The following is a 161,733-nucleotide window of genomic DNA, read 5'->3' on the forward strand; positions in this document are numbered from 1 at the left end:
CTCGCTGCTTTGTAAGTTGCTGGGTGCCAATCGGTGCCTTAGTGGAGGCTTGAGCCGTATGCAGTGAAAGTTGCACGTACGGTTCTTAGAGGGACGGCACTTGGTAACAAGTGTCGTCTACTCGACATAAATGAGTTAGCTATTCGGCTCACTCATCATTATCTCTTCTGTAGTTAGAGTGAATACCATTACCAAATATGGCTCTTATCACTCAATTTTTGTTCTAAATAATCAAGAGATACTTTCAATTTTGCTGGCATAAATGTGCATTAGGGTAGTCGATATTGTTCCAATATTAGATTAACTTGGCGGTGTGATGGGGGCTTTGTTTGTCGCTTTTAATTGTTATGTGTTATCAAAAGTTGGCGCAACGCTGACAGTAATACTTGTCATAACCGGTCAATTGCTGACGGGAGTTGTTTGGGATGCTATTAGTAATGGTGTAGAACTCACCCCTTTATTGGGTATTTTGTGTATCCTTATGGGAATATTGGTCACTAAGCGCGGACAAGACCAGAAAGCAAACATTAAAGGATAATAAGTTGAATAATCAGAAAGCACGCTGGGGAATTGCAGGACTGGGTAAAATTGCACATCGCTTTGTTTCAGATCTGACTATGCAAGTCGACAATGCTGAACTCTATGCTGTTGCGGCACGAGATAAACAGCGAGCTGATAGCTTTTCAAATCAATATGGTTGCCAAAGAAGTTATGGTTCCTACACAGAACTCGCAAACGACGCTAATGTAGATATTGTCTATATCGCGACTATTCACCCATTTCATAAAGGCTTGGTTGAATTATTTCTAAATAAAGGAAAGCATGTTCTTGTAGAGAAACCAGCATTCACTAACTTACAAGATTGGGATGCGATGTCGACGCTTGCTGAAGAAAAAGGGTTACTGTTAGCTGAAGCAATGAAAACAGTCGCATTTCCCGCTTATCAAGCAATGAAGCAGTTTATAAAAGAAAACAAGGTAGAAATTAACGCGATAGAAGCTTCATTTGGTAATTGGCATGAGTTCGATAGTGATTGGCACTTATTTAATCCAACGTTATGTGGCGGGGCGACTTTAGATGTCGGTGTATACGGTCTCTGGTTTTACGCTGATTTGTGTCGATTAACAAATACTCCTATAGAGAAACCCACTGTCGAGTACGTTAATGATAATAGCCAAAGCGAAGTCGATGAAAATGTTGTGTTTAAATTTGATGGCCAGATAAAAGGTGAAATTTGCGCATCGATCACGCGTGATCTCAAACGAGAAGCCATCATTCGAGGGCCTGAACTAGAAATCGTTATTCATAATAAATGGTGGAACCCAAAGACAATCGACATATCGTTTAAAGGTGAGCAAACACAAATTACAGCGGTTGTTAGCGGTGGTGGGTTTGAATACGAGATTGAGCATATATCTTCGCTAATTCTAAACAAGATCAATTATTCGGATGTGATGTGTAAAAAAACGAGTCGGCAAGTTATTTCTATTATGGAAGCGTCTCTCGTTGAGAATGGCTTTGACTATCTAGTTTGTTCGAAACCCTCAAGTAATTGATAATTTAAGGCATAATTATGAATATTGTTCCTCTCTTTGCTGCAATTCTATTTAGTGTTTTAGGCGTTTATATATGCTATGACTATCGGCGCTTTAATAAAAATGCGATTAAGACTCAAGGTAAAATAATTAGCTATGATGAATATTTTTCAAAAGATAATGATAATCTTAAAAGAAAGATGTATCGCCCTTATTTTGAAGTTACAGTTAATAAACAGACCTACAGTGTAAAATCAAAAACATCATTTCATTCTAAAGTCATACCTATTGGCCAATATACTGATGTGTTATACCAAAAAGGTGATGAAAAAAATGCTCGTATAGCAAATAGTAATGGCGTTGGTTTGGGCTTTTTATTTATAGGGCTATCTATTCCTGCTTATTATTTCGGCTTATTCCATGAATTGTAATTTTTATTTATGTTTAAAGGAAAATAAAGTAACTATTTTTTCGTTCAGTTGAAAAAACTTACCCTCGATGATAAATCAAACTGTGTATGGTTCATATATTATGATCGAACTGTCACATATATAAAATATGAAGAGAAGTAATGAGAACAACACTAAGAAATAAAATTATCGATGTGTGCAATAAGAAAATAGCCAGTAAAGGTGAAAATGTAGGTGTGTCTTTTTACGCTTTTTTCAAAAACAAAAATGACGATCCTGACTTGTTAATGGAAGCGACTAAGTGGTGGATTAAAACGCATCAACTCGATCATTTTGAAAAAGCATCCAAAATTAAAGATTTGGTCGAGAGGGGAAAATAATTATTATCACCGCCGTTTCTTTTATTACTAAAAGAGGCAATGTTGATGTTAAGTGGTAAGAAAGCAAAGTGCTTCCTCATGATAACGGTAGTTGGCAAATATGGAAATTAAACCAACCCGTTGTTAAATGATGTTTAGAAACGTCATTATGATAGCTGGTTATCTTTTCTACTGTTAGTGAATACACGATCAAACTGGCAAAGAGGCGCAACTTTTGTACTGGCTTTACGTTGCCATTTTGTATGATTGGCGACTAACCAGGTTTGTTGCGAATTGTCTAAAATGGCCTGACTCACTCTGCTTTCTCTTAGCTCATGTTCCATCGCAACAGCTTGCTTTTTCTCTGTCGAATAGCTGGTTTGAGGTGAAGCGTAAGGTAATTCACAGATACCCGCACAGCCAATAATACCGATGTCTGCTGCAAATTGACTAAAGTAATTGAGTACTGTGTCGTCGACAATATCACCACCGTTCGCTCTTATTTTACCACTGGGTATCCACGTTTCTATATTTTCGAACTTCGAGAGCGTATGCGCGGCTTGAAAATTATTCGTCACTACTCGTAATTCTCGGTGGTTGACTAATTGCTCAGCGATACAGGCAATGGTGGTTCCGATACCTAAAAATAATGTACACCCATTGGGAATGGCTTTAGCGACATTTCTTGCTATTTCTTGTTTTTCGTCTTTATTGGTGATTTGTCTGGCATCGTAACTTCGATTGCTCAATGTAACAGGAAGGCCAACGCCACCATGGTGACGCATAGCGATCCCTTGTTGGCAAAGTAAGTTAATGTCGCGTCTGATCGTCTGGGGCGTTATTTCAAACTGTTGCGCTAATTCTTCAATTGAACAATATTCTTGCTTATGTATTAACGTCATTATTTGTTGTTGACGGGTACTTAAATCATCCATGAAATATGTTGCCATCCTTTATTTGATTATTTTGCTGCTAGGTAACGGTGTGGCGTATCGGTGATCATCATATCAACTCCCCATAGCCTGTGCTCTTCAACAAGTTCCGGTTGGTTCGGGGTGTAACAGTAAAGCTGATAACCTAAGCATTTGACTGCTTTTGCCTTATCTTCTGTTAAATAACGATAATCACAATGAACACTAAAAGCGTCTAGCTCGCTTAAAACATCAGCGTGATTGTTTGGGATCGTTTCCCACAATTGACCTCTTCTTACGTGAGGAAGGTGTTGCTTTATGGTTAATAGTGCTGATTGGTCAAAACTAGAGAAAAGCATTAACTCAGGTTCAATATTTAGCTTATTAATCACTTCAGCAACTTTTTCACATAGCAAATGAATATCGTCTCCTGCGTGAATTTTTAATTCTATATTTAACGCGACCTTAGCTTCACTTGTTAGCTGTAATACTTCTTCTAATGTCGGTATGGTTTCATCACTAAAATCATCGCTAAACCAAGAGCCAGCATCTAGCTGTTTTAGTTCTATTTTTGACAAGTTTCTCACTTCCCCTTTGCCGTTACTGCAACGGTTTACTGTCTTGTCGTGTATCACCATAGGAACGTGATCAGCACTTAGTTGGACGTCAATTTCAATCCACTCACAGCCATAGTTAATCGCTTCTTTCATCGCTGCAAGGGTATTTTCAGGGGCTAAGCTAGAAAAACCACGGTGAGCTGTAATTTTCATTTTCTTTTCCATCTTCAGTTATTTTCAAATGAACTATCCATGTGTTTGATGAAAATTTTATTACATCTGCTTTGAAAGTCTTAATCTTATTTACTTCATGCAATTGTAACCGAGATGTCACTTTTTGCTTCTAATGTTCACTTGAAAATAAACGAGTGGTTGGAACACAAGAAGTGAACATCCGCTAAATCGTCAGCTTTTGTTAAAAATGGTTTCCAAGGAATAAAAATGGCTTTTAAACATATTGCAGGACTTGCCGTTGCAGCGGCGCTAATGAGTACACAAGTGCAAGCAAAGACCGAAATTGAATGGTGGCATGCTATGGGTGGGGCGTTAGGTACAAAGGTGAATGAAATTGCCGACAACTTTAATGCCAGCCAATCTGAATACGAGATCAAACCTGTTTATAAAGGTACTTATGCCGAAACGATGACAGGTGCAATTGCTGCATTTAGAGCGAAAGAGCAGCCTGCTATTGTACAAGTTTTCGAAGTGGGTACTGCCACTATGATGGGAGCTAAGAAAGCGATTTATCCTGTATATGAATTGATGGCGGATACCAAAGAACCTTTTAACAAAAACGATTATTTATCAGCCGTAACAGGTTATTACACAACTAACGATGGCAAAATGCTATCGATGCCATTTAATAGTTCAACCCCAGTGCTTTATTACAACAAAGAGATGTTTGCTAAAGCAGGGATTACTAACCCACCGAAAACATGGAAAGAAGTAGAAGAAGATTCTCGCAAGCTGATTGCTTCAGGTGCTAAATGTGGCTTCAGTACAACATGGCAGTCTTGGACGCAAATCGAAAACTTCGGTGCCAGAAACAATGTTGCAATGGCAACCAACAACAATGGCTTTGATGGTGTAGATACCACATTTACCTTTAACAATGCGCCTTTCGTTAAACACGTTGAGCAAATGGGTAAGTGGGCGAAAGAAGGTTTGTTCAAATATGGTGGACGTCAGTCTGATGGTATGCCGCTTTTCTATACGGGTGAGTGTGCAATGACAATGGGCTCATCTGCGGGTCTGGCTGGTATTCAAGAGAATATGAAAGGGATAGATGTCGGTGTTGCACAATTACCTTATGATGATGAATTAGTGACAAAACCACAAAATACCATTATTGGTGGTGCATCGTTATGGGTACTTCGTGGACACTCAAAAGAAGAATACAAAGGCGTTGCTAAGTTCTTTACCTACCTTTCAAGCCCAGCGGTGCAAGCTGATTGGCACCAATTCTCGGGCTACTTGCCAATCACAGAAAAAGCGTACGAACTCACCAAACAGCAAGGCTTTTACAAGACTCACCCTGGAACTGATGTTGCTGTTAAGCAAATGACATCGACAACACCTACGGTTAATTCAAAAGGCTTACGCTTCGGTAACTTCTTACAAACACGCGACATCATTAATGAAGAACTTGAAGCCGTATGGGCGGGTAAAATTTCGGCAAAAGAAGCATTAGATAATGCGAAAAGCCGAGGTGACGCGCAGCTTCGTCGCTTTGAAAGAACACAAAAATCATAATTTAAATATTTGATTAAGATTCATCCCCCGCTAATTTTGGCGGGGGATATACACCTTGCCTGTATTATTTTGGTATTTGTATGTCATCCCCTGTTGTATTTAAAAACAAATGGCTTCCGTTTTTCCTTATTGCGCCACAACTTCTGATCACGTTTGTGTTCTTTATTTGGCCAGCAGGACAAGCGATTTATCAATCATCTCTACTTGAAGATGCTTTTGGTATGAGCCAAGAATTTGTTGGTTTCGAAAACTTCATGAATCTGTTTCATGATCCTAATTATTTAGATGCTTTTTTTACGACGCTCCAGTTCAGTATTAGTGTTGCCGTATTAGCATTAGTTTGTGCGTTAATATTATCGGCATTAGCTGAGCAAATTATCCGTGGTTCATTAGCCTATCGAACATTTTTAATCTGGCCTTACGCTGTAGCACCGGCTGTTGCTGGTTCATTATGGCTATTTTTGTTTGACCCAACGATTGGTGTGTTTACCGATATGCTGCATTTCTTGGGCGTAGATTGGAACCCTAAACTCAATGGCAGCCATGCGATGTGGATGGTGATCATTACTTCGACTTGGAAGCAGATCAGTTATAACTTCCTGTTCTTCTTAGCGGCATTGCAATCTGTTCCTAAATCATTACACGAAGCAGCGGCCATCGATGGTAGTGGCCCGATTAAGCGTTTCTTAACGATCAGTTTCCCACTGATCTCCCCAACGAGCTTTTTCTTATTAGTCGTCAATTTTGTGTACGCCTTTTTTGATACCTTCGCGATCATTCATGCGATGACACAAGGCGGGCCAAGTAATAGCACTTCAACCTTGGTTTATAAGGTCTTTAATGATGGCTTCATCGGATTAGATTTAGGTGGCTCTGCGGCACAGTCGGTGATCCTAATGATATTGGTGGCTTTATTAACGGTTATTCAATTTAAGTATGTTGAAAAGAAGGTAGCGTACTAATGGTAGAAAGAAGACCTCTTTTTAATTTTTGTTGTCATCTTTTGCTGATACTTGGCGTGATTTCTATCGCGTTACCAGTATGGTTAGCAATCGTGGCAACGACACACGAGAATCATGATTTCGCGACTAGTACTCCGTTATGGTTTGGTGATCTTGGGTTCAGTATTTTTAAAGATTTACTGAGTGGGCATACGGCTTTTAGTGATAAGTCTTTATCCATAAATGGGCTATTACTTAACTCGTTTATTATGGCGCTATGTATCACTGTGGGTAAATTAACAATCTCTATTATGTCTGCTTATGCGGTGGTTTTCTTCCGTTTTCGTGGCAGGATGATTGCTTTTTGGTTGATCTTTTTCACCCTGATGTTGCCTGTTGAAGTGCGTATTATGCCGACGTTTGAGGTGATCAGTAATTTGGGGATGTTGAATTCATTTTCAGGCTTAACCATTCCATTAATTGCCAGTGCAACAGCGACGTTCTTATTTAGGCAGTTCTTTTTAACGATTCCCAATGAACTCGTTGAAGCCGCACGGATTGATGGTGCAGGTCCCATAAAATTCTTTTTCGATATTTTATTACCATTATCACGCACCAATATCGCAGCTTTATTTGTGATCACTTTTATCTACGGTTGGAACCAATATTTATGGCCGTTATTGATCACGACGGATACCCATTATTTCACTATCGTCATGGCGATCAAGCAAATGACGGGCGTGGTTGATGGCGTCATTGAATGGAACAAAATTATGGCAACCACGATTATCGCAATGCTACCACCAGTCATTGTTGTTATAGCAATGCAAAAAGCCTTTGTTAAAGGCCTAGTTGATTCGGAGAAATAAATGTCTACTTTAACGCTTAATAAAATTGCGAAATCTTACCCTAATGGTTTTAAGGCAATTCATGAACTGAACCTTGATATTTCAGACGGTGAAATGGTGGTATTAGTTGGTCCAAGTGGTTGTGGTAAATCAACATTGCTTCGAATGATTGCAGGGCTTGAAGAAATATCATCAGGTGATTTAAGCATAGATACGACACGGGTCAATGATCTCGAACCAGGTGAGCGTGATATTGCGATGGTTTTTCAAAACTATGCCTTATATCCGCACATGACAGTATTTAATAATATGGCTTATGGGTTACGTAACCGTAAAACGCCAAAACACGAGATTGAACGATTAGTCAATGAAGCGGCGACCATGTTAGAGCTTGATCATTTATTGGATCGCAAGCCTAATCAATTATCGGGAGGCCAACGTCAGCGCGTCGCTATGGGGCGAGCTATTGTAAGGCATCCTAAAGTGTTCTTGTTTGATGAGCCATTATCAAATCTCGACGCTAAGTTACGTGTTCAAATGCGCCTTGAAATCAAAAAGCTACAACGTCGCCTTGGGACGACATCAGTATATGTTACGCATGATCAGGTAGAAGCAATGACACTGGCTGATAAGTTAGTGGTGTTGAACAAAGGTAACGTCGAGCAAGTGGGGACACCGATAGAAATTTATGACAACCCAGCCTCCTTGTTCGTTGCGACATTTATTGGCTCTCCCTCAATGAACATTCTTGATGCGAATATGACGTCTCAAGGTATTGAGCTAAATGGCCGTGTAAAATCACTATCAGCAAATTCTTTAGAGCAAAAGAAAGTGAAGCTTGGGCTGCGTCCAGAACATCTACAAATCGATAATGAGCAGCCTTGGTTTAACGTTGAAGTCGAGTTTATTGAAGCATTAGGAGCTGACTTATTGCTTTATTGTCAGACACAAGAGGCGCAATCGCAACAGCTCGTTTTACGAGTAGAAGGGCATAGCCCAATTAAAATGGGCGATAGCTTAGGTGTGAATATCAAACCTGAAAATATCCATTTATTTGATTGTGACACTTCAAAGCGCATACCTTATGATCACTTCAAACAAAATGAAGAAGTGATTCTTGGAGTGGTGAATGGTTGAGTCATTGGACAACGTAGATGTTCATCAGTTGAAAAAGCTGAAATGGTTACTGACAGATGTCGATGATACGTTAACTTGGGAAGGTAAATTACCTCCAGAAACGTTACAGGCATTAGGTAAGCTTGAAGCCGTTGGTGTTAACGTTATTGCTGTAACGGGCGCATGTGCAGGCTGGTGCGATCAAATGGCAAAGTTATGGCCTTTACATGGTGTTATTGGCGAAAATGGCGCGTTTTGGATGCGTAAAGATCAGCAAGGTTTTACGACACACTATATTCGTAACGCTGAGATGATGAAAAGAGAACAACAAGTACTGAGCCATGCTATTGAGAGTCTGTTACTGGATTATCCAGATGTAAGTTTGAGCCTTGATCAGCCTTTTCGATTTTGTGATGTTGCCGTCAATATTGCACAAGATAGACTGCCGTTACCTTCGGATGTAACAAAAAACATTCTTGAAAAGATAAAGCATCTTGATATTGAAGGGCAGAGAGTTCATGCAACACAAAGCTCAATTCACATTAATGCTTGGGTCGGTGATCATAGTAAACAGCAAACGAGTGAAGCTTACTTAACGCAATTTGCACCAGATGAAAAACGTGATCTAACTGAAGTCAGTTATGTCGGCGATTCTTTAAATGATGAAGGTATGTTTGCATGGCTGCCATTAACGTTTGGGGTTAATAATATCCGCGCATTATTACCTAAGTTAATTCATCATCCCCAATTTATTACGACAGAAAATGGGGGATATGGGTTTGCCGAATTAGCGGAAAAGATAGTTAAGGCAAAACAAACCCATTAATTAAAAAAGCACTCAATTGAGTGCTTTTTATTAGCGATTTCTTTTTTTATAACTGAATACACTGAAATCGTGTTTTTACTTGTTATTAATGATGCTAACTGACGTCGCAGAATAGCCGATAACCCAAAGCATTAAGATAAATTTCATGCTAATTTCTTCGCGTTAATATTTTCTTTATCGTCATTGGAGCAAACATTGAAAATTGAAGTATCTGTTCAACCCTCTGAGCATCAATTACAAGTGATAAGTGATGGTATCAGCGCTTTTAACGCAACGTATTTACCGAGTGATGGAGAGTTTGAATCAGGTTTACGTTTTGCGATTATGGCGCAGAATGATCAAGGTGAATATGTCGGTGGGCTGCAAGCAAGTGTGGTGTGGAGTTATTGCGTATTGGAGTTACTTTGGCTTTCTGAAGAAACGCGTGGGCATGGTGTAGGCTCTCAACTTATTGAACAATTAGTGGCGTTCGCGAAAGAAAAACAATTAACACAAATACGTACTGAGACGTTAGATTTTCAAGCAAAACCGTTTTATGAAAAGCTGGGATTTAAAGTCTATGGCGAAATTGATGATTCGCCCAAAGGGCATAAAACGTACTTTTTGGTAAAAGTGTTATAACAAAATTACATACCAGTAGTTTAATTTGCTGAGTGGTACTTTTTAATAAATAAGTCATGATAATAAGAGGCAAAAATGGATTTATCCTCAAATTTTAGAATGTTGGCAATATACAATCAGCGGATGAATAATCAGCTTTTAAATGCATGTAAACAGCTTACAGATGAACAACTGTTTCAAAATACCAATGCATTTTTTCCAACTGTAATGGCGCATTGGAATCATATTCTGTTTGGCGACTTAATTATGCTGCGACGTTTAATTGCTAATAATATTGTTGAGGTTAATTCGGAAATCCTAGAGCAGTTACCGGTAGCAAAAAGGATTAATGAAACATTTGTAACAACAATGGACGAACTATCACAATTACGTTCGTTAGTTGATGCTGTGTATATTGATATAACAAAGGGATTTACCGTAGCAACCTGTAATGAAGTTGTGAGATATACAACAACAGATGGTCAGCTCATTGAACGTTATGTTGGTGAGTTTTGTCAGCATATTTTTAATCACCAAACGCATCATCGCGGTCAAATGACCTGTATCTTGAGTCAGTTTGGTGTTGATTTCGGTTGTACAGATTTACCCATAATTGTGCCAGAAGGGGCCCGTTGCTAGATGTATTTTCGGGAAGAGTAGATTCATAACGCTATAATTGAGCTAATCTCTTTGTTAACACTTGTTGCTTATATTTAAATGAGGCTTATCGATGAAAAAGTACTGGCTAATTATATTTGTTTGTTTGTCGTTCCCGTCTTTTGCAGCCAAAAAAGTATTAGATTGCGATAACCCACGTAACACGTTGGAAATTAATGATTGTGCCTCGTTAACGCTAGCCTCTGCACAAGATGAATTGTCCAAATATTTAGCTGCTAGCGTTGAGCACAATAAAAAAGATCCCGAGTTAGTGAAGGCGATAGAGCAAGCGCAAAAAGATTGGGAAGTGTATATGAAAGCGCAATGTAATGCGGTTTACACCCAATGGCGTGAGGGAACTATTCGTAATGTCATGGCATTGGATTGTAAAACTCAATTAACCAAAGAAAGAACCCATGATATTTGGATGCATTTTTTAACATATATGGATAGTACACCACCTGTTTTACCTGAGCCTTCAACCTATTTTAAAAAGTGATTTTTTGATGTATTAGAGAGTGGGATGTTTGCAAGTAACTGTTATTAATGCATATTACTCTCAATAAAAAATCCCAGCTAACACGCTGTAATTGAATTAATAAAAGCTCTGTTTACGGCTATGTATTCAGAGCTTTATTTTTTATGTCTTTCATTAAGGACTAAAACAAGCGGCGTTTTAATCCTGTTCTTTCTAATATTCTGGTTGAGATCTCTTCGACGGACATGCTGGATGTATTGATATAGGGGATCGCTTCTCTGCGAAATAAACTCTCTACACTGAACAGTTCAGACTCACATTGGCTTTCACTGGCATAATCACTATTAGCGAGACGGTTGTTGCGGATTTCTGTCAATCTTTCTGGATCTATAGTTAAGCCAAAAAGCTTATGTCTATGTATTTCAAATTCAGGCAGTAAACGAAGTTTGGCAAGATCTTCGGCAATAAATGGGTAGTTCACCACTCTTAAACCAAATTGCATTGCCATATAAAGGCTGGTGGGCGTTTTCCCACTGCGTGATACGCCAAGTAATATCAAATCAGCTTCCTCTAAACCACGAAGAGAAATACCGTCATCGTGGGAAAGGGTGTATTCGATAGCCGCTATTCGATCAAAATAACCGTCTTGATCCTTACCAACACTGTGTGAGCGTTGCAATTGTGGCTTGGGCTCTAGCTGTAGATCGTCGGCAACAAAATTAACCATGGTTTGTAATACATCGTAGAACAGTGCATTGGCTGACAATAGCTGTTGTTTAATTTCAGGTACGACCATAGAGAAGAAAACTAAAGGCTTTTCTCCCGTCGCTAAAAAAGATCGCTCTATCTCTTTTACCACTTCAGCGACCTTGTGCCCATTTTCAGTAAAAGGAAAAGTCTGCTCATTGACTTTTAATGGAAACTGCGCCAGGACAGCATGACCAACGGTTTGACATGTTATGGCAGTTCCATCAGAAATGTAGAACACGTCACGAGTTTCAATTTTGTGATGCATAATAAGTTCAAATAAGGATTTATTTTTGAGATAAGATGTGAATAAAGTATAGAAAAGTCGTCGTACGTTCTGTAACTAATGCCACAACCTGACGAAAAAGTGGTTTTTTTTACGCAGCAACGCAAACGATTGCTTTTAATTGGTAGCTGAATTATTTCGGAGATACACATGCAAAAGTACACCCTTTGGTTCAACACTTTATCAATGAATGATGTGAACCAAGTTGGCGGAAAAAATGCCTCGCTTGGTGAAATGGTATCAAACCTTTCAAATGCGGGAGTGTCTGTTCCTAACGGATTCGCGACTACCTCTTACGCATTCCATGAGTTTTTAGAGTATGAAGGGCTAAATAATCGTATTTACGATTTACTTGGCGCTCTTGATGTTAATGATGTTGAAGCACTTCAGCGCACTGGGGCGACAATCCGTAACTGGATTTTAGCTGCGCCATTTCCTGTTGAATTAGAACAGAGCATCCGTCGTGATTACCTTGAATTGATTGATGGTAACCAAGCACTTTCCGTTGCGGTTCGATCGTCTGCAACCGCTGAAGATTTACCTGATGCTTCCTTTGCGGGTCAACAAGAAACATTTCTTAATGTAAAAGGTGTTGATGCCGTTTTAGAGGCAACGAAACACGTTTATGCCTCGCTATTTAATGATCGCGCCATTTCTTATCGCGTTCACCAAGGTTTTGATCATAAGGGTATTGCACTGTCTGCAGGTATTCAGCGCATGGTGCGCTCTGATAAAGCAGCGTCAGGGGTGATGTTTACGCTTGATACTGAATCAGGCTTTGATCAAGTGGTGTTTATTACCTCTTCTTGGGGTTTAGGTGAAATGGTGGTTCAGGGTGCAGTTAACCCTGATGAATTTTATGTCCATAAACCAATGTTAGAAGCTGGGCATGCACCAATAGTAAGAAAGAACTTTGGTTCAAAACTCATCAAGATGATCTACTCTGATAATCAAGAAATTGGTAAACAAGTAGACATTGTTGATACCACAGATGAAGAACAATATCAGTTCTCGATTAATGATGAAGAGATTAAAGAGCTTGCTAAACAAGCAATGATCATTGAAAAGCACTATCAACGTCCGATGGACATTGAATGGGCGAAAGATGGTATTGATGGCAAGCTGTACATTGTTCAAGCACGCCCAGAAACAGTGTGTTCGCAAGGATCTCAAAATGTAATTGAGCGTTATGAGCTGAATAATAAAGCGGATGTGTTGGTAGAAGGTCGCGCGATTGGACAACGTATTGGCAGCGGTAAAGTACGCTTGGTTGATTCGCTTGATCAAATGTCACTGGTACAAGAAGGGGATGTACTCGTCACAGATATGACAGATCCTGACTGGGAACCTGTGATGAAACGTGCTTCTGCGATTATTACTAACCGTGGCGGTCGTACTTGCCATGCTGCCATTATTGCCCGTGAATTGGGTATCCCTGCGATTGTGGGTTGTGGTAACGCTACAGAAATATTAATAGATGGTGCTGTTATTACCGCTTCATGTGCAGAAGGTGAAACAGGTTATGTTTACCAAGGCGAATTGAACTATGAAGTTCGACGCTCTGAGGTAGATGAATTACCAATATTACCAACTAAAGTGATGATGAACGTCGGTAATCCAGAGCGTGCGTTTGATTTTGCACAATTACCGAATGAAGGCGTAGGTTTAGCGCGTTTAGAATTTATCATCAATAAAATGATTGGTATTCACCCGAAAACATTATTGAACTTTGATGCACAAAGTGACGAGTTAAAAGCGCAAATTCGAGAGAAAATTAAGGGCTATAACGATCCTATTGATTTTTATGTTAGCAAGTTAACCGAAGGCATTTCTACCATTGCTGCAGCGTTCTGGCCTAAGCGTGTGATTGTTCGTATGTCTGATTTCAAATCGAATGAGTACAGTAACTTAATTGGTGGTAAAGAATTTGAACCCCATGAAGAAAACCCTATGTTGGGTTTCCGTGGTGCTTCTCGTTATATATCACCGGTATTTGAAGATTGCTTTGAACTTGAAACACAAGCGATGAAACGTGTTCGTAATGAAATGGGGTTAAAGAACGTTGAAATTATGATCCCGTTTGTACGTACGCCGAGTGAAGCTGCATCTGTGATTGAGTTACTGGCGAAAAACGATTTACGCCGAGGCGATCAAGGTTTGAAAGTGATCATGATGTGTGAACTGCCATCAAATGCCGTATTAGCGGATGATTTCTTAAAGTACTTTGACGGTTTCTCCATTGGTTCAAATGACATGACTCAGTTAACGCTAGGTTTGGATCGTGATTCTGGTGATGTTGCGCATCTCTTTGATGAGCGTAACCCTGCGGTTAAAGCTATGCTGAAAATGGCGATTGATGCAGCAACGAAAGCGGGCAAGTACGTCGGTATTTGTGGTCAAGGACCATCAGATCATGATGATTTAGCAAAATGGTTAATGGAGCAAGGTATTAGTTCTGTTTCACTAAACCCGGATACTGTGATCAATACTTGGTTAAAGCTAGGTGATGTAAATAAAAATCATTAGCAGACAGGTTAGGTTTAGTTGCTAAAGGTAAAATTAAGCTCTGATTAATGATCAGAGCTTTTTTATAGCAGATTGAAAATTAAGTGTCGTACACCTAAGTTAGGAGGACATATGGTTGTTGTAGAGCGATTTTCTTTTGCACATGAAGCGCATATAGCGAAAGCCAATCTAGAAAGTGCCGGTATTCACTGTTGCCTTGCTGACGAATTTACGGTCAATACGCAATGGCTTTATTCTAATGCAATGGGGGGAGTGCGTTTGTTGGTAGAAGAAAAAGATATAGAGTCAGCGAGAGTGCTACTTGAAAGTGATTTTTCTGATGCGTTAGAAGAACAAATACCACCTTATGATAACGAGCATGAACATTGTGCTTATTGCGGTAGTCATGATGTAGTGACTTATACGAAAGGTAAGCGCCCAGCATTTTTAATGTTTATTGTGCTAGGTTTCCCTTTGTTTACATATCAACATGGTTATAAATGTAACCAGTGTGGTAAATTTAGTGAGGAGTTGTAAAATTTTAAAGTATTAGCTTAATGCTATTACTTATCCGCACGCTGTTACAAAAGAATGTTTAACGGGATACGATAACGGAACGTTAATCTAGATACTTCAGTTTACTAAATGTTTATTTGATTACATAACGACTTTTCTATGTCTGTCATTTATCACCCTTTTTTCTAGTACGTAACCTTGAACTTTTAAAAATGATCACGTTTTTTAAAAGTAGTTGATTATTCAATTAAATAGCGCGTTATATCTGTTTGAAGAGGATTGTAGTTTGATATATGATTTCCTCATTATTTATCTAGCTAAATTTCCTGAATTGATAATTAATAATTGATGGTTCGCACACCCATCGACATAAAGACCGCTCCTTGTGAGCGGTTTTTCTGTTTATGGTCATTTAACGCTAATTTTTTTAATTAAATAAGATTAGAAACATGAGTAATAAAGACGACTATCATTCATATTTACTTTATTAATTTACCGATTTAAGTGCTAACGGTAATGTTTGTTTTAATTCATCCAGCCACTGATAACGGTTTTTATACAGCTTGCGTTTATTACGATTGAGTGTGCTCAAGTCTTTTCGCTCTGGTAATAAAGGTAATTTATAGGTTACGTTACTTTCTTTAACACCCTGATATTCTTGCCAGATCTGGTCATAGTCACAGCTAACCGCATGACGTTTTGAACCGATATAACGGAGTGCTTGATAAATGTGACCTTTATTACTGACAGCGGTAATGTTTTTTAATTGATAAGCATCAGCAAAAATGAGAGCTAATTCCACCATTAATGCCTTAGGACGTAAGCCATATAGTCCTTTTGTTAACTCTTTGATGAGTTCTTGACGGTTCTCAATATCACTGTCTGGGCCTTGTAAAGCACCAATATGTAAATGGCTTTGATCTTGATTAACGGTAAAACTAATACAATATAATTGCTTGTTGTTACTATCTGTGAGCGTGAGACCCAGTGATCCTTCTCTTGAGTAACCAGCATCAAGATAGATATTGTATACGTTGTCATTTTTATCTGTTATTTGAGATAACTTAAGACCTTCATGCTGGTATATATTTAAAAGTTTTGAAGAAAAGTTGTTCAGCATAAATTGAAGATGTTTTTTCAACATCTGCATTCTTTGTTTTTTATCCCATGCCACACAGCCATATGGCTTAAGTGGTTTTTCAATAAATGACGGATATACCGTGATTAATTGTTGAAGTAATGGGTTATCGAAGTAGCCCATGACTTCATCAGTAACTTTGGGTGAGAAAACGCACCAGCAATAGAGACGAAATTTTTTTCTTATTTTATCCATTCCTGTGATGTTTGGATAAAGCATGTTGGATAAAAATGATCCACGCTTAAATACCGTGTTTGATGTGATGGCTAAATGAGACATTTTGATAAACCTTGTAGATATTTATATTTTTAATTATGGATATTTTTCTATTAATAAGACTTAAATATAAATTACAAATTAAACAGTGTTTGTTTAATAAAGGCTGAACGGAATGTTAATATTTGAAATCTAGTATTTTCATTGTTAATCATATTCAACATTATTGAGGTTTTATTCATTTATAAAAACAATAGCGTTGTTTTTATAGCTTTTTATGAAAAAAGTGTTTCTACCTGTAACATGTGGCGGGTGTTATAAAGTAGATTAATGTTTATTCACTACCAATGAAAAGTTAATTAATGGCTGTTTTTTAGTTAAAGTTTGTCTGTTATTTAACGCGTATATTAATATGTTTGCAAAGTTCAGCCACCTGAAACTTAATTGTTTGAATTCGAAATGAGTGATGAAGAGAGAGCTATACATTCATCCTGCTTGTAATATATGTGTAGGTAAATCATGACAGCACGAAAGTGTGGTGCAGTTAATACTTCATTAAAAGGTGCAGCAATCCAATATGACTTAAGAGTATTCCCATGCTGCCAAGAAAAAACAGTTTATTTAAGTGTTAGGACGGGATAAAAGGACCAAGGTGAACAAGTGTAATTACGATGATGTAGGCTAATTGTGAATATCATTTAGGAATGTGCGCTCGCACTACTAATCTAAAGTATCCGGAAATGGAATACATTGCTAATGTAGAGATACATTCATTAGGGAGAGCTTACAATGATCAAAGAAATCACTTTTCCGAGTTCAACAGGGATCTTAGGCAATGAAAAAGGACGATATTATCGTGATTCCTTTTCGGTCAATATTAGCCAACAGCACTTAAATGCCATTGATGTGTATTATGCTATTTTTGCCCATTTACCAAAGCCTGTGATTATTGCAATGAAAATAAGAAATAAGATCATGGGTTGGCTGGGGTTTTCAGCGGGCGCAACGGAAATGTCGTTACCGAAAGAACAAATAGCCACAGGTAAGCAAGCTGGTTTTCTTGTATTTGAGTCGGTATCGGAAGCGGAGGTAGTTGCAGCAGCTTATGATAAAAATATGGATATGTGGTTATCCGTGTTGAAGCTCTCTGAAAAAGAATATGCGGTTTCAACATTGGTGAATTTAAAAACACGATCTGGATGTTTATACATGGCGTTCATTAAACCTTTTCATAAGTTGGTGGCTAAGTTCTGTATTGCTCAAGCATTGCGTGCAAAGCGTATTTAAACAGTTAATAAGGTGTAACATTTTTCTATTAACTCTTGTTTAGAATTTTAAGGTAAATTGCTGCTATCTAATAAGTGATCACTGCGATCTGATAAAGGAAGATCATCGATGGTAGCGCTATTTTTCAAGTGTTTGTTAGGGGCTTTTGCCGTTTTGCTCATTGCGTTACTTTCTAAAAGTAAGAGCTTTTATATCTCTGGTTTAGTGCCTTTATTTCCCACCTTTGCTTTAATTGCCCACTATATTATTGGCACAGAGCGCACCATGGCAGATTTGCGTGTTACTGCATTATTTGGACTGTATTCACTAATCCCTTATGCGGCATATCTCATTGCTGTTTATTACTTTAGTTATAAATATGAATTAGTTTGGACACTATCATTGGCTGCATTAGTTTGGGCTTTCTTTGCTTGTTTGTTACTGATGGGGTGGACGAAGTTTAGCCCTGCATTGAGTTAGGTGAGAGGTCGTGAGTAGGGTGAGATAGGGAATCGTGACATGAACACTCAATCTAAAGCTTATTTACATTAATGCAAAGAATATGGCGTGTTCGGTGATTATTTCACTCGCGAACACGCCATAATATTCATGCGATGATACCTATTTGCTTAGATTAGTGACTTTTCATTTAGTCATTTTTTCGTTTAAAAGGTCGATGAAGAAAGCATATTCCAATGCATCTTCGTGGAGTGCTTTAAAACGACCTGATGCACCGCCGTGACCAGCTTCCATATCGGTTTTAAACAGTAAACGATTGTTGTCTGTCTTCATCTCACGCAGTTTTGCTACCCATTTCATTGGCTCAAAATATTGCACTTGTGAATCATGTAGCCCTGTTGTCACAAGCATGTTTGGGTAGTCGTGCTGACCCACATTATCGTATGGCGAGTAACTTAACATGTACTCGTAATACTCTTTCTGATTAGGGTTACCCCATTCGTCATATTCGTTTGTCGTTAATGGAATAGACTCATCCAGCATGGTCGTTACCACATCAACAAATGGCACTTGCGCTGCAATACCGCAATATAATTCAGGCGCTTGGTTAGCAATAGCGCCCATTAACAAACCGCCTGCAGAGCCACCCACAGCAAAGATTTTATCTTTCGCACCGTAACCTTGTTTGATAAGTGCTTTTGTTACATCAATAAAATCATTGAAGGTGTTTTGCTTGGTGAGTTTCTTTCCATCTTCATACCAAGGGCGACCTAGCATTTCAGAGCCGCGAATATGCGCGATAGCATAGACAAAACCACGATCAAGCAAGCTTAAACGTGATGATGAAAAACTAGGATCAATGGTTGAACCATAAGAACCGTAACCATATTGGTAAAGCGGATTGGTGCCATCTTTTTTAAATAAATCTTTACGGTAAACCAAAGAAACAGGTACCTGTTTACCGTCACGAGCGTTGATCATTAATCGCTCTGATTGATAGTTGCTTGCTTCAAAATCGCCTAGTACTTCAGCCTGTTTTAAAAGGTCGAACTCACTGTTATCAAGGTTGATATCAAAGTGAGATGCTGGCGTTGTCATACTTGAATAGTAAAGGCGGAGCTTATTGGTATTAAGTTCTTTATTGCCATAGAAGAAAGCGGTGAATGCTTCATCATTAAAGTGTAATTCACGCTCTTCATTGGTATCTAATTGACGTACAGTCACATGGGTTAAACCATTTGAACGTTGCTGATATACAAGGTAGTTATCAAATAATTCGTAATCTTCTAGCATCACACCTTCAGCAGGTGCTATTACATCTTGCCATTTTGACTTATCACCGATTTGATCGGTATCAACTTTCATTAAGCGGAAGTTAACAGCCTTATAATTGGTCAACACGTAAAATTGCTGCCCAAGTTTCGAAATACTGTACTCTAAGCCTTCTTCACGCGCTAAGAATGGTTTTGCCGTAGCGTTTGGATCGTTAGCATCGATAATAGAAACAGCACTGGTTTCAGTGCTTGAATGCCAAATATACACCAATTCGTTATCTTTACTTTTACCTATCGAGGTATAAAACGTTTGATCTTTTTCTTCAAAAATCAACACGTCTTCAGTCTGGTTTGTACCTAATTGGTGACGGAATACTTGATACCCCAATAAGGTTTGCGGATCTTTCTTGATGTAATAAAACGCTTTGTTATCGTTCTGCCACGCAATAGATCCACTGGCGCCTGTGATTTCATCAGCAAGGTATTCACCCGTAGTCAGGTTTTTTACTTTGATGGTGTAAATACGACGGCTAACAGTATCTTCACCATAAGCCAGTAAATTTTCATCTTGGCTTACACTTAGGCTTGATACATTGTAATACTCGTGATTTTTAGCCAGTTCGTTAATATCAAGCAATACGGTTTTATTCGTTCCTGCAAAATCGTCTGCTCGAACTGAAACAGGATATTCATTATCACCCGTTACTTCGCTGGAATAGAAGTAATTGCCTTGTTTTACAGGGACTGAATTATCATCTTTTACAATACGGCCTTTAATTTCTTCAAATAGCTGCTGTTGTAATGCTTCTGTATGCGCCATTACAGCATCGGTGTAAGCATTTTCAGCGTTAAGATGCGCAATGATCTCAGGATCACAGCGTTTATCATCACGCATCCAATAGTAATTATCAGTACGTGTATCATTATGGATGGTCATTTCATGTGGTACTTTCTTTGCGACTGGCGCTTTAAATGAAGACGCATGAACCACGTTTGTTGTTTTTGTATTCACAATAATGTCCTTCCAAGTATCTTCTTTTCATTGAGCATAAAAGAAAATTTAAAATAGGATACAACGATTACCATAAGGTGTTGTATTTTTGTTATTTTTTAAGACAGATTTAGGCATGAATAAACGCGATAAGAATGCATTTATAGTTTTATTATGCTCTGCTTACATCCTATATCTTGGGGTATTTCTCTATTTTTCAATCCTTAGAATTAAAATCGAAGAATTAAGATAAAAAGTAATATCGTAGCTGCTATTTTTTCTTATATGAAACAGAGAGAATTGTAATTGAAGATTTTAATTATATAGAAAAAAGCTAACGCATTGGTTTTATTATAAATTTACAAGATAAACCATGTGTTTTTTGATCATATAGTCAGTTGTGGTTCATAAAAACGAAATAACGTGATTTCACTCACGAAATGAGCTTTGCTAGAGACTAATATAAGAAATATAACTAATTGATAGTATGTCTTTTTATGAAGAGCACATGGATTATAGTTTTAGGAATTGTTGTTGGTGCTATCGTAATAGGCGGACAATCTTTTTACCCGTTGCTGACCTCACAAAATATTCTTAACAAACCAAGTGGTGAAGTTAGGTTAGGTGACGTTTACGATGAACAGTTAACGACGACAGTTACGATTTCAGATGCTGATAATAAGACGCCCATCTTGATGATCATGACGGACACAGATCAGATAACAACGGACGTGAAGCAAGAGCTGAATCAAATGGTAAAAGAAGCCAATGAAACGCTACCGGCACATGAAAAATGCGATTAGAAACCGCCTATTTTGATACGAATGTGAACATTGAGCTAACCACAGAAGTGGCCTACCATTCTCAATATCAAAATAAGATGAAGGTAACCATTGACGATACCGTGTTATCTCATCCTGCTGACGAGCAATACCACTTTGCTGAAGCGACAGATATGATAAATACCTCCGCGCAGAAAATGGATACGCTTTTTCATCAACAATATTCATTTATCCATAAAGTATAGTGATAAAAAAGCGCTCACTGAGCGCCTTTGGGTTGTGGTATCTGAGATTAACTAATCACGACTAAGCAATTAGGTAACTCATTTTTATTTTCAGTTAATGGATAAGCATTAGCCAGTAACTTGCTTGATTGCTCTAAGCACTGCAGAAAGCCTTCATAAGTTTTTCCTGCGCGAACATTGGTTGTGAAATCAGCAACAATAGAGCGCCATGCTTCATCACTGATTTGTTCACTAATACCGAAGTCCGTTAAGATTTCAACGTAATGTTCGGCTTCACACACAAAAATCATCACGCCTAAATGCTGCTTGGTGCGATGAATACCATTGGCGAGAAATTGCTCTCTTGCCACTAGGCTAGCACGACGATGTTTCACTGCTTTTGGCACCAGACGATATTTAATCGCAGGGATCCTAAATAACAAGGTAAACGCGATAAAGCCGACTAACTGACATAATAGAACGTCGTTTAACTCTAACCAAAAAGGTAAGAAATTGAGTAGGGCGGGAATAAATAACGCAATAATTGCAGCCCATAATGTCGGTACAAAATAATAGTCGTCGGCTTTAGTCGCCACAACAGTCATTAATTCAGCATCGGTTGTTTTTTCAATTTCACCAATTGCTTGGCTGATTGTTTCTAGTTGTTCATTAGTAAATAACTTCATATTTACCATCCTCCTGATGCGCCGCCGCCACCAAAGCCACCACCGCCGCCACTAAAACCTCCACCACTGCTGCCTCCGCCAAAGCCGCCACCATTTCCGCCAGAGCGAGGGGAATTTCCCGAACCAAAACCACCACTGGTGAATACATCACCATTACGACGGTAATATTGTGAACGATGACTTCTACGTCGGCTAAAGGCTATAATTTGAATCACGATGACAAAGAGTATGAATAGGTAAAGATCATAAGACGGTTTTTCTTCTTGAACCACAGGCTTATATTCACCTTTAATTGCCCCAAGGATCGCTAATACGCCATTTTCAATCCCTTTGGCAAATTGGCCTGATTTAAACTCAGGTTTTATTTCGTGGTTGATGATACTAATGGCTGTCGCATCTGGTAGTGCGCCTTCTAAACCATAACCGACTTCAATCCGGATTTTCTTGTCGTTATAGGCAACAATTAATAGCACACCGTTGTCGTGCTCTTTATTGCCAATCCCCCATTGACGACCGAGTTGATACCCGTAATCGGCAATAGGGATCCCATCTGTTGATGGAATGGTAACAACAACGACTTGGTTTGAAGATTGTTTCTCTTCATTCGCAAGCAGTTGCTCTAGTTGTTTGATTTGCGAAGCATTAAGGATATGCGCATCATCCACCACACGTCCCGTGAGTTTTGGGAAGGTGGGTTGTGCAAAGCAAACTTGGCTAACTAGCAACAAGAGTCCGGCAAAATACAGGACTTTTTTTATCATTAGAATGCTACCTTAGGTGCAACATCAGCATTGGGTGTCGTCGCTGAGAAGTTTGGTTTAATCGTTAAATCGCTATACATGATCCAATGCCAGAAACGACCTGGGAAAGTACGAATTTCTGTATTAAAGGCTTTAACGCTATTAATGTAATCACGACGAGCAACGGCAATACGGTTTTCTGTGCCTTCAAGTTGCGCTTGCAGTGTAATAAATTGCTCATTAGCTTTTAAATCAGGATAACGCTCAGACACAACCATTAAACGAGATAGCGCACTACTTAATTGTCCTTGGGCTGCTTCAAACTTTTTAAATGCTTCAGGGTTATCTATTGTTTCAGGAGTAACCTGCATTGAAGAGACTTTTGCACGTGCTTCTGTAACGGCAGTTAATGTGTCTTTTTCATGGCTAGCATAGCCTTTCACCGTTGCGACAAGGTTCGGGATCAAATCAGCGCGACGTTGGTAATTATTTTCAACTTGTGCCCAGTCTGCATTTACTTGTTCATCGAGCATGGGAATTGTATTAATACCGCAGCCGGTCAGTTGGAGCAGTAAAGCCAAGCTAAATACCCATTTCAGTATTTTTGGAAAATTAAACATTCGTATCCCTTCTGTTATGTATGATTATATTTACGTTGTTTATTGATAATTGAACAATGCAAAATAATGGAGTTTATACATGTTAAGTATAAATAAAATTAAATAATTATCATCAATATGTCATTGTTATTTTTAGTATAAAAAATCAATAAGACGCAATTATTATGGCAAAAATAAAGAGTGTATTAGGTGGTTAGCACATCTAAATGTGTAATAACTATTTTGCTTGTTACTCGCTGGCTTTTTGGTGGCTGTAAGTAAAGAAGGTGTGTTTCTTTGGTAGTCTCGGTTTCTTGCGAATTGAAGTTAAAGAGGAGAGATACAGCAACATTCGTCATGCTGAAGATGTCTTTCGACATTATGAATTAGTAATTCACAATGAATTACTAATTCATCTAACTCGGAATTGCCCCAAAACGTAGAGTAGATGCTCCTCACCAAACGACGATGTTCATATTGACCAACATTTTCTAATGTTAGAAGCTCATGAGTAGCCAGCTTAGTTGAAGATCAATATTGATAGTAATAGCAAGGTTATCTACAAAATCACATACCCAAACGGCAAGATCTATATCGGGAAGAATCTGACAAACAGTATCCATTTATCCTTGGTGCCGGTTTATTGAGTACGTCTTTGAACGTGGCTTTTACACTGGCGAATTATCTACTAATCATCTTTAGTGATATCTAAGCCCAGCAGCCCGAAATAAATGGTACCTCGTAAGCTTTGATAGAGGGTGTCATTATCACTGCTCAGTGCCACTGCCTCTTGAATCACTAAACATCGATCATCATCGATTGAATGCTGACTATCGTTGAGATAGACAATATGCTCTTTACGGATTGTTCTTTTAACTTCAAATGCGGTCAATGCTCTTCATAACTTGAAGTAACTTTTCTCGTCGGTAATCAATTAACATTGTTCTTCGTATGTTAAGTACTATTGTATGTTTTTCATCCGAAATAATTATAACCTTAACCATGCTGTTCAATAATTAACCACCCCATAATGAACTTTGCAAGAGCAGAACACTCACGAATAATATAACGTAATGATATTTAGTGCTTTCTGAACACAAAGTAAGCTAATTTCATGACGTGAATCAAACCGCGTTATTAAAGTCGCTGCAATTGTTGTTATAGTCTTGAAGTTACATTTTGTTGCCTATAGTTTCTCTAAGATTTAATTTATTTACAGTAAATTAAATTTCAATTACATTTTTTAACAATACTGAAGATTGAATATGCAAAACAAATCAAACCAAATGAACAAAAATTATGAATAATGATGACCCGAAGGAATTCATAGGTGCTGCCTTTATTTGTAAATCAGGCATTAGAGCTAAGGCTTGCGCTGAGCACATAAACTTGAAAACAGGAACTCACGAATGTTCTTTTATAAAATGAAGAAAAATGTGTATGCCTTTTTTTTGAGTAATATGATGCTTAGGATATCAGTCGATGCGATAATATTCTCATTTCTGTGGTTTTACTTATCTGATGATACTATATTAAGTGGTATTACATACATGGCATTTAGGACTTTTGAGATATATTTAATGCCATTTAGTTCATATTTACCCGATAAATTTGGAAGAAAAACGGTATATAACTATTGTTACATTTCCGCTTTTATTTGTTGCTTACTTGCGTTAACTGCCTTGATTGTTCTTGAATCAACTTTGCAAATGATTGTATCAGTAGTTACATGTTTATTGTTAGGTGGTGTAGTGAGTATACTCCCAACAAACACAACATCTTTACTGCATGACAGGTATGGTAGTAGGTCTAAAGTTGCATTCAGGGTTGGATCTATTTTTGCGTCTTATAAAATATTTCTATCTCCGATAATAGGAATGCTAACTACTATATCTTTTGGTAGCTTAAATACGGTCATAATAAGTACTGTTCTTCTAAGTATTGCTTTTTTTATAAAAGAGTATGCATTAATAAATATACCTAATGTAAAATCACTTGACAGGGTAAAGTTTAGCGATACTTTTACGAGTTTGTTCAACTCATTATCAATAAAATACGAAAAGGTCTTTATTCCCACCTTAGCTGTGATTAATTTACTTATGACTCCATTTTTCATGGTTTCATTACCACACAATGCTGCAAATGGAATTTATCCAATTCCTGAGTTTGTTGTTTTGTTAGATATGCTTTTCGGATTAGGGATATTTATTGCTAACAAATTTATTTCAAACAAAATTCCTGATAAGCAAGCAATTCTTATTGGGTTATTTTTATTAGCTCTTATGCTGTCGTTTGGTTCTGGAGATAACGTTTATATGGCACCTGCAATGTTGTTTTTAGGGGGGCTTGGGCTACCATTAATTGTTATAAACATAACTACTATTCGTGTAAATAACATACCGAAAGACAAAAAGTCCATGTATCTATCATCATTGACTTTTTGGAGCCTATTTTTAAATCCAATTTCAATTCTAATTATATCTTATATGTATAAGTACGATTTAACTAATAACGTTCAAAACGTTTATTTCTGTATTTCATTTTCGATTCTTGCTTATTTTTTTTACAATGCTTTTACATTTTCCACTGATGTTATAAATCAAGTTAAAGGACAAGAGAATGAAAAAAATAATTGATATCCTTTTAAACAGAAATACTGATAGTCACGGCCTACCATCTAACCCTTGTATAATAAAAGGTGGTGGTAGTGAGTTTAAAAATATAATATCTGTAAATGATATAGATGACTTTATTTCAGTTGATGGAGCAAGGCTACCGTATATAGCAATATCTAACACAAAGAAAAAATATAGTCAGCTGACTGATGTGCCTTTTCAACAAAGAGAACTTGGATATTTTGACTCCTCTATTATTTTACAGGAGTTTTTAAATGGTAGCTCTATAATCATGAAGCACATTGACCGTAGGTTTCCAGCTGTTGCGGCACTTAAAAACAAAGTTATCGAGGAATTGTTTCCTTACACCGTCCAAGCCAATGCGTATTTAGCACCGAGTGACACCCAAGGTGTTCAAATACATGCAGACCCACATGCAACCCTTTTAATACAGTGTTCGGGAAAGAAGAGATGGCTTGTTTGGGGGAGGGCTTTTGACGACACTCAAGAGTCTCTATTAGAATCTTTAGATTTAGACAAGAGAGTTAATGAGATAGCTAAAGGTCAACCTATTATTGATGAATTTGTTCATGAAGGTGATATTCTTTATATTCCTAAAGGTTATGTCCATACCCCATTTACTTCTGATACACACTCATTGCACTTAACTCTAGGTATTCAGACCAACTCCGAGAGTTCTTTGGCTTATACAGGAAAAAGTATACCAAATGACAATAATGTTAGCTATTCGTGCAAAGACTATATGCTCGCGCCATATTTTTTGCCTGAATGATTCACAAGCTAACAAGATACATTTAAATTATGTTGCGCCTTGTTCATAAACTTGGCTTTAATATCACGGAATAATATTCCTTCTAGCGTCACCTATAGACATTTTTAAAAAGCCAATCAAGACAGGAGTGGTAACTCTAATGCTGTTCACTTAAGGTGAGCGGCATTGTTTTTGCTAGAGTAGCGGCTTGGTTTCTTCTTCGCTACTATTTCTCGTCTATGTGTGGCGAACCGAGAACATTGAAGTAATCGCCATACAACCAAATCAGTTCACTTGCTTAAGAGTCGAATAAAACAATAACTAAAAAGTGAGGATAATAATATTGAATACTATAGATACGCGCAGAGAACCAGAACCTAACAAAACTTGTGAAAATAAAGGCAAGAAGGAATATAGCTCCGACAGTTTATTACTATCTTGCTTATAATTAATGGATTTTGGACTTTAACAATTGAAGAGTTTACACTTCAAAATAAAACGCTACTTTACTCCGTAAATATCGGTTTGGGTATGATACTTGTTGGGCTGTTGCTTTCTCGCTTGGTGTCATTTAATCGTGCTGCTTTGAACACGATAAAGCTAGATGAGAGTGACAAAGATAGCTTAGCTGCCAAACGTAGAAAATCAGGTTGGTCTGGCGAATATCGCTCAAAAATGATCTTTGGTTGATATTTAGCCAAAGTTGAATCCCGCCCTGTGGTAGGTATAACTACATGGACAAAGCGTTTAGCACGCTGTTTTTTACCGCGGGTATTGGGGCACTTCAGTTTCCAAAGCTACTGATGAAATCGCTACGATCTCACTTCTTTCTTACCTAATACTAGCTTTTAGTTTGGCTAAGAGTCGACATATTGAAAGACTGGAACGCTATAAAGGACGTATATATATGTCTTTATTGTATGGTTAAAAACTCCTGTGTTTCTGACTATCGCAGTGTTTTTAGTGTTAATTGCTACAGGCATGTTAACCCCAAACACGCTTGATGGTTTTTCATTAAAAGATCTGTTGGGCTTTTAGCACACACATAACAAGTAAGGATTAAGTGTTGCGTAGCCAACGTTAAATCCCAAGTGTTGAACAAGCCCGAGCCTCTGTATAAGTAAATTGTGCGATATGCTCTAGAGGGGTGGCAGCCTTGATGCTTTTCTCAAGGCGAGTTCGGTGTTCGTAAGGCAGAGGGGGCGCTACATCATCTGGTGTGTCATGCATGCCATTTTTGCTATTTGCCATACCTATAGTTATTCATGACATTGCTAATGTAAGTTTTCGCGAAACTCATTTCTGTCCACAAACGAGCTAGCTTTCATAGCTAGCTCATTGTGATCACCGAACGACTCTGTCGCATCTTAACTACCCAACAGAAACGTAGCGATAAAACCCATTGTTATGATTAATAGTTAAGGCATCAAGCAACCCAATCGGGGGAACAATTGGGTTGCTTGATATTAGGCGTTTAACACCTTCTGATTGCTTGAGTGCCAATCAAAATAGGAGTTGTTAGAACCATAGTTTCTTGCTGAGCCTTTTACAATTTTGAACGCATTATCTGAAGACTCAGAAAACGTAAATGGCTTGGTTGATTCACTATACCAATGTTTATCACCTTGTTGAAAAGTAAGGCGAAAGTTCACAATTTGTAATGCATCGTTAATTTGATAAAAGCCCTGATCTTCAGTGGTGACTGAGGTCTGTATTTTGCTTGCTTTAACGTTATAAACAAAATCTGTGGTATGAATCTCGTAATGGTTACCTGTTCGCATAATGTTGAGTTTTCCATTTATTGCGATTTCAGCAGTATTGATATCAATCGGGCAATGAAAGTTTTTTCTTGTTGGTGTTTTATTAATACACTTTTTTGCCTGCTCTAGAATGGTTTGGTTTATATCAAGTTCTAAATTTGATTGCTGTGTTTTTTCTTGCTTAGAAAAATGCGCAATATTAGCCGTCGGTTGTTCGGTTTTATTGTAATAAAAGCAGCAAATCGTAATTAGTGCTACTGCGCCTATAAGTCCATATTTCTTCATAATTATGTAATTGACTGTTGTTTTATTGCAGACGATAAACGAGGTGTCGAGGGCTGTAAATAGACTTGAACAAGGGCAAAGCGAGTATCACAAAGAAATGACAAACGTGAATCGAATATGAAGACGAAGATAGTCATTGTTAAGTTTTTGGCGAGGGGAAGAGAAACTAAGGCGGCGTAATTAACACGGAGATTAATATCCTTATACTGATAAAAAAACAATATACAGTAACCGATAATAGAATTAGCGTTCTGTGAATAACTTGTGGTATTCAATGTTTTAATAATAGTGGTTTTTTGGTTATTTATTTCTTATGGTATGTGAGTATTTTACAAATTAAGTACGGCTTTTAAATAATTACCTTTAACAAGCTACGCTTAAATTTGAGGGTTATATTTATTTGAGTGTGGGGTGAATATGGGGCTGTGGTTATACCTACAACGGATCACGGTAAAATATTTCTCTCAACTAACTGGGCGAAATATTGCAGTTATCACGGGTTTATACATCGCAATAAGTTGGTTGCTACTATTCCTTATGGGTGAAAAACAATTAAGTCGTTCTTTCTCCACTTTCTTTTATTACTTAGTCGTAACCGCTTCTACTGTGGGCTACGGCGATCATTCTCCTGAAACCGCACTCGGTAAATGGGTGGCTGCGCTATTTATTATTCCGGGTGGTTTAGGGCTATTTGCGATTGTTGTTGGCCGGATAGCAACCTTGTTCGTGAGTGTTTGGCGACGTGGCATGTTAGGAAAAAGGAGTCTTGAAATGGAGCAGCATATTTTACTGTTGGGGTGGAATGAAAATCGAACGCTTAGCATGTTACGAATGTTACTACATGAAGAAGCAGGGCGTCGGACGATTGTGTTATGTACGCGTTCTGAAATCGAAAACCCTATGCCTGATAAGATAGAATTTGTCCGTGTCACTAGCTATACCAATGCCGAGGAAATGGCGCGTGCCAGTATAGATAAAGCCAGTTGTATTATTGTTGATGCGCTACATGATGACGTAACCTTAACTGCAGCATTATTTGCCGCAGGTCGTAATCCAAGTGCACATTTACTGGCTTATTTTGATGACGAGGGGCTGAGCGATTTATTAAAGCTTCATTGTCCTAATGCGGAATGTATTCCTTCGGTTGCGATTGAAATGATTGCTAAATCAGCGGTTGATCCGGGGTCGAGTGTGCTTCATCAAGAGCTATTAAGTACGGATAAAGGGATGACTCAATATGCGATTGATTACCCTTCAACACAACAACCAGCGACCTTTGCGTTATTGTTTGAGCATTTTAAATATCAGCACGATGCTATCCTTATTGCCTATGACGATGGTAAGGGGATTCAAGTCAATCCACCATTAAACCAATCTATTACTCCTGCTACTCGTCTATTTTATATTGCGGATGAACGTGTTGATGATATGACGTGGCCAGAGCCAGCATCTTGATGACTCATTGTTGTGCAACGACGCATTATGTTGGTGCTGTGGGTGATTACGGTAGAAATTAAAAAGTAAAGGGGTGGCAATTAACTCACTGTTATCTAATAGTAATTTCTTGTTTTTTTAGGTTGGCATACTCACTGCATTAATCTTATTGCACATTCACTATTTCGTTAAGCATTGGCGCTTATCTCTTCTCGGGATAAGCGTTTTTTTTATTTCAGTGGCAGTGCGATATTGTTAAGGGGAAGGGATGATTAGCCAAGGAATTAAATCAGCATGTCCATATTGCGGTGTTGGCTGTGGCGTTGTAACAAAGCAGTCTGAGATTATTGGTGATGTATCTCACCCAACAAATCGTGGTGCACTTTGTGTAAAAGGTTCGTCACTCGTAGCCAGTATGAGCCAACCTAATCGCTTGTTATATCCTCAAATTAAAGGAAAGGTTGTCGAGTGGGATCAGGCAACCAGTCAAATAGCTGAAACCATTAGCCGTGTGATAGCAGAATCCGGTCCTGAAGCCATTGGTATGTACTTATCTGGTCAGTTATTGACGGAAGATTATTATGTTGCCAACAAATTAATGAAAGGCTTTATTGGTAGTAGCCATGTCGATACAAACTCTCGGTTATGTATGGCTTCTGCTGTTGCTGCACATAACCGAGCATTCGGTGAAGATATTGTTGCTACCAATTATAGCGATTTAGACAACACCGACTTAATTGTGCTGGTGGGTTCTAATTTAGCGTGGACTCACCCCATTGTTTTTAAACGTATCCAACAAGCAAAAAAACAAAATCCATTATTAAAAATAGTGGTGATAGATCCACGTAAAACGGTAACAGCAGAGCAGGCGGATTTACATTTAGCGTTGGCCAATGATACTGATATTGATATTTACAATGGATTAATTCGTTACCTTATAGAAAACAACGCTATTGATCGTGATTTTATTGCTCAGGTAACTGAAGGTTTTGATGCATTACAGCAAGAGGTAATGAAAGATAAATATTCATTGCTTGAAGTAAGTAAAAGTAGTGGCATTGCGATTGAGCAACTAGCAACATTTTACCAATGGATGAAGGAAGCGCCGCGTGCTGTAACTGTATTTTGCCAAGGGGTGAATCAAGCAAGTTGTGGCACAGATAAAGCCAATAGTATTATTAATAGTCATTTAGTTAGTGGAAAAATGGCCAAACAAGGTTGTGGTCCTTTTTCTATAACAGGCCAGCCTAATGCGATGGGAGGAAGAGAAGTTGGCGGGCTTGCTAATCAACTCGCCGTTCATCGTGGCTTTGATGATATTTCAATTTCGCAAGTTAAAGCGTTTTGGCAAGCGCCTAATATCGCAACAACGGCAGGGCATAAAGCGGTCGATTTATTTAAAAGCGTAGAAAACGGTGATATCCGCGTGTTGTGGATCATGGCAACTAACCCCGTGATATCAATGCCAGATAACGAGCAAGTACGCCGAGCATTAGAAAAGTGTGAATATGTGATTGTCTCTGATATTACACCTGAATCAGATACAGCAGCGTATGCAGATTGCTTATTACCAGCAGCGGCATGGGGTGAAAAATCAGGCATGGTAACAAACTCAGAGCGTATGATGAGTCGACAGCGGGCATTTACCGCAATGCCAGGTGAGGTTAAAGCCGATTGGCAAATGATTTGTGATGTGGCGAAGCAGTTAGGTTTTAGTAAAGCGTTTGATTATCAATCAGAAGCTGATATTTTTCGTGAACATGCCGCCTTGAGTGGTATTAACAATAGCACTGACTTGTTATTTGATATTTCATGTTTAGCATTGATTAGCGATGATGATTATCAAACGTGGCAGCCGCAGCAATGGCCTCTCAATGCGACCAGTAATGGCGTATTTGAACAACACAATGACCTTCCTTTATTTTCGACTCCAACCAGAAAAGCCCAATTAGTCGTCACGCCTTCAGCAAGTGAAAACCCGTCGTCAAATGTGATGTTAGCGCAAGATGCCTCTCAATCGATCTTCTGGCTTAACACTGGTCGACAACGTGATCAATGGCATACCATGACACGAACTGGGCATGTTCCAGTATTGGCACAGTCTGAAGTCGAGCCGAGTCTTTATATTCATCCAACCAGTGCTAAACATGTTGGGTTAGTGGATGGTGACTTCGTTTGTATTGAATCGCTTGAGAGCTATCAAGATTTGAATAAACACCTTGCTCGGGTTGTTTTTGATTCGACACTTAGCCAGCAGCAAGTGTTTATGTCTATGCACTGGGCTGGGAAATACGGTGCAAAATCGGCTATCAATCAAAGTGTGATTGTGGCTTGTGATCCTATATCCGGTCAGCCTAGTTTTAAGTCCGCACAAGTAAAACTAACACCGATCTCAATGGAATTTCATGGCGTGTCATTAGGGGATATTCCGGCACAATTGGACTATGAATATGCCAGTTTCCAAACGTATCAGAATGAACATTATCAGCAGAAAGGGATCTGGCGATATGCAGGTAAGACTTGCTTAGACAAAACGGCGCTATTGCGATCTTTAGCTGGATCTAAACAGCAGTATTTATTAGTAGAACAAAAGTGGGGATTTGCCTTAGTGCAGTTAGCCAAGGTAATTAACCCTGATATTAAATTGAATACTACGGCGATCCATCTTTTTAGTGATCAGCCAATTAATGTTGATATGACGACACTGATTAACTGTGTTAATCAACCCTTTGTGATGACGGATGTGCTAGAAGCCTTAGGTTGTCAGCATAGTAAGCAAACGCTTGTCTGTAGTTGTTTCCAAATTACGGATCTGATGATTGAACAAGCCATTGTTACCAATAACATCACATCATTATCCGATCTTACTAAGCAATTAAAATGCGGTACTAATTGTGGTACTTGCCTACCTCAAGTTGAACGACATTTTTCAGAAAGTCAGCAACTTATTCCAACTGTTCAATTATAAATGAAGGATGAAATCATGGATGATTTTTCAACAATCAAACGAACCGCTAAACAAGTCTTAAAAAGTCGATTTCAGTCTCATGATGATCAGGGGTACAAAAAGGTACTGAGGCCACTTTCATCTGCAAGTCGTAAGCATGATAGCGGGTTTGTAAGTTTAGTGGGAGCTGGCCCGAGCGACCCTGATTTATTAACGATAAAAGCATTGCGCGCACTTGAGCATGCCGATGTTGTCGTTTATGACCGTTTAGTCAGCCAAGATATTATTGCGTTAGCCAACCCTGAAGCTATTCATATTTATGTAGGTAAGCGTTGTGGTAAACCGAGTTTATCGCAAGAGGAAATTAATCAGATATTGATATCAGAAGCACATAAAGGGCAGTACGTGGTGAGAATTAAAGGGGGCGATCCTTTGATCTTTGGGCGAGGGGGAGAGGAAGCGTTAGCCTTGGTGGATGCAAATATTAATTATGAGTTCATTCCAGGTATTACTGCCGCGATTGGTTGCGCGGCTTCTGCTGGTATTCCTCTTACTCATCGTGAAGTTTCGCGTTCCGTTACCTTAGTCACAGGACATGTAGCAACAGGGGCTTTTAATGCGTGGTCGCAACTTGTCGCGAATGGGCAAACCTTAGTGTTTTATATGGGACTAGAGAAGGCACAACAGATACAAAACCAATTGATTGAGGCCAAGTTAAATGAAGAGACGCCTGTTGCCGTGATCTGTCATGGTTGCTCTGTTAATCAAGCTGTCTATATTGAACAACTTAAAGGACTCGCGTCATTAGCAGAGGATCTTAAAGGCGAATCCCCCGCCTTGATCATCATCGGTGATGTGGTAGCACTACGTGAGCAATTACAGCGCACAGCAAGGCAATTAACTGAGCAAGTGTGTTTGCTTTAAGGGGCTGATTTTAATAAATAGGTTTATTTATAGTTTTGTTTTTAGAGTTGGCAGTCTAATTGCAGTGTACGTAATAGGAAAATAACCACTTGTATAGAAAGATGTTGTTATCAAGGAAAGATTATGCCAGTTATCCCTATTATTATTTGCAGCGACAGCCAAGAAGAACAAAGCAAAATAGCGCAGCGTGTTGCCATTGATCTCCGCGTTGTTATCGAGGTTAAGTTTAATCAATTAGCTGGGATGTTATCGCAATATCCTGACGCTACTATTGTGACTTCATGGCTACAGCCTTGTGCTGAATTAAAAGAGATCATTAAACTCACTTCTTTAAATAGTACGCCGCTTATTGTTTTTATTCGTAAATTTAATATTAATACTTTCAATATATTACCAGATCCTGAAGGGTATTTATTACTGCCATCAACGGTTGACTGCGAGTTTGAAACGTGGATTGGGCGAGCAAAACAAGTGCGTGATAAGCAAATAAAACTGACGCAGGAAATTGCAGATTTAGAGCAAAAAATCATGGATAAAAAATGGATCGATAAAGCGAAAGGCTTACTCCAAAAGCACCATGGTCTTAATGAAAATCAAGCTCATGACGCACTACGAAAAGCGGCGATGGATAATGGTTTGCCGATGGTGAAAATAGCGAGAAACTTAATCTCAACATTACAGAAAACCGAACAATATTAGCTTTATTTACTTTGTTATCTGTTACTTATCTGGTGCGACCTGCACCATATTAAGGCAAATATAAATAAAACAAATAATCGAAATATCGTAACTAGCTGTTTTTAATGTTTTTTACGATTTTAAAAAAATTGGCATAAATGATGGATTAATTAATGTGTAAGTTGTGCAAGCGCATCACTTACACAAAATTTTTGGTCGCACTTGAATAACCGACGAGAGCGATAAAAATCCATAGCTACCATGAAGGTACTTGGGATGGCACCGAAGCCACTGTTTCTTAACCGAAGCAGTGGCTTTTATTTTTTAAGTTGGGTAGGAAATATTATGGCTATAAAAGGACTCATGCAGCTCATCAAAAAATCGTACGGCGTCAGTTTATCTGCTTTGCTGTTTGGAGCGCTAACGGTCAATGCATCGCCATTGGTGTTAGGCGAGCCTGAGAAAGAAGAACTAAAACTAGGCTTTATTAAACTTACGGATATGGCACCGCTAGCTATTGCTTATGAGAAGGGCTATTTCGAAGACGAAGGCTTGTATGTCTCACTGGAAGCGCAAGCAAATTGGAAGGTGCTACTGGATCGCGTGATTGATGGTGAGTTAGATGGCGCGCATATGCTGGCTGGTCAACCTCTCGGTGCAACAATCGGTATTGGTACCAAAGCACCGATTATTACGGCATTTAGCATGGATCTAAATGGTAATGCGATCACTGTTTCCAATGAAGTATGGCAACAAATTAAGCCACAATTACCGGTTGATGAGAATGGAAAAGTTATCCATCCGATTAAAGCTGAAGCGTTAAAGCCTGTATTGGAACATTACAAAGATACCGGAAAGCCATTTCAAATGGGTATGGTTTTCCCGGTATCAACCCATAACTACGAATTACGTTATTGGTTAGCAGCCGCTGGGATCAATCCTGGGTTTTATGCCCCTGAAAAAGGCGATAACAGTGGGCAACGTGAGGCTGAAATCTTACTGAATGTCACGCCACCACCGCAAATGCCAGCCACGATGGAAGCAGGAACAATTCAAGGATATAGCGTTGGTGAACCTTGGAACCAACAAGCGGTAGCGAAAAAAATTGGGGTACCGATCATTGCAGATAATGATATTTGGAAGAATAACCCAGAGAAAGTCTTTGGTGTAACGGAATCATGGGCGAAAGAAAACCCTAATACGCATATTCGATTAGTTAAAGCCTTAATTCGTGCGGCAGCGTGGCTTGATCATAATGGCAATGAGAATCGTGCCGAGGCTTCAAAGATACTTGCTCGTAGTGAATATGTAGGGGCTGATGAAAAGGTAATAGCGAATAGCATGACAGGGAGCTTTGAATATGAGGCTGGTGATATTAGACCTGCACCCGATTTCAACGTGTTCTTTCGTTATAACGCGACTTACCCTTACTACAGTGATGCTGTTTGGTCATTAACCCAAATGCGTCGCTGGGGACAAATACCACAAGCAAAACCTGATAGCTGGTATATCGATATCGCCAAACAAGTTTATCGTCCTGATATTTATCGATTAGCAGTTAATGCCCTGATTTCAGATGGCCTTATGAAGCAATCAGATTTTTCAGACGTCGATAATGAAACGGGTTTCCGCCCTCCACATAATCATTTCATTGACAATATTACCTATGACGGACGTAGCCCGAATGCGTATCTCGAGCAATTTTCGATTGGCTTAAAAGGCGATCAGCAGATCTAAGGAGAGATCATGTCAGCAACGATTAGTTTTCTTAAACAATTACCCGAGCAAAAAGTCATGTTAAAACGCTCATCCGAATGGTTACTACCAGTATTAGGCGTCTTGTTTTTTGTTGTGATTTGGCACTTTTCGGCACTACAAGTGAAAACATCACTTGGTTCATTACCGGGACCGGTTCAAACCGCTGAACAATTTGTGTTACTGGTTGAAGATCATCTGCAAGAGGGAGAAAAAGAACAGGCTTTCTATGAGCGTCAGGAAGTACGTAATGCTAAAAAATTAGCCGCTGATCCTGATGCCAATATCAAAGTGCGTGCTTACACGGGTAAAGCGACATTCTTTGATCAAATAGTTACCAGTTTAGTGACCGTTGCTTGTGGCTTTATTTTAGCATCCGTTATTGCGATCCCATTGGGGTTAGTGCTGGGACTCAATCACAAGTTATACATGGCGTTTAACCCTATTATTCAATTATTAAAACCTGTTTCACCATTGGCATGGTTGCCGTTAGTGACCATGGTAGTAAGTGCAAGTTACGTAACGAAAGATCCGTTAGTCGCAAAATCCTTTCTTAATTCAATGCTTACCGTCACCTTATGCAGTTTATGGCCAACCTTAATTAATACGGCCGTTGGCGTAACGAATGTTGATAAAGATTTAGTCAATGTGAGTCGAGTATTGCGTTTATCTTATTGGCAGCATATTAGAACGATTGTTTTGCCCTCTGCCATTCCGATGATTTTTACCGGCTTAAGATTATCAATTGGTATCGCATGGATGGTACTTATTGCCGCAGAAATGCTCGCGCAAAATCCGGGATTAGGCAAGTTTGTATGGGACGAGTTTCAAAATGGCAGTGCAGCATCGTTAAGCCGAATCATGGTTGCGGTGGTGATGATTGGTTTTATTGGCTTAATGCTCGATAGATTAATGCTCATGATCCAAAAGCGTGTTTCATGGGATAAGCAGCAAGTGTTGCGATAAGGCGAAAAAGGAGAAGTAAGATGCAAAAACCATTACTTGAGTTAACTCAATTAGGGATGCGTTACCCTGTCGCAACGGGCGAATTTGTTGCTTTGAAAGACGTTAATCTAACCGTCAATAAAGGAGAGTTTATCTCCTTAATTGGACATTCTGGTTGTGGTAAATCAACCGTGCTTGATTTAATCGCAGGTCTTCAGATGCCAACTGATGGTGGGGTTATTGTCAGTAATAAAGAAGTTGCAGGGCCGGGGCCAGATAGGGCGGTCGTCTTTCAGCATCACGCTTTATTACCGTGGTTAACGGTTTATCAAAATGTTGAGTTAGCGCTTAAACAGGTCGCGATACATCAAAAACAGAAAGTGAGTAAGACTTTGCTTAATCAGCAAGTGATGCACTATTTAGAGTTGGTGCAAATGACCCATGCCAGTGACAAAAAGCCTGATGAAATTTCTGGTGGTATGAAACAGCGGGTAGGGATTGCTCGTGCTTTAGCAATGCAGCCCAATGTTTTACTGATGGATGAGCCATTTGGTGCTTTAGATGCACTGACAAGAGCACATCTGCAAGATGCCTTAATGGCAATTCAAGCTGAGCTTAATAATACCATTATTATGATCACCCACGATGTCGATGAAGCCGTGCTGTTATCTGATCGTATTGTGATGATGTCAAATGGTCCTGCAGCCACAATCGGTCAAGTATTAGCAGTTGATCTACCTCGTCCTAGAAATCGTGTTTCTCTCGCAAATAACGAACGGTATCAATATCTACGTCAGCAAGTTTTACAGTTTTTATATGAGAAGCACTGCAAAGTTAAGCCAATGACTCAGCCAAGAACGCAAGAAGTCGCGTAAGGAGGCAATATGAACAACGGAATGGATAAACAACATCTTATTGTAATTGGTAACGGCATGGTGGGGCATCACTTTATCGATCAATTAGTCGATAAAGGCGGTTTAGCACACTATTGCATTACGGTTATTGGCGAAGAGTCGGTAGCGGCTTACGATCGGGTGCAATTATCAGCGATGTTTGCTGATAAATCTCAACAAGATCTTATGTTGGGTGATGTGTCGTGGTATCAAAACCAAGGTATAGATTTACGGTTAGGGCAACAAGTTGTTGAGATCAATCGCGCGCAGCAAACGGTAAATATTCGTGATGTGGTTACCTCTGAGCTGATTTGCTTAGATTATGACAAATTAGTGTTAGCGACAGGCTCAACACCATTTGTTCCGCCGATTAAAGGCAACGATCGTCAGAATTGCTTTGTTTATCGCACAATTGATGATCTTGCGGCGATAAAGAATGCCTGTTCACAAGCCAAAACTGGCGCTGTTATTGGCGGTGGGTTACTTGGGCTTGAAGCGGCAAATGCCTTACGTTTATTAGGGTTAGAAACCCATGTCGTTGAGTTTGCTCCTCGGCTAATGCCTGTTCAGTTAGATGATTTAGCCGGTGATTTACTGGCAAAGAAAATCACTGAATTAGGTGTTCATATCCACACCGATATGCGTACAGAAAAAATTACTGATGGGGAAACCGCGACTCATCGTTTATGGTTTGAAAATGATACGCCATTAGATGTCGATGTGATTGTTTTTTCAGCAGGGATAAGACCGCAAGACACCCTTGCTCGCCAATGTGAATTAGAAATTGGCGAACGTGGCGGTATTGTGATTGACGATACCTGCTTGACCAGTGATGCGAATATTTACGCGATTGGTGAATGTGCGTTATGGCAAGCTCGAATTTTTGGTCTTGTTGCACCAGGTTATAGCATGGCGCGTACTGTTGCTTCGCAATTAGTTAGCGAGACAGAGGCCAAGTTTGTTGGTGCGGATATGAGCACCAAATTGAAACTACTAGGCGTTGAAGTGGCTTCTATCGGTGATGCACAGATGCGCACTGAAGGAGCCAAGGAAGTTGTATTGCAAGACAGTGCTGGTGGACGTTATAAGAAGCTCGTTGTGAATGCTGACAGCACGAAAATTCTTGGCGCTATTTTAGTGGGTGATAGCAGCGATTATGACGCCTTATTACAATGTTATTTAAATCAAACAGTATTAACCGAGCACCCCGCACAACTGTTATTTGATACCTCAATGTTAGCGCCATCCACTGATGAAAATAGTGTGGTTTGTTCATGTCATAACGTTACTCGAGGCGCATTAATCAGCCAAGTACAGCAGGGTTGTCACGAACTTGGTGAAATTAAACAAGTGACGAAAGCGGGTACAGGGTGTGGCGGCTGCAGCTCCATGGTTAAACAGATTGTTGATGAACAATTAGCAAGCATGGGAATGGAAGTAAACAACCATGTTTGCCAGCACTTTTCTTATACTCGCCAAGAGCTTTTCCATTTATGCCAAGTGGAAAAAATTCAAGATTTTGAAACCTTACTCGCTACTCATGGGAAAGGGTTAGGCTGTGATATTTGTAAGCCAACAGCAGCATCAATCTTTGCTTCATTATGGAATGAGCATGTTCTCGAATCACCTTATCAACCACTGCAAGATTCTAACGATGCCTTTCTTGCAAATATTCAAAAGGATGGCAGCTATTCAGTTGTGCCTCGGGTCCCCGGTGGTGAAATTACCCCCGATAAATTAATCACCCTTGGTGAAGTGGCCAAAAAATACGATTTATATACCAAAATCACAGGTGGACAACGGGTTGATTTGTTTGGTGCACAACTATCACAATTGCCTGATATATGGGCTGAGTTGATTGAGGCTGGATTTGAAACGGGTCATGCCTATGGCAAATCATTACGAACCGTTAAATCTTGCGTGGGGTCAACGTGGTGCCGCTATGGGGTTGATGATTCAATGGCACTCTCGATTGAATTAGAAAATCGTTATAAAGGGTTACGCTCACCGCATAAATTGAAATTTGCTGTCTCAGGTTGTACCCGAGAATGTGCAGAAGCACAAAGTAAAGACATTGGTATTATTGCAACAGAGCAGGGCTGGAACCTTTATGTTGGCGGTAATGGTGGTATGCGTCCACGTCATGGTGATCTATTTGCTGTTGATTTAGATAAACCCACCTTGATTGCTTATATCGATAGAATTTTAATGTTTTATGTAAAAACAGCTGATCGTCTACAACGAACATCAGTATGGCTAGAAAATTTAGAAGGTGGGCTCGATTATCTTAAACAAGTGGTTATTGAAGATAAACTTGCCATCAACATCTCATTAGAAAAGCAAATGGAACATGTGATTAATAGTTATCAATGTGAATGGAAAACAACCTTATCATCAGAGCAAAAACTGCATCGTTTTCGTCAGTTTATTAATCTCAAAGATGAAGAGATCTCCTTACCATATCAACGTATTCGAGGTCAGCGTATCCCTATTAAGGAGGAATTATGAGTGATGTGACGGAAATACCTCAATCAATAAAATCAGATCTTCGTTGGGTTAAGATCTGCCATAAAGATGATTTAGTTCCTGACTCAGGTATTGCTGCCTTAGTTAATCAACAACAAATTGCGCTGTATTACTTACCTAAACAAAATAATGCAGTCTATGCCGTTGATAATTGGGATCCTATTGCAAAAGCTTATGTCATGAGTCGCGGTATTGTTGGTGATCAAGATGGTGTGTTATGTGTCGCCTCACCATTATTGAAACAACATTATGATCTGGCGACAGGAAAGTGCTTAGAAGTGCCAGAGCATATCCTTGGTACATGGAAAACCCGTTGGAACAATAACGAGTTATGGCTTTATACAGGCTAGTGAGCCTATCGTTATTGCAGTACGCTTTTGTCTAAATATAAAAATGCCGTTAGTAGGTAAACTATTAACGGCATTTTTGATCTAGAAGTTAACGCACGGTTATTTATTCAATTGTGCTTTTGCTTCTTCAACTTTTGAAAAGTCTAAACCAAGCTCTTCTACTGCTTCTTTGATTAATGCTGGATTCTGCATTACCTGCGCCATCAATTGTTGCAGCTTATCTTGTGGTAAGCCTAACTGACTAATTGTTGTCATTGCTGCAAGAGGGTTTTGCGTCAATGTCTGAAAAATCTCATTAATTTGGGAATCGCTGATATTGTTCTCTTTCAACAGGGCAATAATTGGGTTCATCACATGACCTTTTAGGACTAAATACAATAGACAATTAGTTTAACACTAGCTTTTCGTTGTGAGTACTGAGAAATGATGCTTACTTGGAGGGGAAGAAGTATTGTTAATTACCCATAAAGAATAAGTGATTAAATTTGTTACTTATATATCTATGGGTTATAACTTTTACATAACCTTTACATACGGATTATCAAATAGTTATATGATAGCGTAAAATTGCTCTGATGCTTATAAATAGGATTAATGATGTTTGTACCGAAAATCGCTATTCGACACTGTATTTTATTATTTGTTTGTTTATTAACACTAGGAGGGTGTGCAAACTCAGGTAATACGACATCAACAAAACCTGTTTTGAGCTATAAGCACCATAGTGAATACGGTAAAGCATCGTATTACGCAAATAAATATCAAGGGCGCAAGACAGCAAGCGGGCAGCACTTTGATCAAAATAAACCAACAGCAGCACATAGAACATTACCTTTTGGTACCAAAGTTAAAGTAACTAATTTAGCAAATAGTAAAAGTGTTGTTGTGACAGTAAATGATCGCGGCCCATTCACAAAAGGGCGAGTAATAGATTTATCCCGTTCAGCTTTTAGTGCGATCGGAAATACAGCGTCAGGTGTACTTAAGGTAAAAGTTGAGACATTAAATTAACCTGTATTAGTTTATCGCCATGACGATGATTGAAAGGATATTAGATGATTTTAGAAACACTTCACCAGTCGGTACAAACCGTCTTTGCTAATAAAATACGGTTAGTAAAGGCATTACTCATTCCATTTATAGTGACGTATTTATTACGTTCATTAAAAGTATCAATGGCAGGTATTGAGATATATGAGGAAGCGATTATATTTGTCCTAAATATAGCAATTTTCCTAGTTTCTTCCATTATCTGTCTACGAACTCAGCAAATACTAGACAGCCATGGTACAGACGATACCCGCTTTTCTAATTGGAGAGGTATCAGTTTTGATGTCCAGCAGCGTCACTATACGGCTTATTTATTCCTACTATTTGGATTGTTATATGCTATCTGGGCTGTTTTTAAAGTAGATTATGATTGGGTAAATAACGGCGTACTGTATTGTATATTGTTACTATTAGGCTGTGCAGGTTGGGTGATTTTTTCTCGTCTATCTTTTGTTTTACCTGCTATTGCTGCGGGGAAAAAAGCGTCTTTTAAAGATGCACTAGAGCTGACTAAGCATAAAAGGTTATATGCCTTTGTGATTGCCGGACTGCTACCTGTAGCATTTTATATGTTGTTTATCGGTCTACCCATTTTCTTATTATTTGCTAACCCTAACTTTGCGATGAGCCTAAAATTTATTAATGTGTTTATCTGGGGAGTTATTGTTATTGCAATTCCATTTATTATTGCGGCAGTTGAAGCTACGGCTTATCGTGCTTTAATGGATAATTCAGAAGCAACCGAAATTTCTAGCGTAGAATAAATGCAAATCTTAGAGATATAAAAAGAGCGCTGATGCGCTCTTTTTTATTTTTGTAATCGATTAGAGGTCGTCGTCGAAATCGCCAAAGCCACTGTCGTCGCCAAAGCCACTGTCGCCACCACCAAAACCATTGTTAGCGAATGTATCATCGTCACCAAAGCCGCTGTCATCACCGCCAAAACCTGAATCGCCAAAACCTTGGTTATCATCAAAGCCTGAGTTACCAAATCCACCAGTGTAATCAGAGCTAAAGTTATTAGCTGTGTCGTCTAAGAAGCTGCTACCGCCTTGGTCGTCAAACGCTGGGTTTGCAACATCCGCCTCTGGTACAGCCTGATCTGCAGATGCTGTATCAGGTGCCGCATCTTGGGTTGTATCAGTTGCATCGGCTGCTGGCGCTGGATCGGCTGCTGCTGTATCTGCTGGCTGATCGTGATCAAATAGCATGTTACTAATTACGCTACCTGCAACCATACCTGCAGCAACACCTGCCGCTGTTTGCATAAACCCACCAAATGCACTTGGTTGGCGAGCAGGTGGTTGTGGTGGCTGAGGAGCAGGACGAGAGCCACCAAACATACGACTTAACGAGCCACGGTTTGATTCTTCTTTATAGTACTCAGCATTCTTTTCTAAATAGTCGTTCTTTTCTTTTAGCTGCTTTAATGCCATTTCTTGTACTAGAACAGCTTGAGTAAGTTTGTAAATAGCATCGGGCTGAGATGCTATTTCATCGGCAATGAATTTTTCAGCATCTGCATCTTTTTTGCTTTCTGGGCTTTGTTTGAGCTTAGTAGCAACACTTTGAATAAGATCTTTTTCTTGTGGAGTCATGGTTTTTACCTTCTCAATACCCTATGTGCAGGGATAGCTTAGTTGCATAGCTGACTCTGAAATAAAAAGAATCAACCTTGCTTTATAGGTTAGTTCGTTACTGCATTATTCACATTATTAACTTGAACAGTAGCTGAACATACTAGTACAAGTCTTAAATCTAAATAAAATGCCCAGATAATGTATTACGAAAGTTGTAACACATCTACTCTTCGCCACAAAAATAGGGACGATTATTGTTACTATCTGTAAATGAGGGCTGCAATGTGAAATATCAATACAGTTATAGTTTAGAACAGCATAAAATCAAAACTATGCTGTTGGTATGATGTGTATGTCTGTTGTTAGCGTAAGATATTATTATCGTGTCGCCAGTCCATAATTGTCCATTCATTCATTTGTGCGTGAAGCGCAAGAGAAGGATCCGGGTTAACAGCAAAAGGCTTTTGAACGAATTTAAGTAAAGGTAAGTCGTTGATGGAGTCACTATAGCCGTAATAGTGACGATAATATTGTGATTGTTCTGCTAGCCATGATTCAAGACGTGTAATTTTACCTTCGCGATAGCTGAGAACACCACATGTTTTCCCTGTATATACACCGTTAATCGTTTCTAAATTAATAGCGATGCAATGAGAGACGCCGAGTTTCTCCGCAATTGGTTTTACGAGATGTTCAGATGAAGCAGAGACAATTATGATTTCATCTCCGCGCTTTTTATGCCATTCAATTCGCTTAATGGCATCAGAATAAACGGCAGGTGAAATGTATTCTTCAATAAAACGTGTAACGAGAGCAGATATTTCTTGTTCTGTTTTTCCTACTAAAGGAGCCAATGTTTTATCCATATAGCTCTCCATATCAAGCTTACCTTTTTGGTAAGCTTGCATCATTTCAGCTTCTTGTTGCTCTAACGATGATGAAGCAAGTTGGTTGTTAACGAGAAATGTTGTCCAAAGGCTAGCTGAATCTGCTGCGATAAGTGTTTCATCAAGATCAAAAATGGCCAAACAAGGGCGAATGTTGCGCTCAAGATTAAGTGACAAATCTCATTCCTTACTAGTTAGTTATCACGATAAATTGCTGACTGAGGGTAGGGAGCTAGCGTGACATTTTTGTGTCGTAATCATGTAATTTTTACTAATTCATGATCACGACAGCTAAATGTAAACGGAAAGTATTGAGAGAGCAGATAAGATTAAGCGATGCTTTCTTGAATGAGCTGTTCATTTAGGTATTTACAACTGTGATGTTTGGTTGTTTGATCATCAAACTCTTTCGTGATGTTAAAAGGCGTTCCTTTTGCAAAGTGCCAAAAGTACTTTTCGAGCTCTTTATTAAACTGGCTCTCAGTACAACCGGTGACAGGTGAAAAAAAAGTAAAGGTTGTTATGTCGTCTTGGCCTGAATTAACAAAACTTCGCTCAAAGCCATTATACCCAAATGCTTTAACATTAGGGGTGGGTAAACCACCGGGTACTAAGTGCGCTGGAACTGTGATTGTTACGCTAGTCATGCTCATCATGTCATCTCCATTGCGTCTTGATGATAATTATACTCTACAGAAAAAGATTGTATTTCACTATAAAAATTACATTACTCAATTATTCCCATAACGTATTGATATATATAGTGATGATGGGACAGTACTTTTTTTGTGACTAATATATCTATTTTTAATAAAGGAACAGTAATTACGGTTAAATTGTTTAAGTTAGATCTAGATAATTACACTAAATAAAGGGATTTATGAAATATTCAACACTTTCTTCTTCACTAATGCTGCTACTCGCATCTACATCATTTAGCGCTCATGCAAATGAAAATAAAGAATCTCAAACCACCATTTTCTATGGTGGTCCGGTTATCACTATGGAAAAGTCGCAACCAAGAGCAGAAGCGGTTGTGACGAGTAAGTATGGCAAGATTGTTTATGTTGGATCTGAACAAGAAGCATTGAAACAGTATCCAAACTCTAAAAAAGTAGATTTGGACGATAAAGTGTTAATGCCCGGATTTATTGAACAACACTTACATCCTTTCTTAGCGGCGTTAACATTAAATATGCCAGTTATTGCGCCAGAAGAATGGCAGCTGCCTTCAAAAACATGGCCAGCAGTAACAAACCATGATGATTATATTGCAGCTTTAACATTACAAGAAAAAGCGTTAAAAGATCCGAATGAAGTGCTATGGACATGGGGATTTAACAATTTTTTCCATGGTGAAATATCTCGTCAAGAGTTAGATAAAATTTCTAAAACACGTCCAATTGGTGTGTGGCATCGTTCAGCACATGAGTTTTATGTTAATTCTGCATTTATCGAGAAATTTGGTCTTAATCAAACGGATATTGATAAGCTAGGTAAAGAAGTGGCTGATCAGGCGAATCTAGATGAAGGTCACTTTTTAGAAGGTGGGGCACTCATTTATTTATTGCCACGAATTGCATCTGAATTAGGTAATAAAGAGCGCTTTTCTGCCGGTTTAAAGCAAATGGTGACGATGCTGCATCAAAAAGGGGTTACCGCTTACAACGAGCCTGGTGCATTTATCCCTGATTATATGATCGATACATATCTTGAGATCCTTGGTGGTGAATCTACACCTATGTATTCATTCTTTACGCCAGAAAGTAAAACGCCATATTTTGCAAAGGGTAAAGAAGGTGTATTGAAAGAGGTTGAACGCATAACGACAATATTACCTGAAGATGGCAAAGTTCGTTTCTTTGATAAACAAGTTAAGTTGTTGTTTGATGGTGCGATTATCTCTCAGTTGATGAAGATGAAAGATGGCTATACCGATGGACATCATGGGGAATGGATTCAAACACCTGAAGATGTTGAAGCGATCACTAAAATCTTCTGGGAAAATGATTATCAAATCTTGGTGCATGTAAATGGCGATCTTGGCGTTGAGAAGCTAATTAAGATTTTAGAAAAGCGCCAGGCTGAATACCCACGTGAAGATCATCGTTTTACCATTATCCACTTTGCAAACTCTACAGATGAGCAAGTCGAGAAGCTAAAATCACTCGGGGCTATTATTAGTGTAAACCCTTATTATGTTACTGGTTTTAGCGAAAAGTTCGGAGAGGTTGGTTTAGGCGAAGAGCGTGCTCACTCAATGGTTCGCTTGGCAACGATAGAAAAACAAGAGATTCCGGTATCGCTTCACTCTGATGCACCAATGGCTCCTTCTGATCCGCTGTTATTAGCTTGGAGTGCTGCAACACGTATAAGTAATGAAGGTAATGTTATTCGTCCAGACTTAGCACTATCTCGAGATGCTGCTTTGCGTGGTATAACAATTGAAGCGGCTTATTCTTGGGGTCAAGAAGAGACACTAGGCAGTATTAGAACAGGAAAAATAGCTAACTTTACTATTTTAGAGCAAGACCCGTATAAAGTGGAAATTAAGACTCTTAAAGATATCCCAATTTACGGTACGGTATTTGAGGGTAAACTGTTTCCAATTGATAAATAGTCGATTATAAACATGCAAAAAACGCCTATTAAAAGTGGTTCACTGGTAATAGGCGTTTTTGTTTATTGATTAAACTAGTCTTTAACCCACTGGTCATTGACTTTTTTCAACGAAACTTGTTCGGAGATCGTATCAACAACTTGGCCTGCTTTGAAATCGCCGTATTTCGCGCCGTAAGCAACAACCATCACTTCTGAAGATAGATTTTTCTTAAGGCTAGTTAATGCCGAACCTAAATCGTTTTTGGTTTGATCTGTGGCATTATTTTCTTTTGCTGGTTGCTCTGCAACTTTACGCATTGATTCTTTAAATTGCTCAAGACTCTTTGTTGCAACAAGGTCGTAAGTTACTTTTGCTTTGTAATCAGTTTTTGTATCAAGTAATACTTTATCAATCTTTAGGTTTTTAACTTCAAACGGAGTCGTGTCAGCTGTTATACCAAGATTTGGTTGCTCGTATTGGCTTGATTGTACAACATTACTGATTGTTGATTCGTCAACTTTTTCACTGCATCCGGTTAGTAATATTGATGATGCAATCGCTGCCGCTAAAACAAACTTTTTCATTGATAACGCTCTTTAAACGATAAAATATACTTTATTTTATACCCTTTGAATGAGTAAGGAGCAAGTCTGTACTAGCAAATCTTTCCTAATGCTAACAATTGTATGCGAAATTGATGGGTGTTTTTTTACATTGCAATATACATAAAAATATTTTTAATAAAGAATAAGATAGAAGTGATGTAAGAATGCAACATATGTACAAATAGAAGTAAGTCTAGCTTTTGTTGATTAAGATAAAGGACATTGACATTGCCTTACTCCATTACATAATTCTCTAAATCGAGAGTCTTATTGTTGATTAATTCGTTACACTGAAATTAAAACAGGCCAAGGAAGAGATAAAAATTATAGATGTAGGAAAATAGCATGGGAACCGTGGTGGTAGTGATACCTAATTTTATTTTGGTTAATCATAGCTTGTGTTGTTTAAAGCTATTGATAAATACTGCAGCTCAGATGGATGAAAAAGATGAAATTTAAGCTATTTGTACTATCAGTCAGTACTATGGGGTTGTTTTTTATATCAGCAGCTCATGCCGATCCGATAGAAAAGGCTTTAGACGTAATTAGTATCCCTAAGGCAATGCAAATTCTTGAAAAAGATGGCTATTATGATTTTCGAAAAATTAAGGTAGTTCGAGAATATAATGAGATAGAAGTCGATGCATTAAATAAAGACGGCCATCGTGTTGAGATAGAAATGGATCTCTATACCGGTAATATCATGCAAGCGCAGCTGGATTAGGCATTATAATAAAAACGGCGATGATTGATCATCGCCTGATATTAAATGACGACTTCTTTAGTCGTGATCATCATAATAAAAACGTCCCTCTAGCGAGTAAGGGTCATTTTGATCATATAAATTATGGTGTCCCCGCATTTTCTTTAATTGCTTCTCTAGGGCTCTGGCCTGATCAAAATGACCTTCTTGATAGGCAATAGATATTTTTTGTTCGATATCTTCAATTCTATCTTGGTTATTCATGTTCAGTCCTCCATCTATATCATTATCATATGCCGCGCTGAATAATTGCCAATTGTGATTGACCTTATAATTTTATACTAAAAATATATAACAATGGCTTAACAACCGGGTTTTTTGCAGTAATAAAATGAATCAAAGAGGTATAATGTTCATAAAAACAGTCATTTTATATCAATAAACGAGCTATTATTCTGTTTAGTTAAATAAAGTGGTCGATTGTAAAATTTGTGTGATATGTTTGATTTGTTGATAGTTTTATAAAGATAAAAACAAGCAGATTGTGAATAATCTGAGGCTATGAATAAAAAAGAGTCTGTGGATGTTCTCCAAAAATAGTATTGAATAAAGTTTGGCCGCTGATTATCAATACTGGTTGGTTGTTCTTTAGCTATATGAGTGCAAGTTTATAATGTATTAAGCCCGATGCATATCGGGCTTGTTTTTATATTACTAGCATGATGATATTATTTTAGCTACTGTGTACATTGCACACGATTCCTTCCAGCCTCTTTCGCTTTATATAATGCGTTATCAGCTTGTTTTAAAACATCTTCTGGTTCTTGTTCTAAATAGTTTTCTGCAACGCCAATACTGACTGTTACTTTGACTGATTTTGATGTTTTCTCTTGTCCACGAGCTTTAGATCCTGACCGATTGCTAGTAGGACGCTTGTCATGATCACGAATAATCATTTTATATTTTTCAATTTTTTCTCTTAATTCTTCAAGAAATGGCAAACATTCATCGATACTTTTTCCTTTGAATAAAATCGTGAACTCTTCCCCACCATAACGGTAGGCATTGCCACCACCATCAATGTCTTTCATAAGAGTAGCAACTAACTTGAGTACGTCGTCACCAGTATCATGGCCATATTTGTCATTAAATTTCTTAAAATGGTCAACATCGATCATCGCTAAGGTATAGGTTCTTCCTAAATGCTTAAGCTCATTATCTAACGCTCGACGCCCCGGGATTTCTGTCAGCTGGTCAATGAAGGCTAATTCATGGCTACAACTGATGATGTTAATAAGTAGTAATATCGCGACAATACTGAAGGCAACACTAGAGATGAAAGAGTATTGGAAAAAGGTAAACGTAACAAAACTAAACAGCAAACAGATGAAGACGGCTTGATCTGAACTATGGTTTCGTTTCAAAAGTGTTGATGCGCTACTACATACCAAGGCGAGATTTAATAACAATATAACCAATGGTAATAGCGACAAGTTTCGATAAGTAAAAAGGTATGTATCCCACCAAGATGTAAGATCTGTAGCGTTAAAGTGTTTATATACTAAAGCAGCCCATCCTACTTGTAAGAGTAAAAATACAGAAAATAGTGCGCCAAATCGAGAAAATAAGCGCTTATCAGGCATGATATGTACTTGCAGAAGATTAAAGGGGAGTAAACCTGCAAGTAAGCTAAAAATGAGTTTAACGTTATCGTTTGTTAAAGGCGTTTGCAGGTAATGAATGATGATTAGATATGCAACTAACATAATTAGTGCAACATAACCGGTTCTGCCTTGATTAAATGGTTGGCTCAGAAAAATAACTATCGTAAATAAAATGTAGGGAATATTGACAAGAAGATCTTGATAGTTAGCCAAAGATACTGCGGAAAAAGGTAATGCTATCAACATTAAGATTGCTATCGTTAACGGGATTATTAACCGCATGCCTGCTGAACGAAAGTGTGAAAAAAGGAGCATTAATCTCAACCTTAAATAAATACGTTTGTTTATGAGCGAATACGAGCCTAATAATTATTCGTATTTATCATCTTCCATGAATATGTTAGCCATAGCGACTATTTTAGCTATATCGGCTAACACATCAATAACTTAAATTATCTATTTACTTTTTTAGGTAGGGAAAAAGTTGTTTAATTTGCTCTGGCGTTAAATTTTCAACACAGTCAATATTTCGTTCAGGGATCGCCTCAGGATCAGGGTAGTGCTTGAGTACCTTCTCCATACTTTCTTCACGGATCAAATGAAAAATAGGATAGGGCGAACGGTTTGTTAGGTTTTCAGCATCTTCAGGTTCTGTACCATAAAAGCAGTAATCTGGATGAAAACTAGCGATTTGATATATCCCACTTTTACCTAGTTGAACGATAAGCCCTTCGACTAAATCAAGGAATTGATTGTAGTCCTCAAAATCTTCAAGTAAATAAGGTGCGACAACAAGTGTCGTTTCTAATTCTTGTGGTGGCGTTTCGTCGAGCTCTTTAAGTTGTAAATAAATGGACTCAAGTAGGTCGTTTTCAGACTTGTCACTGCATACATGAATTTTAATTTGCTTGTTGCGTTGAGGTTTAGCAGCAAAAGGACAAAGGTTTAAACCAATCACAACATCATTAAGCCATTGCTGAACACTTTGCTCAATATCATTAAGCGCTTGAACATTTTCGGCGATTGTTGACTTCATAGACTGACTTTCCAATAATTTTAGTTATAAAAAAGGCCAGCAAAGGCTGACCTTTTAAAGTGATAAAAGAAGATTTACGCTTTAACTTCTTCTTTATTCTCTTCAGCGATTGCTGACTCAGTATTCTCTGGCTTTTCGGGCGCAGGGAATTGTTTTACTGGTTTAGCAATAAGTTGACGAGTTGCGCTACGTATCTCAGCAAGTGTAACTTCAAAGCTATCGCCCAATTGATATTCTTTCACGCCATCAATGGTAATAATACCAAGTTCACCGCTACAGCTAATACGTTCTTTATTATCTAGAATTAATGAACTAGGAATAAATGCGGCAGCGCCATTTTCTAATAGGCGTACACGCATTCCAGCGCGATTAATATCGAATACTTCAGCATTAAAGACGGTAGCATTTTTAACGGCGTCTTTTAGCAGACGAACATATAGCCAATCTGAAACATCACGCTCTGCCATGCGGTGGCGACGACGATGTAAGGCAATTTCATCACCAACATTATCATCAGGGGTTTGGCTTGGCTCATTACCTGTGATTAGCGCTTTTAATAGGCGGTGGTTAATCATATCGCCATACTTACGGATAGGTGATGTCCAAGTTGCGTAGACATCTAAGCCCATTGCGTAGTGAGGAGCTGGCGTATTTGCCACTTCACTGTATGCTTGGAATTTACGTAAGCGATTATCTAAGTAAGTGCTATCAAGTGTATTTAACCAACGACGTAAAGCGCTAAACCCATTTAATTCAAGTAATTGCTCTTTTTCAAAAGGTGCATCAGCATTGGTTAAAAACTCCATTGCAGCATCTAACTTTTCAGGGTTAAAACCGCTATGAACGTTAAATACACCAGTGCCGAATTTTTCTTGTAGCGCACGACCAGCACAAATATTAGCTGTGATCATTGCCTCTTCAATCATACGATTTGCTGTACGACGCGCATCGGTATGAATAGCAATAACATCGTTATCTTCACTTAATTCAAAACGGTAATCTGGACGATCTGGGAATACAACAGCGTTCTCTTTACGCCATTTAGTACGTGCGTCAGCAAACGCTTGTAATGCACGAACTTGTTGTTCGATCTCAGCGTTTGGTGTCCAATTTTCACAATTACCATTTTCTAGGTAATCAGAAACGTTATCGTAAGATAGACGGCTTTGCGATTTTATCCATGCTGCGAAGAAAGTAATATTATCTTGGATAACACCATCTTTATCGACAGTTACTCGGCAACAGAGAGTGGGACGCTGCTCATTTTCAATTAATGAACAAAGCTCATCACTTAATTCACGAGGAAGCATTGGGATATTGCGACCCGGTAAATAAATAGTAAAACCACGCTCACGTGCTTCATCATCCATCTTATCGCCAACAGCGATGTAAGAGGTTGGATCTGCGATCGCAATAGTAATATCAAAGCTACCATCAGCATTTGCAACTGTGTAGATGGCATCATCCATATCTTTAGTTGATTCACCATCAATAGTAATGAAAGGTAAATCAGTAAGATCTTGGCGTTCAAGTGCTTCATCTAGCATAGTCCAGCTTTCTTGTGGTGCTGGTTCTGCATTGGGTAGTTCATGGCGTGCTAATGTAACCCACCATGGTGCAATTTTGTCATTACTGTCTGTGATTTTCTCTTTAATATCACAGAAGAATGTTTTGTTTTTGTCTGTAAGAGGGTGGCGGGTTAGCGTCGCTACAACCCAATCGCCTTCTTTAAGCGTTTCAGGGTTCAAACCTTTAACTGCTTTGGCTTTAATGGCATCTTTAAGCTGAGGATGATCAGGCACAACGTGCAAGCGATCACGAATTAGCTTCACTCGACCAATAAAGCGTGTCATTGATTGTTCAATTAACTCTTGTGGTTCAGCTACTTCACGTTCCTTTTCTGTTCGAATAACAGCCATAACACGATCACCGTGCATAACGTTTTTCATATACAGAGGCGGAATAAAAAAGCTTTCTTTGTTATCGGTTTCTAGAAAGCCAAAGCCACGGTCAGTTGCTTTGATATAACCTTCCTTTTTAGGAAGTGTTTCTTGAATTTGCTTTTTAAGCTGTGCTAACAGCGGATTATCTTGAAACATTATACCTGGTCTCAGATTATTGACGTTGACACTATACTTTTTTGGGTTGATAAAACCAATATTTGAGCAGGATATTTTCATTAAATGTGCTTTTCATTAGTTGGGTTTAATAAAAGCGATGCATATTTTGCATAACAACGAAAAAATTTCAGGGAAAGGTTAATATTGGAAATGTAAAGGTATTAAAAATAAAGCACTGAGACTATAAAGGGGGGCTAATACGACCTTTATAATGTTTGAACTAATGATTGATACATAAGTCTTGAATTAATTGAAGAAGCAATGCGGATATAACATTATTTATCAATGTATTATGTCTTTTGTTTTTAGAATGAAGTTAGTGCGCATTGATGAGTGTTAATTCATCATCTTTCAAATAAGAAAGATAAAAGAAAGCAATTTGAAACTCTATTTATAAGATAAGAATGTGTTGGCTATAAAGTGAGAGGTGATTAACCACTAAGGTTACTTTGCTCAGTATATTTAATGTATTAACAGTAAGATAGATTAAATAATAACTGGCTTATGAATATTTATGTTTATCTGATGTGCTAATTGTTCAAGAAATAGTAACTTGAGACTTATTCTGTGACATTCCTCAATTTTTTCTGGCTTTTTATCAAGTATTGCCTCACAATACGCCCCCTATTAGTCGAGGCCCGTGCTTGAGGTTGCTGTTGCAGAACCCGTATGTAGCAAAGGGGCCCCGTTTTTAAGTCGTTCATATATTGGGATCCCAATGCAAGAAACTGTAACAGAATTTCGCCAACTAGACTTGGCCGACACACTTCTATCTGCACTAGACAACATGGGCTTTGTAGCGCCAACGCCGATTCAGGCAGCGTCTATACCTCTACTACTAACTGGTACTGATGCCCTTGGTAAAGCGCAGACAGGTACTGGTAAAACAGCAGCATTCTCACTGCCTGTACTAAACAAAGTTGACTTATCTCAGCACAAACCACAAGCAATTGTTATGGCTCCAACGCGTGAGCTTGCAATTCAGGTTGCTGCAGAAATTAAAGTACTTGGTCAAAATATCAAAGGCCTAAAGGTTCTTGAAATTTACGGCGGTGCTTCAATCGTTGATCAAATGCGTGCACTTAAAAATGGTGCTCACATTATTGTTGGTACACCTGGTCGTGTTAAAGACCTTATCTCACGTAAGCAACTTCAACTAGACGAAGTACATACTTTTGTTCTTGATGAAGCTGATGAAATGTTGAAGATGGGCTTCGTTGACGATGTAACTTGGATCATGGAACAAGCACCAGAAACAGCACAGCGTGTGCTTTTCTCTGCAACTATGCCTCCAATCGTTAAAGAAATCGTTGATCGTTTCCTACGTAACCCTGCACGCATTGACGTTGCTGGTGAAAACCGTACTGTTGCGAAAGTAGAGCAGCAGTTTTGGGTTGTTAAAGGCGTAGAGAAAGACGAAGCAATGAGTCGTCTACTTGAAACTGAAGATACTGATGCATCAATCGTATTCGTTCGTACTCGTCAAGATACTGAACGTCTAGCAGATTGGTTATCTTCTCGTGGCTTTAAAGCTGCGGCACTTCACGGTGATATTCCACAGTCGCTACGTGAGCGTACTGTTGATCACATCAAACGTGGTGTTATCGATATTCTAGTTGCAACTGACGTTGTAGCACGTGGTCTTGATGTTCCACGTATTACTCACGTATTTAACTACGATATCCCGTTCGATGTTGAATCTTATATTCACCGTATCGGTCGTACAGGTCGTGCAGGACGTACTGGTAAAGCGATTCTACTCGTTCGCACAAACCAAATTCGTATGCTTCGTACTATCGAGCGTGTTACTAAGTCTCGCATGGAAGAGATTCAACTTCCTCTACGTGATTTAGTTGCTGCATCTCGTTTAAACCGTTTAGGCGAAGAACTAGCAGCACAAAAAGAACAAACAAGTGTAGAAGCGTTTGTTGAACTTGTAGAAAAACTACAAGAATCAATCGATGTTGATGCAGCAACACTAGCAGCAATGCTTCTTCAGCGTCAGCAAGGTAACCGTCCTTTATTCTATAAAGGTCCAGACCCAATGATCGCTGCTATCGAGCGTGAATCACAACGCCGTGAGCGTCGTGGTAACGATCGTGACCGCGGTGAGCGTGGCGAGCGTGGCGACCGTCGTGAGCGCGGTGAACGTCGTTCATACAACAATGCTGATTGGGATACTTACCAGTTACAAGTTGGTCGTGAGCAAGGTGTTCAAGTTAAAGACATCGTTGGCGCAATCGCAAACGAACTAGGCCTAAGCAAAGAGTTCATTGGTGCAATCAAACTTGCTCCAACGCATACTTTTGTTCAGCTTCCTAAGAAGATGACAGCAGAAGTAGCTTCTCAGCTTAAGAAACTACGCATTCGTCAAAATGATGTTAAAGCTGTAGTTGTTGAAGGCGAAGTTCTTCGTGAACACCGTCCTCGTAGCGGCAACCGTGATGGTAATCGTGACGGCAACCGTGGTGGCTACCGTGGTAACCGTGACGGTAATCGTGGTGGTGAACGTGGTGGTGAGCGTCGCTTTGACCGTAATCGTGGTAATGACACACGTGGTGGTTACCGTGGTAACCGTGATGGTGCACCTCGCACAGATCGCAAGCCTCGCACAGAAGCATAATTTATTCATTAAATTAGATTGCTAAATAAAAGCCGAGTTATTTAACTCGGCTTTTTTGTGTTTATCAATGTATGTTTGGATGAGATATATTGCCTTGCAGTTAATGTTATCTTGATGTGGTATACATTTATATATATTAAGAACTTTCAGTCTTTAGTTTTAAAATTACCTAAGCGTTATAAGCTTTAGCTCTTACCATTTTTCGGTATTGATTCGGAGTAACATCGAATTCTTTTTTAAAGATGGTTGAGAAATGATAGGAATCTTTATAACCCACTTGTTCTGAAACATCATTGATTGTCATTCCAAAATCGCGCAGAAGTTCTTTCGCGGTAACCATTCGGATCTTTTGAAGATATTGGTGAGGAGCAAGTCCTACCTGATCTTTGAATTTACGATTAAAAGTGCGTAAAGGTAATTGGCAATGTTCTGCCATATTTTTTGCGGTGATCGACTTGCTCATATTGAGTCTGATCCAGTCTTGCGCTAAAGCAATTGATTCATCAAATTGTACCTGCCCTCCAATTTCATAAAACGGTTGATGATCAGATTTACTGATCTCATGCCCGTAATGTGTCTCTATCGTTTTAGCAATTTTCTGACCAAAATTATTTGTTATAAAGTACAGCACCATTTCTGTTTGTGAGTTAATACTTTCGGTGCAATAAAGTCCATTGGCCGAGGTGATTGATGCCTGCCTATTGAGTTTTACCTTTGGATATAATTGAGAGAATTTATCGTGAAAATACCAGTGAGTTGTGGCTGCTTGGTGGTCTAATAAACCCGTTTCAGCAAGCCAGATAGCGCCAGTTCCTGTCGCAATAATTTTGGCTCCATTCTGGTATTGCTTAATAAGCCAATATGGAATTTCAGGATGTTTGGAAAGTGAAGCTAATGGGTTCCCCCACATAGGTGGCAATATAATGACATCAAATGACTCGTCATTTGCAAAGGTACAATCGGGTTGAATACGAATACCTGCAGTTAATTTGGGTGGTATTAGGCTAGGCGCTATCACTTTTATTTCAAATGGGCTCTCTTTTTGGCTTTTTCGGTCACGAAGGCTAGCAGCACTGGTGAGCATTTCAGCGCTTAGTGATATTCCTGTGATCAAAGCACGGTGATAGAGCACAAATCCAATTTTCATACTTTCCCTTGTGTGATCAGTATATTAGTTATGTTGCTTATTATTTTAATGCGTGGCACATATGGCAGTAATTTTGGCACATATATTAGGTGATAAACAATCTAATACTGTTATCCTGTTTTAAAACAGTGTTTAAATAAAAGTCAGGGATTTTAAATGGCAAAGTTACCGTTAATTGTAGGTTTAGGTGGCATCAATGCTGCTGGTCGTAGTTCAGGCTTTCATAGCTATAAATTGATGGTTGCTGATGTTCTTTCAGCTGATGTGATGGAATCAACATGGCAAGATCTTGCTTCTCGAATGGGAGTGGAAGCTGATAATAAAGTGACTGCTGAAGTTATTGATGCGATTAAGGCAGGTACATTTGTTCGTCGTATCGATTCTTTTGATCCTGATAATTTACTGTATCAATACAAAGCTAATTTAAATACAGACAACGATAAGATCTGTTTTACTTTACGTAAGTCGAAGTTGCCGACCAAAATCCCTGATAATTGGGAAGTCGTAGAGGATGGGAGCAAAGTACATATCACGGTTAATGGTAACCTTGATGCATTGATTGAAGATCGTGTTGCTTTCCCTGTTACCAGTGGCGGAAATATTCCCGCGGGTTTCAATCCAGCTTCATTATACAACTCACGTTTTCATCCTCGTGGACTTAGCTTAACCATCTATGGAGCATCTGATGCATTAAATTCATTAGGCGTTGAGTGGGATGAGATTCTTAAACATATTAAACCCGATGAAGTGTCAGTTTATGCGGGTAGTGGTTTAGCGCAAATTGATGAGAATTCATTGGGTGGTATGCTTGCAGCTTCTCTCACAGGTGGGCGTGTTAGCTCTAAAATGATGGCGTTGTCATTGGCTGAAATGCCAGCTGATTTTATCAATGGTTACGTGATTAATAGTATTGGGACAACTGGTACAAACATGGGGGCTTGCGCGACGTTTTTGTATAACCTACGCCAAGGTATGTATGACATTCAGCATGGTAAATCAAAAGTAGTGATTGTCGGTAATGCTGAAGCACCGGTGATACCTGAAATTATGGAAGGGTTCCGTGTTATGGGCGCACTGGCAGAAGATGCCCAATTAAAAGCGCTTGATAGCAGTGATGAGGTAGATAACCGCCGTGCATGTCGTCCATTTTCTGCCAATGCTGGCTTCACGATGGCTGAATCAGCACAATTTGTTGTGTTAATGGATGATGAATTAGCATTAAAACTTGGTGCAAACATTTACGGGTCAGTGGCTGATGTCTTCGTCAATGCTGATGCTAATAAAAAGTCGATTTCGGCACCCGGTGTAGGTAACTATGTCACGGTTGCAAAAGCTGCAGCACTAGCCAAAGCGATTTTAGGCGAAGAAGGCGTTAAGCAAACATTTGTTCAAGCGCATGGTACAGGGACGCCTCAAAACCGTGTAACAGAAAGTCATATTCTCAATGAAGTGGCTAAAACGTTTAATATTGATAATTGGCCAGTAACCGCAATCAAATCTTATGTTGGGCATTCAATGAGTGCGGCGGCTGGGGATCAGTTAGTCGCATCACTTGGTGTATGGCAACACGGCTGGATCCCGGGAATTAAAACCATTGACCATATTGCAGATGATGTTCATCACTCAAACTTGAATATATTAATGGATCATCAATTTGCTGGAGAGATGGGGCAAGATTACAAAGCGGTAATATTAAATGCTAAAGGGTTTGGTGGTAATAATGCTTCAGGTCTTGTTTTATCACCTAAGCAAACACTGACCATGTTAACGGCAAAACATGGCCAGAATGTGATGGCTCGCTATTATCAGTCTAACCAAGCTATTTCCGATGTATCTTGTAGTAATGATAAAGCCGCTTGCTATGGGCAAGAAACCATTCGTTACCACTTTGGGGAAGCGGTGATGGATGAGAATTCAATCACCATGACACAAGATAGTCTACGTTTATCTGAATTTGAGCAAGCAATTGATTTGAGCACGGGAAATCCATACTTAGATTATATCTAATAAGTATATTTTCTCGCATTTCTGAAAGGGTAAGTTATTATTTGACTTACCCTTTTTAATATATGGAACATCAGTGTGAATAAGAATAAAGCAATAGTAATAGGGCTTGTGGGTGTAGTGTTATCACTTTTTACCTTACCGGCTTTCAGTGTTGAATGTCAGCAGAATACGGCCTCGTTACCGTTATGGGCAAATAGCCAACCAAGAAGTGCACTTTTGAGTTTTGTTGAAAAAGTAACAACAGAAGGAAGTAAGGATTATGTAAAACCTATTGATCGTATTGCTGTGATTGATAATGACGGTACATTATGGTCAGAAAAGCCAATCTATACTCAGTTCTTATTTGCCTTTGATCAAATAAAAAAGAAGAGTGCTAATCACCCAGAGTGGAAAACTACCACACCTTATAGCTGGGTTTTAAATAACAATACTGATGCGATCTTTAAAAAAGGCTGGGCTGCATTGTTGCCTATTTTAGAAACTTCGCAATCAGAGATGACACCAGCGGAATATAGCAAAGATGTAATTAACTGGCTTAAAAATAATCAATCGCCACGTTTTAAACGCCCTTATACATCGTTGGTGTTTCAACCAATGATTGAACTGATTGATTACTTACAAGCTAATCAATTTGATGTCTTCATTGTAACGGGCGGAGGTAGCTCTTTCGTTAAACCATGGAGCGAAGCGATATACCATATTCCAGCACAAAATGTGATTGGTACCGCTTTTGGTTATACTTATAAAGATGGTCAATTAGAGAAAAACAGCAAGCTGATTTACATTAATGATGGCCCACAGAAAGCGATCAACATTGAAACGATTATCGGAAAACGTCCAATTTTAGCTATTGGTAATTCAACTGGTGACGAAGCAATGTTAAAATGGACGACCTCTCAAAAAGGTATAAGTCTCGGTATGCTGATCCACCACACTGATGCAAAGCGTGAGTGGAAGTATGGCGCAAACTCGTTTGAGGGTAAGTTTACACCAGCACTGATGGAAGCGGCGAAACAAAATAAATGGCAAGTCGTTGACATGAAGAATGATTGGTGTCAAATCTATCCAACGCAATCACAACAGCGTGTCTTGCCATAAATAAAAAAAGCCGAGCATAATGATATGCTCGGCTTTTTATCGTTCTATTTTGAATCAAACACTAACAAAAAACTTATTTTTTAAGTGTCGTGATCTTCGTAGCTTTGCTATTGATAGCGCGGCGTAAACGTGCACGACGCTCAGCAGCAGATTGATCTTGTGTCGGGTTATTCTTTCTCCCTTCACGTTGACTGAAAGCAGGCTTTGAGTGCATACGCTCTAGTAAGGCATCGCGGCTTTTTGGTTCATAGCCAATTAATTGAACACGGTGGATACGTTGACCGATCAAGCGCTCAATTTGCACTAGTGTTAGCTCTTCTTCACGGCTAACAAAAGAAATGGCATTACCTTTTTGTCCTGCACGGCCTGTACGACCAATACGGTGAACATAATCTTCTGCAAGGAAAGGCATGTCGTAGTTAACAACATACGGCAGGTTTTGAATATCAAGACCACGGGCAGCAACTTCTGTTGCAACCATTACACGTGCTTTGCCTTCTTTAAACTCTTCCAATGCACGACGACGCGCGCTCTGTGCTTTATCACCGTGACAAAGTACTGCTTTAATACCGTCTAGTTTAAGCTCTTTAACCAGTTGATTCGCTGTTTCTTTGTAATTGACGAAAACGAGTACTTGTTTCCAGTTCTTTTTGCCAATTAATTCAGATAGCATTTCACGCTTGCGATCTTCATCAACAGGGTAAACCACGTGAGAGACGGTATCAGCTGTACTATTCTCAGGGGTTACCGTAATACGTTGTGGTTTATGAAGAATATCAGCAGCCAGAGCATTCATTTGTGCTGAAGACGTTGCTGAGAACAACATGGTTTGAGGCTTGGTTCGGATATCATCAAGGATCACACGGATCGCACCGATGAAGCCCATATCTAACATGCGGTCTGCTTCATCGAAAACAAGGAATTCAAGGTTTGCTAGTGAAACATTGTTTAGTTCCATATGCTCGATCAGACGGCCTGGTGTAGCAACAAGAATATCAACACCTTGTTCTAGGCGTTTTTCTTGTGACGACATTTTTTTACCGCCAAAAACAGCAGTACAAGTGATGCTAGTGTATTTAGTGTAGTCGCTGATGTTATTTGCAATTTGCTCTGCCAGTTCACGAGTCGGTGCCAAAATTAGAGCACGAACATTGAAGCGGCTTTTTGATTTTGGTTTTTCAATTAATTTTTGAATAATTGGCAGTGAAAAAGCGGCAGTTTTGCCTGTACCTGTTTGTGCTAGTGCAAGAATATCAGCACCGCGACGTGCTTGAGGGATAGCTTTTTGTTGCACTGGTGTGAGTTTTTCATAACCGATTTCAGTTAATGCTTTAACTAAATCTTGAGAAAAACCTTGTGATAAGAATGACATGCTTTGTTCCTAAACTGTCGGCTATAGCCGATTACATTCATAAACTCAGTTGCTTATGAATGTAATCATCTTGCCGTTAAAATGGTCGAATATTATAGTTGATTTTAGGTTAATTCGCTATCTTAACGTAATATGTTAGTGGTTTTGAGTTACGCCTTTTTCATTTGTATTATTTATCAATTGACTTGATTTAAGGTTACTATTTTAGCAAACCATTATCAGAAGATGGCTTTATTAATATGTCAGGTCTTAAAATAAGCCTAGATAATATTAAGCCCACATATAGCTTAATACGATATGTGGGCTTTTATCATTTATTGCTATTGAGATTTAAACTTATTACTTAAATTCAGCTTTGCGCATACGGTTCAGCACAGCCATTACCTCAATGACACGAGGTTTCGACATTTCGCCGTATTTAGGCATCATATCAGCCCAGTTATCATGCAGCATGTTAGCAAATGCACGCGCAGGGACTTTTTCCCAACCTTTAAGTTGTGCAAGTTGGAACCATAAGTAACCAATAGCAAGTAACTGACTAGGATGAGCCACTTGTTCTAACGCTTGCAAATCAACGTATTCACGACCAAAGCGTAACGATGTTTTATCTTTCACTTGAATACGGAATTTTCCTTCTTCAAGTAACGCTTGCAGCGCGCTACGGTTTATTTGGCGTGTTCGAGGACGAACAATCACTTCTGTACCTTCAGCTTTACGTCGGGTAGGGTGAGAAGCAACAACTTCACGTGCTTTATCTGTTACATCTACTGCTTCATAGTTATGCATCTGAATAACAGTATCGGCCACATCTAAATAGTCACCAGAGCCACCCATAACAAGCATTACTGAGATATCATGCTGATCGCGAAGTAAAGCGATACGGTCAACAAGTGGCGTAATTGGCTCATCATCTTTACAAATCAGTGCCTGCATGCGCTCATCACGGATCATAAAGTTTGATGCAGAAGTATCTTCATCAATCAATAATGCTTCAGCGCCAGCTTCGATCGATTCTTGTAACCAAGAAGCTTGTGAGGTTGAACCTGATGCATTTTGGCTAGTAAAGGCTGTGGTATCTTTACCCATAGGTAAGTTGCTGATGTAAGGCGATAGATCAACATTATGAACGCAACGACCATCTTCAGCGCGTATCTTAGCGGCATTATAATTGGTTACGACGTACTCACGACCATCACCAGGGATATGATCGTAAACAGAACGCTCAATGGCACTTAATAACGTTGATTTACCATGAAAACCACCACCAACAATTAAAGTAATGCCCTCAGGAATACCCATACCACGGATTTTACCTTTGTGTGGCGCTTCAAGCTCTACTGCTAGGTTATCAGGGCTTGTAAAAGGTACAGCGTTCGGAAGTGGTAAATCACTGTTACCCGCAAGGCGAGGAAGAATACTTCCATCAGCAACAAAAGCTAAGAGTTTATGTTCTTTTAACTGTGCGCGAAGTGCTACTTGATCTTCTGCTGCTTCACAGTGGGCTTTTAACTCTTCCATTGGTAATTCGCGTGCAATCGTTGCACGGCGGATCATTTTTGGTAGGTGGAAAGTTAATAGATTCATTGTACGCTTAGCAATGATGGTACGACCGTCAGCCGGAAGGTTTACACGAAAACGTAATTCGATACCTTCGTCATCAAATACCACCGCTGTACGGTCAAGGATCACCTGTCCTGGCATATCAATAAGTACTGCATTATCTTGTTGCGATAAATCTGCAAAAAAGCGAGCAATAAAATCTCGTGCTGCACATTGATAGACTGAAGATTTTTCACGTAACCATTCTAGATCGGTGAGTGACCATGCTCGACGGGCACGTACACGAGAAGCCGGCGCAAACGGGTCCGATTGAACGGTATCAATATAAAAGTCGAAATCAACGAAGTGGTATTCACCGCGCATACTCGTATAGCTGCGGTAATTATGACGGTCAATTTTATGGAGTTTGGCTTCGAGTAATTGCATATCGCCTCGATATCGTTCGTTATGGTGCACAGCACCTAAAATCTAGTGTGTTCGGGGGCTGGATATTACACTAAAGTCTGATAGTTAGCATGTAAACTTTAAACGAGATCACAATAATTAGTGCTTTTTCATTATGGCTTTAAATATGTTTTGTCCTTAGGTTTATAGTTTAGTTAATAAGATGTGACTTATAGTGAGGACTCATTCTTCGTGCTTAATACATTATTCGTTTATGGCACTTTGGCGCCAGAACAATCTAATGCCTATGTGCTTTCTGATTTGAAAGGTTCTTGGAAAAAAGCGAGCGCAATTGGATTTATTTACCCAAACGGTAAAGGCGCGACATTAGGTTATCCTGCTTTTGTACCGCAATCAGAAGGGGAACGTGTTCAAGGCTTACTCTTTACGTCTGATGAATTGACAACGCATTGGCAGCGTATTGATGATTTCGAAGGCGAGGGGTATGACCGTGTAGTGATCACCGTTATGCTTGACGATGGCTCTGAACAATCGGCATTTGTGTATCGTTTAAGTCCAAGTGAAATGTAAGTCAGTCTGGCAAGATTATAGAGATATAAAAAACAAGATCGCTATTAATAGCGATCTTGTTTTTAAATAAATTGGCTTATCGACGACCGAGAACTTTAATGCCAGCACTGCCATCTTCAGCACGGCCATACACTTGAATATCTGTTACACAGCGCTCATAAGAGAATCGACGCCAATCTGTTTTTTCGTTTTTATCTAATTTGCGTTGAAACTGGAATACGCGCGAAGAGCCATTTTGAAATTTAAAGACGACTTTTGTTAAAAACACATCACGTTCAGCTTTGATCTGAATCGATTTAGTATTACGACACAGTGGTACAGGGATCTTAGCGTGACTATTTTTAGCTTCAAGAAGAATAGTACGACCTAATGTAAATGTATCAGCTGAAGCTGTTGTTGAAAATGCCATCGTAGAAAGCATGATTGCTGCAGCCATTGTCGCTTTTAGTTTCATAAAGAAATCTCACAAGTAAAAACTGCACTGATTATAATGAGATAAATTCGAAATGGCTAAATAATTTGTTGTAAGTATCTGTAATTTAGTAATACAGAACATATGTCAAATAGTTGGGTGTTTTTTGTTTTATTTTGGTTATGTTGTCGTCACTTGAAAATCAGTTTGAGCAATAATGCATAAGAAAAAACGTGGTGTCATCTGAAAGGAGATGACACCGTTTATTATTAATAGTTAGCCAGCTGAGCGACCACCAATACATTGGCTTAAGAAATTATCAACTTTTCTCGCAAGTTTCCTTGCTTGCCTTGGCGTTCCATAATGGTGGCCAACGTTATTCATTTCCCAGTACTGTACATTTTTTCCTGCTTTCTTTGCCGCTTCGACAAAACGACGAGATTGCTCTGGGATCACAACAGCATCACTGTCCCCTTGAATGACTAATAGAGGCGCATTCATATTGTTAACAAAGTTGATGGGTGATTGTTGTGCGCGTTGCTGCTTCATCTCTGGATCGTTGAAATCACCAATATAATTTACCCAAATATCTTCATATCGCTTCCATGGTTCAGGGAAGTTTTTTACCATTAGCTCTAGATCTGACATACCAAAAATATCAACACCGCAAGAAAATTTATCGGGAGTCAGTGTCATACCGACTAAGGTTGCGTATCCACCGTAACTAGCACCCATAATAGCGACATTGTTCGGATCTGTTATTCCTTGCTCTACTGCCCAATTTACACCATCAATTAGGTCGTTATGCATAGCTTTAGAAAACTCACCATAGCCTGAAGATGTAAACTCATAGCCGTAACCTATAGATCCCCTGAAATTAACTTGAATAACCGCATAGCCACGGTTGGCAAGTAATTGTGCTTCACTATTAAAGCCCCAGTAGTCGCGAGCATGTGGTCCACCATGAACCAGTAATACCGTTGGAAGGTTATTGGGTTTAATGCCCTTAGGTAGGGTGATATAACCGTTGAGGGTTAAACCATCTCGGCTCGTGAACTGAATGGGCTTTTGAGTGGCAAGAAACTGCGAGTAATGATGTGATTTACTTTGTGATAACAGTTCTTTCTTGTTGTTAGTTGCATCATACAGATAAATATTATATCCGTATTCATTATATTGCTTAACTGTGAATTTCTGATCTTTATTGTCAGTGCTAGAAATAAAGATTTCATTTTTGCCTTTTTGATAAAAATTAGAGACTAATTTTTTATAATTAGGATTAAAAATTTTGATTTCTTGATAATCAGGATAACTGGCTGCTAATGCTGGAGCATGATTATTGTCATAGTAATATCTGTCTACATCAACATTATCATTTGAATAAAGGGTAGTAACTTCATTGGTTGCAAGATCTAGCTCAATAAGTTGAATCTTGTCGGAATTATTGTTGGCTAAAATAGTGAGGGTATTATTGCTATGATTCAACATAGCATGTGCAACTTCACCATTTTTACCTGTATCAAATAATAATTTATCAGTGCCGAATTGATATATTTTTCTGTTATCTTTTATATAAGCGAAAATTGAACCGCCTTTAACTCTGTCGTCAATAATGAACCCATCTATTGTTAATTCTTTATCGACTTTAAATAATAATGTTTCTTTTTTTGTTTTAATATTTAAGCGGTATAAATTGAAAATTTTAGTATCACCACTGTTATGTCTAATAAGAATGTTCTCTGGGTCGTTAAATAAAAGATCGACAACATTGATCTGATTGTTTTTATCATAAAAAGGTTTAATGAATTGTGTAGGATACTCTGTATCTAAAAAGAATATTTTAGATTTCATATCGTCAAATTGAGGCACATAAATAAGGTTGCGGCTATCAGGCATCCATTCGAAAAATGAAACCCAGTAATTAAATTCACCTGTTTTACCGGTTTTTAAATTCTTAAAATGTAGCGTAGTCAATGGATTACCATTGTTGTCAAAACTGTCTTTGAGCCAAGCCAGTTTTTCACCATCAGGTGAGATTTGGTAAGAATGTGTACCGTTTGTTGCTGTAGTCAGAGCTTTAAAATCTAGCAAGATAGGTAGTTGTTGAGCTACCAAAGACTGGTGCGTTGCTTCTTTGGGCTGTGCGCAACCCGAAATTAATAAAATCAGAGCAAAGCTTTGTATTATGAAAATGAAAAGTTTCATGATGTTCTCAATATAGCCGACTAAATATAAAAAGATAATAAATGAATTATTATGCTTATATTATGAATTATGAATGTTTTACATACTGTTTATAGTAAAATTGCGATCGGAATAGTGCTTATTTAAAATGCAGTTGATAGGACTTAATATGCTTGTAATTTTGAGGTATACAGAGAAGGATCAAGAGGGTGTGAAAGCGGTGTCTTTATTTGAGGATCAAATTCTATTTGCCGCGACAGCAGATGACTTTTTAGAAAGTGAATCTGCAACAATGCATCTTTATGTGATTAAGTTGAACAGCCAAATAGTAGGTTTCTTTAAAATAGATATTGCTTACTCTCATGATGTGGATTTTTGCTCTGAAAATTGTATTGGTTTGCGAACCTTTGTTATAGACCAAAAATTACAAGGCAAGGGTATTGGTAAACAAGCATTAATGGTTTTATTTACTTATTTAGCGAAGAACTACTCAAATTATCAAAGGATTTATTTAACAGTAAATTGCAAAAATACAGTGGCAAAGCGTTGTTATGAAACGGCTGGCTTCACTTTTACAGGTGAGCGTTATCTAGGAGGTTTATTTGGGCCACAAGAAATCATGTATCATGATATTTAAGGTAGCCGAATAACGTTATTATTAATTGGTAGTATTTCACATTAGTCCTATTTGGAATAATAAGATGTAAGTCACATTCCTATATGTATTGTTTTTATTTTTGCTTATATTTTGCGAGTTGGAGCACGCTTTTTATTTATTGCTAAAAAAGAGTTTTATTCGCTAATTTTTAGCTGGTTTACGGTTGCAAAGCTCTAAATAAAATCAAATGTAACCAAAAGTGAAATATTTTAAGCTTTATTTGTCGTATCTACTGGTCATATTGGCTGTTATGTTGCATTCTTAACCCATAATAAAGATTAAATATCCAATAAAAAAAGATAATTATACTTATTTGGTATTTATTGGTTACAGTTGCTAGATAAAATCCAAGGTACAAAATATGAATAGAGCCCAGCTAAAAAATATTGCTGAAAAATCGTTTTTCGCAATGTTCCGACAAAAAGCTGATGTATGTGATATTCAGGAAACCTTTTATGGTTGGGTTGTATTTCTTGCCACAGGGAAGGCAAAGATTGTTGTTAAATTTTCACGAGAAGTAGGTCGAATAAGTAAAGAAGTTGCGTGTTTACAGAAGTTACGTTGTATTGTGAGCTGTCCTGTACCGCAGATCTATTTATTTGGTCGTGAAGAAGGGTATGACTATATCGTGCTAGATTGGCTCGAAGGTCGACCTGCGAATGAATTACCCAATAATAAATTCGCGATAGAGACATTCCGTGAAGATTACACAGATATTTTACTCGCACTACATGAGCATAATCATCCACAAGGCTTTGAATTAAATAACGGAGGCTTTGACGGTGATTTTAATAATGCGTTCGATGACTGGATGAAAGATGTATATAGATACCTTTCTTGTTCAGTATCGCCATTTAGTTCAAAGATCAAAGATCAATATACTGAGCTATGGGAACGTCGTAGAGAAATATTAGCACCGATAGCTCATGAAGCGTCTTCTTTCGTACATGATGATTGTCATTTAGCGAATGTATTGTTTGATCCTAAGACGTTTAAAGTGGCGGGATTGCTTGATCCTTGTGATAGCGGTTTTAAACACCGTGAACTCGATGTGATCCATTTATTTGATGTGCGTGGTGATACGCATATCGCCGAACGCTATATTGAAAAACGTCAATTAGATGATGGCTTTAAAGCACGACGTTATTTCTTTAGTTTGTGGGATGATGCGAAACACAGTCGAAATATGGGTTGGTATGATGAAAACTGGTTAGCGAATAAGTTTAATAAGTTTGAAGCAGCCATGAGTATGCAATGAGTTTGAGGGAAATAGTTGCCTATTTCCCTTTGTAAGTATTATGTTTTGTAAGGTAGGGGTATAAAAGAAGAACGAAAAGGTTAACTTATGATGAATAAAGTAAGTCAAGTATCTGCGTTTGTTTTACTGTTAGTTAGTTATCAATCTGTGGCTGGTAATCATGTTACATCATCTAAGTTTCCTGTTTCTTTTATCCCAGATCTTTTGAGCCAGCCCTCTGATCTTTCTCTTCGTCATGCCAGTGATACTCAATTTAATGCTTCAAGCGATTTAATCCTTGCACATAACAGTACAAAATCAGCGAATTCATCAGTAAAGAAAGAAACTCAAGATGGGTTGTTTATTTTAGGACGGCATGAGTGGATCTTACTTGCGTCATCAACACAGTATTTTTCGGCTTATATTGATCCTCTATCAGAAAATTCACGCATTGGCGTAAGTGATTTAGTTGAATTTGAGCGTAATGGAAAAGATTGGGTTACGTTTAAACTGCTTGATAAAGAGTATAAATTTGCCATTCATGAAAAAGTTAAAGTACCGGACAAAAGCGATAAATCTTTACCTGTTGTAAAGTTAAGAACCAAACTTGGCGATATTAATGAAGAAATTGAATATGTGCTAATCAATGGCGGTAGCGGTATTGTATTGGGTGAGAACTTTTTACGTGATCTTGCGGTACAAAATAGAAAATATGATTATATTCAGGGGAGAGTAAAGAAATAAAGCGAAGCTTAAACTCTCTATTCTTATCCGAGACACTTCGCTTTTATGATTAATTATGCTTCAGCAATTACTTCGTAGCTGGTGAATTTACGAATGTTGATCACGCCAGTATCAAAGATCAGATATTGACCTTTAATTCCTTGCAAAATACCTTCAACCACAGGCTCTTTATCAAAGTTGTGTGAGCTAATCTTGGTTGGGAAGGCATCAACAGGAAAATGAATATCAACAATATCGTTATCAAGATATTCAATCGCATCTTCACCATATTCTGCAGTGATTTCTGCAAGACGAGCTTTTACTTCTGGTAATAAAACCGAGGCTTTTTCTGTTAAATCTATCTCAGCATTATCACCTTTGAGCATTGCACGCCAGTTGGTTTTATCAGCGACAAGCTCTGCAATAGCCACTTCCACTAAACCTGAAATTTGACGTGTTTTTACTTTTAGTACAGCAAGTGCCTGTGTGGCACCTTGATCAATCCATCGTGTCGGTAGTTGGCTATGTCGAGTAATACCCACTTTTAAACCCGAAGTATTTGATAGGTAAACATAGTGCGGCACCATGCAATTTTCTTCACCCCATTGTGGCTCACGGCACGTACCTTTGTCGTAGTGACAAGTTTCAGGTTTCATAATGCACATATCGCATGACGCTAATTTTTTCATACAAGGGAAGCAATGACCTTGAGAGTAACTTTTCTTGGTTTTTTTGCCACACGACTGGCAAAAAATATTGCCTGTATGAGTCAATTTAAGTGACTTACCAATCAAAGGGTTTAAATGCAGTTGTTGATCGCCGACAGGGAGATGATAGTCAACAACGTCATTTAACGTTGACTTCATTTTACTTAATGTTCCTTGCATACATTGCTCAGTAGTTTGTTTTTATAGTGCGGTGATTTTAGCAGGTGAAAGAGGGAAGCGGCTATAAAAGCGCAACGGAAAAATATGAATTCCCTCTTCGACGTTTTAAATCGGAGAGACAATCAGCAAAACAATCAGTGTTTATGGGTGAAATATGTAAATGGCATAAAGTAAAAAGTGATCGTTACCTAGAGAGAAGTGATAAACACTGGTGTATTTATTTGTGTGTTCTAATGTTAGAAATAGATAGCAAGCATCATCATGGAGAGAGTTATGCTCAATCGATTTTCACAAAATATCTCTTATGCCGTAATAAAAGAATTATCTTTAGCAAGGAAAGCGAGACGTAATAATGATGTGGTATTAGAGTTCAGCCATTTAGAAAACGCTCACGTTTTGGGACAACATTCTACTTACTGGCATACTAGAATCCATTGTCATATGCTGTATTGGGCACGACGTAATGGTGATAGCCAAGAGCTAAGAGGGCAGTTATTAAGAGTCTTTGGCGCATTAACTAAAACAGCTGTGGGTCTTGTGCCTGAAGGAAATACAGGGGGAAGTAATGTAAGCCCTTTTAAACGCTTACCTATTTCAGCTTTACACCAACAAAAAATTATTCGCGCGAAACAAATGTAATACAGTTAATACGTTCAATGAGAAAAGGGCGACGCTGAACGGTGAAATGATTCTGAGATCTATTGCGAATAATGGCTATCGGATTTGATAGCCATTATTGAATATAACAGCGTAGTAGGAATTATATTAAACTTACGGGCGTTTGTTTTATGACGGCTCGCTGTTTTATTGCATGATAAACAAATACCACAATAAAGTTTATTGTCATTAATAATATAATTGTTGGTGCAGGAGCACTATCGATAAAGAAGCTAAGATAAACGCCTAAGAAGCAATTTATAATAGAAATGAATACCGATATTACCATCATGGTTTGAAAACGACGGCTAAGCATAAAGGCTGTTGCTCCTGGCGCAATCAGCATTGAAATCACGAGTATCATGCCAACGGCTTTGAGTGCGGTAACAATCGCGAATGAGAGTAGGGCAAGCAATCCGTAATGTAATACTTTGGTCGGAAGTCCAATTGCTTGTGCATGTTGATGATCGAAAATAAGTAAGAGTAAATCTTTACCTTTAATAATACACAGTGATCCAACAATGAGTGCAATTGCTCCTGCTTCTGTAATATCACGCCAACTCGCCCCAAGAGGATCACCAAATAGAATATGGTCTAAGTGAATATCTGTGTGAATTTTCGTCATCATCACAATACCGAGCGCGAACATTGCTGAAAATACAACACCCATAATTGTATCTTCTTTAATTCTGCTATTTTCTTTTAAATACCCTGTGGTTAACGCACAAAACATACCTGCGATAAAAGCGCCAATCGTAAATGGAATTGATAACACATAAGCAATAACAATCCCCGGTAAAACAGCATGGGAAATGGCATCACCCATTAAAGACCAACCCTTGAGAATTAAAAAACAAGAGAGTAATGCGGTTGGTATCGCGATAAAAAAAACAATCAGAAAAGCTTGCTGCATAAAAATAAATTCAAAAGGCGATAACAATGTCTCTATTAGATTAGCCATGTTGAACTCCTTTCGTTTGCTTAAAACGTTGTGCTTTTTTTAATGCTTGTTTGGTTTTTCTATACGTTGCTAATCGACCATATTTAGGCGCAAATATAAAAGCTAAACCAAAGAAAACAGTTTGTAATAACACGATGATCCCACCTGTTGCGCCATTGATAAAATAGCTAAGGTATGCACCAAGAAAAGCGCTGAACACACCAATAAATACACTGTAGATAATGACCATTGAGAAACGGTCAGACAGTAAATAAGCAGTTGCACCAGGTATTACAACCATAGCTATAACTAAAAAGGCGCCTACAGTTTGCAATGCGGCAACGGTTGAAGCACTTAAAATACTAAAAAATACAATTTTTAAAAATGTTGGTGATAACCCAATGGTTTTAGCATGGTTTTCATCAAAGAAAACAACCATGAAATCACGCCACTTTACACATAAAACGAAAAGAGAAAGGCAGCCAATGATGACGATTTGTAATGTATCTATAGGGGTTATTGCGAGAATATTTCCCATTACAATAGTTTGAATATTAACCGCACTAGGATAGAGCGAGACAAGAAATAAACCGAGCCCGAAGAAAGCAGTAAAAATTAAGCCAATAACAGCGTCTTCTTTTAATTTACTACGCTGGCTTAAAAATAACATACCAGCAGCCGCTAAACCGCCAGAAAAAAAGGCACCAAAAGAAAAGGGGAGGCCTATCATATAAGCGCCGGCAACACCGGGTACGATAGAATGTGATAGTGCATCACCAATAAGTGACCAGCCCTTCAGCATTAAATAACAGGAAAGAAAAGCACAAACGCCACCTATTAACGCACTAACCCACATGGCGTTGATCATATAGCTATATAAAAACGGCTCAAGTAATTGGTCCACGATTATCACTCCTTTTATTATTGACGGGAAAGGGAGCGAGATTGCTGTTCGCCATTTTCACCATACATAACAACAGGGCGTTCATGATCGGAAATAACCGATAATTTACGGCTATCGTCGTCTTCGTGAAGATCTTTCCCTGATAAAATGAAGTGGCGTAATACACCACCGAATGCGAGTTTTAAATTTTCAGGTGTGAAAATCTCGGTTGTTTCTCCTGACGCCAAAATGGTTTTGTTAATTAAAATTGTACGGTCACAAAAGTCAGGAATACTGCCAAGATTATGGGTAGAGACAAGCATGACTTTGCCTTCATTACGAAGTTCGCGTAACAATGCCATGATTTGATCTTCAGTTTGAACATCAACGCCTGTAAAGGGTTCATCGAGTAATATCACCTGACTTTCTTGCGCGAGTGCACGAGCAAGAAATACCCGTTTACGTTGCCCCCCAGAAAGTTCTCCGATTTGACGTTTACGAAAGTCAGTCATATTGACCCGCTCGAGAGCGATATTCACTTTTTCATGATCTATTTTTTTGGGGATACGCAACATATTCATATAACCATAACGCCCCATCATAACGACATCTTCAACCAGAACAGGGAAGTTCCAGTCTATATCTTCACTTTGCGGAACATAGGCTACCACATTACTTTTTAGCGCGTTTTTGACTGTCTGATTAAGGATTTTTACACTACCTTGGCTGGTGGATACAAATCCCATAATGGCTTTAAAAAGTGTGGACTTTCCGCTGCCATTCATCCCGACTAGGGCTGCGATAGAACCTTGAGGAACGCTAAATGTGGCATTGTGCAGAGCAGTATGTCCGTTACGGTATGTAACTGTAATATTGTTTATATCTAATCCTATCATTATAAACTCAGCCCTTTAGCGATGGTTTGAGAGGTCACTTTAATTAGCTCTAGATAGGTAGGAACAGGGCCGTTTTTAGCACTCAACGAGTCAACATAAAGCACGCCTGCATAGTTAGCGCCTGTTTCTCTTGCGACTTGTTGAGCCGGTTTTGCTGAAACAGTACTTTCACTGAAAACCGCATGAATTTGATGTTGACGAACAGCATCGATAAGTTGACGAACTTGTTGAGGCGTGCCTTGGGCATCAGCATTAATAGGCCATAAATACAGTTCTTTTAGTCCAAAATCACGAGCAAGATAGCTAAAAGCCCCTTCACTGGTAACAAGCCAACGCCTATCTACCGGTATGGTATTAATCTGATTACGAATAGGTGCAATTGTTTGCTTAATTTCTTGGGTATATTGTTGAGCGTTTTTATTATAAATGCCCGCATTTTTAGGATCATGCTTAACCAGTGCTTGGCGAATATTTTCAACATAAATAATACCGTTTTCAGGTGACATCCAAGCATGAGGGTTAGGTTTTCCGTTATAAGGGCCCTGAGTAATACTTAATGGCGTGATATTTTCAGTTACCGTTACAGAAGGAACATCATGGAGGTTTTGGAAAAACTTATTAAACCACAGTTCTAAATTTAAACCGTTATAAAGTATTAAATCAGCACCTTGTGCCCGTTTAAGATCGCCAGGTGTTACTTGATAATTATGAATTTCCGCATTGGGTTTAGTAATAGATTCAACAATAGCGGCGTCACCTGCGACATTTTTTGCCATGTCAGCAATGATTGTGAATGTTGTAATTACTTTAAACTTATCATTAGCATGGCTGACTGTACTCATAAACAGTCCAACAGATAGCAGTACAGCATTTGTCACGTATCGTAATCGTTGCTTTTGATGAAAGTTCATCCTTTTTATCCCTATAAAGAAAGTAATTTAAATTTTTCAAAGTTATAACAAACGCAATCTTTAAATGCAATTGATAATTATTATCAATAAGGTGTTTCTTGCTTTTGTCGGCTTTTAAGGTTGTTTGTATATATTCAATCGGTATATTGGATTGATAACTAATAGTATTTATTGTTGATGAGTAAGGGGAGACGATGAAAAAAAGCGTATTGATAACAGGAGCTAATCGGGGTATTGGCCTAGGGCTAGTGAAGCAGTATTTATCGCAAGGCTGGTTGGTTCATGCAACCTCGAGAACATTAGAAACAGCGGTAGATCTGCAAGATCTTGCTAGCCATAACGCTGATCTCATTATTCATTCATTAGACGTAACCAATTACGAGCAGCTTGATCAGCTAGCCACGCGATTACCAAGCCTCGATCTTGTGATAAATAATGCTGGTTATTATGGTCCAAAAGGCTACGGCTTTGGTCAGACTGATGTTGAAGAATGGCGTCGTGTTTTTGAAATAAATACGATTGCACCCTTAAAATTAATAGAAAGCTTGTACTCATTACTCAAAAGTGGCACTACAAAAAAAATAGCCTGCATATCTTCAAAAGTTGGCAGCATGGAAGAGAACACTTCAGGTGGTGGTTATATTTATCGTTCATCAAAAGCAGCACTTAATTCAGTAGTAAAAAGTTTAAGCAATGATCTTCGTGACGAGGGGTTTACGGTTATTGCTTTACATCCTGGTTGGGTGCAAACAGAGATGGGTGGCCCTAATGCACTTATTGATATAGAAACTTCAGCTAAAGGATTGTTTGATGTTATTGAACATACTTCAGTAAACCATTCAGGGGAGTTTATAAACTACGACGGCACACGTATCGCGTGGTAATTTAATTGAACAAAAAGGAGTGTACTAATGGAAAATATCATTATTCGACATAGCGAAGATAAAGATATTATGGGTGTTAAAGCTATTTATGAATCTGAAATTGCCTATGGCGGTACACTTCAACTCCCATTTCCTTCACTCGATCGTTGGACGTCTCGATTGTCGAATTTACCTCAAGGCTGTTATAGCTTGGTAGCGGAATATGAGGGAGAAATTGTCGGGCAACTTGGACTGTCGGTTTGTGATAACCCAAGGCGCAGGCACGTTGCGAGCTTTGGTATGGGGGTGAAAGAGACATTTCAAGGTAGAGGTGTTGGTGGGCAATTGTTACAGTCGGCATTGATGTTGGCAGATAAATGGCTCAATGTTCAACGTATCGAGTTAGAAGTGTATACAGACAACATTGCTGCAATGAAGCTTTATCAAAAACATGGTTTTGAAATTGAAGGCGAGGCGAAAAACTTTGCGTTTCGTAATGGCGAGTATGCCAATGTATACCATATGGCGAGGCTACGAACATACACTGTATGATTCGATAAAGTGGATAAGTAAAAAGGCAGTAATCATACGCAATGATTACTGCCTTTTTTATTGAAGTGATTTATTAATGGCCGACGGTTTTCGACAATAGGTTAACAATTAAAACACCAACAATAATAAAACCAATACCTACAATTGCGGGTAAATCTAAGCGCTGCCCATAAATAAAAAAGCTAATCGTTGCAACGAGGACAATACCAGCGCCACTCCAAATCGCATAAACAATACCAACAGGCATGGTTTTAACGGTGACAGATAAGAGAAAAAAAGCGACAGCGTAACCGACAAGTACAACCGCACTTGGAACGAGTTTAGTAAATTGCTCGGCTTTAGGAATGAAAGATGTTGCGATCACTTCAAACACAATGGCAATAGATAAAGCTAAAAAAGGTGGCATAGAAGTTAATAGTTTAAACATTACGATTATCTATCATTAAAAAAGAGATGCGCATTTTAGTGTCAAAGAATACGTTTCACCAAGTGATATTTATACAAATCATTATTACCATCTAGTAATAATAATTACTAACGAGGTTTTACTATTGATATAAAACAACAAATGAATACGAAACAGCACGACAGCTTAAAGGTATGCTTATATTTCGTAAGAATTCTGTAGTTAGAAGATTGTATTTATCATTATTTTTTAATTATTCGTTATCCGAAATAGCGACAAAAATTGGCATTAAACAAACAAGAGCATATACAAGTAAATGCTGATATTACATTGATCTTAATAGATGAAGTTGTGAGTCAAATAAGCCTGAATACAATGATATATTCATTCAATATGTATTCAGGGCTTATTTGTCATATCTAACGCTGAAGATGACGTAAGCTACGTTTCTCTAATTGGGTGAATAAAAGAGATAAAGATAGGCATAAAATTAAGTAGACAGCGCCAACAAGTAACCAAATTTCAAAGATTAACCCCGATGAGTTCGCCATTTCACTGCCGACGAAGGTTATCTCCTGTATAGAGATCAATGAAATAATTGATGAATCTTTCACTATTGAGATAAATTGACCAGCCAGTGCTGGTACTATGCCTGCGATTGCTTGCGGGAAAATAACAAAGCGGAAACCATCAAGACGAGAAAGCCCAAGAGAGCTGGTTGCTTCCCATTGTCCTTTATCTATTGCATCAAGCCCAGAGCGAATGACTTCAGCGATATAAGCAGCAGCTATTAAGCCAACGCATAGAATGCCAGAAAAAAGGTTTTCCCATAACTGACTATTACCAAAGAGGATATCTTGCAGAAGATTCTCGTTACCATGGTAATTACGAAATAGATTATCGAGTCCTAGCAATGGAACTAATTGGCTAGATATAAAGAAATAGAAAATGAAAACAAAAACCAGTGGCGGGATATTTCTGACTAATTGAATATAAGCATTAGCTGGCAGACGGAAAAAGATAAAAGAAGAACGACGCCCTAAAGCTAAAAGCAGCCCGAATACCGCAGCAAACAGCATACCCCACAAACTTAATCGAATAGTACTGATAATACCTTGAAAGAAATAAGGAAGCTCTCCGTTTTGGCCAGGGGTAAAAACCAAATCAAAGGCTTTATGCCATTGCCAGTGGTAATTAATGCCAACAGATGAACGATAATATAACCACCCGATGAAACAGCTCATTATCACTAAGAGAATGTAATCAAGTGGTTTAAGTTTTTTTAATGAAAACTTAGCAGCCAGAATTTTTTCTGGCTGCGAGAGTGTTTTCTTTGCAGTTGAGCAAGAAGACATTAATTTATTGACCTTCTTTTACCTGGTTCTGCCAATCAACTGTGGTAAACCAATAGTTATAACGCTCTTGTAACCAACCATCTTGAGTTCGAAGTAAAATCCAGTTATCAAAGAAGTTTAACAAGTTGAAATCACCTTGGCGGATAGCAAAACCTTCAGAGCCTTGGCTTAGACGCTCTTTAAATGGTAGAAATAGCTTATCTTTGTATTGCAGAGCCATTTGCTCTGGTTTTGGTGTTGATGCTAATACAGCTTGCGCATTGCCATTTAAAACTTCTTGGAATGCTTGTGCTTCATCATCGAATTGACGTAATTTCGCTTTCGGGAAATATTTCTTCGCCGTTTGTACTGTTACAGCACCGCGACGCACAGCTAGCGTTACGCTACGTTTATTGTAATCAGCAATGGAGAGCTTATCGCCAGCTAACTCTTTATTGGCGGCAAGTTGAACACCTGAATGAGAGTAGGGTGTTGTAAAAAGAACACTCAGATTTCGTTGTGGTGTTATCGACATTCCGCCAATGATAACATCAAATTTACCTGCTAGCAGGGCTGGGATAATACCGTCCCATGCTGTAGGTATAAACTCTACTTTTACACCCGCATCTTTAGCGACACGTTTAGCGACATCGACTTCAAAGCCAATGAGTTCACCTTGTTTATCACGCATTGCCCAAGGTACAAATGTTGATAAACCTACGCGTAATGTGCCTCGTTCTTTAATTTGTTCAAGGGTACTTTTATCAGCAGCAAAAGCATGGCTTGTGGTGAAAAAAAGAGTGAGTGCAGTAAATAAAACCGCCAAAAAACGCTTCATTATATTTTTCTCCATATCGTTAAAAATCATCAATGATTAGGTGTTGCAAGTTTGTACTCTAGCAGTGTTGCAAAAGCAGATAAAACTAACGTTATACATAAATACATTGCCGCAATAGTAAACCAAACTTCAAATGGCATGGCGGTATCAGCAACAATATCCCGTCCTTGTGTTGTTAGATCAAATATAGCCATGATACTGACTATAGAAGAGTTTTTAACCAAAGAAACGGCCTCATTGGTTAATGGTGGTAAAACTCGACGTAACATTTGCGGCAAAATAATATAGCGATAACTATCTATTTTACTTAACCCAAGGCTTTCAGCTGCTTCAAATTGACCTTTAGGTATATTGATTAAGCCAGAGCGGAAGATTTCTGCAGTGTATGCTCCTTGAAATAAAGATAATGCCAGCACTGCTGTTGTAAACCGTTCTAACCCTAATACCGGACCAAAAACAAAGTACAGTAGATAAATTTGTACGAGTAGCGGTGTGTTACGAATGAGTTCAATATACCCCCGTGCAAGACCACGACCGATAATAGAATGAGATACGCGTAACAGTGCGGTTACCAAGCCAAATATGATTGTAAAAATCAGGCTAATGGCTGAAATTTTGAGGGTGACAAGTAGGCCATCAATAAGCTCTGCAGAAAACCATTCTCCGTCTTCTTTAAAAAACAAATATTGAGGAATACGGTACCATTGCCAGTTGTAGTTCATTGCATCAGCACCACTATTGAGTAACCATATAATGGCGAAAGTAATGACGGAAATTTGCAGTAAACCACTGAGTACTGGTTTCAGTATTCTTACTATTGTTGAAGGTGACTGAGGTTTCGCTATCATATTTACCTCAGTAACTTAGAATTTTTTTAAGAAACGCCTGAGTACGTAGGCTTTGTGGCTGATCGAATAAAATTGCGGGCGGTGCAATTTCAACAATTTCACCTTCATCCATAAATACAACCCGATCTGCTACTTTGCGAGCAAACCCCATCTCATGGGTTACGCATACCATTGTAATGCCTTCATCTGCTAATTCTTTCATGACATCAAGTACTTCATGGATCATTTCAGGATCTAGCGCGGAAGTGGGTTCATCAAACAAAAGAATATCAGGCTTCATACAAAGAGAACGAGCAATCGCTACACGCTGTTGTTGCCCTCCTGATAATTGCCCTGGGTATTTATTCGCCTGATGGCCGATATGCACACGTTCTAGATATTGATTCGCTAACGCTTCAGCATCTGTTTTTGACATACCCAATGTGCGTCGGGGAGCAAGGGTTAAATTATCTAATACCGTCATATGAGGAAAAAGATTAAAGTGCTGAAAGACCATACCAACTTTGCCACGAACGGCTTTTAGGTTGTTAGGATCTAATAAGTGATTTCTTACTCTAATTTCGCCTGAATCATATTGCTCAAGCCCATTAATACAGCGGATAAGCGTAGATTTTCCTGAACCGGAAGGGCCACAAATGACCAACCGTTCACCTTTATGAATGGTTAGGTTGATGTCTTTTAATGCATGGAAATCGCCATACCATTTGTTCACATGCTGGAATGCTATTATTTCGTCTTTAGCCAACAAGACGTACCTCGACTCATAAATTAGTAGCTTTTCACAATACATGATAAATACCAATGTATTGATGTAATAGCTTGTACCTATTAAAAATAATTAATCATTTCAATACTATATAACAATGAACTTTTAATTTTTAGAAGTCATCATTTAAATAAATAATCTGTGTCTATGTGAGTGATTATTACCCATTTATTTATCAACTTAATAGCGATCTATATCATAAAAGTATTTGCTTTGTGAGGTAATTAGGGTGGGTGTAATTATTTTGTTATGGCACATAATACGTATTATTACGATTAATGAAGTGAAATGGTTAAAAAATGTCGACTTTACAGCCATAACCCATTGCACAAAAGGGGTTAAGGCGATAAGTTAAGAAATGACTATTTGGAGATAAGTACACTACATCGATTGACCGACATAGACGTAGTGTAGCGATACGGGAAGTATAAGCATGCATAAAACAGATGATGTCCGCATTAGCGAGATCAAAGAACTATTACCACCAGTTGCAATACTGGAAAAATTTTCAGCTTCAGAAACAGCTTCAGAAACAGTATATCAAGCTCGAAATGCCATTCATAATATCTTAAATGACGAAGATGACCGTCTTCTTGTGATTGTTGGACCTTGTTCTATACATGATACTGATGCAGCAATAGAGTACGGTAAAAAGCTAAAAACACTACGTGATGAGCTTAACGCTGATTTAGAAATTGTTATGCGCGTTTATTTTGAAAAACCGCGTACAACTGTAGGTTGGAAAGGGTTGATTAATGACCCTTACATGGATAACAGCTTCCAATTAAATGATGGCTTACGCATTGGTCGTAAACTACTTCTTGATTTAGCTGAATTAGGCCTCCCAACAGCAGGCGAATTCCTTGACATGATCACACCTCAGTACATGGGAGATTTGATCAGTTGGGGAGCAATTGGTGCGCGTACAACAGAATCTCAGGTTCACCGTGAACTTGCGTCAGGTTTGTCATGCCCAGTAGGTTTTAAAAACGGCACAGATGGCAATATCAAAATTGCAACAGATGCGATAGGTTCGGCAAGTGCGCCTCACCACTTTTTATCTGTGACTAAATACGGTCACTCTGCGATTGTATCAACGGCAGGCAATGAAGATTGCCATATTATCCTTCGTGGTGGTAAAGAGCCAAATTATAGTGCTGAGCACGTTAAAGCAGTGACAGATCAACTTGAAGGTGCTGGTCACCGTTCTAAAGTGATGATCGATTTTAGTCATGCAAATAGCTTGAAAAAATTTGATCGTCAGCCGCTAGTATCACAAGATGTTGGTGAGCAAATTGCGAGTGGTAACAAATCTATCTTTGGTGTGATGATTGAAAGTCACCTTGTTGAAGGTCGTCAGGATATTGTTGATGGTGTTGAACCGACTTACGGTCAAAGTATTACAGATGCCTGTATTGGTTGGGAAGATACTGAAAAAGTACTTCGTCAATTAGCGTCAGATGTACAAAAGCGCCGCCAAGCGTAACAACATGTATATTAATAAAAACCGATGTTTCTACACATCGGTTTTTTTATATCTTTTTTATACCCAATCTAGATTTATAAAAGCCAGAATTAAAATCATTTCTCATTGTAATGGCGATAACCATCATTAAATTCAATATCATAGCTTTCATCGTATTGGTGCTTTTCTATCAAGCTTTCACAATGAGGGAATTGACAATAAATAGGGTATGTACGATGTAATCCATTTTCGATGAAGGCTTCAAGAATGCCATGAGTATCTGCAATGAGTGTTTTATCTTCCATATATCGACTCCAAACAAATATATGTGATATCAATATGAACGTTGTATCATAATTGATACGACCTAGTTGTCTTATTGGCAATAAATATGACTGAAAGGGATGTTGTAATTATAGCGGCTTTTGTGATGTACAGATTTATTGACAATGTTTTCGCTATCTAAAAATGGAAAATATCTTTAAATTTAAACGTTTATAAATATATCTGCTATAACAATATAAAGTGATAGGGTAGTTATTGATTGAAACTATGTATGCCAATAAGCGATAGGTCGGTGTGTATGAAGAGTTTGATATTAAGCGTTCTGTACGGTGTATTTTTATTTGGTCCACTGATGATACAAGCTGAAATCGTTTCAAAACCATTAGAGTCAACAACAAGTTTTATTGAAACGGTTGATAGTTACGAATCATCACAAACACAGCAACAGGGAATTACGGTTTATCATCCAGTATTGGGCTATGCGAATTATGAAAATATCGTTTGTGATTCTAACGATAATCATCAACGACAATTTCAAGACCTAGTAACAAGCTACTGTTTACAGCACAGCGGTAAACTTGTAGGCAATTGGTGTGTGGACACACAAAACAATATGCCGTTGTTTCATACAGAATTAAACCAGCATAGTATGGATTGTCGTTCAGGCGGAAACGCATCAATAATCCATGTTCTTGAGTTTTTACCTTCAGTAGAACACGATCAGCGAACACAACAGAATTGGTTACAGGTCGCGACTGCTTTTGGTTATTAATCTCTGAATGATGTGCTTTATAACGTTGAATGCATCTACGGTGTATTTTCAGATATTAGGAAAGCATTAAAAATTAGCTGTAGACTCTACAGCTAATTAAAGAGATGGCTCGATGAGAAATAAATGGAAGAACACTATGTTTGTTGTTTTAGATTAAATAATAGATAGCTTCTATAAGCTCTATTTTATCTAAAGGCTATATATTATGAAGTGGCATTAATTCTTGTTAACTGCCCATTACTGTTCATCTTTATTAACAATTATATCTAATTATAAATCTTCCCTTACAAATATATAAATGCTGAATTTCTAGTAATGCCTTTGCTTTCTTTAAATTAATGAGATAGATAAAGTTTAAGCTGGATCACACTCAGCTCTATTTATATATGCTAATTATCAATTATAAAATATACATCTATCTTCTCTTTATTGATAAAGTTACGGGGGAGTAACATAGTATTATATAACCCTATAAAAAATACGCTTTCTAATCGTAAAAAAATATTAAAAATAGGATATCGAGATTCACAGATTCTTTATCTCTTGCTTAAACACTCTCCAAATGTTGTCCCAAAGAAAGATATTATTAAATTTGCCTGGGGCAGTGAATGTATTGGAGAGACATCATTAGCGAAAAGTATCAGCAAAATTAGACTTTCACTGATAAAGTTAGGTATTAAGGAATCACCCATAGTGACAGTACCTAAAGTTGGATACCGTTTAATTGAAGGCGTGTTATTTGATGAAGTGCTTAATGCTAAAATATTGATAGAGAAAAGCGAAAAAAATAAGGATTTCTCAACTGACTATACACGGCAAAGCAATCATGGAAAGAGATATCGGCCTTTAGTTTGCTCTTTTCTTTTATTTGTCATTTTAATTTCCACACTACTTGTAACAATCAATAAAGGTCATAGCATTAATACAGATCTTGAAATGAATGCGTTGATAAATAAACCAAGGGTAAGTTTATTAAACGATTATCCTAATTACAAAATTTTGGAATTAAACGTTAAAAAATTATCTTAATCAAAATTCAGTTTATTACGATAAAGTTTTTTAAAAAAGACTGATTTATCAAATTACAAGTCACTTATAACATGTTGAAAATTATAGTCATAAAATTTCAAGTAATTTCATTTTTACTAAATTTATTAATATGGAAAACTGGCATAGCTCTACTTTGAGTGCATCATCAAATTAATATATATGAGGATTGTTCATGCGAAGTATCTACATAAGTATATTGTTAGCTACTGTCCTTCCAACCTTAACAAGTCGTGTATATGCACAGAAGGTGTACCCTGAACAAATTGTACTGGATCACTTAGGTTCAAATATTTGCCGAGCAGGCTACCATCCTCTTGACCATTATGAAGCTGGGGAGCATGTAAAATCTCTTCTTCCTTTTATGGATGACTGGCAAATCGTCTCGCTAAAAGGTCTATGGGTCGTTATGGGACCGGGTTACAAAGGTTTGATAAAACAACAACCCGCAGGAACTAGCCCTCCCAACACTTTTTGTTATCCTGATGAAAACCACACAGAAATCCCTAACTACACTGCACTTGAGCTACCAGAAGGTGATGAAATCGATGTTCAATATGCACTATTACATGACCAAGATAATTTTATTCGGCCTTTAAGCCAACTTGCTGATTATCTGGGTTATGCATGGGTTGGTGGCAATCATGCTCAATACGCTGGCGAAGATATGAACATTCAACATATCGGTGATGACTGGGTTATCCAAGGAAATGATATTGGAACGTGTACCGGTTATCGGTGTGATGAAAAGACTAAAATCACAGTAAATAATTTTGCCTATCGTTTAGATGATGACAGTTTCTGGCATGGTGATGTCACTGAGTCGGACAAAAAACTAGTAAAAACCATTACCGCGTTAGCGAGAAACGACAGTGATCAAGATCAGAAAATTTCCGTTAGCTTAAAGTTGGATGAATCAACAACGTGGTCAAAAACTGATAATTACGGGTTTTCTGCAAGAGTAACAACTGAAGATGCTTTCAATTGGCCACTCGTCGGAACGACAAGGCTAAATATTAGCATTGAGGCAAATAAAAACTTTTCACAATCTAAAGGCGAATCAACCAGTGAGCAAGTTTCGTTAGAAGCACAACCAACGGTGCCACCTCACTCAATTATACCGGTCCGCGTCGATTTATATCTCTCATCTATTGCTTACCCTTACCAGTTTAATGCAGATATAAGTTACGACGTCAATTTCAATGGATTTCTACGCTGGGGAGGTAATGCGTGGCATACACATCCAGAAAAACGACCATATAGAAGTTATACGTTTACCGTGGGACGTGGCAGTGATAAGCCCGCGAATATTCCTTATCAATGGGAACATCGATATATTCCAAATGAAGTACAGTGGTGGGATTGGAGCTGGGCGATAAATGAAATCGGACTGGGCAATATTCAATCTGCCCTTGGTATGAGTTTGCGTCCTTTCCATTCTTTTGTCTCTGGTGATTTTTCTGCCGAGTCTCAATATGCTGGCACTATGGATATTGGTAAAGCGCAGCCTATAGACAAAAGTTCTCTATCATTAAAAGATAATGTTACGACTCAACGTGCTGGTAATGTAGAGGTAGCATCGAATTTTGATGCTGATGAACTTAATTCATTAGGTTTTACTAATGCAGAATTGAGCGTACATGCAGTAAATTAACGTCATCGTATAAAGCGGTATTCACTGTTTGCCCGTAACTACGTGTTGCGGGCTTTATCGTTGTTAAAAATAATCTGTTTATTACCCATTTCATGCTTTAAGTGTCTGTATGGGGAGATGTATTGTTTTTAGACTATCAATCAGACATAAGATAGTTAGCTATAATAGTAGGGATAATGTTACGTTACATGAATGTTTTATAATCCGTGGTGTATTTTTATGTCTGACTTTAAAAAGAAGTGGCGAGATGTCTTTTTTGTCATTCTATTCTTTTGGGGGATTTCGTTTGTTGCTTTTATTATCAATCATAGTTTTAATGGCGCATTAAATAGCTACGGTTTATTACCTCGCCACGTTAGCCATCTTAGCAACATTGCGTTTTATCCTTTTATCCACGGCAGTTGGTCTCATTTAATTTTTAATCTTACTTCTTTTACACTATTGGCTCTTGGGGTGGGGATTAATGGTGTTGCTCGGTTAATTAATGTCATTTTGTTGTGCTGGTTATTTGGCAGTATCAGTGTCTGGTTGTTTGGACGTATCAGTTACCATGTCGGATTAAGTGGGATCATTTATGGCATTTGGGGCTACTTGCTTATCTATGGTTTAGTCTTAAGAAGTATCATGTCATTAATTATTACATTTTTAGTGCTGGTTTATTTTAGCTCGATGATTTGGGGTGTCTTCCCATTTAATTATTTGGTGAGCTTTGAAAGCCATTTATTTGGTGCTATCGCTGGTGGCGTTATTGGTTACTTTCTTGGCAAAAAAGACCATGGAAAATTAAATTGCCATTACGATCAGAAACCCTAACAGAATATAATGGTCTAATAGCTATATGAATAAGAAAAGGATAGGTGAATTATGTTAATTACATTTCATAGTAAAGGAAGTAACGATATTACAATGTTTGGTGATATCGCACAGCAATTGATTCATATGATGGGGTTTTGCGAAACAGTCCCTGGTGCTATTCGAGAAGAAGATATCGCACAAGCGCTAACAAACCTAAAAGATGGTATTAATAAAGCTAAACAAGAGAATAAGCAGAGTGGCATTACTGCTGATCCCGCAATAGAGCCAAACCCGCTTGATGCCGATTTAGATGACGCTGAATTTGAGCCAGAAATTTCTTTATCAGTACGTGCTATGCCGTTGATTACCTTATTAGAATCAGCAGTAAATGAAAAAAGTTATGTTATGTGGGAATAGGAAACTATTTAACAATATGTAGCGGAGCAAAAGGATCATCGTCAGGATCGTTTTGCCACAAATATTCTGCTTCAATAGCGACTTTTCGTGCAACATTGTCACCAAATTGGTAGGCAATAACCGCTAATGCCATGTCTAAACCTGACGAACAGCCTGAGGCAGTAAAGATATTGCTGTCTCGCACCCATCGGGCTGACGATTGCCAATCTACATGATGTCCTAGCTTTTTAACCCAATGAAATTGCTTTTTATTTGTTGTTGCTTGGCAATAGTTGAGTAATCCCGCATTTGCTAATAATGCTGAGCCTGTGCAAACAGAGCAGATTAATTTTTGTTTAGGCGCAATGCGTTTCAACCAAAACAACACCGTTGGATTGTTAATTACCGATTTAATCCCACTGCCACCGGGAATGAGCAAAATATCAGAGCCGAACGTATCATTAAAACTGAGTTGCGGTGTAATCGATATATGTTGTTGGCTTAAGATTGTTTTTCCATCAACAGAGATTGTTTGAGCGTGATAAAGGTCCGGTAACAAGCCGAACATTTGTAACGGTCCAAAAGCATCAAGCAGTTGAAAATTATCAAACAAAAATAGCGTGACTGTTTGTGGCTTTTTCATTGTTATAAAACCTTTTATATGCCTTTTAACGATTAGCATAGCTAAGATTTTGAAACCATTTGTCCGATATTGAGATGGTTTTCGAGGCCTGTTGATGGATAAAGCTTGTTATTCAGCGCTGAACCATTACAATCAGCGCCTTGTTTAAAAATGATGAAAATATCAGCTGGCGCGATTATGAATAGAAAAAAGAAAATTAACGAAACGCTTAAAAAGAGAATGAAAAAGGCGAATGCTAAGTTACATAAAAGTAATAAGCCTCGCTACATCTCTAAAGCGGAACGTGCCAAGTTAGACGCTGAAGCAGCACAACAAGTGTCTGCCGAAGAAACCATTTCACCATCAGAAACTGAAACTATGAGTACAGAAACAACGGTTTCATAACTACGTATTTATCAGTAAATTTTCAACAGGGAAGGTAAGCATTACCTTCCCTGTTTTATTCTCATTGAACAGCACGTTTGTTCAATAGCTGGCTTAAATTAGCCACTACTATCGCCAAATTGGCGTTTTATATAAAAGAGAGATGCTATGAGTTTTGCCTCTTTAGGCCTATCTGCCCCAATTCTTGAAGCTGTTGCAAAGCAAGGCTACGAAAAACCATCACCGATCCAAGAGCAAGCGATCCCAGCTATCCTTTCGGGTAAAGATGTAATGGCGGCGGCCCAAACTGGTACAGGCAAAACAGCAGGCTTTACCTTACCTTTGCTAGAACGTTTAGCGAATGGTCGACCTGCTCGTTCAAATCACGTACGCGCACTTGTATTAACCCCAACACGTGAGTTAGCCGCTCAAGTAGGGGAGAGTGTAGCGACTTACGGTAAAAACTTACGTTTAAGCTCTGCTGTTGTTTTTGGTGGCGTTAAAGTAAACCCACAAATGCTGCGTATGCGTAAAGGTGCTGACGTATTGGTGGCAACACCAGGGCGTTTAATGGATCTTCATAGCCAGAATGCTGTGAAATTCCGTGATGTTGAAATTTTGGTTCTTGATGAAGCTGACCGTATGTTAGATATGGGCTTTATCCGTGATATCCGTAAAATTTTAGCGTTACTACCCAAAGAGCGTCAAAATTTACTATTTTCAGCAACCTTTTCTGATGAAATTCGTGAGCTTGCAAAAGGCTTAGTGAATAATCCAGTAGAGATTGATGTTAACCCACGTAACCAAACAGCACGTACTGTGAAGCAGTGGATTTGCCCTGTTGATCAAAAGAAAAAACCTAACTTATTAACTAAGCTACTTAATGAGCGTAATTGGAAACAAGTGCTTGTTTTCACTAAAACCAAGCACGGTGCGAATAAACTTGCTACCCACTTAGAAAGTCGTGGAATTTCTGCGGCCGCTATCCATGGTAATAAGAGCCAAGGCGCGCGTACTAAGGCACTTGCTAACTTTAAGTCTGGTAATATTCGCGTACTCGTTGCGACAGATATTGCAGCTCGTGGCCTAGATATTGAACAACTACCACAAGTTGTGAACTTTGATTTACCACACGTAGCAGAAGACTATGTACACCGTATTGGTCGTACTGGTCGTGCTGGTTGTGTTGGTGAAGCGATTTCATTAGTGTCGGCAGAAGAAGCAAAAGATCTTGCTGCAATTGAGCGTTTAACACAGCAAGTGTTTGATCGTGAAATTATTGAAGGTTTTCAGCCAACTAACGCATTACCACAAGCTAAGCTAGATACACGCCCAATTAAACCGAAGAAGCCTAAAAAGCAGAAAACGTTTGTGGCGCGTGAAGGTGCAGCGACAGGTGAAAAGCGTAGCGCAAACAATAATAACGGTGGCACAAAGCGTAAACCTACCTCTCGTCGTCCACAGGGTCAGTCTACTGATGCTACAAACAACGAGAAGCGTTCAGAGCAAGGTGCAAGACCTGCACGTAAGCCACGCAATACAGATGCGAAACCACAATCAAATGGTGATAAGCCTCGTCGTCGTTTCAACGATGAAAAGCCGAAATCAGATGGTCGTCGTCGCTCTCCACAGCGTAGTCGTGCACCAAAAGCGACAGCGTAATAACGTTTAACACGTTAAATAAAAACGACTGATAAATACCTTTTACAAAAACGGTATATCAGTCGTTTTTTTATCTGCTTATTTTAGCAAACCGTGGTTATAAGCCGTTATCAGCGAACCGAAAGTTAGCTTTGTACTAGGAGCGCAGTGATAAGGTCACAATAGGGATAGCGTGATCAGTACTGTAGCCGTCAATATCAAAGCTTGAATTGACCAAATGCTTATCTTCAGTGTGATAATGGCTAACTTCAAATAATGAGCCTAAATAACTCGCATTGAACTCCTGTGATAACAGAATGTAGTCTAATACCGATCCTTTGCCATTAAAGTAATGGGTAGAAGGGCGAGTTGTTTCTTCATCTTGTGGATTGACTTGAGTATAAAGCTGCCAACCATCGTAAAGGCAATAGAAGTTAATTAAGCGCTCAGTGTCACTTTCTGACATCCCATAAACACGACTTGCCGTTAACTCTTCTAAACAACTACTCGAAATAACATCGTTATAATCGCCACACAGCACCATCGGATGACTGGTTTGCTCACGTCGCTTCACCATTGCAAGTTGCAGTAATGCCGCTTCAGTGCCCCGTAGCATCGATGAACCCCAATTCCCTAAACGTTGACCAAGAAAAGAAGAAAGCGCACTGCCTGATTTCGCAATTGTCTCAGGAAGTGGATCATCAAATAGAGAACGCTTGGATTTTAAATGAGTGACATAGCAGTCTGTTGCGCCAATATGAGGCATATCAACCGTCGCCCGCAGTGGCTTGCGACTAAATGAAAACTCAGTCCAGCCCAGTAATTGTGCCGCTTCCTTATCGGCTTCAACAGCGATAACTTCAGTGATGGGAAATTTAGAAGCAATGGCGACAACGGGGCTACGATAAATAAAATCACCTTCTACCTTAGGTTCATCAACGACTGCAAAATAGGGATAGCCAATATCGCGTAATAATGCTTGCAAATCCTCTGCGCTAAACACTTCTTGAAAACCAATAATATCCGGTTGTTGGGCTTCTAAAATCGAAGTTAGCCAATGCTGTTTTTTATGCCATTGTTCATAGCTATAAATATTTTCAAAATCATAATAAGCATTAGGGGGAGCAAGATAATTCAACAAATTAAAACTTGCGATTTTGATCTCCGACTGAGCGATAGGCACTTGGGGGAAATGTTCAGCATCTGACTGTTGCAAAATCGAACTCTCAGTGAAGTTATGAAAAACTGTATAGCTGTTTTAGCATACTTGTTACGTTGAATATACGACTTATTGTTAAGCGTAACGGTGAAATAAGGTATCGATTTTGGCTTTTGGTGTTTTTGCTAGTTTTATCATTAATTCAAAAGAGACAGAGTGAAGATGATATTGTCGCTTAATATCTTCAAGCATGACTAACCATAAACGAGCTGTCATTTCAGAATCGGCTAACGCGCGGTGAAATACACCATTGTGCTCAATGTGTTTGTAATCCACTAACGTGCCTAATTTATGATTCGGTGCATCTTGATATAAACGTCGTGCAATCAGCATTGAACAGGCAAATGCACCTGTATAGTGCCGGCCAATATCCGCCAGCTCTGCGTCTAAAAAACGCTGATCAAAAGAGGCATTATGTGCCACAAGGTTGGCATCACCAATGAAATCAGCAAAGGCATCCATTACCTCATTACATGGTGGTGCAGTGCGTAACATGTTATTGCTGATCCCCGTGTAACCTTCAATAAAGCTACTGACACGAAAACCAGGATTCATGAGCTGTTGGAATTGATCAACAACTTCGCCATTAACTAATTTAACAGCACCAATTTCGATAGCGCGATCGCCTTGATTGGGAGATAAACCAGTCGTTTCGAAATCGAGAACAACCACGCTGTCAGCGGAGCGAGAAAGGGTCATGGTAAAACCTATAGAGAGAGAAGGTGGTCATTTTAATGGTCGTAGAGGGCTTGTAAACTCCTCAAACACATTATATCGCGATAACTGAGGTTAAATTATCGTCAAACAGGCAACCAGTTATTACATTCTAGCGAGAGATCACGCATTATACGGATTGGGTATAAGTACAATTCTTTGTTAACGACGGCACATATGGCCATTGAGATCTCATAAGCATCTATGAAGAAAGAAAGAAGTCAATTTCGTGATCACCAAGCTGAAGTGTCGCTATTTAAGCGTCGAGCGCTTGCAGGGTTTATTGGGATTATCATTTTATCGTTTGTGTTAATCGGTAATTTGTACCACTTAGAAGTGCAAGATTACAGCGAATATACTGCTCGTTCGAATGATAACCGCATTAAAATTATCCCAGTGGCACCGAATCGAGGCCGTATTTACGATCGAAATGGCGTTATTCTCGCAGAGAATATACCGGTCTATTCTTTAGAAATTATTCCAGAAAAAGTCGCACACCTCACTGAAACACTCGACAGTTTAAAAACCTTACTGGGTGTAACGGATGATGAAATAGACTCTTTTATGAAGGATAAGAAACACACCCGTCCGTTTATGCCGGTGACATTAATTGATCAGATGACGGAAAAGCAAGTTGCAGAGTTTTCCGTTAATGAATTTCATTACCCAGGTGTTGATGTTGATGCACATTTAGAGCGCTATTACCCTTATGGCTCAGCATTAACACATACGTTAGGCTATGTGGCTAAAATCAACGATCGTGATATTAAGTCATTAAAAGAACAGGGTATTTATAATAACTATAAGGCCACGCGTACGATCGGAAAGCTCGGTGTTGAACGCTACTATGAAGATTTACTTCATGGTCAATCTGGTTATGAAAAAGTCGAAGTGAATAACCGTGGTCGTATTATTCGTACCTTAGAATATGTTCCGCCTATTTCGGGTAAAGATATTAAGTTGACGATCGATCTTAATTTGCAGTTGTTCGCCAACAAGCTATTAACGGAAGAAGTCAAAGATCCCAAAACAGGTAAAATGGTGACGAAAACTCGTCGTGGTGCGATTGTGGTATTAAACCCGCAGGACGACGGCGTACTAGCGATGGTATCAAGTCCTAGTTATGATCCTAACTTGTTTGTGCATGGTATTACGTCCAAAGAGTACAGCAAATTATTGAATAGTCCTGCGCACCCGTTGGTAAACCGAACCACATTAGGGGTATATCCACCGGGTTCAACGGTTAAACCACAAATTGCGGTTGCGGCATTAGCGACAGGGGTTATCACACCCAACACAGTACGTAATAACCCGGGCTGGTGGCGAATTCCTAATTCCAAAAGTCGTAAATTCCGTGATGATGTTCGTTGGGGACACGGTAACGTTGATGTATATAAAGCGATTGAACAATCAGTAGATACTTTCTTCTACCAAGTGGCTTATGACATGGGCATTGACCGATTATCGACATGGATGAACAAATTTGGTTACGGCGAACTCACCGGTATTGATATTAAAGAAGAAACATCCGGTAATATGCCGACTCGCCAATGGAAGCTCGCACATACCAAACAACCTTGGTACCAAGGTGACACCATCCCTATTGGTATAGGTCAGGGTTACTGGACAGCAACACCGATGCAAATAGCCAAAGCAACCTCGGTTGTGGCAAATTCTGGTGTCGTTCATCGCCCTCACTTGCTATATGCGATTCTTGATGGCAAGAAAGAAGATATTGTTAAATTTAAAGACTTTCCAAAAGTCGAGCCTGTGCCATTAAAAGATTGGAAAATTGCACAAGAAGGCATGCACTTAGTGACGACGAAAGGGACGGCACGTAAAGAGTTTAAAAACTTAGCGTATGAAGCCGCTGGTAAAACAGGTACCAGTCAGGTCTATACCATGTCTGATACTCAAAATTACGATGCGAATGAAGTTGCGGAGCATTTACGTGACCATGCATTGTTTACTGGCTATGCACCGTTACATGATCCGAAAGTACTGGTATCCGTTATTTTAGAACACGGTGGATGGGGACGTAACGCCGCACCACTTGCTCGCAAAATCATGGATTACGTGTTAGTTAAACCGACCCTAGATCCTGCCGTGCAGAAGCAGGCGAAGAGTGATAAAACGAAGGCTGAAACGCCTGTAGATGTGTCGAAAACGGCTGAGATAAAGGCCAGCTAGTGACGATAAACGCACATTGATTAAAATACGAAAAGGTCACGTCAGTGGCCTTTTTTACTTTTTAGCGATGTGATTTTTTAAACCGTAATTTAAACCGTAATAGAGAGAGGATTATTCAATCACACTGCCCCAAATGGTTAAAATATCATGAAGCTCGGAAGCCAAATAAGGTTTACATAAAATGTCATTCATACCCGCTTGAATACACGCTTCACGTTCAGCGCTCGTTGTACCGGCGGTTAAGGCAATAATGGGTTTGGAATAGTCTTGCTTTCGTAATTCTCTAGTTGCGGTGTAGCCATCCATAATCGGCATTCTGCAATCCATAAACACCACATCAAATGATTCCGCATTTAATATATCTAATGCTTTTTGTCCGTTATCGACAATGGTTGGTTCAATTTGGATTTTGTTTAGCATCAGCTTAATGATCATTTGATTGGTCTTTAAATCTTCAACCACTAACACTTTTAAATGCTTAATTGGCGTTTTATGCGGTTGTCTCACTTTGGCATTAAAATGAGTATGATCACTTGTGGGTAAGGGTAAGGAAACATTAAAACATGCACCACGCCCGAGCGAGCTTTCAACGCGGATAGAGCCACCCATTTGTTCACATAGCTGTTTGCAGATCACTAAACCTAGCCCTGTGCCTTCATGGCTTCGTTTGCTGGTATTATCCACTTGGCTAAAAGGTTTGAATAACTTGTGTTGGTTTGAGTGATCAATACCACAACCGCTGTCTTTTACCGTAAATTGTAGCTGTTTGTTTTGCCACCAGAACTTAGCGTGCACAAAACCTGCAGGGGTGAATTTAATCGCATTAGAGATCAAATTAACAAATATTTGCTTAATCCTATCTTCATCACCAATGAAAAATCTTGGTAAGTCATGGGAGTAATAAATGTTAAAATCTAATCTTTTTTCGTGGGAACGATGGGTAAAAATATCTTCCAATTTTACTGCTAATAAATGGCAATCAAAGGGTTTTTCAATCAGCTCCAACATACCTGCATTTATTTTGCTGTAATCGAGTAAGTCATTAATGATCGCCCGTAGCAATTCACCTGAATGATTCAATGTGGTTAACAATTTCTGTTGGTCGTTATTAAGCGGTGTATCTTGCAGTAATTCCGCAGCACCAAGAAGCCCATTAAGTGGTGTCCGTAATTCATGGTTGATCATAGCGAGAAAATCACGGGTTGAACGCTCTGAATCTTCTGCCCGTTTTTTAGCATCAATAGCTTGATTAAACGTTATTTGCCTACCAATAGCGGATCGAAATAACTCACCAAACAGCGCCATATGTTTTTGAATCGCTGGCAATCGGTCATCGGTACATATGATTCTGACGGCTAATATACCTATTTGCCCTCTGTTATTAACAATATTTATCCAAAGAGTATGGCCGCCTTTATCCCATAATGAATGGGTCGATTCTAGCTCAGCTGGAGGTGTCCATTGCTGTAAACGGCCGCTGGAGTAGCTCCCTGATATATTAATATTATCGGCAGGGTAAATGGTGATATGACAACCTGATATGTAATTACCATCAACGAGGCTGTCTAACAATTGTTGAATACTTTCCCTCGTCGCACTGTGCTTTAAGAATAATCGGGCATAAAGAAGTAACAAGTTTTCCATTTTGTTCTGATAAGTTAAAAGCTCAGAATCAAACTTCGCCTGCATTTGTAATTTTTCGTACGAATCATTAAGCATTTGATTTGCATTATAAAGCTCATGACTTTTCGCTTCTAATAACTTTTCAGCGGCTAATCTTGATGCATGTTCGCGTTGGAGTTTTTGTTTTAATAAAGCAATATGTTTTTCAGGATCGATCATTAATTATCACTCAATGACAAATGAAAGCGGACACTGTTTTTGCTTGTTGTTGGTACCAGTTCGATAGCAAGATGTTGCTTAAAATAATCGGCACATCCTTCTAATAACCCCAAACAGACATAACCCATGCATCGCGCTGAATAATAATCCATTGTCAGGGTGGTTTCTGTTTCATTAGAGAATTCAAAGCGAGGGGGAGTTGTATCCGGGTAAAGCTTTTTGACTTCTTGATGTATGTATGACTCCACACTGCGAATAAAATCGAAGGTGTTGGAATCGGTAAAGTCATGATTTGGTAATAAAGTGAGTAAGCGAGGGAAAACAGCGCGACCGAAGGTTTGTTGAAGGCTTTCAGCGGAAACGCCGGTAACCTTATGTAAACAAATAATCAGCTTGACTAACCGTTGGTGCTCATAGCTACCGACAGAGGTATAAACACCTGGGTCGTCAGCCATATCTAGCATTGACTGGCACACTTCTAGATCGAAAGTACGTTCAACAATATCGAGAAATTCAGTAAAAATGATCCCTTTCATACTCTTCTCCGATGTATTCTAGATACAGACTTTAAACACGTAATAAAGGAATTAAAGTCTGTAATTTAGTATGGCAGAGATTGAAGGTTCGTCAAAAACAACAGGTTAGTTGTTGAAGAAAGGGCTAAATTACGAAGCTGATTATTAGCTTCGTAATCATTTTTATTTTTGGATAATGACAGCTTGCGAGAATTGCTGCGCAGAATGGATAAGGTAATCTTCCATATCTGTAATTAATTGCTGCTGGTTCGGTAATGGCAATGCATACACGTCAGACACCAGGCTATATTGCTCACCATCTTCTGCATGAGTATAAATCATGCCACAAGCGGCCGGTTTTCCTTTGAAAAAGCCAACATAAAGCGTCGCTTCTGCATTAGGCTCAAACATAATTTGAGTTAAATACTCAATAACCGCTTCTTTTTCTTGTTCATTTTCCCATTGAGAGGCACGAACTAAAGAATAGCGAATAGTAAGAGGGTGGCAATCAACCGGGTAGAAAGATAAAGAGGGTTCGGGTGTCGGTAACGAAGTATCGATGCAATGCGTAGTTAAATCAGTTTGAGATAGTTGATACAGTTCTAATCCCTTTACACTTAGCGGTGTTGGAAACTCAGCATCAGTAATATGGCTTGCCATCCAAGCGTTTTTTAAAGTAATTAGTTGTTCTGTAATAACCTGCATATCGTCGCTTCTTTTATTTAATTGCTGATACCTTAACTTAATTACGGTAAAGAAGGTATGTTAATTCAAGTAATTGAGTGAAAAATACACACATATGTAAGTGTAACGTCAGTATTTTGCTTGTTTAATAATGTTTGCCAAATTATAGATACTTTTTGCTCTTATATTGGATAGGGTTTGAGCCTAATAAGCGTTATCTTGTAAAAGTATGAGTGCCGCAGGCGTAAAATGATTTGAGCGGTACTCAAATTTAGGACTGAATAAAATGAAAAAGCTATTATTAGCCACATCCATTGTTTTGTTACTTGCAGGTTGTAATGACCAAGCACCTAAAGAGCAATCGCCAAACGATCAAACGCAAACTGTCGCCACAACTGAAACCGTTGTAGAGCAAACCCAATCTGTCGCGCCAGAAACGCAAAAAATCCCTAAATGGGTATCAGAAAATAAAGTGACAGCACCGCTAGATAATATTGTAGATGGCGATGAAACTTACAAAGCCGTTTCTTATTGTAAGCCGCATGATTGTGCCGGTAACTTTATGATCACCCTAACGGGTAAAGACAACAAAGCATATTCCATGGTAGTACACGTTAAAGATACCAATGGTGCTATTACCAAGCCAAGTGAATACGCGAGTTACCAATTTATTGGTAATCCTGATGACAACATGAAAGGGCTACTACAACAAGCGTTGCTACAAAATCCGAACTGGAAATAAATACATTGAGCTAACGTTTGAAGTAAGAATGATAAAACGTGCCGTGCTAGTGACAGCACGTTTTTTTATGCCTGAATTTTTCAGCACGATGCGTCATCAATGAAGAGAAGAGTAAGCACAACATCGCTTTTGTTGGCAACATTCTAAACTCAAATATCGAACCTTATACTCACTCAACAGGCCATGGGTATGATCTTCGTGTGAATGAATGTGTAAACAAGACATTATCCAATCTGCTTTTCATCGATAAATGCCCTAATGAGATGCAATAAAGTTGCTATGTTTGTGACAGCTACGCAGAAATGCGATTTATCTCACGAGTTACAACGGGTTATAAAACGATCGTTTCATTAACTTCATGCTTTATTTAGTAAGATAGGTGTGTGTTTTTTAAAACGAATGATTGATCTGTTTTACAGGCAAGGAGCCAAGATTGTTCAAGCTTTACTATTACCCCAATAACGCGAGTTTAGCGCCGCATTTTTTACTTCATCATGTAAAAGCGGATTACCAACTATTGCTGGTGGATAAAAAGTCCAACGTTCAGAAGTCTGCCGACTACCTGAAACTCAATCCAGCAGGGCGCATACCAACATTGGTGATAGGGGAGCAAGCGATCTTTGAAAGCTCTGCTATATGTATTCATCTTTGCGAACTCCATCCACAGTCTGGATTAATGCCTGCAATTGGCAGCCCTTTACGCCCGATGTTTTATCAATGGTTAGCGTTTCTAAATAACACCTTACAAGCTGAATTAATGGTACGGTATTACCCACACCGCCATACCAATGATGCCGCGACGATCCCGAATGTTGTGGCCGCGCAAGATGATAGAATTGCCGATGCACTCTCTATTATTAATAACCAACTTAAACACAATACATATTTGCTTGGTGACAGCCTAACCGCCTGTGATTACTTCTTGTTTATGTTGGCAGAGTGGTCGTTACCAATAAAACAATCACCACTGACATTTCCATATCTTGCAAAGTACTTAACGAACCTTTGTGATAACCCAACCATTAAAGCCGTGTGTGAAATAGAAGGTATCGATCTCACGCCGTTTAAATAACAAACGCCTGTTGTGACTTTGTTTTCTGTACCTAGGCTGACTTGCAGATTGAATTAGCGCGTAACTGTAACAAGATGTTTATGCGCTATATTCAAGTGCTTTTTAAATGAAGTAGTTTTAGATAAAACACCATTCAATTACAAAAAGCGCGCATTAACCATGAAACTATTACTACTAATACCTTGTTTATTTCTGTCGGCTTGTAGCTTAACCCCACATAAGGGATCACCAATATGTATACCCATGCCGGTAGGTGGTATTTATTGTGGTAAGTAACAAATTACCTTGTGATGAGAGAGCAAAAGGTGGGAGAACTGGCGGAAGACTCATTCGTTCCGCCATATTGTTATGCAAGGGGATCAGTGCTTAATAATCACTTCGCTGTTGTCTACCCGATGGCGGTCGCCATAAATGCCGTCTTCAGCACGAGTGCCACAACCAATCACCATTGTGATTTCAGCTTTAGGGTTTAAACCAAGCAGTTGTTTAACGCGCTTAGAATCAAAACCTTCCATTGGGCAGGTATCGTAACCTTCCGCGCGCATTGCGGTCATAAAGGTCATCGCCGCAAGAGATGTGCTTTTATGTAAACACACACGCAAATCCGCTTTACTCACTTCACGTACCATCGGCTTTTTACGCCCTAAATACGCCACAATTACCTTACGAATAGTGCTCATAATGCCAAAGCTATCATTACGGTATAAAAATGGGATCAGCTTTTCATAGTATTTAACAGCACGCTTAGATGTTGCATCTTCACGACCATTAAAGGCATCACGAATTTGTGCCGCATTCATTTTCGCCCGTTGTTTCCACATATAAGGCGTCGTGGTGATAACAATTAACTCGCGTGCTGTTTTTGCCGCATTTTGCCCCATACACAGCTTTGCCAGTTGCTCGCGTTTATCGTCACTGATGACACGATGAAATTGCCACAATTGCATGTTTGAACTGTTAGGGGACAAGGTGGCGAGGTTAAGTGCACGGGTTACCGCTTCATGATCAAAAGCACTGTCTGCATCATATTTACGTACCGAACGACGGCTATGCACCAACTCGGCATATTGCTCGGCTTTAGATGATGTTGTTAATGGTGAAGATGCTGGTGAATGAGACGCAGAGCGTTCTTGTTCAAGTGTATCGTTCATGTTTTAAACAACCTATGTAATATGAAAATTGTTGAGCGTATTTCTACCTGTTATTGGGTTGTGAAGCAAGGGGACAATGAGTATCAAAAACTTTGTATTCTTTATTTCTATTAATATAAAGCACAAAAAAGTATGTCTATATTTCCTTACATGTTTTAAATGGAAATTGTTATGTATCTATGTTCTTATGGAGGGGATTAGTGTTAAGTGATTGTTTTTATAATTCTTTTAAAGAATGCTTTTTATGTGCTAGCTAGATTATTAGGCTTTCATAATTTTATGTTAATTCTTTAATTAGTTAACCACTTGTTATCCTACTAAGGAATATTAGGTTGTTTATAAATTAGATTAGCAATTAAAAATAAACGGCGTATATCACTATTTATAAAGATTTACATTGTTATGGCTTTTGGTTTGTATAGCAAACCATCATAGGAATTAAAAGTTGTGTATTTAGAAAGTCTGACCATAAAAAATTACCGAAAATTTCGGTCTACAGGTAACACTATATGCTTTGTTAAGCCTGAAGTAATCGACAAGAGTATAGAAAATGATCAAACAAGGTCAGTGATTGCTCCTTCAACAACTTTAATCATTGGTAAGAATAATGCAGGTAAAACTACCATCGTTAATGCCTTAAAGATGCTATGTAATAATGAACAACCAACAGCATCAGATTTTAACCTTTCCTATTTAAATGAGTTGTTCAACAAGTATAAAGAAGCTTTTGAAGAGGATCCTTCGACAACATTCAAAGATCTTGAAACTCCTAACTTAGAATTCACCTTGAAGGTTAAAGTGGACTTTAATGATGAAGACTTAATGACTCATCTTGCACCTTTTATCTCAATTAGTGAAAAAGGTGATGGTGAGCCTATTAGTGTTTGCATCATGGTTAAGGTAGTGCTTAGCGAGGAATCTACATTTAAAGAAGAAGTAAGTAAGATTTTTAAGACTATTGATTCAGAAGGTAAAGAGCTAGAGAATAACCAGCGGTTTGAGAAGTTTTACGCATTGCTTTCAAAAGAGACTAGTGTTATTCAAACAGGGGGAAACCTTTATCAAATTGCATTCATCGATTCTTTTGGTGATGAAACAGAGAAATTTTCCCTTAAAAAATTGATTAATATTAAAGAAATCAAAGCTAATCGTCATCTTAAAGAGGATGTACTAAGCAGTGTTTTTAACAAAATAGTTGCCTTTCAGTTCTCTCATGATGATAAATCTCGCTTTGCTTTAGAAAAAAGTATTACATCGATAAATACACGGATATCTCGAGATGTAAGTTCTAAAAATAAAAATATTTCTCAGGTCTTGGAAAAAGTAGAAAGCTCTAACAAGGTTGATCTTAGGCTATCGGGAAATATTACTTATGATGCGGTAATGGAAGGGTTAATTAAATACAACTTTATGGATGGGGAAGATCATATCCCTGAAGATCAGTTTGGATTAGGCTATATAAATCTACTAAATATTATTGGTGAAATCATCCACTTTGTAGATAGTTATGAAGACAAAAGCCACTTTAGTCATATTAACTTACTCTTCATTGAAGAACCTGAAGCGTTTATGCACCCTCAGATGCAAGAGTTCTTCATTAAGCGTATTGATAATGCGGTAATAAAAGCATTAGATATCGCAAATGCTGCTTCAAAAGGTGATAAAACACTTCAGTGTCAGATAGCGATAACAACTCACTCTTCCCATATTGTTAATAGTAAAATTCATAGCAGCAATACTTTTAATAATCTAAATTATTTAACTTCAATCAATAAATGCACTAAAGTTGTAAATCTGACAGATGATGCGGTGGTTTCTAGTAATGATAGTAATGCCAATGAGAAGCTTAACTTCTTAAAGAAACATATAAAGTACAAAGTTTCTGAGCTGTTCTTCTCTGACGCTATTATCTTTGTTGAGGGAATTACAGAAGAGACTTTACTAAATTACTATTTGGAAAAGGATCAAAATCTAAGTAATTATTATATTTCCATTTTTAATATAAACGGTGCTCATGGAAAATTGTATCTACCATTAGCGCAAAAACTAAGCATTCCGAGTTTGATTGTAACCGATTTAGATATCAAGCGTGCAAAATGTGAGAAGAATGAAAACCACAAGAAAGGTGATAAATGTAACCAGTGTGGGTATGGCATAAGGTATGCTAATGGCGCGCTAACTAATAGCTATGGTAGCCGGTGTGATATGAAAACGGTATTTGCTAAACCAAGTTATAAACAAATTACTAGTCTTGTTGGCCGTACAACAACTAACTCAACGATCACATATATTAATGAAAAGTTTTCAGAAAATTCTGATGCCAAAAGACTTTACAATATAAAGTTCGTTGATGATGGTAATGTTTATACTGTCTTTCAAAAAGACCCTATTGAAGGGCAGTATGCAACTAGCCTAGAAGAAGCACTTATTTTAACGAATTATAAAAATGATATTATTAATGATGTAATAAAAAAATGTAAGAAAGATATCTATAATGAAATTCTAAATTATGACGACAGTCGTAAAGACTTACGAGAAAACTTAATTTATAACTCATATAAATTACAGAAGAAATTATCGGGCAGCAAAAGTGATTTCTCCAATGAATTAATTTTTAAAATATTATCTTCAGAATATAGTGATGATTTGCCTAAATTACCAAACTACTTAGAAGATGGGTTAAAGTGGCTTGTTAGAAATCTTCAAGCGAATGAGATGCCAAAATTAAATATAGTGGAAGCGGTAATTGATACAGAAGCTGAGAGTAATGTATTAGATGATGCGGAGGCCGTAACTGATGACGCATAATGAGATTATGGAAATTGATGTTCAGAAAAATATTTATAAAAATATCGATGACTTTAATAGCTTTATTTTTAATGCTGGTGCTGGTGCAGGTAAAACCTATGCTCTGATAGAGACACTAAAATACGTTATCATCAATAAGATCTCCGCTACCCAAAGTCCACAAAAAGTGGCCTGTGTCACTTATACTAATGTGGCGGTTAATGAGATAAAGAATCGATTGGGCAACACAGAGGTAGTAAATGTTTCAACTATTCACGAAAGGTTATGGGAATTAATCAAAAGAGCTCAACCTCAACTTTTGCAATGTCATAAAGAAAAAATTGAGGCGGTTATAAATCAAAACCAACAAAAGCTAATTAGTAATACGAAAGAAGCAAAATTCTTTAATGCCCTTACTGAGTTACAACGGCAAGAATTCATTGAGTTTGCTATACAAACTAAAGACTTTTTCTATCAATCAAATAAATTAAAAGCTGCTCCTTTTAAAATGGCTTATAAAAATAATGTTAAGATCAAAAAGCCAGAATTTCTTGAAAAAACATGTCTAAGTAGTGCTGTTAATTTTAAATATGTCGTTAAGCTATTGTATAAAAACGATAGGCTCCAAGAATGTTTAAAAAGAATTGATGATGGGAAAGAAAAACGTGTTAATTATGATAGTAAGGTAAATACAGACAGATTGCATCGTATGAAGTTTAGTCATGATACTTTACTTGAGTATGGGCTGAAACTCGTTAAAACATATCCTATTCTATGTCGAATTATTATTGATACTTATCCTTATTTCTTTATTGATGAGTATCAGGATACACATAGCAACGTGGTTAAGTTTGTCAAAACCATTCATGACTATGCGATTAAAAATAATAAACAGTGGATGGTTGGCTACTTCGGTGATACTGCACAGAGTATCTATGAGGACGGGGTAGGGAGAAATATCACAGTTCTTCATGATGGACTTGATAATATCAATAAGATATTTAATAGACGCTCGCATCAGCAAATCATTGATGTGGTTAATAATATTCGTGATGATGAAATAGTTCAAAAGCCTATCTTTGATGACAGAAATGATGGTTATGTACGCTTTTATTATAATAATGCAGAGGATAAGTTAGGGACAGCGAAGCAATTTATTGCTGAATATAAAAGTGATTTAACTAAAGCTAGTAAGGAAGAAGGCTATACAGCTGCCGATGATGCTAAGATCCATTGCCTAGTCTTAACGAACCGACTCATGGCAAGCTTTAATGGATTTGAGAGTGTGTATGATGTGTATAACAAGTCAACTATTTACTATAATGACATAAATACCCAAGTTTTATCTCATGATTTAGAGAAGCTTCACCCAACGGTTTTAACTATTTACTACCTGATTAAGCTATATCAAGATATACAGAAAGGAGAAGTTTCGTACTATGATGTTTTTGGAACATCAAGCACGAATATGACTTTTTCCAAAGCAAGCTTGGTTATTCGTGAATTAGAAAATAAAGATGTTGCATCATTAAATAACTGGATCGACTTAATTATTAATCGACTTGAAAATAGTGATGGTAAAGAAGAACTAGGTAAATTACTAGTTAGTCGCATTAATTATGAGCAAAATGAAGTTACTTCTCCTGATGTGTTTCGATCAACATTGTTAGACAGCATTAATACTTTAATGAATGAAGGTTTGGAAGATGAAGATACAGCCCAAACAAAAGTAGATAGTGTTTTAGCATTGCCAATGACATCCTTAATAAACTGGGCTAACTTTATTGATGGTATCGAATATGATGATATTAGCTACCATACTTATCATGGTACTAAGGGTGAAGAATACAAGAATGTTGCCATCATCCTAGAGCATAGTTTTGGTAAACAGAATACAGATAAATTTAAAAACTACTTTAATATTGTACAAAAGGTTGCCAAAGGAAAAGAGAATTTGTTCTCTGATTCTAAGGACGAAGAAAAGCATATTAATACACAAAATTTGCTTTATGTTGCTTGCTCGCGTGCAATCAAAAACCTCAGAGTATTGTATTTGGATGATATATCGGACATTGAGAGTGGCATCAACACTATCTTTGGAGAAAGCAAGCCTTGGCCAACTTGATATATATATTCTCTATGACTTTCTGATTAATTCTTAAAGCTTAGTTTGGATTATAAAATTTAATAAATTTTAATAAAATAGTATTAAAAAATCCCCACTTATGGCATTTTCTAAGTGGGTAGGATGTTAGACGAAAAACATTGTTAATTAACGTTTGAGTCACCTAATACTTGGCGGAGTACTTATAATTCTCCGTCATTTCTCATGAAGAGGTTAGTAAAGATTTAGCGTAAAAATCAGCTATTTATTTTCACAAAGATGGAAAGGGAATAGCTTTTAACTAATGCTAGAATACCTTTTGTGAAATCTTGTAAAAGCTCGAAGTATAAGATACAAGATCTGTACACCAAAATGCGTTTAAAACAGGCTAATAAGTTATATCAAATCACATAAAATTAAGAAAAAACTGATGAAGTGAAAACTAAATAGATTTAAAACCTTAAATATTGAAAGTCGATCAAATATATGACTAACAGAAGTGAGAAGCGTAGTTTTATTACCTTATCTGTTTGACGTTTAACTGTCGATAATAGTAGGTAATATCTAGGAATAAATTAGTGAAACTGGCGCTTTTTAAAGGTGGTTTTAAGTCGAAAAATTGTTAGTTATTCCTTGTAATTAAATGTAAAACATGGAAAAGTTTAAGTTTGTGGTGTTAACTGTTTTATTTATCTAGCGAGAAAAGTTAAAAATCTGATGGTTAATTATCTATGAAAACAGTTTTGTCATAAGATGAAGAGCGTGTTTAAAAAGTAAATAAGCTACTGTAAAACACCAATGTATGGCGTCTCATGCATAACATATGTCAAAATTAAAAATATTGGGAAAGGATTGAATATTATGATAAACGAGGCGTTGCTTTCTGCTGGAGTGACTAAGGCATTTGAGGTATCTTTTACTGAATTATTGAGTGCTATTAAAAGTAAGACTAGTCACTTTAAGAAATTAAAGATCGATATTCCAAATGCATATAGAAATGCAATTCTTGTCGAAAATGTAAAAACAATTTGGCAAATAGATAAAGCTGTAAATTTAAATGAATTTTATTTTCCATCGAAAATAATTGTTGGCGGTGAAAAAATTAAGATAGATCGTCTATCGAGTATACCAAGTATATCAAAATGCGTTATTGAGGGGACCGCAGGGCAAGGGAAATCTATTTTTTTAAGATACCTTACTGGCTATGAACTGAAGTATGGAAGTAATATTCCTCTTTTTATAGAGTTACGAAAAGTTTCTGACAAAAAAACGATTGAAGATTTAATTTGTGATTCACTAATCGATCTTGGAATAAACGTTGAAATACATCAGCTTCATTACTTGTTTTCTTCAGGAAAAATTACGTTATTATTAGATGCGTTTGATGAAATACCACTTAATAATATAAAAGAAACTATTACTTTTATTGAGTCTCTAGCAAGTAAATACCATGATTTGCAGGTTGTTATATCATCAAGACCAAGCTCTGAAATTCAAAAATCAACACTATTTACCGTGTATAAATTAGCAGAAATAAATCCATCTGATTTTAGACCTATTTTGAATAAGTTTTTTTTTAACGATGAAGGTAAGGTTGATGAAATTATAACATCTATTCATAAAAGTACTACTGATATAGCTAATTTAATTAAAACACCATTACTCTTGACATTATTATGTATTACTTACAAAGGTTATAATAAAATTCCAGAGTCACTTAGTGACTTTTATAATGGATTGTTTCATTTGTTAGTTTCTAGACATGACTCAACTAAGCCTGGTTTTATTAGGGAATATTCATCAAAACTCAACGAAAATCAATTGGAAAAATTATTTCATGCATTTTGTTTTCAATGCATGGTTAATAATAGTTCGATATTATCACGTCTTGAGTCAGTAGAATTTACAGATAAAGCTTCCAAATTAACTAATATAAGCCCATGCTCTGAAACGAATTTTATAAGAGATTGTGTTAAAAATACCTGTTTACTTTTAGATGAAAATAATCAATTTCATTTCATTCATAAAAGTATAATGGAATATCATTCAGCTCGTTATATAAAAGATGCTGACGTAGATTTAAAAAAGCGATTTTATAAATCAGTGTTTGTAAAATATTCTAAATACAAAGATGTATTGAAATACCTAAAAGATATAGATGAAACATTCTATCAAAAAGAATTTGAGATTCCTTATAGAATTAAATGGAATGAGTATTTTAAATGGGATGGTAATAGCTATAATTATGAGAAAATGGGAAATGATATAACTTTAGATATCGAATGCTTTAATGGTCAATTAAGAATTTGTACTGTTAAAGTTTCAGGTGTATTAGGTGATGAAATAACTAATGACTGGGAAATTCCTAATTTGGTTTTTGACTATCAAGATCAAATCGATAATGAAAATTTTAAAGCTAGTAGAGATATAAAAATAATTGAAATTAAAAATTTATATGAACTTATATGCTCTAAAGTAGAATTATTAAATATAGAAAACAATAGTATACTTGAAAGATTAATAGAGGATCATAAAAAATTGGATGAAAGTATTTTAGAAATAACATTCTAGAATTATAAACTATTTCGAATAGGTAATTTTTGTATTCAATTATTGAATTCTATCTTCATTACCTATTCGGCTAGAGGTAATCCGAGCTCACCATTGACATTAGTGTTCCAAATGAAGTGGGTTTTCAACCTTAACGTGACTCCAACGGGTAATAACGATAACTTTCCATACCACAAGTAAGTGCTTAATCACGATAAATGCCGAGTAATTCATTGTCACTTGCTGCTGTGTGTGATCACCAAACGATTCTTTCGAGGCTGAGTTAGCATACTTTTTAAAGTAGATTGGATAAGGTATGCATAATCCACATTGGGTTTCTCTTGAGTGAATATTAAAGGTAGCCTCAGATGAAATTAATCAGTAGATACACAGTCACTATCCTCTTGAGTCTTATCGGATGGGGATGTCTGGCTATATACGTCTATAAAGGTTCTTATGTCGATGACAATGGCGTGTTAATCGAATCATTTGGTTTTATTCCTCTGTTTTGGCTGTTTCAATTATTGGCATTGGTGAGCTTAATTTATACCGCCGTAAAACATAGAAAACGAGGTAAGGTATAAGGCTCAAATAAAAGCGACGCTGTAATTTATACGGCATCGCTTTTTTATTATCTTTTGTGTGCAAATGAAGTAGGTATTAAACCTTAACGTGACTCGAACGGGTAATAACGATAATTTTCCATACTACAAGTAAGCACTACATCACGACAAATGCCGAGTCATTCACTGTCACTGGCTGTTTTGTCACGATAGTCATTATTGTGATACCAGATCTGTAGCTTGTAATGTTTTTGGATAAAACCATTTACTATCTAATATTCAGTTAGTTAAGATTGTGGTTAGTGATGGGGATGAACAAGGATGTATGATGAAAAAACGGTTTTATTACCCAATGGTTGCGGCTTTCATTTTGCCAACCTTCTTTAAATCTGCGTTTGCCGATTACAGTAAAGAGTTTGATCAGTGCATTGATACGTTAGGAGCCTATAGCCCAGCCGTTGTTAAATGTATGAACGAGGAATTATCGAAAAGGGATAAATTGCTCAATACGGCTTATAAGCAATACATGGCGAGAATCCAAGATTTTCGTAAAGAAGATCTAAGAAAAACCCAACGATTATGGATTCAATACAGAGATGCTAAGTGTGGCATGTTTTATCATAGTGAAAGTGGCTCTGGTGGATTAGAGGATTTACACGACTGCCTAATTACAGAAACTATCCAGCGCACGAAAGAGCTAAATGAGGGTTGGTAGTGTAAGCATGAAAGGGGCTGCAACGTCTTTCTATAATGTTATAAAAAAGCCCGATTTTTTAAATCGGGCTTTTTTATCTATTCTTTCTAATTCTTATTTGCTAATAACGCGGTGGTTAATAAGGGGCGATGCTTGGATCAATACACTGGAAAATCTGACCATTAGCATCATTTCTTAACAGCAATTCATGGCTTAATCGTGCGACTTCTCCCCGAGTGATCGCGCCATGCACTTCTTTATGTTGTGATAACTCACCTAGCTGGGTTGGCTCGCCATCTTTCAGTCCGCCAGGTCGTAGAATCGTGTAATTCAAACTGCTGCTTTGTAGCCAAGCTTCAGCGAGTGTTTTTTCACGTACTGCGCTGCCAAACCCTGCTTTTGCACGGTCTGAAAGGTATTGCCAACTATCACCACAACCCAGTGAAGTAATTAACAATAAGTGTTGTGAAGTGCTTTGTTCTAATGCATTTGTTAAGTAGCGGTGACCAATGTAATCGACGGGTGTATCAGAGCGAAAACTGCCCATTGTCGAGATATTAAAAGTGTTGTCGGGTAGTGCTGATACAGCCGCTTCAACTTGTTGTTTATCTGTTGCATCACAACAAAGGGACGGTATGTTGTGCTCGGCAAGCTTGGTATTTTTATTCGGGTTACGTGCAATGGCGATAACGTTCATACCTTGAGCATAAAAGTAATCTACCATTGCTGCGCCTAATCCAGTTGAAGCACCCCAAATTGCAATATTCATTACGTAAAAATCCATCTCAAATAACAGTAATGATAATAGTTTGCATTATTCTAATGGTGGAGTCATTAGTTTGGTTGATTATCTGTTTGTTATTAGTCGACTTAGAGAATTGCGTAAATGAAAAAACGTTGCCATCTTAGTGATGACAACACTTTGATTTATATACTGGCTTTTGTTTCAAGAAGTCGCTTAGTGCGCTTGTTTAACTCTCTTTGTTGTCAAACAGGGCGTTTGAGTTTTCGGCTTAGCCGCTCAATATTATTCTGTTAGCGGTAGCTCTACCTCACCAGTGGCACTGGTTCCCCAGTTAAAGGTTTTATCGTCTTTCCCTGTAATTTTCGCTGTGCCGTTTGCCAGCCAGCTATGTTGGCTATTGGTATCTTCATCATAATCAAATGGGGTGGTACCTAATGATTCTGCCGTCCAATAGGTGACATCTACGGTTTTATCGTCACGGAAGAAGCCTCTGAACGATGCGCTATCTGATCCTGTTTCATTCACAATAAAGTGAATCGCGTTATCATCAACAAGGCGATAATTTAATGTGCCATCGCTAATGCTAGCAGCATGAAACTTGACGTTATCTTTGGTTTGAATTTTGAAGTCGGTTTCACTAGAACGGGTAATATCAAGCACGCCACTGATCAACGAAATGCTAGAAAACTGAGTTTGGCTTACTGCGTCTTTATGATCGGCGATGTTACAGGTAAAGCCTGTCAGCGTCAGGCTAGGATTTTTGTTTGATTCAGCCGTCAAACATTGGCCACCAATATAAATAATCAATGTATTAATGTCAGTTGAGATCTGGGCATAATTTTGTTTTTGTTGGCTCGATAAGCTATCGATATTTAGCCCAACGGTTTCTACAATCGCATCTTCAGCATCATTAGAACCACACCCCAGCAATAAAGCCGATGCTAAAGCTAAAAGACTCCATTTTTTCATAGCATATTCCTATTGTTTATGTATGAAAGATCCCAACAAAAAAGTCAGTATCTAAGTAATCGTACTTTTGAGATTAGCTAAAGCTTTTTGATTTGATTGTCTTGAAAGTAATACTGTTATTCAATTAAAGATCATCGTTTCTTATGTAATAGGCACTCGGTATTTAGCACTTTTCTGTCGCAAATTGTTCACACTGGTAGCGATCAATCATGCGGTTGATACTTTCAGGTGAAAGTAAAAGGTGTGGCTTACTCGGCAGTGATAACACTATATCAACCACAGGTAAGCTAGGCAGGTGCGGGGCGGTTAGCTCGATCAGATCATTCGGCATGCTGCATTTCGCCATCGCAGAAATTGCCAAGCCTTGTCTTACTAAGCCTTTGTTTGCCGTTGCACTGCTGCAACAACTGACGAGCTGATAATGGCGGTTACGTTTTATGAAGCCTTCAATGGCGGCATCGTGGAATTTACAGTCGCGTTGGAATAATACAATTGGTAAGGGTTGCAGGTTAACAATGTCGTGATGTGGCGAGCCAACCCATATACCTTTGTCGGTTTGGAGAAAATAGCCTTCTTGTGAGGTAGGTGAACGGGTAACAATAGCAAGATCAAGTCGATTACTGTCAAGTAAACCTTTTAAATATACGCTTGGCGCACAAGTGATTTGCAGGCTAATGTGTGGGTGTTCTTCACGGAGTAAAGCCACAATGTAGGGCAAGATAGACTCCGCATAATCATCAGGACAACCAAGGTGGATGGTTTGTTGCGGTAACTTGTTTTTAAGTTCTAGCAAGGCTTCATCGTGGGTTGCGATAATTTGGGTGGCATGCGTTGCTAAGCGTTGCCCATCTTCTGTTAATACCAGCATTCGACCATCTTTAGTAAATAGCTGAGTATTGAGTTCATCTTCAAGCTTTTTCATCTGCATGCTTATGGCAGATTGAGATCGAAAGCTTTGCTTGGCTACGCGGGTGAAACTGCCAGTTTCTACGAAAGCTAAAAAGCTTCTTAATGCATCAATATCCATATGATATCCCTCTATTTAGCAATAAAAACATAGCGTTAAATCACTTCCATAACAAGCGGTAAATACTTCAATATTATTGATAGTTGGTATTCGTATTTTACGATAGTCGAATCGTGCTTTGCTGATTACAGTTAACTTTATCAGTGAGGGCGATAAATTGCTTTCAGTTCAAACCCAGACAATACAAGGAGTGGTTATGGTTGTTTATGGCGATTTACAGTCGGGAAATTGTTTGAAAGTGAAGTTGATTTTGTCACTGCTAGGGATTGAGCATCAGTGGCAGCATATTAATATTTTGGAGAACGAAACCCATACGCCTGAATTTTTAGCGTTGAATCCTAATGGAAAAATCCCTGTTGTGGTGTTGGATGATGGCCGAGTGCTGTATGAGTCGAATGCGATTTTGAGTTATTTCGCAGAAGGCTCTGAATATTTACCCCAAGACAATTTTCTAAAAGCTAAAGTCTATCAATGGTTGTTCTTCGAGCAGTATTCGCATGAACCTTATATTGCGGTAGCACGTTACATTCAAGTTTATTTGGGTATGCCAGCAGACAGAGTTGAACAGTATGAAGCGTTACATGCAAAAGGCTATAAAGCCCTCGATGTGATGGAGCAGCAATTGTCGAAATCAAACTTCTTGGTAGGTGACAGCGTCACGATAGCGGATTTTGCATTATATGCTTACACCCATGTAGCTGATGACGGTGGTTATGATTTACGCGACTACCCACACATTAAGCGTTGGTTAAAAGCGGTCGGGCAGTTACATGCCAGTGTCGATCTGAAAGAAGCGGTGTAATGTGTAATTAGAGGGATAAAGGTATGTCACTTGTTATGTCAGATACGTTATTGACCGGATAAAGAGGTGTATTTGAATTTCATCGACGCAAGTGGTTGCCTTTATTGGAAAAGATCAGCGGAAAACATCACGGCTATTTTCTTCCATCTGAGGGTCGAATAACACTGCCTTAGCTTTTGCAGTTCTAAGAGCCTCACTGCTTATGAACCGTATGGAAGGGATAAATTTGCAAAGCAATAGATCGCATTATCAAATATGAGCGTAGTTTATTATCCGACTTTTTTGAAAAAGGAGAATGACGAATCATGAAGCTGGCACAATTCAATATCGCAAAGGCAAAATACCCATTAGATGCACCTGAGATTAAAGACTTTGTTGATAACTTAGATAAGGTGAATGCGATAGCTGAAAGCTGTGATGGCTTTGTATGGCGCTTAAAAGATGAATCTGGTGATGCGACGAAAATTCAGCTATTTGATGATCCTTCTATCATCGTCAATATGTCGATTTGGGACTCGGTGGATGATCTTAAAAACTTTATGTTCCGCACGCATCATAAAGATTTTATGCGCCGTAAAAGTGAATGGTTCCATGGCTTAACGGAAGCTAATTATGTTTTATGGTGGGTTGAAGATGATGAGATCCCCACGCCACAACACGCTGTGTCGCGACTTGAGCATTTGCGTGAACATGGCGAAACGCCTTATGCCTTTTCATTTAAATCCCGTTTTACGCCAGATGACTTATTGTTGCTGGATGAGCTGATTATAAGTAATCGATGAGTGGCGGGTATTAAAAATTCAATCTCAGTTTGTTTGTCAGTTGGCGGCTATGATTGGTATTAATGGTAGAACAATCTAAGCCAAAAAAGGTGTATGTCATGTTTACTGTTAAAGAAGCCACCCTTGATGATTTAACTCACGTTACGCCTTTGTATGAGGCATATCTGACGTTTTATGAAGTAGATTATAGCGAGAAAAACCCACTTCAATACCTGCAACAACGCTTAGGAAATAAAGAGTCGGTTATCTACTTTGTGGTTGATGAACAAGGGCAATATGTTGGTTTTACTCAATTATATCCGCTGTTTTGCTCGCTTGAAATGAATCGTACTTGGTTGCTTTATGATCTGTTTGTAACCGAATCTGCTCGCCAACATGGGGTTGCGCAGTTGCTGCTTGATCGCGCTGATCAGTTAGCGAAAGAAACTCAGGCCTCTTTCATTATGTTAAGTACTGCTATCGATAATTTAAAAGCACAGAACTTATATGAAAAAAATCACTACGAAAAAGACACTGAGTTTTTTACTTATCTAAAGCATTGTTAACGTTAGCGTTGATTTCTGGTTTTTCATTAGTTTGATGGTTAAAGATCTTACTAGCAATAAAGGCTGTAAATGGAATGGTAAGCACAATACCGATACTGCCTGCCAAACCGTGAATAATGCTTAACGCGATCACTGGGGTATTCATAAACTGTTCAACAGGCATTGAAAGACCCCAGACCATCATGATGGTGGTGAGCGAGCTACCTGCAAACGCTAAAATTAACGTGTTTGTCATGGTTCCCATGATGTCTTTGCCTATGTTCATGCTGGCAAGCATCAATTGCTTGGGAGTGAGTTTAGGATTGGCTTGTTGTAGCTCTTGATACGATGAAGCAATTGAAATGGCAACGTCCATCACGGCGCCTAGCGCGGCAATCATAATGGTAACAAACATCAGCCAACGCACTTGAATAGGATTTTCTGTGGCAAGGTAAATGACATCCTCACCTTTATCTAAGTAAATACCTGATAGGTGTGCCCATTCGCCAAAGGTTTGAGCAAAAATACCCGCCATGATAACGCCAACTAAGGTGCCTAATATCGCACACAGACTTTTCTTGTTATAACCAGAAACTAGGATGAAATTAACGACAATTTTTATTGCCATTAATTCGATAGTGACCAAGGCTGGGTTTATTCCGTCAAATATGGCTGGAATTAATACGCCAATGATCAGTGCGGCAGTGAAATACAGTGAAATCACAGCGTTTAAGCCTGCGCGTCCACCAAACAATAAAATAAGCCCAATAAAGACCAGTGCCATGGTGTAGATGGGAGTAGTACGCTGGTGGTTAAACGCCCAAAAATGGCTGCCGTGAATGGTTTCGCGGATCATCAATATGAATTCTGATCCTTTATCCAATAACACGTTATGTTGACGACTTAATGGGTTATTGATTTCAACGGTTTCATTGGCATGCTCACCTTCAAGTACTTTGATTTTTAGGTGTTGTGTACCGCGATATATCCCAGGCGCTAAATCATCTTCAAAGACATTTTCATCGATGATGTTTTCCACTTTTGCGGAGACGAAATGCTGAGATTGTGTTTTATTTGGATGGAAAGATTGGCTCAACAAAGGGGAGTAAAGAAAAATAGCTGTTGAGAGCGCAAAAATCATGATCGGGAAAACGTATTTTTGAAACATGTGGCCTACAGAGATAGTCATAGATAAAAAGCGGTAGAGGGTCTCTACCGCTTAGGGTGTTGAAAGCTATAAACGATTAAATTTTGTTATTTGGATCAACCGTCCAGCTACAGCCAAGGTTGAGTGCTTCTTTCGTTGCACTGCCGTCTGCTTTATAGGCTTTGTTTTCGAAATAACTGGTTGGATCGTTCATGTTTAGCGCATGACTAATACTTGGGTATTTCACGTTATCTGGGTTGATATGAATACACAGTTGTTGATGAGTAAACTGTTCCCAGATATCGCTATTAGCACGGTTCTTTGTGATTTCACCGTTCGGTGCTAACTGCTTAATTTGCCAGTTATTCGTGGTGTTTAGGTGCTCATCGTTGATGCTAATACCGTTATGCTCTGTTACGTAAGCGGTGATCATATCTCGGATTGCTGGAACCGTTGCATCACTTGAATCGTAGAACACATCATCTTTCGTGAACCAACCATTAGTGACCCCTTGGGTACCAAAGCGGTATGAGTTTAATGCTAGTTTGTATGTCGCATTTGGATCAAACGCTTTGCCGTCAACAAGGGTGATGTCAACACGATCACCTGCAGGCTTTGTAAGGTCAACGGTGTATTCAATGGCACCATCGAATAAGTCGTAGTTATACGCTTGAACTTCTGGATTAAATGAAACGGTTAAATCACCTTCTTTGTAAGTATTGAAGTAGTTGTATGACCACTCCATGTACTCTTTAAGGTGTGCACCTGTGATGTTTACGCCAATGAGTGCGTTATCGTATTTGTACAGGTTTGCGGAGTCTTTACGTTGGTAGTCTTGACCATCACGTAGGTTAGAAGTGTCGCTAAATAACGCAGCAGCAGAAATTGTCGCCCCTGATTTTTCACGCTCAATGAACTGAATTAAGTCAATCAGTGCGCTGTCTTGTACTTTTGCTTTGTGAATGGTGCTGTATAGTCGCGTACCTAAGTCATCAACAAAGTAGTCATCGTTTGTTGCTTCATCAGCACCGCCACCGTTAACAAAGTCACCGTCTACTTTGCCCAAAGTTTCACGAGCATCTTCTACAGAACGATCATGAATATCTTGGTATTCATCAACCATGTTCTGATTTTCTGCGATCTCTTTGGTATCAAGGTTAGAAAGGGTGGTATCAACGATTTTCCATTTACCTGACGCATCTTTTTCAACGTCAATTTTCGCCATGGCTAAATCTGAACCCCATTTACCCGGTTCAATGATTTTTACTGAACCTTGGCGATTACTGTCGTCGTATTTACCTGATTTTGCTTTGTCTTCAACTAGGCCACTTTTCACACTGATGTCGTTACCGGTAGGATCGCCTTTTTTCACGGTTTCAATGTAAGTTGCGTGTTCGTGTCCTGCCATGATCACATCAAACTTGTCAGCCAGCTCTGCGGCAATGTTGTATACGCCCACACCTTGATCGGTTCGACCTAAGTGCAGCGCACCAACAATAATATCTGGCTGGTGGCGAGCAATAACATCGTCAACGACAGCACGTGTTGCATTTAGCTCGTCTTCAAACTTTAAGCCTTTGAAATGCTCGGGTGCTGATGCTTCCCAGTTAGGGACATAAGAAGGGGTTAAACCAATAACCGCTACTTTACAGCCGTTAACGTTATAAATCTGGAAGCCACGCAGATAGTTTGCGTTATTTGATTCCCATTTGATGTTGCTAGAAATTACCGCGCCATCAAAGTTTTCTAAGTTACGGTCAAGGAATGAGCGATCAAAGTTAAATTCGTGGTTACCGGGCACCCATAAGTCGTAATTAAGATATTGTAAGGCATCGATCATTGGATGCGTTTCCATATCATTAAATAGCTGTGCTGAATTGCCTTGTACCGTATCACCGATATCTAACAGAATAAGGTTAGGATCTAAAAGGCGTTGTTGCTCTAAGATAGTAGCAATACGGGTTAAACCTGCGTGTTTGTCTTCAGCATCAATGGCATAGTCATAGCCGCGAAGGCGACCGTGTAAGTCAGACGTTGCAGCCAATGTGATGGTTTGTTTGTTTACTTGTTGATCACCTTTACTCACCACTTCTGGAGTGTGGGTCAGTGTTTGTCCATCAATAACTTTATTGTTGTCATCATGGTGGTGGTGGTCATCATTACAGCCAACAAGGGCAATAGAAACAGCTAGGCTTAATGATAGAATTTTAAATTTGCGCACTATTCGAGTTCCTTAACGAATAAAAGATAGTTTCTTGGTAGGGGAGAAACGGCGCGATAATAGGAAGCGAATGTAAGCGTTGTGTCAGCGTTATATGATGCTTCTGTCATTGATTTAAATAATGGGACTTTGCTTGTAAATTCTTATTCTGAATGATTTAGGCTATTAAGATAAAAATATGAAGAAAGGTGAAATAAGTATGGCTGGTCAATATTGTGTTGTTTTAACAACGTTTTCAGATCCCAAGGTAGGGAAAACTATTATCAATGAGCTGATTAGCCAACGTTTAGCGGCGTGTGTACAGGTGATGCCTATTCAGTCTTATTATCATTGGCAAGGTGAAGTGAATTGCGATCAAGAGCAGCAAGTGCTCATTAAAACCAAAACATCATTGTTTGAAGAGGTTAAAGCCACGATTGTTGCGCTTCATGATTATGAAACCCCTGAAATCATTCAACTACCGATAACAAATGGTTTTGGTGATTATCTTTCATGGATAGACAAAGAATGTCGCTAATTTAACCCAGTAAGTTAAAAACAGTGACTTTTCTTTGATTTATCTATTGGGTTTAGGTAAAACTAAAGCATATATTGTGTTGCTAATTTGATAAATAACATAAATTTTCACCTTAAAAGAGAACGGTAAGGTAAGGCAACACACAAGGATGAGATAAACCGTGGCAAAAGACATTGCTACGGCTTTATAAAAATTAAGCAGGTGTTATCTATTAAGGGTAAAGCACTGTGACAACATGGAAGTGAGCATTTATGTCGGATCAATATCAACCCACCCCTGAATCTGAACTGCGTGTCCGTTATAACGACATCACACGCGGTGTTTATTTTATTGGTACAACCCCACCAAAAACCAGTACACCGATTGAAGATGTTGAAGGCATTGCTGATCGTTTAGTTGATCGTATTCGTGATCTCGCGATTGATGGTTTGATTGTTTACGATATTCAAGATGAAGCATCACGTACTAATAAGCCGCGTCCGTTCCCTTTTAAATCGACCCATGATCCTCGTCATTACTCATCACTTTTAAATAAGAAAACCGACCGTCCTGTGATCACTTACAAGAGTGTGGTGCAGTCAGAAACGGAAGCGTTTGATGAGTGGCTAAATGAAGCGTGGGATGAGTACCGTGTACGTGACATGGTATTAGTGGGTAGTCCATCGGCGAAAAATGATGTTTCACTGCCATTATCTACGGCATATCAAACGCTGGCTGAAAACCGTAATGACTTCTTTACCGGCGGTATTATGATTGCTGAGCGTCATGCTAAGAAAGGTAATGAGCATGAACGTTTAATTGAAAAGTATAAGCAAGGTTGTAACTTCTTTATTTCTCAAGCGATTTACGATACTCAGGCGACGATTGATATTCTGACTCGTTACGCGATTGAGTGTAAAGAGCAAGGCTTAAAACCGCAGCGTATTATCTTAACCTTCTCACCTTGTGGTAGTGCAAAAACGTTAGAGTTTATTGAGTGGCTAGGTGTAAGCGTTCCTGAAGCAACAAGTTTGCGTATTTTGAATGCGGAAAACCCACTGCATGAGTCGATTAAGATGTGTTGTAACAGCTTAAATCAGATCTTGGATGCGGTAGTGGAGTATGACTTACCACTGGGCTTAAACATTGAAAGCTTAACTAACCGTAAAGAAGAAATTGACGGTTCTATCTTACTTTACAAGTTGCTACGTTCTTCAATGGATAGCCACTTAGCAAAGCATGAATTCCGTTTGTTAAAGCGTAAAGCTCGCGCGAATAAACTCGCATCTGCTTAACGTGTTCTAGTAACAAAGATTGTTAATAAAAATGGCTACCGACTTGAAAGAGCGGTAGCCATTTTTGTATCTGTTTCTTTTTTAATTCTCTTTAGAGAGAGTAGCGTTAAGGTTTAGGTATTTGGCAATTTTTTTCTGAGGCGGGTTCGCAGCCTCCGGTACATAAAATATCACCAAGGTCGTTTTTTATCGCAAAGCCACCATCTTGTTTGGAACACTGGTAGTTATCTTGTCGGTCTTTGATGCATTGCCCTTTACCACATAGTGGGTTGCCGAGTTTATCTGCGTAGATATGACCAAAAGGCGGCGGGCATACATAGTCACCTAAGGTTGTTTTTAGACAGTAACTAGCACTCCATGACGGGAGAGAAAACAAGAGTAATGTTGCTAATAATATCGATCTCACCATGTATTCCTTTTCGCTAGTTTGAAAGCGGTAACGTTATTAAGCTATATGACGTATTAATAGTGGCTAGGCTTATATTTGCTAATAGTGATGTAATTATAGTGTGATTGTGTGAGAGAAGCTGAGACAGATAAAAATCAGGAATAATTCTGATCTTGCGTCTTTGATTAATGCGACACAACGGTAAAAAGAGAAACTGATACGTTAAACAACGAGTAAACGAAAACAGAGATGATCTCTGCTTCCGTTACTGTGCCATTAAAAGGTGTCTTTACTTATTAATAAGAGCAATATCACGAATATATTCAGCTTGCACTTCTTTAGTGAAAGCATTGGGTCTTAATGCTTGAACTTGGCTAATGATGTCTTCTAATTGCCAGTTTTTTTCTAATAATAAGTGGGCTGCAAGTAAACCAGTCCGGCCTGAGCCACCCATACAATGTAGCGCGACTTTTTCCCCGTTATCTAATGCTTGGTGTAACGCAGGGGAGATTGCATCCCAATGCGGTTGAAAGCTTTCATCTGGGGCACAATCATCTTTTATTGGGGTATTGAACCATTGAAGCCCGACTTGCTGAACAACCAGTGGTAACAGACCCACTTTCTTTGCTTCCATTTCTTTGATGCTTAATGCTGTGACAACAATTGTGACACCTTTTGCTTTCAGTTGATCAATGCTGTCAACTAATGGCGTGCCTTTTGTTCCTGGACAAGGGGTTAGTACCAATCCTGCTGATTTATTGCTTATTGGTAATTCCCATGTTGGATGTGTCATGCGGTATATCCTTATCGTCTTTTCCATTTCTAAATAGTTATACACGGTAATTATGACACATATGATAATTCATATGTATTGATTTAAAAAATCTCATTAATGTTTGACCTCAGGTTTACTTGAGGTTTTATCCTATGTTGAGATTTATGAACTGAATAAGGACGTTTTAATGAAAGCGATAGGTATTGTTTATTTCTCGAATACAGGCATCACAGAAGCTTTAGTCGAGGCTTGTTGTGTCGAGTTAGTATCAGATCCTGTAGAGATTATTATGCATAAGATAACGGGAACAGAAATTATAGAAGGGCGATTTGTTAATCATGAAATAATGGAAAAACTTCAGCACTGCCAAGCGATTATTTTTGCCTCTCCAACTTATATGGGATCTGTCGCGGCACAATTTAAAGCTTTTGCTGATGCGACAAGTGATCAATGGTGCGATCAGAGATTATCAGGAAAAATAGCTGCAGGAATAACTTCTGGTGGCTCACCGAATGGCGATCAAACTGAAACGCTACGGTATTTCCAAATATTAGCATCGCAACATGGCATGATTTGGATGGGAATAGATAGCCCTTCAAATTTCAACGCATTGGGAGTGAACCGCTTAGGATGTCAGGCTGGTGTTGTTGCTACCTCTGAGGACGGTAAACCTGATGCTAAAGATATAAATACGGCAAAATACTTAGCACGTCGTATCTATAATTTTATTCAGTAACTTGACGTTGGATCAGCGCTTATCAAAAAAGTCTTTATTACGAATATACTTTTGCATGAAGTGATAACTAAAAGGGCGCATGATCCAACTTATTATTGATCGTGATAATCGTATGATGGTGGGAATGTTTTGATATATTTTACCGTTGTGCAACCAGAGCATTTGCCCAACGTGCCAATGCATAAAAGGAATCGCGGGCAGAAAGGTGACAATATCTAGATCACAACAGATACGGTAGGTTTGTTGATGCAATGGGTAGTGTTTTTTAAAACTCCAAAATCCTGTTGCTGGCTGCCCAAAAGTGACTACACGCTTTATTGCATTTGGATAATATTGGTGTAAGTAGTCAGCACTGAGTACCGCCATTGCACCACCAGACGAGTGACCAGTTAAGCTAATGTGCTTACCGGATTCAATTAAGGGTTTTATTACGGCTTGGATCTGTTTAATGATTTCGTTGTAGTTCGATTGATTGCGGTGTGAGGTTAAATATGATGCTTGAAAGATATCGAGCTTTTGGCTATCGCTTAAATCTGGATGGCATTGATGAAAAGCATAGTTACGTTTTATGCTTTTTTGATGTATTAGATAATGATAACCCCAATGAACGTAATATGGCTTAGGTTGTGATTCGATTTTTTTCGGGAAACATGCAAGGTTGAGTAGCCAATCCCATATGTTTTGCGACCCTTTAAAGACTAAGACGACTTCTTTACTCTCGCCCCATAAAATACGAATAATAGTGCGTCCCCAGCGATCGACAATTTCTTCTCTGCCCTCAGGTAAAAAACCATATTGGGTATGATCAAAATCATCAGGGTAAGCCAGCTGACATAAAATCGCATATTGTTCATATTGATAGCGTTTTAGTTTATTCATCGTATTCTTTTTTTAGTTAACTTATCACCAGCATAAACACGGTATTTATCAATCTAATGACAATAAAAGAATACAGGGAAAGTCCAACCTAACACGTTCTGTATTAGGTCGGACTTAAATTAATGAGCACTCAGGGTAAATAAACTCTTTTGGGGGAAAGAGCCTAAGTTAATGTTCATTAAGCTACAAATGGCTTTGTAGACTCATCAATATTTCAATAGGTATCACACTGTAAGTAGAGCAAAACCTGTTTTCATATCGACTGTTATATTTTTACGCTAAAATGAGGAAGTTAAAAGAGAACAATATAGGGAATAAGGTTTCCTCTTTATGAGCGGTCAACGATTAAAATTGCAATTCCAGCGTTTGTACAACCATTACTCAGGTAGGAATACTGAGACTAATCTTCATGATATTTCAGAGGTTCTATTTTGTACGCGTCGTAATGTGCGCATGGTCATCAATAAGATGGTCGATAAAGGCTGGATCGATTGGCAACCTGCCGTTGGGCGCGGAAAGCAATCACGCTTAATATTTAATAGCACTGACAGTGAGTTACAATTTATGCAAGCGCGTAAGTTAGTGACTGATGGCAAACTAGAAACAGCCTTGTCTGTGTTAGATAATAATGCTGAAAAACTGGTGCAATTGATCCATGAGCAATTGGGTATTTCGCATGTTCATGGCAGGCAAATTGTGCGACTACCTTATTACCGTAGCTTCGGTAATCTTAATCCTCTCAAGCCGCTTCGCCGCTCTGAACAACACCTTGTTAGACAAATTTTCAGTGGATTAACCCAATTTAATGAGGAAAAAGGGGAAGTTGAACCTGATATTGCTCATGCTTGGGAAATGATCTCGGTAAGACATTGGCGTTTTCATATTCGTCCAGCAATCCGTTTTCATGATGGGCGGTTACTTGAAAGCGATGATATTATTCAAACGTTTAAGGAAGTGAAACAGCAAGCATTGTTTAAGCATATTGATGATGTTATTTCGCCCTTTGCTAATACGATAGATGTGTATTTAAAACGGGATGATTTTCACCTTCCTGCTTTACTCGCGAATATCAGTGCTGTTATTCAGCCTGCAAAGGATCATCGTCGCTCTGATGCAACCGCATTTCCTGTCGGTACGGGGCCTTATAAAGTCACGATTAATGATAAGCAGCGTTTAAAACTTGAAGCATTTGATATGTATTTTGGTTTTCGTGCCTTAACAGACGTGGTGGAAATTTGGATTTTAACGGGTTTTTCTGCTTGTTATTTAAAGCCATCACTAGAGTTAGCGCAGACACAAAGTGCAACCGTATCTAATAAGCTAAGCTTAGATCAAGGCTGTAATTATTTATTATTAAATAAAAATAAAGGCTTAGCTCAACAAAAAGTTTGGTTAGATTATTTTCAATCTCGTTTAAACAGCTTGAGTATTATGCGTCATTTAGATCTTAATAAAGTCTCTAACTTTAAGATGATTAATGCCTATGGCTTATTACCAGGATGGGTTTGTGCAACGGATTACCCACACGATATTGTTGTGCCAACGACTAAACGCTCTGTGACACTGGCCTATCAACAAGAACATCCTATTTATCCTTATATTGCTGAATTGATAGCTGAAATATTAGCGAAAGACGGTATTACGCTTAAAGTGATTGAAATTGCCTTTGAAGATATCATGCAAGGCAAACAAGCCGACAAAATAGATCTCTGGTTAAATGGCATGAGTCTTGGGAGTGATCGAGCCGATGCGATATTGCCATGGTTATATAACTTTGAGCAAATTGAACGCGCTATGCCACCTCAAGCATTCACGCAGCTTGATACTCTTATTGATAATTGGCGGATGAATATTACCCCTGAATTTCCATTAGAAGAGATCCAGAATTTATTGGTCAATTGTGGTCAAGTATTACCCTTATTCCATACGTGGTTAGGTGTTGATGGTAACGGTGAATTAGAAGGGATGTCGTCTAATCAATTAGGTTGGTTTGATTTTAAATCGGTGTGGGTAAAACCAAGACACTAAGTCATGTCATTAAGTTTTGAAGTGAAAATCAGAAGTAGGCGTTAAATAACGCCTACTGTATTTAGATTAATTATCGTTGTGATTTTCTTCAAATTCGAGAATATCACCAGGTTGGCATTCAAGTAATTCACATAACTTATCTAAGGTTGAAAAGCGTACTGCCTTCGCTTTACCGTTTTTAAGAATAGATAAGTTTGCCTCTGTCATCTCCATAGCTTGAGCCAATGCTTTTAATCGCATTTTGCGTTTAGCCATCATGACATCTAAGTTAATACGTATTGTCATCGTCGGCTCTTAAATGGTTAAGTTTTGTTCATCCGCAAGAATATAAGCTTCTTTCATTACCCATGAAATTATCAATACGATTAGTCCCATAATAATGGTGATAAAATCTATACCCAAAAAACTAATAGCGATCATTCTCTGTCCTGGTGGATTATTGAAGCTAAGTATGAGTGTCATAATTGGTTGATAGAATATTGAGCCACCGACCCAATAAAATATGCTATAGCCAAGTTTTTGATAAATAGTTGCATTTTCTAAGGTAAAGATATTGTTATTTTCATAATTACGGAAGAGTTTAATTAACTTTGTTAAAGCATACATGATAATTGAGCAATAAATGAGGCTAGCTAACGTTGCGATGAGTCTTGTTGTGAGTGTTAATGGCACTTGAGTAATGTTGTGTAAATCATCATACGATGTTTGTACTATTCCAGTGTTCGTTAAATAGGCATATGGCGTATCAATGGTTAGCCAAAAATAGCAAACTAATATAGGTGTTAAAACGAAAAATAGTTGAAACAGTAAACGAGCTCTTTTACTTTGCTTTTGGATATTAGACATGTATTACCTCTTAAGTTGATGAGGCAAGGATAGAGACTAAACTAGAGATAAGCAATAAAAAATTATCGTTTTACGATAATTTTTTGTTTAAATATTTGTGGTTAAAAAGTATTGTTGACTGTAATGTTTTGATAGATAAAGAAAAAAAGAGCAATATTCACTTTTCTAGGTGGAAAGTGAATATATACTCGTTTTTAGGTTCCGGATGGGATTTAATTTTTTGCCGAATATTTTAAATTCAAATGCTGCTGTGATTCCATAAAAGCGACATGTAGGTTAATGAGTTGGACACTTTCTTGCTGCCATTGAGGATCGGTTTGATGTTGGCAAAACTCCACCATAGCAACAATGATTCGATCTAGCTTTTTTAAGCTCCAACGCTTTAGTTCTGCGCTATAACTGGCATCACATACCACGGCTTGAAGTTTGGCATAAGAAAGTTGAATGTAACCAAATGCCTGCTCGTTATAGCCTTGATGTTGATAATATTTAGTTAAGCGAAAACACGCATCTAGCCAGTAGGCTAGAGCTTCACTGCCAGTCTCATTGTCTAATTCATCCATCATGCTGCTAGGCGTTTGCTGAATGAGAGTAACCAACTCTGAAAAATCATGGTTATGGTTGGGTTGGTACCACCCTTTAACTGATTCTAACCAGCAGTGAAGTGTCATCATGCGATTTTTTCCTCTTTAAGTGCGTTGACTTCTGATTCATCCCAGTTTGCTACAAAGTGATTGTCAGCAACTTGGCGATGTCCTGAAACAGACTTCAAACTTATTGCACGGATCTTATCGGCGCTCTGTGAATAATCAGGTTCTGAATCCACGAGTTTATTAAAGGGTAGATCAGGATCGGGCACTGCAGAGATTAATAATTTAGTATAAGGATGCTGTGGGCTACGTAAAATAGAGCGAGTGTCTCCCCATTCAACAATACGGCCACGGTACATTACAGCGGTTTCTTCTGCGATATAATGTGCAGTAGCTAAGTCATGCGTAATGTATAAAAAGCCAATACCAATTTTATCTTTCATCTCTTTCATTAGGTTCAACACACCTAATCGAATAGAAACATCAAGCATTGAGGTGGGTTCATCGGCGAGGATGATTTCAGCACCCACACCAATTGCGCGCGCTAGGTTCACACGTTGACGTTGACCACCACTGAGCTGATGGGGGTATTTATCAAGATCTTCAATCGGTAACTCAACCAATTCCATTAGTTCATTTAAACGCTGCTCTATTGCGTCTTTACCCTTCACTTGTTTATGAATTAACAGTGGGCGAGTAAGGTGATGGCGAATAGTATGAGTGGGATTTAACGATCCAAAAGGGTCTTGGAATACCATTTGGACTTTACCGCGATAATTCAATACATCTTTACGTTTACGAATAGTATCGACATTATCGCCTTTAAATAAAATTTCACCTTCCGTTACGCCGTGAACTTTAGTAATGAGCTTTGCACAGGTACTTTTACCACAGCCGGATTCGCCAACGAGCGCTAAAGTGCGCCCCTTATAGAGCTTAAAGCTGATATTATCGAGAGCACGAAAGATTTCAGTCGAACCAAAACCACCGCCAGCAGTGAACTCTTTCACCACATTATTTAATTCAATAATTGGTTGTTCCATTACGATATTTCCTCTGCTGAGATAGAAACGTGTGGGGCGTCTTCATGAATGTTAGGGAATGATGCCCATAACTTTTGGGTGTATGGGTGTTGAGGATTGTTACGTATTTCACGTGCTTGATTGACTTCAACAATTTCACCGTATCGCATCACGGCAATGCGATCACAAAGTTGACTCATAAGCGCAAGATCGTGAGTAATAAATAACACAGAGAAATCGAATTCTTTACGTAGTTGATATATTTGCTGCAAAATCTCACGTTGAACAACAACATCAAGCGCCGTGGTTGGTTCGTCCATAACAATGAGTTTTGGGTTGAGGCATAGCGCTATCGCAATAACGAGCCTTTGACGCATACCACCACTAAATTGGTGTGGATACTCGGATAAACGCTCGCGAGGGATATTAACCAGATCTAACAGCTTTTCGGCACGTTCTTTTGCTTGTTCATTGCTGTAGCCAAGGTGGTGGCGCATTACATCAGCAAATTGCTCTTGAATAGGGAGTACGGGATTTAATGAGTTCATTGCACTTTGGAATACCATTGCAATGTCTTTCCAGCGAACAACGCCCATTTGTTGTTCAGTTAATGCGATAAGGTTTGTACCGTTGTATTCAATACTGCCTTTTGTGATAAGTGCTGGCGGCTTGTGTAAGCGATTAATAGCAAAAGCGATAGTACTTTTACCACATCCCGACTCACCCGCTAAGCCGAATATTTCACTTTTACCTATATCAAAATTTACTGATTTTACGGCTTTAAAGTCGCCATTGTCTGTAATGTAGGTGACTTCGAGATCACGTACTTTCAGTATTGGGTCTGAATGAAACGCTTGTTCCATGATGCTCTCCCTGCAAAAATAAAACTACATGATAATGAAAGTGATTATCATTAATATTTAAACAAATTAAAGGAGCAAGAAGAGGGTTGCAAAGGTTCAAGTTAAAGAAAGTGAGGCAGGTATCAAAAAATCATGTAAAAGTTGAGTGTCGCAAAAATATATACCACAAGAGTAATTATTATTTGTGAAAAGATTCCATATGGCAGCAATAACAGAGATAAAAAAGAAAAGCCCACACAAGATCACATTGTAATTTTGTGTGGGGGGGGAGGTGAAAGATCAAACAGCGGCTTTTAATGCAGAGATAAAAATATCAATATCGTCTTTTGTAATGTCTAAATGAGTGACAAATCGCAATGGGTTTCCAGTTGAGATCAAAATGTTTTGTGCTTTTAATGTGGTCGCCAATTGGGTTTGATCTATCTTACTATCGACTTTTGCAAATAAGATATTTGTTTGTACGTGACTCGTGTTTACTTCAAAACCATTCACTGTATTTAATTGTTCCGCTAAGTATTTAGCATTGGAATGGTCATCGACTAAACGACCTGTATTTTCAGTCAGTGCAATTTTACCCGCAGCGGCAATGATTCCTGCTTGGCGCATGCCGCCACCAAGAACCTTACGCCAGCGACGGGCTCTGGCTATTAGTGCTTGATCACCCAGTAATAGTGACCCAATTGGCGCACCTAAACCTTTTGATAAACAAATGGTGAAAGAATCAAAATATTGAACAATTTCTGTAATATCGACATTAAGTGCGGTGGCTGCGTTATAAACACGCGCCCCATCAAGGTGAAGTTTTAGGTTATGTTGTTCAACAAATTCACGCGCTTGTTGAAGGTAGGTGAGCGGTAACACTTTACCATTGATGGTATTCTCGAGGCTTAAAAGTGTTGTGCGGGCAAAATGAGGATCGTCTGGTTTAATTGCTGCTATCAATTTTTCGAAAGGAAGTGTGCCATCAGCGGCATTTTCTATCGGTTGAGGTTGGATCGAACCTAAAACGGCTGCACCGCCACCTTCGAATTTATAATTATGTGCCTGTTGGCCACATAAATATTCATCTCCACGTTCACAGTGTGCCATTAATGCCAGTAAATTAGCTTGAGTGCCAGAACTACAAAAAAGTGCGGCTTCAAATCCATGGCGTTCCGCTGCAAAAAGCTCTAAATCATTAACGGTTGGATCGTCGCTATAAACATCGTCACCCACAAGTGCTTGGGACATCGCTTGACGCATTGCGGGAGAAGGGCGAGTTACCGTATCTGAACGAAAATCTATCATTTATTATCAACTTCCTATTCTGTTTTATTCACTATATCACTGTGTACTATTTGGTTTCTATAGTCGTAGATCCTTGTTATTAAGCATATGATGACACTATGTTTAAAACAGAATATTTGATAGTTATATTAATACGGCATTCGCATAAAACATGTCCTGTAAAGCATCTACACTTTAATAGTTGGTTGTTTATTATGCAATTACTGAAGAGACTCTGAGTACGGCCACACTAGGAGGATGATGTGATGTTAGTGGAACAACGTGATTTTACCTTACTTGGTAAAGTTCAGCGGCATGCTCATATTAGCGTAATCCCAACGGGTAAGTTACGCGTTAATATTCTTGAGGATAATGCAGAGCAAGAAGCTGAATTCTCGCAATTATGGTTTAGCAGGACCGGAACAAAAACATTATTAGTCTGTCGAGTTGAATCAAAAGTCAATTGGCAACTAGATCTTAGAAACCAAGACGCGAAAGAGCTCGAACACCTTATTGAATCGGCGCAAGAAGATTATGAAATCTTAATGCGTGATTTATAACTATCATCAATCTTGTTGAATGGTTTGGTGGGGCAATTTGTGATTTTACGATATGAGTGTGTTTAACCCTGCTAGTAACTAGCAGGGTTTTTTCAGTTTCTAGGTTTAGGTAAAATGAGGCTTGCTTTCAAACCGCCGCGCTGGCTTTTGCTTAAAATTAAATCACCACGATAGCTATGCGCTAGTTCATTCACGATGTTTAATCCAAGCCCTGTTCCAGGGGTATTTTCATCTAACCGCACTCCACGGTGAAGTACTTGCTTGCATTTTTCTTCTGCAATACCAATGCCGTCATCTTCAATGACAAGGGTAATTTGACCTGATTGGTTCGACTCTTGGTAGACGCGAATCAAAGAGTTAGCCCATTTATAGCTGTTTTCGATTAAGTTACCGATCATTTCATCAAGATCACGGCTTTCTACTGCAACCATCACACTGCTATCAAGCTCGTTAACTAAGATCAGCTCTCGATTTGCGTAGACTTTATCCATGGCTAAGGAGATCGCATCCACTCGACTAGAAACGGCGGTTTTTGCCGCTAGGATATTCACAGCGCCAGCCATACGAGCACGACCTAAATGATAATCGATGTGCTGTTGTAACTGCTGGAGAGCGGGTACTAGCTTGGCTTTTGTTGGTTCATCGAGTAACGCGACTTCATTATTCAAAATAGCGATGGGTGTTTTAAGTGCGTGAGATAAATTCCCTGAATGATTACGTGCACGTAATAGTAGCTCTTGATAGTGGAAGAGTAAGGCATTTAAATCATCAATAACCGGTTGTATTTCAACAGGATATAATCCAGTTAGTTCTGTAGAATGTCCTTCACGCACTAGCTTTAAATTTCGACGCAATTTACGTAGAGGCCACAGTGACCAGCTGACTTGTAGCGTGGTAAGTGTGAGAATACCAATTGCCATAATGGTTAAAATTAACCATAAACCTCGCGTTAGTTGTTGCAAGGTCTTGAGTAATCGATCCTGATTGACGGCAACGGATAGTTCTACTGGATAATCACTATCAGGCAGTAGGAATTTACGTTTAACCACGATTAAGGATTGTTTATTAGGACCTTCAAAACCCTCTTCGCTATTCCCTGAAATGGTGGTGTCCCATAACGAGCGTGAACGTAGATGTTGTTTGTTGAGTTTGAGTGACCAATACAAACCGCTATAAGGGGAGTTAAATCGCGGGTTTGATAATCGACCATCAAGAAATACACGACCATGCGCATCAATATCGACAAGCGCTGTAATTTGATCAAGGTATAAATAAAGCTGGGTTTTTTCTTGGTCAATAAGGTAGCTTTTAATAAAGCTTGGCACAAGATAACCAGCCGTGAGTGTGATCGCTAATAGCCATATTGCAGAAGCGCTTAATAGGCGATTACGAATACTTGGCTGGCCTTTTTTCCGCATATTAATTCGCATTAATCCGATATCCAAGACCGCGAACTGTTTTTATTACATCATTGCCAATTTTTCGACGTATACGACCAATGAAGACTTCAATTGTGTTGGAATCACGATCAAAATCTTGCTTATAGATATGTTCCACTAATTCTGTACGTGAAATAACCTTATCAGTGTTATGCATAAGATAAGATAACACTTTGAATTCAAGTGCTGTAAGATCAATGAGTTGACCTTCCCAAGTCACCTTGGAAGTACGTGTATCAAGGCTTAAATTACCAGCTTGAATAACAGGAGAAGCATTACCTGTAGAACGGCGAAGTTGCGCTCTAACACGAGCGACTAATTCCACCATCTGAAAGGGTTTGGTTAGATAATCATCAGCGCCTGCATTTAAGCCATCGACACGTTGTGTGAGTTCATTACGTGCACTTAAAATAACGACAGGGCAGTTTACATTTTCTTCACGAATACCTTTTAATACGGTAATACCATCAAGTTTAGGAAGACCCAAATCTAAAACAATAGCATCCCAAGGTTCTGATGTTGCACGATAGAGGGCATCAATACCATCACAAGAAAGCTCTGCCACCCAACCGCTTTGTTCTAAACCAGCGATAATTTGTTCGCCTAAAGTTACTTCGTCTTCTACGACAAGAATTTTCATTTTGGAGCCCTGATGACATTTTCTAAATGTCGTCCTTTGATATTTAACATTTGTAAAGATTGAGCTTGATATTCAACTTTTATTATATTGTTTTGATTATCAATAAGCTTTAGTTCATAGATCCACTCACCATTGTCTTCGTTGAGCTCTACTTTAATTATACGTGCTGATAACTGTTGAGAGACTTTATGTTGAAGGGCTGAATAAGGCTTTATTAATCCTTTCTCGACAGCTGTCATTACATCATCGTGATGCTCTTCATCGTGGGTTATCGGCGTTGCTAATGCACAGAAAGTCAACGATCCGAGAAGCCCGACTATATATAAATATCTATGACGTATTTTCATATTTATAATTGTAACGTAACAACCATGAATGGAAAGTGAATGAGACGATTATGATAACGTGTGTAATGGTCATAAGTCGTTAAATTTTTAAGCTTTTATTCGAAAATTATGATCCCGTTATAGTAGAATAAGTATTGCATGAATGGTGTTTTTAAATTTTATTCAAATTTAGTGAATAGCTTGCTAGTTTACGGCATTTATCGCAAAATTGCGCAATAAAAAGTAATGAAATAGGTAACCCACGATGGCTTCTAGCGCACACGCACTTCATATTTTAGTGAAACACAAAGAATTGGCTGATGATATTCTAGAACAGCTTAAAAAGGGTGCAAAGTTTCAAGATCTTGCTAAGAAACACTCAACGTGCCCGTCGGGTAAAAAAGGGGGAGATCTTGGTGAGTTCCGTAAAGGTGCAATGGTGCCGCAGTTTGATAAAGCGGTCTTTTCTGGTAAAGCAATCAGTACCAGTGAAGCGTTAAAAAAGAAAAATAATAACTTACGCGGATTAATTCCAGAACCTGTAAAGACTAAGTTTGGTTGGCATGTGATTAAAGTTCTTTATACCGTTTAATCTATTTATTGAACCAGATTGAATTTATATTAACGCTCTTATTTTAGAGCGTTTTTTTATGCTTAATAGATACATAATAATATTATTAATGGTATCTATTGGTTGTTATTATTCAATTGTCTGTGTGAATAAAGTGGCTAATTTACATTGATTTACGCTTTAAAGCTGTTTAATTAATCTGTTTTTCCATAGTATTAATATATGCCCTTTTTATGGAGAATGACGATGAAAGGTTTATTCGATCAGCTAATAAATCAAGCTAGTAATTATATGGATAAGGGAAAAACCACATCTAGTTCAAGTACCTCTGATTTATTAAAAGGAGCGACAGCTGGTGGGGTTGTTGGTGCATTATTAGGCAATAAGAAAAGTCGTAAATTAGCCAAAAAATATGGTGGTAAAGCTGCCTTAGTTGGTGGTACTGCTGTGATTGGCACGGTCGCTTATCAGGCTTATAAGAAATGGTCGCAAGAGTCATCACATGCTTCTAATACGGCAATGGACTCACAGCAAGCGATTTCCCCAAATACCCAATTAAGAACAAACCAAGACTTGTTAGTTCAAGCTATGATTTTTGCAGCAAAAGCTGATGGTCATATTGACGAGCAAGAAAAAACAGCGATAGCACAATGGATGATTGAAAATGGGATCAGCCATGATGTTGAAACTGTGATTGTTCGTTGGCTAAATGCACCGTTAGATCCCCAAGTCATTGCGGCGCAAGTTAGTGGCTTAGAGCAAGCCTCTGAAGTTTATTTAGTTACATTATTGGCTATTGATGTCGATCATTTCTTAGAGCGTGCTTATCTTGACGCATTAGCCCAAGCATTAAAACTGCCAGTAGGCTTAGTTCAGCGAATAGAAGAACAAGCAAATGTTATGTCGTGATTGATTTAACACAGCTAAGATAGGGGCTAATTAAATATAGCCCCTGATTGTCAATATTATTTTGTTTGACTCGCTGGCATAGAACTATTGATTCTGACTGGACCTAAACCAATAACACACTGTTTATAACCTTTTTCCCAGCCTTTTAGGTAAGCTGCTCTATTTACGGTATCGTAGCTATTTACTATTTCTTTGGATGGTAAAAACTGCGCTTCCATGGCATTTTTACAACCATCGTCATAGCCTTTTTTTTCTACTGGCGCCGTATCTTGTTTTACGATTTTTGTGATCACTTGTGGTTCTGATTGCGGTACAGTCTGTGTCGCACAACCTGAAATCAATAAAGTTAAGCCAATAAAGGGTAAATATTTATTCATAATATACTCAGTTATATATTCAATCTTGCTGTGATTACAAAAGCGACAAGCAAAACCATTATAATTCGTTATGAGTATATTATAGCAATACCCTTAATCAAACCGTAACCAATGCCATAGTGGTTGAAATTGTGAGTATTTTAAGCGATGAACTAAATGCATTATTGCTTAAGCGATACAACTATCTCTTTAGAAGAGCGAGTATCACTCCAATTTAATAATTTTGAATAGAAGTATTTTAGTATTATCAGATAGATAGTGATGAGACTGAAACTGGTTATGGTACTAATCCCTTGTTGAAAATGATTATCACCAGAAAGAAGTAATATTAAGCCAAGACTGACACCAAGTGATGAAATCATTAGCCATAGCGGAAAACTAAGCCTGAAAAACTGATAGAAATGGAACAATACAGAGAAGATCACTTTCTTTAAATGAAACATAATGTACTCCTAAGCGAGATTGTTGCCTAGTTGTTAAATTATTCCAGTTATTGATGAGAGTGAAGTGCAGTGATCAGATTTTGTGTCGTTGTTCATGGTTTGATGGTAACGATGAGGCGGTATTTCGCATCATCGTTATAGCCATACCATAATTACTTTTGTGCCTATGGGTGAGTTGGTTTAGGAATATAACGGCCTAAACGATCAATTTTTCTGTTTTTAGAGAAGAACATTTCAAGCTCAATCATGACCCCAGGGTTAGCGTGATAGTTGTATTCACGAGGGAATTCTAGCTGCGGACGAACACCTAGATATAGCCAGTGTTTGTAAATACGTTTATTCCACGTTGCAGATATCCAATAGTTTGTGATTTCTTTATTTTCTCCAGTATCAGCACTGATCCCTGTTGAATATTCGAATAAATTCTTATCATCATAACGATGGAATAATTCAAATTGCTGGAGAAGTTCCCATTTATCGTCTTCTTTCAAGTACTGCGCGCTGGTTGTGGTTTTGAATATTTTCGAATGCTCAGGGTTTATCGCGTAATAGCCACTGAGCTCACTCAGATAACCTAACCCTTTTGAGTGATAATAAAAGACTTGTTGTTCAAGTCGGGTTGTCCAGTTTTCACTAATAGGATCAACGCGTGTAAGTCGCATTTTTGTGAAAGGATCAAGTGGAAGCTTTAATTTAATACCAATATCAAAATCTGAATTCCAGTTGCCAAAGTGGGCATCTTGAAGACGAAATGCACCCACAGTATCGCCTGATGTGGTTTTGTTGCCTGTGGCAATACCACGTTGCTTGTTTTCAAGACTATCGAAGTCGCCGGGCTCGGAATCAATGATTAGTTTCCAGTCTCTTTTTACATGGGGCAGGTCAAGTTTGAAATAAACTTTGAAGTCATTATCAAGTTTGCCACGGTAAGAGTAGGCTAAACGATTACGAATACGTAAATAGCTTCGGTTGGTAAGTGCACTTTCGTCATCGTCTTTCGCTAAACTTTCGTCAAGGTACTCGCCAATATCATGGACGGTGTCGGTAAGTGATTGGTGTGAGTCATCAACCCAATCTGCCATGCTTGATTGATTGTTGGGATCAGTACTCGTATCGCTAACGGGTTCAGCTTGGCTAATACTGGGTATTATTGAGAATAAAAAAAACGGTAAACAAAGCTGTTTATAGCGAGTTTTAAATGAGACTAATGGTTTCAATTTGTTCAAACTTCCTTTTCGAATTCGTCACTATAGTTCTAAATAAACATCAAAATACAGATGTTATTTTTACTGAGAATAGAGACACTTAAATTGTTATGATTTTATGCTAACAAAGCTAATTATCTCAGTTGTTATATTTTCATCACTAAATCATCATCTGAATGATGTGTAATCACACTATACTGAAAATGATTTTTATGCTTACGTCCTCATAGCTAGGATATTATTGATACACAGTATTTATCAATCGCTTTTGAATATTGTGGCTTATTATCACAAAGCTTTTGTGACATGTAGTGTAAATATTAATGGTATGTTCTAGAACTTAATGACAGTTTTAGATATTTCTGTTATTGAATCATATGAAACTAAGTGCGCTCGAGGGATGTATGGATAGTTCAGAGATAGAAAGCATTAAACGGGATATGTCAGTAAAAGTTCATGATATTTTTGATAACTTTGAAGAGCATAATAACCGACTACCAACGATGGAAGAATTTCGGAGTATCTTTCATGATTGTGCTGATCACTATTTAGGCCCATTAGATAAACAGATTGTCGATGGTATTAATGCTAATTTAGAGCGTCAACGTATCCGTGAACAACAGTTGTGGGACGCTGTGAACGAGCTTGAATCTGAAGAACGAGTTCGTAGAGACGCTGAATAAAGTTTATGGGCGATGCGCCATAGCTAAAGCAACTTTAGACTGTGGTCGTATCCCCAATTGTTGGCAAAATGTTTGACTAACCAGTGTGAATTTTTCTAAATCTATGCCGGTTTTGATGTTAAGTCCTTGGCATAAATAAAGAACATCTTCTGTTGCTACATTACCACTTGCTCCTGGTGCATATGGGCAACCACCTAATCCCGCAATACTACTGTCTATTGTCGTAATACCCATTTGCATTGCTTGATAAATATTCGCGATTGCTTGCCCATAACTATCATGGAAATGGACGGCGATGGCTTTTGATTGAAGTTGCTGATTTACACATTCCAACAGGGTAGCAACGCGTAATGGCGTTCCTGTTCCTATTGTGTCTCCCAGTGACACTTGATAGCAGCCCATGTCGATGAGAGCTTTTGCAATTTCTGCGACTTTTTGTGGTGGTGTTTTTCCTTCGTACGGACAATCTATCACACAGGATAAATACGCACGTACAGGTATTAAGTGTTGATGGGCTATCGCAATAACAGATTCAAATCGTCGAAGGCTTTCATCAATACTGGCGTGTATATTGTTTTGCGTGAAGGTTTCAGAGCAAGAAGTAAAGATAGCGACTTCATTGGCATTAACGTTAATGGCCGCTTCTAGGCCTTGTAAATTAGGAGTCAGAGCTGAGTAGAAAATATTGGGATGGCGTTGAATGTGCGAAAATACACTATCCGAATCAGCCATCGCTGGGATCATTTTTGGCGAAACAAACGCACCTGATTCGATATGCGTTAAGCCTGTCTGACTCAATTCATTAATCAGTGCTATTTTAAGCGCTGTTGCTTTATCACCTAATGTTGAAAGATGAGGTTCGTTTTGTAATCCATCACGGGGCCCAACCTCAAAAACGGTAATAGCATCGGGTAGCGATAATTGAAGCTTATTCGTTAATGTCATTGGCTTTACTCCAACTTGGTGGGACTTTATCGAAAAAAGCTTGTATGCCTTCTTGTGCTTGTGGTGAACATCGAACTCGGGCGATTAATTCACTGGTATAACGAATTAAACGTTGATCAATGATTTCGACTTCACATTGACGACATAAGGTTTTGACTGTTGCAAGCGCTGCTGGGCTATTGGTTAAGATTTGCTGAAGTATTACCTGTTTTTCTTGTTGTATATCATCACAAATAAGGTGAATTAAACCAAGTTCGAGTGCTTGTTCTACCGTGATTAACTCTGCGGTTAACATAAAACGTTTTGCTTGGCGAATCCCTATTGCACGACAAACATACGGGGCAATTGTCGCTGGCACTAACCCTAATCTTACTTCACTTAAACAGAATTTCGCGTTGATACTGGCGATGGCAATATCACAGCAGCAAATTAACCCTAATGCGCCGCCAAAAGCAGCCCCTTGAACGACGGCAATGGTGGGAGCTGGAAAGTGGTTGAGTTGATTGAGAAGTTCAGCAAGTTGAGCTGCATCTTGTTGATTATTTTGCTCGGTTTCTAAAGCCATGTTTTTCATCCAAAGCAGATCAGCACCCGATGAAAAATGTTTACCATTGGCTTCAAGTATCAGGCCGCGTATCTCTTGGTTTGTTTTAAGTTGATTAAGGGCGGCGAGCAGATCACCGATGAGTTCAGCATTAAAAGCATTCGATTTATCGACACGGTTTAAAGTAATGGTCGCGATGTTATTAGATGAAATCGACACTAATATATTTGGTTGTGTTTTCATAATATGACCTAAAATGTTACATGCGGAAAATACCAAATCGGGTCTCTTTTATAGGGACATGCTGAGTAATTGAAAGCGCCTGAGCTAATACATTACGGGTAGATTTAGGATCAATAATGCCGTCATCCCATAGCCGTGCACTGGCGTAGTAGGGATGACCTTGTTTGTCATAGAGCGCTAAAATCGGCTGTTTGATTTGTTGTTCGTCTTGCTCTGTCCAAGGTTTATTTCCTCGTTGGCGGATAGCTTGAGTGATTTGCGATAAGACTTCAGCGGCTTGCTCACCTCCCATGACGGATATGCGCGCATTAGGCCACATCCATAATAGGGTTGGATCATAAGCTCTCCCACACATGCCATAATTTCCTGCGCCGTAAGAGCCTCCGATGATAACGGTAAATTTGGGCACATTGGCACAGGCAACAGCCATCACCATTTTTGCGCCGTGTTTTGCAATACCTTCTGCTTCAACCCGTTTACCAACCATAAATCCGGTGATGTTTTGTAAAAACAACAGAGGGATTTTCCGCTTACAACATAGCTCAATAAAGTGAGCGCCTTTTTGTGCCGATTCTGAAAATAGAATGCCATTATTAGCAACAATACCAACAGTGTGACCTTCAATGGATCCAAAGCCACAAACGAGGGTATTGCCATACATGGCTTTAAATTCGTCAAATTCAGAGTTGTCGACTAAACGGGCTATGAGCTCTTTAATATCAAATGGAATACGGATATTGGTACCCACAATGCCGTAGATGTCATCCATGCTGTATTTAGGTGGAGATGCAGTGGAATCATGATGAATACTAGCACTTGCCATATTGCAGCTAGCAATAGCATCACGTGCAAGACTCAATGCATGTGCTTCATCATTAGCATAATAATCAGCAAGACCTGATTTTTTACAATGAACATCGGCTCCACCTAATTCTTGTGCTGTTACTTCTTCACCTGTTGCTGCTTTTACTAAAGGGGGACCAGCTAAATAGATTGTTGCTTGATCTTTTACCATGATAGACACGTCAGACATGGCTGGAATGTATGCGCCACCTGCAGTGCACAACCCCATAACTACGGCAATTTGAGGGATCCCTTTCGCTGACATTTGAGCTTGATTGAAAAAGATGCGACCAAAATGATCTTTATCGGCAAAGACTTCGGCTTGGTGGGGTAGGTTAGCGCCGCCAGAATCAACAATATAAATACAGGGAAGATGACACTTTTCAGCGATTTCTTGGGCTCTCAGGTGTTTCTTTACCGTTAGTGGGAAATATGTTCCACCCTTAACTGAAGGATCATTGGCAATGATCATACACGCATGCTGGTGGATGTATCCGATGCCAGCAATAATCCCCGCACAAGGCACGGCTTCGCTATAGACATTTAGTGCGGCAAAAGGGGCTATTTCTAACCATGGACTGTGTTTATCAAGTAACTGATAAATTCTTTGTCTTACTGGTTGTTTACCTTGTTTTTTTTGATGTGCTAATGCCGATTCTCCACCACCTTGATGGATTATCTCTAGCTGGGTGTTTAAGTCGTCAACCAACAATTGCATCTCATCATTATTGTTTTTGAACCATTGGCTGGTTGTATCTACTTTTGAGGTAAGTTGAGCCATGGCTTACTCCTTAGCGAGCTGATTCTGAGAATAATTCACGTCCAATTAGCATGCGTCTTATCTCTGAAGTTCCTGCACCAATTTCATAAAGTTTGGCATCTCGTAATAAACGTCCGGCAGGGTAATCATTGATGTAGCCATTACCACCGAGTATTTGAATGGTTTCTAACGCCATTTTTGTGGCTAGTTCAGCACTAAGCAAAATTACGCCAGCTGCATCTTTACGGGTGACTTCACCGCGGTCACAGGCTTTTGCAACGGTGTAAACATAGCTGCGAGCAGCATTGAGTTGGGTATACATGTCTGCAATTTTGGCTTGGATCAGCTCAAATTCACCAATCGCTTTGCCAAATTGTTTTCGTTCATGGATGTAAGGGATCACGACATCCAAACATGATTGCGCGATACCGAGTGGGCCGGCAGCAAGTACTACGCGCTCGAAGTCTAATCCACTCATTAAGACTTTTGCGCCGTGGTCGACGTCACCCAGTACGTTTTGTTTCGGTACTTTGCAGTTAATAAAAACTAACTCGCACGTATTTGAACCACGCATACCTAATTTGTTGAGCTTTTGCGCAGTAGAGAAACCATCAAATTGTGATTCAATAATAAAAGCAGTGATTGCGTTGGCTGAGGTGCGGGCATAGACCACAAGCGTATTGGCTTCTGGTCCATTAGTGATCCACATTTTATTACCGTTGAGTAAAAAATGATCACCGTGATCTTCTGCTTTTAACTGCATGCTCATAACATCAGACCCAGCATTCACTTCGCTCATTGCCAGTGCACCAATGTGTTCTCCTGTGATTAATGCTGGTAGGTATTGTTGCTTCTGAGCATTATTACCATTTCTGAATATTTGGTTTGCACACAAGTTAGAATGAGCACCGTAGCTCAATCCGATTGAAGCAGAAGCACGACTGATCTCTTCCATCACGATAACATGTTCTAAATAGCCCATAGCAGCCCCACCGTATTGTTCAGCAATGGTGACGCCAAGTAAGCCCATTTCGCCTAATGATTGCCAGAGGTAATGGGGAAATTGATTGTCTTGATCTATTTCGTTAGCGATAGGAGCAATATGTTCAGCAGCATATAAGTTAACCTGTTCGCGCAGCATATTGGCAGTATCACCTAAATCAAAGTTGAGTGGTGAGTATTGGCTATGCATAGTAAAGCCTCCTTTGCGGAACCTGTTCAGATTACTTGTCTTTGTATGATTCTGTTTTTATTAGGGTGTGCATACAGCGTTTTTTTGCGCGTTCAAGTTCAATAAGAGTGATATCAATATCGGCGCGTTGATGGGTCAGTTGTCGTTGTTTTTGGTCGATGATGTTGATCATGGAAAGAAGCTGAGCATGGCTTTTGTTGTCATCGTATAAACTGAAGAGTTCCCCGATTTCTTGTAAAGAAAAGCCTAAACGCTTACCGCGAAGTATTAAACCGAGTCGAATTTTATCTCGTCGTCCATAGACACGATTAACGCCATCTCGTTTAGGTGAAAGCAAACCTATATCTTCATAAAAGCGAATACTGCGTGGTGTTATTTTAAATTCGTTTGCAAGCTCGCTGATTTTGAAAGTCATCACATTGAGTCTCCTGCAACGTTAGATAGGTAAAAACTTTTCACCTATCGGTTAAGCAGAGCAGTGATTTTGAGTATTAAAATCCCAGCAAATGTTTCTTAACGTTTACGTAAATGTTAGTGCTATGCTTACAAAAGCGTCAAGAAATCCCCTAATATTCCTGCAGGCAATGTTTTCTAAGTTGACGTAAAGAGGTGATTGGTATGAGTAAGGATATTCTGATCGTTGCTGCTAAAAGAACGCCAATTGGGAGTTTTCAAGGCGATTTACGGCATTTTTCCGCCACTCAGCTTGGTAGTATTGTTATTGAAGCAGCATTACGAGATGTTAAACGTGTTCAGCCAACAGATACGACTTTAGAACATAATAATGAGATAGAGTATGAGCACATTGCACAATTGATTGATGAAGTCTTTATGGGCTGTGTATTAACGGCAGGTGTTGGGCAAGCCCCTGCAAGACAAGCAGCTTTGATGGCAAAAATTCCTGTATCGGTTTCCTGTACTACGATAAACAAAGTTTGTGGCTCAGGGTTAAAATCAATCTTATTGGCTTGCGATATGATTAAAGCTGGAGCGATTCGAACGGCTGTCGCTGGAGGCATGGAAAGTATGACCAATGCACCTTATTTACTCACAGACAGTCGAAACGGTATGCGAATAGGCCATAAAGCGGTACTTGATCATTTATATCTAGATGGATTGCAAGATGCATTTGATGGGCACTTAATGGGCGTTTATGGTCAACAAACGGCAACAAAATATAATATTTCACGAGAAATCATGGATGAATGGGCTGTAAGGTCAATTAATAAAGCCCGCAAAGCGGATAGTCGTCAGGCATTTCACGCTGAAATCGTCCCTATTACCGCTCAGAGTCAAAAAGCATTAGTGACGGTTGAAAAAGATCAGCACCCGAATGAAGTGAATATTAAGAAAATACCAAACCTTCCTCCTCTATTTTCGCAACATGGTGAACAAGGTACGATCACTGCCGCTTCATCAAGTGCTATTGGTGACGGTGCCGCAGCTTTAGTGTTAATGGAAGCTGAACAAGTTCGACGACAAGGCTTATATCCACTGGCATCAATTAAAGGTTATGCCAGTCATAGTCGATCCCCCGATGAATTTACTATTGCACCTATTCATGCCATTAACCAATTATTAGATGATCTTAATTGGTCTATTGATGATGTGGACTTGTGGGAAATTAACGAAGCTTTTGCTGTGGTGACAATTGCCGCGATAGAGCAGCTAGGTATTGATGCTGAAAAAGTGAATGTTAACGGTGGAGCTTGTGCATTAGGTCACCCAATAGGCGCGACAGGAACAAGAGTCGTGGTGACATTAACCCATGCATTACGACAACAAGCGCAAATGTTGAGTGGCACGAAAACGCTAAAAGGTGTTGCTGCTGTATGTGTTGGTGGAGGAGAAGCATTGGCAATTGCGATTGAAGTTGATGTTAAATAGTATGACATTGAAGATTGGAAATAAGTTAAAGGAGTAAGTGATGACAGGAATGGTGAATGTTTCCTATATCCGTTGTACTGATGGACATAGTATTGGTGTACTAGAGCTGGATAATCCATCATCGCTTAATGCACTTACGTTAAATATGCATAAAACGATTTACCAGTATTTACAGCTTTGGCGTGAAGATGAAAGCATTGTTGCTGTAATGATTAAATCGGTGGGTGATCGCGCTTTTTGTGCAGGTGGGGATGTGCGCAGTATGTATTATGCAATGGAAAATGATCCTGCTTTAAAGCATCAACAAAAGCCACCAAAGATAGCGTTAGATCAAATTGAAAGTCACGTAGCTAAGCCATTTTTAACGGAATATTTCTCCGTTGAATATAGTTGTAATTTACTCATCCATCACTATAACAAGCCCGTAATTGCGTGGGGACATGGGTATATCATGGGGGGAGGATTAGGATTATATATTGGCGCAAGCCATCGCGTTGCTTTACCGAATACAGTATTAGCGATGCCGGAAATAACTATTGGCTTATATCCTGATGTTGGTGCGACATGGTTTTTAAACCAGCTTCCTGATGGGATCGGTATGTTTTTGGGCTTAACAGGTGCACATGTCAACGTTTGTGATGCTCGAGATTTAGCAATGGTTGATCATATTGTTGCAAATAGTGCTTATGATAATGTTGTTAAACAATTAAAGCATTACCCATGGTCAACAATATTGGCTGATACGCAAAGTCAGTCATTGGTATCAGAAGCAATCTCGGTCATATTAAATAACGGTGCTGAAAAAGCGCACTCTGTGTTACCTGCAAATCAATTGATGCCATACTTTGCACAAATTCAGGCGGCTTGTTTTGCTCAATCATTACCCACTATTTACGACCAAATTAATGCCATTGATGGTTTGGGCCGCTGGATAGAGACAGCAAAAAAGGCCATGAATGCAGGTAGCCCTATTACCGCACACATTTGTTTTAAACAAATACAAAGCTACAAAGATGTATCTTTACTTGACTGTATAAAAATGGAACTGGGTCTTTCAGTAAATTGTGGTTTGTTAGGTGAGTTCAAAGAAGGTGTCCGAGCGCATTTAATTGATAAAGATTATATGCCTAACTGGATTTATTCATCTGTAAATGATGTTGATAACAAGGTAATTGAGCAAATATTTACACCTATCTGGTCTGAGCATGAGAATCCAATTAATCAGGTCAATATTAGCTAATTATTTATAATAACTTAGATTTTATGAATAGAAATATTGTGATGGATAAATATACGTTAAAGTAACAGAGTTAAACTTTTGTTTTAATTCAGGAGCAATTAATGAATATTGAGAATAGCGTTGTTGTCATTACCGGTGCTAGTCAAGGTCTAGGCCAAATGATGGCTGTAACTCTAGCTCAAATGGGCGCTGAATTGGCTTTAATTGATATCAACTCAGCTGGGTTACGTCAAACGCAAGATCAGTGTCATATGTTAAACAGTAAAGCAATGATCTATGAGGCTGACGTAACAAGCGAAGATGAAGTTGTTCAAGCATTTGCACATATTATTGAAGATTTCGGTCATATTAATGTCTTAATTAACAATGCTGGTATTCTTGATGATGGCTTCCTGGTTAGTGAAAGTAATGACGTATTAACGAAAATGCCGCTAGACCAATTTCAAACGGTGATGGATGTTAATGTTACTGGTTCATTTTTGTGTGGACGAGAAGCCGCTGAAAAGATGATCAAGACAGAATCTCAAGGCGTTATTATTAACATTTCAAGTGTCGCTAGAGCAGGAACATTAGGCCAAACTAACTACGCGGCGTCAAAAGCGGCAGTTGCAACGATGGCTGTGGGCTGGTCGAAAGAGTTAGCAAAATACGGTATTCGTGTTGCTGCAATTGCTCCCGGTTTGATTGATACTCCTTTAACTGACCAATTGAAGCCCGAAGTGCTTGAAAAAATGAAGGCATCAGCACCTTTTGAGCGTGTTGGTAACCCTGAAGAGATTGCCCATACAGTGAAGTATATTATTGAGAATGACTACTTCACTGGGCGTATTCTTGAAATTGATGGTGGTATGCGTTTATAACGTTAATTAACCATAAAACATCGCATATAGTGCCATGCCTCCGCCGACTACAAACATAATCATAGAGACAGTAAAGGCGAATTTAGCAAGGTATGGCATTAATTTTTCCATGAGATTTCTCTGTTCATTATTTCAATGAATGAATATTACCTTTCATCTTCTGTTTAGTGAAGATAATTAAATTTATTAAATATAATTCTATTACTTATTCTTTATACTTATTTCGTATACAATTGCGAAAAACAAGATTAGAGATATCTTATGAGTATATTAAAGTCTGCAAAGCTCGCTTACAGTCATAAAAATCACGGTAAAACATTATCTATCGCTAAATACGCGATTAGAGCGATGGTATATTCACGCCAATATAATGAACTCGCTCATTTCTTTTTAAATGATCAACGAAAAGAAGTCATTGATCAGCAACCTGAATTTTTAATGCGCTTTACAAAACCCTATTTGGCTACGTGTTTTTCTAAAAATCAAATTGTTGAGGTTTTAAAAAAACATTATAACTGGATGGAAAGCCATTTTTCAGATTCAGCTCGACATACTATTTATACTGATGAATTAGAGCTTTATAGCTTTGATATTGAAGAAAAGTCCTATCAAGTTAAACTAAGTTTTGACCACACTTATCGCCGCGAAGGGGAATTAGCGTTAATACTGACAGATAGCAATGATCACCGTTATTACGCTATTGCATTTACCGTTATTGATAATGATATTTATGTTGGTTGTATGCAAGGTGGTTCTAACGATAATGGATTTAGTCGTTTATTTACGAAAGCTTTTTATGGCTTACGACCAAAGTCTTTTATGGTTGAAACCTTACGTTTATTTGCTAATGATATGAATATTGAGCATATATATGCGGTTAAAAATAGTGCACATGTATACACTGCTAAGCGCTATGGTAAAAAAGCATCAACGATCAACCTTAACTATGATCAATTATGGCAAGAACATAATGGTGAAGAATACAATGATGCTTTTTATTCATTACCATTACATACAGAGCGTCGCGCAATGGAAGATATCAAACGACCAAAGCGTAAAATGTATCGTGAACGTTACGCCTGGTTAGATGAATACGATCAAGATCTTAAAGAACAATTGGATAGTGTTACGATTCAACATTGATTTATTGTAGTGAATGAATCGATTAAGCAATAAAAAAGGCTTGTCACGATACATAGTGACAAGCCTTTTTATGTTTTTCTTATTTTAACCTGCTGCGACGTTATCTTCAGGATATTTCAGCAAGGTTGGTTTAGGACGAGCTAACATGTATGCCAAGGTTAGTGGGCCTAAACGACCGATGATCATGACGACTATCATGATGTATTTACCGGGTTCAGATAAGGTTGCTGTTAAACCAGCAGTAACGCCTACGGTCGCAAATGCTGAAATGGTTTCAAACATTACCTCATAGAATGGGGCTTTTTCCGTGATCATTAAGGCAAACATTGCAATGGTAAGTACAATGCCACTAACCACAATGATGGCTAATGATTTTGTCACCGTTTGGTTTGAAATTGTGCGCTTAAATAGCACTACACGATCACGTTGCTTTAAGAACGACCATGTTGCCAAAATAGCTACGACAAAGGTTGATACCTTAATACCGCCACCTGTAGATGTTGAACCAGCACCAATAAGCATTAATAGCATCATGACCAACATAGTTGGTTCAGTAAACTTACCAATATCAACACTGTTGAAACCGGCTGTACGTGCTGTAGCTGATTGGAAAAAGGCTGCTAACCATTGCCCTGATTCATTAAGTGACCCAAGAGTGTGGCTATTATGGTGTTCTAAAAGCCAAATCATTACGGTACCAACAAATAATAGTATGGGTGTTGCTATTATCATTATTTTTGAATGCAAAGATAAAAAATGGAACCCACGGTGTGCATTTCTTTTGATATCAGAAATAACAGTAAAACCTAAACCGCCTAATATGAATAATGATGAAATCGTAATAATAACAAGAGGATCATCAACATAGCGTGTTAAGCCATCTGAAAATAAAGAAAAACCCGCATTGTTAAAGGCTGAAATCGAATGAAATACTGCAAAGAATAGACCTTGCTCCCAACCCATCTCAGGTACCCAGCGTAGCGACAGAAAAAATATACCGATCAATTCACAAATAAGCACAAAGATAATGATGTGTTTTACAAGGCGGCGAATATTTGTGAATTTATCTTGTCCTAATTGTTCTTTCGTTAATGCTTGTTGACGTAAGCTTAACCGCAAACCAAACATGTAAAGTAAAACGGCAGACAATGTCATTTGTCCTAAACCGCCAATTTGCATGAGTAGCATTAATAACACTTTACCACTAATGGAAAAATGCGAGCCTGTATCTACTACACCTAAGCCCGTTACACTGATCGCAGAAGTTGCAGTAAATAGAGCATCGACAAAACTAAGCCCTGAAACTGAAAATGCAGGTAACGTGAGCAGGATTGCTGCTGGCATTAAAATGGCTAAAAAACTAAAAATGATGATCTTAGGTTCAGACCATCTTTTTTTATGGTTGTCAGTTTTGATAGGGACATACATGCCCCTGTTTGGAATGAAACTCATAGCTTTCTTAAAGTCTCAGTTAATATTTTTTCAGGTCCTGTGATAATTAAAATATCGCCTACTTGTAATTCAGTGCTTGGATCAGGAGCTTTACGTACTTCAGGGCCACGTTTAAGTGCTAATACTTGGGTTTCTTTATGAGCACCACATGGGTGTTCATATATTTTACGTCCCATATTTTTTGCTGTAACGACCACTTCTGCGAGTGAAATACCACTTCCTAGTTCAGAGAACTCAAAAATACGTTTATCTAACATATTGCGAGCTATACGAATCCCCATATCACGTTCTGGACGGATGATCTTATCTGCGCCAATTTTAGATAAGATTTTGCTATGAGGTGTATCCTTTGCTTTAACCCAAACTGTTTTCACTCCCGCCTCTTTTAAAAGAAGAGTAGTAAGAATACTGGCATTAACATCTTCACCAATTGATACCATAACAAGATCATAATCGTCCAATTTTAGCTCAGAAATGGTGGCTTCATTTGAACAATCAGCAACAACAGCTTGAGTTGCGACATCTGCCGCTTTACGCACACAGGTTTCATCAAGATCGATAGCAAGTACTTGAGCGCCACGCTCGCTAAGTTCTTGACAAAGTGACATACCAAATCTGCCAAGACCAATAACGGCAAATTGTTTATCTTCAGGATTCATTGTTTTTCCCCAAACTGTTTTAGTATAGCGTTTTAATTGTTTTGTTGTTGATTCAAAATACATTTTTTAAAATGTTGTAAAGACTATGGACGTGTAAAATTTGTCTTATTCAATTTAAGGTACGTAGTCGTTACACATTTCCAATTATCAAAATAGATCGTGAATAGTGCTAGGATTTTATTTGTAATACAAGATAATTGAGTGTTGGTATAGATTGCACCTGCTACAGAGTATTCTGTAATATTAACTTAATCTATTGATTTAAATTCAATTTATTTTATTACTAGTGCGTTTATTTTAAAAATAGCAATCTTATATTTAGTACAAATCATATAAACTTATAAATTTTGCACATCTAACTGTTGTTTTTTTGCCCATTTATGTGTGCGGTGTCACGTATATAAGTTAGATGAGTGTAAATAACTAATTTGTTCTGCTTTTTTACCTCAAAACGCCAATATTTGCATTGTAATAAAGCTGTTTCCCTTTTCCTTGATTAATATTACTTGATAAGTATCAGACAGGGCATTTTTATGCGTTGTTTTTGATATGTCGTTTAATACAGAACTATTAACACTAAAGTTGACGTTGTTATCGGCAGTGCGCTGAACGATTCCATTATACTCGAAGACGAGTAAGTGGTTATATCTGCCACCTTTTTTGTGGTTATTGCGTTATATGCATTGTGTTCTATTTTTATATTTCGTTCGGTAATCGCACCTTTAATCTTAGGTGTCTTTGATAAGGAAATTTAGAACTTTCACATCATGAAACTCATGATTTTCTGATTATCTTGAAAAGATTTAGGGCAGGGTAATAAACCGCTCTGCCAATATTGTATGCCATTATTTTTATTACCTCTGTTCGTTATCGGAAAGAAGTAGTTTAAAAACATGTGAATAAATAAAATATTGCCAGCATGTTTGACGTTAACTTTACAGACCTCATTCTGTTCTATGTGGAAGATATATATGATAATTAACTGCCATCATTAATGTGAAAACTTATGGTTACTTTGATAAAAATAGCTTGTAACAAATACGAGAAAGAATAAAGCCTGTGATTAATCCTCCGGTATTTGCAGCTAAATCTAGCCATTCGCCATAGCGATTAACATAAGGCTGGATTAATTCAATTACTCCGCTCCATGTAATACACCCGACAAATAACCAAAACCAATATTTAGGCATTTTTAGGCCAATAGCAAAAATTAATGCGCTATAAGCGATAAAGTGATGTGTTTTATCTGTTCCTGGTACTTGGGGTAAGCTGGGTTGAGGTAATAGTGATAAAACTGTAATTAACATTAGCGTTAGTAAAGTAATAACTTTCCAGTGTATTTCTATAAAACGTAACAATGTAGGCATAAGAAAGGATTGCTTTTATATAAGAGTAATAGGATTTTTCGATCATACGTGTGATTAAGTAATGTTCAAGATACTTATCATTGATAAGTAGCAGGAATAATCCTGCTACTTGAAGCTATTCTAAATTATCGAAATCGGTCTTATCTATTAGAAAAGGGGCATTGAGTAAATAAGATTGGCTGATAAAATGCTCAGCAAGCGTTCTGACCGTCTGTAAGTATAACTCAAAATCCTCTTGGTGTAGTTGACTTATATGTTGCGTTAAAATAAGTCGACATAGTTCTCCAGTAATCGAGTGTGAAATTTGTTCGACAAGTTTATATGTCGCTTGCTTTGATAGTTGAAAGCCTTTATCAATATCTTGATTCACAATTACTCGACTAAATACAAGGTCGAGACTTTTTGTTATATCCTCTTGTGTTGTAAATGCGTTAATGAGTGATGTGATTTGTTGAATAGATAAAGCAGACATGACCATTTCACATTCAGTATTAAATGTATTTTTAACCAAATCAGTTGTTTCTTTCTGAGTGATGTGGGTCAGTGTTCCACGCCTGTTCGCCGCTTTAATAGCAAAGTCTTGTTGTGATTGACGAATAACCTCAGTCAATTCCTGACTTATTTGATCAAAATCCTGAAAGTTGGCACTAAATCCATAATGGCATTGTTTGCTGATGGTATTAAGAGACGCTCCTTGAAATGATTGCAGAAGTAGATAGAGCGTGTAAGTGATCTTATTTTGAAAGATACACGCATTTTTTTTTGCACTATGGCTATTAGATGACGGATTTAATGCCATAGTGGTTAGGATTTGCTGCACAGCACTTTGAACTTCGAGTTCTAGGCTGGCAGTTTCGCATAACCTTGTGCTCATAAGCGTACTCCTTTAACGCTACTGCTCTTTAAGCATGATACAAGATTATACGAATTTCACGTTTTAAACGTTTAAATGTGAACAATATTATCGAAAAAGCATGTTTTTATAAAGAAAATAGCAAGTTACGACATACTAATAAGGATCTATTTTTTATGATGTATTGTTCGGTAGATATATTTTACGTGTAATCTGCCTGCTTTTTAACCGTTTATCTAAACTATAACAGGATTTAGGAGGAGGGCTGTTCAGTTTTGTGAGTAAAGCGTCAAGTGTGATGGTGAAAACTGAATAATGGCAGTGAAAAGAAGATTGCTATATTTAATATTTAGATACAGCAACCTTATAATTTATCATGAAGCTAATTAGAGTGAGTATTCGTGAGTTGTGCGACTGTTGCCATTCTCGTATGTAAAGTGATTTGATTATGAAAAACCATCAACTTAATTTTATTTTTGTAGGCTGTTAACGTTCTAATTTATTAATTAGTTCTGTTAATTGCTGGTTTAAATCATCGTTAATTAATGTGTTTTTTTCTAAATCAAAGTTTTCATAGAAACTAGGTATAGATAATGATCCTACCACTTTGGCGGCAAAATAAGGTGCAGACGTAACAGCACTATTTAATACACTCGCAGCGCCTCCTGGACCCGGAGAAGTAGCTAGCATGATCACTGGTTTATTTTGGAATACCTTTTGATCTATACGTGAGGTCCAATCGAAAACATTCTTATAAGCCGATGTATATGAACCGTTATATTCTGCAAATGAAATTAAAATAGCATCCGCTTGGCCAATCTTATCGAAAAAGATTTGTGCTTGTTCTGGAATGCCTGAGTTATTTTCACGATCGATACTGTAAATCGCCATTTCAAAATCATTAAGGTCTAAAATTTCAACGTCATCAGCATTAGCTTGTGATGCCGCATATGTAACTAATGCATGGTTGATAGAGTGTTGGCTGTTCGATGCCGCAAAAGCAAGTAGTTTCATTTTTAAATCCTCATCGATAAGTCTTTTAACAACATACCGTTGTTAACCTTTGTACAGAGTGTATATTAGAGTTCAAATGTAATTAATAGGCTAAAAGTGATTAGATAGATTCCATATGGCTAATAATCGATTGTTTGATGGTATCACTGTGTTTGTTCAAGTAGTGAAGTGCGGCGGTTTTGGTGCCGCTGCCGAAGCTACTGGACACTCTAATTCTTATGTAAGTAAAGAAATCGCCAAACTTGAAAGTCGCTTAGGGGTTCGACTCCTTAATCGCACCACAAGGAGCATTGCTTTAACTCCTGAAGGGAAGACTTATTATCAAGAGTGTGTACAACTGATTAGTGATGCAGAGCAAGCCGTTGCGGAAATAACACAAAGTACCGTTGAGCCAAAAGGAACGTTAAAAGTTAGTTGCCCTGTCTGGTTTGGTAAACAGTATTTAGCCGATGTTTTCACAACATATTTATCTCGATACCCTGAAGTTACGCTCGATCTAGATATGAGTGATAAGCCTATTGATGTGATTGCCGACGGTTATGATTTAGTTATCCGCGCTACTGCTAAATTAGATGACTCGAGTTTGATTTGTAAGCGTATTTATAGCAGCAGAATTTGCACAGTGGCATCAAAACAATACTTAAAAGTCTATGGTTACCCACAACATCCTTCGGAATTATCCGCTCATAGCTGCTTTTGTTATACTAATTTGAAAAAATTCAATGTCTGGGAATACCGAGATAAAGCAGGAAACAAAACACTAGTCGAAGTACAACAACGCGTATTGAGTAATAGTACGGAAATGTCACTAGCACTGGTTGATAATGGATTGGGTATTATCCGTGTACCTGAATTTTATATAGAGGCACAACTACAATCAGGTGAATTAACGCTATTATTTGATGATTACATTTTCCCTGAAATTGATGTTTATGCGCTCTATCCAACACGTAAACATGTCGCATCGAAAGTAAGCTGCTTCCTAGATTTAATAACAGAAATAGTGACACCGTTTTAGCTTACTAAGCATTGGCATGCTTCGTCGAATATCTTGTTACAAGTTTTCTTTTTTTTTTGTGATGTAAAGTGGTATTTTTTCTGTATTAGTAGTAAGTCTTCTGTATTTACTGCTTCATTACTATCAAGGGTATAGATAAATGAGCAATGCTATTCGTCTGCGTGCACTAGAGAAAACTGATCTTCGCTTTATTCATCAATTAAATAACAACCGCACGATTATGGCGTACTGGTTTGAAGAGCCTTATGAATCGTTTGCAGAGCTTGAAGAGCTATATCGTAAACACATTCATGATAGTACTGAGCGTCGCTTTATTGTTGAAAATGAAGATGAAGAGTCAATTGGTCTTGTTGAACTGGTTGAAATTAACAATATCCACCGTACAGCGGAATTTCAGATTATTATTGCGCCTGAATTTCAGGGTAATGGTTATGCGCGTACTTTAATTAATCGTGCGCTAAACTATGCGTTTACGATTCTTAATCTACATAAAGTATATTTGCATGTATCGGTTGCGAATGAAAAAGCGATCCACTTGTATGAAGAATGTGGTTTTGTAGAGGAAGGCCATCTAGTGAAAGAAATTTTCATTAATGGTAAGTACTGTGATATTAAGCGAATGTATATCTTACAGGATGAATATTTCTTAAGCCGTAATCAGTAATTAGAAAAACCAGACAAGGTAATGAAGACAATAACTTGTCTGGTTTCTATTTCAAATATTAACTCCGTAAGCTATTTAGCTCACTATCGCAAGAAAAGTTACCCATCTCAGGATCTGTAACAGCTTGAAAGTTGTGTTTGTGATTCATCTCAATACGTCCTGCTGCTTGTAATGAGAAATATTTACAATTATCTGCTGTTATTGATAAATTATACCAACAGTGTTTACAGGTTTTATAAGCGATATGTTCTACTTTCCCCGCCTTTATCTTAACTTCCACAGGATCTTTGCCGTAAATATTATCTGTTATTGTAATGATTTGAGTTTGCTTAGAGCGATTTTCAATTTTAAACGATAGGTGAGGGGTAGCATGACCTGCTCTTGACTCTCTGTGAACGATTGAAACAATTGGCATCTCTCTATGCTCAGATGTAAAACCTTTTACTCGACGAATGAAGCCATTGGGACCAAAGGTCATTAAATCAAAGTCTCTATGATCACCAATTGTCCATTTATCTGAAACTGCAGGTTCAAGCTTATTGGCTCCTTTTGACGCTACACTGTATTGACGTGGCATGGTCATATCATATGGGCTATTTTCTGGAGCGAGAAATTTGTCTTGCTGGGGCTCATTATGGGCAAGGTAGTTATAGGTTTGATATACGATGCCTTGTTTGCCTTGGTTAGCGAACTCAAACATTACGGCATCAGATTTAAATTTAATATCTACTTTAGGCGCATATGGAAGCTGGCAAGATGGGCGAGAACCATTTTGTGTAACCACGGGTAAACCAATTAAACTCATTTGTGGTTTGGTTCTTTTTCCTGACTCATCGTATCCATATTCATGTTCATGACCAGGTTTAGGCAGATGTTTCTGATGCTCTTTTTCTGCTGCCGCTTTTAACTGAAGGGCTTCAAATTCTGATTTACCCTGTGGAAAATCAATTGTGTGACTCCGCTTTTCAAAATCAAAACAAGAGGTGAGGTCGCCACAAATTTCACGACGCCAGGTCGAGATATTTGGCTCTTCAACGCCTGTTACTTTTTCTAAGAAGCGCAACACAGAAGTATGATCAAACACCTGTGAGTTAATATTCCCGCCAATACTCCATGGCGATATTACGTAACAAGGCACTCGTGGTCCTAATCCATGTGAAGCGTTATTTACAAAATTATCGACATTTTCCTCCGTTTTTGAATAATCGGTATCATAATAATATTCATTATGGGTATTGATATTTGACTTACCGTACACCTTGTTATCAGGTGTTTTGTGAGGAACCGACGGTGGTGGCATATGGTCAAATAAGCCATCATTCTCATCGAAATTAACAATGAATACGGTTTTAGCCCAAACGCTAGGATCTGAAGTGAGTATATCCAAGACTTCAGATGTATAGGCTGCGCCTAATGTTGGCGTCGAGCAACCCGGATGCTCGGAGAATTCATCCTCAGTTACAATCCAAGTAACTTTAGGTAAGCCTTCATCACTGTTATAAAGTGCTTTGAATGTTTCGATAGAAGCTTGAGTTTCTGTTCCTATACCATTTAAGTAGAAAGGCGCTGATGGATTATTATAATGCGCATCTCTAAAGGTTTTAAAACCAGCAAGGGGGTTGTCTGTGTAGTTATTGTTAATATTCTGCACTAAACGCCACGATATACCCGCTTGTTGAAGCCTCTCAGGATAGGTTGTCCATTTATAACCGTTTTCGATTTCATCTGGGCTATCAAAGTTTTCATGATTATTATTAATAACAGGCCCATTTTTCTTTGCGTGAGGATCATTTGTACCAGACCAGTGGACGACACGGTTAGGATTAGTACCTGTTTGTGTTGAGCAATAATAAGCTTCACATAAGGTAAACGCATTCGCGAGAGCAAACTGAAAAGGGACTTCTTTTTCTGTAAAATAACCCATTGTTCTATCGGTTTTATTCGGTAGCCATTGGTCCATTTTACCGTGTGCATTTGCATATTGTGCATTATTAAAAAGATGGGGAGTACCTGCAAAAAATTCGTAGCCAATATTTTTGCTGGTATTAAAATACCAAGGTAATAATGTCTTTTTAAATGTACTTTCTTCGTCTGGATTAGAGTTATGCTGATTCCAAACAAAATCCCCATTAGGTTGCCTTAACGGGAAGCGGTCTGCAAAGCCTCGAACACCTGTCATTGTGCCAAAGTAATGATCAAAGGAGCGGTTTTCTTGCATTAAAATAACGACATGCTCAACATCTTTGATACTACCGTGCTTGCGGTTCGCAGGGATTGAAAGTGCCTTTTCAATACTTGCAAACACATTTTGGGTTGTACTTATTGCTGCAGCCCCTGCGCCAACAACGGCAGACTTTTTTATAAATGAGCGACGACTATCGTTTACCATAATAATTCCTTATTAAAACTCAGGTTATTGATTAACCTTAAGCTAATTTGAATAAGGAATATTTCATAACTATTAAGCTATTATTGTTAGTATGGTTATTAACACAGCGCTGACATTCGCTTCGTAAAATTCACCACTAATTCACTAATTTGTCATGGTGAAGTCATTGTATTAATTAGTAACTGTGCTTCTACTATTATCCCATAATGGATACTTTTTCATTGCTTTTGAAAAAATAGGGTCTTGATAAAGACTGCTTAACCATTGCTTTATATTTGGATAATCGGCTTGTCGAAACCATCGGCGTTCAACATGCGAAAATTGTCGTATAAAAGGCAATATGGCGTAATCAGCTAAGCTCAATGTATCTGTCATTAAATACTGATGATTAGAAAGACGGTTTTCGAGATCAGATAGAAATGATTCACAAAGATTACGATAGATTGGTACTTCTGGATTATGATAGCGAGCATCGGATTTATAGTGTTCTAATGCTAATATGTACTTATGATCATTTCTTGCTATAAGGCTAAGCATCTCAGCAAAGAAGTGGGGGGCATGAGTTAACAGTAAATTATTAGGATCATTTTTGTTCAAAGACCAGATCATGATTTCTAAACTTTCATCAATATAGTCACCATTTTCTAATACTAGTAAAGGTACCGTTCCTTTCTGTGTTATGTCTAACATTTCGGCAGGCTTTCGCCTTAAATCAATATCACGTTGCTCAAATTCAAGTTCAGCAAGTGCCAGACTCAACCTTGCTCTAATGGCGTAAGGACATTGTCGTAGTGTATATAAAATAGGTACTGACATATCTAAAACCTTCAACTTATCCCAACTTATCCCCTTTGTAATTGAGGGTAGTCTAAAATAGAGCATGGTGCGTATATCTATGTAACGTATTGTATTGATTCATTACCATAAGCTAACGAATTAGAGTATAAAGATCTGTGTTTACGATATGCTTACAATACATATAACATTTTAGCCTTGTTTTAATTTGATTCTGTGATGAGAGTAATACGGATGAATGAGCAGTTAGATCAATATATAACACAACAAAAACAGGCATTTTTACAATGTCCAATGCCTGATTTACAAGAAAGATTAACCGATTTAGATAAGATCTCATTATTAATTACGCAGAATCAACATGCTATTTGTCATGCGATTGCACAGGACTTTGGTCAGCGTTCGGCTTCAGAAACAGCATTGCTTGAAATATTTACCAGCATTGAGTGTATTAAATATACACAAAAAAATCTGTCTCGTTGGATGAGAGTACAAAAACGTCATACCTCGATATGGTTTCAACCTGCTAAAAATAGAGTGATACCTCAACCTGTTGGCGTTGTTGGTATTATAGTGCCATGGAACTATCCCTTATTTTTAGCTATTGCGCCTTTGGTTGCCGCGATTGCTGCGGGTAATTCAGTGATGGTGAAGATGTCTGAAAACTCCCCAGAGCTCTGTCGATTGCTACAACAGTTATTTACAGATACATTTTCGTTAGAAAAGGTTCGCTTTATTGCAGAAGAAGGCAACACAGGTAAAGCATTTTCAGCATTACCGTTTGATCATTTAGTCTTTACGGGCTCAAGTGCAACGGGCAAAGCTGTAATGGCAAATGCGGCGAAAAACCTTGTACCAGTGACCTTGGAGCTTGGAGGGAAATCGCCAGCCATTATTGCTGATGATTATGATCTCAATAAGGCATTAGAGCGAATTTTAGGCGGAAAAACGTATAATAGTGGTCAAACATGTGTAGCGCCAGATTACCTGTATGTTCCTGAGGCTTTGTTACCAGAAGTTGTAACAAAAGCAAAAAAGATTATAGCTAAGCGCTTTGTCGATATTAACCACCAAGATTACACATCAATTATTGATAGTCAGTCCTTTGAACGATTAGTAACGACTTTAGAAGATGCAAAAGCGAAAGGGGCTGATATTTATAACTTGATCCCCAATTCATCTCCTGATATGAACTCGCGTAAATTCCCACTCCACCTTGTTATTGGAGTGGATGAGAGTATGCAAGTCATGCAGCGTGAGATTTTTGGTCCTATTTTACCCATCCTTGGCTATCAGTCGATAGAGCAGGTTATATCATCAATAAATAAAGGTGATAGGCCACTGGCTCTATATCTCTTTTCTAACAATAAAGATATACAACAAAAGGTTATTCAGCAGACGCGTTCAGGTGGCGTCACAATTAATGATGTAATGTTACATGTGGCGCAAGATGATTTACCCTTTGGTGGTTCCGGCCATAGTGGGATAGGTCATTATCATGGAAAAGAAGGCTTTGAACGTTTATCGAAGATGCGCCCTGTAATGTATCAAGCGTCTTTTTCAGCATTGAAGCTATTATATTCACCGTATTCATCATTAGGTAAACGCATGATTAACTTTATTGTTAATCGAAAGTTTGGAAAGTATGACTGATTGCATTACTAATAACGTAATTTATGTGGGCTTTTGGCAACGTGTAGTCGCGACGATTGTTGATACATTGGTTGTTTCATTAGTCACGGCACCATTATTGTACAGTTTATACGGTGATTTCTTCTCGACTGGGTCGAGCGCTACTTTTGATCCTGCGAGCTTACTCGTTAATTATGGTCTGCCATTTATTGGCGTGATGCTTTTTTGGTTATACAAATCAGCGACACCAGGGAAAATGGCAATAAAATCGATCATTGTTGATGCGACAACAGGGGATAAACCGACGGTTAAGCAATTTATTATTCGTTATTTATCAGCAATCCCTTTAGGAATAGGCTTACTTGCCGTTGGCTGGGATAAACGAAAACAAGGATGGCATGATAAATTAGCCAATACGGTTGTTATCAAGAAATCTAAATAAAAGATCTTTGTTGGATATAAATAACGAGATAATAAAAAGCCCTTAACGATGAGAATGCTAAGGGCTTTCTTTTATCTATGTTCAGCGAAACTAAAAATTATTTCTTAGTGTATGCCGCAATGATAACCATTTGAACGCCGTCTGCACGACCTTGGATATGAAGAGGGTTATCAGTTAGGCTGATGTTACGTACCGGAGTACCACGCTTAATTACCATGCTAGAACCTTTAACTGGAAGGTCTTTGATGATTGTTACGTTGTCACCAGCTTGTAGCTTGGCGCCGTTTGCATCAAGTGTTGGAACAGAAGCTTGTTCTTCTTCAACAAGGCCTTTATCTGCCCATTCTTTAACATCATCTTCTAGGTACATCATGTCAACTAGGTCCATTGCCCAGTCAGTTTTTGAAGATAGACGCTTAAGTTGACGGTAAGCCATTACTTGTACAGCTGGAACCTGACTCCACATAGAGTCGTTTAGGCAACGCCAGTGGTTTTCATCTGTTGTCTCTGGAGCTTCAAGCTGACCACGGCAAGTATCACAAAGGTATACACTACAGCCTGCGCTCTTATCTTCAGACGCTGGAACTGCGTATACAGCTAGGTTATTTTCAGAAGAACATAGTTCACATTTTGATTCGCTACGATCTTTTAAAGCTTGTTCGATAGTCATGGGAATTATCCATAGAGTGATTGTGGGCACATTATGCACATCAAATAATCATAAGGGAAGAAAACAAGCGTGAGATCACGAAATATATAGTACATCAGACTGTTTAGTGTCCAAAGGAAGAAAAATATCATAGGAAATTATCCAAGAGACAACTAAAAAGTAATCAGATTTTAACCTTTTTAACCAAAGCCAAAGTTATGTTTACGATGTCGTATTTATTTAATGGGCATGATTGCTAAAATTGCTGCTTTAAGTAATAGATATTATTATTTCAGGTTATGAATGGTGTCACTTTTTTACTTCTTACTTCTGCTCGTTTGGTCATAATTTGTTACTTTATAAGCCTAATTAAAAGGAAAATAATTAAGAAGGCTTGTATGAATAAAATGACAACGTTTGGGCTAGCTATTGCGGGAATACTGTCTTTTCCTCTTTCTGCAACGGCGTCAGAAAGTGATATTAGTGCGTATATTATTGGTGGTAATGAGGTTCAAACAAACCCTGAAGAATTATCAACTGTGTATATTCAAGCTGGGACTTGGGAATGTACTGGAAGTTTAATTGCTAAACGTTGGGTATTAACCGCAGCACACTGTATAAGAACGGGCCCGCAAAATGCCTCATTGCAAACGATACCTACAGAAGATATTAAAATTTATGCAGGTGTAACAGGGCGTTCTGATTTTGAGCCGGACAATACTTATCAGGCTGTTGAAGTTATTGTGCATCCAGATTATTTACCTGAACCTTTAAAAAATGAGGATGGTAGCCTTGATAGTAAAAATAACACTAAATTTGCTTACGATATTGCTTTAATAGCTGTATCTAGAAACATAGACACGGCGAAGATTGTTTCTTTACCTACAGAGCAAGAAGCCTTTGAAATTGAAACTGCGTTAAGTGAAGAAGATGGTAAGTTACTGGCTCAAGGGTGGGGGCGTACAGCAACGAATAATGAAGGTGGATCTGATGTTTTGATGGAAGTAAATCTCAGTTATTTACCAATGAGCCAATGTTATTTCCAATCACCGGGAGAAAATTGGTTCTCTAGCCCTGCAGATACATTAAAGATGTGCACATTTGAGAAGGATGATCTTATGGGGGTATGTTTTGGAGATAGTGGGGGGCCTCTTTATTATCAAAGTACTGCAGGAGAAACTGTTCAATTAGGAATTACCAGTTTTGGTCTACCGCCATGTGGAACTGATTCACCTGATGTCTATACCCGTGTAGGTGCTTACGATGACTGGATTAATAACGTAATTGCAGAGAAAACACCAATACTTAAAGATAATAGCGATAACGGTGGTGGTGGCGGTTCTGTTGGTGCAGGTTTAATGATGTCATTACTGGCAATGGGCTGGTTACGAAGAAAGCGTAGCTAATAACTATTGAAACGAGTTGCTGTGGACTTGATTTAATATTTTCTATGTTTGTTAGAACAAGTTACATAGAAAAAAGAAGCCTGTCGCAACTCGTTTATCTTTCTAAGCAAGCAATGAAGAGTATTCGGTATCATTAAATTAGCTGTATTTTAAAAGGATTTAATGATGGTGAACAAATTAGCTCATTCTTTGAGTGTCTGCATTGCTTTAGGGGTAAGTAGTTCTGTCTACGCTGAAACAGAACAGCAAAAACTCGTTCCTTATATTATTGGTGGTGATGAAGTCGCGGTTGCAACTGAAGATAATTTCATGGCGTCGCTGCGTATGAATAAAGCAAATGAATCACATTTTTGTGGTGCCACCGTTTTAAATGATCGTTGGTTAGTCACTGCAGCTCACTGCGTTGTTGGTGGTGGAGGAGCTGGAGCATCAGGCTTGGCAGTGGTAGCACCATCCGATATAACCGTTACCACAGGCCTTGTTGATAATGCATCAGCAAATATTAAAGATATATATTCAGCGACTCATGTTGTTGTTCATCCTGATTATAACCCTCTTATTTTACTTCAAGTTTCAACAGATAACGGCGTTGATCTTGAAACCGAGATTATTAATACTGCATTAGATAATGATGTCGCGCTTATACGTGTAAACCGTAATTTTGATGGTGTTGGTAAAGTTACGCTAGCGTCAACCAGCTTAGCCGTGGAGCTTGATGATAAATTAAAGGCAGAGTGGAACGAGAAAAACCTTCCTGAAAATGTCAAAGTCCAAGGGTGGGGGGTAACAGAAGCAATATCAACGTCAGAAGATGAAGAGACGGCGGAAGAAAATAGCTTAGCTTATGAAGGTGATACTTCAGATACCTTGCTAGAAACAATGTTAGCAAGTTTCCCAATTGATAAATGTTATGAACGTTTTGAGTCTCAAGATCCTGCCGGTATTTTTATTGATAGCCCATCAAATACAACTAAACTTTGTACGTTGCCTGCTCGTAAACTTGAAGGCCCTGATTTGCTCGGTCCTGATGCTTGTTTTGGCGATAGTGGCGGACCACTATTAACCCAAGATAATAATAGCAACTGGGTACAAATTGGTATTGTGAGCGGAGGTTCAGCTGGTGAGCCTCAATGTGGATCACTTACACGACCAACGTTTTATACCCGTGTGGGAACTTATTATGACTGGATCAATGAGTCTGTTGCTGTTGTACCAGAACAAGCAATCACATTGCCTGAATTTTTAGCCAAAGAAAAGGCAGACGCAGAAATGAACTGTAATGACAGTATTTCTGCTAATAACTGTAATATCACTGAAGATGATGGTGGAAGTGGCGGCCATATCGGTGCTTTATCGCTTACGTTACTTGGAATGATGACTTACTTAAGGCGTAAAAAGAGCTAAATGACTCACTATTAATTTACACAAACCATCAGTACAAGCTGGTGGTTTTTTATGAATGATATTGATGAAATTACTTAGCATAAATTTATCAAAAGTTGTGTTGAATTATGAGTAATTAAAACGATTTATTCACAGTATTTTTATGTCATAAATAAAGTGAAATTAATAACTATTTAGAGTTAATAATTTCATTTTTTTTATTTAACCTTATGATTCTTATTGTTTAATTTTTATTTGTATAAGTCATTCTTGTTATAAAAATACCCATGGAATACGTATCGTAAGGAGAAACAAATAGTCCCTATTATCCACAGAAGCTGTGTATAAGTCTGTGGGAAAAGCAGATAGGCTAGATTTGGTGCCGCCTCTGCTAAAGTCAAGAAGTTGTTAATGATAAAAATAGTGTAATTGATGTCCAATTGATTTAGTTCAATATATAGACATAAAACTAAATTTTTCCTTAAAAGTTAGCATCTTTACTCTTATGCAATTTCTTGTTGTAGCCATTCAGAAAGTGCCATCAACTCATCATAATCTTCTGAATGCGTGAGCAATAAGCCACAGACAATGGATATAACAGATTTGGCATTAAATGGATAACCAATTGCCGCTTGACTTAGGTCATTCATCATATTGTGGTATTGGGTAGGCGCATCATAGTAGACTTTGGTGATCACTCCAGCATCAACATTCAATTTCAGTTCTACGTGTCCCCATGAAAATTCAGTTTCTAATGATTCAATAAAACTAGGTGATTGACCGTAATTCCAATCCCAACTTTTCAGACGATAAAAATTTGTACTAAATTCGAACCAATCGGGATGCTGGTTATTTACAATAACCGTATTTTCGACATCAAGCTTTAGTGTTTTTTGAATACTGTCACTAATGTAATGACATAATTCATTATGTTCTAATGGACGAATATGTTGGTTAATAGAGGTATAAGATCGTTCAAGGTTTTGATGATTGAGAATAGAATAACGACTGTTCATGTACTTTGATATATCAGCAAGAGAGGTATTTACTCTTAAAGTAGTATGAAAAAATAAATATTCTTCAGAGACTGATAGCGCAGTATTAGAAATTTTTCTATTTTCAACTAAGCATTCAAGATTGTCAGAGACTGCGATATCTATTTTCAATGGCTCAAATGTACCTATTAATATTTTTTCAATTAAGTATTGTGTTAAATAATGAGTAGGGCCGATTAACGCAATATTTGTGTGTGTTAGATCTTGATAGATAGCACCGCCAATTGTATGACGCCTGACAATGTTAATATTTTCACGACGAAGTAGCTTCGGCTTACATACACGCCAAGGATTTTGGTCTTTTCCTATATTAACAGAGCGCTGATTTTGCCATAAAAAAGCAATAATATTGTTGCCATTCGCTTGTTTCAGTAATGTTTCTTCAATCGCTTGATTGAAGCTTGGATCGGTTGATTCTGAATAATAGATAGACAGTTTCATGAAATTATCTCTTATCATCAATCTTTGAATTATAAAAATACATTGTTGCATATACGCCAAGTTTAATTAAGTGAGATAACTAAAAATT

General features: G+C 38.3%; 156 protein-coding genes and 2 pseudogenes. 81 read left to right on the plus strand and 77 right to left on the minus strand.

The genetic code is table 11. The annotated features are described in order from the left end of the window. The first annotated feature begins 316 nt into the window (after nucleotides 1-316). The 4 genes from C9J40_RS13740 (at nucleotide 317) to C9J40_RS13755 (ending at nucleotide 2,325) form a co-directional block, all read left to right on the plus strand. Nucleotides 317-538: a DMT family transporter gene (locus C9J40_RS13740; RefSeq protein ID WP_233220324.1), complete on the plus strand. Its 222-nt coding sequence runs from the start codon at nucleotides 317-319 to the stop codon at nucleotides 536-538. A gap of 4 nt (nucleotides 539-542) precedes the next feature. After that, nucleotides 543-1,556 carry a Gfo/Idh/MocA family protein gene (locus C9J40_RS13745; RefSeq protein ID WP_107206807.1) on the plus strand — a complete coding sequence of 338 codons (1,014 nt, stop codon included), beginning with the start codon at nucleotides 543-545 and terminating at the stop codon, nucleotides 1,554-1,556. Between the two features lie 17 nt (nucleotides 1,557-1,573). Then, nucleotides 1,574-1,966 (plus strand): DUF3592 domain-containing protein, encoded by a 393-nt coding sequence (locus tag C9J40_RS13750; RefSeq protein WP_107206808.1) that lies wholly within the window; start codon nucleotides 1,574-1,576, stop codon nucleotides 1,964-1,966. Nucleotides 1,967-2,106: 140 nt separating this feature from the next. Further along, nucleotides 2,107-2,325 (plus strand): DUF6500 family protein, encoded by a 219-nt coding sequence (locus C9J40_RS13755; RefSeq protein ID WP_107206809.1) that lies wholly within the window; start codon nucleotides 2,107-2,109, stop codon nucleotides 2,323-2,325. A 146-nt stretch (nucleotides 2,326-2,471) separates the two neighbouring features. Here the strand turns inward: C9J40_RS13755 and C9J40_RS13760 are convergent, their stop codons facing one another. Continuing rightward, nucleotides 2,472-3,239 carry a DeoR/GlpR family DNA-binding transcription regulator gene (locus C9J40_RS13760; RefSeq protein WP_107206810.1) on the minus strand — a complete coding sequence of 256 codons (768 nt, stop codon included), beginning with the start codon at nucleotides 3,237-3,239 and terminating at the stop codon, nucleotides 2,472-2,474. Between the two features lie 26 nt (nucleotides 3,240-3,265). Continuing rightward, entirely contained in the window at nucleotides 3,266-3,985 is a 720-nt protein-coding gene (locus C9J40_RS13765) for a glycerophosphoryl diester phosphodiesterase (protein WP_107247232.1), read from the minus strand. Between the two features lie 228 nt (nucleotides 3,986-4,213). On the opposite strand from C9J40_RS13765, the gene ugpB reads away from it, so the two are divergent. The 8 genes from ugpB to C9J40_RS13805 all read left to right on the plus strand — a co-directional run bounded on the left by ugpB (nucleotide 4,214) and on the right by C9J40_RS13805 (nucleotide 11,011). Then, nucleotides 4,214-5,524, plus strand: coding sequence for a sn-glycerol-3-phosphate ABC transporter substrate-binding protein UgpB (ugpB, locus tag C9J40_RS13770; protein ID WP_107206812.1), 1,311 nt, complete (start codon nucleotides 4,214-4,216; stop codon nucleotides 5,522-5,524). Nucleotides 5,525-5,604: 80 nt separating this feature from the next. Beyond that, on the plus strand, nucleotides 5,605-6,486 hold the full coding sequence (ugpA, locus tag C9J40_RS13775) for a sn-glycerol-3-phosphate ABC transporter permease UgpA (protein ID WP_005364408.1): 882 nt from the start codon (nucleotides 5,605-5,607) through the stop codon (nucleotides 6,484-6,486). Further along, nucleotides 6,486-7,334, plus strand: a complete 849-nt coding sequence (gene ugpE / locus C9J40_RS13780) for a sn-glycerol-3-phosphate ABC transporter permease UgpE (protein WP_107247233.1) — start codon at nucleotides 6,486-6,488, stop codon at nucleotides 7,332-7,334. Before ugpA ends, ugpE begins: the two co-directional genes overlap by 1 nt. After that, on the plus strand, nucleotides 7,335-8,450 hold the full coding sequence (locus tag C9J40_RS13785; RefSeq protein WP_107247234.1) for a sn-glycerol-3-phosphate import ATP-binding protein UgpC: 1,116 nt from the start codon (nucleotides 7,335-7,337) through the stop codon (nucleotides 8,448-8,450). Further along, on the plus strand, nucleotides 8,443-9,255 hold the full coding sequence (locus C9J40_RS13790; RefSeq protein WP_107247235.1) for an HAD-IIB family hydrolase: 813 nt from the start codon (nucleotides 8,443-8,445) through the stop codon (nucleotides 9,253-9,255). The genes C9J40_RS13785 and C9J40_RS13790 overlap by 8 nt, the downstream gene beginning before the upstream one ends. Before the next feature lie 195 nt (nucleotides 9,256-9,450). Next, nucleotides 9,451-9,876, plus strand: a complete 426-nt coding sequence (locus tag C9J40_RS13795; RefSeq protein WP_107247236.1) for a GNAT family N-acetyltransferase — start codon at nucleotides 9,451-9,453, stop codon at nucleotides 9,874-9,876. A gap of 75 nt (nucleotides 9,877-9,951) precedes the next feature. Then, nucleotides 9,952-10,494, plus strand: coding sequence for a DinB family protein (locus C9J40_RS13800; protein ID WP_107247237.1), 543 nt, complete (start codon nucleotides 9,952-9,954; stop codon nucleotides 10,492-10,494). 91 nt (nucleotides 10,495-10,585) lie between these two features. Next, nucleotides 10,586-11,011, plus strand: a complete 426-nt coding sequence (locus tag C9J40_RS13805; protein ID WP_107206819.1) for a lysozyme inhibitor LprI family protein — start codon at nucleotides 10,586-10,588, stop codon at nucleotides 11,009-11,011. 160 nt (nucleotides 11,012-11,171) lie between these two features. On the opposite strand, the gene C9J40_RS13810 is transcribed toward C9J40_RS13805, so the two are convergent. Further along, on the minus strand, nucleotides 11,172-12,005 hold the full coding sequence (locus tag C9J40_RS13810) for a pyruvate, water dikinase regulatory protein (RefSeq protein WP_107206820.1): 834 nt from the start codon (nucleotides 12,003-12,005) through the stop codon (nucleotides 11,172-11,174). A gap of 168 nt (nucleotides 12,006-12,173) precedes the next feature. Between C9J40_RS13810 and ppsA the strand changes: the two genes are divergently transcribed. Together ppsA and C9J40_RS13820 are read left to right on the plus strand one after the other, a co-directional pair. After that, entirely contained in the window at nucleotides 12,174-14,549 is a 2,376-nt protein-coding gene (ppsA, locus tag C9J40_RS13815; RefSeq protein WP_107247238.1) for a phosphoenolpyruvate synthase, read from the plus strand. Nucleotides 14,550-14,660: 111 nt separating this feature from the next. After that, nucleotides 14,661-15,065, plus strand: a complete 405-nt coding sequence (locus C9J40_RS13820) for a DUF2007 domain-containing protein (RefSeq protein WP_107206822.1) — start codon at nucleotides 14,661-14,663, stop codon at nucleotides 15,063-15,065. A 466-nt stretch (nucleotides 15,066-15,531) separates the two neighbouring features. On the opposite strand, the gene C9J40_RS13825 is transcribed toward C9J40_RS13820, so the two are convergent. After that, entirely contained in the window at nucleotides 15,532-16,461 is a 930-nt protein-coding gene (locus C9J40_RS13825) for a VirK/YbjX family protein (RefSeq protein WP_107247239.1), read from the minus strand. 726 nt (nucleotides 16,462-17,187) lie between these two features. On the opposite strand from C9J40_RS13825, the gene C9J40_RS13830 reads away from it, so the two are divergent. Together C9J40_RS13830 and C9J40_RS13835 are read left to right on the plus strand one after the other, a co-directional pair. Then, nucleotides 17,188-17,685, plus strand: a complete 498-nt coding sequence (locus C9J40_RS13830) for a DUF2867 domain-containing protein (RefSeq protein WP_107247240.1) — start codon at nucleotides 17,188-17,190, stop codon at nucleotides 17,683-17,685. A 108-nt stretch (nucleotides 17,686-17,793) separates the two neighbouring features. Then, nucleotides 17,794-18,144, plus strand: coding sequence for a GlpM family protein (locus C9J40_RS13835; RefSeq protein ID WP_107206825.1), 351 nt, complete (start codon nucleotides 17,794-17,796; stop codon nucleotides 18,142-18,144). 165 nt (nucleotides 18,145-18,309) lie between these two features. Here C9J40_RS13835 and C9J40_RS13840 read toward each other — a convergent pair whose 3' ends face one another. Beyond that, a complete protein-coding gene (locus C9J40_RS13840) occupies nucleotides 18,310-20,409 on the minus strand; it encodes a S9 family peptidase (RefSeq protein WP_107247241.1) in 2,100 nt (699 codons plus the stop codon). A gap of 476 nt (nucleotides 20,410-20,885) precedes the next feature. Here C9J40_RS13840 and C9J40_RS22260 point away from each other — a divergent pair, with 476 nt between their 5' ends. Next, a complete protein-coding gene (locus C9J40_RS22260; RefSeq protein WP_233220325.1) occupies nucleotides 20,886-21,191 on the plus strand; it encodes a hypothetical protein in 306 nt (101 codons plus the stop codon). After that, nucleotides 21,182-21,415 carry a hypothetical protein gene (locus C9J40_RS22265; RefSeq protein WP_233220326.1) on the plus strand — a complete coding sequence of 78 codons (234 nt, stop codon included), beginning with the start codon at nucleotides 21,182-21,184 and terminating at the stop codon, nucleotides 21,413-21,415. The genes C9J40_RS22260 and C9J40_RS22265 overlap by 10 nt, the downstream gene beginning before the upstream one ends. A 47-nt stretch (nucleotides 21,416-21,462) precedes the next feature. Here the strand turns inward: C9J40_RS22265 and C9J40_RS13850 are convergent, their stop codons facing one another. The 5 genes from C9J40_RS13850 to C9J40_RS13865 form a co-directional block, all read right to left on the minus strand. Beyond that, on the minus strand, nucleotides 21,463-22,080 hold the full coding sequence (locus tag C9J40_RS13850) for a TPM domain-containing protein (RefSeq protein ID WP_107247242.1): 618 nt from the start codon (nucleotides 22,078-22,080) through the stop codon (nucleotides 21,463-21,465). Nucleotides 22,081-22,082: 2 nt separating this feature from the next. Next, nucleotides 22,083-22,841: a YgcG family protein gene (locus C9J40_RS13855; protein WP_107247243.1), complete on the minus strand. Its 759-nt coding sequence runs from the start codon at nucleotides 22,839-22,841 to the stop codon at nucleotides 22,083-22,085. Next, nucleotides 22,841-23,440: a LemA family protein gene (locus C9J40_RS13860; RefSeq protein WP_107247244.1), complete on the minus strand. Its 600-nt coding sequence runs from the start codon at nucleotides 23,438-23,440 to the stop codon at nucleotides 22,841-22,843. The genes C9J40_RS13855 and C9J40_RS13860 overlap by 1 nt, the downstream gene beginning before the upstream one ends. 476 nt (nucleotides 23,441-23,916) lie before the next feature. Beyond that, nucleotides 23,917-24,042: a hypothetical protein gene (locus tag C9J40_RS22345; protein WP_255418314.1), complete on the minus strand. Its 126-nt coding sequence runs from the start codon at nucleotides 24,040-24,042 to the stop codon at nucleotides 23,917-23,919. A 65-nt stretch (nucleotides 24,043-24,107) separates the two neighbouring features. Beyond that, complete coding sequence (locus C9J40_RS13865; protein WP_107206832.1) at nucleotides 24,108-24,311, minus strand: hypothetical protein; 204 nt, start codon at nucleotides 24,309-24,311, stop codon at nucleotides 24,108-24,110. Between the two features lie 517 nt (nucleotides 24,312-24,828). Between C9J40_RS13865 and C9J40_RS13870 the strand changes: the two genes are divergently transcribed. The 3 genes and pseudogenes from C9J40_RS13870 to C9J40_RS13880 form a co-directional block, all read left to right on the plus strand. Further along, entirely contained in the window at nucleotides 24,829-26,055 is a 1,227-nt protein-coding gene (locus tag C9J40_RS13870) for an MFS transporter (RefSeq protein WP_107247245.1), read from the plus strand. Next, a complete protein-coding gene (locus C9J40_RS13875) occupies nucleotides 26,039-26,827 on the plus strand; it encodes a JmjC domain-containing protein (RefSeq protein WP_107247246.1) in 789 nt (262 codons plus the stop codon). Before C9J40_RS13870 ends, C9J40_RS13875 begins: the two co-directional genes overlap by 17 nt. Before the next feature lie 546 nt (nucleotides 26,828-27,373). Continuing rightward, nucleotides 27,374-27,496, plus strand: a pseudogene (locus tag C9J40_RS13880) (ISAs1 family transposase); the annotation flags it as partial. 776 nt (nucleotides 27,497-28,272) lie between these two features. Here the strand turns inward: C9J40_RS13880 and C9J40_RS13885 are convergent. Continuing rightward, nucleotides 28,273-28,851 carry a hypothetical protein gene (locus tag C9J40_RS13885; RefSeq protein WP_107247247.1) on the minus strand — a complete coding sequence of 193 codons (579 nt, stop codon included), beginning with the start codon at nucleotides 28,849-28,851 and terminating at the stop codon, nucleotides 28,273-28,275. A 417-nt stretch (nucleotides 28,852-29,268) separates the two neighbouring features. Here C9J40_RS13885 and C9J40_RS13890 point away from each other — a divergent pair, with 417 nt between their 5' ends. The 9 genes from C9J40_RS13890 (at nucleotide 29,269) to nirD (ending at nucleotide 41,303) form a co-directional block, all read left to right on the plus strand. Then, on the plus strand, nucleotides 29,269-30,306 hold the full coding sequence (locus C9J40_RS13890; RefSeq protein ID WP_107247248.1) for a potassium channel family protein: 1,038 nt from the start codon (nucleotides 29,269-29,271) through the stop codon (nucleotides 30,304-30,306). 247 nt (nucleotides 30,307-30,553) lie between these two features. Then, a complete protein-coding gene (locus C9J40_RS13895; RefSeq protein WP_107247249.1) occupies nucleotides 30,554-33,253 on the plus strand; it encodes a nitrate reductase in 2,700 nt (899 codons plus the stop codon). Between the two features lie 15 nt (nucleotides 33,254-33,268). Continuing rightward, nucleotides 33,269-34,156, plus strand: a complete 888-nt coding sequence (gene cobA / locus C9J40_RS13900; RefSeq protein WP_107247250.1) for a uroporphyrinogen-III C-methyltransferase — start codon at nucleotides 33,269-33,271, stop codon at nucleotides 34,154-34,156. Between the two features lie 123 nt (nucleotides 34,157-34,279). Beyond that, nucleotides 34,280-34,855 (plus strand): ANTAR domain-containing response regulator, encoded by a 576-nt coding sequence (locus C9J40_RS13905; RefSeq protein ID WP_107247251.1) that lies wholly within the window; start codon nucleotides 34,280-34,282, stop codon nucleotides 34,853-34,855. Between the two features lie 255 nt (nucleotides 34,856-35,110). Further along, entirely contained in the window at nucleotides 35,111-36,571 is a 1,461-nt protein-coding gene (locus C9J40_RS13910; protein WP_006644067.1) for a CmpA/NrtA family ABC transporter substrate-binding protein, read from the plus strand. 57 nt (nucleotides 36,572-36,628) lie between these two features. After that, a complete protein-coding gene (locus C9J40_RS13915; protein WP_107206973.1) occupies nucleotides 36,629-37,555 on the plus strand; it encodes an ABC transporter permease in 927 nt (308 codons plus the stop codon). A gap of 20 nt (nucleotides 37,556-37,575) precedes the next feature. Further along, nucleotides 37,576-38,409, plus strand: coding sequence for an ABC transporter ATP-binding protein (locus C9J40_RS13920; protein ID WP_005364475.1), 834 nt, complete (start codon nucleotides 37,576-37,578; stop codon nucleotides 38,407-38,409). Between the two features lie 9 nt (nucleotides 38,410-38,418). Further along, the gene (nirB, locus tag C9J40_RS13925) at nucleotides 38,419-40,935 is read left to right on the plus strand and encodes a nitrite reductase large subunit NirB (protein ID WP_107247252.1); all 2,517 of its coding nucleotides are present in this window, start codon (nucleotides 38,419-38,421) and stop codon (nucleotides 40,933-40,935) included. Then, nucleotides 40,932-41,303 carry a nitrite reductase small subunit NirD gene (gene nirD, locus C9J40_RS13930; protein WP_107206842.1) on the plus strand — a complete coding sequence of 124 codons (372 nt, stop codon included), beginning with the start codon at nucleotides 40,932-40,934 and terminating at the stop codon, nucleotides 41,301-41,303. The genes nirB and nirD overlap by 4 nt, the downstream gene beginning before the upstream one ends. 99 nt (nucleotides 41,304-41,402) lie before the next feature. Here the strand turns inward: nirD and C9J40_RS13935 are convergent, their stop codons facing one another. Beyond that, on the minus strand, nucleotides 41,403-41,654 hold the full coding sequence (locus C9J40_RS13935; RefSeq protein ID WP_005364493.1) for a DUF2999 family protein: 252 nt from the start codon (nucleotides 41,652-41,654) through the stop codon (nucleotides 41,403-41,405). A 246-nt stretch (nucleotides 41,655-41,900) separates the two neighbouring features. Between C9J40_RS13935 and C9J40_RS13940 the strand changes: the two genes are divergently transcribed. Together C9J40_RS13940 and C9J40_RS13945 are read left to right on the plus strand one after the other, a co-directional pair. After that, the gene (locus tag C9J40_RS13940; RefSeq protein WP_107247253.1) at nucleotides 41,901-42,314 is read left to right on the plus strand and encodes a septal ring lytic transglycosylase RlpA family protein; all 414 of its coding nucleotides are present in this window, start codon (nucleotides 41,901-41,903) and stop codon (nucleotides 42,312-42,314) included. Nucleotides 42,315-42,358: 44 nt separating this feature from the next. Next, complete coding sequence (locus C9J40_RS13945) at nucleotides 42,359-43,117, plus strand: hypothetical protein (protein ID WP_107206844.1); 759 nt, start codon at nucleotides 42,359-42,361, stop codon at nucleotides 43,115-43,117. A 60-nt stretch (nucleotides 43,118-43,177) separates the two neighbouring features. Here C9J40_RS13945 and C9J40_RS13950 read toward each other — a convergent pair whose 3' ends face one another. The 3 genes from C9J40_RS13950 to C9J40_RS13960 all read right to left on the minus strand — a co-directional run bounded on the left by C9J40_RS13950 (nucleotide 43,178) and on the right by C9J40_RS13960 (nucleotide 45,476). Beyond that, a complete protein-coding gene (locus C9J40_RS13950) occupies nucleotides 43,178-43,951 on the minus strand; it encodes a DUF2076 family protein (protein ID WP_107206845.1) in 774 nt (257 codons plus the stop codon). A gap of 344 nt (nucleotides 43,952-44,295) precedes the next feature. After that, nucleotides 44,296-44,997: an HAD family phosphatase gene (locus tag C9J40_RS13955; protein ID WP_107206846.1), complete on the minus strand. Its 702-nt coding sequence runs from the start codon at nucleotides 44,995-44,997 to the stop codon at nucleotides 44,296-44,298. A gap of 152 nt (nucleotides 44,998-45,149) precedes the next feature. Then, a complete protein-coding gene (locus C9J40_RS13960; RefSeq protein WP_233218490.1) occupies nucleotides 45,150-45,476 on the minus strand; it encodes a hypothetical protein in 327 nt (108 codons plus the stop codon). A 224-nt stretch (nucleotides 45,477-45,700) separates the two neighbouring features. Between C9J40_RS13960 and C9J40_RS13965 the strand changes: the two genes are divergently transcribed. After that, nucleotides 45,701-47,440 carry an amidohydrolase gene (locus C9J40_RS13965; RefSeq protein ID WP_107206847.1) on the plus strand — a complete coding sequence of 580 codons (1,740 nt, stop codon included), beginning with the start codon at nucleotides 45,701-45,703 and terminating at the stop codon, nucleotides 47,438-47,440. 74 nt (nucleotides 47,441-47,514) lie between these two features. Here the strand turns inward: C9J40_RS13965 and C9J40_RS13970 are convergent, their stop codons facing one another. Beyond that, the gene (locus C9J40_RS13970) at nucleotides 47,515-48,006 is read right to left on the minus strand and encodes a hypothetical protein (RefSeq protein WP_107206848.1); all 492 of its coding nucleotides are present in this window, start codon (nucleotides 48,004-48,006) and stop codon (nucleotides 47,515-47,517) included. Between the two features lie 469 nt (nucleotides 48,007-48,475). Here C9J40_RS13970 and C9J40_RS13975 point away from each other — a divergent pair, with 469 nt between their 5' ends. Then, nucleotides 48,476-48,751: a PepSY domain-containing protein gene (locus C9J40_RS13975; RefSeq protein WP_107206849.1), complete on the plus strand. Its 276-nt coding sequence runs from the start codon at nucleotides 48,476-48,478 to the stop codon at nucleotides 48,749-48,751. Between the two features lie 57 nt (nucleotides 48,752-48,808). On the opposite strand, the gene C9J40_RS13980 is transcribed toward C9J40_RS13975, so the two are convergent. The 4 genes from C9J40_RS13980 to C9J40_RS13995 all read right to left on the minus strand — a co-directional run bounded on the left by C9J40_RS13980 (nucleotide 48,809) and on the right by C9J40_RS13995 (nucleotide 53,529). Further along, on the minus strand, nucleotides 48,809-48,994 hold the full coding sequence (locus tag C9J40_RS13980) for a hypothetical protein (RefSeq protein WP_045147560.1): 186 nt from the start codon (nucleotides 48,992-48,994) through the stop codon (nucleotides 48,809-48,811). 473 nt (nucleotides 48,995-49,467) lie between these two features. Further along, entirely contained in the window at nucleotides 49,468-50,709 is a 1,242-nt protein-coding gene (locus C9J40_RS13985) for a GGDEF domain-containing protein (RefSeq protein ID WP_107206850.1), read from the minus strand. A 145-nt stretch (nucleotides 50,710-50,854) separates the two neighbouring features. Further along, nucleotides 50,855-51,430, minus strand: a complete 576-nt coding sequence (locus C9J40_RS13990) for a DUF1415 domain-containing protein (RefSeq protein ID WP_107247254.1) — start codon at nucleotides 51,428-51,430, stop codon at nucleotides 50,855-50,857. 74 nt (nucleotides 51,431-51,504) lie between these two features. Next, nucleotides 51,505-53,529: an exoribonuclease II gene (locus C9J40_RS13995; protein WP_107247255.1), complete on the minus strand. Its 2,025-nt coding sequence runs from the start codon at nucleotides 53,527-53,529 to the stop codon at nucleotides 51,505-51,507. 739 nt (nucleotides 53,530-54,268) lie between these two features. Here C9J40_RS13995 and C9J40_RS14000 point away from each other — a divergent pair. After that, the gene (locus C9J40_RS14000) at nucleotides 54,269-56,173 is read left to right on the plus strand and encodes a DEAD/DEAH box helicase (RefSeq protein WP_107206853.1); all 1,905 of its coding nucleotides are present in this window, start codon (nucleotides 54,269-54,271) and stop codon (nucleotides 56,171-56,173) included. Between the two features lie 169 nt (nucleotides 56,174-56,342). Here the strand turns inward: C9J40_RS14000 and C9J40_RS14005 are convergent, their stop codons facing one another. Beyond that, nucleotides 56,343-57,320 (minus strand): GlxA family transcriptional regulator, encoded by a 978-nt coding sequence (locus tag C9J40_RS14005; protein WP_107206854.1) that lies wholly within the window; start codon nucleotides 57,318-57,320, stop codon nucleotides 56,343-56,345. 156 nt (nucleotides 57,321-57,476) lie between these two features. On the opposite strand from C9J40_RS14005, the gene C9J40_RS14010 reads away from it, so the two are divergent. Next, nucleotides 57,477-59,327 (plus strand): beta-ketoacyl synthase, encoded by a 1,851-nt coding sequence (locus C9J40_RS14010; RefSeq protein WP_107247256.1) that lies wholly within the window; start codon nucleotides 57,477-57,479, stop codon nucleotides 59,325-59,327. Nucleotides 59,328-59,402: 75 nt separating this feature from the next. Beyond that, the gene (locus C9J40_RS14015; protein ID WP_233217792.1) at nucleotides 59,403-60,425 is read left to right on the plus strand and encodes an HAD family phosphatase; all 1,023 of its coding nucleotides are present in this window, start codon (nucleotides 59,403-59,405) and stop codon (nucleotides 60,423-60,425) included. Between the two features lie 73 nt (nucleotides 60,426-60,498). Here C9J40_RS14015 and C9J40_RS14020 read toward each other — a convergent pair whose 3' ends face one another. After that, nucleotides 60,499-61,797, minus strand: a complete 1,299-nt coding sequence (locus tag C9J40_RS14020) for a DEAD/DEAH box helicase (protein ID WP_107247257.1) — start codon at nucleotides 61,795-61,797, stop codon at nucleotides 60,499-60,501. 339 nt (nucleotides 61,798-62,136) lie between these two features. Beyond that, entirely contained in the window at nucleotides 62,137-63,783 is a 1,647-nt protein-coding gene (locus tag C9J40_RS14025) for an ABC-ATPase domain-containing protein (RefSeq protein WP_045127646.1), read from the minus strand. A 210-nt stretch (nucleotides 63,784-63,993) separates the two neighbouring features. On the opposite strand from C9J40_RS14025, the gene C9J40_RS14030 reads away from it, so the two are divergent. Further along, the gene (locus C9J40_RS14030; protein WP_107206857.1) at nucleotides 63,994-64,332 is read left to right on the plus strand and encodes a gamma-glutamylcyclotransferase family protein; all 339 of its coding nucleotides are present in this window, start codon (nucleotides 63,994-63,996) and stop codon (nucleotides 64,330-64,332) included. Between the two features lie 76 nt (nucleotides 64,333-64,408). On the opposite strand, the gene C9J40_RS14035 is transcribed toward C9J40_RS14030, so the two are convergent. Together C9J40_RS14035 and C9J40_RS14040 are read right to left on the minus strand one after the other, a co-directional pair. Beyond that, the gene (locus C9J40_RS14035) at nucleotides 64,409-64,786 is read right to left on the minus strand and encodes a DUF2541 family protein (protein WP_107247258.1); all 378 of its coding nucleotides are present in this window, start codon (nucleotides 64,784-64,786) and stop codon (nucleotides 64,409-64,411) included. A 234-nt stretch (nucleotides 64,787-65,020) separates the two neighbouring features. After that, nucleotides 65,021-66,949: a S9 family peptidase gene (locus C9J40_RS14040; protein WP_107247259.1), complete on the minus strand. Its 1,929-nt coding sequence runs from the start codon at nucleotides 66,947-66,949 to the stop codon at nucleotides 65,021-65,023. A gap of 148 nt (nucleotides 66,950-67,097) precedes the next feature. Here C9J40_RS14040 and C9J40_RS14045 point away from each other — a divergent pair, with 148 nt between their 5' ends. The 3 genes from C9J40_RS14045 to C9J40_RS14055 all read left to right on the plus strand — a co-directional run bounded on the left by C9J40_RS14045 (nucleotide 67,098) and on the right by C9J40_RS14055 (nucleotide 69,567). After that, the gene (locus C9J40_RS14045; protein WP_107206859.1) at nucleotides 67,098-67,565 is read left to right on the plus strand and encodes a GNAT family N-acetyltransferase; all 468 of its coding nucleotides are present in this window, start codon (nucleotides 67,098-67,100) and stop codon (nucleotides 67,563-67,565) included. Between the two features lie 382 nt (nucleotides 67,566-67,947). Next, entirely contained in the window at nucleotides 67,948-68,844 is an 897-nt protein-coding gene (locus C9J40_RS14050) for a phosphotransferase (RefSeq protein ID WP_107206860.1), read from the plus strand. Between the two features lie 87 nt (nucleotides 68,845-68,931). Next, nucleotides 68,932-69,567, plus strand: coding sequence for a RimK/LysX family protein (locus C9J40_RS14055; RefSeq protein ID WP_233219132.1), 636 nt, complete (start codon nucleotides 68,932-68,934; stop codon nucleotides 69,565-69,567). A 53-nt stretch (nucleotides 69,568-69,620) separates the two neighbouring features. Here the strand turns inward: C9J40_RS14055 and C9J40_RS14060 are convergent, their stop codons facing one another. Then, the gene (locus C9J40_RS14060; RefSeq protein WP_107206861.1) at nucleotides 69,621-70,433 is read right to left on the minus strand and encodes a DUF2797 domain-containing protein; all 813 of its coding nucleotides are present in this window, start codon (nucleotides 70,431-70,433) and stop codon (nucleotides 69,621-69,623) included. Nucleotides 70,434-70,706: 273 nt separating this feature from the next. Here C9J40_RS14060 and C9J40_RS14065 point away from each other — a divergent pair, with 273 nt between their 5' ends. After that, nucleotides 70,707-71,072 (plus strand): DUF3703 domain-containing protein, encoded by a 366-nt coding sequence (locus C9J40_RS14065; RefSeq protein ID WP_107247260.1) that lies wholly within the window; start codon nucleotides 70,707-70,709, stop codon nucleotides 71,070-71,072. 121 nt (nucleotides 71,073-71,193) lie between these two features. Here C9J40_RS14065 and C9J40_RS14070 read toward each other — a convergent pair whose 3' ends face one another. The 4 genes from C9J40_RS14070 to C9J40_RS14085 are packed head-to-tail and all read right to left on the minus strand — an operon-like array spanning nucleotide 71,194 to nucleotide 74,720. Beyond that, nucleotides 71,194-72,051: a metal ABC transporter permease gene (locus C9J40_RS14070; protein ID WP_107247261.1), complete on the minus strand. Its 858-nt coding sequence runs from the start codon at nucleotides 72,049-72,051 to the stop codon at nucleotides 71,194-71,196. Continuing rightward, nucleotides 72,044-72,934 (minus strand): metal ABC transporter permease, encoded by an 891-nt coding sequence (locus C9J40_RS14075; protein WP_107247262.1) that lies wholly within the window; start codon nucleotides 72,932-72,934, stop codon nucleotides 72,044-72,046. The genes C9J40_RS14070 and C9J40_RS14075 overlap by 8 nt, the downstream gene beginning before the upstream one ends. 17 nt (nucleotides 72,935-72,951) lie before the next feature. After that, entirely contained in the window at nucleotides 72,952-73,809 is an 858-nt protein-coding gene (locus tag C9J40_RS14080; RefSeq protein ID WP_107247263.1) for a manganese/iron ABC transporter ATP-binding protein, read from the minus strand. Further along, nucleotides 73,809-74,720 (minus strand): metal ABC transporter substrate-binding protein, encoded by a 912-nt coding sequence (locus C9J40_RS14085; RefSeq protein WP_107247264.1) that lies wholly within the window; start codon nucleotides 74,718-74,720, stop codon nucleotides 73,809-73,811. Before C9J40_RS14085 ends, C9J40_RS14080 begins: the two co-directional genes overlap by 1 nt. A gap of 194 nt (nucleotides 74,721-74,914) precedes the next feature. Here C9J40_RS14085 and C9J40_RS14090 point away from each other — a divergent pair, with 194 nt between their 5' ends. Next, a complete protein-coding gene (locus tag C9J40_RS14090) occupies nucleotides 74,915-75,604 on the plus strand; it encodes an SDR family oxidoreductase (RefSeq protein ID WP_107247265.1) in 690 nt (229 codons plus the stop codon). A gap of 27 nt (nucleotides 75,605-75,631) precedes the next feature. Continuing rightward, on the plus strand, nucleotides 75,632-76,135 hold the full coding sequence (locus C9J40_RS14095; RefSeq protein WP_107247266.1) for a GNAT family N-acetyltransferase: 504 nt from the start codon (nucleotides 75,632-75,634) through the stop codon (nucleotides 76,133-76,135). A 73-nt stretch (nucleotides 76,136-76,208) separates the two neighbouring features. On the opposite strand, the gene C9J40_RS14100 is transcribed toward C9J40_RS14095, so the two are convergent. The 5 genes from C9J40_RS14100 to C9J40_RS14120 form a co-directional block, all read right to left on the minus strand. Further along, nucleotides 76,209-76,541 (minus strand): SMR family transporter, encoded by a 333-nt coding sequence (locus C9J40_RS14100; RefSeq protein ID WP_199187113.1) that lies wholly within the window; start codon nucleotides 76,539-76,541, stop codon nucleotides 76,209-76,211. A gap of 419 nt (nucleotides 76,542-76,960) precedes the next feature. Then, on the minus strand, nucleotides 76,961-77,896 hold the full coding sequence (locus tag C9J40_RS14105; protein WP_107206870.1) for an amino acid ABC transporter permease: 936 nt from the start codon (nucleotides 77,894-77,896) through the stop codon (nucleotides 76,961-76,963). Between the two features lie 4 nt (nucleotides 77,897-77,900). Next, nucleotides 77,901-78,713, minus strand: coding sequence for a transporter substrate-binding domain-containing protein (locus C9J40_RS14110; protein ID WP_107206871.1), 813 nt, complete (start codon nucleotides 78,711-78,713; stop codon nucleotides 77,901-77,903). Nucleotides 78,714-78,742: 29 nt separating this feature from the next. Continuing rightward, on the minus strand, nucleotides 78,743-79,561 hold the full coding sequence (locus C9J40_RS14115) for an amino acid ABC transporter permease (RefSeq protein ID WP_107206872.1): 819 nt from the start codon (nucleotides 79,559-79,561) through the stop codon (nucleotides 78,743-78,745). A gap of 7 nt (nucleotides 79,562-79,568) precedes the next feature. Continuing rightward, complete coding sequence (locus C9J40_RS14120; protein ID WP_369917496.1) at nucleotides 79,569-80,309, minus strand: amino acid ABC transporter ATP-binding protein; 741 nt, start codon at nucleotides 80,307-80,309, stop codon at nucleotides 79,569-79,571. A gap of 451 nt (nucleotides 80,310-80,760) precedes the next feature. Between C9J40_RS14120 and aroG the strand changes: the two genes are divergently transcribed. Next, nucleotides 80,761-81,813, plus strand: a complete 1,053-nt coding sequence (gene aroG / locus C9J40_RS14125; protein ID WP_107206874.1) for a 3-deoxy-7-phosphoheptulonate synthase AroG — start codon at nucleotides 80,761-80,763, stop codon at nucleotides 81,811-81,813. Nucleotides 81,814-81,908: 95 nt separating this feature from the next. Here aroG and C9J40_RS14130 read toward each other — a convergent pair whose 3' ends face one another. Then, the gene (locus C9J40_RS14130; protein WP_045082326.1) at nucleotides 81,909-82,097 is read right to left on the minus strand and encodes a hypothetical protein; all 189 of its coding nucleotides are present in this window, start codon (nucleotides 82,095-82,097) and stop codon (nucleotides 81,909-81,911) included. Nucleotides 82,098-82,375: 278 nt separating this feature from the next. On the opposite strand from C9J40_RS14130, the gene C9J40_RS14135 reads away from it, so the two are divergent. The 5 genes and pseudogenes from C9J40_RS14135 to C9J40_RS14155 all read left to right on the plus strand — a co-directional run bounded on the left by C9J40_RS14135 (nucleotide 82,376) and on the right by C9J40_RS14155 (nucleotide 86,762). Next, complete coding sequence (locus C9J40_RS14135; protein ID WP_107247267.1) at nucleotides 82,376-82,849, plus strand: hypothetical protein; 474 nt, start codon at nucleotides 82,376-82,378, stop codon at nucleotides 82,847-82,849. A gap of 453 nt (nucleotides 82,850-83,302) precedes the next feature. Then, nucleotides 83,303-83,596 (plus strand): annotated as a pseudogene (locus tag C9J40_RS22270) (transcriptional regulator); the annotation flags it as partial. Nucleotides 83,597-84,071: 475 nt separating this feature from the next. Next, nucleotides 84,072-85,550, plus strand: a complete 1,479-nt coding sequence (locus tag C9J40_RS14145) for an aerolysin family beta-barrel pore-forming toxin (protein WP_107247268.1) — start codon at nucleotides 84,072-84,074, stop codon at nucleotides 85,548-85,550. Nucleotides 85,551-85,769: 219 nt separating this feature from the next. Then, nucleotides 85,770-86,363, plus strand: a complete 594-nt coding sequence (locus C9J40_RS14150; protein ID WP_107247269.1) for a rhomboid family intramembrane serine protease — start codon at nucleotides 85,770-85,772, stop codon at nucleotides 86,361-86,363. A gap of 51 nt (nucleotides 86,364-86,414) precedes the next feature. Next, a complete protein-coding gene (locus C9J40_RS14155) occupies nucleotides 86,415-86,762 on the plus strand; it encodes a DUF1840 domain-containing protein (protein WP_107206879.1) in 348 nt (115 codons plus the stop codon). Between the two features lie 4 nt (nucleotides 86,763-86,766). Here the strand turns inward: C9J40_RS14155 and C9J40_RS14160 are convergent, their stop codons facing one another. After that, a complete protein-coding gene (locus C9J40_RS14160) occupies nucleotides 86,767-87,384 on the minus strand; it encodes a DJ-1/PfpI family protein (RefSeq protein ID WP_107247270.1) in 618 nt (205 codons plus the stop codon). A gap of 177 nt (nucleotides 87,385-87,561) precedes the next feature. Between C9J40_RS14160 and C9J40_RS14165 the strand changes: the two genes are divergently transcribed. Both C9J40_RS14165 and C9J40_RS14170 read left to right on the plus strand, forming a co-directional pair. Further along, on the plus strand, nucleotides 87,562-87,768 hold the full coding sequence (locus C9J40_RS14165) for a DUF2986 domain-containing protein (protein WP_039871979.1): 207 nt from the start codon (nucleotides 87,562-87,564) through the stop codon (nucleotides 87,766-87,768). Nucleotides 87,769-87,915: 147 nt separating this feature from the next. Then, nucleotides 87,916-89,409: a DEAD/DEAH box helicase gene (locus C9J40_RS14170; RefSeq protein WP_107247271.1), complete on the plus strand. Its 1,494-nt coding sequence runs from the start codon at nucleotides 87,916-87,918 to the stop codon at nucleotides 89,407-89,409. A gap of 136 nt (nucleotides 89,410-89,545) precedes the next feature. Here the strand turns inward: C9J40_RS14170 and C9J40_RS14175 are convergent, their stop codons facing one another. Then, nucleotides 89,546-90,604 (minus strand): endonuclease/exonuclease/phosphatase family protein, encoded by a 1,059-nt coding sequence (locus tag C9J40_RS14175; RefSeq protein ID WP_107247272.1) that lies wholly within the window; start codon nucleotides 90,602-90,604, stop codon nucleotides 89,546-89,548. 78 nt (nucleotides 90,605-90,682) lie between these two features. Then, nucleotides 90,683-91,306 carry a PolC-type DNA polymerase III gene (locus tag C9J40_RS14180; RefSeq protein ID WP_107247273.1) on the minus strand — a complete coding sequence of 208 codons (624 nt, stop codon included), beginning with the start codon at nucleotides 91,304-91,306 and terminating at the stop codon, nucleotides 90,683-90,685. A 219-nt stretch (nucleotides 91,307-91,525) separates the two neighbouring features. On the opposite strand from C9J40_RS14180, the gene mrdA reads away from it, so the two are divergent. Then, nucleotides 91,526-93,511, plus strand: a complete 1,986-nt coding sequence (gene mrdA / locus C9J40_RS14185) for a penicillin-binding protein 2 (RefSeq protein WP_107206884.1) — start codon at nucleotides 91,526-91,528, stop codon at nucleotides 93,509-93,511. A 111-nt stretch (nucleotides 93,512-93,622) separates the two neighbouring features. Here the strand turns inward: mrdA and C9J40_RS14190 are convergent, their stop codons facing one another. The 3 genes from C9J40_RS14190 to C9J40_RS14200 all read right to left on the minus strand — a co-directional run bounded on the left by C9J40_RS14190 (nucleotide 93,623) and on the right by C9J40_RS14200 (nucleotide 96,573). Continuing rightward, complete coding sequence (locus C9J40_RS14190) at nucleotides 93,623-95,353, minus strand: ATP-binding protein (protein ID WP_107206885.1); 1,731 nt, start codon at nucleotides 95,351-95,353, stop codon at nucleotides 93,623-93,625. Then, on the minus strand, nucleotides 95,353-95,889 hold the full coding sequence (locus C9J40_RS14195) for a heme NO-binding domain-containing protein (protein ID WP_107247274.1): 537 nt from the start codon (nucleotides 95,887-95,889) through the stop codon (nucleotides 95,353-95,355). Before C9J40_RS14195 ends, C9J40_RS14190 begins: the two co-directional genes overlap by 1 nt. Before the next feature lie 162 nt (nucleotides 95,890-96,051). Continuing rightward, nucleotides 96,052-96,573 carry a hypothetical protein gene (locus C9J40_RS14200; protein ID WP_107206887.1) on the minus strand — a complete coding sequence of 174 codons (522 nt, stop codon included), beginning with the start codon at nucleotides 96,571-96,573 and terminating at the stop codon, nucleotides 96,052-96,054. Between the two features lie 265 nt (nucleotides 96,574-96,838). Here C9J40_RS14200 and C9J40_RS14205 point away from each other — a divergent pair, with 265 nt between their 5' ends. Then, nucleotides 96,839-97,294 carry an Ivy family c-type lysozyme inhibitor gene (locus tag C9J40_RS14205; RefSeq protein WP_107206888.1) on the plus strand — a complete coding sequence of 152 codons (456 nt, stop codon included), beginning with the start codon at nucleotides 96,839-96,841 and terminating at the stop codon, nucleotides 97,292-97,294. Between the two features lie 433 nt (nucleotides 97,295-97,727). After that, the gene (locus tag C9J40_RS14210; RefSeq protein ID WP_107247275.1) at nucleotides 97,728-98,366 is read left to right on the plus strand and encodes a glutathione S-transferase family protein; all 639 of its coding nucleotides are present in this window, start codon (nucleotides 97,728-97,730) and stop codon (nucleotides 98,364-98,366) included. A 359-nt stretch (nucleotides 98,367-98,725) separates the two neighbouring features. Here the strand turns inward: C9J40_RS14210 and C9J40_RS14215 are convergent, their stop codons facing one another. Continuing rightward, nucleotides 98,726-99,517 (minus strand): nitroreductase family protein, encoded by a 792-nt coding sequence (locus C9J40_RS14215; protein WP_107206890.1) that lies wholly within the window; start codon nucleotides 99,515-99,517, stop codon nucleotides 98,726-98,728. A 447-nt stretch (nucleotides 99,518-99,964) separates the two neighbouring features. On the opposite strand from C9J40_RS14215, the gene C9J40_RS14220 reads away from it, so the two are divergent. From C9J40_RS14220 to C9J40_RS14240, 5 genes are all read left to right on the plus strand, one after another. Then, nucleotides 99,965-102,325 (plus strand): AAA family ATPase, encoded by a 2,361-nt coding sequence (locus tag C9J40_RS14220; RefSeq protein ID WP_107247276.1) that lies wholly within the window; start codon nucleotides 99,965-99,967, stop codon nucleotides 102,323-102,325. Beyond that, entirely contained in the window at nucleotides 102,315-104,429 is a 2,115-nt protein-coding gene (locus C9J40_RS14225) for a UvrD-helicase domain-containing protein (protein ID WP_107247277.1), read from the plus strand. The genes C9J40_RS14220 and C9J40_RS14225 overlap by 11 nt, the downstream gene beginning before the upstream one ends. A gap of 840 nt (nucleotides 104,430-105,269) precedes the next feature. After that, nucleotides 105,270-106,979, plus strand: coding sequence for an NACHT domain-containing NTPase (locus C9J40_RS14230; protein ID WP_158259558.1), 1,710 nt, complete (start codon nucleotides 105,270-105,272; stop codon nucleotides 106,977-106,979). A gap of 347 nt (nucleotides 106,980-107,326) precedes the next feature. Continuing rightward, nucleotides 107,327-107,542 carry a DUF3955 domain-containing protein gene (locus C9J40_RS14235; protein WP_107247279.1) on the plus strand — a complete coding sequence of 72 codons (216 nt, stop codon included), beginning with the start codon at nucleotides 107,327-107,329 and terminating at the stop codon, nucleotides 107,540-107,542. Between the two features lie 307 nt (nucleotides 107,543-107,849). Next, nucleotides 107,850-108,236, plus strand: a complete 387-nt coding sequence (locus tag C9J40_RS14240) for a lysozyme inhibitor LprI family protein (RefSeq protein WP_107247280.1) — start codon at nucleotides 107,850-107,852, stop codon at nucleotides 108,234-108,236. A 115-nt stretch (nucleotides 108,237-108,351) separates the two neighbouring features. On the opposite strand, the gene C9J40_RS14245 is transcribed toward C9J40_RS14240, so the two are convergent. From C9J40_RS14245 to C9J40_RS14255, 3 genes are all read right to left on the minus strand, one after another. Next, complete coding sequence (locus tag C9J40_RS14245; protein WP_107247281.1) at nucleotides 108,352-108,984, minus strand: SDR family NAD(P)-dependent oxidoreductase; 633 nt, start codon at nucleotides 108,982-108,984, stop codon at nucleotides 108,352-108,354. A gap of 258 nt (nucleotides 108,985-109,242) precedes the next feature. Next, nucleotides 109,243-109,929 (minus strand): hypothetical protein, encoded by a 687-nt coding sequence (locus tag C9J40_RS14250; protein WP_107206902.1) that lies wholly within the window; start codon nucleotides 109,927-109,929, stop codon nucleotides 109,243-109,245. 163 nt (nucleotides 109,930-110,092) lie between these two features. Continuing rightward, on the minus strand, nucleotides 110,093-110,956 hold the full coding sequence (locus C9J40_RS14255) for a LysR family transcriptional regulator (RefSeq protein WP_107206903.1): 864 nt from the start codon (nucleotides 110,954-110,956) through the stop codon (nucleotides 110,093-110,095). 196 nt (nucleotides 110,957-111,152) lie between these two features. Between C9J40_RS14255 and C9J40_RS14260 the strand changes: the two genes are divergently transcribed. The 3 genes from C9J40_RS14260 (at nucleotide 111,153) to C9J40_RS14270 (ending at nucleotide 113,085) form a co-directional block, all read left to right on the plus strand. Further along, a complete protein-coding gene (locus tag C9J40_RS14260) occupies nucleotides 111,153-111,758 on the plus strand; it encodes a glutathione S-transferase family protein (protein WP_107247282.1) in 606 nt (201 codons plus the stop codon). 305 nt (nucleotides 111,759-112,063) lie between these two features. Further along, the gene (locus C9J40_RS14265) at nucleotides 112,064-112,540 is read left to right on the plus strand and encodes a DUF3291 domain-containing protein (RefSeq protein WP_107206905.1); all 477 of its coding nucleotides are present in this window, start codon (nucleotides 112,064-112,066) and stop codon (nucleotides 112,538-112,540) included. A 98-nt stretch (nucleotides 112,541-112,638) separates the two neighbouring features. Then, entirely contained in the window at nucleotides 112,639-113,085 is a 447-nt protein-coding gene (locus tag C9J40_RS14270) for a GNAT family N-acetyltransferase (protein ID WP_107206906.1), read from the plus strand. Here C9J40_RS14270 and C9J40_RS14275 read toward each other — a convergent pair. Beyond that, entirely contained in the window at nucleotides 113,063-114,232 is a 1,170-nt protein-coding gene (locus C9J40_RS14275) for a YibE/F family protein (protein ID WP_107247306.1), read from the minus strand. The two genes, C9J40_RS14270 and C9J40_RS14275, sit on opposite strands and share 23 nt — an antisense overlap. A 76-nt stretch (nucleotides 114,233-114,308) precedes the next feature. Beyond that, the gene (locus tag C9J40_RS14280; RefSeq protein ID WP_107247283.1) at nucleotides 114,309-116,432 is read right to left on the minus strand and encodes a bifunctional UDP-sugar hydrolase/5'-nucleotidase; all 2,124 of its coding nucleotides are present in this window, start codon (nucleotides 116,430-116,432) and stop codon (nucleotides 114,309-114,311) included. Nucleotides 116,433-116,631: 199 nt separating this feature from the next. Between C9J40_RS14280 and cutA the strand changes: the two genes are divergently transcribed. Further along, nucleotides 116,632-116,949: a divalent-cation tolerance protein CutA gene (cutA, locus tag C9J40_RS14285; RefSeq protein ID WP_107247284.1), complete on the plus strand. Its 318-nt coding sequence runs from the start codon at nucleotides 116,632-116,634 to the stop codon at nucleotides 116,947-116,949. A gap of 251 nt (nucleotides 116,950-117,200) precedes the next feature. After that, complete coding sequence (locus tag C9J40_RS14290) at nucleotides 117,201-118,223, plus strand: methylenetetrahydrofolate reductase (protein WP_107206910.1); 1,023 nt, start codon at nucleotides 117,201-117,203, stop codon at nucleotides 118,221-118,223. Nucleotides 118,224-118,329: 106 nt separating this feature from the next. Here C9J40_RS14290 and C9J40_RS14295 read toward each other — a convergent pair whose 3' ends face one another. Both C9J40_RS14295 and C9J40_RS14300 read right to left on the minus strand, forming a co-directional pair. Beyond that, nucleotides 118,330-118,632 (minus strand): hypothetical protein, encoded by a 303-nt coding sequence (locus C9J40_RS14295; RefSeq protein WP_233217807.1) that lies wholly within the window; start codon nucleotides 118,630-118,632, stop codon nucleotides 118,330-118,332. A 268-nt stretch (nucleotides 118,633-118,900) separates the two neighbouring features. Further along, nucleotides 118,901-119,404 carry a cyclin-dependent kinase inhibitor 3 family protein gene (locus C9J40_RS14300; protein ID WP_107247285.1) on the minus strand — a complete coding sequence of 168 codons (504 nt, stop codon included), beginning with the start codon at nucleotides 119,402-119,404 and terminating at the stop codon, nucleotides 118,901-118,903. Between the two features lie 169 nt (nucleotides 119,405-119,573). Here C9J40_RS14300 and C9J40_RS14305 point away from each other — a divergent pair, with 169 nt between their 5' ends. Further along, nucleotides 119,574-120,122, plus strand: a complete 549-nt coding sequence (locus C9J40_RS14305; protein ID WP_107247286.1) for a flavodoxin family protein — start codon at nucleotides 119,574-119,576, stop codon at nucleotides 120,120-120,122. 12 nt (nucleotides 120,123-120,134) lie between these two features. Here C9J40_RS14305 and C9J40_RS14310 read toward each other — a convergent pair whose 3' ends face one another. Beyond that, nucleotides 120,135-121,001 carry a DUF2974 domain-containing protein gene (locus C9J40_RS14310; protein ID WP_107206913.1) on the minus strand — a complete coding sequence of 289 codons (867 nt, stop codon included), beginning with the start codon at nucleotides 120,999-121,001 and terminating at the stop codon, nucleotides 120,135-120,137. Between the two features lie 330 nt (nucleotides 121,002-121,331). On the opposite strand from C9J40_RS14310, the gene C9J40_RS14315 reads away from it, so the two are divergent. Next, nucleotides 121,332-123,029 (plus strand): SgrR family transcriptional regulator, encoded by a 1,698-nt coding sequence (locus C9J40_RS14315; protein WP_107247287.1) that lies wholly within the window; start codon nucleotides 121,332-121,334, stop codon nucleotides 123,027-123,029. Nucleotides 123,030-123,095: 66 nt separating this feature from the next. On the opposite strand, the gene C9J40_RS14320 is transcribed toward C9J40_RS14315, so the two are convergent. From C9J40_RS14320 to ltaE, 6 genes are all read right to left on the minus strand, one after another. Beyond that, nucleotides 123,096-123,314, minus strand: a complete 219-nt coding sequence (locus tag C9J40_RS14320; protein ID WP_005364730.1) for a helix-turn-helix transcriptional regulator — start codon at nucleotides 123,312-123,314, stop codon at nucleotides 123,096-123,098. Nucleotides 123,315-123,323: 9 nt separating this feature from the next. Further along, entirely contained in the window at nucleotides 123,324-123,875 is a 552-nt protein-coding gene (locus tag C9J40_RS14325; RefSeq protein WP_107206915.1) for a DUF2975 domain-containing protein, read from the minus strand. Nucleotides 123,876-124,087: 212 nt separating this feature from the next. Then, nucleotides 124,088-124,549 (minus strand): hypothetical protein, encoded by a 462-nt coding sequence (locus C9J40_RS14330; RefSeq protein ID WP_107206916.1) that lies wholly within the window; start codon nucleotides 124,547-124,549, stop codon nucleotides 124,088-124,090. Further along, entirely contained in the window at nucleotides 124,546-125,508 is a 963-nt protein-coding gene (locus tag C9J40_RS14335) for an ABC transporter ATP-binding protein (RefSeq protein WP_107247288.1), read from the minus strand. The genes C9J40_RS14330 and C9J40_RS14335 overlap by 4 nt, the downstream gene beginning before the upstream one ends. Continuing rightward, complete coding sequence (locus tag C9J40_RS14340; RefSeq protein ID WP_107206918.1) at nucleotides 125,508-126,350, minus strand: ABC transporter ATP-binding protein; 843 nt, start codon at nucleotides 126,348-126,350, stop codon at nucleotides 125,508-125,510. The genes C9J40_RS14335 and C9J40_RS14340 overlap by 1 nt, the downstream gene beginning before the upstream one ends. 279 nt (nucleotides 126,351-126,629) lie before the next feature. Next, on the minus strand, nucleotides 126,630-127,637 hold the full coding sequence (gene ltaE / locus C9J40_RS14345) for a low-specificity L-threonine aldolase (protein ID WP_107247289.1): 1,008 nt from the start codon (nucleotides 127,635-127,637) through the stop codon (nucleotides 126,630-126,632). Between the two features lie 245 nt (nucleotides 127,638-127,882). On the opposite strand from ltaE, the gene C9J40_RS14350 reads away from it, so the two are divergent. Next, nucleotides 127,883-128,176: a hypothetical protein gene (locus C9J40_RS14350; protein ID WP_107247290.1), complete on the plus strand. Its 294-nt coding sequence runs from the start codon at nucleotides 127,883-127,885 to the stop codon at nucleotides 128,174-128,176. A gap of 92 nt (nucleotides 128,177-128,268) precedes the next feature. Here C9J40_RS14350 and C9J40_RS14355 read toward each other — a convergent pair whose 3' ends face one another. From C9J40_RS14355 to C9J40_RS14365, 3 genes are read right to left on the minus strand one after another with little or no spacing between them, the layout of a single operon-like run. After that, a complete protein-coding gene (locus C9J40_RS14355) occupies nucleotides 128,269-129,606 on the minus strand; it encodes a sensor histidine kinase (RefSeq protein ID WP_107206921.1) in 1,338 nt (445 codons plus the stop codon). Further along, nucleotides 129,596-130,255, minus strand: coding sequence for a response regulator transcription factor (locus tag C9J40_RS14360; protein ID WP_107206922.1), 660 nt, complete (start codon nucleotides 130,253-130,255; stop codon nucleotides 129,596-129,598). Before C9J40_RS14360 ends, C9J40_RS14355 begins: the two co-directional genes overlap by 11 nt. Next, nucleotides 130,252-130,494, minus strand: a complete 243-nt coding sequence (locus C9J40_RS14365; RefSeq protein WP_233217632.1) for a PepSY domain-containing protein — start codon at nucleotides 130,492-130,494, stop codon at nucleotides 130,252-130,254. The genes C9J40_RS14360 and C9J40_RS14365 overlap by 4 nt, the downstream gene beginning before the upstream one ends. A 352-nt stretch (nucleotides 130,495-130,846) precedes the next feature. On the opposite strand from C9J40_RS14365, the gene C9J40_RS14370 reads away from it, so the two are divergent. Together C9J40_RS14370 and C9J40_RS14375 are read left to right on the plus strand one after the other, a co-directional pair. Beyond that, entirely contained in the window at nucleotides 130,847-131,173 is a 327-nt protein-coding gene (locus C9J40_RS14370) for a peptidylprolyl isomerase (RefSeq protein ID WP_107206924.1), read from the plus strand. A gap of 225 nt (nucleotides 131,174-131,398) precedes the next feature. Further along, nucleotides 131,399-132,061, plus strand: a complete 663-nt coding sequence (locus C9J40_RS14375; protein WP_107247291.1) for a tellurite resistance TerB family protein — start codon at nucleotides 131,399-131,401, stop codon at nucleotides 132,059-132,061. Between the two features lie 56 nt (nucleotides 132,062-132,117). Here C9J40_RS14375 and C9J40_RS14380 read toward each other — a convergent pair whose 3' ends face one another. The 3 genes from C9J40_RS14380 to C9J40_RS14390 all read right to left on the minus strand — a co-directional run bounded on the left by C9J40_RS14380 (nucleotide 132,118) and on the right by C9J40_RS14390 (nucleotide 134,098). Next, nucleotides 132,118-132,438, minus strand: a complete 321-nt coding sequence (locus C9J40_RS14380; RefSeq protein ID WP_107247292.1) for a hypothetical protein — start codon at nucleotides 132,436-132,438, stop codon at nucleotides 132,118-132,120. 161 nt (nucleotides 132,439-132,599) lie between these two features. Further along, the gene (locus C9J40_RS14385) at nucleotides 132,600-132,881 is read right to left on the minus strand and encodes a hypothetical protein (RefSeq protein ID WP_107206927.1); all 282 of its coding nucleotides are present in this window, start codon (nucleotides 132,879-132,881) and stop codon (nucleotides 132,600-132,602) included. Nucleotides 132,882-133,045: 164 nt separating this feature from the next. Beyond that, nucleotides 133,046-134,098, minus strand: a complete 1,053-nt coding sequence (locus C9J40_RS14390) for a hypothetical protein (RefSeq protein ID WP_107247293.1) — start codon at nucleotides 134,096-134,098, stop codon at nucleotides 133,046-133,048. A gap of 392 nt (nucleotides 134,099-134,490) precedes the next feature. Here C9J40_RS14390 and C9J40_RS14395 point away from each other — a divergent pair, with 392 nt between their 5' ends. Further along, nucleotides 134,491-134,769, plus strand: coding sequence for a hypothetical protein (locus C9J40_RS14395; RefSeq protein WP_107206929.1), 279 nt, complete (start codon nucleotides 134,491-134,493; stop codon nucleotides 134,767-134,769). A gap of 3 nt (nucleotides 134,770-134,772) precedes the next feature. Here C9J40_RS14395 and C9J40_RS14400 read toward each other — a convergent pair whose 3' ends face one another. From C9J40_RS14400 to C9J40_RS14420, 5 genes are read right to left on the minus strand one after another with little or no spacing between them, the layout of a single operon-like run. Next, nucleotides 134,773-135,714 carry a hydroxymethylglutaryl-CoA lyase gene (locus C9J40_RS14400; protein ID WP_107247294.1) on the minus strand — a complete coding sequence of 314 codons (942 nt, stop codon included), beginning with the start codon at nucleotides 135,712-135,714 and terminating at the stop codon, nucleotides 134,773-134,775. Beyond that, nucleotides 135,698-136,501 (minus strand): enoyl-CoA hydratase-related protein, encoded by an 804-nt coding sequence (locus C9J40_RS14405; RefSeq protein WP_199188096.1) that lies wholly within the window; start codon nucleotides 136,499-136,501, stop codon nucleotides 135,698-135,700. Before C9J40_RS14405 ends, C9J40_RS14400 begins: the two co-directional genes overlap by 17 nt. Before the next feature lie 16 nt (nucleotides 136,502-136,517). Further along, complete coding sequence (locus C9J40_RS14410; RefSeq protein ID WP_107247296.1) at nucleotides 136,518-138,125, minus strand: carboxyl transferase domain-containing protein; 1,608 nt, start codon at nucleotides 138,123-138,125, stop codon at nucleotides 136,518-136,520. Nucleotides 138,126-138,135: 10 nt separating this feature from the next. Continuing rightward, nucleotides 138,136-139,296 carry an isovaleryl-CoA dehydrogenase gene (locus tag C9J40_RS14415; protein ID WP_107206933.1) on the minus strand — a complete coding sequence of 387 codons (1,161 nt, stop codon included), beginning with the start codon at nucleotides 139,294-139,296 and terminating at the stop codon, nucleotides 138,136-138,138. A gap of 31 nt (nucleotides 139,297-139,327) precedes the next feature. Further along, entirely contained in the window at nucleotides 139,328-139,711 is a 384-nt protein-coding gene (locus C9J40_RS14420) for a MerR family DNA-binding transcriptional regulator (RefSeq protein ID WP_199188099.1), read from the minus strand. A gap of 203 nt (nucleotides 139,712-139,914) precedes the next feature. On the opposite strand from C9J40_RS14420, the gene C9J40_RS14425 reads away from it, so the two are divergent. From C9J40_RS14425 to C9J40_RS14445, 4 genes are all read left to right on the plus strand, one after another. Then, the gene (locus C9J40_RS14425) at nucleotides 139,915-141,183 is read left to right on the plus strand and encodes a thiolase family protein (RefSeq protein WP_107206935.1); all 1,269 of its coding nucleotides are present in this window, start codon (nucleotides 139,915-139,917) and stop codon (nucleotides 141,181-141,183) included. Between the two features lie 40 nt (nucleotides 141,184-141,223). Continuing rightward, complete coding sequence (locus tag C9J40_RS14430) at nucleotides 141,224-142,423, plus strand: enoyl-CoA hydratase/isomerase family protein (RefSeq protein WP_107206936.1); 1,200 nt, start codon at nucleotides 141,224-141,226, stop codon at nucleotides 142,421-142,423. Between the two features lie 101 nt (nucleotides 142,424-142,524). Beyond that, a complete protein-coding gene (locus C9J40_RS14435; RefSeq protein WP_107206937.1) occupies nucleotides 142,525-143,283 on the plus strand; it encodes an SDR family oxidoreductase in 759 nt (252 codons plus the stop codon). 261 nt (nucleotides 143,284-143,544) lie between these two features. Beyond that, nucleotides 143,545-144,426 (plus strand): VirK/YbjX family protein, encoded by an 882-nt coding sequence (locus C9J40_RS14445; RefSeq protein WP_107206939.1) that lies wholly within the window; start codon nucleotides 143,545-143,547, stop codon nucleotides 144,424-144,426. A gap of 84 nt (nucleotides 144,427-144,510) precedes the next feature. Here C9J40_RS14445 and C9J40_RS14450 read toward each other — a convergent pair whose 3' ends face one another. From C9J40_RS14450 to C9J40_RS14470, 5 genes are all read right to left on the minus strand, one after another. Then, the gene (locus C9J40_RS14450; protein WP_233217642.1) at nucleotides 144,511-145,854 is read right to left on the minus strand and encodes a TrkH family potassium uptake protein; all 1,344 of its coding nucleotides are present in this window, start codon (nucleotides 145,852-145,854) and stop codon (nucleotides 144,511-144,513) included. Nucleotides 145,855-145,874: 20 nt separating this feature from the next. Continuing rightward, a complete protein-coding gene (locus C9J40_RS14455) occupies nucleotides 145,875-146,537 on the minus strand; it encodes a TrkA family potassium uptake protein (RefSeq protein ID WP_158259293.1) in 663 nt (220 codons plus the stop codon). A 1,010-nt stretch (nucleotides 146,538-147,547) separates the two neighbouring features. Next, a complete protein-coding gene (locus tag C9J40_RS14460; protein WP_107206942.1) occupies nucleotides 147,548-147,904 on the minus strand; it encodes a hypothetical protein in 357 nt (118 codons plus the stop codon). Between the two features lie 115 nt (nucleotides 147,905-148,019). Beyond that, nucleotides 148,020-148,778 (minus strand): hypothetical protein, encoded by a 759-nt coding sequence (locus C9J40_RS14465; protein WP_107247297.1) that lies wholly within the window; start codon nucleotides 148,776-148,778, stop codon nucleotides 148,020-148,022. A 465-nt stretch (nucleotides 148,779-149,243) separates the two neighbouring features. After that, a complete protein-coding gene (locus tag C9J40_RS14470) occupies nucleotides 149,244-149,771 on the minus strand; it encodes an NADPH-dependent FMN reductase (RefSeq protein ID WP_107247298.1) in 528 nt (175 codons plus the stop codon). A gap of 115 nt (nucleotides 149,772-149,886) precedes the next feature. Between C9J40_RS14470 and C9J40_RS14475 the strand changes: the two genes are divergently transcribed. Both C9J40_RS14475 and speG read left to right on the plus strand, forming a co-directional pair. Further along, nucleotides 149,887-150,789 carry a LysR family transcriptional regulator gene (locus C9J40_RS14475; protein ID WP_107206945.1) on the plus strand — a complete coding sequence of 301 codons (903 nt, stop codon included), beginning with the start codon at nucleotides 149,887-149,889 and terminating at the stop codon, nucleotides 150,787-150,789. A gap of 139 nt (nucleotides 150,790-150,928) precedes the next feature. Continuing rightward, complete coding sequence (gene speG / locus C9J40_RS14480; protein WP_107206946.1) at nucleotides 150,929-151,453, plus strand: spermidine N1-acetyltransferase; 525 nt, start codon at nucleotides 150,929-150,931, stop codon at nucleotides 151,451-151,453. A 58-nt stretch (nucleotides 151,454-151,511) separates the two neighbouring features. Here the strand turns inward: speG and C9J40_RS14485 are convergent, their stop codons facing one another. Together C9J40_RS14485 and C9J40_RS14490 are read right to left on the minus strand one after the other, a co-directional pair. Further along, on the minus strand, nucleotides 151,512-153,842 hold the full coding sequence (locus tag C9J40_RS14485; protein WP_107247299.1) for a phosphocholine-specific phospholipase C: 2,331 nt from the start codon (nucleotides 153,840-153,842) through the stop codon (nucleotides 151,512-151,514). Nucleotides 153,843-154,013: 171 nt separating this feature from the next. Next, nucleotides 154,014-154,658: a glutathione S-transferase gene (locus C9J40_RS14490; RefSeq protein WP_107247300.1), complete on the minus strand. Its 645-nt coding sequence runs from the start codon at nucleotides 154,656-154,658 to the stop codon at nucleotides 154,014-154,016. 213 nt (nucleotides 154,659-154,871) lie between these two features. Between C9J40_RS14490 and C9J40_RS14495 the strand changes: the two genes are divergently transcribed. Further along, nucleotides 154,872-156,290 carry a coniferyl aldehyde dehydrogenase gene (locus tag C9J40_RS14495; RefSeq protein ID WP_107206949.1) on the plus strand — a complete coding sequence of 473 codons (1,419 nt, stop codon included), beginning with the start codon at nucleotides 154,872-154,874 and terminating at the stop codon, nucleotides 156,288-156,290. Continuing rightward, nucleotides 156,283-156,711: an RDD family protein gene (locus tag C9J40_RS14500; protein WP_107206950.1), complete on the plus strand. Its 429-nt coding sequence runs from the start codon at nucleotides 156,283-156,285 to the stop codon at nucleotides 156,709-156,711. The genes C9J40_RS14495 and C9J40_RS14500 overlap by 8 nt, the downstream gene beginning before the upstream one ends. Before the next feature lie 97 nt (nucleotides 156,712-156,808). On the opposite strand, the gene C9J40_RS14505 is transcribed toward C9J40_RS14500, so the two are convergent. Beyond that, nucleotides 156,809-157,381, minus strand: a complete 573-nt coding sequence (locus C9J40_RS14505) for an alkylphosphonate utilization protein (protein ID WP_107206951.1) — start codon at nucleotides 157,379-157,381, stop codon at nucleotides 156,809-156,811. A gap of 377 nt (nucleotides 157,382-157,758) precedes the next feature. Here C9J40_RS14505 and C9J40_RS14510 point away from each other — a divergent pair, with 377 nt between their 5' ends. Further along, on the plus strand, nucleotides 157,759-158,766 hold the full coding sequence (locus tag C9J40_RS14510) for a trypsin-like serine protease (RefSeq protein WP_107247301.1): 1,008 nt from the start codon (nucleotides 157,759-157,761) through the stop codon (nucleotides 158,764-158,766). Between the two features lie 162 nt (nucleotides 158,767-158,928). Further along, nucleotides 158,929-160,170 (plus strand): trypsin-like serine protease, encoded by a 1,242-nt coding sequence (locus C9J40_RS14515; protein WP_233220327.1) that lies wholly within the window; start codon nucleotides 158,929-158,931, stop codon nucleotides 160,168-160,170. 482 nt (nucleotides 160,171-160,652) lie between these two features. Here C9J40_RS14515 and C9J40_RS14520 read toward each other — a convergent pair whose 3' ends face one another. Further along, nucleotides 160,653-161,645, minus strand: a complete 993-nt coding sequence (locus C9J40_RS14520) for a lipoate protein ligase C-terminal domain-containing protein (RefSeq protein ID WP_107247303.1) — start codon at nucleotides 161,643-161,645, stop codon at nucleotides 160,653-160,655. Nucleotides 161,646-161,733 lie beyond the last annotated feature (88 nt).

The organism is Photobacterium sp. GB-72, from assembly GCF_003026095.1.
In the GTDB taxonomy this organism is placed as follows: Bacteria; Pseudomonadota; Gammaproteobacteria; order Enterobacterales; family Vibrionaceae; genus Photobacterium.

What these genes read in the sequence shown, in the direction of transcription:
- C9J40_RS14425 (WP_107206935.1), top strand. Translation starts at nt 139,915, where the DNA reads ATGAGTAAGGATATTCTGATCGTTGCTGCTAAAAGAACGCCAATTGGG.
- C9J40_RS14405 (WP_199188096.1), bottom strand. Translation starts at nt 136,501, where the DNA reads ATGAAAACACAACCAAATATATTAGTGTCGATTTCATCTAATAACATC.
- C9J40_RS13985 (WP_107206850.1), bottom strand. Translation starts at nt 50,709, where the DNA reads ATGCTCCTTTTTTCACACTTTCGTTCAGCAGGCATGCGGTTAATAATC.
- C9J40_RS14420 (WP_199188099.1), bottom strand. Translation starts at nt 139,711, where the DNA reads ATGACTTTCAAAATCAGCGAGCTTGCAAACGAATTTAAAATAACACCA.
- C9J40_RS14200 (WP_107206887.1), bottom strand. Translation starts at nt 96,573, where the DNA reads ATGCAGGTTATTACAGAACAACTAATTACTTTAAAAAACGCTTGGATG.
- C9J40_RS13850 (WP_107247242.1), bottom strand. Translation starts at nt 22,080, where the DNA reads ATGAAGTTATTTACTAATGAACAACTAGAAACAATCAGCCAAGCAATT.
- C9J40_RS13960 (WP_233218490.1), bottom strand. Translation starts at nt 45,476, where the DNA reads ATGATGAGCATGACTAGCGTAACAATCACAGTTCCAGCGCACTTAGTA.
- C9J40_RS13805 (WP_107206819.1), top strand. Translation starts at nt 10,586, where the DNA reads ATGAAAAAGTACTGGCTAATTATATTTGTTTGTTTGTCGTTCCCGTCT.
- C9J40_RS14355 (WP_107206921.1), bottom strand. Translation starts at nt 129,606, where the DNA reads ATGCGAATTAATATGCGGAAAAAAGGCCAGCCAAGTATTCGTAATCGC.
- C9J40_RS14255 (WP_107206903.1), bottom strand. Translation starts at nt 110,956, where the DNA reads ATGGATATTGATGCATTAAGAAGCTTTTTAGCTTTCGTAGAAACTGGC.
- C9J40_RS13820 (WP_107206822.1), top strand. Translation starts at nt 14,661, where the DNA reads ATGGTTGTTGTAGAGCGATTTTCTTTTGCACATGAAGCGCATATAGCG.
- C9J40_RS13945 (WP_107206844.1), top strand. Translation starts at nt 42,359, where the DNA reads ATGATTTTAGAAACACTTCACCAGTCGGTACAAACCGTCTTTGCTAAT.
- C9J40_RS14180 (WP_107247273.1), bottom strand. Translation starts at nt 91,306, where the DNA reads ATGACCCTTTCTCGCTCCGCTGACAGCGTGGTTGTTCTCGATTTCGAA.
- C9J40_RS14085 (WP_107247264.1), bottom strand. Translation starts at nt 74,720, where the DNA reads ATGAACTTTCATCAAAAGCAACGATTACGATACGTGACAAATGCTGTA.
- C9J40_RS14510 (WP_107247301.1), top strand. Translation starts at nt 157,759, where the DNA reads ATGAATAAAATGACAACGTTTGGGCTAGCTATTGCGGGAATACTGTCT.
- C9J40_RS13915 (WP_107206973.1), top strand. Translation starts at nt 36,629, where the DNA reads ATGTTAAAACGCTCATCCGAATGGTTACTACCAGTATTAGGCGTCTTG.
- C9J40_RS14000 (WP_107206853.1), top strand. Translation starts at nt 54,269, where the DNA reads ATGCAAGAAACTGTAACAGAATTTCGCCAACTAGACTTGGCCGACACA.
- C9J40_RS13750 (WP_107206808.1), top strand. Translation starts at nt 1,574, where the DNA reads ATGAATATTGTTCCTCTCTTTGCTGCAATTCTATTTAGTGTTTTAGGC.
- C9J40_RS13940 (WP_107247253.1), top strand. Translation starts at nt 41,901, where the DNA reads ATGTTTGTACCGAAAATCGCTATTCGACACTGTATTTTATTATTTGTT.
- C9J40_RS13980 (WP_045147560.1), bottom strand. Translation starts at nt 48,994, where the DNA reads ATGAATAACCAAGATAGAATTGAAGATATCGAACAAAAAATATCTATT.
- C9J40_RS14325 (WP_107206915.1), bottom strand. Translation starts at nt 123,875, where the DNA reads ATGTCTAATATCCAAAAGCAAAGTAAAAGAGCTCGTTTACTGTTTCAA.
- C9J40_RS14410 (WP_107247296.1), bottom strand. Translation starts at nt 138,125, where the DNA reads ATGGCTCAACTTACCTCAAAAGTAGATACAACCAGCCAATGGTTCAAA.
- C9J40_RS14475 (WP_107206945.1), top strand. Translation starts at nt 149,887, where the DNA reads ATGGCTAATAATCGATTGTTTGATGGTATCACTGTGTTTGTTCAAGTA.
- C9J40_RS14115 (WP_107206872.1), bottom strand. Translation starts at nt 79,561, where the DNA reads ATGATAGCGAAACCTCAGTCACCTTCAACAATAGTAAGAATACTGAAA.
- C9J40_RS13835 (WP_107206825.1), top strand. Translation starts at nt 17,794, where the DNA reads ATGGTAGCGCTATTTTTCAAGTGTTTGTTAGGGGCTTTTGCCGTTTTG.
- C9J40_RS14250 (WP_107206902.1), bottom strand. Translation starts at nt 109,929, where the DNA reads ATGAAAAAATGGAGTCTTTTAGCTTTAGCATCGGCTTTATTGCTGGGG.
- C9J40_RS13860 (WP_107247244.1), bottom strand. Translation starts at nt 23,440, where the DNA reads ATGTTTAATTTTCCAAAAATACTGAAATGGGTATTTAGCTTGGCTTTA.
- C9J40_RS14135 (WP_107247267.1), top strand. Translation starts at nt 82,376, where the DNA reads ATGAAGAGTTTGATATTAAGCGTTCTGTACGGTGTATTTTTATTTGGT.
- C9J40_RS14105 (WP_107206870.1), bottom strand. Translation starts at nt 77,896, where the DNA reads ATGTCTTCTTGCTCAACTGCAAAGAAAACACTCTCGCAGCCAGAAAAA.
- C9J40_RS14505 (WP_107206951.1), bottom strand. Translation starts at nt 157,381, where the DNA reads ATGACTATCGAACAAGCTTTAAAAGATCGTAGCGAATCAAAATGTGAA.
- C9J40_RS14025 (WP_045127646.1), bottom strand. Translation starts at nt 63,783, where the DNA reads ATGCAATTACTCGAAGCCAAACTCCATAAAATTGACCGTCATAATTAC.
- C9J40_RS14050 (WP_107206860.1), top strand. Translation starts at nt 67,948, where the DNA reads ATGAATAGAGCCCAGCTAAAAAATATTGCTGAAAAATCGTTTTTCGCA.
- C9J40_RS13830 (WP_107247240.1), top strand. Translation starts at nt 17,188, where the DNA reads ATGATCAAAGAAATCACTTTTCCGAGTTCAACAGGGATCTTAGGCAAT.
- aroG (WP_107206874.1), top strand. Translation starts at nt 80,761, where the DNA reads ATGCATAAAACAGATGATGTCCGCATTAGCGAGATCAAAGAACTATTA.
- C9J40_RS14045 (WP_107206859.1), top strand. Translation starts at nt 67,098, where the DNA reads ATGCTTGTAATTTTGAGGTATACAGAGAAGGATCAAGAGGGTGTGAAA.
- C9J40_RS14055 (WP_233219132.1), top strand. Translation starts at nt 68,932, where the DNA reads ATGATGAATAAAGTAAGTCAAGTATCTGCGTTTGTTTTACTGTTAGTT.
- C9J40_RS14260 (WP_107247282.1), top strand. Translation starts at nt 111,153, where the DNA reads ATGGTTGTTTATGGCGATTTACAGTCGGGAAATTGTTTGAAAGTGAAG.
- cutA (WP_107247284.1), top strand. Translation starts at nt 116,632, where the DNA reads ATGGCTGGTCAATATTGTGTTGTTTTAACAACGTTTTCAGATCCCAAG.
- C9J40_RS14130 (WP_045082326.1), bottom strand. Translation starts at nt 82,097, where the DNA reads ATGGAAGATAAAACACTCATTGCAGATACTCATGGCATTCTTGAAGCC.
- ugpB (WP_107206812.1), top strand. Translation starts at nt 4,214, where the DNA reads ATGGCTTTTAAACATATTGCAGGACTTGCCGTTGCAGCGGCGCTAATG.
- C9J40_RS14295 (WP_233217807.1), bottom strand. Translation starts at nt 118,632, where the DNA reads ATGGTGAGATCGATATTATTAGCAACATTACTCTTGTTTTCTCTCCCG.
- C9J40_RS13755 (WP_107206809.1), top strand. Translation starts at nt 2,107, where the DNA reads ATGAGAACAACACTAAGAAATAAAATTATCGATGTGTGCAATAAGAAA.
- C9J40_RS13920 (WP_005364475.1), top strand. Translation starts at nt 37,576, where the DNA reads ATGCAAAAACCATTACTTGAGTTAACTCAATTAGGGATGCGTTACCCT.
- C9J40_RS14035 (WP_107247258.1), bottom strand. Translation starts at nt 64,786, where the DNA reads ATGAAACTAAAAGCGACAATGGCTGCAGCAATCATGCTTTCTACGATG.
- C9J40_RS13875 (WP_107247246.1), top strand. Translation starts at nt 26,039, where the DNA reads ATGAAAAAAATAATTGATATCCTTTTAAACAGAAATACTGATAGTCAC.
- C9J40_RS13760 (WP_107206810.1), bottom strand. Translation starts at nt 3,239, where the DNA reads ATGGATGATTTAAGTACCCGTCAACAACAAATAATGACGTTAATACAT.
- C9J40_RS14090 (WP_107247265.1), top strand. Translation starts at nt 74,915, where the DNA reads ATGAAAAAAAGCGTATTGATAACAGGAGCTAATCGGGGTATTGGCCTA.
- C9J40_RS14230 (WP_158259558.1), top strand. Translation starts at nt 105,270, where the DNA reads ATGATAAACGAGGCGTTGCTTTCTGCTGGAGTGACTAAGGCATTTGAG.
- C9J40_RS14470 (WP_107247298.1), bottom strand. Translation starts at nt 149,771, where the DNA reads ATGAAACTACTTGCTTTTGCGGCATCGAACAGCCAACACTCTATCAAC.
- C9J40_RS14375 (WP_107247291.1), top strand. Translation starts at nt 131,399, where the DNA reads ATGAAAGGTTTATTCGATCAGCTAATAAATCAAGCTAGTAATTATATG.
- speG (WP_107206946.1), top strand. Translation starts at nt 150,929, where the DNA reads ATGAGCAATGCTATTCGTCTGCGTGCACTAGAGAAAACTGATCTTCGC.
- C9J40_RS14145 (WP_107247268.1), top strand. Translation starts at nt 84,072, where the DNA reads ATGCGAAGTATCTACATAAGTATATTGTTAGCTACTGTCCTTCCAACC.
- C9J40_RS14365 (WP_233217632.1), bottom strand. Translation starts at nt 130,494, where the DNA reads ATGACAGCTGTCGAGAAAGGATTAATAAAGCCTTATTCAGCCCTTCAA.
- C9J40_RS14400 (WP_107247294.1), bottom strand. Translation starts at nt 135,714, where the DNA reads ATGACATTAACGAATAAGCTTCAATTATCGCTACCCGATGCTATTACC.
- C9J40_RS14330 (WP_107206916.1), bottom strand. Translation starts at nt 124,549, where the DNA reads ATGATGACACTTCACTGCTGGTTAGAATCAGTTAAAGGGTGGTACCAA.
- C9J40_RS14095 (WP_107247266.1), top strand. Translation starts at nt 75,632, where the DNA reads ATGGAAAATATCATTATTCGACATAGCGAAGATAAAGATATTATGGGT.
- C9J40_RS14315 (WP_107247287.1), top strand. Translation starts at nt 121,332, where the DNA reads ATGAGCGGTCAACGATTAAAATTGCAATTCCAGCGTTTGTACAACCAT.
- C9J40_RS14340 (WP_107206918.1), bottom strand. Translation starts at nt 126,350, where the DNA reads ATGGAACAAGCGTTTCATTCAGACCCAATACTGAAAGTACGTGATCTC.
- C9J40_RS14455 (WP_158259293.1), bottom strand. Translation starts at nt 146,537, where the DNA reads ATGAATCCTGAAGATAAACAATTTGCCGTTATTGGTCTTGGCAGATTT.
- C9J40_RS14245 (WP_107247281.1), bottom strand. Translation starts at nt 108,984, where the DNA reads ATGAATATTGCAATTTGGGGTGCTTCAACTGGATTAGGCGCAGCAATG.
- C9J40_RS14170 (WP_107247271.1), top strand. Translation starts at nt 87,916, where the DNA reads ATGAGTTTTGCCTCTTTAGGCCTATCTGCCCCAATTCTTGAAGCTGTT.
- C9J40_RS13975 (WP_107206849.1), top strand. Translation starts at nt 48,476, where the DNA reads ATGAAATTTAAGCTATTTGTACTATCAGTCAGTACTATGGGGTTGTTT.
- C9J40_RS14040 (WP_107247259.1), bottom strand. Translation starts at nt 66,949, where the DNA reads ATGAAACTTTTCATTTTCATAATACAAAGCTTTGCTCTGATTTTATTA.
- C9J40_RS13990 (WP_107247254.1), bottom strand. Translation starts at nt 51,430, where the DNA reads ATGAAGTCAACAATCGCCGAAAATGTTCAAGCGCTTAATGATATTGAG.
- C9J40_RS13870 (WP_107247245.1), top strand. Translation starts at nt 24,829, where the DNA reads ATGTTCTTTTATAAAATGAAGAAAAATGTGTATGCCTTTTTTTTGAGT.
- ppsA (WP_107247238.1), top strand. Translation starts at nt 12,174, where the DNA reads ATGCAAAAGTACACCCTTTGGTTCAACACTTTATCAATGAATGATGTG.
- C9J40_RS14100 (WP_199187113.1), bottom strand. Translation starts at nt 76,541, where the DNA reads ATGCCACCTTTTTTAGCTTTATCTATTGCCATTGTGTTTGAAGTGATC.
- C9J40_RS13970 (WP_107206848.1), bottom strand. Translation starts at nt 48,006, where the DNA reads ATGAAAAAGTTTGTTTTAGCGGCAGCGATTGCATCATCAATATTACTA.
- C9J40_RS14520 (WP_107247303.1), bottom strand. Translation starts at nt 161,645, where the DNA reads ATGAAACTGTCTATCTATTATTCAGAATCAACCGATCCAAGCTTCAAT.
- C9J40_RS14435 (WP_107206937.1), top strand. Translation starts at nt 142,525, where the DNA reads ATGAATATTGAGAATAGCGTTGTTGTCATTACCGGTGCTAGTCAAGGT.
- C9J40_RS14195 (WP_107247274.1), bottom strand. Translation starts at nt 95,889, where the DNA reads ATGAAAGGGATCATTTTTACTGAATTTCTCGATATTGTTGAACGTACT.
- C9J40_RS22265 (WP_233220326.1), top strand. Translation starts at nt 21,182, where the DNA reads ATGCGATTAGAAACCGCCTATTTTGATACGAATGTGAACATTGAGCTA.
- cobA (WP_107247250.1), top strand. Translation starts at nt 33,269, where the DNA reads ATGGATGATTTTTCAACAATCAAACGAACCGCTAAACAAGTCTTAAAA.
- C9J40_RS13765 (WP_107247232.1), bottom strand. Translation starts at nt 3,985, where the DNA reads ATGAAAATTACAGCTCACCGTGGTTTTTCTAGCTTAGCCCCTGAAAAT.
- C9J40_RS14385 (WP_107206927.1), bottom strand. Translation starts at nt 132,881, where the DNA reads ATGTTTCATTTAAAGAAAGTGATCTTCTCTGTATTGTTCCATTTCTAT.
- C9J40_RS14360 (WP_107206922.1), bottom strand. Translation starts at nt 130,255, where the DNA reads ATGAAAATTCTTGTCGTAGAAGACGAAGTAACTTTAGGCGAACAAATT.
- C9J40_RS13790 (WP_107247235.1), top strand. Translation starts at nt 8,443, where the DNA reads ATGGTTGAGTCATTGGACAACGTAGATGTTCATCAGTTGAAAAAGCTG.
- C9J40_RS13950 (WP_107206845.1), bottom strand. Translation starts at nt 43,951, where the DNA reads ATGACTCCACAAGAAAAAGATCTTATTCAAAGTGTTGCTACTAAGCTC.
- C9J40_RS14305 (WP_107247286.1), top strand. Translation starts at nt 119,574, where the DNA reads ATGAAAGCGATAGGTATTGTTTATTTCTCGAATACAGGCATCACAGAA.
- C9J40_RS14070 (WP_107247261.1), bottom strand. Translation starts at nt 72,051, where the DNA reads ATGGCTAATCTAATAGAGACATTGTTATCGCCTTTTGAATTTATTTTT.
- C9J40_RS14205 (WP_107206888.1), top strand. Translation starts at nt 96,839, where the DNA reads ATGAAAAAGCTATTATTAGCCACATCCATTGTTTTGTTACTTGCAGGT.
- C9J40_RS14225 (WP_107247277.1), top strand. Translation starts at nt 102,315, where the DNA reads ATGACGCATAATGAGATTATGGAAATTGATGTTCAGAAAAATATTTAT.
- C9J40_RS22260 (WP_233220325.1), top strand. Translation starts at nt 20,886, where the DNA reads ATGAAGAGCACATGGATTATAGTTTTAGGAATTGTTGTTGGTGCTATC.
- C9J40_RS14160 (WP_107247270.1), bottom strand. Translation starts at nt 87,384, where the DNA reads ATGAAAAAGCCACAAACAGTCACGCTATTTTTGTTTGATAATTTTCAA.
- C9J40_RS14270 (WP_107206906.1), top strand. Translation starts at nt 112,639, where the DNA reads ATGTTTACTGTTAAAGAAGCCACCCTTGATGATTTAACTCACGTTACG.
- C9J40_RS14235 (WP_107247279.1), top strand. Translation starts at nt 107,327, where the DNA reads ATGAAATTAATCAGTAGATACACAGTCACTATCCTCTTGAGTCTTATC.
- C9J40_RS14300 (WP_107247285.1), bottom strand. Translation starts at nt 119,404, where the DNA reads ATGACACATCCAACATGGGAATTACCAATAAGCAATAAATCAGCAGGA.
- C9J40_RS14335 (WP_107247288.1), bottom strand. Translation starts at nt 125,508, where the DNA reads ATGGAACAACCAATTATTGAATTAAATAATGTGGTGAAAGAGTTCACT.
- C9J40_RS13855 (WP_107247243.1), bottom strand. Translation starts at nt 22,841, where the DNA reads ATGATAAAAAAAGTCCTGTATTTTGCCGGACTCTTGTTGCTAGTTAGC.
- nirD (WP_107206842.1), top strand. Translation starts at nt 40,932, where the DNA reads ATGAGTGATGTGACGGAAATACCTCAATCAATAAAATCAGATCTTCGT.
- ltaE (WP_107247289.1), bottom strand. Translation starts at nt 127,637, where the DNA reads ATGATAGATTTTCGTTCAGATACGGTAACTCGCCCTTCTCCCGCAATG.
- C9J40_RS14465 (WP_107247297.1), bottom strand. Translation starts at nt 148,778, where the DNA reads ATGAGCACAAGGTTATGCGAAACTGCCAGCCTAGAACTCGAAGTTCAA.
- C9J40_RS14080 (WP_107247263.1), bottom strand. Translation starts at nt 73,809, where the DNA reads ATGATAGGATTAGATATAAACAATATTACAGTTACATACCGTAACGGA.
- C9J40_RS14450 (WP_233217642.1), bottom strand. Translation starts at nt 145,854, where the DNA reads ATGTATGTCCCTATCAAAACTGACAACCATAAAAAAAGATGGTCTGAA.
- C9J40_RS14275 (WP_107247306.1), bottom strand. Translation starts at nt 114,232, where the DNA reads ATGTTTCAAAAATACGTTTTCCCGATCATGATTTTTGCGCTCTCAACA.
- C9J40_RS13910 (WP_006644067.1), top strand. Translation starts at nt 35,111, where the DNA reads ATGGCACCGAAGCCACTGTTTCTTAACCGAAGCAGTGGCTTTTATTTT.
- C9J40_RS13965 (WP_107206847.1), top strand. Translation starts at nt 45,701, where the DNA reads ATGAAATATTCAACACTTTCTTCTTCACTAATGCTGCTACTCGCATCT.
- C9J40_RS14060 (WP_107206861.1), bottom strand. Translation starts at nt 70,433, where the DNA reads ATGCAAGGAACATTAAGTAAAATGAAGTCAACGTTAAATGACGTTGTT.
- C9J40_RS13825 (WP_107247239.1), bottom strand. Translation starts at nt 16,461, where the DNA reads ATGTCTCATTTAGCCATCACATCAAACACGGTATTTAAGCGTGGATCA.
- C9J40_RS14445 (WP_107206939.1), top strand. Translation starts at nt 143,545, where the DNA reads ATGAGTATATTAAAGTCTGCAAAGCTCGCTTACAGTCATAAAAATCAC.
- mrdA (WP_107206884.1), top strand. Translation starts at nt 91,526, where the DNA reads ATGAAGAAAGAAAGAAGTCAATTTCGTGATCACCAAGCTGAAGTGTCG.
- C9J40_RS13935 (WP_005364493.1), bottom strand. Translation starts at nt 41,654, where the DNA reads ATGAACCCAATTATTGCCCTGTTGAAAGAGAACAATATCAGCGATTCC.
- C9J40_RS14515 (WP_233220327.1), top strand. Translation starts at nt 158,929, where the DNA reads ATGATGGTGAACAAATTAGCTCATTCTTTGAGTGTCTGCATTGCTTTA.
- C9J40_RS13895 (WP_107247249.1), top strand. Translation starts at nt 30,554, where the DNA reads ATGATTAGCCAAGGAATTAAATCAGCATGTCCATATTGCGGTGTTGGC.
- C9J40_RS14265 (WP_107206905.1), top strand. Translation starts at nt 112,064, where the DNA reads ATGAAGCTGGCACAATTCAATATCGCAAAGGCAAAATACCCATTAGAT.
- C9J40_RS14150 (WP_107247269.1), top strand. Translation starts at nt 85,770, where the DNA reads ATGTCTGACTTTAAAAAGAAGTGGCGAGATGTCTTTTTTGTCATTCTA.
- C9J40_RS14020 (WP_107247257.1), bottom strand. Translation starts at nt 61,797, where the DNA reads ATGTCATTCTTATCACAAGGTTTTTCTCAAGATTTAGTTAAAGCATTA.
- C9J40_RS14490 (WP_107247300.1), bottom strand. Translation starts at nt 154,658, where the DNA reads ATGTCAGTACCTATTTTATATACACTACGACAATGTCCTTACGCCATT.
- C9J40_RS14320 (WP_005364730.1), bottom strand. Translation starts at nt 123,314, where the DNA reads ATGACAATACGTATTAACTTAGATGTCATGATGGCTAAACGCAAAATG.
- nirB (WP_107247252.1), top strand. Translation starts at nt 38,419, where the DNA reads ATGAACAACGGAATGGATAAACAACATCTTATTGTAATTGGTAACGGC.
- C9J40_RS13995 (WP_107247255.1), bottom strand. Translation starts at nt 53,529, where the DNA reads ATGTTTCAAGATAATCCGCTGTTAGCACAGCTTAAAAAGCAAATTCAA.
- C9J40_RS14155 (WP_107206879.1), top strand. Translation starts at nt 86,415, where the DNA reads ATGTTAATTACATTTCATAGTAAAGGAAGTAACGATATTACAATGTTT.
- C9J40_RS13905 (WP_107247251.1), top strand. Translation starts at nt 34,280, where the DNA reads ATGCCAGTTATCCCTATTATTATTTGCAGCGACAGCCAAGAAGAACAA.
- C9J40_RS14165 (WP_039871979.1), top strand. Translation starts at nt 87,562, where the DNA reads ATGAATAGAAAAAAGAAAATTAACGAAACGCTTAAAAAGAGAATGAAA.
- C9J40_RS14065 (WP_107247260.1), top strand. Translation starts at nt 70,707, where the DNA reads ATGCTCAATCGATTTTCACAAAATATCTCTTATGCCGTAATAAAAGAA.
- C9J40_RS22345 (WP_255418314.1), bottom strand. Translation starts at nt 24,042, where the DNA reads ATGGATACTGTTTGTCAGATTCTTCCCGATATAGATCTTGCCGTTTGG.
- C9J40_RS13810 (WP_107206820.1), bottom strand. Translation starts at nt 12,005, where the DNA reads ATGCATCACAAAATTGAAACTCGTGACGTGTTCTACATTTCTGATGGA.
- C9J40_RS14395 (WP_107206929.1), top strand. Translation starts at nt 134,491, where the DNA reads ATGGATAGTTCAGAGATAGAAAGCATTAAACGGGATATGTCAGTAAAA.
- C9J40_RS14010 (WP_107247256.1), top strand. Translation starts at nt 57,477, where the DNA reads ATGGCAAAGTTACCGTTAATTGTAGGTTTAGGTGGCATCAATGCTGCT.
- C9J40_RS14110 (WP_107206871.1), bottom strand. Translation starts at nt 78,713, where the DNA reads ATGAAGCGTTTTTTGGCGGTTTTATTTACTGCACTCACTCTTTTTTTC.
- C9J40_RS14350 (WP_107247290.1), top strand. Translation starts at nt 127,883, where the DNA reads ATGTTAGTGGAACAACGTGATTTTACCTTACTTGGTAAAGTTCAGCGG.
- C9J40_RS13890 (WP_107247248.1), top strand. Translation starts at nt 29,269, where the DNA reads ATGGGGCTGTGGTTATACCTACAACGGATCACGGTAAAATATTTCTCT.
- C9J40_RS14290 (WP_107206910.1), top strand. Translation starts at nt 117,201, where the DNA reads ATGTCGGATCAATATCAACCCACCCCTGAATCTGAACTGCGTGTCCGT.
- C9J40_RS14415 (WP_107206933.1), bottom strand. Translation starts at nt 139,296, where the DNA reads ATGCATAGCCAATACTCACCACTCAACTTTGATTTAGGTGATACTGCC.
- C9J40_RS14005 (WP_107206854.1), bottom strand. Translation starts at nt 57,320, where the DNA reads ATGAAAATTGGATTTGTGCTCTATCACCGTGCTTTGATCACAGGAATA.
- C9J40_RS14485 (WP_107247299.1), bottom strand. Translation starts at nt 153,842, where the DNA reads ATGGTAAACGATAGTCGTCGCTCATTTATAAAAAAGTCTGCCGTTGTT.
- C9J40_RS14240 (WP_107247280.1), top strand. Translation starts at nt 107,850, where the DNA reads ATGAAAAAACGGTTTTATTACCCAATGGTTGCGGCTTTCATTTTGCCA.
- C9J40_RS14215 (WP_107206890.1), bottom strand. Translation starts at nt 99,517, where the DNA reads ATGAACGATACACTTGAACAAGAACGCTCTGCGTCTCATTCACCAGCA.
- ugpA (WP_005364408.1), top strand. Translation starts at nt 5,605, where the DNA reads ATGTCATCCCCTGTTGTATTTAAAAACAAATGGCTTCCGTTTTTCCTT.
- ugpE (WP_107247233.1), top strand. Translation starts at nt 6,486, where the DNA reads ATGGTAGAAAGAAGACCTCTTTTTAATTTTTGTTGTCATCTTTTGCTG.
- C9J40_RS14430 (WP_107206936.1), top strand. Translation starts at nt 141,224, where the DNA reads ATGACAGGAATGGTGAATGTTTCCTATATCCGTTGTACTGATGGACAT.
- C9J40_RS14460 (WP_107206942.1), bottom strand. Translation starts at nt 147,904, where the DNA reads ATGCCTACATTGTTACGTTTTATAGAAATACACTGGAAAGTTATTACT.
- C9J40_RS13885 (WP_107247247.1), bottom strand. Translation starts at nt 28,851, where the DNA reads ATGAAGAAATATGGACTTATAGGCGCAGTAGCACTAATTACGATTTGC.
- C9J40_RS14500 (WP_107206950.1), top strand. Translation starts at nt 156,283, where the DNA reads ATGACTGATTGCATTACTAATAACGTAATTTATGTGGGCTTTTGGCAA.
- C9J40_RS14495 (WP_107206949.1), top strand. Translation starts at nt 154,872, where the DNA reads ATGAATGAGCAGTTAGATCAATATATAACACAACAAAAACAGGCATTT.
- C9J40_RS14370 (WP_107206924.1), top strand. Translation starts at nt 130,847, where the DNA reads ATGGCTTCTAGCGCACACGCACTTCATATTTTAGTGAAACACAAAGAA.
- C9J40_RS13785 (WP_107247234.1), top strand. Translation starts at nt 7,335, where the DNA reads ATGTCTACTTTAACGCTTAATAAAATTGCGAAATCTTACCCTAATGGT.
- C9J40_RS13800 (WP_107247237.1), top strand. Translation starts at nt 9,952, where the DNA reads ATGGATTTATCCTCAAATTTTAGAATGTTGGCAATATACAATCAGCGG.
- C9J40_RS14310 (WP_107206913.1), bottom strand. Translation starts at nt 121,001, where the DNA reads ATGAATAAACTAAAACGCTATCAATATGAACAATATGCGATTTTATGT.
- C9J40_RS14190 (WP_107206885.1), bottom strand. Translation starts at nt 95,353, where the DNA reads ATGATCGATCCTGAAAAACATATTGCTTTATTAAAACAAAAACTCCAA.
- C9J40_RS13740 (WP_233220324.1), top strand. Translation starts at nt 317, where the DNA reads ATGGGGGCTTTGTTTGTCGCTTTTAATTGTTATGTGTTATCAAAAGTT.
- C9J40_RS14380 (WP_107247292.1), bottom strand. Translation starts at nt 132,438, where the DNA reads ATGAATAAATATTTACCCTTTATTGGCTTAACTTTATTGATTTCAGGT.